The following is a 230,686-nucleotide window of genomic DNA, read 5'->3' as shown; positions in this document are numbered from 1 at the left end:
GCGTTCTGAACTGGGTGAAAATCAGCTTTCAGAAGACAACTTAGTATCTTCTATTTTAACTACTGCATTAACCAACGATAAACTCTCCACTATTAGCATAGAGAACACTGAAGGCATCGAGCTGGTTAAAAAAGAAAGCGCAAGTGAGCCATCTTCAAACAGTATATTATCCGGTGTTATCGAACTCTCTGTTGCACAGTCGCAAGAAGCTATTGGTTCAACGTCAACGGTTGTTAAAGTAACAAGCAGCCCTAAAACGCACTATCACTTTCTGTGGCAACAGCTACTTAAAATTGCAGTTTTTTGTGTGGCAATTTATCTGCTCTCTTTAATCGCTGTCATCGTTATAGCAAACCTCGCCACTCGCCCACTGAGTAAAGTCACTAAAAAGCTCAATGAAATACAAAACAACGATTTCACGCCATCTTCAATAAAATCTGCCACTGCTGACTTTCGGTATCTTGTCAGTGCGGCCAACAACCTGTCCCTAGCATTAGAAAGTAAGTTTCAAGAATTGACCCGCCAAGCAGAGCAGTTCAAATCTGTGGCCAGTAGAGACACGCTGACTAAAATCGCTAATAGAAATGCATTCGACAGGCATATGAAGGCCCTTATTGGTGGTATTTCAGGCCCGAAAGAGCACGCACTAACACTTGTGAGGCTAGCTCAGCTTACCACTATTAATCATAAGCTTGGCATGTTGGCGGGCGACAATTATGTGTGTGGTGTTGCTGATGTTTTGAAGAAAGCCGGCCAAGATGATTTTAAAGGAGCCTTTGTTTTTAGAATTTCGGGCGGCGACTTTGCCATTATTAGCGAAGTGCAATCCAAAGAGGTGCACGAAGAGAACTTGGCATTGATAAGTAAAAGCTTTACTACCATCAACCCGCTTCGCGACGGCAACAAAGCCGCATGGATTGGTGTAGCACGATTTACTAATAGTATGTCGATGAAAGAAATTATGGAAAGTGCAGACAGTGCCCTTATGGCCGCAACAAAAAGGCCTCAGGGGTGGCAGTTTGCTTCAGATATCGCGCAAGTTCACAGCAATGCGCAATGGCGTCAGCGCCTTGAGTATGTAGTTTCACAGCAGTACGCCGACATATTGATTCAACCGGTTATGAATTTGGAGCGCAATACGCCTTCGTACTACGAAACATTTGCTCGCTTTAAAGACAAGCAGACTAACGATGTTATTCCCATGTCACAGCTTATTCCAGCCTCTGAACGCCTCGACCTTATCCCTCAGGTAGATAAGCTGGTAACCAGTATTGTATTTAAAAAGCTTAAAGTAACGTCACACCAAGTTGCTATTAATATTTCGAATGCCTCCATAGCAAATATAGAATTTCGAGAGTGGTTAATACAGCAGCTATCTGAACATGAGACGCTTTGCCACCGCATTATTTTCGAAATTCAAGATGCGGCCCTTATTCATTATAACGAAGAAGCCATTTCATTTTGTAAGCGGGTAACACAGTTGGGCTGTCGCATCACCGTTGAGCATTTTGGTGACAACTTTGCTTCTTTGTCTGGTTTACGCGCCATCCAGCCCGCGTATGTAAAATTATCTGGGCGCCTTACCGAAAGTATTCACACCAATAAAGACAACCAGCTATTCGTAAGCAGCCTCTTAAATATTGCTCGCAGCTTGAACATAAAAGTTATTGCAGAGAAAGTTGAAAATGAGGCCGAATCGGTGGCGTTAAACAACTTAGATATTATTCATCAGCAAGGTTATTACTTTTCTAAACCCGCCCTTTGGACTGTCTACTAGCGCTTGTATACCTATTGCTGACATTCTAGCCGCTTTTGGATAACAGAAGCGGCAAGCGGTTTGGCAAAGAGGTAGCCTTGAGCGCACTCCACTCCTAAGCGCTGACAGTAGGTAAGTTGAGTTTGCGTTTCTATACCCTCGACAACAATTTTAAGATTGAGTTTGTGCCCCAAATGTACGATAGCCTCCATCAATGCACCGTCGTAATCACTCTCAGGCGCATTTTCAAGAAAACTGCGGTCAATTTTTAAGTGGCTTACCGGAAAACGCTTTAGGTAGCTTAACGAGGAATAACCCGTTCCGAAATCGTCGATAGACACTTCTACACCCATTGCTCGCTGGTTTTGTAAGCCTAATAGCACTTGTTCATCTGATTTTATTAGCATATTTTCAGTTAGCTCAAGTCCAATGGCTTCAGGGGGTAAAGCGTATTTTTCTCGACATCGAGCCAGGCGCTCAAAAAAATCATCTTGCTCTAACTCTCTGCCCGACACATTAATGTGAATACAAATCTCGATACCCATATTGCGCCATACTCGTGCTTGTTCACAGGCTTTCTCCATTACCCAAGATCCAATAGAGATAATTAAGTCTGTACGCTCGGCAATAGGGATAAATATATCTGGCGGAACGCTATGCTCAGCAATCTCAGGAGTCCAGCGAAGCAGCGCTTCACAGGAAATGATATTGCCATTTCTCAGGTCTACTTGCGGCTGATAAAGCAGGGTAAACTCATCGTTTTCCACAGACTCTCTCAATCGAGATGCGATGTTTCTTTGTTGATGCAGCAGTACGCTTAAGTCGTTACTGAAGGTGCTGTAGCGGTTTCTACCCTGCTCTTTTGCTTCATACATAGCCGCGTCGGCATTTTTAAGTAATGTATCAACCTCTGTGCCGTCATTAGGAAAAAGGCACACACCGACGCTGGACGTGACAAATACGTTTTCTGTGCCCAAAGAAAAGCTTTCTTTGCAGCAATCAACAATTTCTTCAGCCAAATCCTCTAACGATTTATCATCGTCAATATCGTCGATAAGCACGACAAATTCATCACCACCAAAACGGGCCAAGAAAGACGCTTCACCCACACACTCTTTGAGTCTATCGGCAAAGGAGCGTAGCAGCTTGTCGCCCCACGTGTGGCCTAAGGTATCATTGATATCTTTAAACATATCGAGGTCGATAAAAAAGACTGCCAATGATGTTGAATCACGCTCGGCTTTTTCGACTCGTTCTTTTAATGCCATCTCAAGATAGCGTCTATTGGGAAGACCGGTGAGTAAGTCAGTTGTGGCAAGTTTTTCTAGCTCGCTGCGTATGGCGTGCTGTTCGCTTAAATCAATATCAACGCAATACATTTCTGGTGAATCGGTGTGTTCACTGAGCATAACGTGGGATGAGAAAACGTGAACGGTGTCGCCGCTTTTACGTTGAAGTGCAAGTTCACCGCTGGGAATAGAAACGCCTTCTAACAGCCATTTCTCATGAGCGGATACCACTTCGTCTCGCATCAATGCGGGAATAATAAGTTCTTCAAGACGCTTTCCAAGCGCCTCTTCTTGAGTGTAGCCATAAATATCTTCGCTAGACGCATTCCAGTAAATAACGCGCCGCTCTTTGTCATAGCCTTGAACCGATACTTTAGGTAACGCACTAATGAGATTAAGAAAACGAGCCTCAGCAGATGCGCAGTCTGTGCCTAATGTATTTACGTGGTTTTTATTCAAAGCCATTCTACTTCCTTATGATTAGCCAAACCTTGTCGATAAGCAGTTTACCTTGCTTGGGGCGTATTAATCACGAATCGGCCCTAATTTAAGTGTAGTTGAAAAAATATAATTGTCTTAGTAATGCAACATTAACGCGGGCTGCACCCGCGTTATAAACAATATCGTTTTACAAGTTGCTGTAGTCTAACGCCCAGTTAACGTAGAGCTCGGTACCGACTTTGAGTGAAGATTCATCAGCATAAAAATACGGAGAGTGGTTACTAGGTGCCGACTTTGCATCCTGTCCCTCAGGCGTAACGCCTAAAAATACAAATAAACCCGGTACCTCTAGGGCAAAGAAAGAAAAATCTTCTGCACCGGTAACAAGGTCGTTCACATGCACCTTATCTTTACCTGCAACACGCTCCATAGTGGGCAGCATTTGTTTGGTAAGTTCAACATTATTAATGGTAACCGGATAGCCTTCATCAATGTGCACGTGTGCTTCGGCGCCAGTGGCTTTTGCTGTCATTTCTGCTGTGGTGGTTAAGTTTTCGAAGATTTGAGCGCGGTTATCCATATCGAAATTACGAATAGTGCCCTCTAAGTAAACTTCATCAGGAATAATATTGTTGCGAATTCCTCCATCTACAATACCAAAACTCACCACCGCTGGCGCTTTAGTTATATTAACTTGCCGACTAATAACCGTTTGAGTACTGCCAATAATCTGACCTGCGGCTACAATAGGATCTACGCCGCCCCAAGGTCTAGAGCCATGAGTTTGCTTACCTTTCACGGTTATTTCAAATCGATCTGACGATGCCATAAGCGGCCCTTCTCGGTAACCAATATGTCCTGCAGTACCTGCCGACCACACGTGTATACCAAAAACAGCTTCCGGTTTATAACGCTCAAAGAGCCCCTCTTTTAACATCAGCTCTGCGCCGCCTTCTTCGCCCTTAGGCGCACCCTCTTCGGCAGGCTGGAAGATAAATACAACGGTGCCTTTAAGCTCGTCTTTCATGCTAGCAAGCTTCTCTGCCGCTCCCATCAGCATTGACATATGTAGATCATGGCCGCAGGCATGCATTACCCCGACTTCTTTGCCTCGGTATTCCGATTTGGCTTCAGATTTAAACGGTACGTCGGCTTTTTCTACAACAGGCAGTGCGTCCATGTCAGCGCGCATTGCAATGACAGGGCCAGGCTGTCCACCTTCTAACACCCCGATGACTCCCGTATGAGCTACACCAGTTTCTACCTTCATACCTAACGCATTAAGATGTTCGGCAAGGACTTTTGACGTTCTAAATTCTCGGTTGCTTAGCTCGGGATGTTGATGAAGGTCTCGGCGCCACTCGATAACTTTTTGCTCAAGCTCAGCAGAAATAGAAATAGGCGCTTGGGCCAAAGTAAGTGGACTAAATGCCAAAGTGGCAAGGAGTGAAAAAGCAGTGGTAGCGGCTCTCATGGACGTTCCTCGTTATTATCGTTGAATAACCAGTATGCCTATGTCGCCGCCCGACCACAAATTGATTACAAGAGATGTTTCAACGCTACTGGTTAAGAACGTCGCTTAAGAACATAGCTTAGGAACTTCGACTAAAAGCGTCGATAAAAGCCATCACTGAACGCTAGAGGTTACAGCGGCTACCACGAGCACTACCTTACTCTAAAAAGGCGTGCTCGATAACAAAGTGCCCTTTCTCTCTTGACGTCGCTTTTTTAAATCCAAGACCGGAAAGAATCTCCATAGTGTCATCTAACATAGACTGGTTACCACACAGCATAAAACGATCTTCTTCAATATTGAGCGCTGGAAGATTGAAGTGAGCGCATAATTCGCCACTTTTAAGTAGCTCGGTTAATCTGCGCTGATGAATGTCATCTTTAAACGGCTCTCGGGTTACAATAGGAAAATACAACAATTTCTCTGACACAAGGTCGCCGAAGTACTCATTTGTCGGAAGCTCATTACAAATTTGCTCTTGATAAGCCAGCTCACTTTTGTAGCGCACGCTGTGAACAAGAATAACATTGTCGTACCGCTCGTAAATGTCCGGATCTTTGATGATCGACATGAAAGGCGCAAGGCCGGTGCCTGTTGCTAGAAGAAAGAGGTTTTTCCCTTCAATTAAAAAGTCGGCAACAAGGGTACCCGCTGGTCTGGTGGACAAAAGCAACTGCTCCCCTACTTTTATATCTTTGAGGCGAGAGGTAAGTGCACCGTCAGGTACTTTTATACTGAAGAACTCAAGCTCTTCTTCGTAATTGGCACTGGCAATGCTGTAAGCACGCATTAACGGCTTATTATCAACTTCTAAACCCAGCATAACAAACTGCCCATTTTCAAAGGTATAGCTTGGGCTACGGGTAGTCTTGATAGAAAATAGTGATTCATTCCAGTGATGGACGTGGGTAACTGTTTCTGACGTTAAATTTCGCATTTTCTCCCCAATATATGACTTACTGTGTTTAAGCCCTACGATCAATAATTCTGCGCATAACAGGCTTTCTTCTACTGCTTTTTTAAACTCGTGAATGCATGCACAAGTATGCACTTTGATTTACCCGTTATTATTACCTCTATAAAGCACCCCAATAATACCCGAGTAAATTACTCAGGTAAATAGCCTACTAAAACACTCAAGTATTATTGGTGTATAAATTTCAGCTAAGCACACTTCAATGCGCACTGGCTGTTTTTGTAACTTGTTCACAGAACACAACATGCCAACTTGGATATACGCCAACTTGGATATACGCTAAGTTGGATATACGTTAGCTTTGATATACGAAAAAATGGTATCTCGGGTTTATTGATATTTTTAACCCATCCAAAACGGATAGAACACAAGAGTACACACATCAATACGTATCGGAATACATTCGCAGGGGCAGTCAAGTTCAAGGGCCGTTAAATTGCGCATTCAGAAATTGCGGTCTAACTTATATAAAGTATAAGGCCAATATCGAATTAGGTATCTAAATAAGCGCCTGCTCTGGTACATAGTTAGGTGCCTAATTGGGCACTAATTTTTTGCCTAATTAAATGCTAGGGAAGGCATCAAGTTTCACTTAGGCAGAAGCGAGAATAAAAGTTTATATTAACTTAAAGTTTAATATACTCAAATGTCATATTTGTCGTATCATTGCAGTGCAAACAAAAAATAAACAATGCTTGATATAACAATGTGTACATATTGAGCACTTTCCTACTCACGGAGGATTTATATGTCGTTATCTGTACTCATTGCCGATGACTCTAAATTGGCAAGGCGGAATGTGGTTCGCTCGTTACCGCTAGAAGTAGACTTTGCTGTAACTGAAGTTACCAATGGACAAGAAGCCGTTAGTTTACTTGCAGATAATACCTATAGCCTTGTATTGCTTGATTTAACCATGCCGAAACTCGATGGCATCGATGTGCTCGAACGGTTACAAACCCTTGAAAACATGCCGAATGTGGTAGTGATAAGCGCCGACTTTCAACCTGAAAAGCAGCGGGTAGTAAAAGAGCTAGGTGCAAAATTCTTTCTTCGAAAGCCGCTAAAGAAAGAAGACTTAACGGCGGTGTTATCCGAGCTTGGCTATTTATGACCACATCCTCACAGCTAAGCGAAGAACAAAGAGATGTATTGCAAGAGTTACTCAACATCTCAATGGGTCAGGCTGCGAACTCCCTAGCCTTGATGCTAGACACCCGCATTGACATTTCCATTCCTGAAATTTCCGCGGTTACACCAAATCAGCTCTATGACTTACTCTTTGAAACGGGTGATCTTTCCTATACTCGCCAATCTTTTATGCGGGATATTCACGGGGAAGTCATATCAATCATATCCTATTCTGGCCTATCAGAAATTGGGGCGTTGATGGATTATGATCAGCCACTTAGCGAAGAAGACACACAAGAGATTATCTTAGAGCTTTCCAATATCTTGGCGGGAGCCTGTTTATCGGGGCTGTCGGAACAGCTTAAACTCACTACAAACTTGAACATGCCGTTATTGTTTCAGCCAGACAAAGCCAGTTTTGATGGGCTTCCGTGGCAGCATAGCCTGGCAATGGAAGTACAATTTTTGATTACGATTTCATCGTTCAGTATGCGGGTGATTTTTTGCCTCGACGACGAATCACTCTCTAGAATTCTCGGCACGTTGGATGTTTATCTAAAATAGCGAAAGAATAATGTCATTGTAAATAACACAAAGAAGCTCTCAGCCTAAAAGCTTCTTAATACCCAGTAACGGGTTAAATAGTTTGTCATAGCTACTTGGGAAGAACTTATATAGCCAGTGAACAAGCTTGGCATCAGAACCAATTAAAATGCGAGGGGTCTTTTTTCTCATTCCTCTTTCAATAACCTTAGCCGCCTCTGAGGCTGGGGTACGGGCCACAGCGTCAAAATGCGCCACAATTCTGTCTTTAGTATCCTGATTACTGACATGGGCTTCGCCGGTTTTCACATGTTTGTCTAAAGCCTGCTTTTCGCTATGAGCTGATAACACTTCGCTGGACTTAGCGATATTCGTTTTAATTCCCCCAGGTAATACACACAACACATCAATAGGTTTCTTTTGATACGCCATATCCTGACGCAATGCCTCACTAAACCCACGAATAGCAAATTTAGACGTGTGATATGGAGTCAGCATAGGAATTGTTATCAAGCCAAAAATAGACGCCACATTAACAATCAGGCCTCGCTGCGACTTTTCTAATAACGGCATCATTTCTCTGCATCCCGTTATGGCGCCATGTAAATTCACATCTAATACTTTGTTAAAGTGCGCCTCAGATGTTTCATCAAAGTAGCCAAATGTGCTGATCCCTGCATTGTTCACAAGCACATCGAGGCTACCAATGTCTTTCTCAATAAGCTGAGCAAGCTTTTGCCAATCTGCTTTAGTGCTTACATCAGCGACTTGAGCAATGAGCACTGAATTTCCCAGTTCATCAGTGATTGCTGACAGGTTTTCTTTATTTATATCAGTAAGGATAAGACTGGCACCCAATTTAGCCAACAGCGTTGCCAAGGCATGGCCTATGCCCGAGCCAGCTCCAGTAATAAGAATACGTTTATTTTTCCACGTCAGTGCTTGAGATTGCTTCATTATATTTTCTCTAACCATCTAAAAATGTGGTTGCTTACTGCAGGTAAATGACTTCCACCAATAGTCCAATGGCACGCCTCATCAATAACCTTTAATGTGACGTTTCCGGCCTCTTGCGACGAGTCTTTTACCGCACCTTGAGAGCTGTATTTCTTCGCAATTTTTCGCTGCACTGACACGGGTGTAATGCGGTCTTGTGCGCCACACACTAACAGTATGGGGCAATGTATATCTTTGGCATTGACAAATGTTGGCGGATGACGAAACAAGAACCACATGCCAATTTCCATCGATGCCCTGCCCGATTCAAATGTGGCTTTGCGTAAAATATCGTGCTGAACCTGGGACGACTGGGTGTTAGCAATGCCGTACTTTACGTTCTTAAGCAGTAAGTGAGTCGTTTTCTTCCACAGCGGAAACTTAAATAGGTTATGACCGAATGTGCGTATTACCGACCACGACCAACTGTTTATGCCAGCTGGCGAGGCGCTTGAAATTAAGACCATTTTATTAACGCCAGTGCGCGCTGCAACAAGCTGTGCCAGTAGTCCTCCCATAGAATGACCGACCAAAATAGGAGGCGCGTCTAATGTGTTAATAAACGACAAAAGAGACTCAACGTAGTCGTTGATACTCGCTTGGGCAAGCGCATTTTGCTTTGCCGTATCATTAAGCTCGGCTTTTGAAAAATGAAAGGGCAAACGGGGTGAGTACACTCGGTAACCGTATTGTTCAAACTGCGCTTTCAATTCTATCAGTGTCTCTGGTGTGCTCCACATGCCGTGAATAAGCACAACCTCAGGCGAACTGCTGGATTGCTGCAGATTAGGGTGGTTCATAGTTTGCGCTCTTTACATATTAGCTTTTGTGTAAAAGGCCTAGACATCAGGAGCTGTGTACGTCAGCAGCCGGTTTATGGAAATCGGCAAGAGGTTTATTATCGTCAAACCGCAATACGTTATCGGCCAGCTTACTGTGCTTTATGGCAAGTAAATCTTTTACATATAAATCTTTGTTACACCATGGAAACTCTGAACCTTGAGAGGGTAATTCGTCCAGCTTACGCAGAATATAGCCAGACTTGAGCCCCACAATATTCTCTCTTGGCGCGTCTGGGTTACGGTATGGATAAACGCTGTCGTGGCCGTTTTGCTCCATGTAATCAAGTAATCGACACACATAATCAAAGGTCAGCTCAGCTTTAAGGGTCCACGATGAGTTGGTATAACCAAACACCCAGACAAAATTAGGAAGCTGACTGAACATCATGCCTTTGTAGTTGGTGAGCTTGTTGCCGTGTACTTTATGCCCATCCACAGATAAGTTGATATTGCCCCATAGCTGCAAATCGAGGCCGGTGGCTGGCACAATAATATCCGCATCGATATGCGTGCCATTTTTAGTTAACACGCCGGTTTGTGTGAAACGGTCGATATGGTCGGTAACGATGGTGCTTTTGCCTGTACGCACCGAATTAAATAAATCTGCATCGGGCACCAGCGCCATACGCTGATCCCAAGGCTGGTAATCGGGGTTGAAATGCGTGTCTACATCTGCCGCGCCATCAAGGGCTTTAACATTCATTTTGCGCACTATTTTACGCACGAAGTCTGGAAATTTTTTCGATAGCACAAAGGACATCTGTTGCAAGGTCGTGTATTTCAGGCGCATTATTCGGTTGGTTAACCCAGCAGGCAACACTCGAGATAACACGCGAAACAGCACGTCAGAGGCAGGGCGTGACACGATATAGCTGGGAGAACGCTGCAGCATAGTCACATGTGCTGCCTTTTTTGCCATGGCAGGTACTATGGTAACCGCAGTGGCTCCACTCCCAATAACAATCACTTTCTTACCACTATAATCTAACTCTTGTGGCCATTTTTGAGGGTGAGCAATGGTGCCTTTGAAATCATCAAAGCCTTCAAAATCAGGTAGGTAGCCTTTATCGTAATTATAATAGCCTGAGCAACAGGTAAAAAACTTTGCGGCAATATGGTACTCAGAACCATCTGCACGGGAAATGGTAACCAACCAGCGATTTTTAGTTGAATCCCAATTGGCAGCTTGTACTTTTTGTTGAAAACGGATGTACTGGTTAAGACCTTCATCTCGCACCAATTCCCCTAGGTAATGTTGAATTCGTTCGGCAGTGGCAATGTACTCTCTGTCAGTCCATGGCTTAAAGGAGAACGCAAACGTGTACATATCAGAGTCTGAGCGTATGCCCGGATATTTAAATAAGTCCCAGGTGCCACCAAAATTCTCACGACTTTCGATAACAGCAAACGAATTATGTGGGCGCTTTTTCTTGAGTGTATAGCTCATTCCTAAGCCAGAGATCCCAGCCCCAACAATAAGTACGTCGAGTGCTTCATACTCAATGTGTTGTTCTTCGCTTGCTTTCATCACGTGTCACCAGGTTTTATTATTATCGACTGTCACCACAATAAAGAGCAGTGACAACATAAACTATGACACAGGCTGTCAATCATTGACCTAAACGGCCATTCTGGCAATATGTGTATATGAAGAAATAGGCTAAGTTGAAAACGTTATGACGGCCAACACATCTCAACTAATTGAACCTGAGAATATATTCAAAGATAAGCACCCTTCCGGTGCTAATCAGCCGTTTAAGCGAAAGCGCTCTATTTTGGGATTACTTCCTCTTTTTAAAGCATTGGAAGAACAAGGGCGCAGCCCACAATCAATTCTGGCTGCTCGCGGGTTATCTTTAGATAATCTGACAGGCGCCGCAATGATCGATACCAATTTAGAACTAGACATTGTGGGCGATGCGATTGAATTGCTCAACGATCCTATTTTAGGCGTTAAAGTGGGTAGCCAAGTGTCGTTTACCTCATATGGCACGTACGCCATGCTGCTAATGACAGCCGATACGTTTTTGGAATCGGCTCGCGTTGGCGCACAATTCCAGCACCTTTCTCTGCTCTTTTCTCACATGACGTTGCACTTCGACTCTCACGGTGTTGAAGTGCGCTATACCGTGCCCGATGCACCTCCAAAATTAAGAGACTTTATTGCCGATAGAGATCTTATGGGCACCTATATCTTTATGCGGGAGTTTTTGGCAGAGGCGCCACATGTGTTAGTGGGAGGTACGGTGCGCTCGAAGCCAGAACGACATCATTTAGCAACGTATAAAAAATATTTGAATTTTGATGTGAGCTTTGACCAACCCTACAATTGGTTTCGCATTCCTGCATCCATGCTTAGGCTAAGCCAACAGCACAGTAATGTTTGGGCCCATAAACTATATAAAGCCCAGGCCTATGAGTTGCTTAACACCTTTTACCCCGCTCAGCAGGACGTAGTAACCCAGGTAAAAACCCTAATTGCCGGTTACCAGTCGGGCTACCCTTCTGCGTCAGAATTGGCAAACATTATTGGCGTAAGTGAGAGAACCCTTCGGCGAAAACTTGATGCGGCAGGCTCTAGCTATCGCAATATTATTGATGCACAGCAGCAAAAGCGGGCTCTTGATATGCTGTCATCACAGCGTTTACCCATTACCGCAATAGCCAGCCAACTCGGCTACGCCGAGCCTGCCAGCTTTCTCAGAGCATTTAAGCGCTGGACGGGGCTCACTCCCAAGCGCTTTTTACAGCAGCAAAATACGCCTTAATGCTCTTTCAATAAGTAGCGAATTAGCTAAGTAGCTTCTGGCCTTTATTCACCAGCATCTGCAAGCAAGCTGTAAAAGTAACTCACCGCTTGCAGGTAATCATTTACCGCCAGCTGCTCGTTGACACCGTGGAATCGCTTCAGGCTTTCTTTATCTAGCCTTACCATCATGAATCGATAGACGTTATCGGATAAGCCATAAAAATGCTTTGCATCCGTGCCTCCCATAACCAGATATGGCGCAACTAACACGTTGTCGTCCATGCGACGAATGTTAGACTCGATGAGCTTATACCCAGTACTGTTAAGCGGCGAAAGTTGTGATGGTTCATTTTCCATAAACGTTTCAACGCTCACTCTAGAATCATCAATTGCCTCAACAATGTGCTGCTTCACACTGGCTATGCTATCACCGGGCAGAATACGTACGTTCACCACTGCACTGGCTATTGTAGGTAGTATGTTCGACTTACTGCTCCCCTCCAGCATGGTGGCTGCAATGGTAGTGCGAATACCAGCGGCGCTGCTAGGCGCTGACAGCATAGACTGCTCTACAATGGGCGAGAACAACCATAAATTTGCCATGGGCAACTGCAAAGACAGCGGCGCATAAGCTGCTACATTAGAAAATGTGTTGTAGCTGTAGCTTAGATTCGTATCAAACTGGCTATTTTCTATATTAACAATGGCCTGGCTTAACACGCCTGCTGCTGTGTGATCAGGAGGCTGAGAAGAATGCCCACCTTCTGAGGCTACAGTAAGCCGTAGGTTTACAAAGCCTTTTTCCGCCACACCTACCATGGCAACAGGCTGATCGACGCCTTTCATCAACCCTTGAGTAATTGCCCCGCCTTCATCAAGCACAAACTCAAAACTAAGGCCTTGTTGTGCAAAATGTTCTGCAATTTTTGCGGCGCCCTGCTTACCACCAATTTCCTCATCATGACCAAACGCAAAATATATACTTCGCTGTGGAGAAAAGCCCTCTCTTAAACGGGTTTCCATTGCCTCAAGCAAAGCCATTACCGTTACTTTGTCGTCAATTGTTCCTCTACCCCAAACAACATCGTCTACAATGGCGCCACTAAAGGGTGCCTGCTTCCACTGCTCTGCTGTCCCCTCATCCACAGGCACTACATCCATATGCCCCATAAACAGTGCTGGCTTAAGAGCGGGATTGCTGCCTTTTATGTGATAAACGAGACTGTACTGGTTAATGGTGTAATGTTCGGCCTGTTGATGAACAAGGGGAAAACTAGCGCGTATGTGTTCATGTAACCCCAAAAAAGCCTGAGGGTTTAGCTTTGACGGATCATCATATGAAATCGTTTTAAATTGAATCGCTGTAGCAAATCGCGCTACCGCCGCGTTTTCGTTAAGCGGTGCTTTAGGCAGCGGGCTGTCTACCTGTAGCTGAGTGTCTTCAAAACTCAGTAACGTATTCACGTACAACACTATAGTAAGAACAAGAACGACTGACACTAAGCCAGCTATTATCTGAATTCGGGACTTTTTCATTATTTATTTACCCAAAAATAGTAAAGTAAAAGGTTTGAGATAGTATTAGCACGATGCAACGATAAAGTCTTGTTGTGGCAACACATAGTGCTGTTTTACGCTTCTTTCTTTTTGGTTCGCCTGCGCTTTTTAAAAGCAGGCTTCACCGTTGATTTTATGCCTTTCAGTGACACAGGCACGTTGTTTGAGGCAATATCGATAAGCTCGTGTAAGGTGTTTTGTAGTGGCTGCATAAAACTTTTATAGTTTGTCTGTTGCTCGGCAATGCTGTTTAACGTTGACTCCCATTTAGCCGTCATATCGGGTGTTGTGCACATTTCAGGAAGGGCTTCTACCAGGCCAATTCCTGCGGGTGTAGCATTAATAATTTTGCCTTGTCGCTTCAAAAAACCACGCTTAAACAACAGTTCAATTATTCCGGCCCGCGTGGCCTCAGTGCCCAAACCGTCCGTATCTTTTAAAATTGCTTTTAAGGTTGCGTCTTTCACAAAGCGGTTTATGCCAGTCATGGCAGCAAGCAGTGTGGCGTCAGTAAAGTGTTTGGGAGGTTGAGTCTGCTTTTCTAGCAACTCTCCTTTTTCGCAATGCAGGCTGTCGTTTTTGTTCAGTTCTGGCAGCGAGCCTTTTTGCCATGGGCTATCAGAGTTTGATTTGCTTTCTCCGCCTTTTTCGCTATTTTTTTCGCTTCCTTTATCGCTGATTTTTTCGCTAATTCTTTCAAAGAGCACCTTCCACCCCAGTTGCTCGGTAACATTGGCGGTTGTGGCAAACTTGCCACCTGCAATGGTTAGCGCAACATGAGTTTGTTGATAAATAAAAGCAGGATAAAACTGAGCGAGATATTGCCTAACAATAAGGCCATACACGTTGCGTTCTAGATGACTTAAGGACAGTCCTAAAGGTGATTTTTCAGTGGGAATAATGGCATGATGAGCGCTAACTTTGGCATTATTCCACGCTTTGGACTTAATTGAAGTATCTGCTTGTTGAGCCGCACTAGAAAACGCTAACTCTGCTTTGGCAAGCATGGCCACAATGGACTTCGACAAGGAGAATTGCTCGCTGGGAAGGTATCGGCAGTCTGAGCGAGGATAGGTAATGAGCTTGTGTTTTTCATAAAGAGACTGACACACATCAAGCACCAGCTTGGCGTTCATACCAAATTGCTTAGCCGCATCAATTTGCAGCGTTGAAAGGTTGTAAGGTAAAGGGGCGTTCAGCTTTTTCTGCTGCTTTTTAATATCATCAATGGTTGCAGGTTGATTCGATATCCTTCCTACCACATTTTCAGCTAGCCCTTTTGAAAGAACTCTCCCCTCATCATCCATATAAGACTGACACGCCTCGCTCGGCTGCCACTTTGCGGTAAACTGTTGCTGTGAAGGCGTGTTTATGTGAGCTAACACCTCGTAAAAAGGCTTCGATACGAAATTGTTAATTTCCTTATCTCTATTCACCACCAGCCCCAATATGGGCGTTTGCACTCGCCCTACAGAAAGCACCCCTTGATAACCAACTTTACCACCCTGAATGGTATAGGCTCGCGTTAGGTTAATACCGTATAACCAGTCGGCGCGGCTTCTTGCCAATGCTGATACCGAAAGAGGAATAAAATGCTTATTAGGTTGCAGCTGGTTTAATGAGCGCTTTACCGCGGGTAAGTTTAAATCGCTGATAAGTAAGCGCTGCATACTGTCGCGCTTTTGCGGAGTTACGTTGAGATAATCGATAACCTCATCAACCAGAAGTTGCCCTTCCCTGTCTGGGTCGCCAGCATGAATAATTTGGCTACACTGCTTCACAAATTTACGAATAATCGCTAACTGGCTTTTTGTTTTATATTTTGGTTTTAGTTGCCACTGATTAGGGATAATAGGTAGGTGTTCTAACTGCCATTTCTTAAACTTTTCATCGTAACTATCGGGGTCTGCTTGCTCGAGAATATGGCCCACACACCACGTAACTACATCGCCACTAGCTGTTTCGATATAACCTTGATGCTTTTTTTGAGGTTTAGGTAAGGCCTCTGCAATGGCTCTTCCTAGGCTAGGCTTCTCGGCAATGTATAACTTCATCGGCTCTATTTAGCATATTATCTTGAGTGGATGGTGCATGTTTGACTACATGCGAAAACGTTTTATAAAAGCTGCGTGCGAATCTACAATTGAAACTTTTTCTGTAGCTATATGTGACTGCATTCAACTACCTGTAACTACTCACATGAAAACACGTTTAAAAGTGCTTCATTATGTCTATCGCCATAATAAATAACCACTGTCATTATATCCAGTTATTTCTATCAGGCAGCGTTTTAGTAGCCTAGTTTAGTCGCATTAGTTTAGAAGCTTGGTTTAATCGCCTAGTTTTGAAGCATAGTTTTGAAGCATATAAGGTCACAGCTTGCCCATACACCATTTTGCTACAAGGCCCGTCGCGATTGTAATAACCACACTGGTCAGCGTACCTAACAACACGTACTCAGTAAGCTTTTTGTCTTCACTCTTTGTTAAATCGCCGAACCTAAAGATGGACTTTGCCGCAATTAAAAAGCCAATTGCAGCAAATTGGTTCAACAGCACAAAAGTAAGAATAAGTAGTCGCTCTAAATACCCAATACGCTGACCCGCCATGGCTAAGGTGCGCTGCACGGGAAGCTGCACTAATTCGCTGGTGCGTTTAGGGTTGGTCAGCTCATCAAGCTCTTTGGTCCATGGCGAAAGCAGCTGTTTTATAAAAATAGAAGTAGGACTTAAAATAATTAAATAAGCGAGCAGCAGTACCAAATGGTGATAGTTTATGGCGTAAATATGCTGCAGTAATGGCATGAACTGTTGTGTTAACAGCGCCCACAAGATGATAGCAACAGTAATATGCGCAGCTTGATCGATAACAAAAGCAAAGGTGGTTGGGCTAGCGTAAGACTTAACTGCGTCAATAATGAAATGAGTCACCATTACGCCAATAGCCACTAAAAATAGTGGTATAAGCTCTATTGCCGTTTCACTTGATGCAGCGCCAGTCTCTTTTGTCGCAAGCGTGGCAAATAAAGATAAAATCAATAAAGCAAAAAATGCCAGCACGCCGTGGAGTAAAGCATGTAAGTACAATGCCGGAGACAGCAGATGTTTAGTATTGCGACTTTTTACCCAGCCGGCAGGCTGAAAATAGAAGTCTCCCAACACGTGGGCTACCAAAAGCCCGGCTATCAGGGCTAGCTGTTGTAACTGCAGCTGCTCTGCACCTATTCCATCCATACTCAGCACTCCTATGCTCAACACCTCTATACCAATAGCTTCCATACTAAATCTCCTAGGTCTGCTATCACGAGCTAACTTCAGTTGCCATGTGCTCAAGATATTCATTCACCAAGTGATATCCACTGGCATTTAAAATTCGGGTAACGTTGCTTCTCGTTTTACCCAGCGTATTCGCGATGTGTTCATGGGCTTTATCTTTTGCACAAATATAGGCAAGCAGCGTTTCTGATTGAGTTTGAGTTAACGCCGTAATATGGCTATCTAAAAATGCGGTTAGCAGTGCTGCGTGCTTATTTAAAGCTTCATCATCGCTAGTAAACACCAAGTATTGCGACTTCAGAGTATCTAATGCCCTACCCGAACGAACGAAGGCATCCCCACTCCCTGTTTTTACCTTTCCATCAGTAACGTTAACCTCGCCAAGCCCTACGCTAATACGAATATCGGTTGAGGGCGTGCAAGCTTTTAAAGCCAGTCTTATGCATACCGCAGTTTGCATGGCATTTTGCGGTGAGGGTATTACGGCCTGAAACGCATCGCCACGAAACACATCATACTCGCCATGGTACATTGCCGTTTGCGCTTTAAGTGTTGTGGTGAGTACTGCCAGCACATGTTTTAATTCTTCATCATTTAAGTGCTGTGAGTTGGCAATATCTCCAGTGATCACTGCCGCTCGCTGTTTAATCGTGTCCATTAGCCGCTCTCGTTATAATGAGTTTTGCTGAAAGGTCGAGTGATAAATCCTCTAAAACTAGATTGCCTGTATTTTTATACATATGCAATGCTACCTACTTCAGAGTGTATACGTGCACTCGAGTAACCATTTATCAACACTTTTTAAAAAGAGCCCATAAACAATCACTTTGAACAAAGTTACCATAATCAATCACACAAGCATACAGCTGTTTTTACGGCAGATACCGCCTGGTATTTACCCCTGTTGCTTCCGCCCGATGGGCACGACTGATTAGTACGCCAAGTGTTCTCGCCTAAAGTTCTCGCCCAGTGCTCTCGCCTAAAGTTCTCGCCTAAAACTCTCTCCTATAGATCGTGCTAAAAGCTTACGTTTACTATTTACTCAGCGGGTACATGCGACAGTTTTTGTCGCATGTTGTGGGTATGCTATTGTGCTTACACGGAAAGGATTCAGGCTATTTAATCCTATGAGCGCATTTCAACGCAAATTAGACATTTTACAGTTTGTGCCTACGGCACCGCGAAAGGTATCAAGCCGCCAAATATTTGATAACCTACAGAACTGCGGCCATCACCACATTGATATGCGAACGATCCAACGGGATTTGGTTAATCTAGAAACCGTGGGGCTTTTTGGTCTTGAAGTAGACAAACGCTCTAAACCCTACGGCTGGTTTATCAATGCCAACTTTAAAAAGTTGAATCTTAGCTTGATGGATGGCAATACCGCCCTTGCATTTAAAGTGCTCGAACAATCTGGCGCTACACTGCCCAATACCACGCTTAACGAATTGCAGCCCTACTTCACCAAGGCAACACAAATACTTCAACAAGACAGCGACTCTCTACTTAGCAACTGGTTAAAGTCGGTAGCAGACTCGCACATTTCCCAACCTCTTCTGCCGCCAGAAATAGATGCAGTGTCTTTTGAAAGACTAAAAAACGCCATCTATTTTAAAAAACAAATATCGGCTGATATAAAACGTATTTTTAATGGTGGTAATCAAATGGTATGGAAACACTACGACCGAATAAACCCCATGGGGTTGGTTAAACAGGATGGTCGTCAGCTATTCGTGTGTACATTTGGAGAGCTTCACAAAAGGCGCTACGCATTGCCCTTGCACTTTATTAGGAACGTAATGGAAACCCAGGATGACTGCCAGCAAACTTTTGGCGAACTTGAAAGCGTTCAGTTACTCAACAACAATAGAAAGCAAAATCTTGAACTGAAACTACTGGTTAAAAACAACGCGCTCTTCCTGCTCCATGGTTATAAGCTTTCAGAAGATCAGATCATTAGCCCGTCTGCACACACCGACAAATCGTTTTTAACGGCAACTGTGAAAGATACAAATAAGTTAAGAGCCTTTTTGAGAGGGCTTGGCGACAATATTGAAGTTATTGAGCCCAAAAAGTTAAGAGACTACTTTTTGGCAATGTCGCAGAAATTATTCGCAACATATAGTCAATAAAAGGCTACATCACAGATGGTAATTATAGCCTTGCGCGCCGCACACGAATGGCGGCCAATGAGTCATTGCTTCATTTGCTGGCGAATAAATGCAGGAATATTAAAATACTTCGACTCAAGGTTTGAGCTAATACGGGAGCCATTAATCTTCATCGGTGCCATCTCTCCCATTATTTCACGGTATTCTTCTAATTCTCTGCTTTGTTCTATCATATCGATTTCTTCTAACAGGCTGTATTGCTCTAACTTGCTGTATTCGTCTGACTCAGTATTGTTTTCTAATTCGCCTACCTTTTCTTTTTCACTATGTTGCTCTTTTTCACTATGTTGCTGGGCAACAGGAATGCCCGTTGCTATAACTAGCACTTCACCGAAATGGGGGAGTTCTGGGTATACCGTTACGCCGGTTATTATTAGCGCACGAGCACTCTCAATCAAATTTTGCAGTGTCGCTAGCATTTCCTCATACATCACTAAGCTAGGCTCTTCCTTGCACGTAAGCTGCACAATAACGCCCTGCGCTCCAATAATGCTTTGATCATCAACCAAGGGGTTATTAAGGGCATGAGTTAATGCATCACACAGCAAGCTTCCATCTTCGGCAACACCAACGCCTAATGCCGTATTGCCTTCTAACGACAGAATATGGCTAAAGTCATTAATATCCACATTGATGTAACCGGTTTTGGTCAACATGGTAATAATAGCCTCGACAATTCGGTGCATCTGCGTATCGCAATGCCGAAATGCCGACAGTAATCCAACCGTTTCATTAAGTGCCGACACCAGCGAATCATTCGACAATACTAAGGTGGCATTTGCGACTGCTTTTATCCCTTGAAGTGCATCGAGGGCAATTTGGTGGCGCTTACTGCCTTCCGACTTGAACGGCAAAGTCACAAAGCACATCGCGTTTATGCCCTTTTTCTTCGCTATGTCTAAAAGTACAGGCGTAGCCCCGCTGCCAGTGCCTCCGCCTAGTCCTGCAATAACAATGATAATAGTGTCGTGCTCTATAAGCGTACTTAGCGCCTCTTCACTTTGACGGGCAGCATTATGTGCCACTTGAGGGTCGGCACCCGCTCCATATCCTTTTGTGGTGGCCTCTCCTATAAGAAGAACTTCATGATTATCACATTGGTGCAGCGCAGATATATCGGTATTAATAGAGGTAAATCGAATATTGGTGTGCTGACATAAACCGGCCATAGTAGTGATGGCATTGCCGCCACATCCGCCTACGCCTATTACATGAATATTAATATCTTTAGATTCTGTCTCTTTGAGTATTACGTTGTGCATGCTGTGCCCCTCAATGTCATCATTGGCGGTAAGTGGGGTTATAAAGGACGTTAAGCATGCATTATCCGTACGTCAAAAACTGACGCACTTCGACAGAAGCTCATTACTATGCCCACTCTTTTTTTGATAGTAAGCGCTAATCCCTTTACTCTAAGGTTAATAAAATACAAAAATCGTGACATAAACACGGACACCGACGGATAAAAAAATGCAGCCTCATGACCAATTGCCCTTACATGACTTTATAGAATATTCAGAACCCACCATGAAGTCGCGAAGCGCTGACTTTTTAAAAACCATGCAGCGACGACACAGTATTCGCCATTTTAGCGACCGCCCGGTGGACAAACACGTTATAGAGAACTGCTTATTAACAGCAGGCACAGCACCAAGCGGCGCTAATCATCAGCCTTGGCACTTTGCTGCCATTAACACTCCATCGATGAAACAAAAGATACGTGAGCACGCCGAAGCCCATGAACGTGGCTTTTATGAAGGGCGCGCTGGGCAACAATGGCTAAACGACTTAAAACCATTAGGAACAGACGCCGCTAAACCGTATTTGGAAATAGCGCCCTGGCTTATTGCTGTTTTTAGTCAAAAGTTCGGGGAAACCGAAGGTGGAGAAAAACAGCAAAATTACTACGTGCATGAATCGGTAGGCATTGCCGTGGGAATGCTGATTACCGCCCTACACAACGCTGGGCTAGCCACACTTACCCATACGCCTAAGCCTATGAACTTTTTAACCGACGTGTGTGGTAGGCCCGATAACGAAAGAGCGTACATGCTGATAATTGCGGGATACCCTGCGATTAATGCGACTATACCGGCTCACGCCACACAGAAAAAATCCCTAAGTGATATTGCGAGCTTTTTATAATCACTGGAAGCTGGGTTTGCATGTCGGCGTGTTAATTGAGTTAGTAAATTCGGTTCTGACCCCATTTATTTCTGTGCTACTCTGCGCGCCGACATTCAATTCACGCAATATATACGGTTAAAAGGACACGTCTTCACATGGTTCCATGGGTTAAATTGGGTACAGCTAAAATTCCAAACAATGGTGGCGAATTAACCTTTTCTCAGCGAGATCAGGAGTTTAGTATTAGACTTTCTGGAATTCGTGGCGAATTGATGAATAGCCGAGTATTCAATTCAGAAAAAGAGTTGTCTCAAATGGGGTGTGCGCATCTCAAAACGACACCTAACGCACACGTTTTAGTGGGCGGTTTAGGCATGGGATACACACTAAGAGCCGCACTCAATGAAGTTACGCCAAGCTCAAAGGTTACCGTTGCCGAACTCATCCCTGAGGTTGTTCAGTGGAATAAAGGCCCACTTGGCAACTGCGCTAAAAACCCACTTCAAGACCCTAGAACTCATGTTGTAGTTGGAGATGTTAAACACCTTTTAAATACCGGAAAGCCAACTTTTGATGCAATATTACTCGATGTGGACAATGGACCAGAAGGCCTAACACACTCTGACAATAACTGGATTTATTCAATAGACGGTTTAGAAGAAATTTATAATGTGCTTAAACCTGGTGGCATGCTTGCCATATGGTCTGCTGGGCCTGATTATTTATTTTCCGTTCGCTTAAAAAATGCAGGCTACAAAGTGTCTACACGTATTGCCAGAGCTCGCAAAGGAAAAGGAAGTAAGCACACTATTTTCCTAGCTAAAAAACCCATGGACTAAAGCATTAGTGCGCTTAGGCTAAACGCTGTTCATTGCCATCTACCCCTTATATTTACGCCTTACATTTACCTCTCGTATTGGTTTTCAATAACCTGACGGTTAACAGAAACCCAGTAATGAGCCTTTAAAAAGGTATGTGTTTAAGTGAAGAGTTTCGGTAATTTTTTCATAATAACGTCCGAATCATACGAGCAGACGGTGATGTTCGCAGTTAATATTTGGCTTCAACATAGCGTAAAAGCTCCTTTCAATAAGGGCTGTAGTGCTTTTATGAATCATTGAATTAAACTGGCTTGTTTCGTGCTGCTAATCTTTGTACCTAGCAAAAAATGCTAATAACGTTGGATATGAAGATAAGGAGAACATCATGAAGAAACGTTTACAATTTACCCTTGCAGGGTCAATGTCATTACTACTAAGCGCTGGTTGTTTCGCGGGCCATCACCAAGAAGATGGCAAAGAGGTTATGATGAAAAACCTAGAAACTGGCAAGAGTATTGGCAGCGTAATGGTGAGCAGTTATGACGATGACGGCGTTGTGTTTACGCCCAGCCTTTCAGGATTAACACCAGGGGTGCATGGTTTTCACGTGCATCAGAATGGCGATTGCTCACCTTCAACGAAAGATGGCAAAAAGGTATTGGGCGGCGCAGGTGGTGGACACTTTGACCCCGAAAATACGGGCAAGCACAGAACCCCTTGGTCTGAAAAAGGTCACGAAGGCGACCTTCCAGTTATCTACGTTGACGAAAACGGACATGCCGACCAACCTATTTTCGCGCCAGAACTGGAATTTGAAGACATTAAAGGTCGAGCGTTAATGATTCACGCACAAGGTGATAACTATTCAGATACCCCCAAAAAGCTCGGCGGCGGTGGCGAACGCGTGGCCTGCGGTATTATTGGTGAATAAGAGTAGTAAATAAATACAGTCAGTAAGCAAAACCGCATTACCACCATTTTGGTACTGCTTACATACACAGAAAGCGGCATAATGCCGCTTTTTCTTGTACGCTATTTTAGTCAATGATTGTTACTTAATTTCTAACCATTGACCATTTAACTGCATTAATTCGACAGCTTATACTCCAGCGTAATCTTAGTGTTTAAAAGCTGTGACACTGGGCAATTTTCTTTTGCTCCCTGAGCAATTTCCTCAAATTTATCCTCAGTGATCCCTCTTACGCTAGCGTCTAAAATCAGTGCTGATTGCGTAATTTCAAATCCATCACCACTTTTCTCTAAGCTGATTTTTGCTGTGGTATTTAATTCACCGTCATCAAAACCAGCATCTGACAGTGCAAAAGAAAGAGCCATAGTGAAACAGCTTGCATGGGCTGCACCAATGAGTTCTTCTGGGTTAGTCCCTTTTCCATCTTCAAAACGGGTATTAAAACCGTAAGGGTGGTTAGACAAGGCACCCGTTTCTGTAGAAACACTGCCTTTACCGTCTTTTCCTAACGGTTGATAAATTGCGCTACCTGATTTTACTATTGTCATTTCATCTATCCTTATCTGGTGTTCGCACTTTTGCCAAACCAAGCTCCAATAACTGTCGTGCTTCAAACCCAGTTATTTTCAATCGAACCACTTGGCTTGATTACAAGACAAAAGCCTTGCAAGTGTTCTGCCAACGGCCTGGCTTTGCTCCAGCCCCTACCATGCATGGACTTTGGAAATTATATTCGCCAGACAGCGCTAACGCTTTTACGTAAAATGTAAGCGAAATACAGAGATGGCTGAAAATTTTACTTATGCTTTTTACTTACCCCTTAAAACATGAACTGTTGTCTCTGTACCAATAGTTCAATCACTTGAGCACTAGATCTTCGTCTAAAAAAAGAATTTGAAATAATTTAGGCATATAGCCAGATTTGCAGTGTTAATTTTAAGGCGCCTTTGTCTATTCAACACAAATAATTGATGATATTTTTGGACAAGGATTCTGGTTTATAAGACTGATTTACAAGGACAGGTAAATGATGAAACTCTTTCACTCCCGCTTAAAAAGCACAAGCGTAAAAAACACCGCTTTTTATCGCTCTTACACAATCATCGGCGTAACCCTAAGCGCTTTGCACCTAACTGCTTGCAGCGATAATAATGACGCAAGTGACATCGACGCTGTTGAGGAAGTTGATTCAGCTATTGGCATTTGGTTTGGCGATGCGACAACTATAGATAACGAACAAGAAAGCGTTGTAGTAGCCGTTTCCTCAGAGGGAAAGGCAATTCTGTTTGCAGAAAACTCTAGCAATGTGCTTATTGCGAATGATGTGGTTGGCACAAACGTCATCACTTCTGAAGATACTATGTACTATCCCAAAGATAATATGACGCGATATGGCTCAATGCAGGCAAGTGCAACAAGCGACATGCTTGAAGGGACGGCAACGGTATCGGGCAGCGTCATTGAGTTTTCTGCTACGACAGTGACGTCACAAGACATCATTACCCTTACTGATGTTGCTGGAAATTATTCTGACTCATCTTCAGATAACACTTTCACTCGCTCTTTTGCTATAGACAACGAGGGTGTAATAAGTGGCTCTGACACTGCAGGCTGTATTTACTCAGGTAATGTCGAACCTATCGCAGATGTTAATACGCTTTTTAACATAACGGTCGAAGTTGATACATGTTTTGAAGACTTTACGTATGAGGGCCTTTTGGCCTATGGAACCTTCCCTTTTGACTATGAAGGTGCAATTAACGATAGGAAAGGGATTGTCATCGTGGCCGAACATGCGTCAAGAGCATACGCTATAAGACTATTTAGCCCTCAAAATTAAATTAGTAAATATACTTAGGATTGTTCGATAAGGTATTTGATCACATTCTGATTTGCTATTAGCGAGCTTACATGCACAATTCGCGACACTTTAAAGACGTGGTTTTAAAAGAAGCTTTAACGGAATTTTAGAAGAAAAATAGATGGTGCGTCTACCCTGATTCGAACAGGGGACCTCTACCATGTCAAACTGGTGATCGCTACGCTGTAAGCCTTATCCAGCCTGACTACCAGCGCTCCGTAATTAATTTTGTTCCCCAATTGTTCCACTAGATATTCGTACAAGAATCAGAGATTTGTATGAATTATCATCATTAATGGGTAATAAAATGGCAAGAATACAAAAACGTAGAAAAAAAGATGGATCTTTCACTTATACGGTGACGATTCGTAAGGGCAAGTTAAAACACAATCCGGAAATTAGAACTTTTTCAAAAAGAAATATTGCTGAGTCGTGGGCACGAAACATCGAGACTGAAATCGAGCGTGGAACTTATACAGGCTCAATGTCACCTCGCAGTTACAAAGTGTCAGAGCTTATAACTCGATATGTTGAGGAAATCTTGCCGCACAAGAGCCCAGGTACACAGGAAATTAGTAAAATTCGATTTGAAAAGCTTCTAGACGATTGCCAAGGCTACACACTCGACCGGTTCGATAATGAAATCATGTACGGCATTTTCACTTCGATGTTAGACCGTGTCACCAAACAAACCGAGCACAAACCAGCCAATTTACAAAAGAAGTGGTCTAGGGGTTATGTCGTAAAATTCATTCAAGATATGATAAACGTCTTTCGAGTGGCAGGCTCTCTCTGGAATGTACCTCTTCCTTATGGAAATGTAGCGGCCAACGCACGTAAGTTGATGAAAGAAAACTATCTACTAGTAGGCTCCGACTTACATAAAGACACTCGCCTAGTAAATGACCAGTATTCTCGGCTCCGATATTTCAAAGCCAATGGCACTTTGTTCAAACACTTTGCATTATTTGCGATTGAAACAGGTATGCGCCGCTCTGAAATAGTAAATATGAAGCGTTCAAATATTGATTGGAAGCAGCGCATTTATACACTCGAAGAACATAAATCAGATGCTAAGCGAACTAGGTACAAGAAAGGCCGAGAAGTTCCTCTTACTTACAGGGCGATAGCACTTTTAAGACTGGTTATTTGGTCACAAAAAAACGACCAAAAAGGAGTATGGCCTTGGAAAGGAAAACACGCAGGTTCAACCGCCTATCGTGGTGTAAAACGAATATTTAAAAAACTCGGTATGCAACAAATAACTATACATGATTTACGACATGAGTTTGGTTCATATCACATTGATCGTGGCATGGATATGAGATTAATAGGAGCGGCAATGGGCCATCAGTCATTAAACTCGACTAAACGATACACCCACCCAGATGCTAAGAAAGTTGTAATGCTATTTGACGAAAAACGCTTGTAACGTGGTAGAGTGTCGCTAGTTTAATTTTGAGGATAGGGAATTCATGGCTTTAATTGAACTAGCGACAAATCACGACGTTAACTCTATTGTCGAAGCAATAATGTCGTTGAAACAAGAGGACAATGTATGGTTGGAAATAGGAAAAAGCTTAGTAGTTCCTTTCGCATCCGCTTTTGGCGGTGCTTACTTTGCCTACCAATTTCAAAGTAAATCTGTCAATCGACAATATCAAGTGCAACGAGTTATTGAGCTTAATAAAATAGCACAAGAAATCGACAGGCTTTCAAACCTTCTTAAAAATGTTAAGTCCTCGTACGTGCTTAATACTGTTACAGCTGATCCTTACACTCGTTTAATTGCAACTCGTAAATGCGAGTTTGAGTTGTCACCACCGCGCTTTTACCCATCAGGAACAGTAAATATTAACTACGCTCTTAGTAAAAACAGAACTCTTACTACGTCGACAATAGAAAGTACCTTCACTAATTTTAAAATGTGCTTTGAACAATGGAATGAATTAAAAAAAATACATCGAGCTATTGCTGACAATATGCCCGATATCCGCTGGTTAGATAACCCTCTCCAATATTGCAACTTTTTACGCAATTGCAGAAGCACGGATTTGTCTGAAACACTTGCGTTCGCAGATGATGTGATTAACCTAACTGATTATCTGTTATTGGATTCTTACCACATACTTGTCGGAATTCGTAGATTTTGTGCTGAGAAATATGATTCTCGGGTAATACAAGAAGCTGATGGCCTATATACCGCAAAAATTTCGAACGCTGATGTTCTCATCGAGTTGTTGCGCCCTGTGCCTAGTGGTGATACTGAATCTTATATAGCAAACTTTAAAATTAAGCCCCAAAATAATGTGAGCACAGAGCTATTACCACTTCCAACTGCTTCACAAATAAAACAGGACTATAACTTAAAACATTAGCCAACTTGGTGTAAAAGTCATATTTTCATGCAAAAGACTAAAGTGGAACATTTGTTCCACTTTTTTTGTGGCAAATAAAATCAGCTTCAACTGCTTAAGCTTAGATAATATTTGTTCCACTCTAAAATGCTGAAAAATACAGGATTATACTGGTTTATGCAGGAAAAACTGATAATCTAAAAAATGTCTAAGCTAACTCCACTAGCTATCTCAAAAAGAGATTAGCCTATCGAGCGACCGACCTTCGTAAGTTATTGAATATAAAAGGGATTTAAAAAATTAGTTTTGGTGCGTCTACCCTGATTCGAACAGGGGACCTCTACCATGTCAAGGTAGCGCTCTAACCAACTGAGCTATAGACGCATTGTATATCTGGGCGTTGATAAATAACAAATGGGCATTTGTTTGCTCAACGGCGCGTATAATACTGAGGCAGAATGAAAGCTGCAAGAAAAACTTAACAAATCGCGCTTAAGTGTTTATTTTACCAGCAACTTCATCTAACGTTGATTGAAAGGAAGGGGTTTAATACTGTCTACCAATCTTCCATCGTTAACCGCTTCCATAAAGTACTCCCCCAACCTATCGGTTTCGCTTAGTACAGTTTGCCAGTATTTTATGCGCGTTGGCGCATCGAGTACTTCAAAATCTTTCCTATCAGGTATCTTGCCGTAAGGCAGTTTTGCAACAAACGATGGCGAGGGCACTAGCATCACTACATTCTCGTAGCTTGAACGGTGAGGTACCCTGCGCTTTAAGCCTTTATCAAACCATCCAGGTATAGGTTTGTTGTAAAAGTGAGGATACAAAACCAAGCCTTCATCGGGGCCAAAAGACACGTCAAAATGATAGTCGATTATACCGCCGTCTCTGTACATGCCTACTGGCGCGCCCTCAATTTCTCTCACCCCTTCAATGACAATGGGGATAGACCCTGAAGCTAAGAGTGCGCTATGAATATTCCCTTCAGTAAGAGAATGGAAATGAGATGGCATACCGTATGGGTCGGTAATGGTTAATTGGCTGTTGGGCGAAGAAAACACGTACCGCTCGTAAAGCTTTGCTAAGTTCTTGCGGCTGACCGTATTGGCCGCTGCGCTCATGGCAAGACCCGAGAGCTGTTGCAATTTACTTTCAAACCGTGTGGCACCCAAGCATTTAGCCACAATTAAGTGGGCTTTGAATCGCTCATTGGCCAGCACTTCTTGCTTGCCCTTGTCGCTGACCATTTCTTTTAAAAGATCTTCTGCTTTCGCCGTAATCTCTCGCGCCGTTGGCTTATTGCTGCTGTAGGTAGTGGTAGAGTATGACTGTGCCAGCCTGTTTATGGCAGCAAGCGGATCGTTTTGTACTGCGCAGATTGCGCGAAACGCACCTGCCGACGAACCTATAACATGAATTTGATGCTGAACATTGGCAAACCATTCAGGGAATAAAACTCTGTCTAAACCAGCTAGCGAAAACCATTTCGGGCCGCCTGAAGCGCCTAAAAAGTAACTAAACAATTCAGGGCGGAAACCATTTTTTAAAATTGTTTCGTGTGCTTTTTTACCTGCATATACTTCTAATGGTGCCACTGGTTTTCCTGTTCTGATTTTTACAGCTACCGCACCGTGTTTTGTGCTGCGCTTTTTACTGTGTTCCGTGCTGCGCTTTTTGCCGTGTTTAGTGAGTGCTGTGCTGTATTTTGTGCTTTACTGCATTTTGAACACAAATTACCAGTTAACCTGTTAAAAGTAACCGTTTTACCTCACAGAATGTCACTTGTCCTACCACGCTATTTAAGCACCAAGCCTTTACTTTTGTTGGCTTAAGCTATTTATCACTTTTAAAAATATGTGATACTCATCGTCAGTGATATTTTCTAATCTGTCTGTTTGCCACTTCGCAACTAATGGTGTAAGCGCGTTGTAAGTACGCACTCCTTCTTCAGACAACGATATGTTGATAGCTCGCTTATCATTTACATTCGTTTCGCGAACAATCAGCTGCTTACTCTCTAATTGCTGAAGCGCTCTACTGGTTTTGACTTTATCTAAACGAGTGGCAACTGCAATATGCTTTGATGTTAACGACGTCGCATTACCAAGCGTAGCGAGCACGCGCCATTCTGGCATGGTTAACCCATAGGGCTTGTATACCGTAGCGAGTGATTCACTTAAATCACTGGATAACATAGCGACCTTATAGGCCAGCATATCGTTTAACTGCACGGGTAACTTCCTTACATTTATCGCTTCTTATAAAAGCTGTCTGGGTACATAAATAGCAAATCTAACATGTAAACTAATCGGCACAATTTGCAGTTTAATTTCACGCGCTAATCTGCATTCACATTTGATTTACATAGTTGTACGTTCTAGCCTAAACAAATTAGTTTCATTTGTAACTACTTTCGTAAACAGTTTCTTTAGCAGGCGTTAAGCGCAAAAAATTAACGGCAAAGCCTTTTTTTAAAGCGCTTTTGATTAGAGAAAAAGGGCAAGGAGTATTATTGGTGCAAGAATTGATGCAAAATCTAGAATACATGAGTGGGTTTAATAACGAGCACGAAACCGAAGCGCTCGCTGATGCGCTCCCAAAAGGTCAATTTAGCCCGCAAAAGGTAAATTATAATCTTTATACAGAGCAGTTCAGCAGTACGGCTTTTACAGCGCCACGCCACTCTAATAGACGTAGCTGGACTTACAGAATTCGCCCCTCTATTGCGATGGGCGACTTCCTACCCTTTTCTCAATCATTAATTAAAACCGGCCCCGAAACAGACATTCCCTGTCCGCCCAACGTATTGCGATGGGATCCACTTCCGCTACCAGAAACACAGACCGACTTTATCGACGGACTTATTACCGTAGGCACTAATGGCGATGCAAAGGTGCAAACCGGCATGGGTATACACTGCTATTGTGCCAATGCATCTATGGGTAATCGCGTCTTCTACTCTTCAGACGGCGAAATGTTGTTTGTTCCTCAACAGGGCACTCTGTATGTAAAGACTGAGTTTGGTAGGCTAACCGCGGCTCCGGGTGAGATAATGGTTATTCCTCGCGGGGTGCGTTTTTCGGTGGACGTTGCCGAAAACGACCCGGTTCGTGGCTACATTTGCGAAAACTACGGGCACCCATTTGTATTGCCTGAGCGTGGACCGGTGGGCGCAAATGGATATTCAAACCAACGAGACTTCTTTTATCCAACCGCATGGTTTGAAGACAAAGATACGCCACACACGGTAATCAATAAGTTTTGCGGTAACTTATTTGCTGCCGAGCTCGACCATTCTCCCTTTGATGTGGTTGCTTGGGTTGGCAACTCGGCCCCCTATAAGTACGACCTTGCTAATTTCAACGTAATGAACACGGTAAGTTTCGATCACCCAGACCCGTCTATTTTTACCGTACTTACTTCACCCTCTGAATTAGAGGGCACGGCAAATGTGGACTTCGTTATCTTTCCTCCACGCTGGATGGTGGCAGAGCACACTTTTAGACCGCCTTATTACCACAGAAACGTGATGAGTGAATTTATGGGATTAATTGAGGGTACCTACGACGCCAAAGAGCACGGCTTTGTGCCGGGAGGAATGAGTCTTCACAACAGTATGACGCCTCATGGGCCTGAAGCAGAAGTGTTTGAAAAAGCCTCTAATGCCGAGTTGTCACCCCAACAATATAAAGACACTTTGGCATTTATGTTCGAGTCTCGTTTCCCCATAGCGCCTTCCGCCTATGCGATGCAAACTCCCCTACGTCAAAAAGACTACATAGGGTGCTGGAAGGGGTTAAAGAAATACTTTGATGGCACACGCTAAAAACCATTTAGTTTGAAACATCGAGGTAAAACCATTTAGTTGCAAAGAGTTCGGCAACAGTGTGGTGTGACTTTCTTGAACTTGATACGCTGTATCAAAAAGTGAACACCACCAGCCTATATTCTTAGTTTAACTTATCCAATAAAATCAAGGTATTAATTACTATTTACTGCCGCTAAGCGTTTTATTAAACACAACTGAAAACTTATCGTTACAACCATGCTTTCCAATTGGAATAGGCGTGTATCTCCTCACTATTGCTTGTCTTTTAACGTCGCGCTTACAATCGAGTCACAATTACAAAAACACTTTGCTTAAGGAAAATACCCATGGCAGATTTATTTGAAAACCCAATTGGTTTAGACGGGTTCGAATTTTTAGAATTCACCGCGCCAGAGAAAGGTATTCTGGAACCAATGTTTGAAGCAATGGGCTTCACCCTTGTCGCTCGCCACAAGTCAAAAGACGTTGAGTTGTGGCGCCAGGGTGACATTAACCTTTTAAGCAACTACGAAAAAGACTGCCACGCGGCTTATTATGCTGAAGAGCATGGCCCATCAGCATGCGGAATGGCCTTTAGAGTGAAAGACTCACAAGTAGCATACAACGAAGTGCTAGAGCGCGGTGCGCAGCCTATGAATACATACACAGGCCCCATGGAATTGAAGCTTCCAGCCATTAAAGGCATCGGCGGCGCCATGTTGTACCTCATAGACCGCTATAAAGGCGAGAACACAATTTACGACATCGACTTCAACTGGATTGAAGGCGTCGATCGCCATCCAGTTGGTTGTGGCTTCCATACGCTGGATCACCTTACCCACAACGTATATCGGGGCCGTATGGACTTTTGGGCAAACTTCTACGAGAAGTTATTTAACTTCCGTGAAATCCGTTACTTCGACATTAAAGGTGAATACACCGGGTTGTTATCTAAAGCCATGACGGCTCCAGACGGTAAAATTCGTATTCCGTTAAACGAAGAAGCCGTTGGCGGCGGCGGTCAAATTGAAGAATTCTTGATGAAGTACAACGGCGAAGGCATTCAGCATATTGCTTTTGCGTGTGACGATCTTGAAGTGTGCCTTGATAGGCTAAAAGCCCGAGGCATGAAATTTATGACGCCTCCGCCCAACACGTACTACGATATGCTAGAAGAGCGTCTACCCGGCCACGGTGAAAACGTAGAAGAACTGCAAAAGCGCGGTATCTTACTCGACGGTACCACAAAAGATGGTGAGCCTCGCCTGTTACTGCAAATATTCTCAGAGACCGTATTTGGGCCTGTGTTCTTTGAGTTTATTCAACGAAAAGAAGACGACGGCTTTGGCGAAGGTAACTTCAAAGCACTTTTTGAGTCTATTGAGCGCGACCAAGTTAGTCGCGGTGCGCTTAGTAAATAAGAGCGGTTAAACAGCAAGAAAGAAGTGTAAAAGAACAACAATAAATAAGTGGGCGAGCGACATATAATCAAATAAAGGCTCAATGCTCACATTAAAAAGCATGTGTTAAACACATGCATTAGGTGACTTTTAAAACGGCGACTGAAGAAATTTCATTCGCCGTTTTTTTCATAAAGTGCACAAGCTGCGCCTGAAGGGTCTAGAATTGTGCAAAACCGATCCTCTCCGTGATGCTTTATCTCTCCTACTTGCTTGCCACCTTTTGTTTCAACGCTAGCTAACGACTGTGTTAAATCATCCACCGTAAAGTAGTTTATCCAGCCTCCGGGTAAGTCGCTATTCACCCCTTTCTTGTGGCAAATACCGCCAATGGGCGTACCGTCGGCACTCATCATAACGTAGTCATTGTACCCGCCCATATCAATAGGCTCTTTTTTCCATCCCATTACTGATTCGTAAAAACTCACTAAATTCTCTGCGTGCTCTGTTGTAATATCACACCAACTAGACATAGTTGTTCCTTATGCATTAACGCCGCTTTTTTAGGACACTGCTTTTGAGGGCAGTGCTTTTTAGAACGCTGCCTTTTGGAAGTAGAAGCCTAGCGACGAGGTCTAAATACTTATCAATAAGTGTAGCTTAGTTATGCCGTTTTTAGCGCGTGTTTTCAACAATGATCATTAATGAGGTACCTGATGAAAACCACACAAAATCATAATTAAGAGGGACAATGTCAAGCTAAGAAATTGCAAAATATATAAACATTTTTGATTTTGCTTGTAGACATAGCCTGTGGAAAATGCTTGTAAAACCTATAATGTTATCCACTGCACATTGTTTGTACAGTTTATTTTATCATTTATAATCAACAGGTTAAGACAAGACCCCAAACTACTCAACAAACTTATCCACAGATTAAGTGGATAACACGTGACACTTAATCACAGTTAATGGTTTAATGTGGATATGTTGGAAGCATTCACGTTTTTTGATTATTCATGCCTAAACAAACACTTTTAGTACACGACTCCTTATTCACTATTCACAGCTTAGATCCCGACACGAGCATTCCGTCTTCCGTGCTAAATAGCCCATTATTCTTTCTTGGAAAGACCGAAGACGAACTGTCTATTGTTGTTCCTGAATCGGTGGAAGTTGACTCCGTCGATAGCGATGAAAATTGGCGTGCACTCGAGTTACTCGGCCCACTTCACCTTTCAATGGTAGGTATTATGGCTGAGTTGGGACACGTGTTGGCGGCTGTAAAAGTTGCTATTTTTGTTGTTTCTACCTTCGACACCGACTTCTTTTTAGTAAAAGACAACAAACTCAATGATGCGGTAAAAGCATTAAAGAAAGCAGGCTATACCGTAAACGGAACTCAATAACCGTGAAGAAAGGTCAGCTACTTTCTTCTCCCCCCGACACGTTTAAAAAGTCGTTCGACATTGCTTCTCCAGTGAGCGGACAAGTACAACCACTCAACTCTATTGATGGTACGCTTTATACGCAGGGTTACTTTGGGCCCGGCGCCGTAATCAATGCACCGTCATCGAGTATTAAAGCGCCTTTTAATGGTATCTGCACACGCGTTACGCCCCTAGATTACGCCATTGAAATTAAATCAAACGTAGGGTTGAAGTGCTTGATAAAGTTCGGAGAAAGCACCCAGCATCTTCACGGTGCTCAATTTAATTGTCACGTAAAGCGCGGTTCAACATTTAAAGCAGGTGCGGTATTATTTACCGTCAATACGGGTTGGCTTAAGCAGCAGGGCGTAAACAATGTTTGTATTATGACGTTGCTCAACGCGAATGCGTTGCTAGGTGTTATGCCCACCACAAGAAAATATGTAGAAGCTGTTGAAGACCCATTACTCACCTTATTTGTGTGATGAATTATTTTACTTCGCTCTTATCAATGGGCTTAGTGACGGTCTCAGTCCATCCATTATATTCAGAAGTACGGAATTAATATTATGAGCACAGTTATGTATGGTATTCCTAACTGCGACACCATTAAAAAAGCGAAAAAATGGTTAGCTGAAAAGGACATCGACTTTACTTTTCACGATTACCGAAAAGACGGTGTTGATGCAGAGTTCTTGGCGCTTGCTGAGTCCCACCTGGGTTGGGAAGTGATGGTCAACAAACGCGGCACGACTTACAGACAGCTAGATGAGGCAGAGAAAGCGACTATCGACAAAGATAAGGCGCTGGCGCTTTTAGAACTTCATCCCGCAATGATTAAGCGCCCTATTTTAGTTAAGAACAATACGTTTCATATTGGTTTTAAACCTGCTCAGTACGAGGAAATATTTTGCTAAACGACTCCGTTATTGATATCGCTAAAAACCTGATTAATCGGCGCTCGGTTACACCAGATGACGCAGGCTGTCAGGACGCAATGAAAGCATTTTTGGGCGAACTTGGTTTTGACAATGAAACTATGGTGTTCGACGACACCACTAATTTGTGGTCGAGACGCAACTCTGAGGGGCCGCTATTTTGCTTTGCAGGACATACCGATGTGGTGCCAAGCGGACCTGAAAGCGCGTGGAAAACATCGCCCTTTGTTGCCACTGAAATAGATGGCTACCTTCACGGGCGCGGCGCGGCAGACATGAAAGGAAGTCTTGCGGCTATGCTTGTTGCCACTAGGGAGTTTGTTAACAAGTATCCTGATCACAAGGGAAGTATTGCGTTTTTAATTACCAGTGATGAAGAAGGCCCTTTTATCAACGGCACAACCCGCGTCATTGATACCCTTGAAGCCCGCAATGAAAAAATTGACTGGTGTTTAGTCGGCGAGCCATCCTCTACCGATCATGTGGGTGATATCGTGAAAAACGGACGCCGTGGCTCTCTCACCGGCGATCTTATCGTAAAAGGTATTCAAGGCCACGTAGCTTACCCTCACCTTGCGAAAAACCCAGTGCACCTAGCGGCGGCGGCGCTTGATGAACTGGCTAAGTCCCATTGGGATAACGGCAATGCATTTTTTCCGCCCACTAGCTTTCAAATCTCCAATATCCACGGCGGTACAGGCGCCGGCAATGTGATACCTGGTGAGCTTCACGTTTGTTTTAACTTCCGTTTTTCTACAGAAGTGACAAACGACATACTCATTGAGCGTACCAGAGCCATATTAGACAAACACGAGTTAGACTATGACATCAAGTGGACCTTTAACGGACAGCCATTCCTTACCGACTCAGGTGCCTTACTTGAAGCCACTGAAGGCGCTATTGAATCAGTAAAGGGGAGCCCCACGGTGTTATCAACCGCGGGCGGCACATCAGACGGTCGATTTATTGCGCCAACAGGCGCTCAAGTGATTGAGCTAGGCCCCGTTAACGCCACTATCCATAAGATAGATGAGTGCGTAAAAATGTCTGACCTTGAGCAACTCGCTGATATGTATTTTGGCATTCTCGAACGCCTGCTTGCCAACTAATGACTCGCAACATCACAGACCAACAGTGGCTAGGCCAGCAAAACCAAGACTTGGTTGATGCTGGTCATGGCCATTTGCTTCACCCTACCGTGAAATTAGCTTTTACCGCTATGCAGCAAAAAGCCCATAGCGACGGTATCGACCTACAAATAGTCAGCAGCTTTCGCAGCTTTGAGCGCCAGCTTGCTATATTTAATAAAAAGTGGCGTGGTGAGGCAATATTGCGCGATGCAAACGGCGAAGTACTCGATAACACTGCGTTATCAAGTACCGATAAGCTGCACGCTATTTTGACATGGTCAGCATTACCCGGCGCCAGTCGCCATCATTGGGGTACCGATTTAGATGTCTACGATAGAGAGTCGGTTCATCAATGGAACGGCTCTTTCGAGTTAGTGGAACAAGAATACCTCCCACAAGGGCCATGTTATGCACTTGCCTGTTGGCTTGAGGGTAATATGGCTGAGTTTGGCTTTTTTCGACCTTTTAGCGAAAATAAAGGAGGTGTTGCGCGAGAGCCTTGGCATTTAAGTCACAAAGCTGTTGCGACTGACTTTGAGCAGTCAAGAAGCATTGAAGCTTTCGCTAGCGCCCTAGAACAAAGCGACATGCTAGGTAAAGATACGGTATTAGCTAATTTGCCTTATTTATACAATCGCTATGTGCTCAATAACGGTTCATAACGATGTGAAGCATCTCATTGCTGATACAAGCACTTTCCAATTTCACATTCACTACATAACTGAGAGCTAGTATGGACACAATTTGGGTAATCGTTATCGTTGTATTGGTATTAGGGGTGGTGGTTGGCAATATTACGTTATTAAAGTACAGCGCTAAATTTAAATTCCCCACACCGCCTAAGCCTGTTGATGATGACAAAACCAGTAAAGGGCCAGCTGGTAAATCAGGGGGTAAGAAAACGTCTAATGGATTTGATGATGAAGACGACGACTGGTAGCAAAAACGCTGCTTAGCAAGCAGCGTTTTTTTCAAATTAACGTGTTAATTTTCAGTTTAAAGCGGAGTTGTTTTTACCGCAGTGCCGCTGATGCTCACCATCAGCATACTGCCTTTATCGCCAATGACCTGATAGTCTAAATCTATACCCACTACCGCATTTGCGCCCATTGCGCGAGCCTCATGCTCAAGTTCACTAAACGCAAGCTTTCGCGCAGTCGTTAGCTCTTCTTCGTATGAACCAGAGCGCCCACCCACAATATCTCTGATAGAAGCAAATAGGTCTTTAAAAACATTGGCTCCCATAACAGCTTCGCCAACAACGATGCCGTAGTAGCCTTCAATTTTGTGGCCTTCAAGTGTCGGCGTAGTAGAGATGATCATAATAACTCCATTTAAGTGTGCTGTTTTATAGATGGCGCTTTTTGCTAATTGTTATTCGCTTAGCGCCTGTTTTAATGTTGATAATATCGTACTCGCCTCGGCATCGTCGTAGGCCACAGGCGCTTGATTACCCCAAACGGGTTTGGGCCAAGCTACATCATTTTCAAAGCGCGCTACATGATGAACATGAAGCTGCCTAACCACATTGCCTAAAGCCCCTACATTCAGTTTATAAGGCGTAAATACCTGCTGTAGCACTGTCGACACCTTGGCTGATTCTGCAAGCAACGTCTGCTGCTCATGCTCCGGTAAATCAATTATTTCAGCGATGTTGTTGCGCATGGGCACTAAAATAAGCCACGGAAACTGCTTGTCATTCATTAACAGTACACGACAAAGCGTTAAATCACAGACAAAATATGTATCATTGTGTAAACGGCTGTCTAACTCAAACATCCTGCTTTTCCTATGCATCAAGGTTTTCTAAAGTGGTTGGCACTACGGTAAGCAGCGCTCGTTGTCCAATAGCCACCTTTGCATTAGGAAATACTATGGCTTCACCATCTTCTTGTGCGATGTACTGCGTATTTGGCTCAGACGCCAACACCGTGCCTTTTGCATAATCAGTAAAATTTGGCGTGTCGTCATCAAAGTGCAGACTAAACTGCTCTTCCTGTCGGTTAATAACTTGGTTTACCCGATAGATATCAAGCTCTTCAATCTCAACCGTTGGTGCATAATTCTCTTCCGTAATAAGGCTTATAAACGCGGCTTTAGCGTCAGCAAAGCGAGCCATATCGTTGTGCCCAAACGGCTGAACCTTTCCAAGTTCCACGGTGAAAGCGTGAGCATTATGGTAATACGAAGAGTAATAGCTAAATGTCGTCGTCGCACTTTCAGATAACAGTATGGTTTTCACCCCACAGGCGGCTAAAAAAGCAAGCTGGCCCTTACTGTGCTTGCGTTCATGCAAAAACGGATATACCGCAAACTTTTCGTTTTTCGAGGCTCGTATAGCGGTGTGCAGGTCGTAATGAAGGCGCTCGCCACTGTTCTCATTAAAGAAATTGGCAACGGCATCTTCTAGCGCTTTAGCTCGTTTGCGCTCACTGTTTACTAATCCTTCGCCTTTAGAGTGTGCACCACTAAATAAGCGGTTCATGTTTTCTTCAACAAAGCGCTCTGCAATATCCATAGCAGGTAAGTTGCCGAACAAGAACAATACATTATGTGACAGCGTGAGTTTGCCCGTTAGAATATGCTGTACCAGCTCATCGCAAATTTCGATAGGCGCGGTTTCGTTGCCGTGAACACCGCAGGATAAAACAACGTTTTTCTTATTAGGCGTGTCCGTTTCAGGATAAAAGCTAATGATCCCTGGCGCTGCAATAACAACGCGTACAACACCGCTGCTGTTTTGCAGTTCAAACGTGATTGGTGTTGAAAATAACGAAGGAGAGCGTCTGGATAACGCGAGAAAATTTTCACTATCGATGAGTTGTTGCATAGTTCAACCGTGCTGATCAAGAATGGATATAGTTTAACTATCCGTTAGTTTAAAAGCACGTTTTCAAGGATAAAACCCCGCATTTGGTTAATGAGGAGCGTAAAGCGCGCCACGCGCTATCAATTGCAATTCGCTTTTATGTAATAACCACTAATAAGCGCATGGTGTGCTGTGTACTGTGTATTGCTATTAGCTTACGTGTTTAATTTTACTGTATTCGGTTTTACTGTATTTGATTTTACCTATTTATTTTTACGATCAAGCTTCCCACTTCCACATCTTCAATAACCACCTGAGTGCCAGCGGGTAGCGGCTCGCTGCACTTTACCTTCCACGTTACCCCAGAGTATTGCACGGTTGATGGGTGAGTTGGCGCGGTATCTTGGGTGAGCTCAATGACATTGCCCACAAGGTCGCTTTTTACCGATTGTGGGGCCTTGTCTCGCTGAAGGTACTTCATTGGCTTCCATAGCAGTACCATTAACAGCGTATCTAGGACAGACACCGCAATAAATAGATTCAATAAGCTCGGCTCAAAGACGTTTAAAAATACCAACCCTGAGGTTATCAACAAAGATACGCCCAAAGTGAATAGTAAAATAATTGAAAAGCCAAGGAGCAGCTCAGCAATCATTAAGACCAAGCCTAACGCAAGCAGATAACTTTCAATATTCTCGATATTTTCTAAGCTCGCCATCATATTAATCGACCTTTTGCCCTATCTTATTTGCTATGGCCATGGCCTGGGCAACCACATTTCCAATTTCAGTTGAACCGTCTGGCAACAATATGAGTGAGCTTTCCTTGGCAATTTGCTCTTTGGCTTTAATAGCGCTCTTAGCTAGGTCTAACTGTACGGCTTTTTGTCCATCTTCAGTCGCCGCCGCTTTACCCACCGTTTCGATGGCCTCGGCATCGGCTTTTGCCACTTGAATAATCGCTTCTGCCTCACCTTGGGCTTTTAAAATTTGTTCTTCTTTTTCAGCCTGAGCGGCCAGTACAATTGACTGCTTTTCACCTTCTGCGCGGTTGATTGCAGCTTGTCTGTCACCTTCCGATTCTAATATTTGCGCACGCTTCAAACGCTCAGCTTTCATCTGCTGCTCCATGGCATCTAGCACAGAGTTTGGCGGGTTGATGTCTTTAAGCTCGTAGCGCAGAACTTGAACCCCCCAAGGAGCCGCTGCATCGTTTAGCGCCGATACAATATTGGTGTTTAACAAATCACGCTCTTCGAAGGTTTTATCTAGCTCCATTTTACCTAGTTCAGAACGCATGGTGGTTTGCGCTAACTGCTTTACCGCAAAGGTATAATTTTCTACGCCATAAGTGGCTTTGTAAGGGTCTACAACACGAAAATACAATACGCCATCAACACTTAGAGTAATGTTGTCTTTTGTAATTGCAGATTGCTCTGGTACATCTTCAGCCTGCTCTTTTAAAGAGCGATCAGCTGCCACAGTATCGATAAAAGGGAATATAAAATTAAGACCGGCTTCTAATGTTGTATTGTACTTTCCGAAGCGTGAAATAATGTATGCCCTGTTTTGAGGCACAAATTTAATAGACGTCTTTAGCAATACAACAACCAGTATTAGCAAAAACGCCTGATACGAAAACAAGTAATTTAACGCAATATCCATATTTTTAACCCTTTAGTCATTCAGATGCACAACACAATAATAATTGTTATACCACAGAACTTACGTGTGTTTTTAAATTGCGGAAAAAGAGGTAATCAAAAAATGGTTACAAAAAGTGTATAGAAATTTGATTTGCCAGCACTTATCAATAACCTCATCGAATGGAATTGTTATCTATGTGCCTATAAATATACGCATCGATGCGCTTGTTAATGCTTTTTTGTTAACGATTTTGCTAGCTCACTAGGAGATTCACTTGTGAGTGATTTCGTGAGTTCGTATATGAGTGCTAATCTAAGCGCTTATATAGGTGCTGATATAAGAGCTTATATAAGTGCTTGTCTAGATGCTACGCCTGTTTGCGGGTTGGGGAACTGCCTATAATAATTTCTTGTTGCGCCAATGATACAAAGTCTTCAAAAGGCACTGCTTTAGAGAACAAATACCCCTGCCCTTCACTAATGCCGATTTCTCTTAAGATATGCAGCTGCTCAACAGTTTCAACGCCCTCTGCCACTACGCTACAGCCCTTTGCCACACCAATAATCTTAACCGCTTCGATAATGGCTCTGTTTATATCGCCACTTTCTAACTCCATCACAAACGCCTTATCTATTTTAAGCGCATCAAGATGCAGGTCGCGTATGTATGCAAGGTTGGAGTAGCCTTTACCAAAATCATCCACCGATATTGAGATACCAAGGCTTCTTAGCTCGTCTAACTGCTTTTTCACCATCAGTGAATTTGACAGAGCAATATCCTCTGTCAGCTCTAATTCAAGACGCGTCATGGGAATTGAGTACGACTGACTAAGCATATGCAGCGTAGGAATAAGCTGATTATCGTAAAGCTGAGTGGGTGAAATATTTACCGATAGTGATAGTGAAAGACGCCGAGCATCGAACTCGGCAAGGGTTCTAAATGCTTGCTCTAGTGTCCAGTAGCCTAACTCGTTCATCATGTTGTAAGACTCAGCCGCTTCAATAAGCGGGCCGGGGAACAGTATGCCATCAAGAGGATGGTTCCATCTCAGCAAACATTCGGCGCCAACGACACTCAAATTATCTAAATTCACTTTAGGTTGGTAGTAAAGCTCTAACTCATTTTGCGCCAGCGCCCGCTTAAGGTCGGCCTTTAACGCTAAACTTCTGCCTGTATCGGTTTTATCTTTTAGAGCAAGGGAGAAGTAATTTTCATATTTATTTTCTTTGGCTTGCTTTAATGCGGCCTCAGCGCGGGAAACGAAGGCGGTAATATCAAAACTAGGCTTATCAGTGACGTTACTTACCCAGTGAGTTTCGTTGCTACACACTACGCCTACATTAAAGTCTGCCATAAAGGCATTGTCTTCATGGTACATGGGCACTTTGAAGTGCTCTACCAAATGATCAAAGGAACTGCGAAGCGTTGCCTCATTACTTACACTGGGAAATACAACACCAAACACATCGCCACTGATGCGGCCAAGCGCCACCTCGTTACCAAAAAGCGTTTGTATTCTATTGGCAATCTCTAGGAGGAACTCATCGCCTACGTTTATTCCTAAACTTGTGGTGACATCAGAGAATCTCACTACATCAACCAACATGAGGGAAAGCTCTGAACACTGGGACGCAACTTTAGATACACTATCGATAAATGCAAATCGGTTGGGAATGGTGGCCAGTGAAGTGTGGGGTCGACTCATGTGTTTCCTTGCGCTCTATAGCTACGAGGTATTAAAACAACTACTAGGTCTATAGAAACACTCAGAACCCAATGTAGCAATAACGCAGGCGTATAAAAAAGCATACCCAGTTATATAAATGCATAGCATTCACGCACTGCTTGCGCTTTCATTACCGTTAAACCGAACAGCTAAGTGTTTAAACGATGCCCGCTTTGCTTAATTATAGTGGAATTACTGCAATAACAAATTCCAATAAAAAAAGCCCGAAAACGATACCATTTTCGGGCTTTTTTGCGAGTTAGATTGCGATTAGCTTTCGATCTTACACGGTGAAAGTTTCCATACGCGCTCAACATAGTCTTTTATCGAGCGATCTGAGGTGAATTTACCCATTTTCGCCGTATTGATAATAGCCATTTCAGCCCAGCGCTCTTTGTCTCTGTATGCGGCATCAACTTTAATTTGCGCATCAGAGTATGCTCTGAAATCTGCTAGCACCATGTACGGGTCGCCATGATCAAGCAAGCTTTGCTTGATGGAAACAAGGGCTCCGGGTTTGCCTGGCGTGAAGTAATCTGTTTCCAACCAGTCAAGCACTGCTTTAATCTCTGCATCTTTATAGTAGTAATCGTATGGGTTGTAACCCGCAGCTTTACGCTCGTTTACTTCTTCTACTGTAAGACCAAAGATAAAGATGTTGTCATCACCCACTTCTTCAGCAATTTCAACGTTCGCGCCATCCAGCGTACCAATGGTTACCGCGCCGTTGAGTGCTAGCTTCATGTTACCTGTACCAGACGCTTCTTTACCGGCAGTACTTATTTGCTCAGAGACATCTGCTGCAGGGATCATTTTCTCAGCTAGCGACACTCGGTAGTTTGGTAAAAACGCAATTTTAAGCTTGTCGTTTACACGAGGATCGTTATTGATTTTATCTGCAACCTTATTGATGGCAAAGATAATATCTTTCGCAAGCTTATAACCCGGTGCTGCTTTAGCACCAAAAATAAACACGCGCGGATGCATATCGTAATCTGGGTTTTCAAGCATTCTGCGATAAAGCGCCATAATATAAATAAGGGCAAGATGCTGACGCTTATATTCGTGTAGACGTTTAATTTGCACATCGAAAATGGCGTTAACATCAACTTCAATATCCAAAGATTTACGAATTTCTTCTGCTAATAACTCTTTATTTTCCAATTTCACTTTCATGAATTGCTTTTGGAAAGTCTTGTTTTTAGCAAACTTTGTTAAGCCCTGTAACTTATCGAGATCTTTTGGCCAATCTTCACCAATTTTCTTATCGATAAGCTTAGACAGCCCAGGGTTACACGCTTTAAGCCAACGGCGTGGAGTAATTCCGTTGGTTACGTTCGTCAGCTTGCCAGGGTAAAGCTCATCAAATTCTGGGAACAATGTGGTTTTAACAAGACGAGAATGCATTTCAGCCACGCCGTTCACAGCGAATGAACCGATAACTGATAGGTTACCCATTCTTACCATTTTCTCGCTGCCTTCTTCGATAATAGAAAGCTTTTCTTTCATCGCATTGTCGCCGGGCCACTGCTTATCAACTTCAGCCATAAAGCGGTGGTTGATTTCATATATGATTTCTAAGTGACGAGGAAGGATTTTTTCAATCATTCGTGCAGGCCACTTTTCTAGCGCTTCAGGTAATAAGGTGTGATTTGTGTAGGCAAATACTTTCGTACAGATAGCCCATGCGTCATCCCAATTAAGCTCTGCGCGGTCAACAAGAATACGCATCAATTCAGGAATAGAAATAGCCGGGTGGGTGTCGTTTAGCTGAATAACCACTTGGTCTGCAAAACGGCTCCAATCATCACCATGAGCACGCTTATATCGACGGATAATGTCTTTTAACGAGCACGATGAGAAGAAGTACTGCTGAATAAGGCGAAGTTCTTTACCCGCTTCAGTCTCATCGTTTGGATACAGTACTTTAGATATAGTTTCAGCCTGTACGTTTTCACGTTGAGCATCCACATAGCCACCAGCGTTAAATACATCCCAGTTAAAATAACCTGATGCTTCAGACTGCCACAAACGAAGTACGTTTACGGTTTTACCTTCGTATCCAACTACAGGGATATCCCACGGCACACCTTTAACAATCGAACCAGGGTGCCACTCTTTCACTACGCGTCCGTTTTCGCCGTATTTCGTTTCTACGTAACCGTAAAGTGATATTTCCTGCGTAGATTCTGGGCGACAAATTTCCCAAGGGTTGCCGTAATCGCGCCAGCTGTCTGGACGTTCAATTTGCGCACCGCTTTTTATTTCCTGACGGAAAAGGCCGTGCTCGTAATGAATACCATAACCAATTGCAGGCATTTCCATAGTGGCTAAAGAGTCGATGAAACACGCGGCAAGACGGCCTAAACCACCATTACCTAGGGCCATGTCGGGCTCTTCCTCAAGCACATCTGAAATTTCTACACCAAGCTCTTTCAGCGCTTCACTAGCCACTTCAAATAAACCAAAATTTTGAAGGTTATTTGATAATAGGCGACCCATAAGGAATTCCGCCGAGAAATAGTGCACTGCACGAGTATCGTTTAGATAGTGGGTCTTTTGCGTCTTGCGCAGCCCTTCTAGAACTTGTTGCTGCATAGCTGCACACGTGGCTTTCCACCAGGCATGGCTATTTGCTTTGTTTTCGTCGGTACCCAACGAACAATGAAGATGATTGATAACAGCAGCCTTGAATTCGGCCTTATCGATCTTTGGAGAGGTTGGCGTTTTTGCCGCTTTTGCGTTCATGTAGCGTCTCGCTCTTAGGTTAAACGGTGCGGATGCACCCTCTAAAACGTAATTTAATTACAACATACGTCAACAATATTGCATTAATATAACAACACTTAAACGATTATGTTGTTATTGTTTTGTTAAAATAACGAAAAAACGCATGAATTCGTATGCATTCATGCGTTTTTTAACACTATTATTACAAACCGAGCGACAGGCTGTTTGTTTTTTAGGCTTTAGCCGATAATTTTACCTACTAACGCTTCTGCCTCTTGAATTAAATCTTGTAAGTGAGTTTCACCTTTAAAGCTTTCAGCATAAATTTTATAAATTTGCTCTGTACCTGAGGGGCGCGCTGCAAACCATCCATTCTCAGTCGATACCTTTACGCCACCTATCGCCGCATTATTACCGGGCGCATGGGTTTGTATGGCCGTGATAGGCTCACCGGCCAACGTGTCGCTAGTCACTACAGAAGCATCCATTGCTGAGAGCTTCTGTTTTTGTTCTAGCGTAGCGGCCACGTCCACGCGGTTATAAACAGGAGAAGCAAACTTCTCAGTCAGTGCAATATAGTGTTCCCCTGGATCTTTGCCGGTTACCGCTAAAATTTCTGCGGCAAGTAGACACAGGATAAAGCCGTCTTTGTCGGTAGCCCATGTATCGCCATTTCTTTCTAGGAAAATACCACCAGCGCTCTCTTCACCCGCAAAGCCTATTTCGCTATTTGCCAGTCCGTCTACAAACCATTTAAAACCAACGGGCATTTCCGCAAGAGGCTTTTTAAGACTTTTGGCTACGCGGTCTATCATGCTGCTTGAGACCAGCGTTTTACCAATCTTAAGCGTATTTGGCCACTCGGTGCGATAAGTGTATAGATAGTTGATGGCGACCGCTAGGTAGTGGTTAGGATTCATCAACCCAACGCTCTTGCACACAATGCCGTGTCTGTCGAAATCTGGATCATTGCCCCATGCAAGGTCAAAGTTGTCTTTAAGCTCTATAAGCCCCGCCATTGCATAGGCCGACGAACAATCCATTCGCAGCTTGCCGTCTTTGTCTCTGCGCATAAACCCAAACTGAGGGTCTACCTTGTCATTGACTACCTTAATCGTAATGCCGTATTTCTCACTGATACGCGACCAATAGCCTACCCCAGCGCCGCCAAGTGGATCGGTGCCCAGTGTTAAATTAGCTTTTGCTATCGCCTCCATATCAATAACCTTGGCTAGGTCGTCGATGTAGGGTTCCATAAAATCTGCTTCACGCACGAGCTTGCGCTCGCGAGCCTGAAGAATATCAATTCTTTTGACGTCTTTATTACCGTCAGCAATAAAGGTATTCGCTCTGTCTTGAATTTGCTTAGTGACATCGCTATCTGCCGGCCCGCCGTGAGGAGGGTTGTACTTAAACCCACCGTCTGATGGTGGATTATGAGAAGGAGTAATAACAATACCGTCTGCTTTTTGCTCCACATTCTCTCTGTTGTAACGAATGATGGTTCGTGAAATAACCGGTGTTGGCGTGTAGCCTAAGCTTTCGTTATCGCTGCGCTGAATGACAACGTCTACCCCATTCGCACACAGTACCTCTATTGCGGTAACCATGGCGGGTTCCGATAGCGCATGGGTATCCTTCCCTATGTACAAAGGCCCTGCTATCCCCTCTTGCTGCCTGTACTCTACCAACGCTTGGCAAATTGCACTTATATGAGTGTCTGTGAACGTGCAGTTAGAGGCTGTACCTCTGTGGCCCGACGTACCAAACGACACAGCGTGCCCCTCATCACGAATATCGGGTTTGTAGCTGTAATACTGACTAACAAGTTCCGCAACGTTTATGAGCTGCTCTTTCGCCGCAGGTTGTCCAGCTTGAGGATGTAGTGCCATGAATTAGTCCTTTATGAAATAGAGTCGATTATTTGCCTTCAGAAGAAAAACGCGCAACAACGCTAGCAATAACTTCTGGGGTATAACCCAGTTGACGCAAAACCTGTTCCAACATACTGACTTTCTTTGCAGTATTGTTGTTAGTCACTACCCAATAAGCGCTATCCGGTATAGCCTTAGGGTTGGTGCTGCTTCCGTTTTCAAGCAATGCCTCTTTACTTGTTGCAAAATACGTTCGGTTTTTGCCTTTAATTGATTCAACACGCTCGAAGCTGTCTGCATTAAGTTTGTGCGCTGCACTTAAAACGAACAAAAACTGATCCACCCGTTTGGTGAATGTCGATAATGCACTTGTAGACACTAAGTCTAAAATATCGTTTTTATCGTGAGATAAAGCATCCGCATTCGCCCCAGCAGCACGTTGAGTCTGACTAGTGGAACTCGCTTGCTTATTTGCAGCCGTCGCTTTGGAAGCTGGTGCTTTTGAAACAGCAGGCTTAGCTGCGGCTGTTACCGGAGGCTTCGCTTTTGGTGCGCTATTGCGTTTTGCTGCACTATTGCCTTGTGCTGTGCTATTGCTTTTTACTGCGCTATGCTGTGCAGCTACTGGAGACATTTTTTCTTCTGATTGATTAGCGTTGGTCTGCTGCGAGTCGTCTTTTTTAGAAGCTGGGCTAGTGGTAGAGGCGCCCCCTGCAGGCTTATCACTTGTAGACACAACGGTTAAATCAGGAGCGTCAGAAGCGCTTTTTTCGGCATGTAGTACCTCGCCATCTTCTGGCAACAGTAACCGTCTTAAAATTTGAGATGCACTTTCACCAATATGCTTTGTTTGACTGGCGATGAAGGCATATAAATCATCATCTATATCAATGCTTTTCATAACTACTTCCTTTTTTAGATGCACCATTATAGACAACCCAGATTGACTACGCAGCACAAAATGACACTTGATTTGCGCTAATTGATAAGCATTTGGGTAATCAGAGAATATACCTTGGTATTAAAGCACAGCAGAAAGCAAATACACGACATTGCTACTATGCTCATGAAAGAAATTTTTCAATGCGCCTAAATAAATGGAAAGCCGTAACAATCTATTACTGTCTCCGCGTTTTTAACGCACAGGCGCTTTTTATCCACAATAACCAACTAATAGTGACACGTTATGCGTTCAGAAATTGAAAAGAGTTTACATGCTTTAGGAGAGAAGATTCTCGGCAAGGAGCACCAACTGAAACTGGCGCTGACCTGCTTACTTTCAAACGGACATTTGCTGATAGAAGATTTGCCAGGCATGGGGAAAACAACGCTATCACATGCGCTTTCTCAGGTGTTTGGTTTGCAGTACTCGCGTATTCAATTTACCTCCGATCTACTGCCTTCAGATATGCTCGGGGTTAACATTTTTCACAGCGGTGAAACTAACACCGATAAACAGTTTTCGTTTCGTCACGGCCCCATTTTTAGTCAAGTTGTTCTTGCCGATGAACTGAATAGAGCCAGCCCTAAAACGCAAAGTGCGCTGCTAGAGGCAATGGAAGAACGTCAGGTGAGTATTGATGGGACGACTCACTCGCTGCCATCGCCGTTTTTTGTTATTGCTACACAGAACCCCAGTTCACAGTCGGGCACCTATCCACTGCCAGAATCGCAGCTCGATAGATTTTTTATGCGTATATCCCTTGGCTACCCTCAATGGGATGCAGAAAAGGCAATGCTGAAACAGACAAACTCATCAATTCCGCTTGAGCAATTCATTGATGAAACACGGTTAAAAGCCATGCAGCAGGAAGTGAATAACATACACGCAAGTGATGCGCTTATTCATTATATTCTTATGTTGGTAAATGAAAGTCGCAACAATGGGGCCTATCCTAACCCGCTCTCACCGCGAGCCAGCCGCGCATTACTACAAGGTGCTAAGGCATGGGCGTTTATTTCAAACAAAGCCTTTGCCACGCCAGAGGATGTGCAGGCTGTATTTACAGCGATAACAGCTCATCGTCTTTCATCATCGCAACACAATGAGAGTGCAACCTTTGGTGACAATGCTACATCACTTTTATTGAGTAAGCAGTTACTCGAAAGTGTTGATCCTCTTGCTGCCTAATAGAGCATTGTCGACGTGATATCGATATTCAAACGAGCTGTAAAACAGCGTTTTTCCCACCGTTGGTTGTCCCTAGCCACACGATGGTTAGACAAGCGTATCCCGCCCGCTTCTCAGCACCGTTTAACCATGAATAATATTTTTGTACTGCCTACCGGCTTTGGGTGGGCATTTATTATAATGTCTTTGTGTTTATTTTTACTCGGTACGAATTACCAAAACAATTTAATGGTTCTTCTTAGCTATATACTCTTGAGTGTCATGCTGCTTACATTATTCTATACACATCAAAATTTTGCGCGATTAGCGGTAAAATCGACGCCGTTAGCGCCATTTCATTGCCATCAGTCAGGCACTTTTTATCTAGCGATTGTTCAACAGGATATGTCGGGTGGCAAAGCCAATCTGAGCAAAGATACACAAAACAAACAGTGCAGAGGAAATATTGTGGCCAGCTGGTTTGGTCACAAAACCCAATATCCATTCATTCTTGGTGCGACAGAGAACGGCGATGCTCACAATACAACACAGCGACTTCCCATTCCTATTACACACAGAACCCGTGGCGTGTATAAGCTGCCAAGACTCACTCTGGCCTGCGACTTTCCACTTGGCCTATATAAATGCTGGACTCACCTCGATTTTAGCGCCGAGGTTGTGGTGTATGCTAAGCCCCTTAAAGGTGACGTAATCAAGGTTACCGCTTCTAACGATGACTCAGAGCAAAACACAAACAATGCAGCAACGTCTTCTCAAAGTAGCTCAGACTTTCACAGTTTAACCGACTACAAAGAAGGCCAACCTCTAAATCGAGTGGTATGGAAACAAGTTGCAAAAAGTGGCGACTGGGTAGTAAAAGAATTTGCAGATCCAGTGCAGCTTAAGCAGTTGCTGTCTGTTGATGCAAACGTGGAAACAGAAACCGCCATAAGTCTGCTTACCTTTCAAGTATTGGAACAAAGTCAACAAGGCAACCATTTCGGGTTGAAATATCAGTCTATCGATATTGAACCTTCAAGCGGTGAGACACACACCCACCAATGCTTAACAGCGCTAGCTTGTTTGCGCAATACACGCTCTCCCTTTGAAAACAATGCTTATATCAACAGAACTGGCAATAATGCCCAAGAGGCTAACCATGATAAAAAGACTAGCAACACGAGTAAGGCTGCAAGGTTATGATAGCTTTTCTTAAACGCCAGGGCGCATTCTTCAATCCGTCGCATTCAACTAGCAGACCTCTGTCATCTCATAGCCTCATGTCATCTCACAAGTCCACCTCGTATCTGATGCTCGCCATTGCCTATGGCGTATTGCTTTTTACGCTCACCGATGAACTCATGGCGTGGGTAATAGTGTTGGGCATATGCGCCCTTGTTGTGCGAGTGCTTGTATTTTTGAGGAGCAGTCAGCTGCCCCACTCTAGAACCATTAACCTTTTGGCGGTGCTATCGATTTTTGCCCTAACCTGGTTTGGCTTCTCAATCGGGTTACTCAACAGCATGATAAATTTGCTGGCAGTGGCCTTTGCACTCAAACTCATATTGCTAGACAGTAAGCGAGATTTTCACCTACTTTTTTGTACCAGCCTTTTCCTCATTGGCTGCGGATTTATTTCTGCGCTTAGCATGGTTGCATGGGTGGGCTATCTTGGTGTGCTTATATTTTTACTGCTTGCCCTCGCCTACTATCATGGCCCAGTTACGCCCTTTAGCAGTAGTGCAAAGTTTGTCGCTACTTTGGTCGTTCAAGCCATCCCCATCGCTGCACTACTCTTTTTGGTGATGCCACAATTACCTCCCCTTTGGCAAATGCCCACGTCTAAATCTCAGCAAACAGGTCTTTCTAATACCGTCACGCCAGGCGACATTGCGTCTTTAGCTAAATCATCAGACCTTGCTTTTACAGCCACGTTTCAGTCGAATGATGATATCCCATTACCTCAACAGCGCTATTGGCGAGCGCTAGTTATGGAAGACTTTAATGGCAAAACATGGTCGATAAGCGACAGACGCAAGCAGGCAGAGCGTCAGCTGTCTTTATTGCAAAAAACACCACCTTTAACCCAGCTTTTAGCCTCTTCCCCCGCCAGCACCACCGCATATGAAATGATTGTTGAACCAACTAAGCAAAATTGGTTATTTTCATTAGCGCTGTCTGAGCCAAACAATATAAAAAACACGATTTTTGTGAACGCGCAGTTTGACTACACGCTGCGCTCATCAACCCCCTTGATGAGTAAAAAATCGTTTTATTTTACCTATGTTCCGAGTGCCACGGTTGAGAATGCGGCTGGAGATTTCGAGCGTCAATTAAACAGCCTACTACCTGCAACAACGAACGAGGAAACTCGAGCGTGGGCATTGGCATTAAAACAGCAACATACATCACCTGCAGAATTAGCAAATACCGTAATGAGCTATTTCAGAGAGCAAGGGTTTACTTACACCCTTGAACCAAACGCCATGCCCGTTGACGCCATAGACACATTCTTGTTTGAAGAAAAAGCGGGCTTTTGCGCTCACTATGCCAGTGCCATGACCTTTGCACTTCGCGCTGCAGGCATTCCCGCTCGCATGGTTACCGGTTATCAAGGTGGCGAGCAACTCGATGACAAGGTACTGCAAGTAAGACAATACGATGCTCACGCTTGGGTTGAGGCACTTATTGATGACAAATGGCAACGTTTCGACCCCACAAGTATGGTTGCGCCGTCTCGCTTAAGCTTTGGGTTAGAGCAAGCGCTAGCAGATTTTGGCGAGAAAAGAACAAGCGGTTTATTGGGCGACCTCAGTGAAGGTGCACTCTTTATGACCCTGCAAAACTGGATGAGACAAATGGATTACCAGTGGAGCAAATGGATTTTAGGCTTTGATGCCAATAAGCAAAAAGATTTACTGGAAGACTTGTTGGGCCAGATTACCACGAAAAAGATGACTGCCGTTTTCCTTAGTAGTTTGAGTATTGTAGGAGTCATTTTGTTGGTGTACTTTTTTCCAGTAAAACGTCAATCCAACCTACCTAAACACCAACGAATTTATAGAAATGCTCTCGCCCTAGTTGAAAAGCGCACAGGCGTTAATCGGCATCACTTATCTCCTCAGCAATACCTTAAGCAAGTAGACAGCTACTTAACACATGATACAAAAGCGTCGCTTCACTCTATGACAGCACTTTTTAATGAAAGCGTATACAGTGCTGAAAGTGACAACCTTGATAAATCACTTTTAACATCAATGATGAAACAGCACTTTGATACCGTGAAAAAATCCCTTCGCCAGCAAAGTTCTTAAGCAGAGTCCAAAATTCGTACAGCGAAGATTAACACGCACTAAAATTCAGGCACAAAAAAGCCAGTCATAAAGACTGGCTTTTGATGTTATTGAAGCCACCGATAATCGGTGGGGGTAAAGCGCTAATTACTTAGCGGCTTTACGTGCTTTCGCTTCTTCGATAACTTTGTCAGATACGTTACCTGGACATGGCGCGTAGTGGCTGAATTCCATAGAGAACTGACCACGACCTGAAGTCATTGTACGTAGTGAACCGATGTAACCAAACATTTCTGATAACGGTACGTCTGCTTTAATGCGAACGCCAGTTAAACCAGCTTCTTGGTCACTTAGCATACCACGACGACGGTTAAGGTCACCGATTACGTCACCAACGTGGTCTTCCGGAGTAAATACGTCAACTTTCATGATTGGCTCAAGAAGTTGTGCACCTGCTTTTGGAATAGACTGACGGAATGCGCCTTTCGCTGCAATTTCAAATGCGATAGCAGATGAATCTACTGCGTGGAATCCACCGTCGTAAAGTTCAACTTCAACGTCTAGTACTGGGAAGCCGGCAAGAACACCTTCACCCATCATTGACTTGAAGCCTTTCTCTACTGCAGGCCAGAATTCTTTAGGTACGTTACCACCAACAACTGTTGAGTTGAACGTAAAGCCAGAACCTTGCTCACCAGGCTTAATGCGGTAGTCAATTTTACCAAACTGACCAGAACCACCAGACTGTTTCTTGTGCGTGTAGCTATCTTCAACGGCTTGCGTGATAGTTTCACGGTAAGCAACCTGTGGCTGACCAACAATAAGGTCAACGCCGTAAGTACGCTTAAGAATGTCTACTTTGATGTCTAAGTGAAGCTCACCCATACCTTTAAGGATGGTTTCGCCTGAATCTTCATCAGTTTCAACTTGGAAAGACGGATCTTCTGCAATCATCTTACCGATAGCAATACCCATCTTCTCGTTTCCGCCTTTATCTTTAGGCTGAACAGCAATCGAGATTACTGGAGTTGGGAAAACCATTGGCTCAAGAGTTACTGGATCTTTCGGGTCGCACAACGTGTGACCAGTTTGAACGTTCTTCATACCAACGATAGCGATGATGTCACCCGCTTGAGCGCTAGATAATTCAATACGTTCGTCAGCTTGCATTTCAACCATGCGGCCAACACGTTCAGTTTTACCTGTAAACGAGTTAAGGATGGTGTCACCCTTGTTCAGTTTACCAGAGTAAATACGTACGAATGTTAGTGCACCGAAACGGTCATCCATAATTTTGAATGCTAACGCTTTGAATGTTTCTTCTGGAGAAACAATCGCGTGCTTACCGTTTTCATTACCTTCTTCGTCCATTAGAGGCTGAGGGTCAACTTCTGTTGGAGATGGTAGGTAGTCAACAACAGCGTCAAGTACTAATTGAACACCTTTGTTTTTGAATGCTGAACCACAGTATGTTGGGAAGAAAGCAAGGTCACGAGTACCTTTACGGATACAACGCTTGATATCTTCTACAGAAGGTGTTTCACCTTCCATGTACGCTTCCATTAGGTCATCGTCTTGCTCTACCGCAGTTTCGATTAGTTGCTCATGGTACTCTTCTAAAAGGTCTACCATGTCTTCTGGAACGTCTTTAATTTCGTAGTTTTCTGGAAGACCAGTATCATCCCAAACGTATGCTTTCTTCTCAAGAACGTCTACAACACCAACGAAGTCATCTTCGATACCGATAGGTAACGTCATAACCAGTGGAACCGCACCAAGTACTTTACGTACTTGCTCTTTAACGCGGAAGAAATCAGCGCCCATACGGTCTAGTTTGTTAACGAAAATGATACGTGCAACTTCTGATTCGTTAGCATAACGCCAGTTAGTTTCTGATTGTGGCTCAACACCACCAGAACCACAGAATACACCGATACCGCCGTCGAGTACTTTAAGTGAACGGTAAACTTCAACTGTGAAGTCAACGTGTCCAGGAGTATCGATAACGTTGAAACGGTGATCCTTCCAGAAACAGCTTACTGCTGCAGACTGGATAGTAATACCACGCTCGGCTTCTTGTTCCATGAAGTCGGTAGTAGATTCACCATCGTGAACCTCACCGGTTTTATGGATCTTACCAGTTAGCTTCAAAATACGTTCTGTTGTGGTAGTTTTACCCGCGTCTACGTGGGCGAAAATACCAATGTTTCTGTAATGAGATAAGTCTGACATTAGTTCACTTTCAATTGGTTCAGAGTAAAAAATCGGCTGGATTATAAGGATTTCTGTACCAAATTTATACCTTTTTTAGTACAAACCGATAAATCGGCTGCACGAAATCAAGCCACCATTAATTCTTTTTGTTTAAAATCAACAACTTAAAAACTGCTGACCTTTTCTTAAAAATAACAAAATCACACCTCATCTTTTGAAGTGCGCACTATTGTTACTGTAACCTCATCTCTATCGTGGTAGAGATGCCTCACCTTGACCGAGAACCCATCTTCCAATGCGTTCAATCGCGTCTTAATCAACGCTACAGCCTCTTCGACTGTCTCAAAGCGCCGTTTCATCGGAAGCTTTAAATTAAAAATTGCGTGTGTTGCCCAGTGCTTAACTAGCCAATCGCCCATTAACTTTGCTACCCGATCGGGTTGCTCTATCATATCACACACTAGTAAATCGACGCGACCAAATTGTGGTTTATATGCAAAGCCGTCAACAGCATGGTGCTCAACCAGGCCGGTTTGCATTAACGTATCGGCCACTAATCCGTTGTCGATAGCCTCTACATACATACCCCGCTTAACAAGCTGATAAGTCCAGCCACCAGGACACGCGCCAAGGTCCACTGCCCGCCCGCCGGTGCGCAGTACTTTTTGTTGTTGCTCCGCACTCAACATATTAACCAGCGCGTCTTCAAGTTTCAGCGTGGAACGACTCGGGGCATCGCTTGGAAACTTCAGGCGGCATATACCCAAGTGATCTTTACTTGCGTGAGTTGGCAATGAATACCCGATATAACAGGTTTCAAAAGACTCAAAGAATATATGTAGCTTCGCTTTACCTGTGTTTTCTTTAGCGGTAAGCCAACCCGCCTTACGCAAGCTCTGACGCAGCGGCACAGTAAACTTCTTACAAAACTTAGCGAGGGTTTTACCCTCTTCCGTATCAGGGTATTCCACATCAATAGCGCCAAAAAGAGAAAACGGCTTTTCGATATCTTCAAGGCATTCTAATACTTGGCCTACTCGGTCTTCTTTTTCTATGTCTTCAAGTGAAGCAAGAACGGCGATAAGTTGGCGTGGAAACACCGTTTCTTTTACCGCGAATTGGCTAACTGCTCGACCTAACTGCCCTTCATCGTATAAATGATACAGCACAAAGCCGCTGTTTTTCTTTGATACCGGATAGCCGTAAAGACCCACCTCACCGTAGCGAGTGGTCATTTCATTAGCGGTATCGTTTTCATATCCGGGCCGACAGTACGCCAGTACGCTTTTATTACTCATTACTCGTTTTTACCCATTGCTGATTTTCGCCTATTAATAGTGCTTAGCCATTAATAGTATTCATTTGTTGCTAGCTTCTTATTTTTACACGTTTGTTGCTTTTGCTAGTCTGGCGTTTGCTTTTAAGCAGCAGGCCCAGCTTGTATTAATTTTTGCCTTTGACTAACGCGACAATAAGCAAAATCCAGCCAACGATAAAAAACACACCGCCTAGTGGTGTAATTGGTCCAAACCATTTTATGCCTGTTGTTGCTAACACATAAAGGCTACCGCTGAACAAAACACAACCAATGACAAAACACCTGGCAACGCGGTTTGCCCATTTAGCAGATAACAGTGCAGCAAGGCCTGGTAAGCACAGCAGTGCAATGCCATGATACATCTGATAGCGAACACCGGTTTCAAAGGTGATTAGCTCGCTTGGAGACAATACCGCTTTAAGCCCATGTGCAGCAAAGGCACCTAGTACTACCGCCAAACCGGCAGCTACAGCGCCAATAATGACGTACACCTTAGCCACGGTAGTGTCCGCCTCTAAGTGAGATTTTATAACCGGCTCTGGGTTAGTCATCCACCTGTCCTTGTAAAGTCTTAGTGATAAAGTCACATGCCATATCCACAGCCGCCTTTATATGAGCCTCTTGGGTAAATCCACTGGCTTTTCGCGGTTTAAAGCTGTGATCGCCATCGGCGAGAAAAGTGATTTCGATAGATGGACACAAGGCATACTCCGCCACTTCACTTTTAGTACCAAAGGTGTCTCTCTCCCCCTGCACAATGAGTAGCGGCTTGTTCACTGCTTGTAGATGGTCAGTACGGGTTTTCTCCGGTTTTCCCGGTGGATGAAAAGGATAGCCAAAGGCAATGGCCCCTTTTACTGATGGCATGTCTTCTATGCTCATAGTTGCCATGCGCCCTCCCATAGACTTGCCCCCTATGAAAATCGGTAGCGAAGCCTGCTTATTCTCTGTATCGGTTTGTTTTAGCGCGCTGGTTTCAACACAACTAGTTTCAATATGCGCCACTACGTCATGAAAGTGCTGAAGCAATTTTTCAGCTTTATCTGGAGGCCGGCGTTTACCTGTTTCTTTAATGGTTTGCATGTAGGGAAAATTAAATAAAACCACATCAATATTTCGCTCTACAAAAAGCGCTGACATGGTCTGCATAAACTCGTGCTCTTTACCCGCGCCAGCACCATGACCTAATATCAATTGGGCTATTGGAGAGCCTGAGCGTTTTATTTCAATATCAAACATTGTCCATCTCCTCTTCTACCAGAGCGAGGATCCATTCTCTAAAGGCAGCAATTTTGCCAAGTTCAGCCTGCGTCTCTTCACATACCAGATAAAACGCATCTTTACTCTCAACGCGCTCTTCAAAAGGCATGACTAATCGCCCTGCCTCAATTTCTGGGCGCGCGAGTATAGTATTACCTAGCGCTATTCCCTGTCCCAGCGCAGCGGCTTGCAGCACTAACATTGAGTGACTAAACACAGGCCCTTGATTTACATTTACCCCAAGCACATCCACGTGCTTTAACCAGTTTTTCCATGCGGCGCGGCTCATATCATGAAGCAGTACATGGTGACGTAAGTCGGATAAAGTAGAAAGCGGCTTTGGCCCCTGAAATAACATGGGTGAACAAAGTGGCGTTAAAAACTCACGATGAAGCTGGTCGGCCTGCAATCCAGTCCAGCGCCCTTTGCCATAATAGATAGCTACGTCAACATCGTCAGCCAAAAAGCCCTCGTCAAAATCAACGGCTTTTATACGCACATCAATATCTGGGTGCGCGAGGCTAAATTTACTAATACGGGGCACTAACCATTGACTGGCAAAACTTGGTGGCATTGCCACCGTAATTGCCCCCTTACTGCCCTTAGCAAGCAATCGCTCAGTAGCGTCTTGTAGGTGCTTAAAAATATCCTTTAACTCAAGAAAATAGGCCTGCCCCTCTTCAGTAAGAAGCAAAGTTCTATTGCGCCTGAGAAATAGTTTCATTGACAAGTATTCTTCAAGGGCTTTTATTTGATGGCTTACTGCTGCCTGCGTGACAAATAGTTCATCTGCAGCATTGGTAAAACTCAGGTGTCGAGCTGCAGCCTCGAAGGCTTTTAGTGCATTTAGCGGGGGGAGACGTCGATGCATACCGTATTCTTAATCCAATGTTACCTGTACATGACAATAGCATTAGATAAACTAATGACAAGCCATACTTTTAATCGTTTTCACTCTTTACAAAAACTGACTACAATTTACTCGAAATTTGAAAAGAACTTTTAATTTCAGTCTTTTATGATGTTTATTTGTTAACCGAATTAACAATTAAACACATTTTGTTAAATTATTTTTATTAGGTGTGAAAATGAAAAAACTACTTCTTGCAAGTGTATCAGTTATGGCGTTTGTCAGCGCTGCTGCGAATGCTAACGTACAACCAGAAAAGATCAATCTATCCTCTCTCATAAATACTGCGATGACCAATGTGAAAATGGCAGACGTATTGCCAGCGAATGACGCACACATTGTTGTTAAAAAGCAGTCTAAAGCAATACTATCTGAAGAAACTCAAATCTCGCTGCACAACAGCTTGTTAGCATTTTATAACGATGCAGAGTCTAAAGTTGAAGAGTCTAAAGGTAATAAGTTAACTGACGTCGCAAACGGCGAATAACACCTCTTCACACCTGATCCGGATGCCGGTGTAATTCACCGGCATACGTCATCAGCCTACCCCCAAATTACTTACCCCATTAAGAATTACTTGTGTCTAAGGTATCAAAGCCCTTCACGAGTTCGTCTAATGCTTGCATCTGCTGCAAGTAAGGCTCAAGTTTAGACAGTGGCAACGCACACGGGCCATCGCATTTTGCTTCATCGGGATTAGGATGGGCTTCAATAAACAAACCGCCCAAACCTAACGCCATTCCACTTCTTGCCAATTGTGCAGCTTGCGCACGACGACCGTCCGCCGATGTTGCTCTGCCGCCTGGCATTTGAAGCGCATGGGTCGCATCAAATATTACCGGTGCATAGGCTTTCATTGCATCCATACCCAGCATATCAACCACCAAGTTGTTATAGCCAAAACTGCTGCCTCGTTCGCACAGAATAACTTTGTCGTTACCTGCTTCACTGAGCTTGCCTATGATGTGACGCATTTCATGGGGTGCTAAAAACTGAGGCTTTTTAACGTTAATCACGTTACCGGTTTTCGCCATAGCGACCACTAAATCGGTCTGGCGAGCTAGGAAGGCCGGTAGCTGAATAACGTCCACCACTTCTGCCACTGGCGCTGCTTGATGAGGTTCATGTACGTCGGTGATAAGCGGTACATTGAAGGTCGATTTAATCTCTTCAAAAATACGCAGGCCCTCTTCCATACCCGGGCCGCGGTACGAGGAAACCGAAGAGCGATTTGCCTTATCAAAAGACGCCTTGAACACGTAGGGAATATTGAGTTTTTGCGTTACTTCAACATAGTGTTCAGCTATACGCATTGCTAAGTCTCTCGACTCCAATACATTCATTCCGCCAAAAAGCACGAAGGGAAGATGGTTGGCAACGTCAACATTACCAACGCGAATTACTTGTTTAGATTCAGACATTATGACTTCCGATAACGAATTCTAGAAAAGTGGTTGCTTGGTGACCGCAACCATTGCCGTTGCCATAAGCACAGCCAATGCTGCTATGAAAAAGCCCCAGCGGCCTGCAGCCGTTTTTGCTTTTTTAAGCGCAAACAAACCAAACACGATGTACAGAACAACGCCAAATAGTTTGAAGGTGAGCCATGCATTAACAAACGGGTATTGAGATATAATGACACAGAGCCACAGCGCACTGCCAAGCAATATGGTATCAATAATATGAGGTAAGATTTTTATCCACTTTTTGGCCAATACGGTGGCATCAAATTGCGCCCACACAAACCGAAAGATAAAGAAAAGAATGCTTAGCACTACTGCGGTTAAGTGGAGGTGTTTCGCCATCATGTACATATTGAATATTCCTGTTATAGATTTTTATTGGGATACTGCGTCTGAATAGCCAGAAACGCAGGTAAATTATTAAGAAAGCGAGTAACCAATATTGGCTCAAAGTGCCGCCCACTTTCTTCTTTTAATGTACTAACCACCTTTTCAATGCTCCAGGCTGGCTTGTAAGGTCGTTCATTCAGCAAAGCGTCGAACACATCAATCAGCGTTGCAATACGACTTTTTTGATCAATTTCTTCGCCTTTTAACCCTTCAGGATATCCCTCCCCATCCCATCTCTCGTGATGCTGACGCGCTAAGGTAGCCGCTAGCTGAATAGAAGGACGAGAAGAGTCATTGAGAATTTGGTAGCCAAACTCAGCATGCTGACGGATAGCAAAAATATCATCGTCGGTTAACGCTGTCGTTTTGTGCAATATAGATTTCGGTACGCGTGAAGTGCCAACATCGTGCAGCGATACAGCAAGTTTAAACGTATCAATTTCTTGCTCAGGCATAGACAGTATGTTCGCCATCAGTCCTGCCATTTCAGCCATGCGCTTAATATGATTTGCATCGCTAGACTCATGCTCTAGTGCGTGGCCTAAACGCTCAATAATTTCTCTTTGGGTACCTTCTAAGTCTACGGTTTTTAATACGTTATCAAAAGCCAACTGAACGCTGTTAGAGAAACGTTTGATAAGGTGCTTATCACTTTCACATAACCGCCGAGGCAGCCCAGAAAGATAGAGCAACGCACCCTTGTGCGACTTGCTGTTGCAATACGCCACAACGTGATCTTCTGCATAGACTATCTGTTTGTCCTGCATCGCCTTCACGCACAACGCATATTCTTTATCGTTGATTGCATTTTTAAGCAGTAACCCTTCCTTTGACGAGTATTCACCATTACCGGCAAAAACATAAAGCTCGTCATCGTCCATTTTATTATTGTCTACGTCGAGAGTGCGCGATGTAGTGGCCACCGCTGTTGTAATGTAGGCCGCATCCTTTGAACATCCAAGGATAGACGCTAGCTGTTGGATTATTCCCTGCATAAATTTTTCTAAAGACTGGGAAGAAAACAAATCCACAGACGCATCGATGATTTTCTCAAGGCCTGCTCTGTTTTCTTCAATCACCATAATATCGCGGTACGAGCGCAGGGCAGCAATGATAACAGTGAAGAGCTTTTGCGCTGTGAGTTCCGTTTTCGACTTATAATCGTTAATATCGTAGTTAATGATGACGTCTTTTTCTGGCGCTTGACCAGGCTGTCCAGTGCGCAAAATGATGCGAGTGAAATGATTATCCAATTCATTGCGAACATAATTTGCTACTTGAAGACCAGCGTCATCTGTTTCCATAACCACATCAAGTAACACCACAGCAATGTCGTTGTGCTCGCGGAACATGGCTTTTGCTTCTTCGCCGCTGTTAGCACTGATAAACTCTATGGTTTTTCCGTTCAAGATGAAGTCATTGAGTACAAGCTTTGTGACGGTATGAACCTCAGGTTCGTCGTCGACGATCAGTATTTTCCAACTGCCAAGATTTTCAGTACTGGTATCTTTTTCATCCTCTGCAAAAAGAAAGTCGTCATTCATCGGGCATATTTCCTTTATATTTTTATTATCGCTACCGAAAGAGAGTAGCCCTTAATGTACATTCTTTCATCGGCCCGTGTAAAAACTTTTAGTAACAGCGGCCAAGGGTTACCCTATCGTTACCACCGTAGTCTTTAATTGTTTCGATATCACTAAAGCCAGCCTCACTCAGCAACTCAGCCACCGCAGCGCCCTGATTGAAACCGTGTTCAAATGCAAGTAACCCACCTGTCAACAAATGCGCTTGAGAGACACTAATAATGTGTCGAATATCACGAAGGCCATCTTCGCCCGATGTCAGCGCTGATTTAGGCTCAAACGTTACATCACCTTGTAATAGGTACGCACTGGAGTCTTCAATATAGGGCGGGTTAGAGACAATAATATTAAACTGCTTGGCTTTGAGTTCACTAAACCAATCGCTTTGTAAAAATGTGACGTTCTCTATGCCATTGTTTACGGCATTTTGTTGGGCTAGCGCTACGGCCTGCGCCTTAAAATCTACCCCAGTCACCTGTATATGAGGCAGCTCCGATGCCAGCGCTAGCGCTATAGCCCCCGTACCAGTACCCAAATCACATATAGAAAAAGAAGAGGTCGATTGATCATTAACCTCACTGGGTATGTGCTTGAGCACTTGCTCTACCAGTACTTCAGTATCAGGCCGTGGTATAAGAGTATGGGGAGATGTGGCTAACTTAAGCGTCCAAAAATCTCGTTCGCCAATAATATAGGCCACGGGCTCGCCAAGACGCCTGCGCTCTACCGCTTTTTGAAACGTGTGAAGCGTTTGGCTATCTAGCACTTTATCGGGCCAGGTAAACAAATAGGTTTGATTTACGTTAAGGGCATTGGCTAGCAGTACTTTAGCATCGACAGGGGGCGATTCCCCGCCCTCTAACAGCGCAACAGCCCATTGCAGGGCTTCATCAATACGCATGCTATTCGTCAGATAAAGACGCAAGTAGGTCTGCTTGATGTTCCTGCAAAATAGGATTGATAAGTTGACTCAAATCACCAGCAATAACCTCATCTAAACGATAGATGGTAAGGTTGATTCGGTGATCAGTCACTCGTCCTTGTGGGAAATTGTAGGTTCTGATGCGCTCTGAACGATCGCCACTTCCTACCAAACTTTTACGCGTAGACGCTTCTTCTGCCGCACGCTTTTCTTCTTCAATTTGATTCAATCTAGCCTGCAATACTGACATGGCCTTCGCGCGGTTCTTATGCTGAGAACGCTCGTCTTGACACTCTACAACAAGTCCTGAGGGTAAGTGGGTAATTCGAATAGCAGAATCGGTTTTATTAACGTGCTGACCACCCGCTCCCGAGGCGCGGAAAGTGTCTATTCGCAAATCAGCGGGGTTAATGTCAATGGCTTCAGATTCAGGAATTTCAGGCAATATCGCCACCGTACACGCTGATGTATGAATGCGGCCTTGAGACTCAGTTTCTGGTACGCGCTGAACACGGTGTCCGCCAGACTCAAATTTCAAATTGCCGTAAACGCCTTCACCGCTAATATTAGCAACCACTTCTTTGTAGCCGCCGTGCTCACCTTCGTTGGCGTTAATTAATTCTACACGCCAACCTTTGGCTTCTGCATAACGGCTGTACATGCGGAACAGATCGCCGGCAAAAATACCCGCTTCGTCACCGCCAGCACCCGCTCGCACTTCTAAAAAGCAGTTGTTGTCGTCGTTAGGATCTTTTGGCAGCAGTAGCAATTGAAGATCGGTTTCAAGGCGCTCTATTTCCGCTTTTGCGTCTTTGTATTCTTCCTGCGCCATTTCACGCATTTCGGCATCATCTTCGTTCATCATCTCTTGAGCTGAGGCAAGGTCTTCCTGTGCCTTTTGATAAGCATTAAAGCCATCTACAACACCTTCAAGCTGACTGAACTCTTTTGACAAATTGCGAAACTTGTCCTGATTGCCGATAACGTCAGGATCTCCAAGTAAAGCCTGAACTTCTTCGAAACGCTCAACGAGGTGTTCGAGTTTTCTAACGACCGACTCTTTCATATTCTTCTTATTACCTTATTTATTTTCATCTGATGAGTTATCAGATAAATCTAATGCCTGTCCCATCCAACGACTTAACGACGGGTCGTCATGCTTAGCAGCTTCACGTAGTGCCAATGTTGTTGGATGCAGCAATGTATTGGTTAGCTTATACGCCATTTCCTCTAATACAAGGTCTGCGCTTTTGCCTTCTTCAAGCTGTGCTTTTGCTTTTTCAACAATATCGTCCCGGTGCAGTAGCCCTTTTTGACGGTATTGCTTAACTAAATCTATAGACTGCTGAGACTGTTTCCAGGCCATGTAGTCGCTAGCTTGTTTATCGATGAGCTTTTGTGCTTCTTGCGCGGCTTGTTCTCTGTTTTCTAAATTTTTCTGAACAATATGCTGAAGATCATCAACGGTATAAAGGTATGCATCGCCTAATTCATTAACTTCAGACTCAATATCTCTGGGTACAGCGAGGTCAACGAGAAACATAGGCATATTTTTACGCTGTTTTAGCGCTTTTTCCACCATGCCCTTCCCTATTAACGGAAGCTGACTGGCGGTTGAACTAATAACAATATCAAATTCTTTTAAGTGTTCAGGCACTTGAGATAGCGTATACACGGTGGCATCGAGCTTTTGTGCCAGTGCTTCTGCTCTTGCCACTGTGCGATTGGCCACGGCCAAATGCTTCACACCTTGCTCTTTTAAGTGTTGAGCTACCAACTCGATGGTTTCACCTGCTCCCACCAAAAGTACAGAGCGTTTGGGCAATTCAGCAAAAATGTGTTTCGCTAACTGCACTGCGGCATAGGCAACGCTTACAGCATTTGCACCAATATCGGTTTCACTTCGAACGCGTTTAGCCACGTTAAAAGTATGCTGGAATAGCTTATCGAACTCGCTGCTAACCATCCCTGAATGCCTAGCATCACCAAACGCTTGCTTAATTTGCCCTAGAATTTGCGGCTCACCAAGAATAAGCGAGTCTAAGCCACTTGCCACGCGCATAATATGCTTAACGGCGTCATCTTTTGTAAGTAGGTAACTGTTATTCTCAATTTCTTTTACATCTAGATGATGAAAGTCGCTGAGCCACTGCAAGATTTTTTCGCCGCTCTCATCCTGCGTGTTGACGTAAAGTTCGGTTCGGTTGCATGTTGACACAATGACAGTTTCATCAACCCCGTCCACAGCTTTTAAGCTCGCAAGCGCCTCCACCAGAGAATCTGGTGTAAAAGCCACTTTTTCGCGAAGTGCTACTGGTGCTGTCTTGTGGTTTATGCCAAGGGCAAGTAAAGTCATAAAATCTATGCTGGCAACGTCGGACGCGCATTGTACGAAAAAGCCAAAATGATTGAAAGTGCTCGTGAAACTGTGTTCACATAATATATGCGTTGTTTTCGCTCTAACTCTCAGGGAAATTTTTCACACCATGTGGCGTGCAATTACTTTAATAATTTTAACGGGCGTATTTTTAAGTGCCTGTACAACTGCTCCAAAAGGCCCAGAGCACGCAGTAAACCTCACTTCTCAATTAGAAAAAGTGGCAGAAATTCGCCACTGGCAAATGCGTGGAAAAATCGCATTTAGGCAAGGCAACGAGGCGGCGAGTTTAAATTTAGTCTGGAAAAACGATTCAGGTGATTTTGATTTTAGATTAAGTAATTTTCTTGGCGTAAGCATGGTTGACTTAAATGTAACCAGTAAACAGTCCTCATTAACTGCCGATGGCGAAACTTACTACGATGCAGATCCTGAATTACTCATCCACAAAACAACCGGCATTGTCATACCCGTTGCGCCGTTGCTTTCTTGGGTAAAAGGGCTCCCTCTTAAAGATGATACTTTTACCCTTACCGACAAGGGACTTGTTAATACCCTTGAAAGTGGCTGTATGGGCTGTAGCAATTGGTCTGTAAAATATGGCCAATACGGCAAAGTATATACCGATGAGGCCAGTAAGGATGCCGATAAAGGCAACGAAGAAAACGGAGCTTGGCTCCCGCACAGCATCACGCTTACCCAAGCAGAAACGCCACTGGCACCGAAGACCCAACTTAAAATAAAAATTTATGAATGGCTGATTCTTTAATGAAAGATTCGCAAATCAAAGACTCTTCAACACCTGATTCTTCCATCACTCGTTCTGTAAAGGGCAACGCCAATACAGAAAACGTTAACGCTAATGGCACATCCCAGGACAGCGAACAAAAGCTACAGTGGTGGCCATCACCGGCAAAGCTGAATATCTTTTTACATATACTTGGCCGTTTTGATAATGGGTATCATCAGCTGCAAAGTCTGTTTCAAATGCTCGACTATGGCGATGAACTTGCTTTTGACGTTACTAATGATGGAAAAATAACCATGGCGACGCCCCTTGAAGGCGTACCTGACGAAGAAAATCTCATTATTCGAGCGGCTAAATTACTCGCTGATAAAACGAAAACACCACTCGGTGTTAGCATCTCTTTGAATAAGCGTTTGCCTATGGGTGGCGGTATTGGCGGGGGCTCATCAAATGCAGCTACCGCCTTAGTAGCCCTTAATCACCTATGGAAAACCGGGCTCAATGAAGACGAACTGGCGCAATTAGGCTTAGCCCTTGGGGCTGATGTACCCATATTTGTACGAGGCAAAACAGCATTTGCTGGCGGTGTTGGCGAAGACATCATGCCAGCTCCTCAAGAAGAAAAGTGGTATTTGGTTGCAAACCCTAATGTACACGTGAGCACTGGTGCGGTGTTTACCCACCCTGACCTGCCTAGAAATACGCCGCCAATTCAGTGGAAAGACTATAAATTTGAAGAAACTCGAAATGATTGTCAGCAATTAGTCGCGAATTGCCATCCGGAAGTTGCAAATTTATTACAGTGGTTGTTACACTACGCACCGTCGAGAATGACGGGCACAGGTGCATGCGTATTTGCTACTTTTTCCGACAAAACTTCAGCAGAGCAGGTTATGGCGAAATTGCCTAACGCTTGGCAAGGGTTTGTTGCAAAGGGCGTAAATAGCTCACCACTATTGAATAAAATAGAACAATAATAATAGCGTGAACGCCACATCGGACAGAACTTAAAAATTGGGGTATAGCCAAGTTGGTAAGGCAGCGGGTTTTGATCCCGCCATTCGTAGGTTCGAGTCCTGCTATCCCAGCCAAATCTCTTTTATCAACGCACTGAGGAAACCACTTGTGCCAGATATGAAGCTCTTTGCAGGTAATGCCGTACCAGAACTTGCCCAGAAAGTCGCCGACCGTCTCTACACCAAGCTAGGAAATGCCAAAGTTGGCCGTTTCAGCGACGGTGAGATTAGCGTAGAAATTCATGAAAACGTCCGTGGCTCGGACGTTTTTATTATCCAGTCTACGTGTGCCCCTACCAACGATAACCTGATGGAACTTATTGTGATGATCGACGCACTGCGCCGCGCATCTGCAGGCCGTATCACTGCGGTAATTCCTTACTTTGGTTACGCTCGTCAAGACCGTCGAGTTCGTTCAGCAAGAGTACCAATCACTGCAAAAGTTGTGGCAGATTTCTTGTCAAACGTGGGTGTTGACCGTGTTCTTACTATCGATCTTCACGCCGAGCAAATTCAAGGGTTCTTTGATGTACCAGTAGACAATGCGTTTGGTACACCTATCTTACTTGCAGACATGGTAAGACGTGATTTTGCTGACCCCGTTGTAGTATCTCCGGATATTGGTGGTGTAGTAAGAGCTCGTGCAACAGCAAAACTGCTTAACGACACTGACTTAGCCATTATTGATAAACGCCGCCCTAAAGCGAACGTTGCTCAGGTAATGAATATTATTGGTGATGTTAAAGACCGCGACTGTATTATTGTGGATGACATGATTGATACTGGCGGTACGCTTGCAAAAGCGGCAGAGGCGCTAAAAGCTCATGGTGCTCGTAAAGTGTATGCTTATGCTACTCACGCTATCTTCTCAGGTAATGCGGTGACGAATTTACGCGAATCTGTTATTGATGAGATTATAGTTACCGACTCTATCCCGTTAAGCACTGAAATGCGCAAAATGGGTAAAGTGAAGCAGCTTACGTTATCTGAAATGCTGGCCGAAACCATTCGTCGTATCAGCAATGAAGAGTCAATTTCAGCGATGTTCGAGTACTAACCTACTCTTAGCCTTAGCGTCCTTGAGTAACTCAGTGGTAAAGCACAAAAAAAGCGAGCGTAAGGCTCGCTTTTTTATGTCTAGAAGAAAAAAGGCCGCCCCCTTTGCTAGTCGCTTATATTGTTGATAAAGCTCTGTATGCACTGATTAACGCTATCTGGCTGTTCCGCAAATACCATATGCGTAGCACCATCAACAACACTGATACTTGCGTTCGGCAGCTGCTCGTTTAGAAAGCGCGAATATTTAACGGGCGTCATCACATCCTCACTCCCTACAATCAATTGCACGGGAATTGTGATGCTGCTTAATTTATTCATCACATCGAAATCGTTACAGGCCAGAAAGTCTGTAAGCATGACAGCAGCACCGTTTTCTTTCATCGCTGTATTTATTTGCGTTCTTAGCGGCTCATCTATTCCTTGGTTGGGAGTAAATAAGAACTCTGGCAGTGGCCCCTTCTTCTCTACTATTTCAGTAAGTGCACTTAAAAACTGAGGCAACACCTTTAACCTTGCACCAGTACCAATTAATACCAACGCCTTTACTCTACTTGAATGTGCTAGCGCTGCTTGTAACACCACAGCGCTTCCTAAAGAATGCCCCACCAGCACCACGTTATCTAAATTCTGTTTTTCTAAGGTAGTTAACAACCATTGCGACATGGCAGCAACACTTAAAAGTGCGTCGCCCTCTGGGTGACCGGGAAGATCTACAGCAACACTATTTTGAAAAAAAGAAATCTGATGGGACCAAACGTGATGACTACAGCCAGAGCCATGTACAAAAACTAAATTCATATCGTGATTCATAAAAAGCAGTTTTACCGTGAATTTCACATCACCATATAACGAAACCTGTGGTTTTTCTATATGTTAGGTAGGCTTGGATGACCCCATCTCTCTATATGAGTTCATTGTATAAGCTCTATATGAGTTCTTTGTGTGAGCTTTCTATGCAAGCTCTCTATGTAACTCTCCCTGCGTGCTCTTTCAAGTTAGCTCCCCTTGGTAGCTCTCCCTGTTAGCTCTTTGTAAGCGGCGCATGTCTGCTTTAGTTTGGGGCTTGTGCTCAGGTATCAATGCTTAGCATCTCACATGGTAGTGAATATGGCACCTAACGGGATAATAAAGAACAGCCCACCAATATAAGCAGCACCATAGAGCTTTTGCTCCGCCGCCACCACCGATAGTCGATATGACAGATTAAGGGGAATTTCCCGCAATAACGGTATGCCGTAAATAACGGTTACGCCCAGCACATTATAAATTAAGTGAACTAGCGCAATTTGAAGAGCAAACCCACTGTTCACACCCACAACGCCCAACGCGGCAATAAGCGCAGTAATGCACGTGCCGATATTAGCGCCAAGGGTAAATGGATAAATATCGCGCGCCTTTAAAATTCCACTGCCTACCAACGGCACCATAAGAGAGGTAGTGGTAGATGATGACTGCACTAGCACTGTCATTACTGCTCCGGAAGTAATACCTGAAATAGGCCCCTTCCCAATGCTTTTATGCAGCAGCTCTTTTGCTTTACCTACCATGAGTGACTTCATTATTTTACCCATATAGGTTATCGACAGCATGATAAGGCCAATCCCAATGATAATTTTAGCCACGCCTGGATAAATGGAAGGTAAAAACTGAAGTAAATTGGTTATCACATCGGTCACTGGCTGAGTGGCCGCCTTTATAGGGTTCACTCCTTCAAGTGACAACGACTGTGAGGTATTAAACAGCGATACAATTTCACCGCTAAGATATTCTAAAATACCAAAAGCCATTTCCAGGGGGAGAAATATAAGTACAGACATAACGTTAAAGAAATCGTGAATAGTAGCGGCATTAAAAGCACGCTGAAATTCATCTTTGCGAGCGACATGACCTAAGCTCACCAATGTATTAGTAATGCTAGTACCAATATTCGCCCCCATCATCATAGGTATGGCTATTGTAATGGGAAGGCCACCGGCCACCATACCTACAATAATCGAGGTTACCGTACTAGATGATTGAATAAGCGCGGTAGACACCATGCCAATGATAAGACCCATAATAGGGTTGGACGCAAAGCTAAACAATTCTCTAGCGTGCTCGCCCGTAGCATATTTAAAACCACTGCCTATCATGCTTACCGCAAGCAGCATGACATAGACTAAGAAAGCCAGCAGTAGCCAGCGCTGCCAGTTGTCGTGCTTTGAAAAGGTGCTTCGACCTACAACTTGAGGGTCATTAGTTGACATAATTCATACAGATAGAAAAGTAATACTTAATACTATGACGCTCGTATGACACAAAAATGACGGATTACTCACCTGCTCACTGACTAGCGCAATACACAATATGAAAAGGTGTTCAAAGGAAGAAAAGTCGGCGGCCTAATGAGGGGAACAGCATTGATACAAAAACACCGGCGCTAGCGGCCGGTGTTTTTACGTAGTGTTTTTTATATAAAGGTTTTTTATATAAAGATAATGAAACCGTTATAGCGAAAAAGCTATACAGATAAGCTAGCCATATCAATAACAAAGCGATGCGCTACATCACCAGCTCTTAAATGGTCGAAGGCTTCATTTACCTGCTCTGCTTTTATCACTTTGCATTCAGGGTGAATACCGTGTTCAGCGCAAAAATCTAATACTTCTTGAGTTTCTTTTATTCCGCCAATAAGCGAACCCGCAACGCGGCGTCGGCCCAGTACTAAAGGCGCAGTCATAGACTCTTCCATAGGTCCTATTTGACCCACGATTACCAACGTACCGTCAATATCAAGCAGCGGCGTGTACTGATCTAAAGAATGCTTCACTGGCACGGTATCAATGATTAAATCGAACGTTGACGCAGCTTCTTTCATCGCCTTTTTGTCTGTTGATACCAAAATACCGTCAGCGCCACTTGATTTCGCATCTTTCTCTTTAGAATCTGAACGTGAGATAACAGTCACTTTGGCGCCCATGGCTACAGCCAATTTCACCGCCATGTGCCCTAGACCACCCATACCGATAACACCTACTCGGCTGCCTGCTTTTACATTCCAGGTTTTAAGCGGTGAATAGGTGGTAATGCCAGCACATAAAATAGGCGCAGTTTTAGCAATATCTAACGCATCCGGTACGCGCAAAACAAATTCTTGGCGAACCACAATATGTTTGGAGTAGCCACCTTGAGTGGTTTCACCAGAAATTCTGTCTGGCGCACCATAGGTAGGCGTCATGCCGTTACGACAGTATTGTTCTTCACTGTGCTCACATTGGTCACACGTTTGACAACTATCAACCATACAACCGACGGCAACGTGATCGCCAACACTGTAGTCACTCACGTCTGAACCAATATCAATCACTTTACCCACTATTTCGTGCCCAGGTACTAACGGGTAAGGTTGAGGCCCCCAATCACCATTTACCGTGTGCAGATCAGAGTGGCACACTCCGCTGTATAAGATCTCAATGGCCACATCATTGTCACGCAATGCTCTGCGTTCGAAATGATACGGTTCCATATGGGCATCTGAAGAATGCGCTGCGTAGCCAATTGTTTTCATGTAGACCTCGATAGTGTTTAGAATAAAGTCGAACAAACAGCATATACCCTTAATACCTTATCGTCATGACCTGTAAGGTGAAAAGAAGCCGCAGTGCTATGAAAAACACAAATAAGTGGTTATTGCTGCCTTTACCGTACTTCTTACCGTACTTCTCACCGTACTTCTCAGGTGTTTTGATTGCAGCACTTTCAATCTCTATCAGAAGGGTTTATGTTTAATAAAAACAGAGGATGTACCCATGAAAATAAAAACGTATAAAGCGAAAGCCCCCTATACACTTCTTATCTTAGCCGCAGCGCTCAGTATATCTGCTTGTACAGAAGAAGATAAAACAGTGGAGTCGACGATGTACGAAAAAGAGAATGCGAAAACAGACAAAATGAAGGCGCAGGAAAATGCCCCCACTGAATTAAAAGCCGAGCCAGTGACACAAGCTGAAGCTAAAGAAGTGAGTGTTAACGATAGTGTTACGTTGAAAGGCAGCATTATTTATAAAGAATTAGAAGGCGGCTTTTTTGCGTTTATTACTGAAAGCGGCGACCGATTTACGCTACACGGTTTAGATGAGGATTATCATCAAAATGGTCTAATTGTTGAAATTGAGGGAGTGACAAAACCCGAAATGATGACCATTACACAATTTGGCACCGTGTTAGAAGTACTCAACGTTAAAGTGCTCGACACCAGCAAAGTTATTAACCGAGTTGAAACACAGTAATAATACTGACCGGGTGAGCACGTAATAGTGAATTCGTGCTGATCGTAACTTCAATTTAAGCGTAAACATCCTTACTGAGGCGTGTTGATCTTTGCTGTACGATTTTTGGGCTAAATGGAAGCATTTTAATCACGGAACAGTCCTGCAGGCCTAGTGGGCTAAGTCAAAGGGCTGTGACAAAGAGTAAAATGCTTCCATAACGCCCCCTTCGGGCAGCGCCTGTGAGCTATTTATCCTGCGTTGAATGGTTTCGATTTAGCCCGCTAGACCTTCAACCATTCGCCTTGTCTAAATAGCTCACAGACCGCTGCAAAAATGTACAGCAAAGATAAACACGCCCTAAATAAAGTTATTAAACAAATGTAATTAAGGATGAACGCAATGATAAACGCATATGCAGCAAAAGAACCCGGTGGAAAGCTGGAGAAATTTGAGTACGATCCTGGGGAATTAGCCAGTCATGACGTTGAAATTGATGTAGAGAGTTGCGGCATTTGCCATAGCGATTTAAGCATGCTCGACAATGAATGGGGATTTACTGAATACCCGTTTGTGCCAGGTCATGAAGTAGTTGGTACCATTAGCAAAGTAGGTGCTCACGTCACCTCTTTGCAGATTGGACAACGGGTTGGTCTTGGTTGGCATGCAGGATACTGCAACAGCTGTCGTACCTGCGAAGAAGGCGATCATAATTTGTGTCAGCAAGCGACCATGACTATTGGCGGTCGACACGGTGGGTTCGCTGAAAAAGTGCGTGCACAAGCCCGCGCAGTTGTGCCATTGCCTGAAAAACTAGACGGCACGAAAGCCGGACCGCTATTTTGCGGTGGTATCACTGTATTTAATCCCCTTGTACAATTTGATATTAAACCTACCTCTGAAGTCGGCGTTGTAGGGATTGGTGGTTTAGGCCACTTAGCATTGCAATTCTTAAATGCCTGGGGCTGCAAAGTAGTAGCATTCACCTCAAGTGAGTCTAAGAAGAAAGAAGCCCACGAATTAGGCGCTCACGACACCATTAATAGTCGCGATGAAGATGAGATACAAAAAGCCGAAGGCCGTTTCGACCTCATTATTTCTACCGTCAATGTAAAACTTGATTGGAACTTGTACTTATCAACGCTTGCGCCAAAAGGTCGTTTACATTTTGTAGGCGCAACCCTAGAACCACTTGATATTGGCGCATTCAACCTTATCGGCGGTCAAAAAAGTGTTTCCGGCTCTCCTGTGGGCAGCCCAGCGACCATCAAAACTATGCTAGATTTTGCTGAGCAGCACGGTATTGAACCGGTAACTGAAACCTTCAAGTTCGACCAAATCAATGAAGCGGTTGAACGCTTGCGTGAAGGCAAAGCGCACTATCGTGTAGTGTTAACAAGATAGAGTATTGACGCGGTAGAGTACTAACTTAATTGAGTACTAACTTGATAGAGTACTAGCTCGATAAAGAATTAGCGCGATACAAAAATAGTCCAATAGCAGCACTTGGGATAGGTTATATAGCCTGAGCGCTGCATTTACATAATTGGCATTTACAGTATTGGCATTTATATCAGCGAAAACAAAAGCGCCCTACAAGGCGCTTTTTTACTGCCCTTACAATTGTAAGTTAAGGTGTGCGGTGGTAGAATTCGCCGCCCTTGAAAATCGGGGTCGTGAACTATTGGCTAATTATGAGTAATGTTCTTAGGATATTTACTCAGGCCAACAGCGCGTTAACAGTGGGTTTTGGTCGCAAAAACCCACATCATTAACTTATTATTGGAGACATACAATGTCTGATTCAATTTTTAACCTAGACGCTTCTGTTCGTACAGACCTAGGGAAAGGTGCGAGCCGCCGCCTACGTCGCGAAGATAAGCTTCCTGGTATCATCTACGGTGGTGAAGAAGCACCTGTATCTATTACTCTTGATCACAACAAAGTGAACAACTCTGCTGACTTTGAAGCATTCTACTCTCACGTTCTTACATTGAACGTAGACGGTAAAGCGACTGAAGTACTAGTAAAAGATATGCAACGTCACCCGTACAAGCCAAAAATTACACACATCGATTTCCAACGTGTAATTGCTGGTCAAGACGTTCACACTAACGTTCCAATTCACTTCACAAACGAAGACAAGTCTGCTGCTATTAAAGCAGGCGGTATTGCTGAGCACCACGTAAACGAAATCGAAGTTACGTGTCAGGCTAAAGATCTTCCAGAGTTCATCGAAGTAGACATTGCTAACGTTGAAATGGACCAAACACTTCATTTGTCTGACGTTACTTTACCAGCAGGTGTTAAATCTGTTGAGCTTGGTAAAGACGACGAAGCACACGACCTTGCTGTTGTGACTGTTAAGCCAGCTCCTAAAGCTGCTGAAACAGATGAAGACGGTGATGAAGAAGCTACAGAGGAATAATCCTCTTGGCTGATATTCGCCTTATCGTGGGTCTGGGTAATCCAGGCCCCGAATATGAAAATACCCGACACAATGCCGGCGAATGGTTTCTTAACCAGCTTGCTGACACCTACAATACCCCGCTAAAACCCGAATCCAAGTTCTTTGGAAAAACCGCTCGAATTACTATTGCTGGTAAAGACATTAGGTTGCTCTACCCTACAACTTTTATGAATAAAAGTGGTCAAGCAGTAGCAGCACTTGCGAATTTTTACCGAATTGAGCCAGAACAAATTTTAGTGGCGTTTGACGAGTTAGACCTTCCTCCGGGAGTAGCCAAGTATAAAGTTGGCGGTAGCTCTAGTCAGAATGGTGTCCGCGATATTGTGGCAAGAATGGGTAACAATAAAGATTTTCTTCGCTTGCGAATTGGTATCGGTCACCCAGGGCATAAAAGCCGAGTGACGGGACATGTTCTTGGTAAGCCTTCAGCAGAAGAAAAAACGGCCATAGAAAGCGCCGTTGATGAAGCGGTACGCTGTACCGAAATCTTACTGAAAGACGACCTAAAACAAGCGCAAAATCGACTTCATGCTCACAAAGCGTGAGTTCGAGCCAGATATAACTTTTCCAGACAAGGATCCATACCATGGGTTTTAAATGCGGTATTGTTGGACTACCCAACGTAGGTAAATCAACACTTTTTAATGCATTAACAAAAGCAGGTATTGAAGCGGCAAACTTCCCGTTTTGTACTATCGAGCCAAACACTGGCGTTGTTCCTGTGCCAGACCTTCGCTTGGATAAGTTGGCTAAAATTGTAAATCCTCAGCGTGTTATTCCAACAACAATGGAATTCGTTGATATCGCTGGGTTAGTTGAAGGTGCTTCCAAAGGTGAAGGCCTTGGTAACAAATTCCTAGCAAATATTCGTGAAACCGACGCTATTGGTCATGTTGTTCGCTGTTTCGACGATGAAAATATTGTTCATGTTGCTGGTCGTGTAAGCCCGCAAGACGACATTGACGTTATCAACACAGAGCTTGCGCTTTCTGATTTAGAAACAACAGAAAAAGCCCTGCATCGTGTGGCTAAACGCGCTAAAGGCGGCGATGCTGATGCAAAGTTTGAACTGAAAGTGCTTGAAAAAATTAAGCCTCATTTGGATGAAGGTTTATTACTGCGTTCTTTAGAACTGACTAAAGAAGAGCATGCTGCGATTAGCTACATGAATATGCTTACCCTTAAGCCAACCATGTACATTGCTAACGTAAATGAAGATGGATTTGAGAACAATCCGTACCTTGATAAAGTGCGTGAAATTGCAGAAGGCGAAAACGCCACGGTTGTTGCGGTTTGTGCTGCTATCGAATCAGACATTGCTGAACTTGAAGACGACGAGCGCGAAGAATTTATGCAAGACATGGGGCTAGAAGAGCCTGGTCTTAATCGCGTTATCCGATCTGGGTATGAGCTACTTACACTGCAAACCTATTTCACTGCCGGTGTAAAAGAAGTTCGCGCATGGACATTCCCAGAAGGGTCTACTGCACCACAAGCTGCGGGTAAAATTCATACCGACTTTGAGAAAGGCTTTATTCGCGCCGAAATCGTAAGTTACGACAACTTCGTTGAATTCAACGGTGAACAAGGCGCGAAAGACGCCGGTAAGTGGCGCTTAGAAGGTAAAGAATACATTGTTAAAGATGGCGACGTCATTCACTTTAGATTTAACGTGTAAGCCTTTTCATCAACATCGTGTAAAAGCTTAATGACAAGCCACTCGTAAGAGTGGCTTTTTTATTTGGCTTTTTTATTGTTGCCGCTTTGTGCTACTGATATAACAAGTATATTGAACACAAATAGGTATACCGATGTACTCTAGCACCCCATCAAGCTGTTCCCGTAGAAAACAGCATACAACACCTTTTTTGGCTCATTCGTGGCAACACTCTTTAAGCAGCCTCATAAAAAGTGTCCCCATAAAAGATAGCTCCATAAAAAATAGCTCCATAAATTCTACTCAATCAAAAGCCTTTAGCTCAATTGTATTTATATTCGCCTCGTTATTCGCCATAGCATTAACATTGAGTGCCAAAGCATACAGCGCAGACAACCCTGTTACGCTAATGAGTGGCAGCAGTAACCATTGGTACAAAGTGCCATCAGAAGATACGGTGACGTTTACTACAGAGTACGGCGATGTTGTCATTGCACTAAACCCTAGCCTCGCGCCAAAACACGTAGAGCGCTTTAAAGCCCTTATTAAGTCAGGCTTTTACGATAAACAGTATTTTTATCGGGTGGTAGATGGTTTTGTGGCGCAGGCCGGCAGTAACGATACCCACGATAAAGAGAAAATAGCACCAGCGCTTTTAGCCGACATTCCTGCTGAATTTACACAACCTTTATCGCACGCTGCTTCCGTTGTTGAAACGCGCGACATGTTTGCTCCAAAAACCGGTTTTTTAGATGGCTTTGCAGTTGGCATAGACGACAAGCGCGGTGAGATGTGGGGGCTACACTGCCCCGGCACAGTAGCGTTTGCTCGTAACAGTGAAAAAGACACGGCTTCCACTGAATTTTATATTGTGATTGGCCAAGCACCTCGTCATTTAGACAGAAATATGTCAGTGGTGGGAAGAGTAGTAAGCGGAATGCCTGCATTGCAGAAGCTACCAAGGGGAGATGCCCAGTACGGTGGTGTAATACAAGAGGTTACCGATAACAGTAGAATAGGACGAGCCCTCGTTCACAGCGATAATCACCCTAATTATTATATTCAACAGCCCAAGCACGAAGAATACCTATCGAGAACTAACACTGGCAAAACGTTAGATAACCCATTTTTTCATGACAAGGTGTACGCACCACGGCCTGTTGATATTTGTTATTACAAAACAAAAGCAACGCTTAACCCTTAATCTTTGATCGTTAGAAGCTATATCGAGGAGCGATATCGAGGGGCAATATAAAAGATATTGCCCACTTTTGACGGTTAGGTTGGTCAAATTCACTGCGTTTTGCATGTTATTCGAACGGCTCCGCGCACATATTAACCATTTAAAAAAAGTTAGCAAAAAAGGGGTTGACGGGTGCGAGTCATATACGCATAATACGCGCCACTTCCTGAGAGGGAAGAGAAGTATGAAAGGCTACGTAGCTCAGTTGGTTAGAGCACATCACTCATAATGATGGGGTCGCAAGTTCGAATCTCGCCGTAGCCACCACTTCTCACTATCTCTTTTAGGAATGTCTAGCTGCGCGGGAGTGGTGGAATTGGTAGACACGCTGGATTTAGGTTCCAGTGCTTCACGGCGTGAGAGTTCAAGTCTCTCCTTCCGCACCAAAGTTGGGGTATAGCCAAGTTGGTAAGGCAACGGGTTTTGATCCCGTCATTCGTAGGTTCGAGTCCTGCTACCCCAGCCAACTTTGTAACAGCTAGTGTCTATGCGGGAGTGGTGGAATTGGTAGACACGCTGGATTTAGGTTCCAGTGCTTCACGGCGTGAGAGTTCAAGTCTCTCCTTCCGCACCATTTGGGGTATAGCCAAGTTGGTAAGGCAACGGGTTTTGATCCCGTCATTCGTAGGTTCGAGTCCTGCTACCCCAGCCAAATTCTAGAGAGCCGCTCAAACGAGCGGCTTTTTAATGATTTGCAAAAGAAAGGCTAAGTAGCTCAGTTGGTTAGAGCACATCACTCATAATGATGGGGTCGCAAGTTCGAATCTCGCCTTAGCCACCATCTTTTACCTGTCTATTGGGATATAGCCAAGCTGGTAAGGCAACGGGTTTTGATCCCGTCATTCGCAGGTTCGAGTCCTGCTATCCCAGCCATCTTATGAAAAACCGCTCTATTGAGCGGTTTTTTATTGCCTGAAATAAATACCCCCTACTCTACTTGCATACTTTTTCTTAAGTTATGCATAATTCATCACAATAACCGCCACTTTTATGGCTTTATTTGTGTTTAGGTCATGCTAGTATTACCGACTTCTCTGAATTAGACACTTTATTTACTCCAGCTTTTGTGAGCAGTTAAAAGCCATGTCTTTTCTAAAACACCTAAATAAAATAATAACGAAGGAAAGTGCGTGATAAACGAATTCGTTTCATTTGTGAATAATATTTTGTGGGGCGACGGCCAAGTTCTTATCGTTATGCTTTTAGTGTGCGGTATCTGGTTTACCGTAAAACTAGGCGGCGTGCAGTTACGGCATTTTGGCCACATGTTTGCGCTACTTAAAAACAGTAAAACGTCGAACGAAGAAGGGATCAGTTCCTTTCAGGCGCTCTGTACCAGTTTATCGGCCCGCGTAGGCACAGGTAACCTAGCAGGCGTTGCCGTGGCTATTTCTCTTGGTGGGTCTGGTGCCATATTCTGGATGTGGATGATAGCGCTGCTAGGCATGGCCACCGGCTTTGCTGAGAGCGTACTCGGGCAGCTATACAAAGTAAAAGACGAAAACGGCGAGTTTCGTGGTGGCCCTGCTTACTACATAAAACAAGGCTTAAATAAAACCTGGCTAGCCGTTGCCTTTTCTCTGTGCTTGTTTTTTGGCTACGGATTTGTATTTAGTGCGGTACAGGCAAACACCATTACCGATGCGCTCAACAACGCCTATGCGTTCAAAAGCGAATATGTAGGCATTGCCATTATTCTACTCGCCGCACTCATTGTTGTGGGCGGTTTACGCGGAATAGCGCGATTTGCAGAGTTCGTTGTTCCGTTTATGGGAATTGGTTATGTGCTTGTTGCCCTTACCATCACCTTTATCAATATCACCGAATTACCCGCCATGCTGCTAGACATTATTAAGTCGGCCTTTGGTCTTCAAGAAGCAGGAGCTGGTGCGCTAGGAGCTGCAATTAAAAACGGAATACAGCGAGGGTTATACTCAAACGAGGCCGGCAGTGGCTCGGTACCTCACGCAGCGGCAAGTGCGGCGCCCAACCCTAATCACCCCGTGTCTCAGGGCTATATACAAATGCTGGGTGTATTTTTAGACACGATGATTTTATGTACCTCAACCGCGTTTATCATTTTACTTGCTGGCGGCTCTAGCTCAGAACAGATGGAAGGCATACGGCTAACACAAGATGCAATGAGCAGCCACTTAGGCGAAGGTGGCACTGACTTTGTTGCTGCGGCAATAAGCTTGTTTGCTTTCACCTCGGTAGTAGCCAACTATGCCTATGGCGAGAGTAACCTGCATATGTTCAAACTAGATAACCGAGCAGGACGCGCAGCTTACACCATTGGTTATTTAGGCATGATTTATTGGGGTGCACAAGCAGCACTACCTCAGGTATGGGCCATGGCCGATATGGCGTTAGGGCTTATGACAGTCATCAACATTATTGCCATTGTTTGGATGACGCCTACCATTGTTTCTATCAGTAAAGATTACTTTAAAAAGAAAGACAGCGGAGAGACGGTGGAATACAAAGCCGGCGACTGCGAAATTCAAGGTAAGTCTGAAGACGGCATTTGGAAATAGGTCTTACTTGGCAATAGACAGTACTTGGAAATAGACAGTACTAGGAAATAAACAGTACTTAGAAATAGACCGTTTTGTTTATCCAATATTATAAAAACAAAGAAAGGCCTATGTTGTAACAACATAGGCCTTTCTCATTTGTGTACCACAGCTACTTGACTACAACGCTACCGGCAAATGCCCTGTCTTTACCCAAATCACGGTTTCTTCATCAACAAACGGATGATGCTGACTCATGTGCGGGTTTCGCATCCAGGTACCTTTCGGGTATTCGCCCGCTTCATCCTTAAATGTGCCTGATAACACAAATATCTCTTCACCACCAAAGTGCCTATGGGGTTTAAACACCTCTTTGGCAGGCCATTTAACCAGTGCAACATGCTCATGTTCGAAGTTGTGCAAAGGCATTACCTGCAGACCGCCCTGCCCCTGTAGCCATGGCGTATTAAGTGTATCTACCCTAACTTCTTGAAGATCGCGCTGGTCGAACTGGTTTAATTTTACCAGTATTAAACACCCTTCTTTACTAAACGGGCTATGCTTACTGCCTGGTGGATTACGTAAATACGTACCCGCAGGATAATCGCCATTTTCATCAGAAAACACGCCTTCTAAGACAAAAATCTCTTCACCGAAGGGGTGACCGTGTTCACTAAAGCTCGCGCCAGCTTCATACTTAACCACACTGGTAGTATGCCCCGACTCCTTCGCTTCTCGCTCTAGCGGTTTACGCCATACTGTACTCGATGGCGATGCTTGCCATGGCATTGGCGTTGTATCAATCACCATCCGCTCATCAAAATTCATATTTAACATGCTACTTACCCTAGCTAACGTTTTAATTGGCCGGTTATAGTTAGCGCTTATATTAAGCACTTAAAATTGGCGCTGCTACGTTACACATTTATTTTGCGTCTGGTCGGCGCAATTCAAAGTAGTTACTTTCACTGATAGAGAAATAATCGCCTGCACCGCCGCCGCGCATCACTGGTTCACCCTTCAACGTTTTGTAAACGCCATCTTCAATCAGTGAGGTGTCGATGTGCACACCAACCACTTCTCCCATAATAAACCAGCTGTTCACCAACTCGCCTTTTGCCGATTTTAATTGAGTAATATCAGTAACCTTACACTCCATCGACACTAAGCTTTCTTTCACTCGTGGAACCGCAATAACCTGACTGCTGGCGGTGCCTAACCCTGATGCTGAAAACTCGCTTTCTTCAGGAGACAGAGGCCTACTCGTTTCGTTCATGGCATCAACGAGGTGCTTAGATACCAAGTTCCAACAAAACTCTCCCGTCTCTCTGGCGTTATTAAGTGAATCTTTATCACCCACACTGGAAAAGCCAATAATAGGAGGCGTGTAATTCAATGCGTTAAAAAAACTGTAGGGCGCTAAATTAAGAACGCCTTGAGTAGATTGCGTGGAAATCCAACCAATAGGACGAGGTGCAATAATGGCATTAAACGGGTCGTGAGCTAAGCCATGCCCGTCTTTCGGCTGATAAAAATGTGTTGAAGACAAAACCATTCCTTCACAAATATTGTTAGTTTATTTATTGTAAACACAGGGGCTTACCCTAAACAGAAAAATCGTGACCAGTAAATCGACCAAATTTCGCTAGCGTTATAAATACATTTGCTACCAGTAATAATACGCGCGTTTTACTTATCCGATCGTTTTGGTCGTTTGTTTCATTCACTGACAATAAGGTAGTACATGAATCCTCGCAATGTTGCATTTTCTCGAACTCGTTTAACCGAACTCATGGTGCCCTCTTACGCTAATTTTGGCGGCAAAGTGCATGGCGGTATTATTTTATCGTTGATGGATAAGGTGGCTTATGCATGCGCGAGTAAACACGCCGGAGCGTATTGCGTTACCGTTACCGTAGATGGCGTAGAATTTTTACAACCCGTTGAAGTAGGTGATTTACTGCATCTAAATGCCACGGTGCATTTTGTTGGCAATACATCCCTTGTAGTAGGCATTAAAGTAACCACTGAAAATATTAAAACGAACAACGTTAAACACACCAATAATAGCTTTTTCACTATGGTGGCAAAAGACGATAACGGCTCACCCGTGCAAGTGCCAGAATTAGAACTTTCCAACCATAAAGAAATGCGCAATTTTGTTACTGCAATTAGACGCAGCAAAATCCGTAAAGAAGCACAGATAAAACTTCAGCGTGATTATGACGCATTTATTCCTGAAGAAGATTTTGCGCTAGTAGACAAGCACCGAGGCAACATCACGTTTGATAAAGACAGTTGATCTTGAAGGATTTGGAATTAAAATACCTCACTGCACATGAGAGCACAGCGAGGCTTTTTTAAATCAAAGTATCAGGTGGTGTTAGCCCAACATTAGAAGCTATACGACACTTTACCGTAAACATAGCGCCCGGTGAAACCGTATGGCGAAAAGCTTGAGTACGGGAATATGTTCGAGAACGTTGTTACTTCATCTACAAGGTCTCGCGTTGCTTCTGGGTAGACATCAAAGATGTTGTTTGCACCTACCGACACAGCCAGTTGGTCGGTAATCGCAACGCGTACATCAAGATCGGTAATCCACTCAGACGGTATTATCTCATTTCGTGCTTCAACCGATGACGGGTCTTCAACCTCACCGTAGCGAGTTGTTCGCAGCGTGGTTGAATAGATATCGTAAGACCAGGTAACGCCAAGGTTAACTTTGCTATCTGGAGCGCTTGTCTCGAATCGGCGTAACTCTACGTCTGAGAATAAATTACCTTGATCAAAACCTGCCCCCTGAAGCACTGCTGGTGCGTCCAAAATATCTGTGACTTCGTTGTCGTTAAAGTTAACGCCAGCATTAAAATTAAATGCACCAAAATCTGAGGTATTCAGCGTGTAGGTGGAAACAATGTCTACACCCTCGGTTCTGGAATTAATGGCGTTTAAGAAGAACCGTGCGCGGGTTGCACCAGTACCTTCAAGCAGGCTTTCAATAGCTTGGCCTGAAAGGTTGTTCGACAACACAATGCGATCATCAATATCAATGCGGTAGAAATCTACCGTTAAATTAAAGTCGGCAGTGGGTGAATAGGTAAAACCAGCACTGTAGTTGTTTGACTCTTCGGCGTCGAGGCCTGGGCTACCAAGGGCTTGTGCCACATCACTAGAAGGGGCGAATGTACCTGTTTCAGTAGGCTCTCCGTCAACAAATGTGGTAGCCACAGAGGTAAAATACTGTTGCTGCAATGAGGGCGCTCGAAAACCGGTTGATACCGATGCGCGAAGTGCAAAGGCTTCGCTTAGCGTGTATCTCTGCGATACCTTCCAATTAAATGTACTGCCAAAATCAGAGTAATCTTCAAAACGACCGGCAACAGCAACATTCCAGTTTTCTGTCACATCAGCTTCTACGTCTACATAAATGCTGTAGTTATTTCGACTGTTGTCTCCCGCAGAGGCAGGAGTGAAACCAGGAAATACCTGAGAGCCAGCAGCACCGAAAGGCCCATCAACTGGGTCGGTCACTGCACCACCTGGCCCAAATGTGCCTCGAATGTACGAGTTTTCTTCCCCCGCAGTAATGTCATAGCTCTCGTGGCGATACTCGGCGCCCATGGCAAAATTCATTTCACTGTAAAATACGCCAGTATCTACAAGGCGAGACGCGTCGGCATTGAATATAGTGGTATTGTATTCCAGTGTGCCTGCGTTGAAGTCTGTCTGACTAGTGGCGCCCAACGAAGTGTTTAGGCTATTTACTACGCTGTATTCCAATTCGTTGCTGCCGTGAGTTAGAGACAGGTCGTAATTCCATACATCACTATACCCTTTGATGCCGGTGATAAGTGACATGTCAGAGATATCCGTTTGGATAGACGGTAAGAAGCCATTGGGATAAATATCTACAATGTTTCGGCTGTCTTGAGCGCGACGATAAAAACCACCACCTAAGGAATCACGGCTACTTAGCCCAGCAGTAGCATAAAACTCAATGTCATCGGTAAGACCTTTGCCAGCGTTTACAAATAAGGCATAGTCTTCAACTTCGCCATTGCCATACACGTGGTTGTAGCGATTAACGGTTAACTCTCTTTCATCGATTTTTCCGTTGGCATCTCGAGCATAGTTTTCTCTTTGGTCGAAATCGGCTCGATTTGCCTGCCCGCGATCGCGATATTCCGCCGATACGTTAACAAATCCATCATCGCCCCATTCAAAACCAACGTTGCCGCGCAGGGTTAAAGTTTGACCGTCGGTTAGCTCTCTATCAGAGCCTGTATTAAATGCTAAGTCGCCTTGGGCATTAGTAGTGACACTGTCTAGGTTTGGCACGCCGTCCATTGTGGTTACGTTTGCACCATAGGTTGCTGAGATGTCACCGCCTTCACTCGCATCTTTTAGCACAATGTTGATAACACCCGCTATGGCGTCTGAACCGTATTGCGCCGCTGCACCGTCGCGTAATACTTCAATACGTTTAATAGCGTTTGCTGGAATGGCGTTCAAATCAACGGCTGAAGAGCCACGACCTACCGATCCGTTTAAGTTTAACAGCGCAGAGGTATGGCGGCGTTTACCGTTTACTAATACCAATGTGTGATCGGGTGCTAGGCCGCGAAGTTGCGCTGGACGCACATGGTCGGTGCCATCTGTAATAGAAGGCTGAGGAAAGTTAAAACTCGGCAGCAGCGAGTTCAAGATCATGTTGGTTTCGGTTAACCCGGTAGCCTCTATCGATGATGCATCAATAATATCAATAGGCACTGGCGAGTCGTTAATAGTGCGCCCTACTCGGCGTGACCCCACAATCTGTATTTGCTCTACTTCTTGTTCGAAGCTGGCTTGCTCTGAACTCGCCTGTTCTGAATTGAGTTGCACTGGGGCTTGTTGCTGTGCATGCAATGGAGAAGAAACGGCAAGCCCTGCCATCGCACTTGCAATGATCGATAGCTTGAAAACCATAGCGCTATGTTTTGCCTGTTGCATTGTGATATTCCTGAGTTTGAGTGTGTGTTGATATTATGTACAGGTATACAAACCTTAAACGTCAACGTTGAAATAGTAGGCAGAGTTACCTGCGCAACTACTATACGGTGACATTATCGAGACGAACGAATTTGAGGGTGTTCACTTTCCCTAAACGAAGACAAATTGAATTTGTCAGAAAAAGCGCTGTTATTATTAGTATTGATACTGAGCTTTTTATAAAGCCAAGGACACCAGCTTTTAATGTCAGATTTTTATTAGAAGAATTTTTATAAACGACGTTCTGGATATAGCCGCGCCGCTGACACCGCGAAGTAAAACACAGAGGTGGCGAGACATTCAATACTAAAGTAGTAATAACATATGATAAAAATGAGGATGTAATTTCAACGGTTTAGTCTTTGTGAACCACTTTCAGTCCTTGTTCATACAAAGACAATAATCATATAAAAAATCTAATCTACTTGAGGCAATGTCAGATATAGAGTTATTTCTCGTACAACGTTTTGCGGTAACAGAAAAGTAATAGAACTGTCACGCTGTTGTCTTATGAGAAAGACACAGTGACCACATACTCAGGTGTTTAAGAGCTTAGAAGCTAACGAGCTCAGAAAACAAAGAATCTAGAAGTTAAAGAGAATCTCACATGACCGAAACACAATCTTCAGTACACCTTTCGTGTTTTATAGAGGCCATTGCCCTTGCTAAACATGAACAATGCGAAACACGCGACGAACTTAAAGCGCTTTTAGAAAAAAAGGGCTATCAAGATGAGGTGACTTCCCAAACCGTTGAAGAGATTAATCCTCAGCTATTGGTTGTGTCCTAACTAACATTTTTTCTTAATGCCTTTGGTGATTCAGACATAAAAAACGGAAGCATAAGCTTCCGTTTTTGTATTACAGCCTAGCTATTACTTAGGTGACCACTCAAACTTTTTGAACGGTTCATCAACTGGCGTATCTGCAAGGTGATTGGTGTAGTTACTCATTACTTTTTGCGCTAATATCAACACAATTTCAAGCAGCTGTTTGTGCTCGTAGCCTGCTTTGTAAAATGCATCGAGCTGCGACTTCTCTGCATTTCCTCGGCCTCGAGTTAGCGCAAGCACAGTTTCTTTAAGCGTATTTAGCTTGCTATCAGACAGCGTATCATCGTTGCGAAGCTCTTCAATTAAATCATCGCGCACTTGCATGCTTTTTGCGATGCCGGTATGAGCTGGCACACAATAATGACATGCGTGTTCAACGTTTACCGTTTGCCATACGACGGTTAACTCTTCTGCATTAAACGAGGTGTCTTGTGCGAGCTTGTGCAGCACTTGGTACCCTTCAAGTAGCGTGGGCGCTTCAGCCATTACTGCATGTAGGTTCGGTACCATGCCAAATGCTTTTTCTGAATTATCTAAAAGTGATTTAGACGCTTCTGGCGCTGACTCTTTTGTATGTAGAGTAAAATCTGTCATTTTGTTCTCCTAATGCTGTGAACGAATTGAAACAGATAGACGACAACGGCAACGCTCTGCTTTTCACTATCGATTAAAAAGCGGAACGTGTAATTGATGCACGCTATTAAAAATCGCACTATCGTTCCAGTGGCATCAAACCCTGAAAGGCATATTTACCTAGCTGGTTTAATACCGAATTTACTTAAATTTAAAAACAAGCTTACTAGGATTATCTAAAATATGACTAGCAAGCGATGTGTGTAGACTACACACACCTGAACGATCGTTCAAGTGAAATTTGAACACTCGTTCAAATTGACATAAATAGGAGTTTTAAATACGAAACTTAAATTTTGATAGATGTCGATTTTAACCCGCATTTTTCAATAATGGGTTTACCTTAGCCATTGTTCGAGAGATAATTGAACACACGTTCAAATTTGTATTGAGTATGATGTTATGAAGTACGCACAAGAAGATGCTGTCGAAAAGGCGACTATATTGTTTTGGAAAAAAGGGTTCCAAGGTTCTGGTATGCGCGATATTCAACAAGCATTGGACATGCGTCCGGGAAGCATATATGCACGGTTTCAAAACAAAGAAGGCTTATTTAAGCTTGTGGTAGAGCAGTACGTAGCTCACAGCAAAGACAAACTGCAGAGCGTGGCCGATAGCGATACCCCACTGCTGTCCCTCCGGGAATTTTTTAAAACAGCCTTAATTAACCCTGATGAGCTGAGATACATGCGCCAATGTTTGTTGGTAAAATCGATTACCGAGTTGGAACTGATTGGCGATGTGGGCAAAAAAGCAGTACTTGAAGGAATGGTGTTACTAAATAACTGCTTCGCTAACATCATCGAAAAAGCGATAGAGACGAAAGAGTTGCACGATACCACGCCAGTGGCGTTTGCAGCCGATTGGCTGCAAAATCAATTCGTGGGATTACGCGCCTTCGCAATATTGCAAACTGACGACAGTGCAATTGAAAAAATGATTGATAAGGCGCTTTACGACCTTACAGCGCAATGGCCCTCAGACTGAATCATTACGCAATGAACTTCATATTGAATCATTATGAAAACGCTAACCTAATTAATTGAGCCACTAAAAGTAACCCCATTAGTGGCCAAATCCACTTCGCCCACTTTGCTGCGTCATCGTTACTTATGCGCATTTTCGAGCGCTCTAAAAGTGGAACAACAATAACTAACGTTGCAAACAATACCGCCAGTAAAATAAGAACTTCCATTAACGCATCCCTATAGCATATTTAAGCACTTCTTTTTTAATTGGGCCCGCATGTTCGGCCACCGAAAGAAGCTGGTTTCTTATCCATTTTATGGGGGCTATGTCGTTACTAAACAAGGTGTAGAACCCATCCATTGCTGTCATCATTAACAAGTTGTCCCGTTTGCGTGGCTTCTCGTAATCATTTTTCAGCGCCTTAAAAAAGACCTGAGACGTTACATCATGACGCTTGGCAGTTACCTCTAATAGCGCTTGAACGTCTCTAAAGCCAATATTCACACCCTGCCCTGCAAGTGGATTAATGGTATGGGCAGCATCGCCGATTAATATCATACGCTCTCTCACATATTCACTGGCATGCATGCGAGTGAGCGGAAACGCTGCCTTGTCGATAATAGAGAAGTCATTCTCGTTTTGAGTAAGTTCATCTGGAAAAGCATCGATAACTTCGTTTTTTAACTGCGTGCTGTTAAGACCTTTCAGGCGTTGTAATTCCTCAGGGGAGTTGTACCACACAAGCGATGCGTACTCGTCAAACATAGGCAAAAAGGCTTTTGGTCCTGTTGGTGTAAACTGCTGCCATGTAATAGCCTGGGTTTCTTTTGCCATTTTAATGGTAATGCCCATCGCTTGTTGGCCATATTGCCAACCTGACGTGCCAATACCGGCAAACTGACGAACTTGGGATTTTGCGCCATCTGCCCCAATAAGCCATTTAGCGTGAATTTGCGTGTTTGAAGGCTGTGTGTTTGCAGACTCAGTGTTTGAAGAGCCTGTGACTGAAGATTCTTTGACTGAAAAGAGTGTAATACACACGCTTTGCTCGTGTGTGCTTGTCTCGCTTGAGCTTTCTGATGACAGCGCAATGTTGTCTATTTTGTGGTTAAAGATAACTGTCACATTTTCATGCTGCGTTAGCGCTTGGTGACAGGCTAACTGCAACAAACGGTTTTCGACAAAGTAGCCTAACTGAGGTACGTCGATACTCTTTGCAGTAAAGTCAGTTCGGTGTTTGGGGTCGTCCCACACGCTCAAACCTACGTAGGGCTTTAAGCGCATTTTTTCGATGTTTGTCCACGCCCCTAGTGCTTTTAGCAAGGTAACAGATGCTTCACTAATAGCCGACACCCGTAAATCTGGGCCTTGCTCTACTTCAAAAGCGTTAGGCTTGTTTGGCTCTATCACTACCACGCGGTAATTTTGCTGCGCTAGCCCAAGGGCTAATGCTGCGCCCACCATACCGCCGCCATTAATGCAAAAATCGTACATTCGTACTCCGTGGTAACTATAACGTTGAATATAATGAAGAATATAAAATACCCGCGGCCAACACAAATTAAGCGTAAGTTATAAGGCCAGTGCTATTTTTATTACCGAAATTAATTAATCAGTAATCATCGTATTACGCTGGGAATATAGCTGCATAACAGGTAAAATATGCGGCTATTTTGAACATCTTCAACGTAACTGCGTTGTGTGGCGCAACAATATACGCTATTGCTTGCGACGTTTTTTAGATTCCACCAACCACTTACCAGAACTTAACAGGTTAACGAATAGTTGTTATGACTAAAAAGCTGTATATCAAAACCTGGGGCTGCCAGATGAACGAGTACGACTCGGATAAAATGGCAGACTTACTAGACTCTACGCACGGCTACACCGCGGCAGAAACCGCTGAAGAAGCCGATATCATTTTGCTTAACACATGCTCAATCCGCGAGAAAGCGCAGGAAAAAGTATTCCATCAGCTTGGTCGTTGGAAAAACTTAAAGCAAGATAAGCCTGAGCTTATTATTGGTGTAGGCGGCTGTGTTGCATCGCAAGAAGGCGACACAATTCGTCAACGTGCCCCATTTGTCGACCTTGTTTTTGGTCCTCAAACGCTGCACCGCCTGCCTGAAATGATCAACGAGCTGCAAGGTGGCGCTAAATCGGTAATGGATATCAGCTTTCCTGAAATCGAAAAATTCGACCGCCTACCAGAGCCCCGTGCTGAAGGCCCCACTGCGTTCGTTTCGATTATGGAAGGCTGCTCAAAGTACTGCACATTCTGTGTTGTGCCGTACACGCGCGGTGAAGAAGTCAGTCGTCCGGTTGATGATGTGCTGCTTGAAATTGCACAACTTGCTGGTCAAGGTGTTCGTGAAGTTAACTTGTTAGGGCAAAACGTAAACGCCTTCCGAGGCGATCACTACGATGGCACGGTTTGCCGTTTCTCTGAATTACTAGAGTTGGTTGCTGCTATCGATGGCATCGACCGAATTCGGTATACCACCTCACATCCAGTAGAGTTTACTGACGATATTATCGATGCCTATGCAGGTATTCCAGAGCTGGTTGACCATTTACACCTTCCAGTTCAAAGCGGCTCAGACCGTATTTTGAATTTGATGAAGCGTGGTCATACCGCGTTAGAATACAAATCTAAAATGCGTAAGCTTAAGAAAATTCGCCCGAACATAAGCTTGTCGAGCGACTTTATTATTGGCTTTCCTGGCGAAACGGATGCTGATTTTGAAGCAACCATGGATTTGATCCAAGCCGTAGATTACGATTTAAGCTTTAGTTTTATTTACAGTGCTCGCCCAGGTACACCGGCGGCAGATGCAGTAGATGACGTTAGCGAAGAAACCAAAAAGCAGCGTTTACACCTTTTACAGCAGCGTATTACCCAACAGGCCTTGCGCATTGCTCGCCATATGGTGGGTACTGAGCAACGCATTTTGGTAGAAGGCCCTTCTAAGAAAAACCCAATGGAGCTTTCTGGCCGTACTGAAAATAATCGAGTGGTTAATTTCGAAGGCACGCCAGATATGATTGGCGAGTTTGTAGATGTGAACGTGGTAGATGTGTTTACCAATTCACTGCGCGGTGAAGTTATTCGCAGAGAAAGCGAAATGGGCTTGCGCGTAGCAGTATCGCCTCAAGCGATTTTGGCAAAACATCAAGCAGAATCACCTAACGAGTTGGGTGTGGGCCAATTTAACCCCGCCTAAAACAGTCGCCACAACAGTGTGGCGCTAATTAACAATATTGAAGATAAAAGCGTAAAGCGAGGAAAACAGAAGTTTGAGTACATTGGTAAGTAATGAATTTGAGTTAGAACCGGCAGATAGTAAGCGTTTGTCGAGTTTATGTGGACCGTTTGATGACAACATCAAGCAAATAGAGCGTAGGTTGGGTGTTGAAATAACATACCGAAATAACGCGTTCAAGGTGCTAGGAGAGCCACAGCAAATAAACAGTGCTACCGAATTACTGAAACTTCTGTACGTTGAAACGCAGCCGATAAAAGGCCGTATTCCCGACCTTGAAGCTGAGCAAGTACATCTTGCAATTCAGGAAGCTCGCGTTATAGAAAAAGACGCAACAGGCGGCTACGGCAAAGAAATTAACATCAAAACAAAACGCGGCGTAATAAAGCCCCGTAACCCTAACCAAGCGCAATACGTTGCCAATATCGTCAATCACGATATTACCTTTGGTATAGGCCCTGCCGGTACGGGTAAAACCTACCTTGCCGTGGCAGCTGCGGTAGATGCCTTAGAGCGACAAGAAGTTCGACGTATTCTTCTAACTCGCCCTGCGGTTGAAGCAGGTGAAAAGCTCGGTTTTTTACCTGGCGACCTGTCACAAAAGGTAGACCCCTACCTGCGCCCACTCTACGATGCGCTGTTTGAAATGCTGGGCTTTGAAAAAGTCGAAAAGCTGATGGAGCGCGCAGTAATTGAAGTTGCCCCCTTAGCCTATATGCGTGGACGAACGCTAAACGATGCCTTTATCATTCTAGATGAAAGTCAAAACACCACGGTAGAACAAATGAAAATGTTCTTAACCCGTATCGGCTTTAATTCGAAAGCGGTCATTACCGGCGATATTACTCAGGTAGATTTACCACGAGGCGCAAAGTCTGGCCTTCGCCATGCCATTGAAGTGCTCAGTGACGTTGACGATATTTCGTTTAACTTCTTTAGTGCCGATGACGTAGTTCGCCACCCGGTAGTTGCTCGCATTGTTCGTGCGTATGAAGAACATGATGCCGAGCAAGAGCGCATTCGCAAGCAAAAGAAAGAAGAGGCATTGCGACAGCAGCAGGAACAAAGCTCATCATCGGTAGGCCGCTCTGATACAAGCAGCAACTCGTGACCGCTATTATCGATTATCAAATTGTGTATGAAGGCGAAGAGGAAATAGCGAATGCTATTCCCTCTGCCGACAGCCTAGCACGATGGGCTAACGCGGTTTTATCTGCAGAAGACTTACGTGAACAAGAAGTGACGATTCGCTTTACTGACGAAGCGGAAAGCCAACAGCTAAACAGTGATTACCGTCAAAAAGACAAGCCTACAAACGTACTTTCTTTTCCTTTTGAAGCACCGCCTGGCATAGAGATTAACCTACTGGGTGATTTAATCATTTGTGCGCCAGTTATTAGCAGAGAAGCCAGTGAGCAGAAAAAGGCCGTTGAGCATCATTATGCCCATATGACTGTTCACGGCATATTGCATTTGCTTGGCTATGACCATATTACAGACGAAGAGGCCGAAGTGATGGAAAGCAAAGAAATAGAAATTCTTTCCGCCTTGGGTATTGCAAACCCTTACGAAATTTAATCAACGCTTTGATAGAAACTGCCCTAGGCTTTACAAACAGTTTTTGTAAGCTTGTGGATTAAAAGCGATTTCAAATTTAAAACAATAAAGCATTGACGACTAACGAGAAGCATTTTAACGTTGGCGTTGAACAAACTATAAAATGGATATTATGAGCGACGACAACCCCCACTCTACCAACGGCTCATCAGGCAAGAGTTGGTTAGATAAACTAAAAAATTCGATTTCTGGCGAGCCGAAAAATAGACAAGAATTGGTAGCAGTAATTACCGATGCGGAGCAAAATGAAATAATTGACCCACAAACCCGTGAAATGATTGAAGGGGTTATTGGGGTTAACGAAATGCGCGTAAGAGATATCATGATCCCTCGCGCCCAAATGTCCACTATCGATGTTGAGCAAAAAGTGGAAGAGTTTCTTCCCATCATGCTCGAGTCCGCTCACTCACGTTTTCCCGTTATCAGCGAAGATAAAGACCACATTGAAGGGATTTTACTCGCTAAAGATCTTCTCTCCTTCGCTTTCAACACCGAAAAGAACTTCAACCTTCGCGATATACTGCGCCCTGCGGTGATTGTGCCTGAAAGTAAGCGTGTAGACGTACTGCTAAAAGAATTTAGGCAGCAGCGCTATCACATGGCTATTGTGGTTGATGAATACGGCGGCGTATCGGGTCTTGTCACTATCGAAGATATCTTAGAAATTATCGTAGGTGAAATTGAAGATGAATTTGATATTGAAGAAGACGGTACGGATGATATCCGCCCGCTTAATAAATCGACCTACTCAGTTAAAGCATTAACCCCTGTAGACGATTTTAACGAATTCTTTGAAACCAATTTCAGTGAAGAAGAAGCTGATACAATTGGCGGCATTGTGCTAAAAGCATTTGGCCACATGCCTGAAACCAGCGAAGAAGTAACCATAAACGATATTCATTTTAAAGTGACTAACTCTGATAAGCGTCGCTTAATTCAATTGAAGATATCGGTGCCCTCTCTCGAATAAATAGGGAGCATAGGCGTTGTCTACGTCTATGCTAAAACTACCCATGCTAAAACGCGCTATTCCTTATTTGCTGCTTATTGTAAGCGGTCTGAGTCTTACGCTAGCTTTTGCGCCCTTCTCCATGTGGGCGCTCACTATTCCAGCTCTCGCTATTGCGATACGACAAGTCATTAAATTACAACACAGGCCCTTTTTTGCAGGGTGGCTGTTCGGCATGGCGTGGTTTGGCGCGGGTGTAAGCTGGGTGCACGTGAGTATTGCCGACTTCGGTGGCCTTCCGCTGATAGCCTCTGTGGGCTTGATGGCGCTGCTCTGCGGCTATTTGGCACTATATCCAGCACTTGCCTTTAAGCTAACCGCCAAATTTTTTAAACCGCAATTATGGCCCTTAGCACTACCTCTATTTTGGGTGCTTGCAGAGTGGCTGCGAAGCTGGATGTTATCGGGCTTTCCTTGGCTATCTTTAGGTTACAGCCAAATTAATAGTCCACTAGCAGGGTTCGCGCCCATTATTGGTGAGACAGGTATCACTGCTCTACTTGTTGTGATTGCAGCATCGCTTGCCATCATTAACAGCAAACGTACCTTACTATCGGCTAGTGCAATAACCACAAGCTTGCTGATTAGCGGTATTTTATTGCACCAGCACACCTGGGTAAGCCCAACGAAAAGTTATTCTGTTGCGATGGTGCAAGGAAACATACCTCAAAGCCTTCGCTGGGTGCCAGAGCAAGACGCATCTACTATGGAAAAGTATTTATCGTTAACGGAAACGGTGTGGGATAGCGACCTGATCATTTGGCCTGAAGCCGCAGTGCCCAAGCTTGAGCCACTAGCGCAGCCTTATTTAACTCAGTTAAACGAAAGAGCCTTTGTCGAAAACACGGCGCTCATCACGGGTATCGTTAACTTTAATTGGGAAACCGATGAGGCTTGGAACAATTTGATTGTACTGGGTAAAAAAACGCCAGACGCGACTTATCCAGACTATCAGTATTTTCATAATAATCGCTTTTCAAAACATCACCTATTGCCTATTGGAGAGGTTGTGCCTTTTGAATCGCTGCTTCGCCCTTTAGCCCCTATCTTTGATTTACCCATGTCGTCATTTTCGAGAGGAGACTTTCAGCAGCAAAACTTGGTAGCCAACGGCATTCACCTTGCGCCCGCTATTTGCTTTGAAATTGCCTTTCCACGCCAAGTGACTGCGAACATAAACAGCGATACCGATATGATCATTACCGTAAGTAACGATGCTTGGTTTGGTAATTCTCACGGCCCAGCTCAACATCTTCAAATAGCCCAAATGCGAGCATTGGAGCTAGGCAGGCCGGTGCTACGAGCCACCAATAATGGTATTACTGCGTTTATTGATCACAAAGGTAGGGTTGATGGAAGGCTGCCGCAATTTGAGTCTGCCAATATTAGTGCACCCGTTATTGCCACCACAGGGTTTACCCCCTACTACCACTTGCAAGACTTTGGCGTTTGGTTGTTAGTATTGGTGATGTTTATTTGTGCGTGGCGTTTGCGACAAGGCTAGTTGGCAAACGCTTAACTGGCAGAGAATCGGTTATTCCCCCTTCAGTTAAGCGAATGTATAAAGCTGTTTAAGCGTTTTTCTAAAGCTATATCGCGTCACTTGCTCCGTAAGTTTTAGACATACGAAGTTTAATGCTTTACGTCGACTCGATAAGTGCTTGAATAGCTTCGCGCTCGGCCAATGCAAACAAAAGAATAAGCGATGTTTTTCCTTTGATGGTTTTATCGTTTGTGTCGTCTTTGGTGTCTTTGCCTTTTACCTCGCCAACACCATTATTTGCAACTGATTGACTTAGCGCAATTTTGGTGCCTTTTAAAGGGCTATCAGCGCGTTTAATTTGAGCCTGCTTCACTCCGTTTGCTAATAAGTGTTGCTCTACAACATCGGATATTTCACCGAAGTGACGGCCCCTCAAATATTTATCAAGTTCGGTTAATATGTAGGTATCTGGCTGCAACGCTATCACCGCATCAGCCACGTTTGTTATATCAAGGTTTGTTCTATCCCCAGCGTGTCCGAACAGCACTGTGACTTCGCTGTAATCATTTTTTTGCTTTAACCCTAGCGCCATATTAATTACGGCCTGCATGCTATGCGGGTTATGTGCAAAATCGACGATTATGGTGGCATCGCCACGAGTGTAGATATTCGTTCTGCCGGGGTTGTCGGAGGCGTTACTTTCAAAGTCAAACAAGCCCTGACTGATCGCTTCGCTTTCAATTCCCATCGACTTACATAAGCCTACCACCCCTAATGCATTCTCAAGGTTATGCAAAGCGGTGCCCTTTACCGTCATTGGTATTAGGTCAATTTGAGCGAGAGACTCTGCCGCTGCGCCGTCAAAATACATAATCTGGTTATTGTCTGCATAAACACAGGCGCGCCCCGTTGCTTTTGCCTGCACAATTTGAGGGTTATCAGCGCGCTTACTAAACCAACAAATCGATGTACTAGAGCTGTCTGAAAACTTCACTAAGCGCTCATCGTCCGCGTTTAATACCAGTGTGTCGCCATCACGTATTGCTTTGGCCACCATCAATTTTACTTGGGCGATTTCATCGACCGTATTAATACCATATTGACCTAAATGGTCACTGGCTACGTTGGTCACTAAAGCCGCATTAGCTTGGTATACCGGCAGACCTCGACGCAATAAACCACCCCGCGCAACCTCTAAAAACGCTATTTCAGTGCGATTGTCACGCAATAACATTCTGGCGCCACCTGGGCCTGAATAATCGCCCTCATCAATAATCTGTTCACCTACTTTGATAAAGTCGGTAGAGGTAACCCCTGAGTTTAGGTTGGCTGCCTTCGCAATTTGCGCAGCCAATCTTACGCTGGTTGATTTACCGTTAGTCCCAGTTATCAGCGCTAACGGAATATCGCGGAAGCTTTGCCACTCTACTTCCTTTGTATCTGGGAGTGAATCTATAGGCCAGGTTTGCGCGCTAGTACCCGTGCCCAAACTCACTTCATCATCGTCAACTAAACACCTCACATTATTGTCTGTAGCGGCGTTTACAAAAGCGATGATTGCTGGGTTTCTTTCTTCAATGATGGCGGTTTTTAATTCATCTACTCGACTAGAGAAGTTGGCCAGAGCCGGCGTATCAGAGCGCAGCGAATAACGCTTACTGAAGTCTAACACGCAGCATTCCCACGCTAGTTCGATAACATCACAGGCGCTATACAAAAGGTCGATAGGTGCACTTATTGACATACTTGCGCCACCCTCGTATAAGCGCACATATGTATTTTCATTCCACTCAAGCTGCTGCTCAATGGTATGCAGGTGCTTGTGCCAACAATCAACCACCGTTTGAGGGTCTATACCCTCTATAAAAACATCGATAATAGCGCCAGCATCGTTTGACAGTAAGTTCGGCCCCGTGAGGCGCCGAACTTCGTCTAATTCAAGCCTTATAGTTGTGTGCTGCTCTTCCATTTAGTCTGACTCTTCGTCGCGATCGACAACAATATGTACACCACGTTCATCGTTTACAATGCGCTGTCCTTCCTGCAGCTCAAACTTGTTTTCCACAGGCTCAAACAGCTTTTCAGGATAGTCTTGGGAAGGCGTCAGGTTAGCTTGCGACTCGGCAGTTTGCGCTACCCCATCGTCATTAAAGTGCACTATTTGCTTCCAGCAGCGGGTGATGTTGTCGCCCAATATGACAATTAAATCGCCAGCGTGACACGAAGACAATGCAGCATCTATACTTTCCTCTTCGCTTGGAATAACTTGGATGTCTTTTTCGTCAACCCCTTCTTCCATCAGCGTTTTCTTCAGTAGCTGCGGCACTTCATCGAAGCCTCGCCCGCGTCTGTCATCATCAGCTTTACACACAAAGGTATCGAACGTGGATGCCACTGATTTGGCAGACTCGATAATATCTTCATCGCGGCGATCTCCAGGCATAGCAATAACTAAGCGGCGTTTGCCTTTCACGTCTAACCGTGACGCAAGGTCAGCAATTGTCTTAATAGCAGCTGGGTTATGAGCGTAATCCAAAATAACTTTAAAGGGATGTTCATCGAATATATTTAATCGCCCAGGCGCTTGGTAGAACGAGGTATTAAATATGCGTAAACCTTGTCTAATATTCTCTAAGCTGGTGTCAAAACTGTATGCCATTGCGGTGGCAAACATGGCATTTTGAACATTGTGCAACGCTTTACCTTCTATGGTGGCAGGTATTAAGTGCGTCCATAAAAGTGGAATGTGAGCGCCTTTGTCATAAATGGTGATCATGTCACCGTTTATGCCTTTTTCTAATACAACAGCCATACCGCCGCGGCGAATATGTTCGCGCACTAGGCCGTGTCCTGGGTCCATAGTGACGTAGCAAATTTGTTTGGCGCTACAAAACTCCGCCATTTGCAAACAGTGAATATCGTCGGCGTTAAGCACAACACAGTCTTTAGCAACCTCAACCACCACTCGCTTAATTTGCGCGAGTTGCTCTAGGGTGTTGACACCTCGTTGGCCTAAATGGTCTGCGGTAATATTCAGGCAAGCCCCAACATCGCAAGTTTGATAACCAAGCCCGCGTTTTACAATGCCGCCACGAGCCGTTTCCATAATCGCAAAATCGACGCTTGGGTCGCGTAATACTATTTGGGCCGACGTTGGGCCTGTCATGTCGCCTTTTACAGTAAGGTGTCCATCAATATACACACCGTCTGTAGAGGTCATTCCCGTTGTATGGCCAGCGGCTTTCATGATGCTGGCCAGCATACGAGAGGTGGTAGTTTTACCGTTTGTACCGGTGATGGCCGCCACGGGAATACGCGAGCTTTTACCAGTGGGGAAAAGCATGTCCATCACTTTACCAGCCACGTCTCTTGGTTGGCCTTCACTTGGCGCCACATGCATTCGAAAACCAGGCGCGGCGTTACATTCACAAATACCGCCGCCTATTTCTTTGTATGAACGACTAATATCTTCCGTTAAGAAATCCACTCCGCCGATATCAAGACCAATTGCTCTAATGGCACGAATTGCCATATCCCGATTGTCAGGGTGCACAATGTCAGTCACGTCAATGGCGGTACCGCCGGTTGATAAGTTTGCCGTTGAACGTAAGAAGAAAGCTTCTCCTTCTGGCAACACCGTTTCTTCAGTGTACTCAGCTTCTTCCATTAGGCGCATTGCTTGGTTATCTAGCTCTAGGCGAGTAAGCACTTTCTCATGTCCTACGCCGCGTCGAGGGTCAAGATTCACAATGTCGATTAATTCTGAGATAGTGTGCTTACCGTCGCCTACTACGTGGCCAGGAACTCGCTTGGCTACCGCAACTAATTCATTGTTAACCACCAGCATACGGTGGTCGTAGCCCGTTAAATAGCTTTCTACTAATACAGCTCTGCTTGTGCCATGCTGCTGCGCTTCGTTAAACGCAACCTGAACTTCTTCATCGGTGGTTAAATTGATACTTACGCCACGACCGTGATTCGCATTTAATGGTTTTAACACTACCGGAAAGCCAATGCGGCGAGCGGCTTTTACCGCCTGTCGCTCGCTATAAATCATAAGCTGTTGGGGTACGGGTAGGCCAAGGTCGTTTAAAAGATTGTGGGTATCTTCTTTATCGCAGGAAATTTCTACCGCAATATGCTTTGTTTCACTGGTTATCGTGGCTTGAATACGCTGTTGATGTTTACCGTGGCCGAATTGCACTAAGCTGTAATTGTTAAGGCGAAGCCATGGAATATCGCGGTTTTCAGCGGCAGCAACTAGCGATGCGGTACTCGGTCCAAATTCTTTCCTCTGCGCCATTTTGATAAACGCAGTGAGTTCGTCATTAAAGTCAAAATAGTCTTCTATGTCAGCATCTATCGCTTGCTGCACTTCACTTGGCATTAAGTGCTTGAGAAGCTTTAATCCAAGCGCGCCAGCTTCTATACCTACATCGCGCTGATGATATTGATATACAACGTAATAGCAGCCTTCATTTTCTAAACTGCGAGTACGACCAAAAGAGACGGCCGAGCCAGCTAAATTTTGAAGCTCTATAGCCACATGTTCCCAAATATGGCCAATCCAAGTGCCTTCATCTTCATTTAAGCGACGAAGAAAACCACCCGATTCACCATACGAACAGCCGTGTTCTTGCAAGCTTGGAATGGCCGCTACTAATCCATCAATAAACTCTCGACCAAGTTTAACTGACGGCCACTTCTCTAACTCACCAATGTCTATTTGATAACAAATAACCGGAAAATTAGCGTAAACATTAGGCCCAACATACACATTCTGACTTAAAATCTTCATTACACCGAATTTCCCTTTTTCTATACCCAGATTATACAAACACATTACAGAATAATTGGGGTCAGATCCAAATTAACTGACATAAAACAGTTATAAAGGGGGTCAGAACCACATAAACCGTTACCACGTTCAGTTATGTTTCAAAAAAATCTAATTACACTTTTCATTTTTAATCATTGAGCACACAAAAATGGCAAGAAAACCAAGAGCCTCGGTGGCAGGCGTTGCTGAACACGTTATTCAGCGTGGTAATAATCGGCAAAGCATTTTTGCCCACAGCAGTGATATGAAAGCCTATGTGGTTTGGCTAAAAGAGTATGCAGAAAAGTATGAAGTCAACATTCACTCTTGGGTATTAATGACAAACCACGTTCATTTGCTTTGCACACCAAACGTCGAATTTGGTACCACACTTATGATGCAGGCGCTGGGTCGTAAGTACGTGCAGTATTTTAACAGGCGCTATAGTAGAACTGGTACGCTGTGGGAAGGCCGGTTTCGCTCTTCTCTAGTAGATAACGAACGCTATCTAATGCATTTACATCGTTATATTGAGCTAAACCCTGTGCGCGCAGGCATGGTGACAGATCCTAGAGAATATACGTGGTCTAGCTATCAAATAAATGCGTTAGGTAAGATAAGCTCACTCGCAAGTCCTCACCCACTATATTTACAATTGGGTAAATCGGATGTGCAGCGAAGAGAAAGCTATCGAAAGTTATTTGAAGAGTCGCTGGATAGTAAATTGCTAACTGATATTCGCAATGCGGCGAATAAAGGTTTAGCGCTAGGTAGCGATGTGTTTATCAAAGATGTTGAAAAAATAACTGGAAAGCTAGTAAGTAAAGGCAAGCCTGGGCGCCCCAGGCTTGATAGGTAGAGCTTGCTGCGCCCTGTAACAGCGCGAAATAAATAGGGTTCTGACCCCATTTATTTTTAATGTGGACCTGACCCCAATTATGCGGTGGAGGCTTTTCTGTCGGTGATGTTGTAGCGAGCGCCTGAGGCAAGAATATGCACTTTGAGGTTGAGCAGTGTCAGTGCATCGCCAGTGCGGGCCTCTGCCATAGAAGAGTATTCTATGTTGCTGGGGTCGACGACTGTTATAGCGCCACTTCCAACAACCGTAAACTCATTGTCTGGGTTGATAAATGCAGCCGTGTCTTCGTCAAGGCCAACGCCGATAAGGAATGGATTGTATGAGACCGCTGACAATAAACGAGACAAACGATTACGCTGGTTAAAGTGTTGATCTAACACTATGGTGTTGATAAGCCCCATACCAGGCGCAAGATTAACGCCATCTTCAGTCGGTACAATACCCGTGTTGCCACCAGTAATCATATGCTGAGAGACAATAGCCGCACCTGCAGAGGTGCCTGCGTAATGCACGCCCTGCGCATTAAGCTGACGAATGGTTTTAGCAATAGGAGTGCCACCCAAAATAGTCGATAAGCGAAGTTGGTTACCACCGGTAACAAAAATGCCCGTACTTTTTTCTAGGGTTTTAACGTATTCTTCGTTTTGCGCGTCAACACGCTCAGAAATAGGCAGTGAATAGGCTTTTTTAACGCCTATTTCTTCAAATATTTGCTGATAACGAGTACCGGTATCGTCCAATTGAGACGCTGTGGGTATGATCGTTATCACCGCATCTTTGCCGCCGCAAAGCTCCACAAATTTCGCTAAGATTTCTGGGTTATCAATTTTTTCTTCCGCACCACCAATCGGGATTACATATCCACGTTGGGTGCCATCAATACTTGGAGAGGGCATAATATTTACTCAAATGTGCCTTTTTTAATTTGCTGTTTATGCTTAACGTGTAACTGCCCAAGGGCCATCACATGCTCAATTCTATTTTGTTTATCAAAAATAAGGATATCGGCATCAGCACCAACGGCTATATGCCCCTTATTGTGAAAATTCATTAGCTGAGCAACGTTTTGGGTAAAAAATGGCAAAAATTGAGACACCTCTTCCCCATTATCAATAAGCTCGTAAAAAACATTAGTCATAGATTGTGAATCAGCAAAATCCATTTTCGCTAAACTACCATCGGCGTGAAAATCCGGTAAACACCCACCGCCGTCTGAACTGATAGTTAATTTATCTTGTGGTAAGTCTTGCTGCATGTAGCGCAACAATGCGTCTGCAGGGTCGTAGCCTACATCGCCAGACTCAAACGCCGTCACATCTACCCAACACCCTTTTTTGGCTAAATCGCATGCTTCTTCAAACAAAAACTTTTGGCGATTGATGTGTGTTGGATTATACGTACGCGGCGGAATTTCTGCTTGTGACAAGGCTTCGCGAATTAAGCCTAAGCCGCGTTCACCGTCGCCTAAATGCAAATGCAGCATACCTGCTTTGCCAGTCATAAGTCGTGCAACATGGGCCTGGGAAGCAATTTTAAGTAGTTCATTTAGCGTGGGCTGACTAGAGCGATGATCGCTAATCGCTAGTTCGCCAACACCAACTACAGGCTCTATAAATACGATGTCGGTTTGCACCGAGCCCGTAAGCGTTGTTGGTGGTAAATGATATCCACCGGTATAGCAATACGCTGAAAAGCCTTCTTCTCGCAATGCGTATACCTGAGCCACTAAAGATTCAGTGCTGCGGGTAATATCATCCGTACCCAATAACCCTACGGCTGTGGTAACCCCTGCTCGGGTAAATTTACTCAAAGGTACGGGCGGAACACGGGTTGAAAACCCAGCTTCTCCACCACCGCCTGTTAAATGTGTGTGACCGTCGATAAACCCTGGCGTTAGCATTGCGCCGTCAGCGTCGATAACTTCGTGAGGAAGCTCCATCGCCGGTAACGTTTTACCCATATAAATGATTTTGCTGCCTGCACACACAAGGTGGTTTATTCCCAATGCCTGTGGCGCAAACACGTTCGCGTTTTTGATAACGGTAATCACAGTGGCTAACTCGCGTTTTATATCGATGGATTCAACAAGGAGCGCATTATATCTTAAGCATGCACTTTAGCTAGCGCAGTTTCGCTTTTTTAAAATTCCCAGCCGTCATCGGCTATAGCTGCCTTGTTCATTGCGAATGCTGGTATTAAAGCACGGAAGTAAATGCCGGAGTAAAAGCGCCAAAATCAATAAGGGCCATTACCTGAAAAGCAATGGCCCTTATTAACATTTACTGTCTCTGTTTCAGGCTCTCATTTTTGCCTTAAACATATGCTCTAAGCTTGTTATCTACACATATGCTCTGGGCTGGTATTTGAGCATTATATTAGCTGTTGCCTTCCGCCTGAATAGCCGTTAGTGCAATGGTAAATACAATGTCATCAACTAACGCACCGCGACTTAGGTCGTTCACCGGCTTACGCATGCCTTGCAGCATTGGGCCAATACAGACTAAATCAAAACTACGCTGCACCGCTTTATACGTGGTATTTCCCGTGTTTAAATCGGGGAACACAAACACATTTGCTTTTCCTGCTACCGGGCTATTTGGCGCTTTGCTTTTACCAACGCTTTCAATGGCCGCCGCGTCGTACTGAAGTGGGCCATCGATAAGAAGGTCTGGTCTCATCGATTGGGCAATCGCAGTTGCTTCACGCACTTTTTCTACATCGCTTCCTGCGCCAGACGTGCCGGTACTATAGCTAATCATGGCCACTCTCGGCTCAATGCCAAACATTTGCGCTGATGTTGCAGACTGAATTGCTATATCTGCCAGCTGTTGTGCGTTGGGGTCTGGGTTAATAGCGCAATCACCGTAAACCAATACCTGATCAGGCAGTAGCATAAAAAATACTGACGACACTAAAGAGGCATTTTCCGCCGTTTTAATTAACTGCAGCGCAGGACGAATAGTATTGGCGGTAGTATTAACAGCCCCTGAAACAAGCCCGTCAACATGGTCTTGCTGAAGCATCATAGTGCCTAGGGTCACGTTGTCTTGAAGTAATTCGTTGGCCACCACGTCAGTAACGCCTTTGTGCCCGCGAAGTGCCACAAGGCCTTCTATGTATTCGCCGCGAACTTGCTCAGGCGATAAAATCTCAACGCCATCACTTAACACCACGCCCTGTTGCTCTGCAATACGTCGAATTTCGGTCTCATCTCCCAATAATACGGGTCTTGCCAAACCTCGGCTCGCACAAATTGAGGCCGCAACAACGGTACGAGGCTCATTACCTTCTGGCAGCACTATTCGCTTATTAACCTGTCTGGCACGGTTGGTGAGATAATACCTAAATGCCGATGGTGACAGCTTACGCTGTCTAGATACTTTATCGGTAAGTGACGTTACCCATTCTGCATCTAAACTTTCAGCGGTATGCACCATCACTTTTTCAATACGCTGACTGTCGTCTACCGGCACTTCTTGATTAAACGCGTGCAAGTTCTGGGCGGTTTGCCATGTATTAGTATTAACTAACATTACCGGCAACCCCGTTTCCATGGCTTGGCTACATAAAGCCGCTATGTTCTCATCGGGCTCATAGCCGCCGGTCAGTAACAGCGCGCCCAGCTTTGTACCATTTAATGCAGCAAGGCAGCACGACACAAAAACATCGCTTCTATCGCCAGACAGCACCAATAATGCCCCCGGCTTTAGCGCATGAGTCATGTTGTGAATTTCTCGTCCACAAAACGTCACGCTACTGAGTCGGCGCTTGGCCATGTCGCCCTCATTAAGAGGGGTGGCGTTAAGGTGCTTAGCAACGTCGATAGCGCGGGGAGACACTAGCTCGGCGCTCCAATCAACGTTTCCAAGTAGGCTTAACCCTTTTTTGAAAATGGGCAAATTTTTCAGCGCAGTTGAGCGAGCTTCATCGTGCTCTGGCTTATCTACAACACCTATATCTGCGCGCAAACGTCCATGCTCGTCAAACGGTGCATTAACTTTGTTAAAAATACACCCTACTACCTTCTGACTTTTATGCCCGCCGTAGGTATCCACTACAATTTCTAGTCTGTGGTTAATATCAACGGTATCGTCGTTACCGGGAACCGCCACAAACACAATATCAGCATCTAGTGCACGACTGATTTCTAAGTTTAATCGCTCAGCATAGGGGTGGTGCCTGGTCGTTACCAACCCTTCAATAACCGTGACGGCATCTTGCTCGCAGTTATTTTCAAAGCGCTCAATAATGTCTTCTAACAATTCATCAGTATTGTCGTTGCTGATCATTCGCTCGACATAGTCGAGCGTAAATGGGGTAATTGGCGTTACGCTGGCGTGATGGGCGATAATAGCCGTTGAACGCTCTTCGCCTTTATCACCGCGGCGAGGCTGTGCCACAGGTTTAAAAAAGTTGAGCTTAATGCCCTGCTCTTCAATGGCGCGAACAAGGCCCATGCTAACCGTTGTAAGCCCAACGCTTGAACCAACTGGGATCAGCATAATCTTACGAGACATAATTTCTCCTGCTTTTTAAGGCACTGTTAAGCGAACGTAGCCGCTTCAGCGGCAATCACCCACTCTTCATTCGTGGGTACAACGAAAACGGTCTTTTGTGATGAGGAAGCGGTTATCTCGCCTCCCTTGCCAAACCGTGCGTCGAGATTCTTTTGTTGGTCAATGGTAACGCCCATGTGCGCGAAATAACCCATAGTGGTTTCTCGAATAAGTGACGAATTTTCACCAATACCGCCAGTGAACACAATGGCATCTAAGGAAGGCACTGCAATAAGGTAACCCGCAATATATTTCGCTAAACGATAGCAGAATATTTCGATAGCAAGTTTTGCCCCTTCATGGCCCTTTTCTGCTTCTTCTTCCAACGTTCTACAATCGTTACTAAGCTCCGAGATGCCTAACAATCCAGACTGCTTATTTAATAAATCGCTAATTTCATCTGCGGATTTACCTAATTTTTTCTGAAGCGTACCAGGAAGGCTAGGATCTAAATCACCACATCGGGTGCCCATCACTAAACCCTCTAGAGGAATAAAGCCCATGCTTGTATCAACGGCTTGGCCTTTTTCAATTGCTGCTACGCTGCAACCGTTTCCTAAGTGAGCGCTGATAACACTTGTCTCTTCAACCGGCTTATTCAGAAGCGATGCCGTGCTGTCGAGAATAAACTTATGGCTGGTGCCGTGAAAACCATATCGGCGTATTCCATAGTCTCTATAAAGGTTCATTGGGAGCGCGTAGATGAACGCTTTCTGCGGCATGGTTTGAAAAAACGAGGTGTCGAATACGCATACATGAGGTAAGTGAGGGTAGGCTTTTTGCGCCGTCACTACACCTTTTGCATTGGCTAGGTTATGAAGGGGCGCCATACTGGCGTAGTCTTTAACTGCCGCTAATACCTCTTCGTTAACCAATGCAGCCTGCTTAAATTTTTCACCGCCATGTACCACGCGGTGACCTACCGCAACAGGTTTAACCCCTGTATCTTCAATGATTGTTGAAATAGCATTGAGCGCCTCGGTATGACCTGCGTTGGCACTTAATGAGAACGACGTTTTATCGCCATTTAATTTGTAAGTGATACTTGCATCGGCATTACCTAAGCTTTCTGCTAAACCGGATAAACCAGCTTCGCCAGTATTAGCATCAATTATGGCGAATTTAACGGAAGAACTGCCACAATTTAAAACAACAACTTCTTTTTTCATGAATTTATTCGTATAAAGGTTAAACGGTGAGTGTGTTGGAATTGTAGCATTTATAATCAACGACGTTGGTTAATGGTTTGCTAAATGTTTTATAAGATGTGTCACAAACCTTTCATTTTGATAAACAAATTTATTCAAACACTCGGCGATTGATGTACTTCACGAACTCTCCAAGTGAACATCAAAGTATGTGGGAATGAAGCGTGAATGAAGGTGTTGGCAGAGCGCGTATATGAGAGTGCGTGTATGAGAGCACATGTAAGAGCTCGTATAAAAGCTCGTATAAAAGCTCGTTTAAAAGCTCGTATAAAAGCTCGTTTAAAAGCTCGTATAAAGCCCGTATAAAAGCTCGTATAAAAGCCCGTATAAAAGCTCGCTAGTAGCGTACACAACACCACTCAGCAAAAGACCAGCAAAAAAATTAAAATTAAACAATTTAAAATCAGTAACTTAGAAATTTTTTCAATATTTCTTTAAAATAAATTCACCTTTTTTCTTGAAAAGCATTTGGCTAATCCCATATCTGATATGTCGGCGCTGAAAGGTCGGGTCGACAATACTGCCGCCGCATGTCGGGGCATCATTTTTTAACATATTGCTTTATTTTAAGGATATGACTATGCGTAATATCGATCTATCTCCACTATACCGTTCATTCATTGGTTCAGACCACCTTGCATCACTTGTAGACGCCGCTGCGCGCTCTGAAAAGCAAAATACTTACCCGCCTTACAACATTGAATTGCTAAGCGACGACAAGTACCGCGTTACTATGGCCATTGCTGGTTTTAGTAAAGACGATGTGTCTATTCAAGTTGAGGAAAACACGCTTACCATTACCGGCAATAAAAAAGCCGACAGTAATGAAAAGAACGAGCGAAAGTATCTTCACAAGGGTATCTCTGAACGCAACTTTGAACGAAAATTCCAATTAGGTGACCATGTAAAAGTGTTGGCTGCTGATATGGAAAATGGCCTTCTACATATCGATATGGAGCGAGTCATTCCAGATGCGAAGAAACCACGCACCATTGAAATAGGGTCGCGACTGCTAGAGAAAGAACGCTCTCAATAGCAACCTCAAATCTGTGTGAGTTTCCCTGTTTTTAACGGCGCCTCTAGGCGCCGTTTTTTTGTGCTTTTGCGCTTGTAAAATTAGCAGTTCAGATCGACAACTGACTGAGCATCTGCAACTGGAAAGCAAGAGCCGGAAGGTAAGGCGTCAGGTGTATATCTTTCAAGGTTAGGGTCATAGAGCCCTTCTTCCAAAAATGCGACTAAAGCATCAATCTCGTCTTCATTGAGGTTCAATGGCACAAAGCGCTCATCAAGTAAGTCATCCGCCAGCCTTTTTTGAGAGACACCGGCGTTTTTGTACAATACAACCTGTCTAACGCTAGTGAAACTTCCTCCGTGACCGAATACATTTGAATCTTTCAAATTATAAAGCTGCGGTACTTTGAACTTATAATTATCTTCTGCGCGCCCAGTAAACCCCCCTCTTCCCTTTGCATCGTTCTCTGTTACCGCTCCGGTTATATTTGGGTCTGACGTATCAAGATCAGCAAATCCGATTGCCATAAATACTTCTTGACTAATTGCGCCTACTTTTGAACTCAATGCGGGCCCGGTGTGACAATTTGAACAACCGGCTTTACCAAAAAATAGCAAACCGCCTCTTTTCTCATGGTCAGTTAGCGCAGCGTCGTCCCCATGCAACCAGCGCTGAAAAGGCGCTTGGTTTGCTAGTACGGTTCTCTCGTATGCAGCAATTGCTTTCCCCATATTTTCGAGAATATCATCACCGTTTTCAGGGAATGCAGCCTCGTACAAAAGTTGATACTCTATATTTTGCTGAACGAAAGAGTTGTCAAACGTATTTAACCGATGTACTTTCGTACCCGCAATCGCTTGAATCTCTAAACCGGCAAGGCCACGCGTATTTTCAGATTTAGGCGTACCTGCCGTTGCCAAAACATCAACGGGCAAATCTGAGTTAACTAGTCCACCATCTTGGTCACCGAACTGACCATTCCAAAGCATCACCTCTTGAAAAGCGGTGTTGAGTATACTCGGCGACGCAAGCGGTTGAACGTCGGGGATGAAACTGGGGTCTTCGCTTGACTTGTCAAAGCCCTCTGCCAATACACGCATTTCACCCGCAATTCCAAACCCAAGACCGCCTTCTCCAATACCCTGAACAATTCCAGATTTAAAACCAGCACCTACATGGTGACAGCTGGCACATGACCATGTATTCGCCAGTTCGCCGTGCACCCCCTCAGTGGCAATTGCAGTTTCATGAAAAAGCATCATTCCCAGCTGCACTTTTTCTTGAGTCAAAGTATTGTTCGGATCGGAAGGAATATTTGAGAAGTCTGATGACTGGGGCAATATAAGACCTGCTGCACCACCATCTACTTGCTCATCTAATGTTGTCATGAGTTGCGTAGAGAGTGAACTTTCTACTATGGGCAGTTCTTCTTCACTATCGCCCCCACAGCCAACTAAAGTGAAGACACTGGCTGCAAGTAAAGCATTTTGAATATAAGGAGTTAACTTCATGGCATCACCTTTACTGCATTCAAAGAATTTTTAGAGCATCAGAGCCACGAAGGACAGTGGTGCTGATAGGAAGCACACTTATTAAAATTATTTAATCAGAATATAGTCACTTGAATTAAAAACCGCCAGAGAAAAGTATGAGACTTTCAAAATCTAAAAATATTTTTGAAAAAATGTTATTTTTTTCTTGAAAAGCATTTGGCTAATCCCATATCTGTTATGTCGGCGCTGAAAGGTCAGGTCGACAATACTGCCGCCGCATGTCGGGGCATCATTTTTTAACATATTGCTTTATTTTAAGGATATGACTATGCGTAATATCGATCTATCTCCACTATACCGTTCATTCATTGGTTCAGACCACCTTGCATCACTTGTAGACGCCGCAGCGCGCTCTGAAAAGCAAAGTACTTACCCGCCTTACAACATTGAGTTGCTAAGCGACGACAAGTACCGCGTTACTATGGCCATCGCTGGTTTTAGTAAAGACGATGTGTCTATTCAAGTTGAGGAAAACACGCTCACCATTACCGGCAACAAAAAAGCCGACAGTAATGAAAACAGCGAGCGAAAGTATCTTCACAAAGGTATTTCTGAACGCAACTTTGAACGAAAATTCCAATTAGGTGACCATGTAAAAGTGTTGGCTGCTGATATGGAAAATGGCCTTTTACATATCGATATGGAGCGAGTCATTCCTGATGCGAAGAAACCACGAACGATTGAAATTGGTTCGAATCTTTTAGAGAACTAGTCTTTAAATATTGTGTGTTTCCCTGTTTTAAACGGCGCTGTGTGGGCGCCGTTTTTTTATGCGTAATAAAAAAGCAGAGAAAATAGAGAGAAAAATAGAGAGACTACGGTTGAGGTTGCAGTCTGCTTCGCTTACGCAGACTGTATGGGTTTGCCGGTCGTAGGAAGTTGTGCGCCATAAGCGATGTTTTTCACGCAGATGTATTATGTAAGCGCTATGGCTTTATTTATCCTTGAGTAGCACGGTAAACGCAGTGCTCAAGAAAGACCCTTTTCAGGAAGTGTCTCATCAATAAATGCGTTACTCAGTAAGGGCAGTAAGTGCTTCACTCTGTAAATGAATAGTTCGCTTTACCAGACTCAGCGGAAGTGAACTGCCCAGTAAGATTCACGCCGGAAAGCTCTCCAGTCGCAGTCCCCGCTACAACGGTGAACGCACTACGCGCAACGCCGTCTTCAAACGAACCATCGTGTTTAAACGTAACGGTGCCTCGTCGCCCGTCAATCACACCGATAAACTCTTCAAAGCCAACAAAACATGCACTAATACCACTTTTGTAGCTCATGATGAACTCAACGTGACCTTCTCCCTTCATATCACCTTCGTAGGCTTGAACAACGCTGGCGTGCACAGTTTTCACCTGTTCGCACTTCTCTTTTATTACCTCTTCATTCCATTGTGTGATGGTAAATATGCCTTCGCCGTTCATGATTGACTCGCTTAATAATTCGCTTTCAGCCATATTATTAAAAATAGTTAATAAAAAGCAATACTGAATTTGTTACCAAGAGTAACCGGAGGATTTTATTTACTTTTTACCTCACTACTGTATCTACGAGAATACTGTACCTACGAGAAACAACCCGTAAGCGTGTTCCCCACTGACCTGATACCCATAAATGGTATTAAATAAAGCCTTTTAATGTAGCCAAGCCGAATGCATTACAGCTAGAGGCGTCTTGAATTTCGCCCGCTATGATTTTGTTTTTAAACTCTTCAACAGGCATTTTGAGTACCTTAAGATCTTCTTCCTCGCAGTCGAGCTCTTGCTCTCCCTGACTCAACTCAGAGGCGACAAAGATGTGGTAGCCTTGATTGCAGAAACCATAGGCAAGGTATTGAAAACCGACATATTCCATTTTGCCTGCTCTAAGGCCTGTTTCTTCTTTTAACTCGCCAGCAGCAAGTGAAAGCGGTGATGCATCGGGGTTGTCTTCCCATGCTCCTTGAGGAAATTCTATTTGTCTTTTACCAATGGAGTATCGATACTGTTCCACCAAGTAAACATCACCCTTATCAATGGGAATAATAATCGCAAAGTCAGGCTTTTCTACCACCCCGTAAATGCCCTCTTTACCACTGGAGCGTAGAATTTTATCTTCTCTTAATGTGAGCCATTTGTTCTGGTATACCACTTTGCTGTCTAGCGTTTCTATATCTTTCATAAAGCTCCCTACATAAGCATGGAATAAGAAGTGACTGGCAAAAACAAAAACGCCGAGCTTCAGCTCGGCGTTTTACATTATTTTGTATTATATGGACAACGCTAAGCTGGCGCTAAATATATTCTACTTCGATAATTTCAACTTCAACACTGCCAGCAGGCGTTTGAATGGTTACTGTATCATCTAACTCTTTACCAATTAGCCCGCGAGCAATTGGTGAATTTACTGAGATAAGGTTATTTTTGATATCAGCTTCATCGTCGCCAACAATGCGATATGTCGTTTCTTCTTCGCTGTCTACATTAAGGATAGTTACAGTGGTACCAAAAATAACTTTGCCCGTATTTTCCATTTTAGTAACGTCGATAATTTGCGCGTTCGACAGCTTACCTTCAATGTCTTGAATACGCCCTTCGCAAAAACTCTGTTGCTCTCGAGCAGCATGATATTCAGCGTTTTCTTTCAAATCGCCGTGTTCACGCGCATCTGCGATGTCCGCGATAATACGAGGACGTGTCTTGGTTTTAAGTTCGTTTAGCTCATCGCGCAGCATTTGGGCGCCATGCGCGGTCATTGGGTACTGACTCATAAATACAGTCTCGACTAACGTAATATTTAAACTGAAAAATGCGCCCTAAGGGCGCACTTTTATATATTCACACAAATGTAATAAAGCTAGGATACCTCGTATCCTAGCTCATGTCATTAGTGATTGATTCGAGCGTGTAGTTCTTGAACAGAGGCTACTTTGTTTCTATCGTCTGCAGATTTTGCTCTGATAGTCGCAAAGGCAGCGTTCATTGTCGTGGTATAGGTTACCTTATTAAGTAACGCTTCACGGCGAATGTACACTGAATCTGTGATTGCCTGACGACCTTCTGTTGTATTGATTAAATAGGCATACTCACCGTTTTTAATCGCATCAACAATGTTAGGGCGACCTTCAGACAACTTATTCACTACTGAACTCATAATGCCTGCATCGTACAGCGTTGTCGCCGTACCGCGGGTAGCTTCAACAGTAAATCCTGCGTCAACCAGGGCTCTTGCAAGCTCAATGATTTTGCCTTTGTCAGTGTCACGAACAGAAATAAGTGCCTTACCGCTTTTCGGCAGTGGCGCACCAGCACCTAAGTTCGCTTTGGCATACGCCTCTTCAAACGTATCGCCAACACCCATAACCTCACCCGTAGAGCGCATTTCTGGGCCTAACAGTGGATCAACACCTTGGAACTTCGCGAATGGCAGAACCACTTCTTTCACAGAGTAAAACGGTGGAATAATTTCTTTAGTAACACCTTGTTCAGCTAAGCTAACGCCAGCCATGGCGCGTGCTGCCACTTTTGCTAACTGAACGCCGGTTGCCTTAGAGACAAAAGGAACCGTACGTGCAGCACGTGGGTTAACTTCGATAAGATAAACTTCACCGTCTTTAATCGCAAACTGGGTATTCATTAAACCGATTACGCCAAGCTCAAGGGCCATTGCACGAACCTGTTCACGCATGGTGTCTTGAATTTGTGCTGACAGTGAGTGCGGTGGCAATGAACATGCAGAGTCACCAGAGTGAACACCCGCCTGCTCGATATGCTCCATAATACCGCCGATAACAACCTCTTTGCCGTCGCAGATGGCATCGATATCTACTTCAATGGCATCATCAAGGAATCGGTCTAGCAATACTGGGGCGTCGTTCGATACTTTAACCGCTTCATTTAGATAGCGCTTGAGATCTTTGATGTCGTAAACAATTTCCATTGCACGACCACCAAGAACATAAGACGGTCTAACGACTAACGGAAAGCCAATTTCTTCGGCCATCGCTAGTGCTTGTTCTACATTGGTAACCGTAGAGTTAGCAGGCTGCTTAAGATTCAGCTTGTTAACCATCTGCTGGAAACGCTCGCGGTCTTCCGCGCGGTCAATCGCATCAGGTGAGGTACCCATAATTGGTACGCCCGCAGCTTCAAGGGCCCGTGCAAGCTTAAGGGGCGTTTGCCCACCGTACTGAACGATGACGCCTTTTGGCTTCTCTTTTTCAACAATTTCAAGCACATCTTCAAGGGTGACAGGCTCGAAATACAAGCGGTCAGAAGTGTCATAATCGGTAGAAACCGTTTCTGGGTTACAGTTAACCATAATGGTTTCGTAACCATCTTCACGCATCGATAAAGCCGCGTGAACACAACAGTAATCAAACTCAATACCTTGACCAATACGGTTCGGTCCGCCGCCAATAACCATAATTTTGTCACGGTCTGTTGGGTTGGCTTCACACTCTTCATCATAGGTTGAATACATGTAGGCAGTGCTGGTAGAAAATTCAGCAGCACAGGTATCAACACGCTTATACACCGGCGCAATACCGAACTCTCTGCGTGTTTCACGCACGTCGCTTTCAGCTACTTTGGTAAGTTCTGCAAGACGAGAATCTGAGAAACCTTTACGCTTAAGTGTGCGCATAAGGTCTGTGTCTATGCCAGGCAATCCAAGTTCAGCAATCTGAGCTTCGTGTTTAATCAAGTCTTCTAGCTGCACCAAATACCAACGATCGATATTGGTTAAATCGAACACTTCATCAACGCTCATGCCCATGCGGAACGCGTCGCCAATGTACCAAATGCGCTCAGCACCGGGTTGACGCAATTCGTATATCACTTTGTTACGTGATTCAGAATCGTCTAAATCCACCATGGAGTTCAGGCCGTTAGCACCCACTTCTAAACCACGCAATGCTTTTTGCAATGACTCTTGCTGGTTACGTCCAATGGCCATGACTTCACCAACAGACTTCATCTGGGTAGTTAAACGGTCATTTGCACCGGCGAACTTTTCGAAGTTAAAGCGTGGAATTTTAGTCACAACGTAATCGATAGACGGTTCGAAAGACGCCGGCGTTAAACCACCAGTGATGTCATTCGCTAACTCATCAAGGGTATAACCTACCGCAAGCTTGGCAGCTACTTTAGCAATAGGGAAACCTGTCGCTTTAGACGCCAACGCAGAAGAGCGGGATACGCGAGGGTTCATTTCGATGATAACCAAGCGCCCTGTTTCAGGGTCAACACCAAACTGAACGTTTGAACCGCCGGTCTCAACACCAATTTCACGAAGTACCGCCATGGCAGCATTTCGCATAATTTGGAATTCTTTGTCGGTCAGAGTTTGTGCTGGCGCTACAGTAATCGAGTCGCCAGTGTGAACACCCATGGGGTCGAAATTTTCAATGGTACATACAATAATGCAGTTGTCTGCTTTATCTCGAACCACCTCCATCTCGTATTCTTTCCACCCTAGCAACGACTCGTCAATAAGCAGTTCGTTTGTAGGTGAAAGATCGAGGCCTCGGGTACAAATTTCGTTGAATTCGTCAATGTTGTAAGCGATACCGCCACCGGTTCCGCCCATAGTAAACGAGGGACGGATAATACATGGGAAGCCAATGCGGCTAAGCACGTCATGGGCTTCATCCATGGTGTGAGCAATTTCAGCACGTGGACATTCAAGCCCAATGTTCTTCATTGCTTTGTCGAAACGCTCGCGGTTTTCAGCTTTATCGATAGCATCAGCAGTCGCACCAATAAGCTCGCAACCAAACTCTTCAAGCACACCGTGCTTGTCTAACTCGAGTGCGCAGTTAAGTGCCGTTTGCCCACCCATAGTAGGAAGGATGGCATCTGGACGCTCTTTCTCAATTATTTTGCGTACTACTTCCCAGTGAATTGGCTCGATGTAAGTGGCATCTGCCATTTCGGGGTCGGTCATTATCGTCGCTGGGTTAGAGTTAACCAGAATGACGCGGTAACCTTCTTCACGCAGCGCTTTACACGCTTGAGCGCCTGAATAATCAAATTCACAGGCCTGGCCGATAACAATAGGGCCAGCACCTATAATAAGAATACTTTTTATGTCGGTACGTTTTGGCATGTTGGCTAATTCCTACTGCTTGTGTTGTTCAATAAGTTCAATGAAGTGGTCGAATAATGGCGCCGCTTCGTGAGGGCCTGGGCTTGCTTCAGGGTGACCCTGAAAACTAAACGCTGGCTTGTCGGTGCGGTGAATACCCTGCAACGACTTATCGAACAATGAAACGTGGGTGATTTCTAGGTTATCTGGCAAGCTAGATTCATCAACAGCAAAACCGTGGTTTTGGCTGGTGATCATAACCACGTTACGCTTTAGATCTTTAACCGGGTGATTCGCACCATGGTGACCAAATTTCATTTTGGCGGTAGTCGCGCCGCTGGCAAGCGCCAATAACTGGTGCCCTAAGCAAATGCCAAACACTGGAATACCCGTTTCAACAATGGTTTTGATTGCTGAAATAGCGTAATCACATGGCTCTGGATCGCCTGGTCCGTTTGATAGGAATACCCCATCTGGACTCATAGCAAGCACGTCGTCAGCAGGTGTTTGTGCCGGTACCAAAGTGATTTTGCAACCGCGGTCAGCAAGCATACGAAGGATGTTGTGTTTAACACCGTAGTCGTACGCTACCACATGATATTTGCTTTCACTTGGTGTTACGTAGCCTTTACCAAGCTCCCAGCTTCCTTCTGTCCATGTTTTCGGTTCGGTAATACTCACTACCTTTGCCAAATCCATGCCTTTAAGACCCGGGAATGCTTTGGCTTGCTCTAACGCACTAGACTCGTCTAATTCATCAGTACAAATGATACAACCATTTTGCGCGCCTTTATCTCGAAGAATTCGAGTTAAACGACGGGTATCAATATCTGCTATACCAACAATGCCTTTCGCTTTGAGGTATTCAGATAGAGTTTGTTGTTGACGATAGTTACTGGCAACGAGCGGCAAGTCGCGAATAATAAGACCTTTTGACCAGATTTTATCTGCTTCAACGTCTTCAGAATTAGTGCCGGTGTTACCAATGTGTGGATAGGTAAGGGTAATGATTTGTTCAGCGTAAGATGGGTCGGTAAGAATTTCTTGATAGCCTGTCATGGAAGTGTTGAAAACAACTTCCCCAACGGAACAGCCAGCGGCACCAATAGCAGTACCTTTAAAAACAGAACCGTCCTCTAACACCAAAAGGGCAGAATGAGCCAAGTCAACCTCCAGATTAAGGATAACTATGTGTTTGTGCAGTTTTTTGCACAAACCCCACAAAAAACGGAAGGTAATGAAAACAATACATCCCGTTTCACGATCTTTGCAGCTAATAAATACGTGCTCTACAGCCGATTTACTCGCTAAGAATTCGAAATTCTGGCAAATTCCGGCGAGTATACATTACTCACCGAAAATGTCTAATTTATTTGTAATAATTTATTAAAATAGCCCTTAACATCGTTTTTTTGCGCAGAACCACTGAAAGTACGGCTTAGTGTTTAAATAACGCTCGCACCGCTCATTCAACGCTCAACTCATGCCCTAGCCGTCGCTGTTCAAGTAGTCCGCGTTCAAGCCCAAACTGAATTAGCGCGGTACTCGTTATATTGCTTTTTTATCGTAGGCAGAAGATAAGCAACAGCTCCATAGCTATTGAAAGCTTCAAATTAAAGCTTTAAATTTAAAACATCAGTCATGGAGTATAGTCCAGGTTTTTGACCGCACAACCACTTTGCAGCATGAACAGCACCTTTAGCAAACGTAAGTCGACTCGATGCTTTATGCGTAATTTCTAAACGCTCGCCAATATCAGCGAAAAGCGCAGTGTGCTCACCTACAATATCACCGGCTCTGACCGTAGCAAAACCGATGGTGCCTTGGTCTCTTTCAGGCTCTTTGCCCTCACGTCCATAAACTGCGCAGGTACTTAAGTCTCTTCCAAGTTCCTCTGCAATGGCCTCACCAATCGCCATAGCTGTGCCTGATGGCGCGTCTTGTTTAAATCTATGGTGGGCTTCCGTTATTTCAATGTCTGCCGTTTCACCTAACACGCTAGCCGCTTGCTTTACTAGCGACAGCATTAAATTTACGCCAACACTGTAATTAGCAGCAAATACGATAGGGATATGCTTTGCTGCTTCGTCTAGCGCTGCCAACTGCGCTTTGTTAAGCCCTGTAGTACCAATCACTACTGGCGTATTGTTCTCAACGCACCAATTTAAATTGGTCTCGATGATAGATGGCAATGTAAAGTCGATCATGACATCGGCATCTTCTTCTGATAACGATGAAAATCCTGAACAATCTACCGACTTTTTACCAATGCCTGCCAACTCGCCTACATTCATACCCACCCAAGGTGAGTCATCTCTCACTGTAGCGACACTTAGGTCTGCATTTTCACTTAGGTCGAGGGCTTCAATTAACACCCTACCCATGCGCCCATTCGCGCCAAATAGTCCTACTTTCATGTTTAATCTTTTAAATAATTCTAAACTTGTTCACATTCTGCCAAATGCATTCACTAATGCAATGCGATTGTTAGATTAATTGAGGTGATATCATCATTTACAGTATATATAGAAGATCACATGAACTTACATAGAGGGCGACATAGAAGGCTACATAACAGGTCATAATTTTTATCACCTTCGCCCACAGTGTTATTTTTATCAGTTCGAACTCGAATTTTGAGTGCAGAGTCGATACGATAAAGAAAAACGCCCTCTTATCTACTCAAACATAAAAGAACACCTCTTATGAAAAAAAGGCTTATCTGGGATTTGCCCACTCGACTGTTTCACTGGCTATTGATGCTGAGTATTTTGGCTCAATACGTGACCGCTGAGTTACTTGACGATGCCCTGCAGTGGCATTTCTATATTGGTTATTTTACGTTGGGGCTGATTATATTCAGGCTACTTTGGGGTATGTTTGGCCCAAGGTACGCCAAATTTAGTCAATTCGTAAAAGGCCCTGGGGCTGTGTTTGCGTACGTAAAGACTCTCTTTGATAGAGACAGCTTGCCATCCGTTGGACACAATCCACTAGGCGGCTGGTTTGTGGTGGTTATGATAGCACTTGTGCTAGTGCAAGCCGTTTCAGGACTGTTTATGACTGACGATATCTTTCTGGATGGACCTTTGCGAAGCATGGCGAAAGACGATGTCTTATCAATCATGAATACACTGCACCATCTATCATTCGATACACTGGTGTATGTAATTGTGCTGCACATTGGCGCTAGTGTATTTTACGGTTTCTATAAAAGACAAAAGCTTGTGCCGCCAATGATAAGCGGTAAAAAGCCTCTGCCTGAAGACGAAGCGCAATACTACGGCGAAGCTCAGGGCATAACACACTCTCAGTTAGGCAAGGCCATTATTATTGCCCTTGTCGCTGCTGCGTGTGTGTATGTTGTGGTTGAAGTTTTACCACCTTCAGCCCCTGCCGCCCAGTATTATTACTAGCATATTTTTAGTGCTAGCCCGTAATTATTACTTAAGCGTGTAGTTCAACAAGAGCGCTAGCATCCGGATGAAAATGGATAGGCTAGCGGCGCTTTTAAAAGATACGCTAGCGGCGCTCTCTAGAAGAGGCGCTAGCGTTAGGTTTGAATACAAAGTAACTACCTATACCTCGGCTGCTTCTACAAGCCCTTTATCGCGCATTAACGTGGCAATTTCAGCAACGCTGCTCGGATCGTCTATAGTTGAGGGAACTGACACGGGTTCGTCAGCAGCTATTTGTCGCAATAATTTGCGCAGAATTTTACCTGACCTAGTTTTCGGCAGACGCTTAACAACAATGGCGCGTTTAAAACAGGCAACGGGACCAATGCTGCTCCTTACCGAAGCAACCAGTTCTTTTTCTAAGTCTGCCTCATTAATATCAACGCCGTCTTTTAACAAAACTAAACCTACAGGGAGTTGACCTTTTAGTGCGTCGTTGACCCCGATAACGCTGCATTCAGCTACTGCAGGGTGTGCAGCAAGCACTTCTTCCATTTCTCCTGTAGAAAGCCTATGGCCTGCTACATTGATAACATCGTCGGTGCGCCCCATGATAAACACGTAACCGTCTTCATCGATATAGCCGTTGTCACCCGTGCTGTAGTAGCCCTCAAACTCTCTTAGATAACCATTCACTAACCGAGAGTGGTCTTGCCAAATCGTAGACAAACACCCTGGAGGCAGCGGCAGTTGAATGGCAATAGAGCCTTTTTGTCCGGGTGCCGATTCACTATCAATACCATTGAGTACTTTTACGTTGAAGCCTGGAGTGGGCACACTTGAGGAACCAGGCTTAGTCTGCATTGGTTCTATTCCCATTGGGTTTGAGCAAATGGGCCATCCCGTTTCAGTTTGCCACCAATGATCCACTACCGGCTTATTGGTTTTCTCTAGCGTCCAATAATACGTAGGAGGGTCTAAACGCTCTCCGGCCATAAATATCGTTCGCAGACTGGAAAGGTCATACTGCTTGATAAACTCGCCTTCTGGATCTTCTTTTCGAATAGCTCTAAAAGCAGTAGGTGCGCCAAATAAAATATTGATTTTATGCCGCTCTACCATACTCCAAAATGCCCCTGCATCGGGCGTGCCTACAGGTTTACCCTCATACATTACCGAGGTAGCACCTTTTATCAGTGGTCCATAAACGATATAAGAATGCCCAACTACCCAGCCTACATCGGAAGCCGCCCAAAACACATCGTTTTCATCAATACCGTAAAGTGCTCCCATAGAATAATAAAGGGCTACGGCGTGACCACCATTGTCTCGTACTACACCTTTGGGTTTGCCGGTCGTGCCAGACGTATAAAGAATGTAGAGAGGATCTGTTGCGTCTACCTTAACGGCAGGGACGGGCGAACACGTTTCCATTAAAGAATGCCAATCATAATCGAAGGTAGAATCGAGTTCGGCGTGCAGCTGTGGCCGTTGAAAAACCACGCATCCATTAGGCTTGTGCGAGGCAAGCTCAATGGCACTGTCTACCAACGGTTTATAAGGGAGCAGCTTTGCTCCCTCAATGCCGCAAGACGCAGTAACAATAAACGAAGGAGTAGCGTCATCTATGCGTACCGCTAATTCATTTGCTGCAAATCCACCGAAGACCACAGAATGAATAGCACCTAAGCGAGCACAGGCAAGCATGGCGATAGTGGCTTGTGGGATCATGGGCATATAAATTATTACTCGCTCTCCCTTAGAGACCCCAAGGTCTTGAAGCGCGCCGGCAAAGGTAGCCACTTCCTGTAGCAATTCACTGTAGCTATAGGTTCGCGTGGTATTGGTAACCGGAGAGTCGTAGATAAGGGCGGCTTTGTCTCCCCTCCCCGCATTGACATGGTGATCAAGCGCAAGATAACTGGTATTGAGCTGCCCGCCTTTGAACCACGTTTGATAACCGTTTGCTGAGCCAGATAGTGCTGTTTCAGGCGCTTTAAACCATTCTATGTCGCGAGCTTTTTCTAACCAAAAGCGTTCAGGAGAGGTTGTTGAGGCTGTATATTCTTCTTTGTAGTTCATAACCAAATCCGTTGTAGAGTTCATTGTTACACTACTTCAGTATAGTCGTGAATGCTTATAAGACTTCAGGCTTACATAAGTTAAGCTTTTGTTTAATAGTCAAAAAAAAGCCGGCAGCACCGCTACCAGCTTTTCAAAAAAACGAGTTCGCTTTTGATAAAAATAGCTTAGTCTTTTTTGTAGTCATCGTGACATGACTTACAGCTTGCACCAATTTTCCCAATGGCATCTCGGTAAGCACTCTTATCGCCAGCTTTAACGGCAGTTTGTAAGCCCTGAGCGGCAGTGTTAAGCGCAGCAATTTTTGTTTCAACATCTGAGAAATTTTCCCAAATAGCATCTTTTGCGCCAGTGTCTACGTTGTATTCTCGAGTATCTACCGACAAGTAGTCGCCCATCATGGTAGCAAGTTGCTCTAATCGCACAGCGTTAGTTTGCATTACAGACTCATCAAACGGTAATGCGCCTTTTGCCATGCCACCTAGTGGTCCCATATTGCTTTTCACTAGTTGAAAAATTGACTGGCGATATTGTGTTGCCGCTTTTGCATGCTTTGCCGACATTGCAGGCTTTACTTCTGCGGCTAATGCGTTACTAGAAAACGCAACACTTGAAAATGCCATGCAAGCTGTGGCTGCGATTACTACTTTATTTATATGTTTCATGCCTGTTCCCTTTTTTTAACACTATGAGATTTGCTTTCTATACACTGCGGTATCAGTGGTGATTTTTATAAGGCCTGTTGCCCCGCTGTTTCGAGCGCGCTTTTCATCGTGACGAAGAGCCGTTCAAAGCGCAAGTGATAATTGATAAAAATCAGGCGAAACAATCTAGGAACATGCCAAGCGCATGTTAGGGGCACAAAAAGTACACCCGCAAAATTGAGAGTTAGGAAACACAAGAAATTACAGCAGTGAAGAGTTAGAAAAATGATGGCAAGTAAAAAAAAGGCAAGGCCCCATTAAAGGGGCCTCTAGTGCGGCGCAATGCCGCTACCATGTTGAAATGGTAATCACACCGCTTGAAAGCGTGGTGTGATAAATTCAGTATGGTTGAAGATTAAATTCTTCCGTTAAGCTCAGCAGAAATGGGTGAGTCTTGTAAACCTTGCTCAGCAATCCACGCTTGAAGTGTTTTGCCGTCTGCTTCTGGCGCTTGAAGGTCTTTACTTGGCATTTTCTTAACAAGTAACGTACCTACTTCAACCGCATTGCTGGTTACTGCTGTACGGATAAGGCTTTGTCCGTCACATGAAACACCTGCGTAATAATCGCGAAGTTTCAAACGGTAATCTGACTGTACGCTACGCATTTTCTTACGAAGCTCACCTTTGTCATCAGCCTGTACGATGGTACAGATATTAGCTAGTGCATCATTGATGCCGTCTGCTTGTGCTGCGTTAGAGAAAGCAAGAGTAGAAGCTGCGATAACGATAGAGGTTTTAACTATTTTCAACATGGTTAAAGTTCCTGATTTAATTAATAAAGGGTTTAAGTTGGTGCGTCTTTGCAAGTGCTGCGTGACTGCATGTGATGTATTAAACGCCATTATTGGTAGAACAAAAACATGCTGAACAATATATAAGTATTCAAACCTATACTTTAGTTGAAGCCAAAAATTACCACCCAGTGTTAAATATAAAAGTTATCATTTAATTTCAAAAACTTAACAATAATCAAAGCAAACAAATCAGAATTATTGAATATAGGAAAGTAAGGACAAAAGGTATGAATTGAGGAAATAATTAGGTCAAATTGACCTAGATAGACAGTGGCTACAGATAAAAAAATGCCAGTTAGCATGGCTAACTGGCATTTTTTAATTATCTTTTTAAGTTGTCTTTTTGAGCTATCTTTCCGTGCTATCTTTCCGAGCTATCTTTCCGAGCTGTGTTTTTGGCTATTTTATTAAGCCTTTAAACATGATGAGGTGTGTGACCTCACCAGCATTACGACAGAAACTTAACACCTAAAAAGCTGACTAACTTAATTAGTTAGATCGTCAAAGAACTTTTTAACGCCATCAAAGAAGCCTTGTGCCTTCGGACTATGCTTACTTGAAGCTTTACCCATCGACTCTTCAAGCTCGCGCAATAGCTCTTTCTGCTTAGATGAAAGGTTCACTGGTGTCTCTACCACAACCTTACACATTAAGTCGCCAAGCGCGCCGGTACGCACCGACTTAACGCCTTTGCTGCGTAGGCGGAACATACGACCAGTCTGAGTTTCAGGGCTTATTTTCAGCTTCACTTTCCCATCGAGTGTAGGAACTTCTAACTCACCACCAAGGGCTGCGGTGGTAAAGCTTAACGGTACTTCGCAGTACAAGTTGTTGCCATCACGCTCGAAAATTTCGTGGTCGCGAATATGTACTTGAACGTACAAATCGCCTGCTGGCGCGCCGTTTTCACCGGCTTCACCTTCACCTGACAAGCGAATTCGGTCACCCGTATCCACGCCTGCTGGAATCTTAACATTAAGGGTTTTCGTTTTTTCTTTGCGACCATGCCCGTGACAGCTGTTACATGGATCTTCAATAATTTTGCCTTTACCCGAACAGGTAGGACAGGTTTGTTGAACCGCGAAAAACCCTTGACGCATTTGCACTTGGCCGTTGCCGTGACACGTTGGGCATGTTTTTGGCGAGGAACCGTTTTTAGCCCCAGAGCCATCACACACTTCACATTCTGCCAAAGCAGGTACCCGAATATCAACGCTCTTACCGCGAACCGCTTCTTCTAGCGAAAGTTCAAGGTTGTATCGAAGGTCTGAACCTTGACGAGCGCGAGATTGACGACCGCCTCGACCGCCGCCACCAAAGATATCGCCGAACACATCACCAAAGATGTCGCCGAAATCTGCACCGCCGCCGTAGCCACCACCACCGCGGTTAGGATCAACGCCTGCGTGACCATACTGATCGTAAGCAGCACGTTTCTGTGAATCTGACAGAATCTCGTAAGCTTCTTGAATTTCCTTAAACTTTACTTCAAGTGCTTTGTCACCCTCAGTACGGTCTGGGTGATATTTCATCGCTAGCTTTTTATACGCTTTTTTAATTTCGCGTTCGCCAGCACTTTTATCTACTCCAAGCACTTCGTAGTAGTCACGTTTCGACATATCGTTTACTTACCCTACTTATTGTCGACAAGCCATGTAAATCGCCTGTCAAATCTACATCTGACTGTTGTGAAAATCACCTGCGCTGCTCATACGCTAACGACAAGTCATTTACACAACAAAGGCGCAGCAAGAAAATCCTGATGCGCCTGAACTGCTAAACAGCCCGGCGCACCGGGCTAATCATTACAGCTTACTTTTTATCTTCGTCTTTGACTTCTTCAAATTCGGCGTCAACAACATCGTCATCGCCTTTTGCAGAAGCTTCTTGCTCAGCGCCTTCTTGTGCGCCGGCTGATGCACCTTGCTGCGCTTGCGCTGCTTCCATCAACTTGCTAGACGCTTGGATAAGTTCCTGCGTTTTCGCTTCGATTTCAGCTTTGTCTTCGCCTTTGCTCGCTGTTTCTAGCGCGCTTAATGCTTCTTCAATTGGCGCTTTGTCTTCTGCACTTAATGCATCGCCAACTTCTTCCATTTGCTTACGAGTCGCGTGGATCATGCCGTCAGCTTGGTTGCGAGCCTGAATAAGTTCTTCGAACTTCTTATCAGCTTCTTTGTTCGCTTCAGCGTCTGCTACCATTTTTTCTACTTCATCGTCACTTAGACCTGAAGAAGCTTTGATAGTGATCTTCTGCTCTTTACCCGTATCTTTGTCTTTCGCTGACACGTGTAGGATACCGTCGGCATCGAGATCGAAGGTTACTTCGATTTGCGGTACACCGCGTGACGCTGGACGAATACCTTCAAGGTTGAACTGACCAAGAGACTTGTTGCCGCTTGATTGCTTACGTTCACCCTGTAGTACGTGTACTGTTACCGCAGACTGATTGTCTTCTGCTGTAGAGAACGTTTGCGACTTCTTCGTTGGAATAGTCGTGTTCTTCTCAATAAGCGCCGTCATTACGCCGCCCATGGTTTCAATACCAAGAGACAGTGGAGTAACGTCTAGAAGCAATACGTCTTTAACATCACCAGAAAGAACACCGCCTTGAATTGCCGCGCCTACTGCAACAGCTTCATCAGGGTTAACGTCTTTGCGTGGCTCTTTGCCGAAGAATTCAGTTACATACTTTTGAACCAAAGGCATACGAGTTTGACCACCAACTAAGATGATATCGTTAATCTCGCCTACTGATAGACCAGAATCTTCGATAGCCTGCTTAAGTGGACCAAGCGAATTTTTAACTAACTCTTCAACAAGAGATTCTAGCTTAGAGCGAGTTAGTTTAATCGCTAAATGCTTAGGACCTGAACCATCAGCAGTGATGTAAGGCAGGTTAACCTCTGTTTGTTGTGAAGATGAAAGTTCAATTTTCGCTTTCTCACCGGCTTCTTTAAGACGCTGCATAGCAAGCGGATCTTTACGAAGGTCGATGCCTTGATCTTTCTTAAACTCGTCAACAAGATAGTTGATAACACGGTTATCGAAATCTTCACCACCAAGGTGGGTGTCACCGTTTGTAGCGAGTACTTCAAATGTGTGCTCGCCGTCTACTTCATCAATTTCGATGATAGAGATATCGAACGTACCACCACCTAAGTCGTATACTGCAACGATGTTATCGCCTTGCTTTTTGTCCATGCCGTAGGCAAGAGCAGCAGCAGTTGGCTCGTTGATAATACGCTTAACTTCAAGACCAGCAATACGACCCGCATCTTTCGTTGCTTGACGCTGAGAATCGTTAAAGTATGCAGGTACAGTGATAACTGCGCCTGTCACTTCTTCGCCAAGATAGTCTTCAGCGGTCTTTTTCATTTTCTTAAGTACTTCAGCAGAAATCTGAGGAGGCGCCATTTTCTCGCCTTTCGCTTCTACCCATGCGTCACCGTTATCAGCCTCTACAATTTTGTAAGGCATGATGTCGATGTCGCGCTGTACTTCTTTATCTTTAAAGCGACGACCAATCAAACGCTTGATAGCGAATACGGTATTTTCAGGGTTAGTTACTGCCTGACGCTTCGCTGATTGACCAACAAGCGTTTCGCCGTCATTTGTGTATGCAATGATTGATGGCGTTGTACGATCGCCTTCCGCGTTTTCAAGTACGCGTGGTTTGTCGCCGTCTAGAACTGCGACACATGAATTTGTTGTACCTAAATCGATACCTATGATTCTACCCATTTTCGTGTCTCCGAAAAGTTTCTTAATTCTGTAAAATTAGTGGGGTTATTCCCGCTATTTTCAATAGTTGTCAGTAAAAAAACTGACTTTTTGTGTCTTATTTCGCTGTGCGTTGTTTGTTCAACTTACGCTTGCGTATCAACACCACCGCTTGGCGCGCGCGATACCATTACCATGGCAGGGCGGAGCAAACGGCCGTTAATTTGATAACCTTTCTGCATCACTGCCATTACTGTGTTCGGCGCGTGGTCTGCACTTTCTTGCATCGACATTGCCTGATGCAAATCAGGGTTAAAGGTTTCGCCCTGCGGATCAATAAGGCTTAATCCAAATTTCTCAATAGTGCTCATAAAACTTTTGTGGGTCATCTCCACACCTTCGAGCAGCGGCTTCACCGCTTCATTGTCGCTATCCGAAAGTTCGATAGCACGCTCTAGGTTGTCAACAACAGGCAGAAGCTCACCAGCAAAACGCTCTAGTGCGAACTTGCGTGCTTTCTCAACTTCACCTTCAGCGCGACGACGAGCGTTGTCGGCATCAGCGCGAGCGCGAAGTACGCCGTCTTGTTGCTCTTTAATCGTTGCTTGAGCTTCAGATAAAGCAGTCTCTAGCTCATAAATGCGCTGTGTAGCTTCATCTTGAGGAGCGTCAGTACCTTCTACTACCTGGCCTTCAACTTCTACTTCTTCAGCAGCCTGCACAGTTTCATCAACTGCGTTTTCTTTATCTGCGTGCACGTCGCGACTGTCGCTCATGCCTACCTCCAAACATTGTATAAATTGGGCAACACCCATTTGCTAGTATTACTAAACAAAAGGAATATCTCTGTTGCGCTTATTTATGGGGCTGGTTTGTAAGCGATCAAGGGTAACCACACAATTTTTGTGGTTTGAATTTAATTTTTTTTCAAAAAATAATTATCAGCGTCAATACTGCTCACTATTGTGAAAATCGTGTTAACGTAAATCAGTGATTTTTATGAGGTGGGTGAATGCTCAGCATTTGGTCGGTAGGCAGTATTGTTGCCGTTTATCTTTTTATTTTGTTTGCTATTGGCTTCTGGGGCGAAAGGTACCTCAAAGACAATCGGCAGCACCCTATCTTATATAGCTTAGGCTTAGGCGTTCACTGCACGTCGTGGGCGTTTTTTGGTACCACATCACAAGCCGCAGAATATGGTTGGGCTATAGTGCCTACTTACATGGGCATTATATTAACCATGGTTTTTGCATTTCCTGTGGTACTGCACATCAGTCGGTTATGCCAGCAACACAATATCACTTCTCTCGCTGATCTGATTGGTATGAGATACCAGCACTCTCACCTTGTCGCGGCTTTTGTGAGCGTGCTGTGTTTTGTGGGGGTTATTCCGTACATCGCTTTGCAGCTCGACGCCATTACCAAAAGTATTACTCTGATCACACCCAATACCGCGGAAACCAGCCAAAGCGTTAGCATGTATGTGGCTTTGTTGATGGCTATTTTTGCCATCATTTTTGGGACGCGAACCCTGAACTTAACCGACAAGCACCCTGGGCTTTTAATGACTATTGCATTTGAGTCGGTGTTTAAGCTTGTGGCGCTGTGGTGTATTGGTATTTTCGTTTGCTATTTTATGTTCGACGGTGTGCTCGACCTTATTTCAAAAGCGTCTGTAAATGAACAAGCGCGAGAGGTTATCTATGCCGACAGCGCTCCCCTTGTTTATGTTACTCATGTAATGCTTGGGGTTTGCTCCATGTTTGTACTGCCGCGTCAATTTCATATGAATTTTGTCGAGATAAACGGCGAAGGGGAACTGCGAACCGCTCGCTGGTTTTTCCCCGTGTATTTATTGGGCATGACCATTTTTCTCATTCCTTTGGCCCTGGCTGGCAAAATGCTGCTGCCTGAAAGCGTAAGCTCAGATACCTATGTATTGGCGCTTCCTCTTTTTGCCGAAAACACGCTGCTCTCAATCATTGCGTTTTTAGGAGGATTGTCTGCAACCACCAGCATGGTAATTGTGGCCACGCTTGCCCTAGGCATAATGATTGCCAACAACTTAGTTACGCCGCTTTGGATAAAAGCGAGGTTAAGAACCGAGCCAAACCATACGCTTGAGACAAATAAAGTACTCGTTATTCGTCGCTTAACCGTGTTGGTAGTGCTGTCGGTGGCCCTTTGGTATCACCTCAATGTCAGCCAAGCTGCACCACTGGTAAAAAGTGGCGTGATCGCCATTGCCTTGTTGGGGCAGTGCTTTCCCGTACTGATGTTTGGCCTTTATTGGAAAAAAAGTACTAAGGCTGCTGCTTTGGCCGGGTTATGTGCAGGCTTTCTTTGTTGGTGCGCACTACTGCTCTACCCCAGCGTTATGTCTAGTTACTATTTTAATGCACCGCCCACAGATGCTCAGCTAGGTATCGGCTTTATTGTTTCACTTATTACCAACGCCGCCGTATATGTGGTGGTTTCCCTGATAAGTTTAATCAATAAACGACGATTAATAAGTAGAAGGGGCTTAGTGGGTCATCGAGGTACCAATGGCTCTCAAACTCATAACCTAGTTGGCAATATTGACGACAGTGAGAATTTGGCCTTATCCACACCCTACTTAAAAATTCGCGTGGGTGACATCGTCTCTTTAACTCAAAGAGTGTTAGATAAAAAGAGTCACGACACGTTAATCAATCAACTTTCCATCGACGTCTCTGACGCTCGCGCTAACGGGCTTGCCAATCACACCTTATTGCAACGAGTAGAGCAACTTCTTGCAGCGCAAGTTGGCGGACCAAGCGCTCGTATACTATTAGGCGCTATTGCCGATAAAAACACAGATTCACTTCCCGAGCTTGTAGACTGGGTGGAAGAAGCCTCTCAGTCGTTTCAATTCAATCACGAGGTGCTGCAGTCGTCTGTGCAAAACATAGAGCAAGGGATCAGTGTGCTTGACGAAAAGCTGCACTTACTTGCTTGGAATGAACGCTACGTTGAATTGTTCAGCTACCCTAGAGGCTTTTTAAAAGTCGGCATGTCAATTCATGAAATACTGAGCTTTAATGCCAAACGAGGGCTTTTTGGGAAGCAAGAGCGCAATAGGAATGAAACCGATACTAGCATTTCAGCGACAGCAGACTCAGCGACAACAGCGTCGGGAGCAGCAGATTCGACTGCTGTAGATTCAACGCCTGTAGATTCAATGCTTCTAGATTCAGCAACCATAGATACTGACATTACCGATGTAGATGAGATAAAGGGCCGCATTAATCAAGAAATAGAAAAGCGCGTTCAGTTTATGCTGGAAGGGAGTCGCCACAAATATATACGAAAACAACATGATGGCAGGGTTATAGAACTTAACGGCGCCCCCCTTCCCGGAGGCGGCTATGTAACTACCTATAGCGATATTACCGAATACATCGCCATTCAAGATGAATTAAAAGAGTCAAAATCGGAACTTGAGCAGAGGGTAATGCGACGCACGAAAGAGCTTCAGCTTGCCAAGCAACAGGCTGATGCAGCAAACGAGAGTAAAACTAAATTTTTAGCCGCTGCAGGACACGATTTGATGCAGCCGTTTAACGCCGCAACCCTCTTTGCTTCTATGCTAGAGAAGAAAACGAAAAATAGTGAATTATCGGGCTTGTCTGAGGGCGTAGTGAATTCACTTAATAACGCACAAACGCTACTTTCTATGCTGCTAGATATGACAAAGTTAGACTCTGGCGTACTCAAACCCAATAAGATCACCTTCGCCGTAGACGACGTGCTTTCATCATTAGTGACGGAGTTTAGTCTTATCGCGTCTCAGCGAGATATTTCATTAAAATACGTAAAAACACACTGTCACACACACACCGATAAGCACCTTTTCAGAAGAGTGATACAAAACTTACTGTCTAACGCGATACGGTATACCCAAAAAGGCAGTGTTTTAATTGGGGTAAGACAATGTAGCGCCAATGGTGAAAAAGCATTGAATGTATGCGTTTACGATACAGGTCCGGGTATTCCACTGCATCAACAAGAAGCTATTTTTGGCGAATTCCACCAGCTAGAAAACCCCAATAGTTCACAGGGCATTGGCTTAGGATTAACCATTGTTGATGGGGTATGCAAGTTGCTCGGGCACTCTGTATCACTGAAATCTGCTTTGCATAAAGGCAGTTGCTTTGCCATTACTGTGCCTAAGTACCCTGCAAGCGCAATACAGAGAAAAGGAATGGAGGCCGAACCCAACCCTCTGCCGCTCGACGCTACAAAAGGTATTGCTAGAGGAAGCGCTTTAGGAGAAGCAGAAGAGAACTCACACTCGCTGTTTTTAACAAACAAACAAATTCTACTTATTGAAAACGACGAGCAAGTAACGGTAGCCATGCAGGCGCTTCTCAGTGATTGGGGAGCTGAGGTTATTACCGCAACAGGAAAGAAAGACGCCCTTGCTGCTTTCAAACACAAACCTGACGTTATTATAGCCGACTATCATCTAAACTTCGGTGAAACAGGCACAGACATTTTGCAGTCAATGGACTCCTTGCCATCTGATTCTATAGCGTCGCTTCAATCAATAGCGTCGTTTCAATCAATAGCATTATCTGAATTATCAAAGTCGCTCAAGCCTAACAACCCAGCGCTTCGTATATTAATCACTGCGAACCGCAGCCCTGAGATAAGGGATTTAGCCGCAGAGATGAACCTTGCCTATTTACCAAAACCTGTAAAACCAAGTGCCCTCAAGCGATTGTTAAAACAGACTTTTAGCTAAAGTCGGTAAGGACTCCCCTATCGCTTAAGTATTTAGTACAGTGCCAATATGGCCTTTAACGATGCTAAATCTACTGGTTTAGTGAGATATTCGTCCATACCTGCATCGAGGCATTTTTGCTTTTCGCTATCCATGGCATGGGCTGTTAGCGCGACAATGGGTATCTTTTTGTTTTCATCTCCTGCATGCCCCTCGCGAATACGACGTGTTGCCTCATAACCGTCCACATTCGGCATTTGGCAGTCCATAAAAATAAGGTCGTAATGTTTCGCTCTTGGTTTCGACAAACGTTCTATCGCTTCAACGCCATCGTTTGCAAGCTCAACCTCTACTCCCAAGTTAGTTAAAATTGCTAACATAACTTGTTGATTTATCGCGTTGTCCTCAGCCAATAACACATTCAAATCGAAAGATTGTGGTTCTTTCTCGACGTGCATAACGCTATTAGCTTCCTCGCTTATTAGAGGCGCACTTAGCTTTACCACAAACCTAAATGTAGAACCCTGCCCAGGTGTGCTTTCAACAGATATTTCGCCGCCCATCAATTCACAAAGCTGCTTGCTAATTGCAAGCCCCAGCCCGGTACCACCATATTTTCTTGTGGTCGACATATCAGCTTGGGAGAAAGAGTCGAAAAGTCCAGGCATGGCAGATTCGCTAATACCAATACCCGTATCACTAATCTCTACATTCAATAACAATGCATCTCCCTCGCTCACTACATTATACTGAATGTTTATACCGCCGCTTTCTGTGAACTTAATGGCATTAGACAGTAAATTATTAAAAATTTGTTTTAGGCGATGAGGGTCTCCCACAACCTTTTTGTAACTCTCACCAGCGGCTTTTGACTTAAGCCACAATCCCTTTTCTTGTGCTTGAAAGGTTTGTTCCTGCACAAAGTTACCCATGAACTGCGCTAAGTCGAATTCAACATTTTCTATAGCCAGCTCTCCGGCTTCTATTTTTGAGAAATCTAGAATATCGTTAATGATGATCATCAATGAATCTGCACTGCGTTGAGCAGTGTTAATAAATTTCGTTTGTTTGTCATTAGGAGACGTACGGCTGATCATTTCAATCATGCCAATAATACCGTTCATTGGAGTGCGAATTTCGTGACTCATATTGGCAAGAAATGCACTTTTTGCTTCGTTTGCTTTTATTGCTTCATGCTCATGAGCAATCGCTAAGTCCCTTTCTTGCAGCAGCTCCACTTGTTTACTCACCAAACTTCTTCGCGCTAAATGTGCAAACCAGCTCAATGTTGTGCTCATAGCCAATGCAAAGAAAAAATGCATCGTCATAGACATCTCGACCACTGAATTAATGACTAACCACCCCGCCCAATTTAGCAGTATCAATAACACCCAGTGCAGCCTTTTCGAGAGAACAATACCGCTGGCAATAATAACTAAGAAAAGATTGGTTGTTTGTTCAGGTGATTGAGAGTGCCATAAATGTAAAAGGCTATTCGTTGTGCCAAGCAGTAATATTGAAACAATCCCTAAACGCTGCCATACACTTGAAAGATTTTGTGCTTTCAGCATAAGAGTAAAGCTAATGACAGTGGTTATGGATGCGGATGTGACAAGCACCCATTTAAATTCTTCAGTAAGTAACAGGAAGTGACTAAAGGAAAGCGCAAAATATAAAAAGAAAAAAGCCATTGCAACAGGTTTTAGTGGCTCCTGATGTACGCCTTTAGCTGTTGCCGCTGACTTTTGCAAACTCATCTTAATCCTAGTCCGTGTTTAAGAGAGTTAGATATTAGGCTAAAACTATAAAATTTACATAATCAATTAGGCTAAGAATTGCGCAGCTATTCATCTTTAGAACCACCTTCTCTTCTGCGGCTGTTGGTACCGCTATTTTGGTGCTGCTATTTTGGTGCTGCTATTTTGGTGCTGCTATTTTTAGTGTGATTATGGTCGGTGCTGCTTTTTCCATTAACACCGTCGTCGTTTATACGTTTATTTGTCTATCTGCTTATCGCTGCTACCGGTATCGCTTGCACCAGTGAAGTTTCTATCCGTAATGTTTTGTTCAGTGCGGTTTTGTTCAACATTATGACCAAGCACCACATCGATAACTGTTTTCTCGTGTTCAGTGAACGCCGTTTTAAAATTATCACTGTGCACAGGTATTGATTTACGCATAGGTGGAGCAATGCGCTCGTTAGCTCTTGCCAACTGCTGAGTAAAATCTTCTATAGATATTCGATTGTAGGTATACACTCCCTCTTTCTTTCCTCCAATAGACGGCGTGAGCAGGTCGTCATGCTCGAGTAAAAACGCATGTTTGAATACCGCCTGAGATTTAGTAAAGCAATGTGTTTTGCTGCGCAGCATTGCCGCTTCTGGCAGCGCTTTAATACGAACGCTGTCATGGCTTTTTTGCCATGTAACACCACACACACTCACAACATAAGCGTCATCTTGCTGTGCGACGGTGGCTCTGGCAAGTGGGGAGCCCGCGGGCATTGCGTCTAACGCTTTTATAACATCGGGTAATTCATTGAGAGAGAGCTTTTCTAATGTCATTACACCGCTATTAGAGGTGTAAGTAAGCTTTAGCGTATTTTCTAAGTAATACACCTGGCCGGTATCTTGCCAGATAGAAACAGCATCGTTTTTGTGATTATTGATATGTTTTTTGTTTTGCTGAGAAGCAAGGGACTGTTTGTTTAATCCACTTGATAAGCGCTTAATAATATTTGATAACACGGCATACACTTCATATTATTGAGTGTTGTGTTTTACGTATTTATAGCCAGTGTGGTTTAATTCTCGCACTACATTCTCACAATACAATAGTACTGAATTGTTTTACCCTTAATTAGTTCGTCTTCAATTGGTTTGCCCTCGATTGGTTTGCCAAGACTTACTACTTATCGACTTTATCCACTCTACTCACCACCTGCGCCCGCAAACCAGAGTAGCTGCATGCCAGCTGAAGTAGGCACGGCCAGCTAACGACTGCCCCCCTGTCAACTGCCGCGTCCACAGGCGCTTTATTTGTTATTGCTACCAAATCTAATACTATCGACACTGATACCCGTACCGATTACTCTAGGGACAACATCACATTTAAAAAAGGATTTGCCGTTGCGACTGTTTTTCTCCGCTTCACTGAACTCAATACTCTTTGTATTGCTAACAACCTTGATAGTTGGGTGCAGTGACACCAATGAATTAAGTGAATCTGAAAGACGATATAACGCAGCAGTGAAGCTCCATGCAGAACGTATTGAGGAAACGAGAGCACTACTTGATGAAAAACTGACAGGCGAATTTTTATCTGACATTAACACGCTCATTTATGCAAAAGAAAAGCTCGATAGTGCAAAGTCTGTTTTCATTGATGCAAAAATTGTCGGTATCACCTCCCCTGATGCACAAGCACTTGAATTGAGGTTGAAACAGTTTGAAAAACAAGCCGCCAAGTCATCCTTATCGCTATTGCGCTTAGCACTGGAAAAGACCCTTAATTTTCAACATAGCGTGCACGATATGCCGCTAGCACCTTTAAGCGGCGCATCGTTAGAAAGCAACTCGATGATCGAGTACATGGGCAAAAAATTTAATACCTCACTTGATGATTGCTGTCTTAAGGACCTGAAAAATATCGAAGTCTTTATGCGAGGCGCTGAAGGCGAACTGTTTTATGCGCTGCGAAAACGTATTCTCAATGTGGAAAATGATTTAACTCGGGTATTGTCTGACGATAACTATCAAAGTGACTATAAAAAACGCCTTACGCAATTAGCAAACGATATGGACGCTTACTTTCAGCCGTAAAATATCTGCACAATGAAATAAACGTATATAAACGACTCAGTGCCAGCATTTGTAGGCGTAGAATTTAAAAATATTTCTAAATATTTGAAAGCGTAACATTTGGAATAACGATCCTAAGAGTAACGATAATAATAAGAACGAGCCGATAAGGAATGAGGCGTATGAAAACGATAATACAACTTTCAATAAGTGCACTTTGTGTAGCATCAATATATTCATCTAATGCTTTTGGAGAAGCGCTGTCAGAGGCCATCCCAATTGTTAACAACTACCCGGACTGTAATTATGAAGTATTGAAAGAAATTACATTACAGGATGCAGCCTCACGGCTATCACATAGTGATAACGATTCACGAAAAGACTCGAATTCCTCAAACGTCTCGGGCAAGCAAGCCACTCAAGATAGCAACACCGATGCATTATCTTTATTAAAGCAAGCTGCACTTCTTGATGCAAAAGAGCTTGGTGCCAGTCAAATTGTACTCGTATCCAGCGAACAGCTCTCTGTTAACAGCGATGGGAATGAAGGGGCTTCCAGTAAAACCCGCTCTCTTGAAAAAACATCTGCTGCAAAGCTCGACACTAATGATTCCGACTCCACTGCTTCCGAAACTAATATTGTGAGTGCCGCGCTAATAAGCAGCTGTACCTCCAAGGCGCTAGCTAAAATTGGCGTAGAGAGAAATCGTTTGCTTGGTACTACCAAGGTAAGTATGTCCTACGAGTACAGCACTGTCGTCAAAGGGCGAGACATGACCTTTGATTTTGCCGACTACGCAATAGGCGGAAAAAAGGAGGTACAAAACCCTGAGCTTAAAAACCAAGTAATTTCTTTTGATAACGGTGTATTTGGGGTAAAGGTAGAAGATGATCTATCTATGCTGCTTGAAACATTAGGCACTCCTACCGCAGAGTTAATTCTCAATGACACTGAGACCTTATACGTCTACGGGCGAAACCTATGGATTGTGGTGCGAAACAACAAAGTAAAAAGCATACAGAGTCATAACACGTGGCTCTCTGCTGGTTTGATTAATTATTTTGAGTTTGATGACAGGCCATTTCTTGCATGGCAAGTGAACGGCTCCATTGGCAGAAGGGACGACATGAAGTCCATTGACGCCAAACTCGATGGCAATTTAAAAGAAGAATATACCTATCGACTAGCCTCAAAGAATGGCGTTTTTATTGATATCGGATTAACCCTTGAGATAGCTAATGAGGACAAGCGTTACGTCGCAAAAGACTTTGCTTATGGGTATCTTGATGGCAATGATTCTAAAGCCGATTCTGAAATAGCTCCTGAAATAACGAATTCGAAGCCGAGTATTTACGAAAAAATACACAGCGACCTCACCGAAGCATCTCAAACGCTAGAGCCCATTACTATAGATCAATTTTCCTTTACTCCCATACTTGCAGCACGTGGTTATCAAGACAAAACACTGCACATCTATGACAGAAGCCTGGCTATGGTGTATTCCAACAATACACTGAGAAAGTTGATAGTAAGAGACTCGTTTTTTAAAAATGTGCCACCTAAGGGCAAATGGACCTTCGGACCTCTACAAGCAGGTATGAACGAAGAAAATGTAACAGCGTTATTCGGTGAAGAAAACATTTTTGCACTTGGCGATTATTGGGAAATCTATGTCGATAATCTCAAATATGAACTCTATTTTGCCGAAAACGAAAAAGGCGCAATGTTACTCGATGAACTTGAGGTAGAGATGTTTTAGCACTAGCTGCCATCGTTATACTCAACTATCACTACAGATGTGTTGCACTCTTTCTTATAAAGCAATCTTATATTACATAAATGTATTTATAACTGTGTTAAAGGTTCACTATGCTTAAATTGTACGGATTTGATGTTAGTAATTACTACAACATGATTAAACTGGCGATGGCGCTGAAAGGGATAGATTATGAAGCCGTAATGACGTATCCAAATCAAACGCCAGAATATTTAGCAATCAGTCCAACGGGTAAAGTGCCCGCATTGCAAACAGACCAAGGCGTACTGGTAGAAACCAATGTCATCCTTGAGTATCTTGATGAAATCTCGCCTCAAGCGCCACTTTATCCAACCGAGCCCTTCGCAAAGGCCAAGGTGAAAGAGTTAGTTAAACTCATCGAGTTATATATTGAATTACCTGCAAGGCGTTGTCATACAGAGGCATTTTGGGGCGTACCCGTTGATGAAATCACCAAAAAAGAAGTGAAGCGTGCATTGTTTAACGGTGCTCAAGCGCTTGCCCGCGCCGCTGAATTTTCTCCTTATATTGCAGGTGACACGTTAACTGCGGCCGACATTATGCTGCTGTATTCAATGGACCTTGCAGCTCCGGTGGCTAAAAAGCTTTTTGATGTAGACTTGTATGAGCATGCTCCTGGCAGTAAAGCACTCATGACCAGGTTAAAAGAAATGCCGGAAGTACAACAAATTGAAACAGATAAACGGGCCGCTGCGCCAGCGTTTAGCGCCTATTTAAAAAAGGCCCTTGGCAGTAAATAAACGGGTGCCAATTAGTGCTTGTTGGCCAACATTATCCATCGGTTCGCATAGCATTTTTAAATGCTATGCCAGCCTTGGTTCTATTGATAACCCCTAGCTTCTTTAGCACTGCGGAAACATGCTGCTTTACCGTTGACTCTGAAATCGCTAACTCGTAGGCAATTTGCTTGTTAAGCAAACCATCGGCGACCATTTTAAGCACTTTCAATTGATGAGGCGTGAGCAGGCTCAATCGCGCGCTGAAGTCATCCAGGGTACTGCTAGCATCCGCAGTGGCACTGATATGCTCTGGCAACCAGGTTTCGCCGTCTAATACCGTATCTACCGCATCTATAATACAATCCACAGACGCTGATTTAGGAATAAATCCACTTGCGCCCAACGCGAGTGCTCGCTGCACAATACCAGGCGCATCTTGCGCTGTTACAATAACTACAAGCACATCTGGATACTCAGCTCTAATCTCAGACAATCCATTCAATCCCTCACTGCCTGGCATTCCCAAATCTAAAAACACGATGTCGATGCTGGTATCTTGAGCTAATAACGTCTTTGTTTCTGGGAACGTAGACGCTTCAAGTAGCACTGCGCCCTCGCTGTTTTGCAGCGCATGGCACATTGCAGCACGAAATAGCGGGTGATCATCTGCTATGAGCAATTTTACCGGTACTGGGCTATTCATTCATCGCCACCATTTGTATCTAGTATTTGTATCTAGCATTTTTATCTGTCATCCGTCTCTGCCGTTGATTTCTGCCATTCACTTCTACCATCTAGTTTTCGTATTTTTGGCTGTCAACTTGTTATTTTAGTGTAAACAGAATACTAACACGACATTGGGCTTCTTTCTCTTACCTACTTTCACCTTCTCTTGCCTAACGGAAAATTTCCTTAGGACAAAAGATTTCGTAAACCTTAAATTAAGAAAAATCTATAGAAAGTATTAATAGAAAAGCCCGCTTAAAAAGCGGGCTCTTAAAGTTTGCAGCTTTGTTTTATTAGAAACGGTAGCCAAGCGTTAGATGAACGGTTCTTGGGTCGCCATAATAGCCAATCAAGGTTGTATCGCCTCCTAGCCCTGGTCCAAAATTGCCATCTTCGTCGCGGGTGACAAAGTCATATCCGCCGGTAAGGTACTCTTCGTCGGTGAGGTTTTTCACGTGAAGACCTGCGTACCAATCTCCTTCTATGCTTTCCCAACGAGCACTCAGGTTAACCATGCCATACGCATCTTGTTCAATAAGATCGCTGGCTTCGAACAGTAAATAGTCACTTCTGTAGTAGTAGTTTGCGTTAAATGTAATATCGCCAAAACTGGTTTCTAAGAAATAGTTAGCGTTTAAATTAAAGGTGTTTTCTGGCGTACTTGCTGAACCAATTAGTGGTGGTATCGCATTATTCTCTTTAATTTCAAAGTCGATGTATCCATAGGCCACATCAAACTGAAGGTTTTCTGAGGCAATCCAGGTCATCTCTAACTCGGCACCTGTTGCTGCTGTTTCTGCCGCGTTTCTTAAGCGTTGATCCAGCGCTGTAGGGTCGGATAAATCACCCTCTACACCAATATACTGCCTATCGCTATGATCGTAGGAAAAGAGCGTAACGTTCAATCGTAAGGTATCACTTAAGTCACTTTTCATACCCAGCTCAAAACTGTCTACCACTTCTGGATTTACGCCAGGTTCATTTATTGTTGCACGAGGGTTAAAGGTGCCCGACTTGAAACCTTGAGAATAGCTGGCGAAAAACATCATGCTTGGGTCGAATTGATATTCTAGCCCTACACGAGGTGTGAATCGCGACCAGCTTTGCACTGCTGGGGCATCGAGTAACCCATCACCATCTGTATCTGTGCCCAATACCTGTGGAACTAGCTGTCCTTCTGGGCGCACATAGCCTTCAATCCAGCCAGTGGAAGGATAGACATTGTCAAAAATAAGGCCGTTATTTACAAACGCAGATTTTTCTTCGTCGGTGTAGCGCGCGCCAAGAGACAGAGAGAGTTGCTCTGTAATGTTGTAATTGAGCTGAGCGTAAGCGGCATAACTTTCTGAGTTGTTACAGCCGGTCACCTCACGGGTTAAACCCGGTGCGCCTAAAGACTGCCCAAGTACACCTAAGATGGCATCGAAATTACCACAGCTATCACCATCGTAAAAATAGAGCCCAGACACCACGTCAAAATTATCGCCAAAGTAGTTTGCCTGTAATTCATGGGTAGTGTTGCTGTCGTCATACTCTGCCGGTACGTCAAAAATAGGCAGTGGCGTATTATCAAAGTCGATGTTTGTTGGAGAATAACTTTCGCGATGAGAGCCGATGTATTTAAGCTCTAATTTATCACTCACGTTATAGCGGGCCAGCCAGCTATAACCTTCTAATTCAACTCTGTTAGATGTTGGTAAGCTGGTATAAGAGTCAAATTTTGAATCAGGTACAGGCGCATCGGTTAGCAAGCTTGGTATCAATCGATAACCACCGCGGGCATTAGACGTATCTTCTGTTTTATCCCAGCCAAAACGGAAGAATAAATCTTCGCTAGCATGTACCTCTAGAGAGACTCTTGCAGCCCATAAGTCTTTATTATAATTTTCTTTATCTTGATTAGGCAATGCGCTTAGCAAATACTCGCCAAAGCCATCTCGGTTTAAGTTGGCATAACCCACACCTAAGTAAACCGTATCTTCAACCAGTGGAATTTGACCGGTAACCTTAAGGTCGCGCTGGCTATAGCTGCCCACCGTGCCTTCAATGTTCATTTGCGTGTCGCCAGTCATTTCTTTTGTTACGTATTTAACTGCACCACCAATCGTGTTTTTGCCATAAAGTGTCCCCTGGGGCCCACGTAATACCTCGATGCGCTGAACGTTTAGTAAATCGAGCACTGCACCCTGTGGTCGTGCAATATACACATCGTCTACATAAATCCCAACACCAGGCTCATAGCCCCACAAAGGGTCTTGCTGCCCCAAACCACGAATAAACGCGGTTAACGTATTGTTAGTTCCGCGGCTGGTTTGCAAGGTTGTGTTGGGCGAGAATTGTTGTAATTCAGTAAGTACGCTAATGCCTTTTTCACCTAGTTCAACAGAGCCTACCGACGTTATGGCAACGGGGGTTTCCTGCAGCGATTCAAGGGTGCGACGCGCGGTCACTTCAATACGCTCTAATTTGCCTTTTTGATTTTCAGCTTGTTCTGTGTTGGCTGTTTGGCTATTGGTCTGTTGTGCCCAAGCAGGAGATGCACATAAGCTTGCGGCTACCGCAATGGCGCATAAACTGTGGCGAGCACTTTTGTGACAAGAAGCCTTGTGATGAGACACTTTGTGAAGAGAAAGTGGTGTGCAGCCATGACGCTTTGTGTGTGTTGTTAGTGACATAGTGAGTCCTTTATTGTTCTAAGTGTTATTCACTGCTGGATAATTTGCTACGGTCACGAAATACTTTAGTTAATTAATTGTTAACAGTATGTAGTACCATCGTACTATGGGATTTTTGCAAAAGTAACGTCAAACTTTACGTGTAATTTGAATACGTTAGATTTATTGACAATAAGCTTGCGCGAAAGCAAGTCGGTTAGTAGATCTACAATCGACTTAACTGCTTTGGAATATCTGCGGTCACAGATTTTTAAAGGAAAACAACTATGTTAAGTATGATTGGCTTGGTAGGCGGGCTATTGCTACTTATTGTGTTAACAATACGTGGGATGAACCTGTTTATCGCTGCCCCCCTGTGTGCGCTTATTGTGGCGCTAACCAATAATATTGCGGTATTTACCGGCGACGTAAACTTTGTAGAAACCTACATGAGCGGTTTCTCTGGGTTTATTGCGTCGTGGTTTTTCATGTTTTTGCTGGGGGCGTTATTTGGCAAATTTATGGAAGACACCGGCGCGGCAGACTCAGTGTCTCAATGGATAATTTCTAAAATTGGCTATAAACAAGCTGTCTTAGCGGTCGTCATGGCCTGCGCCATACTTACCTACGGCGGCGTGAGCGTATTTGTGGTGGCATTTTCGGTTTATCCCATGGCGGTAAGCTTATTTAAAGACGCCAATTTACCTAGACGATTCATTCCTGCCGCCATGGCCTTTGGCTCGGTAACGTTTACGATGACGTCGGCGGGCTCACCAGAAATTCAAAACTGGATCCCAATTAAATACTTGGGTACATCGCCTTTTGCTGCTTGGGAAGTCAGTTTAATTGTCGCTATTTTAATGGCGGTGTTCGGATATTGGTGGCTCGCTAAAATGATTCGAAAAGCAGTTAATCAGGGTGAAGTGTTTGAGGCAAGGGAAAGCGACCCTGAAATAAGAGAAAGGGATCTGCCACATCCATTTACCGGCATTGTGCCCCTGCTCGTTGTGCTTGCCATTTCGTTTTTATTTCACGAAGAATTGGCTCAGTTAGCGTTAATTCTAGCCTTGGGCGGCGGCGTGCTTTGTTTGCTAGCCATAAACTTTAAATACTTTCAAAGTTTGCCTGTTGCCATAAATGCTGGCACCACTGGGGCACTGATTGCCATTGGCAATACCGCAGCGGTTGTGGGCTTTGGCTCGATTGCAAAAAACACCGACGCCTTTCAACAAACGGTGGCCTTAATGACTCAAATACCTGGCAATGAGCTGATTGGTGCTGCCATTGCAGTCAGCGTAATAGCCGGTTTAACAGGTAGCGCATCGGGCGGCCAAGCCATTGCCCTTCCCTTAGTGGGTCCACACTATATGGACCAAGGTGTAGAGCCAGAGCAGTTACACAGAATTGTTTCTATTTCATCGGGCGCCCTCGACTCATTGCCTCATAACGGGTATGTCGTCACAACGATTCGCGCAATTTGCCATGAAACCCATCAAGCGGCCTATTGGGCAGTGGGAGCACTGACTGTTGTTGTGCCGGTAATGGGGCTAGCGCTGGCTATCGGCCTGTTTAGCATATTGTAAAAAAAGGAAAGGTTTTACTATGAATCAGCGTTTTCACGACTTTCTAGTGCTAGCGAATACGTGCACTGCCAGGCAACCTTCACTTTTTCGCCCTGCTAAAGCTGGCATCTTGTTTGGCGGAAGGTCTGGCGGCAGCCAAGGCACCGGCGTGCAAGTTGCACTCCCAACTAAGTTAGCAACTAAGCTAGCAGCTAAGCTAACAATTGGGCTAACAAAAAGGTCTATAGCGGCGCTGCTTTTACTGTCTGCACTGGCAACCACCGCTGTGCAGGCTAACGACGAAGTGAATAGCGATAAGCAACAGCAACCTACCTTGTTGGTAAATAAGCACACCTTTCACATGGACAAGTTTACTACCTTTGGTGGCAAAACAATTAACGATGTAAAGATAGGCTGGGAAGCCTACGGAAAGCTTAATGCACAAAAGGACAATGTGATTTTAATTACCCATTACTTCTCTGGCACTTCCCATGCAGCAGGGAAATACAGCGCTCTAGATGAAAATGCAGGGTACTGGGATAGTATTATTGGCCCAGGTAAGGCTATTGATACCAACCGCTTTTTCGTTATAAGTGCAGACACCTTGGTGAATTTAAACGCTTATGATGAAAAGGTGGTCACCACCGGGCCCGCCTCCATTAACCCGTCTACAGGAAAACCCTACGGATTAGACTTTCCAGTAGTGACTATTCGCGACTTTGTTAATGTGCAAAAAGCCTTATTAGAAAGCTTAGGCATCACAAAACTTCATGCTGTGGTAGGGCCTTCAATGGGCGCCATGCAGGCCATTGATTGGGCAAGTGCCTATCCAAGTTGGGTACCTAGGATGCTGTCGGTAATAGGCGCGGGGGAGAGCGACGCGTGGACGACCACGGCTCTTGAGCATTGGGCTACGCCCATCAGACTTGATAAAAAATGGAACAAGGGTAATTACTCGCCAAAAGAAGCGCCAACGGATGGACTTACCGCATCGCTGATGCTGATAACGCAAAATGCGCTAACCCCTGAATTTTTTAACGCTCAAGGTAATATGCTAGGCTTTAAAAACGTAGAGCAAGCTCCCCTGTCCAGTATTAACGAACAACATTCCATCACAAAGTGGTTAAAAGCGCGGGCTGCCGCCCGTGGTAAAAAGATGGATGCCAATCACCTGCTGTATCTAGTAAGAGCGTGCCAGCTTTTTGTCGCAGGACATAAAGAAAACCTAGATGCGGGACTAGACACCATTAAGGCGAAGACGCTGTTTCTGCCCGCCGATTCTGATTTATTACTGATGCCCTATTTAGCTCAACATGCACATCAAACGCTTAAGCAGCAGGGAAATAACACCGAATATACCGAACTTCAAGGGTCACTTGGACACCTAGAGGGCGTGGCAAATATATCAAAACAGGCAACCGCTATTCGCCAGTTTTTGGAAAATGAGTAAAGGATTTTTATGATGACGATTAACACTATTATCAAAGCAGCCTTGGCAAGTAGCCTTTGCTTTTCCATTGCCTTACACGCGCAAACAAAACAAGAAGGCATGCCGGAGCTATCTCTCGACTTATCTGACGTCACCGTATCGGGGTTGTCTTCTGGTGGATATATGGCTACACAGTTTCAACTGGCCCACAGCGATTGGGTTAAGGGTGTAGGGGTATTGGCAGCTGGCCCCTACTTTTGTGCCAAAGGTGATATTACAACGGCACTTGCCCAGTGTGTCAATAAGACCGACACCAAGCCAGATTTAACGGTTTTAAATGAGCAAGCGGCACAATATGCAAAGGCGGGAAAGCTTGCAGACTTAGACAACATGAAAGATGCCAAGGTGTGGTTATTTCATGGCAAGCGTGACGTGCGAATTGCCAGTGAAGTTAGCGATGCTTTATTCGAGCAATACACAATGTGGACAGACACTCAAAACATAAAATACGTTAACGATATGTCTATCGCTCACCTGTTTCCAACGAAAACGAACGGAACCGACTGTATAACATCAGAAAGCCCGTTTATTGGTAACTGCGATTATGACGCCGCTGGCGACATGCTTAACCATCTTGTTGAAGGGTTAACTGCACCAGACGATGAACTGTCAGGTTCGCTGCATACCATTAACCAACAGGACATTGCAGGCAGCAATGCCAAAACACTGGCCAGCGAAGGCTTTGTTTACGTACCGCAAAGCTGCGCAAGCGGAGAAAGCTGTCGGGCACACATCAGCTTTCACGGCTGCAACCAATACGCTGACGCTGTGGACGATGCCTATACGTCGCAAACAGGGCTGAATGACTGGGCCGATGACAACAATATGATTGTGCTGTATCCGCAAACAAAAAAATCACTCTTTATGCCGCTAAACCCACAAGGTTGCTGGGACTGGTGGGGATATGCCTCAAAGGACTATGCCAACAGAGATGGCGATCAGATAAAGGCGGTGAATGCGCTTTTACACGCTCTTGATACGTTACCCTCGCCAACAACTAAAGCTGTATCTCAAGTAAGGCCTCAAGCAATGTCTCAAGTTGCACAGCCTTCGCCACACCAGGCAATCGCACAGCAAACTAGTGCACAGCGAGCTAGTGCACAGCGAATTAAGACACAGCGCAAGATAGAATCTATGAAACAGGAAGGCTTTGATGAATAAGCGAACGGTATTTATTACTGGAGGAGCCAGTGGTATTGGTTTAGGCATCGCAGAGACGTTGGTAAAACAGGGTCATCACGTTATTGTGGCGGATATTAACGAAAGTGCTGCGCAAGAGGCGGCAGCGGTGCTGGCCAGTAAGTTTGGCAGTATTAATGATGGCAGCGCGAGCGCAGTGGCGGTAGATGTGTGTGACGCAGCGCAAATTGCTGCCTTACCTGAAGTACTCGGTAAGCTCACCGTCGACGTACTAATTAATAACGCTGGCATCCAACACGTTTCAAACCTTGAAGATTTTCCTGCTGAAAAATGGCAGCAGCTGATTAATATTATGCTGGTTGGCCCTGCCCTAACCACCCAAGCGCTATTACCAGCCATGAAAGCACAAAATTTTGGGCGTATTATTAACGTGGGCTCTATTCACTCTCTTGTAGCCTCGCCGTTTAAGTCGGCCTATGTGGCCGCGAAGCATGGCTTGCTAGGACTTGCTAAAACTGTGGCATTAGAGACTGGTGACTATGATATTACTATTAATACCTTGTGTCCGGCCTATGTAAAAACTCCCTTAGTTGAGCAACAAATAGCGGCTCAAGCCAAGGAAAACAATATGACCGAGGACGAAGTAGTGAAAAAAATCATGCTTGAACCTATGCCGAAGAAGCAGTTTATTGAAGTTCAAGAACTCGCCGATACTGCCGCATTTTTAATGACAAACAGCGCCAAGAACATTACAGGTCAAGCAATAACCCTAGATGGCGGCTGGACCGCAAGGTAAAACTTCCCTTTTACAAAACACTTGTGCTAATGTCCAAATCATTGGAAATGAGAGGACATTAGCGTTCCATGCCCTACCAAACCGTTGCTTTAATTGGAAAACCTCAGCACGAGGCCACTCACGACAGCTTAAATTTACTTGCCGATTATTTACTCGCCAAAGGATGCGAGGTGTTGGTAGAGGAAAGTATTGCTCAAGAGCTAGAAACCGACAACATTAGAAGCTGCGACCTTGTCGCTATCGGTAAAGAAGCTGACCTAGCCGTTGTCGTTGGTGGAGATGGCAGCATGCTTGGCGCCGCCCGCGTACTTGCCCGTTTTGATATCCATGTTGTGGGTGTGAATAGAGGTAACTTAGGTTTTCTCACCGACATTCATCCCGACGATATCATTCAGCAACTTGACTACATCTTTAACGGCGAGTGTTTCGTTGAAGAACGCTTTTTACTGGAAGTGGGCGTTTACCGTCACGAGAAGTTAAAAAGTAATAGCTCAGCGGTCAATGAAGTCGTACTCCACCACGGAAAAGTGGCGCACATGATGGAGTTCGAGATTTATATCGACGAACAGTTTGTGTTTAGCCAGCGCAGTGATGGACTCATTGTAGCAACGCCAACGGGCTCAACCGCCTATTCGCTCTCCGCAGGCGGGCCCATCATTATGCCAAAACTTGATGCGCTAACCTTAGTGCCCATGTTTCCCCATACTCTGAGCAGCAGACCTATTGTGGTAGACGCCGACAGCCAGGTATCGATGAAAGTGTCAAAAGTGAATAGTGACTCGTTGCAAGTAAGCTGCGACAGCCACATTGTATTGCCGGTTTTACCCGGCGATGAAATTCGCATAAACAAAAGTATCGATAAACTTCACTTAGTACACCCTAAGGGCTATAGCTACTTTAACGTATTGCGTAAAAAGCTGGGCTGGGGCAGTAAGCTCTACTAATGTAGGGCACTCGCCTTCTGCCATACGTGTGGCCGCCATACGTGTGAATACTGCAGATGTAGACTAAACATCTATGGCTTCATTTACCCTGTCTTCGTAAAGTTTTCGAATTTCTCGAGCCTAGCGAACTTTGTGGCAAGTTAACCGGCTTTTCTACCTAATGTTCGCCCTGCCATACAAAGAACACTGAATATTTTACACGGCTATTCATATTTCGAGCATCTTTTTCGCACCTTTTAGATGAACCTATCACATTGAAAAATAAAGAAAAATTAACCTTTGCGAATTTATTCAATTAAATTAGTTACTTATAATTTTGGTACAAGTCGGCATACCGGTTGCAACAACTTAAGCAACTGGCTCGATAATCTATGTTGTTTCAACACAACTTTTGAAGGTCGAAAGACTCGATAAGTATTATCAACACCTATTTACTGAAGCGATAATAAGGAGTTTATTATTATGAGTAACAACGAACTTAAATTTACTGCACCAGGTATGGATAACGAAACTGCAGCAAGCACTATCAAAACGTTAGAGCAACGTTTAGTGGCGCTACTTGATCTGCAGCTCACCCTGAAGCACATTCACTGGAATGTAGTAGGTCCAAACTTCATTGGTGTGCACGAAATGCTAGACCCACAAGTTGATGCAGTGCGCGAAATGACTGATACCATTGCAGAACGAATTGCCACACTGGGCGGCGTACCGAAAGGCACACCCAAAGCCATTGTAGAGGGTCGCTCGTGGAATGATTATGAGTTAGGCAAGGGCCTAGTGACTGACCATTTAAAAGCGCTAGATGCAGTGTATGACGGTGTAAATGGCGATCACCGCAAGGCGATTGAAGGCTTAGGCGACTTGGACCCAGTGTCGGAGGATATGATTACAGGTCAGTTAGCTGAACTAGAGCAGTTCCAATGGTTCGTAAGAGCGCATTTAGAATCAGGTAGCGGCGAACTAGCCCAATAGTTCCATCGGTAAACAGTACCGTTAGGAAAATAAAGGAAGGCCACCGAGGCCTTCCTTTTTTTTTGTTTTCTATTTTCCCCTTGTCTTACTTCTTCTCTTTCCCTATTTTTTACTTTCCTCACATTTTTTCCCAAACGAATTTCTTCGCTTACTCACTTGTATCTATCTTTAACGTAATGCGAGTAATTACATGAGGTGGAATTGCCATTAACTTTACAGTGACCACTGGCAAAAAAAGTTGTAGGCTAAATTTCGAAGCAGAGGTCTTACGAACATTGGAAAGTGTGTGCTTTGTTTATAAAAAACTAATTTATATACAAATCAAAAAATACTCCTACGGCTTAATACCTTCTGCTTAGAAATATTATTTGCAGCCAAAAAAATGGTGCAAAAAAACAAAAATTAAAAACAACACTTAAATAGAGGTATATGGCTAGTCTGACGTAATTCATCGCCGATTACCGTAACCAAACATCATTAGACAAAAAGGAGTTCCATTTAATGGACTATTTTACAAAAGCGCTTAAACACTATGCTGATTTTACAGGCCGTGCGCGGCGCACAGAATACTGGATGTTTTATCTGTTCTACATTATTTTTTACATTGTGTGTTCAGCTGTTGGATACTTCCTTGGCACTGAATTTATAACGATGATTTACGCCCTTGCATTATTAATTCCCTTACTGAGTGCAGGCGCAAGGCGTTTACATGACACTGGCCGCTCAGGTTGGTGGCAGCTACTCAATCTAATTCCGATAATTGGCTCAATTATTTTGATTATTCTCTTAGCGCAAGACAGCCATGATGATAATGAATATGGGCCAAACCCTAAAGCTAGTCTTTAGGTTTAAGTTATAGGCTTAGGTTGTAGGCTTAGGTTTTAGGTAATTGCCTTAGCAAATAGTTTTGTGGTTTACCTGTATAAGTAACAAGTGACGTGTAATAAAGCGCATGATGAATTTCACTCTCATGCGTTTTTTCTTCCTAATTGTTATTCCTTTTTTATAGTAGTTTTATTTCAATTAGCGTCAATCGACTACAATATGAAGTTGCACCAGGCCAATGCAACAGCGCATCGCGATAGCTAATTGTAAAAACAAGTGCAAAAAGCAAGTGCAACAACAGTTGCAATAGTAAAGCGCAATAGGCAAGGCACGCATAAAAATATCGTAAAACCTGTACAGCCCCCATAAATAGTGGGTCAGATAAAAATTTTCGGCAAATAACACCTCGCAAATCGACAGATTACATTCGACTATACTTTACATCTCAAGAATACTGTATATATTTACATGTACTGTATATATCATCATGTTCAACTTTATTAGAGTGTGGTTATGTTAGCGAATCTTTCGATATCAAATTTTGCCGTTGTAAAACAACTTTCTGTTCATTTTGAAAATGGCCTCACTGCGGTTACAGGTGAGACCGGGGCAGGTAAATCAATTGCCATTGATGCCCTAAGCTTGTGCCTTGGTGAAAGGGCCGATGCAAATGCGGTAAGAAAAGGTTCAGCAAAAGCCGAAATAGTGGCGCACTTTTCACTTGCTGATAATGCAAGTGCAAAAGCGTTTCTCGACGAACATGAATTAACCTCGGATGAAGATGAAACCAGCTGCTTTATCCGCCGGGTAATATCGAAAGAAGGTCGCTCAAAAGCCTTCATTAACGGCACTCCAGTATCTTTGCAGCAACTAAAAGGTCTCGGCCAAACACTGCTTTCCATTCATGGTCAAAACACCCATCTACAGCTAATAAAAGAAGATTATCAGCGCCAGCTTATTGATAGTTACGCAGACCATACTCATTTAATGAATGATGTAAAAGACGCTTATGGCTCGTGGAGAGACAAACAAAAAACGCTCAATGAACTGCGTTCGAAAGCTCAACAAAGAGAAGATCGTCTGCAGTTACTTACCTATCAGGTGCAAGAACTCGACGAGTTTGCCATTGAGAATGGCGAATTTGAAGAACTTGAAATTGAGCACAAACGCTTAAGCAACGGTCAGAGTTTATTAGAACAAGCGCAAACCAGTGTGTATAACCTCTATGAAAATGATGAAGGGAATGCGCTGACCGTTATTCAAAGCAGTATTGAGAAGCTTGGCGAATTAGAAGCACACGATGCGAGCCTAACGCCTATCATCGCCCTCCTTAACGACGCATCAATTCAAGTTGAAGAAGCAGCAAGCGAACTGCGTGGTTACTGCGATCAATTGGAAATAGACCCTCTGCGTTTACAGCAGGTTGAAGCCCGCTATTCAAAAGCGATGGAGCTGGCTCGTAAACACGCCGTAACGCCTGAAGAACTTGCTCAACATCACCAGTTATTGTCGCAAGAATTTGCTGCACTTGGCGAGCAGGAAAGCTTACTAGGCACACTCGAACACGATGTTGAAGCAGCAAGACAATATTATTTGGTGGCAACAAGCAGTTTATCTGAAAGCCGAATGAAAGCAGCTCAAAGTTTTGCAAACGACATTGAATCACAAATTCAGCAAATGAATATGCCGCACGCTAAAGTGTGTATTGATATTCTTTATGACGAGCTGAAAAAGCCCGCAGTTAATGGGGTAGATACGATTGCCTTTAAAGTATCAACGAACCCTGGGCAAGATGCCGACGTATTGGAGAAAGTGGTATCAGGCGGTGAGCTTTCTCGAATAGGTTTAGCTATTCAGGTTATTGCTAGCGATAGCCATGCTACCCCCACTATGATTTTTGACGAAGTGGACACCGGTATTAGCGGACCAACCGCTTCAATTGTAGGTGCACTGCTAAGAAAATTAGGAAAGCAGTCTCAGGTTATGTGTGTCACCCATTTACCTCAAGTGGCGGCACAAGCACATAACCAGCTTTTTGTTACCAAGCTTACTGATGGCGAAAGTACAGAAACACAGATGATACCGCTGACGAAACAAGACCGAATTGACGAACTCGCCCGACTGTTAGCTGGCGACAAAGTAACCAAATCGGCACTTGCTAACGCAAAAGAGCTGCTAAAAAGCGCTTCATCGAACTAAAATGCAGTTGATTGGTCATAGTTGTCAATGTAGCATGCCTTCGCGCTTGCATTAAAACAGCTGAGGTTTCCTTATGAGGAAACCTTTAGGCACTAACAAAGGCAATACTGGACTTATATACGCATGAAGTTGCACCATCTTATAGTTATTCTTTGCATTACATTTACTACCACAGCTTGTTCTAACTGGATTTTCAGAATTGACGTTCCGCAGGGCAATTTTCTCGATCAGCGTGATGTTGAAAAACTGCGTATTAATATGACAAAAGAGCAAGTTATCTACGTGTTAGGTAACCCTGTTGTTCAAGACTCTTTTGATAGCGACACGTGGTATTACGTTTACGATATGAAGCGTGGTATGAAAGACAGAGGCGACGACTTCCAGCGTCAAATGATCATCACGTTTGTAGACAATAAAGTGGCTAACGTTGAAGGCGACTTTGAACTGTCTGAAGACTTCAATACTCCTCTCGACGAGTAATTCAAAGACGTCGTTTTACAGCAGTGCAGAAAAATAGCACAGAAGCAGGTTATTAACCTGCTTTTTTAAATGTGCTTCTATTTTCTACGATATTATATTTAATCTGTTAGATTCGTAGCATTAGACTTAAAGCACTAGATATAGGGTATTTGATTTAGGGTATTAATATGGAACATAGCTTTTGGCACAGCAAATGGCACAATAATGAAATTGGGTTTCATGAACCCACTGGTAATGCCTTGCTGGTGAAATATAGTGATGTTTTATTAGGCCCAGGTAGTAATGAAGCCTCACAAAAGCGAATCTTTGTGCCCTTGTGCGGGAAAACTAGAGATATTTCATGGTTGCTGTCAAAGGGCTGTCAGGTTGTTGGTGCAGAGCTTAGCGAGGTGGCTATTACACAGCTGTTCGACGATCTCGACATTACTCCCACTGTTAAGTCTTCGTCTAAGGGTAAAGTATATTCAGCCCCTAACCTTACCATTTTTGTTGGTGATATTTTTGCACTTGGTCGTGATGACATTGGCGAAATAACAGGTGTGTATGATAGAGCAGCATTAGTTGCTTTGCCCGATGATCTTCGTCGAAAGTACGCTAACCACCTTATAGACATAACTCATAACGCCCCCCAATTAGTTATCACATTCGACTATGACCAGAGTGAACTGCCAGGTCCTCCTTTTTGTGTGAATGACGAAATGGTTGCTGATATGTATGCTAGTAATTATTCAATTTCGCAGCTTGAGCGCTCTAATGTAGAAGGCGGTTTAAAAAGAAAAGTGAAAGCAGACAGCCTGGTCTTTAAGCTCAGTCTTTAAGCTTAATCTTTAGGCTTCGTCTTTAATCGTAGTGCTTAGTTCTGGGTTCAAGTTTTTGCACTTAAGAGCTCACAACAATCCGTTCACGCTGCAGGTTCACTTGTGATTCTCCTTATTAGTATCCTTATAAGTACCCACATTAATGCATTCATTAGTACTTTCGATGTTAGGTTATAAATTCCCAATCGAGTTGTCTCCCCATCTAGTCTTCTCACACCCACAGCAAAACGCGTTTTTTATTAATATCTAGGTCATTTCCTCGTTTTATAAGTTAAATAAGTCAGGTTAAAGTGGCTTATCTGTCCCCAATTCCTCGTTTTGCTTATCCTATAACTATCATAAAATCAGTAATTTAGACTTAAGTCTAATTCGCCACATATGTAAAAAAAATGTAATAAATCAACATTTGCACAATTATAGTCTTGAACTAATATCAAATTCAGAAAACCACGATACACAGTGTTCTGAAAAGCATTGAGCTTTATACCAACGCTTCTTATTGATTATTGAATGTTTGCGCGTGCTAGGTGTACCCAGCGCCCTAATACTTAGAATGAAGTTCTTGCATAGGTATTCGCTGCCGTCTAATCAAGCCTGTGTGCTCGATGAGTATCTACTCGTAATCAGAGTGCTTAGTCGTTGTTTTCTCTACCTTTCGTTGGAATTCGCCGTGAAGGGTAGCGCAGTTTCACTGTGCAAGTTTCTATTTGGACTCTCACAGTGACATTTGCACTAAAAAACGAGATAGAAAACACACTACGCACTTTGAGAGTAATGCCGCATGAGCACTAACAACACTTGGTTTGGCCTTGCATTAATTGCAGGCAGCACATTGATACTAGGCGGATGTCAAAACGACGATGAGGCCATCGGAGGTACGTTAGAGAATCCCCCTCCCCCAACATCAGCCAATTACGAATTAATTTGGGCAGACGAGTTTGACGGCAATGCCCTAGACACGAATAAATGGGAAGTTCAATTGGGAGACGGGACGTCTGAAGGATTACCACCAGGTTGGGGTAATAACGAGCAACAATACTACACCGCAGACAACATTACTGTTGAAGACGGTGTACTAGTTATAGAGGCTCGCGTAGGCGATTCTCCAGACGCTAATTTTGCATTTACCTCCGGCAGGCTTCGCACTCAAGGAATTTTAGATTTTACCTACGGACGAATTGAAGCTCGTATACAAGTGCCTGAAGGTCTTGGGCTGTGGCCGGCATTTTGGACACTGGGAAGTGACCCCTCGCCCTTTGGAGAATGGGCTGCAAAAGGTGAAATAGACATTATGGAGTCTTTTGGACAAGCCACGCCTTTTGTAGCAGGTACAGTGCACTATGGGCAAAGGTTCCCGCTAAATGAAAGCGCTACCAAAACGTTTGAAATCGACCCCGCCGACGGTTTTCATGACTACGCAGTAGAATGGGATTCGCAGCGTATACGTTGGTTTGTAGATGGCGTGCATTACTTTACAGTTAGCCGAGATACGTATTGGAATTACTATTTCAAAAACCAAATGGAAGGCTTCTTAGCCGGCGAAGAAGATGCTCCCTTCAATGAAAATCAGCATCTTCTTCTTAACCTTGCTGTAGGTGGCGATCCGGCAGGCACACCAAACCCCAACGACACTGATGTATTTCCAGGGCAAATGCTCGTGGACTATGTGCGGGTTTATCAGTGTCCGCTTCCCCCTGTAAATGATGGGTTAGGGTGTGAAAATAGTATTGACCAAGTTGACCCGTTCGTTATCACTCAAGGCGGTGATGGTACCCCGCCTGCGCAAAACGTAGAGATAAACAGCTTTAGTTTATACGACAACGGGCCTGGCGTACTCTTCCCTGACAGTAACAGCGAGCGTCCACTAGGTATAGGCGTTTTCGACAACAACGGAGCACTTACCGTATCCGAAGTCGAGGCTGCAGACGCTGATAGAGGTACCGTCATTGAAGTTGTCACTTCCGGCGGCGGTAATATCCAAATTAACGACCCAGAAGGCGATACCTTTGAGTTGTTTGGCATGGGTAGAGCGGATAATAATGAATTCTTTGGCGGCGAGCTCACCTTTGACCTTTTCGTAGACAGTGAGTCTACAGAGGCCACACTGCTGCAGGTAGGTGTTGACAGCGGCTTTCCAAACATTGGCTTTACACAGGTACCTCTGAGCGACTTACCGCAGGATGAATGGACGTCTGTATCCCTTGCCTTGAGCGACGTTATCCAAAGTAATATTGGCGCTTTCGGTGGTGGCCCTCTTGATATTGAACAGGTTCTCAACCTTATTGTGCTTGAACCCGTGGGTGGCGCTGCTCGCATTCAGTTCGACAACATTAATTTAGTCTGTGGTGCGCCTTCCTCGAAGCCATGCGGCATTGTGAGTATCACCACCGTACCTCAAAACGTGTTTATTGATAGCGTCGACCCTTTATGGGACTTTGGCATTGGCGCAGGTGACAGTGGCTCAGGGTTTGCCACCTACACCGATGGTAGTAATCCAGATGGTGAGAACAAAATAGAATGGGAAGTGATAACGGCTAATGATGCCGCTCGCGACCAAGTCATAGAGATTACCTTCAATGGTGACGGAGAGAGCGGCGTTTGGTTTATCGCTACCGAGCCCGTTAACCTCTCGGGCTATAACAGCGGTGCGGTGGTATTCGATATATTTGTTTCAGATTTTGGCAGTGACACCAACAGCATAACAATGCAAATAGACTGTGTGTTCCCCTGCACAAGTGGCCCACAAGATATAGGTCGCCCTGGTGATGGCGAATGGCAAGAAATTGAAATTCCACTGAGTCAGCTTATTAATAGTGGACTCAATACCGCCAATGTAAGTGCTGGTTTAGTGTTGGCCACCACCGATGTTAATGCTACCTCAACATTTATCATTGATAACGTGCGCTGGGAGCCGACCACCGACATTGAAGAGGTAGAGGTGTTGCCCTTAAGTTTCTTTGCAGACTTTGAGGGCGTTGACGGGAGCGGCGCAGCGTTAGGTGGAAACTGGCAAAGTTTTGGCACCGTTTTTGATGCTAACGGCGGGTTTGTTTACAATTACGGCCAACCCTTCGCAACACCGTTAAATAGCAACAGCTTTGCCAATATCACCACTGACCAAGGTGGCGCAGGACAAGGTGCGCAACAGTTGGTTATTTTTAACGACTACAATAACCAAGACCATGGTAATGGCCTGCTAATACAGGCAGCGACTTTCCAGCAAGTCACGTTGAGTGCAGACGATACCGGTGTATACACGTTTAGCTTCGATGCAAGAGCGCCTGGTGAAGGTGCTATCGCCGAGCCCACCGTTGCGACTGCTTACGTACAAACCTTAGACCCATCAAATGGCTTTGCTACTACAGCGCGTGTGGAAATCGATTTATCCACATTATCAAGCTCAGATTGGCAAACCTTCAGTGTTGATTTCAATATTGACGGTGAGGCAATGGCTGGACAGTTGCTAGAGTTTGGTTTTACAAACCGCACTACTGGCTTTGCTCCCTCGGCAATTGTCGTTGATAACATAGACTTCAACCTAGCTGTTGGTGGAATAAACTACGCCAGCGACTTTGAAAGTGGCGACCCAAACGGTGGTGAGATTGGTGATAACTGGTTAAGTTTCGCTGCGGTATTTGGGGCGGATGGTAATTTTGCCTATAGCTATGGGCCGTTCCCATCACCAAACAACGCTGGCGGATTTACCAGCTATGCCTCAGGCGAAGCCACTGAGAGCCAAGGTACTCAGTATCTGAATGTATTCAGCGATTACAATAACGCCGACCATGGCAACGGCCTCACAATTGAAGCGGCTAGTTTTCAGGAGCGTACATTCTCTGCATCTGATGCCGGCGAGTATTCGTTTTCGTTCGATGCCAAAGCTCCTTTTGAGGGTGGTATTGCCCCACCCACCACAGCGTACGCCTACATTCGCGTACTCGACCCTAACAATGGATTTGCTTCATCCGTTGATATTCGAGTGGATTTGAGCGAAGTCAGCAACAGTGAATGGGCTCGCTTTACTGTACAGGCAACGCTAGAAGACAGCTTAGACGGTCAAATACTTCAGTTTGGGTTCTCAAACTCAGCCACCGACTACAACCCCAGCGGCATTTTCTACGACAACGTAGAATTTTCCCGAGCTGAGTGAGGAGAGACGCAATGAAATATTTCAATAAAAATGTATCGAGCGCGGAGCAAGGGTTCATGAATACTGCCACAACAAAGGTTCATTTCGTCAGCAAACAGCTTTTGATTGCTGCGGTTGCTTTAATGGCCTGCAGCTCGTTAGCAGCACAGGAAGCTGAAAGCGAACAAGATAAAAAAGACGCTGACGTAGAGCGAATTATTGTCACTGTAGAGCGCAGAACACAGGACTTACAGGACTTAGCGGGCACTGCCTTTGCGTTTTCTGGAGAGGATTTGAAAGCCCAAGGCATTCAGGATATTACTGATATCGCCGAGTCTATCCCCGGTCTTGAGATTGGTAATAATCAAGGTAACGTGGAGGTGTGGATTAGAGGTATAGGCAGTTCTAACAACACCGAGCTTGGCGACCCTGCCGCTGCAACTCACTTAGACGGTGTCTATATTCCTCGTCCTTCAGGCATTGGTTCTGCCTTTTTTGACATATCGAGAGTGGAAGTAAACGTTGGCCCACAGGGGACGCTGCGCGGTCGTAACGCCACCGCCGGCTCGGTAAACATCATTCCCTGGCGGCCTGCCTTGAATCAGTGGAATGGAAGTGCAGAAGTGGAGGTGGGTAATTATAATCAGCGCTCTATAACAGGTGCGCTTAACATTCCTGCTACCGATAATTTGGCCTTTCGCATTGCAGGCACTAAAGTGGATCACGACTCGTATTATAACGATGTCGGCCCCTTAGACCTTGAGCTTGCCGAGGCAGCAGATAACCTTGGACTGCGTTTTCAAGCGCTGTATGAGCCCACCGATGACTTAAGTATTTACCTTTCTTATGATTACGCCCGGGAACAAGGAACTGGGTATACTGGCACTAACTTTGCCCTACCACTGGGGTTAGGAATTGACCCAGATGATATTGAAGACCCTCGAGATGTTGTAGGAAGAGGCTTCACTCCAATTCAAGACACCATCCACGATGGATTTAAAATTGAAGTTACGTGGGATATGGGTAAGGCCTTACTTGAATACAACGGCAGTTATCGAGACTTAATTTACGACTATCAAGCCGCCACACCGCTGTCGCCTGATTTCCCTGGCGTATTTGAAGCACTAGACCCATTGGATCAAGCAATTGATGACTTTTCACGCTTTCAATTTTTAACCGACTCAGAATCGATTATTCACGAACTCCGTCTGTTATCTGATGATGACACCAGTCGTTTAACCTATACCGCGGGTATCTTCTTATTTAATGAGAGACAGAAAACATTTCTAGCATCGGCTGGCGATAGAGGCGGCTTTTTCCAAGGGGCAGAATTTAATCAACCTAATACAGATACCGATTCATTTTCTGTCTATGGCGACGCCACCTACGAGTTTAGCGCTGACACCCGCCTCACAATTGGTCTTCGTTATACTGAAGACACAAAAACCCGACAAGGTGTGAACGCACGCTATGCGTTTGCTTTGGGTGGGTTTGATGTCAATACCGGCAACCCGTTTGGTTGCTGTATGGGAGCTCGCGTTGGCACTGAAGGATTTGCGTTTGCAGGATTTGGACGCTCTATTTATGAGCCTGATCAAGATGGTGACGGCGCGGTATCCGATGCTGAATTTTTAAACTTTTACTTCGACGGTATTGCTCAGTTTGGCGAGCGAGACACCCTTGATGATATTTTTGCTAACGGCATTACTCCAGGCGGCGCAGTCGTGCGTCCTGCGTGCTCAGATAGCGACGTAACCGACAACCTGATTTGTAATCAAGACGGCACCCACTCGTTTGCTGTGCCCATTTCACCAAACAACTCAATTACCGTTCAGAACGGACGCATTGATAACAACTTTGTCGACTGGCGTTTACGTATTGAGCACGACTTAAACAACGATCAGCTTGTGTATGGATTAATTGCAACCGGCCACAAATCTGGCGGCTTCAACGATACGTTTAGCGATCCAACGACAGGGCTTACTCTAGCGCCAACTTATCAAGAAGAAAGCGTCACTTTGTTTGAGTTTGGCTCAAAAAATGAGTTTGATTTGGGCGACGTACCTACTACATTTAATTTTTCAGCGTTTTATAACGACTATCGCGATCAGGTGTTTACTAACCTACTCTCCGTAGAGCAGGCCCTTGAATTCAATTCAGGCGCCCCCGTAGACCCCCTCGATGCAACGCCAGGTGCATTGGTGGTTTCGTTTAGCTTCAACGCCGCAGACTCAGCTATTTATGGTATGCAGTTTGATGGCAAGTTTGAGCTACCCTACGATATTAACCTTAACTGGACAGCATTGTGGCTTGAGGCAGAAATTGAAGACAGCCAAGATATTCAAGACTCTCGCTTTCAAGCAGATGTGGCACCCGATGAAGCAGTGTTTCAGTCTATTGACGGCAACCGACTGCCACGCACACCTCGCTTTCAACTCAATGCAAGCTTAAGCCAGGTGTTTGATCTCAGTTCTGGCACCATTGATTACGTGATATCTGCAGGTTGGCGGGATGAGCAGTTTCTCACTATTTTTAACAGCATTGATTATCAAAACCCTGACAACCCGCGCCGCCGTTTAGACGACAGCGTAGACGCCTATTGGACAGTCGACGCTGGCTTAGGTTACACCCACGGCGATGGTGCACTTAGATTTGAAGCGTTCGCTAACAACCTGTTTGACGAGGTTCGCACTGCTGCAACCATTATTACCCAATTTGATAACACACGCTTCTTCACGCGCCCTAGAACCTTTGGTGTGCGCATGCGCTACACTTACTAATTAAGGCTTGGGTTATCTAAAAATTAATTACGGACGGCGACACTCTCAGTAGGGTGTCGCCGCGTTTACACATTATTGAAAACCGTGAGGCCCCCTTAAGGAGTGATGCAGTGACCATACTTCATCGTTTAAAAACACATTTTGTAATCGCTGTATTAGCACTATTTTCACCCTGCCTATTTGCTAAAGCTATTCACGTTGAGGTAACTAAAGCCTCAGACGGAGGCTATGTGTTAACGCGGGCGGGTAAACATTATGTGGTTAAAGGTGCAGGTGCAGACGGCGCTGATTTAAAAACCTTGAAGGCACATGGCGCTAACTCTGTTCGTACTTGGTCTATTGATGGTGGCGCATATTCAGCTTCCGAACTTTTAGATAAAGCCCATGAGTTAGGGATGACTGTGTCTTTAGGAATAGATTTTGCGCGGGAGCGTCACGGCTTCGATTACGATGACTCATCTGCAGTGGCAGCGCAATTAAAGCGGGTGAAAGCAGAAGTGATGAAATATAAAGACCACCCAGCTTTACTCACATGGTTTATTGGTAACGAACTGAACTTCGATTTCACTAACCCGAAGGTTTACGACGCGGTAAACCAAACCGCAGAAATGATCAAAAGCGTAGATCCACACCACCCCACTACCACAACGATGGCTGGCTTTGACAAAAAAGCCATGGATGCTATTACCCAGCGAGCAACATCATTAGACTTCATTAGCTTTCAGCTTTATGCCGATGTGGTAAACCTACCCAAGTATATCAAGTCTTACGGCTACACAGGCCCTTATATGATCACCGAATGGGGCGCTGTAGGCCACTGGGAAGTGTACAAAACAAAATGGGGAGCCCCTGTAGAAACAACAAGTTCTGAAAAGGCCAGTAACTATGCCAAGAGCTATTTAAAAGCTATTCAGCCCCACGGGGCGCAAGTTATCGGCAACTATGTGTTTTTATGGGGTCAAAAACAAGAACGCACCAGCACCTGGTACGGCATGTTTTTAGACTCTGGCGAGCGCACAGAAGCTGTTGATGTAATGCAATATATATGGACAGGCAGGTGGCCAGAAAATCGAACACCCCGGGTTAGCCCTATTGGCTTAGATGGCAAGGTAGCCTTTGATAACGTGTACCTTTTTATGGGTGATAAGTATGAAGCAACTCTCAATGCGGTAGACCCTGATAAAGACCCACTAACCTTCAAGTGGGAAATAAGAAAGGAATCGACAGCAACACAAGTAGGTGGTGATAAAGAGGAAGTTCCTGAGATTGTGGATGGATTGATTAAAGATACTTCTGCTCAAAAAATTGAATTTGAAGCACCGAAAACACCGGGGGCCTATCGGCTATACGCCTATGTGTATGATGGAACCGGTAACGCCGCTCACGCGAATATACCGTTTTTTGTAAAGTAATTTTAAGATCTTGACCGAACAGGTCAGGTCTTTCAGCTGTTTGAAATAGCTCCGAATGCTGACGGCAGAATCCTTAAAGACAAGATTTAGTAATTGCAGGTACAATAGCCCTGTCTTAAGCACCAATAGTTCGTTGCAATTCAAATATGAAGAAGTATTTTTTTAGAAAGATTCAGCTGTTAGCAGTCATTAGCCTCTTTTGTATCTCAGACCAAACATATTCGGCCCAGCTGCCACTGCACGAAAAAGTAGAAACTTATACCAATCTTTTTATGGCATTGCTGAGAGGGGAAACAAAGGGGGAGCAATATTTACAAGAGGTTGAAAATTCTGGATTGCTCGCTGATAACACCTCGATTGCACGAGTATTTAAACCTATTTTACTAGCAAGTGAACAATATCAAATTAGTTTGGGAGTTGAAGATATCGATATTCCGTCTAATGGTGATTGGAAGTCGCTATTGGAGGTCAATGCGGTTGCTTATGCCATAACAAAATCCGCGTATCAGCAAATGTACGACGAAAATCCCATTCAATCCAATCGTCAATTAAAAGCTGAAATGTTAGTTCATGGAAACAAAGAAGCTGTCGCGCAAGTTTCTTACATTTTGGGTAAACTTTTAGCCTCTTATGGTGGGTACATCAGTGCTCAAGTAGAGTTCCTTTATTCATTACCAGAAATGCAAAGTATAAATGGTGAAAATTCGCTTAGTACATTTACCAAAGAAGACACTTTATCGCAGATAGCGTATTACTTTTACATGATGGGGACATTTCAAGAAGGAAGTCGATATGCGCTTCAATTAGCACCAACTTTTGAAGTCTACATGGAAGATGGTAACGGTGAATTCATCTTCATGCAGCTTCCCCTACTTTTGTCCATGGCCGGCGAACATGAAAATGCTTTCCATTTCATAAGTATGTACGAACAAATTACAAAACAAACTCAATTTCAGCATTTAAGGTACCAATACTTATTTACTGCTGCTGTCGCATTGATATTGAGAAATAAAACGGATGATTTGCTTAATGCAAAAAATCTTTTAAATGAAATGATTAACGATAGCTCTAGTACAAAAATCAAGAGTTTTTTAAGTTCGATTGCAACTATGTTTATTGCTGCAATAAATGGTGATAGACATGAAGTTGAAAATAGTGAAAGCCAACTTAAAAAAATCTCGAAATCTACTTACAAGCACTATTTAACTGCTGAAAGAGATACAGCAAGTGCAATCGCAATCGCCTATGAAATACTTGGTGATGAAACAATGGCGTCTTACGCTAAAAAAGAGAGTAAAAGTTTTGATAGTGATATTTTCAGATCAAGCATAGGCTCCTCTCTCACCTCAATTTCACAAGTAATGCAGAAAGAAATGGATAACCTGCTTCTATCAAACTTTAAACTACAAGTAGAACAACAGCGTCTTGAATTGATTACAAAAAAACGTAACTATCTCATTTCAGGGCTCATAATACTTTTTATGTTTTTCGTGATTTTGTGGATGTGGAGTAGACAAAAACTCAGTAAACGGCTCGCCGACATCGATCCGTTGACTGGCGCATTAAATCGGAGAGCCATGTTCAGGTGGCTAGACTCTTATGGGAATACAGGTTCATCCCATTGCGTTTGTCTCATCGATTTAGATAATTTTAAACACATTAACGATAACTACGGCCACTCTACCGGCGACGAAGTACTGGAGACGTTCAGTAGACTGCTCCTTACACGAATACGAAAAACTGACAGAATGTGTAGATATGGTGGAGAAGAGTTCCTGTTAGTTCTTCATGATATGAATTTAAAAAACGCTAACTCTTTGATATCTGATATCAGAGCTCAGCTCGAAAGCATCACAAGTTGGCAATCTACCCGCTCAAAATTTTCGGCTAGTTTCTCCGCTGGCCTTGTAGAGCTATCTAAACCTGCTGAATACACAAGCATAATTGAAAAATGCGATGAATTACTATACGAATCTAAAGATAATGGCAGAGCAAAAACCACAACTGCATCATGGACTCTCGCATAGCGATGTAGCAGTAAACTTCAGTATAAACCACTCTCAATTAGGCAAGCGTTGACTAGAATCATTATGTTTGTTCACAACTAAGTGACGCTTTCTTTTTTACCCTGTGAAATTGATTCACGGTGAGTGAATTCTTTGCACTTATGGATCCTGACAGTCAAAATCTTTCGAAACAAACTCTCATTTTTTCAAAATCTTAGACTAAGGTCTAATTATTGCTAATTTCCTGCAAGTAATTATTACGGATAAACCAGGTCGAGCGCTGATTGATAACGACGATAGAAGTTAAGTTATCAATCTCTCACCAAAAGGAACTTAGGAGATTTACATGCATTCACCCGTAAGCGTTGTCACCATAGTAAAAAATCGGACTGAAAAGCTCTGCAGACTCATAGAACAACTCGAGTCGTGCACCCCATTACCTGATGAACTTGTTATCGTTTGGATGTGCCCTCCTTCAACCCTTTCACTGGCGCAAAGTGAGAAGTTTTCTATCGTCCACAAATTTGTGACTAACGAAACACTGCCCATTGCTAAAGCGCGCAACCGAGGCTTGCAGGAAGCGAAAAGTAACCTACTGGCTTACGTTGACGTTGATGCCATTGTAGATACTCACTTTATCGACACGTTTACCAATGCATGGCGGCCTGGCTCAGTGCTATTTACCAAAGTGTCATTTGTTCCAGAATCACAATGGATATTTCCCCACGACACGTTATGCCATATCAAAAGCCAAGAACTGCCAGAAGAAGACAATAATGAAATTCCGTCAAGACAAAAAGAAAATGATGGGTGCGCGTTAACTGACGATAGCACTCGCTCAACAGTATTTTTCATCAGCAATATAGATTTTAAAAGAACCGGTGGATTCGATGAAGGTTACGAGGGCTTCGGATTGAACGATGAAGACTTTTTTACGAACTGCCGCTCGCTGGGCTTTGCATTAAATCAAGTAGACTTACACACTTTCGCCCCAGAGCGACCAAATTATCGCTGCCCTATTAATCACCTTCTTGATTTTGTCAGAAACGCCGAGCGCTATCACGCTAAGTGGGGAATGAATCCATGTAGCGATGTGCTTCGTGCTTTCGCAGATGCCGGATATATCAATAAAGATTTTGAAACCGCAGGGATAAGCGTTCTTCAACTGCCTAAAGGAGAGAAGACTCTCGGCGAAACACAAGTATTGGCGGATGGGCAAGATGCCTCGCTGATTAAGCAAACTGCGTAGGATGTAAGAAGACTAATCAACAAGGAGTGACTATGTCTATTTTAAAACCAAATTTGGAGCAAAAAATTTCTGCCTTTATAAACCAACGTGAATACCCTTGCGTAGGCGCTAAAACTGCGTTAAACAAGGGTAAGATCACAATGAAGCAGTACGATGATTTACGATGCGACATAAATGACACCGATATACTAACGGATATTTACAACTTTATTCATCGCTTTGAGCTAGAAAAAGACATGTACTCATCGTTGGTATTCACCTTTGAGCAACCGGAAGTATTGAGTGAGGTTGCCTTCGACAAATTACTGTGGCAAAAGCTTCAGCAACTTCATGATATCGACACCTGTATGCACAACTGGGATAAGCATGTAGATGACAATCCGCATAGTCCTAATTTTAGCTTTAGTTTAGGCGGTAAAGCGTTCTTTATCATAGGGCTTCATCCAGGGGCTAAACGAAAAAGCAGACGCTTTGAACGTCCGACACTCGTTTTCAACCTTCACGAGCAATTTGATCTACTGCGCGAGCAAGGCAAGTTTGAAGATTTAAGGGACCATATTCGTCAGCAAGACGAAGCCTTCTGTGGTTCGAAAAATACCTTATTGAAAAATCATGGTGAAAAATCGGAAGCCTATCAATACAGTGGCAAGCAGCAGCCCGAGCGCTGGCAATGCCCTTTCCATGCGAATCAAAATTAGTCTAATTTCACCGAATCTACATATTCAAATAAAGACATTGAAGGAGCAGAAATGCGACAAACCATTCAACCAAGAAGCGGTACGGCCTTTACCATTAAAAAAGGTGAACGGCTTAAAGTCATCGACCCTGAAGGCGAGCAAGTAGCGGATTTATATGCTTTTAATGCTCACGATAAAAATGAGTTCATGTCGTCGGGCCGTTCCCTAGATTACAATGAAAGTACTCATTTTGAAGCGGGCTGTAAGCTTTATTCTAATGAGAGCCAGGTGATGTTTGAAATTATTGAGGACACGGTAAAGGAACACGACTTTCTTTTAACGCCTTGCAGTGTAGACACGTTCAAACACTTCTATCCCAATGAAACACCAGTTCCTGGATGTCATGGCAACTTAGTGGCAGCATTTGCTGAATTCGACATTCCCGCGCATCACATCGGTACTACTTTTAACACCTTTATGAACGTGGATGTAAGCAAAGAGGGTAAAATAGCGGTGCTACCGCCTACCAGTAAAGCCGGTGACTACACTGTATTTGAAGCGAAGATGGACATGATAGTTGGCCTAACGGCGTGCTCAGCAGGCGAATCGAATAACTTTCGCTATAAACCAATCCAGTTTGAAATTATGCCCGCATTGTAAGAATCACTTAGCAGAAAAATTTAACAGGGCGAATTTAATAAGGACACGTTAACAGCAATAATTTAAGACGAATACGCTTGCTCTTATAGAGAGCAAGTTCGTTTACACGCCCGTTCTCTCGCGGCAAACGCATTAACGTTTTCACTATTCATTCGTCTTTATGCTATGGGTCTCGGCGGGGCTAGTCAAACTCACGGGTTATACCAACTCACACCAACTCTCACCAACTCTCACCAACTCAGTATCATTGCAGATACTCACAAACCAATAAGCATCTCTATGCCAAACAGTATTGCGCCAATTCCCCCACCCACAATGGTGCCATTGATACGCACTTTTTGAAGGTCTCTCCCTATATTCAACTCTACTTGCGCTGCCATGTCTTCTTCATCCCAACTATTGATCGTGTCTCTAATATGCCGGGTAAGAAACTCTGCTACCTCAGGCGCCATGTATTTTGCAGCCTCACCGATATGCTGATTGAATGAATGGGATAATTGGCTATCATTTCGCAAAGAAGCCCCTAAATCCTGTAATAACCCTGCAACCTTTTGCTCTGCTTTACCCTCGTTTTCTTCAAGTGATTTTAACAGCCACAGGTTAAACCGTTGCCACGAGTTGTGAAGGTAATTCTTTAGCGCAGGGTCGTTGATAACCTTTTCCCTAAATCCGTTTACCTTTTGCTCCATATCAGGGCTGTGCTGCAGGTCGTGTAAGAACTCATTGACCTGCTCGTCAAATGCATGCCTGATTGGATGATCTTCATCTTGATAGATATCTTCTAAAATAGAGGATACAGCCTTTACCGCGATTAACGCGCCCTGTTCGCTTATCCAACTAGAAGGTAAAATTTTCTCAAGTCTGCTGTATTCAGTCTTAAGCCATATCACCAGCGTATCAGCAATGTATTCTTGCGTGTCTGGTTGACTGAGTAACCCCGCTAACTTACCGAGAAGCCTATCGAGCATGACTTGGTGTTGGCGCTCTTTCGTTACTGCTCCTAATGAGGTAGCGATTAACTGGTTTAAATCGAGATTTTTCAGCCCTTTCTCCACTGTTTTAGCAATAAAGGCTTTAACCGGTTTATCGTCTAATACTCTTAACATTCCGCTTAGCGCATCACATAAAAAACGGCTTAGCTTTTGCGCATTCTGTGGAGTCTCTAACCACCGGCCAGCACCTTGCGCAGGGTTACTATCGCTTATCAGCTTTTCAATTGCATGAGGATTAAAAAACTTTTCTTTTACGAATTCAGAGAGGTTATTCGCAATAGCGTTTTTATTGTTCGCCACAATATTGGTGTGTGGAATTGGGTAAGATGAAGGAATAGGTTTGAACAACGCAGTGACGGCAAACCAATCGGCTAGCCCGCCGACTAAGGCTGCTTCACTTGCCATTTTGATAAGCCCTAGCCACCAAGTTTGAGCAATATCAGGCTGATATTTTTGAGTGAGAATAGTGATCACAAAAACACCCGCCGCAAACAGTAAACATGCCAATGCCTGACGCTTAGCTCTGTGTAGCTGATACTGCTTATCTTGCATGCAATTTCCTTTTAAATAAAAAACGTTGACCGCTTAGGAGACCAGTTGATTGAAATAGCCTCAACGCTCACCATCCTTTCCTCTGCTTCAACTTTCTACCTACAAGCTATGCAAACTACAGACCTTTTATCAGCAAACGTACGCTTAAAACATATTTACTTGCTAGGCAGCTACACTTTGTCGCTTTTTAAACGGTGCACAGTGCAGCTCGGCCGCTTACTTTATGCATACCTTATCTGAACGTTCTGTTTAGCTTCGTGCTTAAACCTTGAATAAGCGCACATCTTCTGCTGCACACATCACCATCACAAATAGCGAAAAAAATCATAATTTAGCTTTTTCAGTGACTTAATAATCAAACCTACGAAAACATTGTACTACACAGCAGCCCGATATTTCATAAGCCCATGTTTATTAACGCTTTTACGACTTGGCACATTACATGATAACAACATACTACGTAGCAACAGCTAGCTAGTCTGCATACTGGCTAAATACCTGCTACGCAACATTTAAGTAATAGTGAGAGAATAAAGACGTAATACTTACATAATCTTGTACCGCGTTACGCCACAAATTTTCTCGCTTTCAATATAAAATTATAGATTCTTAAAGGAACGAAAATGAAAAAGTCTTTTATCGCCGGTGCCATGATTGTAGTTAGTACAACCTTGTTAAGCGGCTGTGTTATTCATGTGGGTAACGCTAGTGCTATGGATGGAAACGACGTGAGTACTATGCTTGGCAACGTTGATATAAAGAGCGGTAAGCATGCCGGTGATATTTCATCAATCAATGGTAACGTGGATATTGATGATCACGGCAGTGCTGAGGACATCAGCATAGTAAACGGTAATTTAGACATGGAAAGTCACGTAACAGCGAGAAGAGTTGACGTGGTAAACGGTGATATTTTCGCCGCATCTCATGTCACTGTCACGCAAGATGTAGAAACGGTGAACGGCGACATATCGTTTGATTCTCATGGTGAAATAGGCGGAAATATACAAACGGTAAATGGCGACATTCATATTACCGACGTAACAATCGAAAAAGACCTAGCTACTGTTAACGGCGACATTGATATTGAAGGCGACAGCGTTATTTTCGGCAACATCGTTTATAAAAGCAGCGACAGCAAGTGGATAGACGAGGATGACCACATGCCCACACTTACCATAGGGTCTAACGTGACATTGCACGGGTCTGTAATATTAGAGCGACCGGTTGATCTTAAGATTGAAAATCAAGACATCAAAGGAAAGGTTATTGTAAGCTACGCCGACGCTAAATAATCGTTTACCGAACCTTTTATAATAGATAGGCGCTAAATTTACATGACCGAACAAGAAAAAATGCTCGCAGGCGATCTTTATTTTCCTTCAGATAAACACCTTACGGCACGTCGTAAAGACTGCCGTAAGCAGTTAGATATACTCAATAGCACATGTCAGACTGAACATAAAAAGCGCACACAGTTACTTAAAACTCTGTTCGCCGAAACGGGAAAGCGCCTTTACATCGAGTCTACGTTTAAATGTGACTATGGTGAAAACATTGTTGTGGGTGAGAATTTTTACGCCAATTTCAATTGCGTTATTTTAGACGCCGCCAAGGTCACCATTGGCGATAACTGCATGCTAGCACCACAAGTTGGTCTTTATACTGCAACACATCCAATAGACCCAGTGCAGCGTGCCACCGGCATTGAATTCGCAAAACCAATCACGCTTGGCGACAATTGCTGGGTAGGTGGAATGGCTGTAATAAACCCCGGTGTAACGCTTGGAAATAATGTGGTGGTTGCATCAGGTGCTGTGGTAACCAAATCCTTTGGTGATAACGTGATCATTGGCGGAAATCCTGCTCGTGTGATTAGGCCGTGTTAACCTTTGGTGCACGAATTTTTATCTGAATGGAAGGGGTTTAATCGCGAATCAGCTTTTTGGACCCAGCGGGCTCTATCAACTGACTAAGACAAGTCACTTAGCGTGGCCATACCAACGGCGTTCTTGCCTTTGTGTTTGGCGCTGTATAAGGCCTCATCTGCGCTTGATAGCATTTGATTGGGCAAGTCGTTCATCGTTAACTGATCGGGCGTAACGCTGACAATACCAAATGAACAAGAGGCATTGAAGGCATTATCGCCTTCACCAAACTGTGTATTAGCCACATGTGCACGAATGCGCTCAACAATAGCAGGAGCGTGATTTTCGTTTTGTGTCTCGGTAAATAAAATAACGAACTCATCACCTCCCAACCGCGCAATGCAATCAGACTGTCGAATATTTTCCTTAATAATACTGGTCATTCGTGTCAGTAGCGCATCACCACTAGCATGACCATATTGATCGTTAATAGTTTTAAAATTGTCCACATCGAACACGCACACTGATAACCATTTAAGCTCTCCCCTTAGCATTAAATTTACGGCTTCGGTGAGGCGTATTTCTAGGTAACTGCGAGAAAATGCCTGGGTCAAATGATCGTACATTAAACGATCGCTTAGTAATCGTCGTTCTTCATAAAGGTCATCGATGTGCAACACCAGCGCCCACGCAATGGTCGATGTCACTAAAAATGAACCAATCCATGTAAGCGGCGGTAAATCAGCAACTTGAACACCTGTTAGCATGTCGCACACACCAGTTACCATCCAAATTGTATTGGCAAGAAGCAATAGTAAAACGGTGCTGGTATTGCTATCTTTTTGCTCCTTTTCTTGTGTCTGTAGTTGCCTTCTGCGCTGTCGTAAAAACACCCTAAAAAGTATAAAAATGCAATACACCGCCAATACTAAAATCCACACTCCCCAAAGCTCAAACAGTGGCCCGAACGCGAGGCCTGTGTAATAAGAGGATGTCGCATAAAAGGCATTGTCGAGAAATAGCGAACCCGGTATTACCGTGGCTACTGAGAAAGCGGCGCAAATGCCATAACACCATTTTAAAGACGCTGGGGCTTCAAACTCAAAGAACGCCAGATAGAAATGCAGACTTAAGACCGTGGTAAACATAGCCGCAACCACCGTAATCCGGTTTGAAATACTAAGATAAGTAAGGTTATCACCGGAATTGAGCATGACCGCAAATGCACCAAAGAAAATACCGCTGACCAATGCCGCAATCGAGAAAATTAAGTAGTATTTGACCGACTCTTCATGGCGAGAAGTTAAGCGGTGGTAAAGCAGTACAAAGAAAAAGCTTAGTAACAAGCAAATGGTGGAGGTCACGAATAGGGGCAGTGATAATCCTTGAATCATATCGTTTTAAACTACCTCTGCGGCTGCTATGGCCCTCTATTCTTAAGGGCGTTAATATTTATCATACCCGAAAGTATATTCAAATATAATCGTGTTGCGTGCCTTGTCTGTCCACAGGGTAGACGCCAAAGCGAACGGCATCAAATAATTTGGGTAAGCTTTAGTATAAAGCAAGATAGCTAAATTGCTCAGCAGATCATATCGTCCTTTAGCATGAGGTCTCGGCCTCGCGGCGTGTTAAGTCTTTACATTGCGGTGCAGCGTTATTGCTAGTTAGCGATCTAAACCTAAACCGACTTTGCAAATACCAAGTATGAAATACTACAAACATCATAGCTTCATTCACCTTTTAAAAAGGAGTTTAAAATGGCTAAAAACCACGGTAACCAAATAAAAAACGACGATACTTATGAAGCCCTTCGCGACGAAGGCTATAGCAAAGAAAAGTCGGCGCGTATCGCAAATGCCCAAGCAAATAGTGAACAAACGCCGTCTAAAGATGGTGGCAAAGCCAACAGGTACGAAGATCGCACTAAAGATGCGCTCTATCAAAAAGCCAAAGAAGTTGGCATTGACGGGCGCTCTAACATGAGTAAAGGCGAGTTAATTGATGCTCTGCGTAATCATTAATGGCGGATACACCGCCATTTGCAGAGCTAAGTTTTCCTAGATTTACACACGACTATTCATTTTATGGTTTAGCGTGTCTGTTATTGAATGCGGTTTAATGACCTACACCAGTTATAAAAAGTCTCCTATTGCTTGAATGGCAGGGTGAATATGTTTTTATAACTAGGCTGAACATTGCCAATTTCGGTGTCTTTGGTATCCGCATCGTGAAACGTGCCAAACAACCGGGCCCAAATTATACACACGCAACCATAGTTAGTATTACTTTCGTTGATAACTTGAGAGTGATGATGAATATGGAAGCTGTTAATCGTAAAAAACCAGCCAACTATGACTGAATTCAGTCTTAAATTACTGTGTGCAAGTAAAGCTGTTACTGCCGTGAGAGAAACAAAAGCTGCACCCACCGACTCTCCACCTAAGAGAAATCCAACAATCGCTCTTGGCAGTATAAGAAAAAAAGCTTCTATCGGGTGATTTGCTAGTGAATTCATACTACTCAGTTTTTTAAACGCGTGATGCGCACCGTGGCCTGAAAGTCGCCAAAGCCATCCCCATCGGTGAGACGCCCTATGATACCAATAGTTAACAAATTCAAATGCAGAAAAGATAAGCAGTACCTGCATGACTACAGGCCAGTGTGAAGGCCAAATGTCTACTTGCCATGTTTCGCTGATACTTGTCATCCATTGAAAGAGTGAAGCTTCGTATAAAGCTTCAACAGCGGCATAAGCAGCTCCCGCAACAAATACAAAACCAAACAGCGCGACGTTTTCTCTGAAACTTTTTCGCCAATCCTTTCTGGCGGGAATAATGTTCTCAAATAGTGTAAGCAGACAGAATGCAACGACGATAAATAGGCTATGAGCATCTATAGACGCTTTCGTGTCGGCTAAATACAGTGAAATGGCAATTAAGGTAGGTTGTAACATCCAATACACGGCGAAGCGCAATGTATTTTCTATAAGCGAAGTAATGTCTACGTTTGATTGCTTACTCATACCACTTCCCTGTCTAGCGGCTAATAATTTTACTATCCGAAGAGCATATTTATAGGCTCCTCACATTTATAAATGTGTAGCCTTAAATAAATTAGTTATTTATGTCTTTTTGTAACAAATACTTTCAGCGGGCCCAGTAGAGCATGAACCTTGCTCATACAAAAAAAGAAATAAGGTCATCTTTATTCATAGTTAAAGCTACGTATATTGTATAGGTTGCTCTAATAGCACTTATCATACTCGGTTTGATCTTAACAATAGAGGCGCATACTCATGAACAATAACGTGGACAAAAATTTCTCTTTCATTAAAAAGGCGTCAAGATCACATCTGGCAGTCTTTAGTGTACGTGTTGCGAACCTTGATGCTACGACAAGCCTGACGCTGTTTTGAGAAAGAGTTCTGAATTCAAATTTTTATCGCGAATGCGAACTTCAGCGTCATAGCCGATATTCGGAGTGTTTATTCATAGCCAGTTATCGGTGTCTTGCCCACCCAATATTGCGGTAATTTCAATATCACTATCAATAAAGCGAAAATAGATAGTGTCTGAACGATATACGCAACGCCGATAACCCAAACGAATATGCTCAGCAGATTGATATGCTAGCGGATTACTCGCTATTTTTTGGAACGTCTCAAAGAAGCCCAAAAAGTATTCGTCGGCCTGCGCTTCGCCAAACTCTTCTACTCCATAAACATATATACGTCGGAGATCTTCTTTTGCGTTTCTCGATAGTCTATATGCCGCCATTTAGCGTTTTAGGTCAGCTTTGAATTCAGCTAAAATTTCTTCTGGCGATTGATCAACGTGGCCGCTCTGTTCAGCTTTCGCAAGCTTCTCATTAATAAACTCAGCTCGCCTTGCTCTTCTGATAATGTCATTTACTAACTCGCTTTTATTTGCGTATTCTCCCGCGGCACCGACATGACTTTTTAACCAATCATCATTTTTTTCAGAAAGTGTAATACTTTGACGTGGCATTTTAACTTCTCCAACATATAAGCTGGTGCAATATTACACCAGAAGATATTCTGTGTCATATCCATGTGGGGAATATCGATATGTTAACGAGACTTTATTTAAAAAGTCATAAGTCGGCGAGGCTAGAACGAATTCAAAGTTAAGCCCAAAAGCTGCCGTTCGGGACTGAGATTTTCGTGAAGTCTCAAATACTAATTTGTGAAAAGAAGTAGTTGTTTTAAAGAAAACATCTAACCGGTAACTGTGTACGTATTGCCGACCTGTAGATTTTCAATGTGGCTAGCAGCAACTTGTCTTTTGCGGCCCCTTCAACAAAAGAGTGTTATCAGCGTAACCGCTCAACAATAACAACGCTGCAACGAAAAAAAAGTACACGACGCATAGTAAAGTACTGTTATTGTGAAAAGATACTCAAGCGTGTATAGGAAATATCAAACTTCGCTATTGAGTCTGATCAGGTTTTGATTATGTTGTGCGAAAGGTAGTATTTAATGCGACAAATTGGCATATAACGTTAATATCTAAGTAAACATACTAAATTCAAAGCAAGAGTTAATTGTAATTAATTGATTTTATTATCTTTTGTTTATGGCGCGGTGATTGCACCCCATACCTAATATTCTGACCGATTGAGGGTAAAATGAAATGAAAGAGAAGCAATTCAATAAAATAACAAATGGCCTGTTACTAGCAGTAATACTTTTCGAAGTATGTCACTTAACGTGGGAATACTTTAACGGCGGAGTAGTTACCCATCACCTTTTCATGCGCGCTGATCTTCCCGGATTGTCGAATTGGTGGGGACTGCTGATTTTGCCCCTTCTTGTGTGGCTATCCGCTGCAGTAATCCGAAAAAGAATATCAACTAAGTCAGATGCAAAAACACTTTCTCCGTCAATAATACTGGGTTTCTTTGGCATGCTGCTGGTAAGCACAGTTCAATCAATTGCTTTCATAAATGGCTTTCCAAGCGTAACAATGTATTTAGCTCTGGGCGTTTTAATTTCAGCTCTATTTGTACCGCTTTACAGAATGGAATTTATTCTCGGGCATATTATCGGCTCAGCCTTTGTGTTTGGCCCTGCTATCCCATTTGTCGGTGTATTCATGTTCGCCCCTATCTCGTTGTTGTCACACAAGTGCATTAAACCTTTGTTGCTGCGCTTCAAAAACCGCAGAATGACTTTGGGTTAAAATGTTCTGAGAGTTGATAATGGTCTAATGTTGTTAGATAGGAAACCCTCGCGTTTAGAAAACATAATAAAACCTAAGTCAATAAAGTACCTTTGAACTTCCGGTTCTTGTCTCAAGCCACCAGTCATATGGCGTCTAAATCTATAAGTTAAAGTGTCAGGTGAAGTTAAAGCTGCTGTATCTTGGAGGTACGAGCTTAATTATAGCTGTAGGGCTAGCGCTCTAAAAATGCTAAAAAGCCTCGCTCTGCGCGGCTTAAATATTTCGTTTTTCTCGGTAAAGTTAAAGACTTTCTCCATGCCTGTTGGGTTGCCCCATCTTCTTTACACAGCGTAATTAACTCAGGGTGCACATAAGAATTACGCGCAATGGCTGGCGTGTTACCAAGTTGAGAAGACACCGTATCGAGCATGCTTTTAAGGGTAAGTTCGCCTTTTGCATTAGCCAGTTCTTCAAATGCAATCACACTGGCTCGCCACGTTCTAAAGTGCTTGGCACTAAACGATTCACCCATGACCTCTTGAATGTATTGGTTAACTTCACCTGATGTCACGTTGGTGCGCTCTGAGCCATCTATATATTGAAAAAGGTGCTGACCGGGCAAATCCTGCAGCTCTTTAATTACATGGCTAAGTACTCTGTCGGTGATATTGACTTCTCGCTCCTTTCCAGACTTAGCACGGTAGTTTAGCTGAATGGTTTTACCGGTTAGTTTTGCGTGACGGGTGCGAAGCGTAGTGGCACCGTAACTTTTGTTTTGCTTAACGTTGCGTTCGTTGCCAACTCTCAAGGCGCCTAAATCCATTAACCTGACCACCGCAGCCAACGTGCGCTGAACATTAAGCTCGTCACCCTGTAAGTCAGATTCTAATTGCGCTCTAAGAAGCGGTAACTTATTACCAAAAACACCGCAGGCTTCATACTTTTTTGCTTCCTGCTGAGCTCTAAATTCCGGATGATAACGGTACTGCTTGCGCCCTTTGCTATCAAACCCAGTCGCTAAAATATGGCCGTTTTCTTCAGGGCAGAACCACGCATTTTTATAGGCTGGCGGAAACGCTAAGCTATTTAGCCTATCAATAACATCTGCATCTTGTATGGATTTTCCGATCGGATCGAAATACTGCCATTGCTTTCCCTTTGGCTTTCGAGATATGCCGGGTAAATTGTCGTCAACATAAATTAATTGCATTTTTTCTTATGAATCCTAGTTATTCTAACCGCGACTTTTACTGAGCGTTTTATCAAGGTAAGTTTTCGTACACTGTTCTACTTGAACTACTTGTTTATCCCCGAGCACGCTGCTTGTCTATCGCTGCGCACGCTTAATTGCTTGTTGAATCGCTTTGTCAGAAAAGTTCTATTAAAGGCTTTACTTACAACCTGCTGACACCCTCATATACTTAATAGCCTACAAGATTTAAGCCATGTTCTGCTGCCGTTTATTTAGCGATTATCATATTCAGCTATTCACTATTGTTACTAACTATACAAATAGCTCTCAGCCAAGCCTAAATAGTTGCTCAGAGGGCTCCTTTCATAGTTGTCCATCTTCCCGTCCACATCGGCGTTTTTGCGAGTGAGAAACGTCCTACACCCTTGATGCGACGTGGATAATTCCGGCATTCCCGTGTAATTTTTATAAGTAATTTGGAATATATTACAGCAGCATTCGGTGGTTTTGCGCTGTAAGCGAGTAAAACGCTGCTAATAATAGAGGCGTGCTTTTTGCACAGTATTTTTTACAAAGTACTTTTTGCACAGAGCTTTTTACAAAGTGCTTTCAATAACCTGTTTTTTGCAGCGTTATTTTTAATCACCTTATAAGGGTTGCGACTACCGCAAAACACGGAAAACTCAGTAAAGGATTTATCCATGACAGACATCACATTTTCAGCTTACTTCGCCTTCTATTTGTATTTAGTACTTTTACTCGTGCAGTGGGGCGTTGCAACGGTGAGCAAAGCGAAACAACCCCATGCAGTTCCAGGCAAAATAGATGACGATTTATCACACGATAGTTTTGTCTTTAGAGCGCATCGCACGTTTCACAATACGCTTGAAAACAGTGCTTTATTTATAGGTACTGTGTTATTTGCTTTTGTTATTAATTATCAAAGCCCAGTTTTTGCGCTTTGTGTATGGGTTTATGTTATCGCGAGAGTCATTCACATGGCACTTTACTATGCCATTGCCACCGAAAAGAACCCAAGCCCACGAAGCTACTTCTTTTTAATTGGTATTATTGCTAACGTGGTTATGTTGGTGTTGCTAGGAATGAGATTAGCGGTGTAGTAACGGCATCCGCCCTAGTTAAAACACTTCATTGAAGCCGTTTTGAAAGGACGATTATGCGCATTACACTTCTTTGCAACTTAGATATTGCTAGTAATTTGGCCGCAAATCGTCTTATCACGGCCCTGCCCGAACATCATTTTAGTGTGCTAATGACAGCGCAGGTAGGTGGCAAAAGCCATCACCCTAAAGCGCTTGAGGCGTTGTCATTCTACGAAAACACACTATTCACTGAAATTCTTTTTCCTGCGCTAATCTCTGGGCAAAAAGCTTCTGGGAAAGAAACTTGTGGAAAAGAGGCTTGTGAAAAAGAAGGCTATGAAACACCGAGACTTCTCACATTCGACGCCATGCAACAGCGTGGTATCGACATCCATCTCGTGTCAGAGATTAACGAAGGTAACGGCCTTTCTGTATTAGAGCGGTGCAAACCCGATTTAATATTGTCGGTGCGCTTTGGCCGTATTTTAAAAAACCCCGCCCTTTGCTTGCCCAAACACGGAGTACTCAATCTGCACTCGGGATTATTGCCACAGTACCGCGGAATTATGGCAACATTTTGGGCTATGCTAAGGGACGAATCTCATATAGGGTGCACGTTACATCGCATACAAGATGGGGGTATTGATACGGGCGATATATTATCTACCCATCCTATCAAAACTGATTACAACCTGTCCTACTTTGACAACATGCTTGCCATTTACCCTGCAGGCTTAGATGCCATGATCGCCGCGACAAAACGTATAACAGACAGCGTGGCGCTAGTTTCGATACCGCAAGACAACTCACAAGCCAATTACTATGGCCTACCAGACCCAGCCTCTATCTCATTATTTGAGCAGAAAGGTCATCGTTGGGTTATTCACAGTAACTTAATCAGCTTGGCGCAACGATTCTTTCCCTAATAACGTGTAACATACGTTTTTTTCTGCAGTAGAAATCGCAATAAAGCGCGCGTTGATTCGCGCAATAGTGCGTCGGTTCACCTTCTACGCTGCGTGTTATAGGTGACAATTAATGACAAGGAACATGTGTGGATAGGACTTTACTCAATAGGCTCAGTACCCTTTTTAGCCTAGCTGTTATGATGGTATTGCTTGCGCTTTTAACAACTGCGGCAAGTGCGGCAAATGAGGAAAGTGCAGCAGCCGATACCACCACAAGTGCTGATTCAGTGAAGTTTTCACAAAAGCTAGATATTCAGCTGCGTTATGACAATCGCTCGAATAGACCTAGTCGAGAGCAGTATCGCTTTCGCTATTACCCTTCCGTTTCGCTATCAAAAGCGTGGTCGCTGCATAGCTTTGTTGTAACAGGTGACGGATTTTCTTCAAGCCACAATACTATTGGCAGTAGCAACACCGATTACCTCTACGCTAGGCGACTTTATGCCCGTCATGAAAGTGAGTACGGAAAGACAGAATTTGGAATAATACCTACGTACAAAGGCCGAGTTTCTTCTACAGGGCTATCGAAAGATGGGTGGATAACTGGCTTTCGACACGTTCGTTCTCTTCGCAATAATAGCGCCATAGAAGTTGTTGTAGGGCAACTTGCTAATGAACAAGCGAACCATGCGTTAGACATTGGCAAAGGAAACAGCGATGACAACTACTTTGAAGTTGAATACTCAGCACGAATGGGTCAGCGGCACAGCTATGAAGCCAGCATAGAGAGAATGCTACGTGGTGATTTCCTGCGTGCTGAATATCGCTTTAACTATTCCAGTGACAACACGTTGTTTTTTGAAAACGTGCAGCGCATTGATGCATCAGCAAATAAATTTGTTGCCGGTATGAGTGGCGAATTCTCTGGAGAACGTGTGGCCCTGCCCTACCCCATTGAGTACTTCGCTTACTACTCTTATGTGGACGATGGTTTTGGCGACCGCGTAGAGCTTACTGAAGACTTTTTAGGCACCGGACACGGTGGCTCTGTGGAATTTAGCAGTGTGTTGTCTAGACAGCACGATACCGACTGGTTTGTGAGGGTGGACACTGTCGGAGGCGTTACTCGCTTACTGGCTGGAGTAAAACTGTCTCTCAACCGATGAGGGTAGGCCATCAAAATTTAGTCAATTGCTTTGGAATAATTAAAGGCTTGGCAGAATTAGAGGTTTGGAGAAATTAGTGAGCTTAATTGTTTTACTTACTGAATTTTCTCACTCTCTTTGAAAAGCGAAGGCGAGAGCAATTAGCTAAAGGTAATAGTGAGCGGAGAAAAGAGTAGCAAGAGGCAGAATCTGTTACATGCCCTGTCCAATCGCTACTCTTTATTTTGCATTGTCTTTTTGTAACTAACGCTTTGTTAGTCTAACTATTCAGTACTTTACTTTTTTAATCCCATTTGGGAGCAAAGTCAGGATCGACAATCCGCTCGCCATTATCCAGTTCATCAATTGCCTCTAACTCTTCATCAGATAGCTGCACGCCACCATAGGCTAGGTTTTCTGCCAGATGTGTTTTGCTGGTTGATGAAGGTATTGCATATATATGGCGTTTCTCCATCCATGATAAAACCACCTGAGCGGCAGAAGCATCATATTTCTTAGCAATCGCTGCGAGCGTATCATCGTGCATCACCTTACCCACCGCAAATGGCATGTAGGCAGTTACCTTAATGTCCTTTTCTCTGCACGCTTGTGCTACTGCGCGGTTTTGCATAAAAGGATGCACTTCTATTTGGTTGGTGTAGATTTCACCTTTACCTAAGATTTTCTCTGCTTGGTCGAGCTGATCTATCGTAAAGTTAGATACGCCAATATGTCGAGCCAACCCGAGTTCTTTCGCTTGTTTTAAACGATTTAAGTAACTCTCAAGGGTTATATCATTGCCTGGATACGGCCAATGTATAAGAAGTAAATCTACATATTCGAGTTTTAACTTTTCTAAGCTTTCATGGACACTTGCCATGAATTGATCTTCACCTAATGATTCATACCAAACTTTGGTAGTAACGAAAAAGTCGGCGCGTTTTAACCCACTGGTTTGAATAGCATCGCCTACCTCAGATTCATTACCGTAAAACTGTGCAGTATCGATATGGCGAAACCCTACTTCGAGTGCATCGCTAACTGCTTGCCTTGCCTGCTCGGCTTCTAAACGAAATGTTCCCATTCCCAACTGTGGCATGTCTTTCATCTTTCCTCCTTGTCATTTTGAAACAACTTGTACGCTAATTCCTACGGGTGTTCGCAGCAGTGGATCGCTATTTTTTGTTGATATTGGTTGGATGATGGAAATGTGTGCAGTGAAAACCACTGCAATAGTTGTTATATCAAGAGAAGAGATTTGTCTGATTTTCGGGATACTTTTGTGACATTTAACCCTCAGTATTGCTAAGACATGAGCGCCTACTTGCAAGAACTTGTTCATAAGAGCTTGTTCATAAGAGCTTTTTGATAACTGAGGAAATACCCATGAAACGATTAAGTAAACTTACTACCGCAGCGTTATTAGCTTTTACAGCCCAACACGGTGTTGCCGCCGATTTAACTGTAGAAATTCAAAACTTAACTCACGGCTTGTATTTCACCCCCATTGCAGCCGTTGCACACTCTGCAGACGCCAGCCTTTTTGAGGTGGGTGAAACGGCAAGTACCGAGTTACAAATGATGGCAGAAGGCGGCAGTTTAGAGGGTATTGCAACCATCGTCGACGCCATTGGTGCCGATGTTATCGCTAACCCAGCAGGCGGATTGTTAGCCCCAACTATGACAGCATCAGCAGATATTATGACAGCTGATAGCAACGTCGTGTTGTCTGTCGTTGCTATGGTGCTTCCATCTAACGACGGTTTTATTGGGTTAGACAACTGGCAAATTCCAACAGAAGCGGGCACTTACACCGTTTATCTCAATGCTTATGATGCAGGCACAGAGGCCAATGACGAATTGCGCGGTAGTGGCGCATTAGGAGAAGCAGGAATGCCTGTTCCACCGCCGTTAGAAGACATGTTGGGCACTGGCGGAACCGGCGTTGCCGGAGCAGACATTAACCAAACTGTTCATATACACAGAGGAAACATTGGCGATGATTCGTTAACTGAAGGCGCAAGCGACGTAAACAATGCCGTTCATCGCTGGTTAAACCCTGTAGCGAAAGTCACCGTAACGGTGCGATAAGGAGCAGGATATGACCAATTTATTTCAAGAAAAGACAAAACATGTTCGAAAAGCTATTGTATTGCTAATCCCTTTTTTACTTGCCGCTTGTGGTGATGACGAAACCAGAGAAGTGATTGTTGAAGTACCGGCAGAAATTCCACCGCCAGTGCCCGTAAGCTATGAAGTTACTGTAACCAATTTGACCAATGCACAGCCCTTGTCTCCACCCGCTGTTGTATTACATGGTGACGATACGCTATGGCAGGTTGGTGACGTCGCCTCTGTTGAGCTAGAGCGCATAGCCGAAGGTGGCGACGCTACAGACTTTCTTAACCAAGGTGTAGCAAGCGCAGGAGGCACGGGCCCTATACCGCCTGGCGATTCGCAAACGATAAGTGTGACAGTGGATGATGTGACAGATGCCAATCTCACTATTGCAACCATGTTGGTCAATACCAATGACGCCTTTACGGGAATTAGCAAATGGAACTTATCCAGCCTTGAGGTTGGCGAAACCTACATTACTTCTCGCCCTGCTTATGATTCTGGTACGGAATCGAATTCTGAAAGTGCGGCAACAATGCCTGGACCCGCTGCAAACGGAGAAGGGTTTAATGCCCAGCGCGATGACACTGGCTATATTTCGATGCATCCGGGGGTAGTGAGCGGTGATGACGGACTGTCGCAGTCTGCGCTGTCCTCACAGCACAAGTTCGACAATCCAGTTATCCGCATTCACATTACCCGAACTGAGTAATGTGAATGTGTTCCTAGGGGCAATTGGCACCAGCACTGGATAGAAATGCCACCAAATGCCCTGACACAAACCGACTCCCGAAATAAAAGCGTTAATCGGATGAAAGATTAACGCCTTTTCATCGTTCTACTTATTTTTACCGCGCGGAACGCCTCGGATGACTGACACAATATTAATCGTTGAAGACGATCTGGATATAGCAAACCTTATGAGAGTCAATTTGCAAGAGTTGGGGGTGAACATTGAGCACCAATCTGATGGCAAAGCAGCACTTAAAAGCGCATTGACTGGTGAATACGCCATTGTGATATTAGACGTTATGCTGCCATCGCTCAATGGCTTAGATATTTGCCGACAGGTGCGGGAAGCACTTCCGATGCAAATTATCATAATGCTTACCTCAAAAACGTCGGAAACCGACAGAGTGTTAGGGTTAGAGCTGGGCGCCGACGATTATATGACCAAACCCTTCAGTGTGCGGGAGCTACAGGCCAGGGTGCGCTCACAACTGCGGAAATTTCACGCCCTGTTAAACAATCAGAATACTCAAAACAGCCAGCAAAAACCTACCACTTCATTAACCATCGGAAGCCTTACCATTGACCAGCAGAGTCATGAAGTCTTTTTGCAGGGAAAAGAATTAGTACTTACCGTTACCGAATTTGAATTACTTCATCATTTAGCCAGTCATCCTGGACAGGTGTTCAGTCGAAGTCAGCTGCTTGAGTCGGTGTGGGGGTACCACCATAGCGGGTATGAGCATACCGTTAACTCTCACATCAACCGGCTGCGATTTAAATTGGAAAACGACGCCACCGCGCCCCAAATAGTGCAAACCGTGTGGGGCGTTGGCTATAAATTCAATCCACAAGGTGTGGGCTCATAAGGAACAAACCAATGAAACTCAGTTTTTATCCTCGCCTTGCGCTGTATGTAGTTGGCGTATTTATGGTCGTTATTGTTGCCTGCTTTTACGTCACGAATTTACTGCAACAGCGAACCCAAGAAGAAGCTGAGCAAAGACTCCACATTGGTTTGGCTGAGCATTTAGTTGGCGACAATCCGCTGCTCGAAGAAGGGGTTTACGACTATAAAGCGTTAGAGAATCTATTTCACACGTTGATGATTTTGGGCCCTAACTTCGAATTTTATTATCTCAGTCCGCAAGGTGACATTCTTACCTACTCAGCAGAGCCGGGTAAGGTAAAGGCAAAGAAAATCGATCTACCCCCCATTCTTCAATTAGTTAATACCGACATTGAATTACCTATTTTAGGGGATGACCCGAGAAACCTAGACCAGCATAAGATATTTTCAGCCGCCCCTGTGTACAAGCAAGACACGCTTCAAGGCTACTTGTATGTGATTATTGGCGGTGAGCGTTACGACTCCATTCTTGCTAATTTGAAAAACAGCCAAAGCATGCGAGAAGTGGCGTTGTTTATGTTTGTGGGTATGGCTTTGCTATTAACCGTGCTTTTGATCCTTTTTAAATATTTCACTCACCCCCTTAGGCGCTTAAGTGATGACATGGATAAGGTATGTAAAGCTGAATTTGACCGAGAAAAGTTAATGCCCGTTTTAGCCAAGTGGGACAAAAACAGTACCAACGAGATAGACCGCCTAGGATGTGGCTTTCACGATATGCTATTGCACATTGATGATCAGTTTACGCAATTAAATAAGATTGATAGCCAAAGGCGCGTGCTGCTGGCCGACTTATCCCACGACCTGCGAACCCCTTTGGCAAGTTTGCAGGGCTATATCGAAACTTTGGCGATTAACGCTGATAGCCTATCGAATGAGGATAAACAGTACTTTATTGATGTGTCGTTAAAGAATGCCAAAAACCTAAAGCATCTCATCGACCAGATATTTGAGTTGGCGTACTTAGAGGGCGGCCAAGTAATGCTGCATCAAGAGTCATTTCCGTTAGGAGAATTACTTCACGATGTAGCAGCAAAGTTTGAGCTAGATGCAAAGCAAAAAGACATTACTATTCGCGTTATTCCCAATCATTTCGAGTATCACGTATTTGCAGACATTGGAAAGCTTGAACGGGTGCTTACTAACCTAATTGCCAACGCGATACGTCACACGCACCCCAATGGAAGCATTGACCTAAAAGTCACTATTTTTGATGAAAAATTACGGGTAGATATTATTGATACTGGCGTAGGTATAAGCGACAAGGAAATTGCGTTTATCTTCGATGCTAGATATCAAGCTAGCAATACAGAGAAAGGTAGCCTTAGCCACGTGGGGTTAGGATTAGCTATTTGTAAAAAGCTGATGGCGCTGCTGAATTCGGATTTACAGGTAGAAAGCCAGCTAGGTCACGGAACGTGTTTTAGTTTTGAATTGACTCTCGCACAACACTCTTAAGCATTAGGTAAATAGTTATTTGGCTATACTGGCATTATTTATCCGCCGCATTCCCAAGTTAATACTTTAAACACAGTTCATTGATATCTTACAGAAAAGCTGTTATCTGAATCTTATAAGGGTAAATTACAGGCGAAACCTGCTTCGCCAAAAAATACTCACATCAAAATAAGAAACATTTAAATAATGAAAAAATTACAAAAAACTTAAACGATTAAGTCAATTTTACATTATGAATCATCAAAAGGATTAAAATAGTAATCCAACTTAATATAATTTTTTTCGCATAAAAATAGATTTATCATAGCTTTAACACATCACTCATTCACCAATAAAATAAATGCAATAGAATCATAATATTAACCCTTTAAAAATAAATTTATAAATAGTTTAAAAAATAAAAATGGCAAAAATCCCCATGAAAATTTCAAAAAAAATCTAAAGACAATTTATTTGTTATTTAAATTCTTATCTATTACAAAGTCTTATAAATATCTTTAAACTTAATCGTTTAAGTTGACTTGTACTTTAGTATACACTCCCTATCTCTACGGTATGTAGCTCGTAATTATTAATCATACCTCAAGGCTAATCACAGCACCTATTTTCCGCTTTGTTGCCGAGGAGCAGTGATGTGGATCAGCATTAAGGTACGAACGGAATAAACTCGTGCACATTCCAATTTAGAAAGCACACACTAATCAAGGAGAATGATATTAATGGATCGTAAAATAAGTAAGACAGCCCTCTCAGTTCTAGGGGTATTTTTGGGTATAACGACGGCTGCTGTTGCAGACCCCTATCTACAACCAGGGCCTGAGCCAACGATTCACACGCAAGAAGCATTTTCGCCACAGGGCAACTTCACTGCCAAATGGACTCGAGCCGACGCCCGTCAGATCAAGCGTATGTCTGATCCAACGGCAGGCTCACGTCAAAATTCAATGCCTTTAGAATACACAATGCCTGACGTTCCGCAGAATTTCCCCGACATGTCGAATGAACAAGTCTGGGTATGGGACTCTTGGCCTCTGACTGACGCCGACGCGAATCAGTACAGTGTGAACGGGCAGGAAATTATTTTCTCTTTGGTTGCTGATCGTAGCCTTGGCTTTGACGATCGCCACGTTTTCGCGAAAATTGGATACTTCTACCGCCCGGCTGGAATTCCTGCTGAGCAGCGTCCGGAAGACGGAGGCTGGACCTATGGCGGCCTAGTGTTTGATGAAGGTGTGACCGGTGAGATATTTGAAGACCAGTCTTATAGTCACCAGACACAATGGTCAGGTTCAGCCCGTATTTTTCCAGGTGGCGAAGTTAAGCTGTTTTTCACTGACGTTGCCTTTTACCGTGACCCAGATGGTGGCCCAGACATCAAGCCTTACGACTCTCGGCTCGCGCTAAGCGTAGGTCGTGTGCATGCAAATAAAAATGGTGTGAGATTCACCGGTTTCAATAAGGTTAAGTCACTGCTTGAGGCGGAAGGCAAATACTATCAGAATGCCGAGCAAAACCCGTACTATAACTTCCGCGACCCGTTTACCTTCGAAGACCCAGCTCATCCGGGAGAAACCTATATGGTATTTGAGGGCAACTCGGCAATGAACCGTGCAACTGCACAGTGTGATGCACAGGACCTTGGCTACCGTGATGGCGACCCTTATGCTGAGACAGTCACTCAGGTAAATGCATCAGGTGCCCCTTTTCAGATCGGTAATGTGGGTCTGGCCAGAGCCACCAACGAAGACCTGACCGAGTGGGAATTCCTGCCTCCGATTCTGTCTGCAAACTGTGTAACCGACCAGACCGAACGCCCGCAGATCTACCAGCAGGATGGTAAGTATTATCTTTTCACTATTAGCCACAGCACCACTTACGCGGCAGGCATTACTGGTCCTGAAGGCGTATACGGCTTTGTAGGCAATGGTATTCGTAGCGATTACCAGCCGATGAATCAGGGATCTGGCCTAGTGCTCGGTAACCCGACAAACCTTAATTATTGGCCAGGCACGCCATTTGCGCCTGACTACAACCAGCACCCTGGACAATTCCAGTCTTACTCGCACTACGTAATGCCTGGAGGTTTAATCCAGTCATTCATTGACACTATCGGCACTAAGGAAGACTTCCGACGTGGCGGTACCCTTGCACCTACGGTCAAGATCAACATTGATGGCGCTTCATCAACAGTAGATTATTCTTACGGTGTTAACGGGTATGGACTGGGTGGTTGGGCCGATATCCCGGCAAACCTGAATGTTAATTCTGGCGGAAAGATCAAGCCACTTAAGTAATAACGCAATTTATTAATTTATTCAGCGCTTATCAGGAGAGGAACAACGGCTACAGGGCTGTGTACCCTCTCCTGTCTTACTCGTTCATGATAACTAAAAGTACATTGGTAACACTTTGCACGATAATCTCACATAGAGCTCAGGCTTTCCCACTATGCAGAAGACGATTTGCACAATGCTGCAATTACCCTCTTTGCAAACTGGTATCTTGGTGCTCAATCTCATTTGATATGTTCGCAGAGTACCCTTGCGGAATTACTTTGCTTCATTGCCGACACTCCGGTAAGGAGAATTATGAATCATCGCCCTATTTCAATGTTTGTATCTGGCAGTCGTTTAGCAATTTGCGCGCTGTTAGTGATAGGCTGTTCAGCGGCAGCGCTGGTCGCTGCATCCAGTTCTAAAACTGTGCCGGACTCCGGGTTGAAACCATCATTATCTGCAGAATCGTCTACATTTCTGCGTTCACCAGAGTGGGCACCTTATCGACCCGCGGTGCACCTAACACCCGCTAAACACTGGATGAATGACCCTCAGCGTCCAATTATGATCGACGGTGTCTGGCATTACTATTATCTCTACAATGCCGATTACCCCGAAGGAAACGGTACTGAGTGGTACCACACTACGTCAACGGACCTTGTACACTGGCAAGATCACGGCGTCGCGATAGACAAGTACAAAAATGGTCTTGGCGATATTGAGACGGGTAGCGCGGTGATTGACGTTAACAACACTGCAGGATTTGGTTCTGGCGCTATTATCGCTACCATGACTCAACAGCATGAGGGCATACAGCGCCAGTCACTTTTCGTATCTGTCGACGGTGGTTATCGTTTCAAAGCGTATAAAGGTAACCCTGTCATGGATAATCCCGGCGCCGAACATTGGCGCGACCCTAAAATCATCTGGGATGACGCGGGTGAAGAATGGCTGATGGTGCTAGCCGAAGGCCACAAGATCGGCTTTTATACGTCGCCTGATTTAAAGCGTTGGACCTATCAGTCTGGGTTTGAGCGCAATGATCTTGGAATTTTGGAGTGTCCTGACCTTTTCCGCATGTCGCTTGATGGTGACCCCGCTAGAACACGCTGGGTTTTAGCAACCGGTGCCAATGGCTTCAAAAAAGGCATGACAACGGGAACCCTATATTGGATCGGAGATTGGGATGGAAAGCATTTCACCGCGGATAGTGAAGAACCTCAATGGCTAGACGCCGGCGCTGACTTTTACGCTGCAGTAACGTGGAGTGATCCACGCCAGAGCGAGACCGAACAACTCGCTGCTCGCTATGCTATTGGTTGGCTCAATAATTGGGCTTATGCCACCAATCTGCCGACAGATGACTGGCAAGGGGGAACTCATTCAATCGTTCGTCGAATCAGGCTAAAGTCGATTGATGGTAAACCGCAGCTTGTCTCGCAGCCCATTGCTGCGGTTGATAAACTAGAGGGGGCTGGCGAGTCGCGTTCTGATGTAAAGGTAACAACAACATCGACAACAATACTCCCGCAGCCAAAAGCCGATGCCTACCGGCTTAGGATTGAACTTGACGCAGCCTCAGAAGCCAGGGAAGTAAAGTTCAGATTAAAGGAAGAAGGTGATAACTTTGTTGTTGTTGGGTACAACTTTTCGAATAACACTGTTGCTATCATGCGAGATAAGGATGCTGCAGCCGATGCGATGCCTGAGATTTACCGAGAGGTCAGACAATCTACGGTAAAGGCACGAAACGGCATTATAAAGCTGGATATCATTGTTGATACGACCTCGGTCGAGGTTTTTGCGAATGACGGTGAAGCTGTACTGTCAAATCTAGTATTTTCTCCCCCGAGCGCGAAGAACCTTTCGGTTGAGTCAATTGGAGGAAATACAGAAATGCGAATATTCAGTTTAACCCCTTTAAAAGTCGCTCCAGTTAAGCGTCATAATAGTGATGCAAACTAGGTATTGGCTCTTGGAACTGCTGAACATAGTAACGGCTGTTCATGAACTACTGCGCTATCGATTCGCGCAAAAATATCAAGGGTACATATTTCTCTTCAATGCGCACACTCGCTCGTACTTTATTCAAGTAGAGCAAAATAGAAAGTGGGATATAGCTGGTCGGTTGGTAGGGTGTTATTTCGTTAAGAGTTAAACGTTTTTCGAGACTAAAAAAAAACAGACCACGTTAACGTGGTCTGGTTTTGTCTCACTAATTTTTTACAAACCGTTGTAAATTATTGACTGATATCGCTTGCTCTCGAGTGTAAACGCCTACCGAACGGTACTCAAGATCGTATAAACGAAAACTCAACGCTCTAAAGTCATTGATATAGGCGCTACCTAGGCCAGTTTCCGGATCTAACCACACATCAATCTGCACGCCCGCGGCAAGGTCCATCGGCACTGACACTTGTGCGTCCATATTACCTACATTCACTTCTTCGCCTTCACTCACCGCAGGTAAGTCTGCTGCTCTGAACTCATCCGCGATTAGGTATGGCAGTGCAGTATCTGAACCGTCATCCGAATGCAGGTCTATTAACCGTATCACGGCGGTCTGCCCTATAAACTCGCTAACATCCCACGTCGCCCACGCTAACAAGAACTTATCATCTGCAGTCTTTTCTGCATCACTGCCTGACTGACTGCGAACAACCTCACCGTCTACAATTAGAACAACTGCAGTTGCATTCTCATTATCAAATGGATTAGAGCCACCGCCAATTAAAAAATTGATGTAAGGCTTAGTAATCTCAAATGTTGGGGAGTCCGCGCTTCCCGAAGCACCATAACCAATCCAGCCAAGCGCATTTCCGTTTTCGTCAAAGCCATCACCAAAACTTGAAAACACCCTTTCACCCACATTATTCGCGATGTCGCCGCCCCACCAACCACCGTCAAGTGCTACGAAATCACCCGTGATGTTTGTGAACTCATGACCCGCTAATGTATTGTATTGACCACAGCAAAACTCAAAACCAGCGATATTTTGCTCAGGATCTTCTGTTCTCGCAAAAAGCGGTTCGCCTTCCAGTGCAGGTGTTGGCGTTACGCTCGAGCCTCCTGTCGGAGGTACCTCACCAAAGTAAAACGACGCCTGGTTGCTGTTGGTGTCGAACTCAATTCTAGCAACCTGCTCAGTTTCTTCATCAGTCGGAAAATAAAGGCCGAACCTACCATTTGCATTTTCACTACTTATATTCATGGATAGGCGGTTCTTTTCGCCTAGTGCTTCTAGCGCAAATGCAGAAGATGATACTAACGAAATAGGCGAATCTTCAGAAATGGTCCCCTCGTGCCCCTGGATATCAGTGTTAATTGCCTCGGCAAACTCGGTTTTGTAAGCATCTGGCATTATCACCGCCAACTCGCCTGATGCGGTTTGCACTAGTTGATGAATGGCCAAATCGCCACCGAATGTGCCTACTCCCGCATTTGTTCGAGTGACTTTGTGCGGTATCCAACCGAACATAAGCGTTGCCTCTTCAGAGGAGGCGGTTCGACCTGCGTAAAAGAACTCACCATCAAGTGATGTGTAGTCTCCAAGCTGCCACCCAGAGCTGGACTGCACAAGGTGTTTAATATCTCTTTCACCGTCATTCTGGTCTGAAAACAGTATAAACTCGTTGTCTGTAAAATCGACCCAGTCTGGTACCTCTAGATTAAGCGGTGTGTCTAAAGTGAATAAAGGCGATTGTGGCGTCCATGTAGCAAGGTTGTCAGAGGTATACAGACCAATTGCAGCTTGCTCGTTATAGCGGGTAGTAATGAGCATCCAGTAATTGCCCGTATCCTCATTCCAGAATACTTCCGGATCTCTGAAATCAAAATCGCTGTATCCGTTGCTTCCTGTGAACGTATCTTCGGCAACTTTAGCAAAGTCTGTCAGAGTATTGTCGGTGGCTACGGCATGCATAACCGCTTCCACAGGGTTAAATTCTGCATTATGGCCATTAAAGAAGATATGAGTTTGCCCATCTACGTCCTCAATAACACTTCCTGAGCCTGTCCACTGATCTTGCGTGTTGGCATCGCCGGTAGCTTGAATTACGCGTTGTGGAAAGCTTCCGCTTTGAAGATCAGTTGTTTTCGTGAGATACCAATCGTGAAATGCAGTGTCGATTAGGTAATAAATATAAAAAGTGCCATCTTTGAAATACGGGTTTGGATCGGCCATGACCAAAGGCAGAGCGACATGATGGCCGTCAGGCGTGCTAACAAAATCACTTTGGTTGGGCTCAATAGCCGCAAAATCAGCCAGTCTGATTTCATCTAGCATGATAAACGGTAGGCTTCCGTCATCTTCTCCTTGATGCTGGTCGATAATTTCCAGTACTGCGGTTTCACCTTGCAGCGCACTAACATCCCAAGTATGCCAGTCAACTTGAGCTTCTTGCCCGTTGCCCACTGCTTGGCGAACTATCTTGCCGTTTACACGCAGCACCACTGCTGTGGCATTTTCATGAGTAAAGCCGTTGGTACCACCGCCGATCAGAAAGTTTAAAAATTTATGGGAAATGTCAAACGGTGGTGAGCTCAACGTGCCGGTAGCCTCGTCACCAATCCACCCTAGTCCGGTTCCGTCGGCTGTAAAACCATCTCCACGACTGGTAAAAATTCGCTCTCCTTGGTGGTTAACAATATCTGCTGCCCACCATCCACCATCTAAGTTGGCCATGTCTCCTGTCGCTCTGAAGTCATGATTGGCGTATGTATTGAATTGCCCGCAACAAAATTCAAACCCAGCAATATTTTGATCAGGATCTGAAACGCGAATAAATGCAGGTATACCCTCAATTTCAGGCTCTACAGAAATATTCACCGACGCCAACATTTTGCTTTCTAATTCTGGTACGGCAGCGGCCTCTTCTGACACTCTGAATTCATCTGCCAATAAATAGGGCAAAGCATCGTCAGAATTATCATCGGGATGGTGATCAATAAAACGGATTCTCGCATTGGTGCCAATGTAATCGGTAACATCCCAGCTTACCCACCGCATGCTCATTTCAGTATCGTCGCCACTAGCCTGACGGACAATTTCATCATCGACAATCAGTGCTACAGCGGTTGTATTCGGCTCAGATATACCATTGTGGCCTCCACCGACAAGAAAGTTTATAAAACGGTGAGTAAGTTCAAAAGAAGGGCTCTCCATTGTTCCTGTCGCACTAAAACCAATCCAGCCGAGCGCTTCGTCGTCACTTGTGAAGCCATCGCTAAAGCTAGAGAATACACGCTCACCGACAACGCCAGCCACATCGGCCCCCCAAAAGCCTCCATCTAGTGTGTCAAAATCACCTGTTATTGCCCCATAGCCATTTTCAGCATAGGTATTATATTGCCCACAACAAAATTCAAAGCCCGATAGAATTTGTTCGCTATTTTCCGGGTTGGTAAAAAGTGGTAAGCCTGAACTCTCTGGGTTGTCGGTGAGAATAATCTCATCATTGGGTTGTTGCTCTTCAGGAGTGCCTCCGCCACCAATCACATCCGACGGGCTCTGCCCTTCCTGTAAAACAATTAGCTCAGCATCAACCTTATTTTTTGATTCTTCATCAGAGCATGCTGAAAGCGAAGCACCCACTAGCAATATTAGTCCTGATGATTTCCACACCCTAAGATAGGGCTTTGATGTTTTCATGGTTTCCTCCATAGCGTTTAATTACACTATGTTCTGTTAACTTTAATGAGTTATGTCAAAACCGTACACGTTTTTTGACGTTCAAATCTGTGGGTATTCAACCCAAATAAACAACGTTGTCTTTTTATGCTAATGGGATATAAACATTTATTCAACAACTTTTTTACATTTATGAGGTCAGCTCAAAAAACCTCGTCTTGTGAACACCTTATGGAAAAAGAATGCAAAAGTGTGTAGCGTTAGGACATTAATATTAAGCACTGAAGTCGGGAATAATCTGTCATGGTGACGATAAAGGACGTAGCTGCGCACGCTGGCGTCGCATTTAAAACAGTTTCCAGGGTTGTAAATAACGACCTTACCGTTAAGCCTAAAAATAGAGAAAAGGTGCTTAAAGCAATTGACGAACTCGGGTATCGTCCAAACCGTGCAGCGCAATTGACGCGTAGGAAAAAGTCTGGAGTAATTGGTTTTATTGCTGATGAGCTACTACGGGTACCTTACACTTTCGATCTTATTCGAGGAGCTCAAGACCTAGCATGGAATAACAATAAGGAGTTGATGGTTTTAAACGTAAACGTCAATAAATACAGTGCTGAGGGCGCGTTAAATCATCTTTTTGAGCACCGTGCAGAAGGCATTATTTACGCGGCTATGTATCACCGAGAGGTGACACTCCCCTCTCAATTTTCCGAGATTCCCACCGTTTTAGCAAATTGCTTCGACAGTCAAGGTCAATACCCTTCAATTGTTCCTGATGAAAAAGAAGCTGGACGGGAAATTACCGCAAACATGTTGCGCAAAGGCTACAAGCGCATCGCATTTTTAAACCTGAATGAAAATATTATCGCTGCGAAACTTCGAAAAGAAGGTGTAGAGCAAGCATTTGCTGACGCTAAAATAAGCTCAGACAACCTAGTTATAGAGTCTGTGATTATCGGTGAAGAGAATGAAGAGGGTTCAGTTACCCGCAAACGCGCCGCTGAATTGATAAAAAGTTTCAAACCAGATGCTATTTTATGCGGTCAGGACCCTATGGCAGTGGAAGTCTATTTTGTCGCACAAGCTTTGGGACTTCAAGTCGGTAAGGATATTGGAATTGGAAGCTTCGATGATTGGGACATTATACCGTCTCTTGTACAACCAGGCTTGACGACTATGGCTCTCCCTCACTATGAAATGGGCCAATGGGCATTTAATTACTTACTTGAGGAACGAACTGATAAAGCAAAAGAAGCGGCTCGGTTTACCTTTGTTAACCGCCAGTCATTTTAGCAGTTTTTTGGTATGTTTTGGGGCCTGTATTCTCTAGCAGCCAGAACGATAGAACAAGATTCACGGTTACCACACAACCTAATAGTAAATATGAATCTGTAAATCCAAGCTCATCATAAAGCTTCCCAACAAGTGACGACAGCAATGTTGTCACTACCTGGGTAAAAAGATGAAACCCTATTAGATAAATTGTTGTCGATAACCTTGCGTCAAAGTGGGCTACTATGTATTTGAAAATGGCAACCAGTAGGATAGGAAGTTCCAACGCATGCAACAGCTTTACCAGAGAAATGGACAGGGGATCGTCAACCATACCTGACGCTAACATACGGACAGCCATAATAGCCCCACTTAAAAGAAGCCCGTATTTTGGTCCAATTCGATTAACAATATAAGGCGCAACAAACATCATCCCTGCTTCGACAAATACTTGCAGCGAGTTTAGATAGCCATAAAACCGGTTTCCTTCTTCTTGCGAAGAAAACAAAGAGGCAAAGTATACAGGGAATTGTTGATCGTATATCTGATAGAGGCATGACACCCCCATAACATAAACGCTTAGTCGCCAGAATCGGCTCAGTTTGAAGAGCGCCCATACATCACTTAGACCCACTTTGTTAGTTTTCGATGACGTTTGACTCGTTGATGTAGGTAACCAAAACAGACAAAGTATGAACATTATTCCTGTGCCTGTTGCAAACGCAAAATTTAGCCTTGGGTCGATGTTAAAGAGCCCACCTGCTATAAAAGTTGCTACGGCCCATCCCAGTGATCCCCATAACCTAGCTTTACCAAACTCTACATTATGTTGCCGGCCAATCCGTTCAATGAAAGCCTCCAGCGTTCCAACTGCAGCACCAAATGTAAGCGCGCTGTACACCGCTCCAGCAATGGCACCAACCAGGAAGTTAGATTCCAGCAATGGTTGGTAAACAAAAATAAAAAATGGCCCCACGCTAGCCATGAGAATGCCCAACAAAAACAAAAGTTGTTTACCCGTACCTAAGCGGTCCTGCAGAACACCATATGCAGGCATAATGAGTAAGGCAGCCATAGCATTGATGGCAAATACTACCCCTATTTCCTTTCCAGATAGCCCGAGGGTTTGGTTTAACCATAAAGGAAATAGGGAGTAGCAAAACGACCAAGTCAGGAAAAACGTGAAGAACGTTAATGCCGATGACCAGTATGCTGAATGTGGCTGCCATTTCATAATAGTGTCCAGGCTCTTACTATTGACTTACTCAGACGACCACACTGAGCCTAAGCGCTCAACGGATATCTGATGTAATGATTGACTATCTGGTCCCACCCGCATCGTGTCGTACACCGACTCGGGAAATATCAACGATGTCATTACAGTAGTTCCATTATCAATAAACAGCTCCAGTGAAGAACGGTCAACCACTAGGGTTACGTTAAATGAATCGGTTGTTGTAGTGAGAATACCGTTCTGTTTATCACTAAACTGCTTATTAAACGCTATCTCTCCGGAGTTACTGCGATCCAGCAAAACGGTAGATTGTTGCGGGTCAATTTCAATATCAACGTATTCACCATTTTCGTTTTCTAATCGAATTGAAATCGGTGATGTCGCTTTTCCCTGAATCTCAAATGAGTAGCGAAGCGCTGACTCTCTATTAGCTTTGTCTACCGCCGAAAGGCTAATTGTTTCACCTGAAGCTAGCGTTGAAGATTCCTTTGTAGCTTCCACTAAATTATCTACCTCTTCAACTAGCTGACTTTGAACCCGTAACCCTTCATCGGTCTCAACTAGATGCAAAGAGCGGGGCAAAGTCATGGCACTGCGCCACTTTTCAGTGGGTACCTCATTGGCATATAACCAATTGCTCATCCATCCCATGAAGATATGTCGTTTCTCTTCACTGTCTGGAGAATTGAAAAAAGTCACACCGGCATAATTGTCAGTACCGTGATCAAGCCACATGGCCGGCTCAATTCGATTTAACGCCGGTGCCTTTGCGAAAACGATATCATCGATATATGTATGACCCCAGCCTTGTGTCTCTTTATCGATAATTCGCAAAAAGGCTGATTTGCCCTGCCACTGACTAACATCCCAGCTTGCATAGTGAAGCGTTTCGCGGTTTAAACCTGTTTCTGATTTGACGACATTTCCCTCGACAACAAGTTGAATGCCCACCTTATTTGGGTAATTTCCACCACCGATTTTAAAGTTAATGAACCGCTCTACGAGAATAAATGATTCCGAAGTAAGCGTACCTGTAGCACCGTCTTTCTCTGCGAAGCTGTTTACAAGAGACGAGCCTGAGAACCCCGTCGGCGAGGGTTGAGCAGGATGACCGCCGGTCGTTGGAGCAGTAGCAAAAGCATTGCCTATTGACTTCCACTTATCGGCACCGCTTTCGAAGTCGTCGAAAACTGTGCCTTCAGGAAACTGTGCTGGAATGGGAGCTAGTTCGCTCTGCCACTGACTATCTAGCACAAAATTGCTACCATCGAAATCGCCAACAAAGTATTGAGTTGCCGAGCCACCATTTGGTCCACCTGGTGATATACTGACTAATAATACGTATCGAGATTGGTTAGTCCCTTCAACTGGCATTAAAAGTAGTTCTGGGCATTCCCAAACGCCGCCGTGATTTCCAATATCTTCACCAAATGTACTTTCTAAAGACCAGTCAATCAAATTATCCGAGCTGTAAAAGCCAATATGATCTTTTTGTGCCAAAACCATCACCCACTTTTTAGACGATTCATGCCACATCACTTTGGGATCGCGAAAATCTTTTATTCCTGGATTTTCAATAACCGGATTACCTGAATACTTTTTCCACGTCTTTCCCTGATCTAGACTGTAGGCAAGTGCCTGGGTTTGAAAATCAATTACTCCCTGCTTTTCCATTTCGGCATTGTGGTAAGTATACAATGCGACTATGGGTGGATTTTCTTTTGTTCCAAAGCCACTGGAGTTATTGAAGTCGACAACTGCGCTACCCGAAAAAATGGTGCCTAGCTCGTCCGGGTATAGGGCAATCGGTAGCTCTTCCCAATGAACTAAGTCTTTGCTTACCGCATGCCCCCAGTGCATTGGCCCCCATACAGAGGCATCAGGGTTATGCTGGAAGAAAAGATGGTACTCTCCGTCGAGATAAAACATGCCATTTGGGTCATTCATCCATTTCTCAGCGGGAGAAAAATGAACCTGAGGACGGAAGGCTTCGTTGCGCTTAGCCTCGACTTGGTAAGTCGGGCTCTCGGTAAGTGGACTGGTATGATTCATGGAACATCCAACAAGAGCTGAAGAAATAATAAGACCTAACATTGTTTTCATATTTAAGTGCCTCTATTTTGCGAGCGCTGCAGAAACGTCTTCGAGCGTTTTACCTTTCGTTTCAGGCATCATAAAGCGAACGAAAAGAAGCTGTAAAAACATAGCAAACGTAAAGAATCCAAATACTTGGGTCGCGGTGAAAGTCGCTAATACCTGAGGCATTATGAGTGTGATCAGCGCAGCAAAGATCCAGTGCGTGCCGCTCCCCATAGACTGCCCTTTAGAACGAACGGAGTTGGGGAAAATTTCTGCAATAAAAACCCAGATAACGGCCCCTTGTCCAACTGCATGAGACGCAATAAAGACAAACACTGCGCTAACCACAATGGTACCCCCCACTTGACTACTGAAAGCCCAAGCAACGGTTGCTAGAGACAAGATGTAACCTATTGAACCGATATACATTAATGATTTGCGCCCGAGGCGATCTATTAAGCTAAGTCCAAGCATGGTAAATACTAGGTTGACTAGCCCGACCCCCGCAGTCGACAACAATGCTGCACTTCCATCCAAACCTGCCATATCAAATACGCGTGGCGCGTAATAGATAATAAAATTAATGCCTGACAGTTGATTGAAAGCAGCAAGCAAAAAAGCCAGCATTACTGGAAATCGATATTCAGACTTAAACAAAGATTCTTTGTTGTGTACGGTTTTGTCTTTCTTTACTGCACTTATGATTTGCTCAGTGTCCTCACTTTGTAAGTCCATAAATATTCGTCGTGCGCGTGTTTCATCGTTGCGATGAAGTAGCAGCCAGCGCGGACTTTCCGGGGCTTTGAGAATCATTAAAAAGTAAGCAAGAGCAGGAACGGCTTCGATACCGAGCATTACACGCCAGTCTTCGACAATAATGCCAGACAGTAAGTAGTTTGAGAGAAACGCAACGAGGATACCGAAAACGATTTGAAACTGGTAAGTGGCGACCAATCTTCCTCTTACCCTCGCAGGCGCAATTTCTGAAATATATGCAGGCACCGCAATTGAAGATATTCCAACGCCTAAACCACCAATAAATCTAAGGATCGCGAAAGTATATGGGTCTTGGGCAAGTGCAGAGCCTATTGCAGATAGCAAATAAAGCACTCCGATGAGAACCAATGTCTTCTTGCGTCCAAAACGATCACAAGGCCAGCTCCCCAACAACGCTCCTATTACGGTGCCCCATAACGCTGAAGACATAACAAACAAACCGTGGAAAAGTGGAGTGGTTTCCCACAATACTTGTATCGACTGGTCTGCACCGGAAATCACAGCTGTATCAAAACCAAACAGAAATCCGGCTATAGCAACAGTAAGTGACCAGTAAACTATTTTATTCATGATGTGTATCGTACCTCTAAATTTGTTGAGAAACGCCGGGCTTAATAGCCCGGGTTCTGTATATAAATTCCGCCACTTAAGTTAATCTGCTGATTAGGAATGGGGAGGTATTCATGCTTATTTTTAGTGAATGCTGCTTCTTGAAGATACGGTTTTCTTCCGCGCTCGGTGACAAGGTAATCATCGATAATTTCTTTAGCTATTCCCCAACGGACCAAGTCGAAAAACCGATGGCCTTCTAAGCCCAATTCAACACGTCTTTCCCAACGGAGCGCGTTTCGCGCTTCTGCTTTACTGGTAAAAGAGTCATAAGTGCCAATGCGATATAAACTCGCATCATTAAGTCTTGCGGTACTTGCTGCTGCGCGTTCTCTAAGGCGGTTGATGATAGGTGTAGCCTCTTCCCATCGATCGAGTTCGATAAGAGCTTCTGCTTTCCAAAGTAAAACATCTGCATAGCGAACCAACACGGTATTTAAAGAGAATATTGGGAAGGGGCCATTCTCGCCTCGACAGTCACATTCGGGGTGCTCTAAATCCTTCATTCCCGTGTAGTTGCCGTAAATCCCTGGAGCGCGGGCCCAGCTATCCCCTCCGTGAATAAGATCTGGGTCGTACTTAAATGGCTTACCTTCCATCGCCACTGAATGGTCGAGGCGTGGGTCAACATAATCATTGTTCACGTCGTAAACACTGTCATTGAATGTGGTAAAGCGCGGAAGGCCTGAGTTATCAGTCTTAAATGCGTTGACAAAATTTTCAGTTGGAACATGGAAACCACAGCAGCCGAAGCCACCTGACATGGGCGCGTTTAACGCGCTCGACCATGCACCTCTGCCGTCGGGACTGCCATCATCTAAGGAACGTTGAATAGCAAATACTGATTCTCGACCGTTTTCAAACTCAACCAAGAAGTTTTCCGCATAGTCACCAAATAGACCGTATTCACCGCTAGCTTCAATTTCGTCAACCAGGCTTACTACTTCTTCTAGTTTTTGCTGGTTGATATTGATGACATTATGCAGTTCGTCTTGCTCATATGCTTGATTCAATAGCGTCTTTGCTAAATAAGCCTTCGCTGATAACGACGATGCGCGGCCAATATCCTGCTGAACCTCGGGAAGATTATTTGACGCAAAGCGAAAATCCGCGGCTATATTGTCCCACAGCTGTTGATCGGTGAGATCTCGGTTTGTAGTAGCTAAGATCTCCTCCTGCGTCATCGTTTCATCAATCCAAGGAATATGCTTATGATGTATTTTCAGGTCAAAGTAGAAGATTGCCCTTAGAAAACGTAACTCAGCTGCCTTCTCGTTTGCGTTGGGAAGTTCACTTGAAGAAGCATCGGCGATAACCTGAAGCGCAGAGTTTGCTCTTGATATACCGGTGTAGTTTCGCGTCCACTTTTTATTATTAAGATCAATTAGGTCGGGGGGAAATGATTCCATATCAGGCACTAGTGGCTCATACATTGACAATGCATGGTAGGCAAAAATATCAGAAGGGCCATTGCCTCCCTTATGGGCATCTCCGGCGCGCAAGTTACCTGTAGGCCACAGAAAGTTAGGCGCAGTATAGTGATCGTTACCTAGGTAGGAGTAGGTAGCAATGACCAGCGCGTCAACGTTTTCTGTGGATGCGACCTGATCTTCCGTCAATACGGCTTGAGGCTCACTGTCTAATTCGTCACTTCCGCCGCAAGACACGACCGACAGCGCAATGAGACTTGTTGTTAAAAATTTGCTTATACGATTCATAATTTTTAATCCATTATCCTGTTCGCTTAAAAAGAAACTTCCAGCCCTAGCGTAAATCGACGGGGCACAGGAAAAACTTCGTTAGGGGTTTCCGGATCTTCGCTCAATGTGCCATCTGGCGTTATCGTCAGAAGGTTTTGAGCCTGGAGGTAAACGCGAGCGTCTGAGAGGCCAAAGCGCTCAACAAAGTCCAAGGTTGGTGTATATCCAATGCTAATGTTACGAAGTTTGAGGTAAGTTCCCTCTTCCCAAAAGAAGCTGGACTGTCGCCCTTCTCCGTTGTTATCAATGAGAGTAAGTGCAGGTACGCTGCTATCGGCGTTCTGTGGTGTCCATGCATCAAGTACTCGAGAACCATAGTTAGAACCGATATTCAAAGACGTAAAATCAGTAAACAGTCGCCAGTTGTTTCGAACTTGCCCACCTTTCACGCCTTGCCAAAACATGTTGAAGTCCCAGTTGCGGTACTTGAAAGTAAAATTCATGCCGTAAATAAAATCGGGATCAGTGTCAGCGAAGAAATCCTGGTCGTTTTCATCGATTACGCCATTACCATCTAGATCTTGCCAGCGAATTCGACCGGGAGCTGCACCTGATTGCGTGGCATGTACGTCAACGTCTTCTTGATTTTGGAATATGCCGTCAGCGAGATATCCATAGACTGAGTTTATTGACCGGCCTAAAATTGTTTTGTCCTGACCGTTGCCACCAAAGGAATTCACAACATCTTCGGGCAGAGCCGTAACGGTATTTTCAGCCGATGAGATGTTAAAATTAATATCTACAAGCAGCTCATCTTCCAGTAAATCAGTGGCAATCCACTTCTCATAACCAAGAACCAGCTCAACGCCAGCGTTTTCAATTGTGCCACCGTTAACCCACTTCTGCGCACCTTCACCGAGCGTTGCAATCGGTTGAGTTAATGTGAGAATGTCGCGCGTTTCTTTCTCGAACCAGTCGAAGCTGCCGTAAACGGTGTTATCAAGAAGTTCAAAGTCAAAACCTAAATTGACTTGCGTAGAAGTCTCCCACTTAAGATCGGCATTCCCCGTTTGTGCACGCACAAATCCCGAGGGTAACGTGCCTCCGTTGGCGCCGGTAATCTCGTATGCCGTCTTCTGCTTGAAAAAAAAAATGAAAAGCGACTGTGTTGCATAACGTGGAATATAAGTAGTGACAGTGGCGTCTGTTGGAATCTCTTGATTGCCGGTTTCTCCCCAGCTAGCTCTCAGTTTTAATGCGTTGATGAAATCTACGTCAAAAAAACTTTCATTACTAACGACCCAACCTAAAGATGCTGCGGGAAAAGTACCGTACTCATTGGCATCACCAAATCGTGAGGAGCCGTCTCTACGTACCGTAAACGATGTGAGATAGCGATTGTCATAGTTGTAATCTACACGTGCAAATTGAGAGTCTAGGGACCAGTTTTCCCCTTCACCTTCCACCCTCACATTTGAAGTAGCTTGAGACAAATAAGCAAATGAACGATCATCAGATGCGAACCCTGAACCAATACCTCGTGATAATTCGCGCTGGTAATTAATTTGCTCTACGCCGGCGAGAAAGTTGAACTTGTGCAGCTCGTTTAGCTTAAGTTTATACGTTGCTGTCGCGCCGGTAATAATACTTTGATTCCAGTTATCTTCTACCGCCAACCGATCTCCTCCGCTAAGAGAACCCGCAGTAAATGCGCGGGTAAAGTTGCGGAAATAAAACTGGCTGTAGTCAACGCCGACATTACCTCTAAGCGTTAAGTTTTCAATAGGAGTGTATTCAACAAAAAAGTTGGCCATCACCTTATTGTAGGTATGTCCGTTATCACGGTTTTGCTCAATAATACGAACGGGGTTGTCTCTGTCAGTAATGCCTGGGACAGGCCCGCCCCACCCTCCTTCATCATTGTAAACAGGCACGATTGATTGCTGCTCAATGGATAAACCAAGGACCTGGCCAGCAAGATCATTGATGATGCTCGCTTTCTGATCGGTGATTAAAAACGTCTGACCAACTTTTATCTTGTCTTCTACAATCTCATGCTCAGAGTTAAACCTAAATGCCAATCTTTCAAATTGCGAGCCGTCTACAATCCCTTCGGCTTCGAAATATCCAATAGACGTATAGAATTTAGAAACAACATTTCCCCCAGCTACTGAGAAATTCAAATCGGATACTTTTGACGTTCGGGTAACCTCTTCAAACCAATCGGTATCAGCAGGACGCTGAACTCCTTCTGGGTCAGTATAGGTTGGTAGAACAACCGAATATAATTCAGGATTAGTAAAATCTTGATTCCAGTCAAAGGTATATAGCGGACTTGCAGAATTTGGATTGGAGCCATCGTTGACGGCCGCCTGCCATACTGCCGCTCCTCGCTCAAGCGTATTGAGTGGCTGCAGGTCATAATTATACTCTTCGATACTCTGGTTATAACGAAAGTTAAAATCTAAACCGTCATGACCTTTCTTCGTGGTGACTACGATCACACCATTTCCAGACCGAGCACCGTAAATACTTGCAGCCGCCGCATCCCGCAACACCTGAACATCAGCAATGTCATTGCTGTTAATTTCGTGTAAACCTGATTTAGTGGGTATGCCGTCAATAATGTACAATGGATCATTGTTTCCTAGGGGCCCAAGTCCCTGCCCCCGAATTCTTACCGTCGCTGTCGAACTTGGATTACCGGTAGTCGTAATTTGTAGCCCAGGCACCCTCCCTTGAAGATTTTGCATTAAGTTACCAGCAGGTAAATCAATAATATCTTCAATGTCGACCGTCGCGATTGCGCCAGTCAGGTCTGTTTTCTCGACCGCGCTGTATCCGTAAGAAATTTCTATAACTTCTACTTCTTTCGACATTTCTTCTTGTTCGGCACCCAGGTCATTTTCCTGCGCCTGTAGCGACGTAGCCATCAGCACCAATGCCAGCGGAGCAGGCTTTATTGCCTCTCTTAACTGTCGGGCTAATGGATGCAATTTATGGTTTTTCATATCGCGTCCCAATTGTTGAAGTGATGAAATCTTATAAATAAACAACGTTGTCTTTTTAGTCTATACCAGTCGGCAACGATTGTTCAACAAATAATTAACAATTATTCAGCGTATTGGTGCAAAGTGAGTTTTATACAGGGATTGGTTTGAAAGTTGGCGCTAAGGTTGAAAAATGATCAAGATATTTAGGACGGGGTAATATAAAGAAAAAGGGCATGCTGCCCTTTTTCACTTTTACTATTTTTTGCGTTTCATGAGTCTAACTCGCGCTTTGTTGACTTACTCGAGTTACTCGGCTTTATTTGCGCTTAGTAGCGCGGCCCACTCTATTTTTAAGCCCTTGCTGCTTGCGCACTTTGTGCTTTTTCACCGAGCGACGCATGCGGCTTAACCTAACGTGATCCAGCTTGCCCTGTTGGTTCACATTCACCATGGTCTGGGTTTCGTCAGTTAATTGAACATGCTTTCTCAGCGCGTTAACATCTGATAGTTCAAGTTCCACCCACGCACCTTGAGGCAAGCGTTTTTGCAGTTCGATAGGACCGTATTTTACGCGGATAAGACGGCTTACCTGAACGCCTTGAGACTCCCATAGGCGACGAACTTCTCGGTTACGCCCCTCTTTAAGGGTAACGTTGTACCAGCGGTTCATACTTTCGTCTTCGGATAGTTGCGGTGTAGGAGCGCCAGATACCGTGAGGAACTTGGCTTCACCATCTTCTAGCTGAACCCCTTTTTTAAGGGTGCTGATAGTTTTGCCAGTAACTTCACCAAATACACGTACTGCGTATTCCCGTTCAACTTCGCACTTAGGGTGCATCAGTCGGTTGGCGAGCTCACCGTCGTTGGTGAATAGCAATAAACCACTGGTGTTCATATCTAAGCGGCCTACCGTTATCCAACGCCCTAGGCGTATTGCAGGTAGACGGTCAAACACCGTATCTCGGCCTTCTGGATCGTGTCTGCTACACAACTCACCTTCGGGTTTGTTGTACATAAGAACACGGCACACAGGCTGTTCGGTTTGGCGGGATAACAAATGGCCATCAACGCGAATGTTCGCGGTGTTGTCAACGCGGTCGCCAAGGGTTGCAACGGTACCATCTACCGATACTCTACCGTCGTCAATCCAACGTTCCATTTCTCGTCGCGAGCCTAGCCCTTGGTTAGCTAGTACTTTTTGCAACTTTTCAGTCATGGGTAACTTCACTCTTTATTTGCTTGTTTACGGTCGCACGGTCCATGTTGACGGTGCCTCATTTAACACCTTAAGCGTCGAGTCAGATTCAATACTTTCTGCCATATTTTCAAAAGCATCTGCATTTGGCAAATCGGCCAGTGATGACATAGAAAAATAATCTAGAAAACCTTTGGTTGTAGCATAAAGCGCTGGACGCCCAGGCACTTCTTTGTGCCCTACAACTTTAATCCAATCTCGTTCTGTGAGTGTTTTTATAATATTGCTGCTTACCGCCACTCCCCTAACCTGCTCAATTTCGCCGCGGGTGATGGGTTGACGATACGCAATAAGCGCCAATGTTTCTAACATTGCGCGCGAATACTTTGGTGCACTTTCTTGCCATAGCTTGCTCAACCACGGGCTAAGTGCGTCAAGTGACTGAAATCGAAAGCCACTTGCTACTTCAATTAGCTGAATTCCGCGGGGCTGATAATCTAACATTAGCTCGTTAATTACCTTGCTTAAGGTTCTGTCTGCCACGGTAAATTCGCTCAGCACTGACTCTTTCAACTGCTGCTTGGTAATGGGTTTGTCTGCTACAAATATAGCAGCTTCCACCAGCTGCTTAAGCTGTGCGGTATTAATTTTCTTCATGTGAGCCCAATTTTACATGAATTTTGGCGTAAGGACCTGCCTGTATGCAAAAAATAAGTTGTTCTTTCATTAGCTCTAAAATGGCTAAGAATGACACCACCACACCAGCGCGTCCCTCCTCCACAGTGAATAGCGCCTCAAGAGGCGAGTAATCTGTGCTATTGAGAAGACTCAATATCAATGACATGCGCTCTCGCGTGCTCAGCGCCTCTCTCGCAATAGTATGATGCTCAAAGGCTTGAGCTCGCTTCATTGCTTGGCTAAATGCCAATACCACCTCAGCAAGAGACACATCAGGCTCAACCCTAATAGGCACTACGTTAGAGCTTGTTGAAACAGTAACGTTGAACACATCACGCTCTAAGCGCGGCTGCTCGTCTAAATCTTCCGCGGCTTGCTTTACCAGTTCATACTCTTTCAGGCGCCTTATAAGCTCGGCGCGAGGGTCTTCCTCATCATCGCTTTCATCGCTTCTTTTAGGCAGTAACAGGCGAGATTTTATCTCAGCTAAGATCGCCGCCATCAAAAGATATTCTGCGGCAAGCTCAAGCTTTAGCGCCATCATGGCATCCACATACTCCATGTACTGCTTAGTGACATCAGCAATGGGCAATACGGTAATATCAAACTTTTGTTTTCTAATGAGATATAGCAGTAGGTCTAGCGGTCCCTCAAAAGTTTCTAGTATCACCTCGAGAGCATCGGGAGGAATAAACAAGTCCTCTGGCTTTTCAATCAACGCCTCACCGTTGATAAACGCCAGTGGCAATGGCTGCTGAACAGGCACCTGCGACTGCTTTTCGCCGTTAGTAAGTTCTGCGTTTATAAGCTTGGCACCTTGAGACCCATTGCTGGGCATGTCGGTGGTGGCAAGCTCAGCGCCCGCTTCTTCAGTGTTTAGGTCATCGTTCAACGTAAGTTTTCGCTGCAAAGACTGTCGTTACTGAAACGGCGTAATGTCACCGGTACCTTCACGTAATATAACTGGCGTATCATCTGACAAATCCACTACCGTAGTAAGATGCTCGCCAATATAACCACCATGGATAATTAACCCAACTTGCTTCTCAAGATTCTCGCGAATAACGTCTGGATCAGATTCAGCTTCTGTTTTACCTGGCAAAATAAGCGATGTAGACATCAATGGTTCGCCCAGCTCTTCTAGCAGTGCTAGCGCAATGGCGTTGTCCGGCACGCGAATACCAATTGTTTTACGCTTTGGATTTTGTAAGCGCTTTGGCACTTCTCGCGTAGCTTTTAACACAAAGGTATAGCGCCCTGGCGTGTTGTTTTTGATTTGGCGAAAAGCCGTGTTGTCTACTTTTGCGTAAATCGACAGCTCAGACATGTCGCGACACATTAACGTGAAATTGTGATCCTTATCTATCTGACGAATGCGGCACAATTGCTCTAAGGCTTTTTTGTCCTCGATTTGACAGCCGATGGCGTAACCAGAGTCGGTAGGATAGACCACTACGGCACCGTCGCGAATCAACTCACAGGCTTGAGTGATAAGTCGTTTTTGAGGATTATCTGGGTGAACGTAAAAAAATTGGCTCATGGTGTCTCTTCATCCCATCAGTTAAGTAAGTTGTTAGGCCGTGTTAATATTTGTTGTACGAGTTTTGGGCTAAATGGCAGCATTTTAATAGTGAAACAGTCCTGTAGGCCTAGTGGGCTAAGTCAAAGGGCCCAAATAAAAAAAGCCGCGACAAAGAGTAAAATGCTTCCATACCCCCCCCTCCGGGCAGTGCCTGTGAGCTATTTACACTGCGTTGAATGGTTTCGATTTAGCCCGCTAGACCTTCAACCATTCGCCTTGTTTAAATAGCTCACAAACCGCTACAAAAATGTACAGCAAAAATCAACACGCCCTAGATATGCTGCCAATTTTGCCAGACAGGTGTCAACTTACTATTTATGCCTAAATTCTTTCCAAGTTCGGTCCAACGAGACGGAAAATGGAAATCAGAGCCTGCAGAGGCAAATAAACCGTGATTTTCTGCCAGCTCGTTAATTAGCTCTTGCTTAGTTTTATTGATGCCAGGAAACGCCGTTTCCATGGCGTCTCCACCAGATTGATCAAAAAACGCGACGAGTCTGCGAAGCCATTTCGCGGTCATGTCGTAATGAGCAGGATGCGCCAATACCGCTTGCCCGCCTGATTCTTGAATCCAGGTTATGGCAGTATCAATACTTGGCCATTGTGCCTTTACTGCCGCCCGTTTGCCCTTGCCTAAATACTTTTTAAATGCTGCATTCATGGTAGGCACACCGTAATTATTCACTAGCACTCTGGCGAAGTGAGCACGGGTTACCTGCCCTACTCCAGCAAGCGCTTTGGCCCGTGCTAACACGCCCTCAAACCCGCATTTTTCTAGTTTTTCGGCAATTAACGCAGCACGTGCTTCTCGCGCATTTGCTTGCTCTTGCAAGCGAGCAAGAAACGTAGGGCACTCTCGATTTACATTAAGCCCTACCACATGAATATCGAAACCATGCCACAGGGTAGAAATTTCAACACCGTCGATGAGCGTAAGTTGGCGTTTTTGCTGCGCTTGCGTGGCATGCGCTTCATCGAGCCCAGCGACAGTATCGTGGTCTGTGATTGCGAGCACATCCACCTGCATAGTATGAGCGCGCAGCACCAGTTCAGTGGGCGTAAGATGACCGTCTGAGAATTTTGTATGGCTATGTAGATCTATTTTCAATGTCTTATGCAAATTTAAGGTTGACACAAAAGGCGTTTTGTTTTCTTCTATAGGCACAGAGTATACGTTTTTACAGCTTCAATGCCTATTGAAGTTTGAACCAAATAGCGAGTTATTCATGCGTTTATCGACAATTTCAACAGCAATGAAAATTGCAGCTTGGTGGTGGCACTCCCTAGTTTAACGGGCGGTGTGCACGGTAGTGCGTGAATGAATACACAAAAGGCCCGTTAGTACGGGCCTTTTTTTTATCTTTTTGCAGTTGGAGAGTAGCAAAAATGAGTTTAGCAGAACTGGGGACATCTCCAGGCAAGGTAGAAACCATAGAACAAGCGGGTCATTACATAGACGATCCCCTTGCCGCATTTGCCCACATTTGCGGTAAAAAAAGTAATGCCTTACTGCTCGAGTCTGCGGAAATAGACTCGAAAGACGACTTGCAGAGCTTATTAATGGTAGACGCTGCGTTAAGACTGGAGTGCAGAAGCAGCACTGTTGTTATTACCGCGCTAACAGGCAACGGCAAATCAGTGCTTCCGCTTTTTCAAACAGAGCGCCCAGAAGGCCTTAATGTTACGCACAGCGACGAGACTTCCATCACCCTTGAATGCGATATAGCGTCAAGTGAACTTGATGAGGACAGCAGATTAAAAGCGGCAAGCGTGATGGACGCGCTTCGCATTGTGGTAAATAAGATTGTGCCCATTCGAAAGCACCCCCACGCTGTATTTCTTGGTGGTGTGTTCGCTTACGATATGCTGGCGGGCTTTGAAACATTGCCTGATGTGGTTGACGGTGAAAATGACTGCCCTGACTTTGTTTTTTATTTAGCAGAAACCTTAATTACCGTTGATCATAAAACGCGAGAAACTCACCTAGTGGGCAGTGTATTTAGTGGTGAAGATGTGGCTCAGCAATACTTCGCGGTGGCCCAACGGTTAGAAGCTCTGCACCAGCAGCTTCACGCCATGCCACAGGCACCTGAGTTGATGAACGAAGCCGCCGCTGGCGATTCGGACTCTTCCCTTAACAGTGCAGTTAAAAGCGCAGTTAAAAGCGGACAGACACTCGTCAACACAGACATGAGCGACGAGGTTTACTGTAATCACGTTCTTGATTTAAAGCAGCATATTCTGGCAGGTGATATTTTTCAGGTCGTGCCATCCCGCACCTTCTCTTTGCCCTGTCCGTCGCCGCTTCTTGCGTATGCCAAATTAAAAGAGCAGAACCCAAGCCCTTACATGTTTTTCATGCAAGACGCTGAATTTGCGATATTCGGCGCCTCTCCAGAGTCTGCTCTTAAATACGACAGCGAAACCAACCAAGTTGAGATTTATCCTATTGCAGGTACTCGTCCTCGCGGAAAACGTGCAGATGGTAGCATCGATCACGACCTAGACAGTCGAATTGAATTAAACTTGCGTGAAGATACCAAAGAAAAGTCTGAACATATTATGCTCGTAGATTTGGCCCGCAACGATGTGGCTAAAGTCAGTCGTCCAGGCACTCGATTTGTAAAAGATTTATTGAAAGTAGACCGCTATTCCCACGTAATGCATTTAGTGTCGCGAGTGGTTGGTCAACTTCGTGATGACTTAGACGCGCTCAATGCATACCAAGCCTGTATGAACATGGGCACCTTAGTGGGGGCGCCAAAAGTCAGCGCGGCCACCCTTATTCGCCACGTTGAGAAAAAGCGCCGCGGTAGCTACGGCGGTGCGGTAGGTTATCTGAACGGTCAAGGCGATATGGATACGTGTATTGTTATCCGCTCAGCTTTCGTGAAAAACAATACTGCCTATATTCAAGCTGGTGCTGGCGTTGTTCACGACTCAATTCCTCAGGCCGAAGCGGACGAGACTAAAGCGAAAGCTCAGGCGGTTATCGGTGCTGTGCGAGCTGCGCTTGAAGAAGAATTTAAGTCGTCAAGTCTCGAGAGTAAGAGCAGTGAGGAAGCGCGATGAGCACTGAAATAAACGTAGACGCAAATGCAGGCACAGATTCGGGTATGAACAAGCAACAAACCACCTTATTTTTGCTAGATAACGTAGACTCTTTTACCTACAACTTGGTAGACGAACTCAGAACATTGAATCTAGATATCAAAGTTTACCGTAATACCGTGTCTGCCGACTTATTGTTTGAGCGAATGCAGGAGCAAGCGCAGAAAAGCTCGGTGTTACTGATGCTTTCTCCAGGGCCTGGTGCGCCAAGCGATGCAGGCTGCATGCCTGCCCTTTTAGAGAATGTGGCAGGTACATTCCCTGTAATTGGGATCTGTTTGGGACATCAAGCCATTGTAGAATACTACGGCGGTGTTGTAGGTCGCGCTACGCAGGTGATGCATGGGAAATCCTCTGCTATCACGCATTCTGAAAAAGGCATGTTTGAAGGGTTGCAACAACCGCTGCACGTGGCGAGATATCATTCACTAGTAGCGCACTCTTTACCAGATAATCTGACGGCGTGTGCGTCTTGTGTGAACGACGATGGTAGCGAAGCCATTATGGCAGTGTACAACGATACTGATCACATGCTTGGTTTTCAATTTCACCCAGAATCAATACTGACAGCACAGGGAAGTTTGTTATTAAAACAAAGTATCGATTACTTAACCTCACAAGGAACTGCTCATGCTTAATGCTGCCAAACTACTTGAGCAACTAATGCTGCGAGAATCGCTGTCTCAAACTGAATCATTTAGTTTGTTTAACAGCATAATGCACGGTGAGCAAAGCGATGCCATGATTGCTGCTGTTCTCACTTCGCTTAAAATGAAAAAAGAGTCGCCTGGAGAAATTGCAGGCGCCGCCAGTGCAATGGTAGCAAACGCATTGCCCTTCCCTTCGCCCGATTATGAATTTGCCGATATTGTTGGAACGGGTGGCGACGGACACAACACAATTAACATATCGAGTGCGGCGGGCGTTGTGGCTGCTGCGTGTGGCGTAAAAGTAGCAAAACACGGTAATAAGAGCGTGTCGAGCAAATCTGGATCCGCCGATCTTTTTCGCCAGTTTGGGTTGAATTTAGAGATAAGCCCAGAGCTGTCTCGCAAATGTTTAGATGAAGCAAATTTCACATTTCTTTTTGCCCCCGTCTATCACGCTGGCATGAGATACGCAGCCCCCGTGCGCGCTGCCCTTAAGACACGAACTCTGTTTAATATTTTAGGCCCTTTGGCTAACCCTGCGGGTCCAACTCACGGCGTTTTCGGAGTATACTCTCCCGAGTTGCTTGAACCGTATGCAAAAACCCTTATGCTGCTCGGTCAGCATAGAGCGATGATCGTTCACGGCGACGGATTAGACGAATTAGCGCTTCATGGTGAATCAATTATTTACGACCTTGAGCATGGCGACATCAGAGAACTAACCGTGACAGCAAAAGACTTTGGTCTTTCAAGCTACCCGCTCTCTGCCATCGAAGGTGGAGAGCCTGAAGAAAACAGAGAATATATTCAAGCAGCGTTAAACGGTGAAGGCAAAGAAGCCCACCGCGCTGCAATTGCCATGAATTGCGGAGCATTACTTAAAGTAACCGGAAAGGTTAATAGCTTTAAGGATGGCGCGGAAATGGCAATGGAAGCAATGAAAAAAGGTGCGCCCATGCAGGTGTTATCACACGTAGCAAAAATTACTCAGGAGGTAGGCACGAATGGCTAATGTGCTTGAGAAAATAGTTGCCGATAAAAGAGAGGAAGTGGAAGCACGAAAAATTGCGCTGCCACTTGAGTCGTTCAAAGCACAGCTAACGCCGTCGCAAAAAAGTCTTTTTGCTGCGCTTAGCGAGCCAAACGCGGGCTTTATTTTCGAATGCAAAAAAGCGTCCCCGTCTAAAGGGCTCATTAGAGAGAATTTCGATTTAGACGAAATTCTTGAAGCTTATACGCCATATGCTGCGGGCATCTCGGTACTGACCGATGAAAAATACTTTCAAGGTACATTTGAATACCTGTCTTACGTGACTGAGCGCGTTGCGCAACCGGTGCTTAATAAAGACTTTTTTGTTGACACCTACCAAGTGCATCTTGCTCGTCACTACAATGCCGATGCCGTGCTGTTAATGCTAAGCGTGCTTGACGACACCAGTTACAGAGAGCTTGCTGATGTTGCTGATTCACTAGGGTTAGATATTCTTACCGAAGTAAGCAACGAAGAAGAGATGGAGCGAGCTATCGCTCTTGAAGCGGGCATTATTGGTATAAACAATCGCGACTTGCGAGATTTATCAACCGACTTGGCCACTACCGAGCGTTTGGTTCCTATGCTTGAAAGTGCTACCCACGATTTTGTAGTTATCTCTGAATCTGGCATTTACACCCACGAAGATGTATTGCGGTTAGCCTCTGTCTCTCAAGGGTTTCTTGTTGGTAGCGCACTAATGGCCCAAGCCGATCTCCCTCGCGCGGTGAAAACCTTGCTTAATGGTGCAGTGAAAGTATGCGGCCTTACTAGCGAAGAACAAGCTGCCATGGCCTTTGAGAAAGGGGCGAGCTTTGGTGGATTAATCTTTGCTGAGAAATCACCACGATGCGTAAGTAAAGACACAGCGCTAGCGATAACGCAGTCTGTGCCAGGCGCTTACGTTGGCGTAGTTGTTAATCACGCTATTGATGACGTTGTCGACCTTGCCGTTTCACTGAATCTATTTGCTGTTCAGCTTCATGGTAATGAAGATAGCGCCTATATCGCAGAACTCGCGAGTAAGTTACCAAAGACATGTGAAATTTGGGTAGCAGTAGGCGTGACCGACAGCATTCCTAACAGTGTGGACAGTCACTTAAATAACGACGCCGTTCATCGCGTACTTTTAGACTGCCAAGTGGGCAAAGCAAAAGGCGGTACGGGTGAGTCGTTTGATTGGTCGTTACTTGACGATATTCAACAAAAGCAAAAAATTATACTTGCAGGCGGTATTAGCCCTGACAACGTTGAAGATGCTATAGCCACAGGCTGCGGCGTACTTGACGTAAACTCTGGTGTAGAAAACGCGCCGGGCGATAAGTCAGCAGAAAAGCTGACCGAATTATTCACGGTTTGCCGCCGCTACTAATATTAAAAACAGGACAACGTATGAACCAATTAGATACAAAATTTGGCGAATTTGGTGGCATGTACGTGCCCGAATTGCTAATACCAGCGCTTGACCAGCTGGAAAAAGAATTCTTAGACGCAAAAGAAGATCCTAGCTTTAACAAAGAGTTTCTATCTCTGCTCAAAGACTATGCGGGTCGCCCAACTGCGATGACGCTAACTCGTAATTTAGTGAGCAACCCTAAGGTAAAGCTTTACCTAAAACGTGAAGATTTACTTCACGGTGGTGCGCATAAAACTAATCAGGTGCTAGGACAGGCTTTACTAACTAAGCGCATGGGTAAAAAAGAAGTAATCGCTGAAACAGGTGCTGGACAGCACGGTGTTGCGACAGCCCTAGCATGCGCGTTGCTTGGCCTTAAAGCACGTATTTATATGGGTGCTAAAGATGTTGAACGCCAAGCACCTAACGTATTTAGAATGAAGCTAATGGGCGCTGAAGTTATTCCTGTAAATGCGGGCTCTGGTACGCTTAAAGATGCCGTGAATGAGGCTATGCGTGACTGGTCTGCAAACTACGATACTGCGCATTACCTGTTAGGTACCGCCGCAGGACCGCACCCTTTCCCAACAATTGTTCGCGAATATCACCGCATGATGGGTGAAGAAACTCGTGCACAAATTATGGAAAAAGAAGGTCGACTACCTGACGCAGTTGTAGCCTGTGTAGGCGGTGGTTCAAACGCTATTGGTATGTTTGCTGACTTTATTGATGAACCTTCAGTTCGTTTAGTAGGCGTAGAGCCTGCTGGTAAAGGCATTCACACTAAAGACCACGGCGCGACTATTGTAACGGGCACAAAAGGTATATTACACGGTGCTTACACCTTTATCATGCAAGATAATGAAGGTCAGATTGAAGAGAGTTATTCTGTATCGGCTGGCCTAGACTACCCAGCTGTTGGCCCTCAGCATGCTTATTTGCATGATATTGGCCGCGCAGAATATGTTGCAGCTACCGATGAAGAAGCGCTTAATGCCTTTAAATTGCTGGCCCGTAAAGAAGGTATTATTCCAGCACTGGAGCCATCTCACGCACTAGCTCACGCCTTAAACATGGCGGATGAGGCTGAAGAAGAAACCATTATCGTTGTTAACCTTTCGGGTCGTGGCGATAAAGATTTAGAGCATGTAATCAGAGTGTTAGGAGACGATATATAATGGATAGATATGCAGACATGTTCTCTCGTCTTGACGAGAAAAACCAAGGCGCTTTTGTTCCGTTTGTTATGGTGGCAGACCCTGATTTAGCTCAATCTGAAGCCATTATTTGCCAGCTTGTAGAAAGTGGCGCCGATGCACTAGAGCTAGGTATTCCATACTCAGACCCAATTGCAGATGGCCCGACAATACAGGCGGCGAGTATTCGCGCGCTGAGCCACAAAACGAAGGTTGCTGACTGTATGGCGCTAATTTCTCGCGTAAGAGCCAAGTACCCCGACGTACCAATTGGGTTACTGCTTTACAGCAACCTTGTTATGGCAAAAGGTATTAGCAACTTTTACGAAAACGCTCGCGATGCAGGTGTCGACTCTATTTTGGTTGCTGATGTGCCAATTCGCGAAGCAAAACCATTTCAAGAAGCGGCAGAGCAAACGGGTGTTTCTCAGATTCTTATTGCACCACCTAATGCAACTGATGAGACTATGGAGAAAATTGGCGAGTACTCAAAAGGCTATACCTATTTACTAGGTCGCGCAGGGGTAACTGGCGCCGAGACGGCTGCTAATGTGCCGGCTTCTGAGCTAATTGAGCGCCTTAATAAGCATAATGCTGCGCCTGCGCTGTTAGGTTTTGGTATTTCAACACCAGAGCAGGTGAAAACCGCTATTGATGCTGGCGCTGCAGGTGCCATCTCTGGTTCAGCCACAGTGAATATCATTGCTGCAAACTTAGATGATAATGAAAAGATGCTCAGTGAGCTAGGTAGCTTTGTATCGGCAATGAAAGCCGCAACAACGAAGGGCTAACCACTATGCTATATATGATTTGCGCAACTGATGTGGCAAACAGTTTAGATAAGCGACTTGCTGCAAGGCCGGCGCATTTAGAAAGATTGAATGTGCTAAAGGATGAAGGTCGCCTAGTGATGGCTGGCCCCTTCCCTGCTATCGACAGTGCTGATCCTGGCCCTGCAGGGTTTACAGGGTCATTAGTGGTGGCAGAGTTTGATTCGCTGGAACACGCGCAGGCCTGGGCAGATGTTGACCCGTATGTTGAGGCTGGCGTTTACGAAAGCGTTATTGTAAAACCTTATAAGAAGGTATTGCCGTAGAGCTGGATATTTTCACTGTGTTTGTATGAATGCAGTGATGCAATACTTATAAGCTTGTAGCGTTCTTAATGAAAAAAGCTTGGTGCTTAAGAGTGAATGTTGAAAAACATGTCTTTCTTTTCACCAAGCTTTTTTTATCTCTGCCTTAGGTAATTGCGCTTCAGGTAAATGCGCTTTGGGCTTTTTAAGCCCTAACACATCACAAATTTATTGTGTCGTGGTTGCCCATTTCTTCGGGCTGTACGTTTTTTCCTGTTAGCATTTTAAATACGCCCTTCAAAGATGGGTCTGCATCCCAAATCTCCGCGTCATTGAGCTCGAACCTGAGCATCAGAAGGTGTGGATCTTCTTTACCTTTTTCGTACCACGCTTCAACAGGGTTAGACCAATATTTATCAATAATTTCTGGCCGATCTTCAGTTACTAATGTACCGCGAATACAGGCAAACACATCATGGCCTTTAGATGCAAAGTGGATCATTGCCTTTCCGCCCTTCGCTATTCTATTTTCCTTAGTGGTGTAAAACCAAAACATGCCGTTGGCCTCACTATCTAGCTGGGCATACATTGGCTCTGCATGCATGTCCTCATTCACAAGGCTCACCATAACTTTTGGGCTTTCTGACATTGCCTTCCACATTTTCGTTGTAATATCGCTAGACATATTCCCTCCTAAAGGATGTGTGTAGTGGCGCTAACTCATTTAGATAGTGATGCTAGTTGGCCATTACACTTGATGTATTTACTGAATTAATAAAGTAATACAAAGCATGCGCCATGCCACCACGCAAAATTCACTTTCCAAATACTCCCATTAATTTTTCTTTGAACCAATATCACAACGTAGAAAAAACACAGCTTACGCTCTAAAGATTCTTTGCATCGAACCGACTACGAAGCCCGCGCTATGGGAGTATGACTGGCATGTATGGCCAAATTGATTGTGGACAGACACTCAAACTAACCTCAGATTGAATGTAAGGTTGATAGTGGACAGACACTCGCTTCTAGCGAAGTATTTTTCGCAGACAGACTCTTGATATTGATTGTGTTTTCGCTTAACGGACAGACACTCAAAGGTCAACTCCTACAGGCTAGCGAGTCTCCCGCGTAAATTTTTCAGGCTTGTCAGTCTTTGGAAGCCTTAGGCCTTGTAAGTGGAAAACGTGGACAGTCACTCAAAGTCTCATATTGAGTGTCTGTCCATTGTTAATATAGAACCATCCTTTAAGTGACTGTCCGCTTTCGCCACAGTTTCACTATCTGACGAAACAAAGTGTCTGTCCTCTTTCCACTCTGCTACCGACTAGTTCGGTGCTTAATAGGCAATTTGTGTACAGTCTTCCCATCACGAGGTAAACTCATTATAGATTCAGGATAGGTTCATCATTGTCTTTTATAATCAGATAAATTAGTGAGCCTGAGCACATCTTTTCATAGTGAGGTTTTATGTGGTTATCGCTTAGAGCAGCAATGTTTAGCGTTATATTTACACTGTTGAGTGTAAATAGCGCCTATGCTCAGCAAAGTACAAGCGGTGAACTGTCAAAGAGCCAAGCCGCTTCACGAGCCAGTAGTGCCGAAAATGGTCGCGTATTGAAGATTGAGCAAACCTCAACAAAATACCGCGTAAAGGTACTAAAAAAGTCTGGCCGAGTTGTTTCTGTAGAAGTTGATAAACGCTCAGGTAAAGTTAAAAAGTCTAAAGACAAGGGTTAACATGCGAATTTTAATAGCTGAGGATGATAGTAGACTTCTAACGCAACTTGATGCTCTCTTACAGCAAAACGGATACAGTGTTGACCTTGCAGATAATGGGGAGCACGCCCTATTTCTCATAAAGGAATACACGTACGATCTAGCAATAATCGATATCGGTATGCCAAAACTAGATGGCTTTGAAGTAATTCGCCAAGCCCGCAAAGATAATATAGCCTGCCCTATTCTAATATTAACAGCTCGTGACAGATGGCAGGAAAAAGTAGAAGGCCTTGATGCTGGCGCTGACGACTATTTAACTAAACCGTTTCATAACGAAGAGCTCCTCGCCCGAGCTAAAGCCCTCATTCGCAGAGCTTCTGGCCAAGCTAACCCCACTATACAATTTGGCCCACTATCCTTAAATACGGTATCTGAAGAGCTTTGCGTTAATGATAAATCTTTTGATCTTACTGCTTACGAATATAAGGTTATGGAGTATTTGATGATGAACCCGCAAAAGGTTGTCTCAAAAACCGAGCTTACCGAACATATTTACGATCAGGATTTTGATTTAGACAGCAATGTCATTGAAGTATTTATTGGACGACTTCGCAAAAAGCTCGATCCTGACGGAAGTTTAAAGCCTATTGAGACCTTAAGAGGCCGAGGTTATCGGATAAACCGTAGCTTATGAGGCAACTATCACTTCGCGTAAGAAGTGTATTATTGGCAATAACCCTTCTTGCGTTGTTCGCGCCTTTTACCGTGTTCATTTTAGAAGAAGCGTTTACTGAAAGTCTCACTGAAGCCAAGATGAGCGAATTGCGCCTAATGAATTTGGGGTTGCTGTCAGCTTTCGAGTTAGAGGGTGATGCCCCCTTTATGCCCGATTTGCTTTTTGAAGAGCAACTCAACTTACCTGGCTCAGGGTACTTGGGTATCATTGTTTTTCGCGACCGCGTTATCTGGCAATCGGCATCTGCCTTAGAATACTTTTTCACACCGCCAAATTTTGATGTGCCCGTTGGCAATGAACTTTTTACTGACACTTACCATCCTAGCTTTGATAAAGATGAGGAGTATTTTGTTTACGCCTTCACTGCTGAATTTTTATCGAGCAAAGATTTTGAACCCGTTCACTTTTATATATTCAACGACAAACTACTGTTCGAAAAGGAACGCAAAACCTTTTTAGCGACTACTTGGCAATGGATAAGCACCTTATGCATTGCCCTCCTGATTTTTATTATCACAGGTATCAGCGTGTTATTAGTCCCCGTTAGAAAACTAATCGAGGAAATTTCACTCGCGTCTAAAGGTAACAAAAATGAACTAGACAACCACTACCCTGTAGAATTCGACTCACTTAAACACTCTATCAACGAGCTATTATATTTTGAGGCCGCTCAGCGAAAACGCTATAAGAATAGCTTGGGAGATTTAGCCCACAGTTTAAAAACGCCCCTTGCCGTTGCTTCAAGTAGCAAAGGCCTACAGCCAGAAGTAAAAGAATCACTAGCGCAAATTGATAAGATAATTCAGCGACAGCTAAAACGCGCCAGCGCTGGCAAAGTGGGATGGCAAGCGTCTATCGCTATTGAACCTATACTGTTAAAAATAGCTGACGCCATGGACAAGGTTTACCATCACAAGAAACTTTCAATTGACATTGATGTGGCTGACTCCTATCTATTCAAGGGAGACGACACCGACCTATTAGAGCTGTGTGGGAATCTATTAGATAATGCCTGTAAAGCGGCTCAGTCTCGAATTCGGGTGCAGGTAGCTTCTGATACCAATTGGCTAACACTATCGTTTGACGATGATGGCCCTGGTATTGCTGATGATAAAAAGCATTTTTTGTTGGAAAGAGGTACACGTTTAGACACTTACACAGAAGGCCAAGGTATTGGTTTAGCACTAGTGAGCGATTTGGTGTCTATTTATGAGGGTAAATTGCGCATTGAGGACAGTGACCTTGGCGGCGCCCGCATCATCATTCAATTCCCTAACCACTAATTCTTTACATTGAAATAGCGCGGACAAAATCCTAGGTAAAATGAGTGTCTGTCCGCTTTTGGTATCTTTTGATCCAGCTTTAATTTAAGTGTCTCTCCACTTTTGGCACTTTTGGGTTTCAGCATACTTCACTAGCGGCTATGCGTTTTTTTCGTTCCCTTCGCTTGAAAGCAACACTGCTAGCCATTTACTCTCTTCTCTCGACTCGAGAGCAATTTTCACAACCATGGTGAGCGGAACGGACAGCAACATACCAACGGTACCCAATAGCCAACCCCAAAAAATCAATGAGAGAAAAACTACCAAGGTAGAAAGCCCCATTCCTTTGCCCATTAGTCGCGGCTCGACCATATTTCCCATGATGGTATTCACCAGTAAAAAGCCGAGTGCGGCAAAACCAGCAGAGGCAATACCATACTGAACAAACGCAATAAGCACGGCAGGCACTGCGGCAATGATAGAGCCAATATTAGGAATGAAATTCAGCATAAAGGCTAGCACTGCCCACAGCATAAAGTGATCTACACCCATCACGTAAAGCCATGTACCGATAATGATACCCGTCCCTAAACTTACAACGGTTTTAATGGCTAAGTAACTGTTTACTGAGCGAATAAACCGGTCTATGTGCTGTAACTTCATATCCGGGTCTGACAGAGCAATATGCAAGCGTCTCGGTATGCTGTCGGCCTCAAACAGCATAAAGATAACGGTAAGCAATATGAGGAAAAGGTTAGACAGCACGCCTCCCATACCACTAATAAAGTTAGTCGCGACAGACATCGCTGTAGCAGGGTCTAGATGATTAGCAATAAGCTCACTGTTAATGTGAATATTGAAATCGGCTAATTTAGCAACAACCCACTCAAACTCAGAATCAAGTTTGCTTCTATATTGAGGCAGGTTTTCTCTGAACTCCGCCATCGATTGACCAACCAGGCCAGCTAAGAGGAATCCGAAAACGACAATAAGTAGTATAACAAAGGAGATAGACAACCATTTTGGAACGCCAAAACGCGACGTCCAATGAATGATTGGACCGCATGCAATTGCAATAAAAACGGATAAGAAAAAAGGCACCATAATGGCACTTGCTGATTTAACACCAGCCATAACAACAACTAAGCACGCTAACACAACGAGACTTTTTGCTGTTGACGATCGTAGTTCCATAGACATTGTGTGCTACATTCCTAAATAAAACAGCAACACTTTACAACGACTTATAATCAACTACAAACAAGAGACTGCAATGAATTTCAACCTTGCCACTATTAAAATCAAAAATTTACGTCTTCGCACCTATATCGGTATTAACGAAGACGAAATAAAAAACAAACAAGACGTTGTGGTAAACGTAAAGATTGATTACGACGCTGCAAAAGCCACCGACACCGATGACATGAGTGACGCGCTTAATTATAAAATCATCACCAAAGCGATAATAAAGCTTGTTGAAGACAATCGCTTTTCGCTTTTGGAAAAGCTTACCGCTGATGTACTAAGCATCGCGTCAGAACATAGTTCTGTGCGTTATGCTCAAGTTGAAGTCGATAAGCCTCACGCATTGCGATTCTCTGACTCAGTGTCGCTAACACTTTCTTGCAACAAATCTGAATAGTCAATTTAGCAGGGAGTTATGTCTTGAACATTCTTATTACCGGCGGCACTGGATTAATTGGCAGCACGCTCATCAAAAAGCTTAGCGATGAGCATAGCTTTACGGTTATCTCGCGCAACGAAGCAAACGCCAAGCAAACACTGGGCGCTCACACCAACGTGCTTGGCAGTGTGGCTGACGTAAAAGATATTGGTGTGTTTGATGCTGTGATCAATCTAGCAGGTGAGCCTATAGCTGACAAACGGTGGACAGACACTCAAAAGAACATTATTTGCGACAGCCGCTGGGACATAACGACCCAGCTTGTCGCCAAAATTAATAGTAGCGATAATCCGCCTAAGACGTTTATCTCTGGCTCCGCCATTGGTTTTTATGGCAGACAGAGAGAAAAGGTCGTTACCGAAGATACCTCACCACATAAAGAATTTACCCACGATTTGTGTGAGAAATGGGAAAGTATTGCTACTGGCGTAAATAGCGACAAAACCCGTGTAGCCATTTTGCGCACTGGCGTTGTGTTGGCAGAGAATGGCGGCGCGCTTGAGAAAATGGCGTTGCCGTTTAAACTAGGTGTGGGTGGAAGTTTAGGAAGCGGACGTCAATATTTATCGTGGATCCACCTTGACGACATGGTCAATGCAATAGAGTTTCTACTCAATAATGAAAACTGTTCTGGGCCGTTTAACCTCACCGCACCTGAGCCAGTAACGAACAAAACGTTTTCTAAGCAACTAGCCAAAGCGTTGTCTCGACCTTGTTTGTTTTTCGTTCCCAGCTTTGTGATGAAAATTGCCATGGGTGAATCATCAACAATGTTACTAGAGGGGCAAAATGTAATACCTGATAAGCTGATTAAAGCTGGGTACTCATTTACCTACCCTACCGTATCCAGCGCCCTTAGCGCTATCTATCGATAACTGACTTGTGACTGGCAAAATAAAACACTGACATTTCTATAGAGCTTCCTAGGTTTAAACGGGAAGCTTTCGCTGGACTCCATAGAGAATTAACAGTGGACAGTCACTTAAAGCTTTATCTTTTAGCCCCAAAATAAACAAATACTTAAGAAGCGAAAAACGGACAGTCACTCAAATTCATTTGAGTGACTGTCCGTTTTTTATGTCTCAATTTAAATGTCTGTCCGCTCTATTTTACGGTTTTGTTTCGAGTGTCTGTCCGATTTAATTTCTTATCAAAGCTCCGGCTACTATTCGCACTAAGAACATCCCTGTCCTTAAAGTAACCAAAAACTAGACCATTTTGCGTAGCATCTCTCCGGTATTAAGCGTAAGCAAACGCCAGCAGCCTATAGCTCCAAGAACACCTACAACCAGGGCACCAACAGCAGGTGCAACCAACCAATACTCTAAGTGCAAACTGGCCGTCATTTGAAATACGCTTGTTTGCAGCATGTACAAACTCAGCTCGTTCGCCAGTGCTGCCATAAAGCCCGCTACGGTGCCAATGATAAGAAACTCAAACACCACGCTTTTGCGAATTAAGCTGCCTTTAGCGCCTAATGTTCGCAATATTGCAATCTCCTGTCGGCGCTCATCCATGCTTGCCTGTACTTGAGCTATGAGCACTAAACTGCCCGCCATCAGCACTAACACTAGAATGAACTCAACTGCCACAGAGACTTGCTCCACTATATCTCTTAGCTGATTAATGCGAGCATCCACATCAAACATCGTCACAGACGCAAACGGTTTGAGCAATTTAGTAAGCTCTGCCTTTCGCTCTGTTGGTAAGTAAAAGCTCGTGATATAGGTAGGACTAAACGCTTTCATTGCATCGGGGTGTATCACAAAGAAAAAATTAGGCTGCATCGTTTGCCAATTCACCTTGCGAACGCTGGTTACTTTCGTTTCAACTATCTCGCTACCCACGTTAAAGCTTAGCAAGTCGCCCATTTTAATATCTAACCTTTCGGCAACGCCCTCTTCCACCGATACGGGAAACCAGCCTTCAGAGTATGTAGTGTCTACATTGCCATGCCAAATACCTTCTATAACCTCGTTTTCTTTTTGCAGCGTGTTGCCCCATGTGAGGTTTGCTTCTCGGCCTAGTCCTCTTCGTCCTTCGTTAGATGATTCTTCTTCTTTAGAGACTTCTGTATTAACCCCTTCGCCGTTTACCGAAACAAAACGGCCTCGAGTAACGGGGAAAAACTCATTGATATCAACATTTTGATCAGCGAAGTGTCTGTCCAACCTAGCTTGATTATCGGGAGTAATATTAGTTAAGAAGTAGTTAGGCGTTCCCTCAGGCAGTTGCGCGCGCCATTGAGACACCATGTCATTTCGCATCACAAGTACAACCAGCAGCAGCATGATAGTGATTGAGAAGCTGATAAGCTGCACACTATTATCCATGGCTCTTCGCTTGATACGCGCCCAAGCAAGCTGCCACGGCCCCATTTTGCCACTCCCTAATTTTCTACCTAATGCAATAAGGAAATAGGTGGCAACTAAGAGCCCAGCTACTAACGCCGCGCCAGAGGCAAAAAGAATAACGCTGATTTTCAGGTCTTGGCTATACATCCACATAAGCGCAAAAATAGCGCCACCAGAAGCCACAAACTGAATACTTCTGGAGCGTAAACTGGCATCAAGATCTTTACGTAATACGCGTAAGGGCGGCACGGAAAAAAGCTGAAGCAGCGGATACAAAGAGAACAAGACGGCACAGGTTGCCCCTGTGGCAATGGCGATAACCACTGGGCGCCAGTGCCATACGTTTAACGACACGTCTACCCTATCGGCAACTAAAGACACAACAATGTGTTGGCCAACAAAGCCAATAATCAACCCAATGGCAATCCCCAACAACGTGATAAAGAGTATTTGAATTAAATACACCTTGCGGATTGTTTGCTTTGTTGCGCCTAAGGTTTTCATGATTGCAACAGGGTCAAAATGACGCTGTGCATACCGCTGAGCAGCAACCGCAATCGACACTGCCGCTAAAACAATAGCGAGTAGACTGGCAAGTAGAAAATAACGTTCAGCACTGGCCACCGAGCGACCGATAGCTGACTCGTCGTCTTCAACAGTGCGCCATGAATGTAGGTCGTCATTTAGCTGAGGAAGAAGCCACGAGGTATAACTGTTGACGTTACTGGTATCGCCCGCAAAATAGCTGACGTACCGAGCTCGGCTTCCTGGCCCTGTTATCTCAGCGGCCTCCAAATCATCTAAGTTCATCAATACTATCGGATCGGTGTTAAACACACTAAATCCAGCATCTGGGATATCAGACAGCACGCGGGTTACGGTTAGCTTTACCTCGCCAATATCAATAGCGTCACCCACATTGAGCTTGAGCGTTTGAAAGAGCCTAGACTGCACCCAGGCTTCGCCGGAGGCCGGCAATGCGTCTGTGTCCCTCTTTGCACCAAAAGGGGCGTCCGCCACGCTCACCATTCCCTTTAGCGGGTAGTTGTTATTTACAGCACGTAAATCTACAAGGGACATTGCATCGCCTTTAAACACCATGGAGCGTGTTGAAACTTGTTTGGCGGTATCGAGCCCCTCGTCTTTCGCTTTTAATAGCCACGTTTCATCAACCGGCTTATCGGAACGAAGCTGGGCATCGGCAGCGATAAACGCAGCTGAGCGGGATTTCAATGCGCCTTGTAAACGTTCACTAAAAAGAGACAGAGAAAGGACCGCACCTACCGACAGCACTATAGCAAGCAAAATAATAGTGAGTTCGCCCCGTCGGGCTTCATGTTTAAAGAGTCGCCAAGCGAGATTAAACGTCATAGGCATTTAGCTCACCTCACTAGGCGATGTGGATGAGGGCGTCGTTTCTTTAAGCTCACCGGCGTGCATGGTGAGCTGCCTATCGCAGTGCGCCGCCAATTCAGTATCATGCGTTACCAATACCAGCGTAGTACCCGTATTTCGATTTAATTCAAAAAGTAGTTCTTCAATTTTATCGCTATTTTTGGCATCTAGATTGCCGGTAGGCTCATCGGCAAATAAAATCTTTGGTGATGTGATAAAAGCTCGTGCAATGGCAACGCGCTGCTGCTCTCCACCAGAAAGCTGATTAGGAAAATGATGCGCACGATGGGCTAGTCCTACTTGCTCTAGTATTTCCATTGCCAATTCTTTCGGATTATCCAGGTTTGAGATTTCTGCAGGTAACATCACGTTTTCAAGCGCCGTTAAACTTTGAACCAGCATGAAGCTCTGGAAGATAAAACCTACTTTACTCCCTCTTAAAACGGCTCGCTGCTCCTCATCCATCGTATGGAGTGCTTCATTATCGAGATAGATTTCACCACTCGTCACTTCATCTAGGCCAGCTAACAGACCAAGAAGCGTTGATTTTCCGGAGCCTGACGCACCAATAATTGCAACGGACTCACCAGACTTGACTTCAAAGGAGATTGGCTGAAGGATCTGTAGCGAACCTTCACTCGTATTTACTGTTTTCGTTACCGTGCTTGTTTTTATCATAAGGGGTCATCAATTTGTTCGTAAGTTATCGTCAAATTATCGCGATTTTATTCATTGTTTTAATACCGTTTCAGGCGCTTTCAGATCAAGAAAGCCCATCACAGGGTGCAGATGAAGCGACATTGCTCATTGTTGGAGACAGTTTGTCGGCAGCCTACGGTCTTCAACAAGAACAAGGCTGGGTCAGTTTGTTACAAAAACGCTGGCAAGACGACAACATTCCGATTGATATTGTAAATGCTGCGGTGAGCGGTGAAACGACAGATGGCGGACTTGCCAGGTTGCCACGTCTTATTGAGCAGCACAAGCCTACTCACATTTTTATCGAGCTTGGAGGAAATGATGGGCTTCAGGGTCACAATATTACGAAGATTAGAAATAACTTAGACTCGCTAGTTCAGGTTGCTCAGCAAAGTGACGCCACCGTTTTTTTACAGCAAATGCAGATACCGTCGAACTACGGCAAGCGATATACCACTATGTTTATGGAAAGCTTTGACACTATTGCAGACAAATACTCGATACAATTAATACCTTTTTTTCTTGAGACTATCGCACTTGACGAGTCAATGATGCAAAACGATGGGATCCATCCAAATGCTGAGGCACAGCCGAAAATAGCCACGCTTATGGACAGTAATTTACGAAGTTTAATAATAGCTGAGTAATATTTGTGCTACTTTCAATTAATAGAATGAACTAATAAAGGGACAGTATGGACATTTCTTCAGTAAATTCGGCGCCAGTGTCTACAATTTTAGAATCGACGCCACAAGCACCACAGCGCCAAGAGCAGCGCAGCGAGCAGACCAATCAGGTTAGTGAATCTAGACCGTCTAACGAGACGTCCTCAAATAGTAGTGATAGTCGTCTAGGCAGCCGCGTTGATGTGTTTGCTTAATTGACATTTAAAAACTACAGTGGACAGACACTCGTTTGATTATGAGTGTCTGTCCACAGTTGCTACACCGTAACAACAATATGCTTCTGTCGATCGCCCTTCTTTTTCCCAACTTCGTATTATAAACCACAAAAAACAACCAAATCCTGCTCTAAAGCTCAGTTCACATCCCACACTTTTTATTCATAATACTAAGAAAATATTGGGATATGGATATGCCTTTACCACGCTACAAGCAAATCAATACAAACATTACTCCTTATTATCATTGCACCTCACGTTGCGTAAGGCATTCGTTTTTGTGCGGCAAGGACAAGCGTACGGGAGCCAACTATGAGCACAGGAGAAAGTGGATTACAGATAGATTACATAAACTATCTCAAGCTTTTGCCATCGATTTATGTGCTTATGCCGTTATGCACAATCACATCCATGTAGTGCTTCACATCGCAAAAGGACGTGCTGATGGCTGGTCGATGGATGAAGTGTTATTGCGATGGAGAATGTTTTATAAATGTCCACCGATTGTTCAGCGATATTTAGATGATCAACATCAGGCGTTCACTGAAAAAGAGAGTGATGAAATTAAATCACTGTCAGTTCAGTACAGAGAAAGACTACAAAGCATTAGTTGGTTCATGCGGCTATTAAACGAATACATCGCAAGAAGAGCAAATAAAGAAGATGAGTGTACAGGTTACTTTTGGGAACGGCGATTTCGCTCTCAGGCTATATTAGATGAAAAAGCGCTCGCTGCGGTCATGGCCTATGTCGACCTAAATCCAATTAGAGCGAATATCGCAACATCTCTTCAGACCTCTAAACATACCAGTATTCATTATCGAATGAACGCGCAAAGAGTGAGAAAAACGCCAAAGTACCTGATGGTATTCAACGATCAGGCGATAAAAACACAGCCATATTTACCATTCAACTATTACGATTACATATCACTGGTAGAAGCAACATTTAAAGCTCATAAAGATAAATGCACAAGCAAGATACCTAAATTGCCTCACGGGTTACTGTCTAAAATAGGGATGGACCAAGAGAAATGGCGTCTATTAACCAGTCGCTTTGAAACATTCTTTTCAGGCCCGGTGGGCAATGAAAGCAAAATGCGTAAATTTGCGGACGGATGTAACAGAGGCTCAAGGCCAAACGTAAAAAACGCTATCAAATATCTGTCTTAAAATGAAAAGCCGCACTTAGAGTAAATATAAGTGCGGCTTTCCATCTAAGGTTATGCAATATTACTCAACACGCTCATACTGCGACGGGGCGGCATGTTTCTTTTGTTGCAGCGACATATATCTATCACGCAACTTCGTTTGCCTAGATTCCATTTTAATGGCTTTACCGCCAATGAAAACCGACTCAGCCGCTTCCGTTACCTCTAGCGGATCACCAGACCAAATAACAACATCTGCTCTTGCGCCTTGGCGAAGGCTTCCTACTTCGTTTTCAAGACCCAGAATTTTCGCTGGTACGCTTGTTAAGCTTGCTAACCCAGTCTCATGAGGCAAACCATTTGCAACGGCATTACCGGCATGTTGCGCCGCCAAACGAATATTATGCGTATCCATCCCTATCGCGACTTCTACACCAGCTTCATGGAGTCGAGCTGCATTAGTTAAGGTTGCGCCCATTTGGTCAAACCCACCTGGTAAGTTGTATTCTGGGTCGATAATAACCGGAATATTAGCACCAGCAAGTTCCTTCGCCACCCTCCATGCTTCAACACCGTGCACAAGCACAACGTTAATCGACGAGTGTCTGTCTTTAAAGGCAATAACCTGTCGAATATCGGCAGCCCTATCAGCTCGCATAAACAACGGCATGTCTCCAGCAACCACTTTTTTCAGCACAGTCACGTCTAAGCGCGAGTTTATGCCATACCATGATTTTTCAGGCGAGAGGTTGTCACTTGCTTGCTTCGCTTCTTCAAAAACTTTATCGAGCATTACCCATAGTGACGCTCTAGAGCCCCCAGACATTTCCGCGCCATCGCTGCCCGCATCCACGGTCATAAACGCGCCAGATTTTAAAACGGGTGTCTGTCCGCTTTTAAATTCGCTAGCATTTGCGCTCTCACCATCCAGGCGATGGCCCTCAAGATTGATTACCGCGCCTTGGCCGCCAAACAAATAGTCGCTTCTATTCATGGTGGTGGCAGCTGAGGTAATACCCTCTAAACGGGTTATCGCGATAAGCGAACTGTCTGGGTTTATTGCGTATTGAACATCAAATGCAGCGCCTGTTTTTGATATAGGTGTAATCTCAATGCTGGCATCTACCACACCAGATGATGAAGACACCTCAACCAGACCTAGCGATGTTAAGGCACCAATGAAACCAGGGGTAACTACTTTACCGCTTGCATCAATGACTCGATAGCCATTAGGTACGTCACCGTCAGCTAACACTGCATTTATGCGACCATTTGACAGCAACACAGTGCCATTTTCTATCACACCTTGAGATGTCATGGTATGTACTTTACCGCCGACAATGGCAATATTTTCAGCATGAACATAAGGCGTCATTGTGAGCGCGGCTAATAATATTATTAACTTTTTCATTTGGTATCTCCCTCACCTACCTGACCTAACTCGAAGTCACTTACCGGCCATGAAGTACTATCGCTAAGTGAATACGCAAGCCCGCCGTCTATATAAACATGCTCAGCTTTGGCATAAGTCGAAAATGGGTTATCGTTCCATAGCACTACGTCGGCTTGTTTGCCCTTTTCTAACGAGCCCGTTTTATCAAATATTCCTAACGATTTGGCAGGGTTAGCTGAAAGCCAAGTCCACGCATCTTTCATCGGAATATCAAGACCTGCTCGTTTGCCGTCAGACCACGCTTTGGCTGCTTCTTGATTCAATCTCTGTATACCTAAATCACTATCAGAATGAACAATGGCACAAGCACCTGCTGCATGCACTGCGGGAATGTTTTCCCTAATGCCGTCATACGCTTCCATTTTAAAGCCCCACCAGTCTGCCCACATCGCTGAGCACACATCATTTTCTTTCAGCTTGTCAGCAATTTTATAAGCCTCGACAGCGTGATGAAAGGTACCTATCTGATAATCAAACTCCTGCATTACGTCCATCATTACCGTCATCTCATCAGCTCGATAACAATGCATGTGCACACGAATATCGCCATTGAGTACGCCCGCTAACGTTTCAAGCTTTAAATCTCGTTTCGGCGCTTTAGCATCTTTGCCCGCCTCATAGTCGGTTTCATACTTGTCCCATTTTCGCATGTAGTCTTGTGCATCAGACCAGGCCTGTCGATAACCTGCAACGTTCCCCATGCGAGTCATGGGGCCGCCTTTTTGGCCATAAACCCGCTTGGGGTTTTCGCCACACGCCATCTTCATGCCATAGGGAGCATCGGGAAATTTCATATCTTGCATCGTTCTATTGGGAACGTTTTTTAATACTACTGAACGGCCACCAAAAAGGTTGGCTGAGCCGGGTAGAATTTGTAGTGACGTCACACCGCCAGCCAATGCGCGCCCAAAACCTGGGTCTTGAGGCCATACCGAATGCTCTGCCCATACTTGTGCGGTCACTGGGTTTGTCATTTCATTGCCGTCGGAGTGCGAGCGTGTAGATGGCGAAGGGTATACGCCCAAATGACTGTGGTTGTCGATAATGCCAGGAGTAACCCACTTACCAGTACCGTCGATGATAGCTGTTTCATCAGGCACTTCGAGTGTCTGTCCGCTTTCAGCTAGTGCTTGAATTTTACCGTCTGCAAAATAGATGCTGCCGTTCTCTATGCGATTACCTACACCATCTAATATGGTGACATTGGTTATAAGCGTTGGTTGGCCTTCTATAGGCGAATAAGTACTTGGATAAGGATTTGGGTCTATGGTGACCTTTGGCGCTTTAGCGCTATCGTTGTCGGCTTGTTTACTGCATCCTGCTGTTAGCAAAGACATAGTACAAGCCAACAGAAGCGTCAGCTTCGTTGGCGTTAGTTTCATGTGTACCCCAGAGCAATTGTTATGATTATGGTTTTATAGATAAGGACATAACGTTTGCGTTATGTCGCTTTCTGAGAGTAGACAATTGAGTCACTAAAACCAAGTAGCTCTGGGATAAACCCTCTGTTTACTGGGAAGACTGACGAGCTAGCACGTCAACAATATCTTGGGAATTTGTAAGACGTCTTATGTCGTTGAAAAGAATGTCTGCTTCAGGGTACTGCCTTTTTAAATAGCCACACCACTGTTTAATTCTATTTGGGTAATACCGTCCCTTATCGCCAAAGATTTCATAACCCGAATATTGAATAAGCAACGCGGCCAATTCCGGCCACGGCATAGGGGTATCGCCAAATTTTATCGCCCGTGCAAGGTTAGGCATAGCGAGAGCGCCCCGGCCAACCATTAGGTTGATACAATCAGATTGTGCTTGGCATTTTTGGGCGTCATCAGCATTCCATATTTCACCATTTGCGACCAACGGAATATCGGTGTGCTGCTTAATTTTCGCTATCCAATCCCAGTACGCAGGTGGTTTATAGCCTTCTGTTTTGGTACGGGCATGCACCACCAATTCTGAAGCGCCGGCTTCTGTTATAGCAATGGCATTATCAACCGCTAGTGACTTGTCTTCGAACCCTAAACGAATTTTTGCCGACACCGGAATATGCTTTGGAACGGCGTCTCGCACTGCTTTTACAATGTCATATAGCGTTTGAGTTTCTTTTAATAAAACTGCTCCGCCCTTGCTTTTGTTGACGGTTTTAGCAGGGCATCCAAAATTAAGATCCACTCCGGGAGAACCAAGTTCGACAGCAGTTTCAGCGTTTTCAGCTAACCATTGGGCGTGCTGCCCTAATAGCTGAACACGCACAGGCACACCTGAGGCAGTCTTGCCGTCGGTATGAAGCTCTGGACAGATTTTATAAAAGGTCTTTTTAGGTAGCTTTTGATCAACAACGCGAACAAATTCCGTCACACATTGATCAAATCCGCCAACGCGGGTCAACATGTCTCTCATTAGATGGTCGACAACCCCTTCCATCGGGGCCAGCATTATTTTCATTCGGAATTGAGCTCAAGAAAAGTAAGAAAAATCAGCGGGAGTTTATCAAAAAGGTTGGCTGGTCGCTATGCGGCTAAAGTTAATAATATTATCCCCGGCAGAGGTAAACCTGAGAGGTGCCCAAGGAGTGGGTTAAATATTCCGTCTCGAAGCGTTTGAGGAAAAAGGTGAGCGTTTTAAATAAAACGAGTGTCTGTCCACTTTGAGTTACGAGTGTGTGTCCACTTTAAGCTCACTTAAGCTTAATCAGTATCTTCTAGGGTGTTGAGTCGTTGGAATACCGCAGCTTTTTGCTCAGAGGTGTACGACGCCCAGTTTACAATCTCATCTAGGGTTCTATTGCAGCCACTACAGATATCGTCCTCAGTGAGCTTACACTGGGCTTTACAGGGAGATATGGGGTTATTCATTCTACTACTTTACTTAATATGGTTACTGTAACTTTTTTGTGGCCGCTATATTCGCTAGCGTGTTCTCTGATAGCTCTTTATTCGACCATAGACAAACATAACAACCGTAGCGCGCTTCGAGGTATGCAGAAAACTCTGAGTCGGTTTTACAATTATGTCTTACTAAAGACTGTTTATTACCGTCATAAATGACTGCTGAAAAAGTAAACACAATGAGCCTCCTCTGAAAGAAGGCTCAATATACATCTAGACGTCTAAACGTTCAAGCGTCCAAATATAAATATGCGCGTTACTGTAACGTGAAAGCTACATTATAAAATCAAGTGCAGCGCATACCGCCGCCACTTGCGCATCGTTACAATTTTCTGGCGTAGCATTATCACTGTCTGGATACACTTCGGTTGTGGTAACAAATTTTGCATCTGTCATTCCACCGCAAAGAAAAAGAGATTTCTTGTCGTAACAAATAACCCCTTCACTCACGACGTCAGCACCTATAATTTTTCCACTTTCATCAGGTGGCGCTATGTGAGTAACGCCTTTAACAGCCTCGATGACGGCCTGTTGGAAAGCAAGCTGTGGGTTTGGTGTATTCGCTACCGTATAGAACCCATCTGGTATGTTCCAGTTGTCGTGATCAGCTCCATCGCGTGCTGCTAATGCAGGTCTAAATTCACTATTGTCTGTGTCTGTAGTCTCATGCAGATCGATATGCAATGAAAGTTCTGTCTTTAACGACGTCACAAACTGCATCAACTGCTGAGATTCAGGAGCGGGTGAATCAGGATAAAAAGAACGATTCGGATCGATAGCTAGCGGGTTCCATCTGTTGATTGTTTCATAGGCCCACGGACTAACGCAGGGCACTACAACAATGTTAACGCTGCTGGCATAACTTGATAGTTTAGTTTCAATAAACTTCAGCGCGCCTTGCACACCACTCGTTTCGTAGCCATGTACACCGCCTGTGACTAATGCAGATGGTTTAGAACTGTCAAATGATATAGGCACTACTGCATAAAGCGGGTAGCGCGCTTCATCATAGGGTAATGCGCCGTATTGCTGTAACCTGAAACTTTCGGGAATAATGCTTTGTAACTTAGTAAACACTTCTTCTTTTGCACTGCGCTTTACGCTTTGCTGTTCGTACCACTGTGCTTTTTCTTTCTCGCCCCACGGTTTTCCCGCAGTGCCGATTGAGTAGTTTTGCATAATAGCCTCTTTGTTCTTCATTGTATCAATGACGTTATGATATCACCTGTATTTGCTAAAGTATGTGATATACCCCACCCAACCGGGCTCTGGCAGTAACTCTGACTGTACACCGAATACATTTTTGTGCACTTAACGTTACCTTCTTCAAAGTGCTCCCCGTTGAATAAGGCACAATGTAAGCTTAAATAAAAGCGGACAGACACTCGTTTAAAAATGCGCATTTAAAAATGGACAGACACTTTCTTTTCCTTTGAGATAGCGGGAGCGAACCAGAGTGGACAGACACTTAATATATTCAAACGCCTTCATCCAGAAGCAAGAGCATTACTCCCGTTAATGTAAGGTTAATGTAGATTAGAAGAGTCAAATAAAAAGCAGAAATGGATGGAATTGAGGGGTAATGCTTTTGAAAACGGTAAACGAAGATAAAGCGGTTTAACACTTAAGGGATGCACGCTCACAAAATTTAAGTGTTAAAACAAAAAAACCAGCCGACTGGCTGGTTTTTTTGATATGGCGTCCCCTAGGGGATTCGAACCCCTGTTACCGCCGTGAAAGGGCGGTGTCCTAGGCCTCTAGACGAAGGGGACTGAAAATCTTCTTTCGAAAGCTACGCTTTCGATATTTTCAGTAAGGCGAAGTGAGCCAGCGAACTGAGCGACCTTTTCCTTACCAAACTTTCAGTCAGAAGTTAAATCAATTAACTCCAGCCTATTTCACGGTATTAACCGACCGTGACGCGATTAT

The 230,686-nt window shown here is 44.3% G+C and carries 189 protein-coding genes and 10 tRNA genes (1 of these 199 cut by a window edge); 103 read left to right on the top strand and 96 right to left on the bottom strand.

Features of this window, described 5'->3' with window-relative positions:
- A protein-coding gene (locus AC27HD_RS12635) for an EAL domain-containing protein (protein ID WP_487106270.1) crosses the window boundary here: on the top strand, positions 1–1,777 show its 3' portion. It extends 191 nt beyond the left edge of the window; the window shows 1,777 of its 1,968 coding nt (coding positions 192–1,968); its start codon lies beyond the left edge, outside the window; the stop codon is at positions 1,775–1,777.
- Positions 1,778–1,788: 11 nt separating this feature from the next.
- Here the strand turns inward: AC27HD_RS12635 and AC27HD_RS12630 are convergent, their stop codons facing one another.
- The 3 genes from AC27HD_RS12630 to AC27HD_RS12620 form a co-directional block, all read right to left on the bottom strand.
- Positions 1,789–3,510 carry a putative bifunctional diguanylate cyclase/phosphodiesterase gene (locus tag AC27HD_RS12630; RefSeq protein ID WP_487106268.1) on the bottom strand — a complete coding sequence of 574 codons (1,722 nt, stop codon included), beginning with the start codon at positions 3,508–3,510 and terminating at the stop codon, positions 1,789–1,791.
- Positions 3,511–3,673: 163 nt separating this feature from the next.
- Positions 3,674–4,960, bottom strand: coding sequence for an amidohydrolase (locus AC27HD_RS12625; protein WP_032095065.1), 1,287 nt, complete (start codon positions 4,958–4,960; stop codon positions 3,674–3,676).
- 196 nt (positions 4,961–5,156) lie between these two features.
- Positions 5,157–5,936 carry a ferredoxin--NADP reductase gene (locus AC27HD_RS12620; RefSeq protein WP_349377145.1) on the bottom strand — a complete coding sequence of 260 codons (780 nt, stop codon included), beginning with the start codon at positions 5,934–5,936 and terminating at the stop codon, positions 5,157–5,159.
- A 787-nt stretch (positions 5,937–6,723) separates the two neighbouring features.
- Here AC27HD_RS12620 and AC27HD_RS12615 point away from each other — a divergent pair.
- Together AC27HD_RS12615 and AC27HD_RS12610 are read left to right on the top strand one after the other, a co-directional pair.
- A complete protein-coding gene (locus AC27HD_RS12615) occupies positions 6,724–7,089 on the top strand; it encodes a response regulator (protein ID WP_487106265.1) in 366 nt (121 codons plus the stop codon).
- On the top strand, positions 7,086–7,670 hold the full coding sequence (locus tag AC27HD_RS12610; RefSeq protein WP_032095062.1) for a chemotaxis protein CheC: 585 nt from the start codon (positions 7,086–7,088) through the stop codon (positions 7,668–7,670). Before AC27HD_RS12615 ends, AC27HD_RS12610 begins: the two co-directional genes overlap by 4 nt.
- 39 nt (positions 7,671–7,709) lie before the next feature.
- On the opposite strand, the gene AC27HD_RS12605 is transcribed toward AC27HD_RS12610, so the two are convergent.
- From AC27HD_RS12605 to AC27HD_RS12595, 3 genes are read right to left on the bottom strand one after another with little or no spacing between them, the layout of a single operon-like run.
- Positions 7,710–8,606, bottom strand: a complete 897-nt coding sequence (locus AC27HD_RS12605; RefSeq protein WP_487106263.1) for an SDR family NAD(P)-dependent oxidoreductase — start codon at positions 8,604–8,606, stop codon at positions 7,710–7,712.
- Complete coding sequence (locus AC27HD_RS12600; protein ID WP_487106261.1) at positions 8,606–9,445, bottom strand: alpha/beta hydrolase; 840 nt, start codon at positions 9,443–9,445, stop codon at positions 8,606–8,608. The genes AC27HD_RS12605 and AC27HD_RS12600 overlap by 1 nt, the downstream gene beginning before the upstream one ends.
- Positions 9,446–9,491: 46 nt before the next feature.
- Positions 9,492–11,015 carry a flavin-containing monooxygenase gene (locus AC27HD_RS12595; RefSeq protein WP_487106259.1) on the bottom strand — a complete coding sequence of 508 codons (1,524 nt, stop codon included), beginning with the start codon at positions 11,013–11,015 and terminating at the stop codon, positions 9,492–9,494.
- A 148-nt stretch (positions 11,016–11,163) separates the two neighbouring features.
- Between AC27HD_RS12595 and AC27HD_RS12590 the strand changes: the two genes are divergently transcribed.
- On the top strand, positions 11,164–12,255 hold the full coding sequence (locus tag AC27HD_RS12590; protein WP_487106257.1) for a helix-turn-helix domain-containing protein: 1,092 nt from the start codon (positions 11,164–11,166) through the stop codon (positions 12,253–12,255).
- Positions 12,256–12,299: 44 nt separating this feature from the next.
- Here AC27HD_RS12590 and AC27HD_RS12585 read toward each other — a convergent pair whose 3' ends face one another.
- The 4 genes from AC27HD_RS12585 to AC27HD_RS12570 form a co-directional block, all read right to left on the bottom strand.
- Positions 12,300–13,772: a M20 family peptidase gene (locus AC27HD_RS12585; protein WP_487106255.1), complete on the bottom strand. Its 1,473-nt coding sequence runs from the start codon at positions 13,770–13,772 to the stop codon at positions 12,300–12,302.
- Positions 13,773–13,867: 95 nt separating this feature from the next.
- A complete protein-coding gene (locus AC27HD_RS12580; protein ID WP_487106253.1) occupies positions 13,868–15,847 on the bottom strand; it encodes a DNA topoisomerase III in 1,980 nt (659 codons plus the stop codon).
- 318 nt (positions 15,848–16,165) lie between these two features.
- Entirely contained in the window at positions 16,166–17,071 is a 906-nt protein-coding gene (locus AC27HD_RS12575; RefSeq protein WP_487106251.1) for a DUF3307 domain-containing protein, read from the bottom strand.
- A 22-nt stretch (positions 17,072–17,093) separates the two neighbouring features.
- Positions 17,094–17,726, bottom strand: a complete 633-nt coding sequence (locus AC27HD_RS12570; RefSeq protein ID WP_487106249.1) for a hypothetical protein — start codon at positions 17,724–17,726, stop codon at positions 17,094–17,096.
- A 469-nt stretch (positions 17,727–18,195) separates the two neighbouring features.
- Between AC27HD_RS12570 and AC27HD_RS12565 the strand changes: the two genes are divergently transcribed.
- A complete protein-coding gene (locus AC27HD_RS12565; RefSeq protein WP_487106247.1) occupies positions 18,196–19,203 on the top strand; it encodes a helix-turn-helix transcriptional regulator in 1,008 nt (335 codons plus the stop codon).
- A gap of 62 nt (positions 19,204–19,265) precedes the next feature.
- Here AC27HD_RS12565 and AC27HD_RS12560 read toward each other — a convergent pair whose 3' ends face one another.
- On the bottom strand, positions 19,266–20,504 hold the full coding sequence (locus AC27HD_RS12560) for a cell division protein FtsZ (protein ID WP_487106245.1): 1,239 nt from the start codon (positions 20,502–20,504) through the stop codon (positions 19,266–19,268).
- Between the two features lie 208 nt (positions 20,505–20,712).
- Between AC27HD_RS12560 and AC27HD_RS12555 the strand changes: the two genes are divergently transcribed.
- The 3 genes from AC27HD_RS12555 to sodC all read left to right on the top strand — a co-directional run bounded on the left by AC27HD_RS12555 (position 20,713) and on the right by sodC (position 23,121).
- Positions 20,713–21,387: a nitroreductase family protein gene (locus AC27HD_RS12555; RefSeq protein ID WP_487106243.1), complete on the top strand. Its 675-nt coding sequence runs from the start codon at positions 20,713–20,715 to the stop codon at positions 21,385–21,387.
- A gap of 137 nt (positions 21,388–21,524) precedes the next feature.
- The gene (locus tag AC27HD_RS12550; RefSeq protein WP_487106241.1) at positions 21,525–22,208 is read left to right on the top strand and encodes a spermidine synthase; all 684 of its coding nucleotides are present in this window, start codon (positions 21,525–21,527) and stop codon (positions 22,206–22,208) included.
- 367 nt (positions 22,209–22,575) lie between these two features.
- Positions 22,576–23,121, top strand: coding sequence for a superoxide dismutase [Cu-Zn] SodC (gene sodC / locus AC27HD_RS12545; protein WP_487106239.1), 546 nt, complete (start codon positions 22,576–22,578; stop codon positions 23,119–23,121).
- Between the two features lie 155 nt (positions 23,122–23,276).
- Here sodC and AC27HD_RS12540 read toward each other — a convergent pair whose 3' ends face one another.
- Positions 23,277–23,708 (bottom strand): OsmC family protein, encoded by a 432-nt coding sequence (locus tag AC27HD_RS12540; protein WP_487106237.1) that lies wholly within the window; start codon positions 23,706–23,708, stop codon positions 23,277–23,279.
- A 479-nt stretch (positions 23,709–24,187) separates the two neighbouring features.
- Between AC27HD_RS12540 and AC27HD_RS12535 the strand changes: the two genes are divergently transcribed.
- From AC27HD_RS12535 to AC27HD_RS12525, 3 genes are all read left to right on the top strand, one after another.
- The gene (locus AC27HD_RS12535; protein ID WP_487106235.1) at positions 24,188–25,000 is read left to right on the top strand and encodes a hypothetical protein; all 813 of its coding nucleotides are present in this window, start codon (positions 24,188–24,190) and stop codon (positions 24,998–25,000) included.
- Positions 25,001–25,328: 328 nt separating this feature from the next.
- Positions 25,329–26,453, top strand: a complete 1,125-nt coding sequence (locus AC27HD_RS12530) for a site-specific integrase (protein ID WP_487106233.1) — start codon at positions 25,329–25,331, stop codon at positions 26,451–26,453.
- 43 nt (positions 26,454–26,496) lie between these two features.
- A complete protein-coding gene (locus AC27HD_RS12525) occupies positions 26,497–27,399 on the top strand; it encodes a hypothetical protein (protein WP_487106231.1) in 903 nt (300 codons plus the stop codon).
- A gap of 286 nt (positions 27,400–27,685) precedes the next feature.
- Here the strand turns inward: AC27HD_RS12525 and AC27HD_RS12520 are convergent.
- From AC27HD_RS12520 to AC27HD_RS12510, 3 genes are all read right to left on the bottom strand, one after another.
- Positions 27,686–27,762: transfer RNA gene (locus tag AC27HD_RS12520), tRNA-Val, on the bottom strand.
- Positions 27,763–27,899: 137 nt separating this feature from the next.
- The gene (locus AC27HD_RS12515) at positions 27,900–28,976 is read right to left on the bottom strand and encodes a patatin-like phospholipase family protein (protein ID WP_487106229.1); all 1,077 of its coding nucleotides are present in this window, start codon (positions 28,974–28,976) and stop codon (positions 27,900–27,902) included.
- Positions 28,977–29,195: 219 nt separating this feature from the next.
- Positions 29,196–29,612, bottom strand: a complete 417-nt coding sequence (locus tag AC27HD_RS12510) for a MarR family winged helix-turn-helix transcriptional regulator (RefSeq protein WP_487106227.1) — start codon at positions 29,610–29,612, stop codon at positions 29,196–29,198.
- Between the two features lie 296 nt (positions 29,613–29,908).
- Between AC27HD_RS12510 and hmgA the strand changes: the two genes are divergently transcribed.
- Both hmgA and hppD read left to right on the top strand, forming a co-directional pair.
- The gene (gene hmgA, locus AC27HD_RS12505; protein WP_487106381.1) at positions 29,909–31,207 is read left to right on the top strand and encodes a homogentisate 1,2-dioxygenase; all 1,299 of its coding nucleotides are present in this window, start codon (positions 29,909–29,911) and stop codon (positions 31,205–31,207) included.
- 329 nt (positions 31,208–31,536) lie between these two features.
- The gene (gene hppD / locus AC27HD_RS12500; RefSeq protein WP_032095033.1) at positions 31,537–32,610 is read left to right on the top strand and encodes a 4-hydroxyphenylpyruvate dioxygenase; all 1,074 of its coding nucleotides are present in this window, start codon (positions 31,537–31,539) and stop codon (positions 32,608–32,610) included.
- A gap of 152 nt (positions 32,611–32,762) precedes the next feature.
- On the opposite strand, the gene AC27HD_RS12495 is transcribed toward hppD, so the two are convergent.
- A complete protein-coding gene (locus tag AC27HD_RS12495) occupies positions 32,763–33,122 on the bottom strand; it encodes a VOC family protein (RefSeq protein WP_032095032.1) in 360 nt (119 codons plus the stop codon).
- 486 nt (positions 33,123–33,608) lie between these two features.
- Between AC27HD_RS12495 and AC27HD_RS12490 the strand changes: the two genes are divergently transcribed.
- From AC27HD_RS12490 to AC27HD_RS12465, 6 genes are all read left to right on the top strand, one after another.
- Positions 33,609–33,998, top strand: a complete 390-nt coding sequence (locus AC27HD_RS12490; protein ID WP_032095031.1) for an ACT domain-containing protein — start codon at positions 33,609–33,611, stop codon at positions 33,996–33,998.
- Positions 33,999–34,000: 2 nt separating this feature from the next.
- Positions 34,001–34,504, top strand: coding sequence for a PTS sugar transporter subunit IIA (locus tag AC27HD_RS12485; RefSeq protein WP_032095030.1), 504 nt, complete (start codon positions 34,001–34,003; stop codon positions 34,502–34,504).
- 84 nt (positions 34,505–34,588) lie between these two features.
- Entirely contained in the window at positions 34,589–34,936 is a 348-nt protein-coding gene (locus AC27HD_RS12480; RefSeq protein ID WP_487106224.1) for an ArsC family reductase, read from the top strand.
- Positions 34,930–36,066: a succinyl-diaminopimelate desuccinylase gene (gene dapE, locus AC27HD_RS12475; protein WP_487106222.1), complete on the top strand. Its 1,137-nt coding sequence runs from the start codon at positions 34,930–34,932 to the stop codon at positions 36,064–36,066. Before AC27HD_RS12480 ends, dapE begins: the two co-directional genes overlap by 7 nt.
- Positions 36,066–36,749 carry a M15 family metallopeptidase gene (locus AC27HD_RS12470; protein ID WP_487106220.1) on the top strand — a complete coding sequence of 228 codons (684 nt, stop codon included), beginning with the start codon at positions 36,066–36,068 and terminating at the stop codon, positions 36,747–36,749. The genes dapE and AC27HD_RS12470 overlap by 1 nt, the downstream gene beginning before the upstream one ends.
- Before the next feature lie 71 nt (positions 36,750–36,820).
- Positions 36,821–37,027, top strand: coding sequence for a DUF2897 family protein (locus tag AC27HD_RS12465; protein ID WP_487106218.1), 207 nt, complete (start codon positions 36,821–36,823; stop codon positions 37,025–37,027).
- A gap of 56 nt (positions 37,028–37,083) precedes the next feature.
- On the opposite strand, the gene AC27HD_RS12460 is transcribed toward AC27HD_RS12465, so the two are convergent.
- The 9 genes from AC27HD_RS12460 to AC27HD_RS12420 all read right to left on the bottom strand — a co-directional run bounded on the left by AC27HD_RS12460 (position 37,084) and on the right by AC27HD_RS12420 (position 47,773).
- Entirely contained in the window at positions 37,084–37,410 is a 327-nt protein-coding gene (locus AC27HD_RS12460) for a heavy metal-binding domain-containing protein (protein ID WP_032095025.1), read from the bottom strand.
- Between the two features lie 51 nt (positions 37,411–37,461).
- Positions 37,462–37,866, bottom strand: coding sequence for an HIT domain-containing protein (locus tag AC27HD_RS12455; protein ID WP_487106216.1), 405 nt, complete (start codon positions 37,864–37,866; stop codon positions 37,462–37,464).
- Between the two features lie 10 nt (positions 37,867–37,876).
- Positions 37,877–38,917 (bottom strand): succinylglutamate desuccinylase, encoded by a 1,041-nt coding sequence (astE, locus tag AC27HD_RS12450; RefSeq protein WP_487106214.1) that lies wholly within the window; start codon positions 38,915–38,917, stop codon positions 37,877–37,879.
- A gap of 238 nt (positions 38,918–39,155) precedes the next feature.
- The gene (locus AC27HD_RS12445; RefSeq protein WP_487106212.1) at positions 39,156–39,617 is read right to left on the bottom strand and encodes an NfeD family protein; all 462 of its coding nucleotides are present in this window, start codon (positions 39,615–39,617) and stop codon (positions 39,156–39,158) included.
- Between the two features lies 1 nt (position 39,618).
- On the bottom strand, positions 39,619–40,560 hold the full coding sequence (locus AC27HD_RS12440) for an SPFH domain-containing protein (protein WP_032095021.1): 942 nt from the start codon (positions 40,558–40,560) through the stop codon (positions 39,619–39,621).
- Between the two features lie 349 nt (positions 40,561–40,909).
- Entirely contained in the window at positions 40,910–42,247 is a 1,338-nt protein-coding gene (locus tag AC27HD_RS12435) for a putative bifunctional diguanylate cyclase/phosphodiesterase (protein WP_032095020.1), read from the bottom strand.
- Between the two features lie 291 nt (positions 42,248–42,538).
- Complete coding sequence (locus tag AC27HD_RS12430) at positions 42,539–45,016, bottom strand: glycogen/starch/alpha-glucan phosphorylase (RefSeq protein ID WP_487106210.1); 2,478 nt, start codon at positions 45,014–45,016, stop codon at positions 42,539–42,541.
- A 221-nt stretch (positions 45,017–45,237) separates the two neighbouring features.
- A complete protein-coding gene (pgm, locus tag AC27HD_RS12425; RefSeq protein WP_487106208.1) occupies positions 45,238–46,890 on the bottom strand; it encodes a phosphoglucomutase (alpha-D-glucose-1,6-bisphosphate-dependent) in 1,653 nt (550 codons plus the stop codon).
- Positions 46,891–46,918: 28 nt separating this feature from the next.
- Positions 46,919–47,773: a SeqA protein gene (locus AC27HD_RS12420; protein ID WP_487106207.1), complete on the bottom strand. Its 855-nt coding sequence runs from the start codon at positions 47,771–47,773 to the stop codon at positions 46,919–46,921.
- 285 nt (positions 47,774–48,058) lie between these two features.
- Between AC27HD_RS12420 and AC27HD_RS12415 the strand changes: the two genes are divergently transcribed.
- From AC27HD_RS12415 to AC27HD_RS12405, 3 genes are read left to right on the top strand one after another with little or no spacing between them, the layout of a single operon-like run.
- Positions 48,059–49,003 (top strand): AAA family ATPase, encoded by a 945-nt coding sequence (locus AC27HD_RS12415; RefSeq protein ID WP_487106205.1) that lies wholly within the window; start codon positions 48,059–48,061, stop codon positions 49,001–49,003.
- A gap of 15 nt (positions 49,004–49,018) precedes the next feature.
- Positions 49,019–50,185 carry a DUF58 domain-containing protein gene (locus AC27HD_RS12410; RefSeq protein ID WP_487106203.1) on the top strand — a complete coding sequence of 389 codons (1,167 nt, stop codon included), beginning with the start codon at positions 49,019–49,021 and terminating at the stop codon, positions 50,183–50,185.
- Positions 50,182–52,296, top strand: coding sequence for a transglutaminase TgpA family protein (locus AC27HD_RS12405; RefSeq protein WP_487106201.1), 2,115 nt, complete (start codon positions 50,182–50,184; stop codon positions 52,294–52,296). The genes AC27HD_RS12410 and AC27HD_RS12405 overlap by 4 nt, the downstream gene beginning before the upstream one ends.
- Positions 52,297–52,422: 126 nt before the next feature.
- On the opposite strand, the gene fusA is transcribed toward AC27HD_RS12405, so the two are convergent.
- The 5 genes from fusA to AC27HD_RS12380 all read right to left on the bottom strand — a co-directional run bounded on the left by fusA (position 52,423) and on the right by AC27HD_RS12380 (position 57,938).
- Positions 52,423–54,507, bottom strand: a complete 2,085-nt coding sequence (gene fusA, locus AC27HD_RS12400) for an elongation factor G (protein WP_032095015.1) — start codon at positions 54,505–54,507, stop codon at positions 52,423–52,425.
- Between the two features lie 182 nt (positions 54,508–54,689).
- Positions 54,690–55,787 carry a 23S rRNA (cytidine(2498)-2'-O)-methyltransferase RlmM gene (rlmM, locus tag AC27HD_RS12395; protein ID WP_487106199.1) on the bottom strand — a complete coding sequence of 366 codons (1,098 nt, stop codon included), beginning with the start codon at positions 55,785–55,787 and terminating at the stop codon, positions 54,690–54,692.
- Positions 55,788–55,932: 145 nt separating this feature from the next.
- The gene (locus AC27HD_RS12390; protein ID WP_487106197.1) at positions 55,933–56,358 is read right to left on the bottom strand and encodes a DUF423 domain-containing protein; all 426 of its coding nucleotides are present in this window, start codon (positions 56,356–56,358) and stop codon (positions 55,933–55,935) included.
- Positions 56,351–57,046: an alpha/beta family hydrolase gene (locus tag AC27HD_RS12385; protein ID WP_487106196.1), complete on the bottom strand. Its 696-nt coding sequence runs from the start codon at positions 57,044–57,046 to the stop codon at positions 56,351–56,353. The genes AC27HD_RS12390 and AC27HD_RS12385 overlap by 8 nt, the downstream gene beginning before the upstream one ends.
- Complete coding sequence (locus AC27HD_RS12380; protein ID WP_032095012.1) at positions 57,039–57,938, bottom strand: transcriptional regulator GcvA; 900 nt, start codon at positions 57,936–57,938, stop codon at positions 57,039–57,041. The genes AC27HD_RS12385 and AC27HD_RS12380 overlap by 8 nt, the downstream gene beginning before the upstream one ends.
- Before the next feature lie 217 nt (positions 57,939–58,155).
- Here AC27HD_RS12380 and AC27HD_RS12375 point away from each other — a divergent pair, with 217 nt between their 5' ends.
- A complete protein-coding gene (locus tag AC27HD_RS12375; protein ID WP_235207741.1) occupies positions 58,156–58,464 on the top strand; it encodes a hypothetical protein in 309 nt (102 codons plus the stop codon).
- A 79-nt stretch (positions 58,465–58,543) separates the two neighbouring features.
- On the opposite strand, the gene kdsA is transcribed toward AC27HD_RS12375, so the two are convergent.
- The 6 genes from kdsA to hemA all read right to left on the bottom strand — a co-directional run bounded on the left by kdsA (position 58,544) and on the right by hemA (position 64,691).
- A complete protein-coding gene (kdsA, locus tag AC27HD_RS12370) occupies positions 58,544–59,398 on the bottom strand; it encodes a 3-deoxy-8-phosphooctulonate synthase (RefSeq protein ID WP_032095011.1) in 855 nt (284 codons plus the stop codon).
- Positions 59,399–59,419: 21 nt separating this feature from the next.
- On the bottom strand, positions 59,420–59,791 hold the full coding sequence (locus tag AC27HD_RS12365) for a SirB2 family protein (RefSeq protein WP_487106193.1): 372 nt from the start codon (positions 59,789–59,791) through the stop codon (positions 59,420–59,422).
- Between the two features lie 14 nt (positions 59,792–59,805).
- Positions 59,806–61,374, bottom strand: coding sequence for a response regulator (locus AC27HD_RS12360; RefSeq protein ID WP_032095009.1), 1,569 nt, complete (start codon positions 61,372–61,374; stop codon positions 59,806–59,808).
- A gap of 88 nt (positions 61,375–61,462) precedes the next feature.
- On the bottom strand, positions 61,463–62,314 hold the full coding sequence (prmC, locus tag AC27HD_RS12355) for a peptide chain release factor N(5)-glutamine methyltransferase (protein ID WP_487106191.1): 852 nt from the start codon (positions 62,312–62,314) through the stop codon (positions 61,463–61,465).
- Between the two features lies 1 nt (position 62,315).
- Positions 62,316–63,401, bottom strand: coding sequence for a peptide chain release factor 1 (prfA, locus tag AC27HD_RS12350; protein WP_032095007.1), 1,086 nt, complete (start codon positions 63,399–63,401; stop codon positions 62,316–62,318).
- 15 nt (positions 63,402–63,416) lie between these two features.
- Entirely contained in the window at positions 63,417–64,691 is a 1,275-nt protein-coding gene (gene hemA, locus AC27HD_RS12345) for a glutamyl-tRNA reductase (RefSeq protein ID WP_032095006.1), read from the bottom strand.
- A 130-nt stretch (positions 64,692–64,821) separates the two neighbouring features.
- On the opposite strand from hemA, the gene lolB reads away from it, so the two are divergent.
- The 4 genes from lolB to AC27HD_RS12325 all read left to right on the top strand — a co-directional run bounded on the left by lolB (position 64,822) and on the right by AC27HD_RS12325 (position 67,533).
- Positions 64,822–65,481: a lipoprotein insertase outer membrane protein LolB gene (gene lolB / locus AC27HD_RS12340; RefSeq protein WP_487106188.1), complete on the top strand. Its 660-nt coding sequence runs from the start codon at positions 64,822–64,824 to the stop codon at positions 65,479–65,481.
- Positions 65,481–66,437, top strand: a complete 957-nt coding sequence (gene ispE / locus AC27HD_RS12335) for a 4-(cytidine 5'-diphospho)-2-C-methyl-D-erythritol kinase (protein ID WP_487106186.1) — start codon at positions 65,481–65,483, stop codon at positions 66,435–66,437. The genes lolB and ispE overlap by 1 nt, the downstream gene beginning before the upstream one ends.
- Positions 66,438–66,475: 38 nt before the next feature.
- Positions 66,476–66,551, top strand: a tRNA-Gln gene (locus AC27HD_RS12330).
- Between the two features lie 43 nt (positions 66,552–66,594).
- A complete protein-coding gene (locus AC27HD_RS12325; RefSeq protein ID WP_235207744.1) occupies positions 66,595–67,533 on the top strand; it encodes a ribose-phosphate pyrophosphokinase in 939 nt (312 codons plus the stop codon).
- Between the two features lie 107 nt (positions 67,534–67,640).
- On the opposite strand, the gene AC27HD_RS12320 is transcribed toward AC27HD_RS12325, so the two are convergent.
- The 3 genes from AC27HD_RS12320 to AC27HD_RS12310 all read right to left on the bottom strand — a co-directional run bounded on the left by AC27HD_RS12320 (position 67,641) and on the right by AC27HD_RS12310 (position 71,082).
- Positions 67,641–68,333: an alpha/beta fold hydrolase gene (locus AC27HD_RS12320; RefSeq protein WP_487106184.1), complete on the bottom strand. Its 693-nt coding sequence runs from the start codon at positions 68,331–68,333 to the stop codon at positions 67,641–67,643.
- A gap of 293 nt (positions 68,334–68,626) precedes the next feature.
- Complete coding sequence (locus tag AC27HD_RS12315; RefSeq protein ID WP_487106182.1) at positions 68,627–69,781, bottom strand: Na/Pi symporter; 1,155 nt, start codon at positions 69,779–69,781, stop codon at positions 68,627–68,629.
- A 254-nt stretch (positions 69,782–70,035) separates the two neighbouring features.
- Positions 70,036–71,082, bottom strand: a complete 1,047-nt coding sequence (locus AC27HD_RS12310) for an NAD(P)-dependent alcohol dehydrogenase (protein WP_032097041.1) — start codon at positions 71,080–71,082, stop codon at positions 70,036–70,038.
- 241 nt (positions 71,083–71,323) lie between these two features.
- Between AC27HD_RS12310 and AC27HD_RS12305 the strand changes: the two genes are divergently transcribed.
- The 14 genes from AC27HD_RS12305 (at position 71,324) to AC27HD_RS12240 (ending at position 79,689) form a co-directional block, all read left to right on the top strand.
- The gene (locus AC27HD_RS12305) at positions 71,324–71,803 is read left to right on the top strand and encodes a hypothetical protein (RefSeq protein WP_052010280.1); all 480 of its coding nucleotides are present in this window, start codon (positions 71,324–71,326) and stop codon (positions 71,801–71,803) included.
- A 381-nt stretch (positions 71,804–72,184) separates the two neighbouring features.
- A complete protein-coding gene (ahr, locus tag AC27HD_RS12300; RefSeq protein ID WP_032097040.1) occupies positions 72,185–73,186 on the top strand; it encodes an NADPH-dependent aldehyde reductase Ahr in 1,002 nt (333 codons plus the stop codon).
- A gap of 391 nt (positions 73,187–73,577) precedes the next feature.
- A complete protein-coding gene (locus AC27HD_RS12295) occupies positions 73,578–74,210 on the top strand; it encodes a 50S ribosomal protein L25/general stress protein Ctc (protein WP_487106179.1) in 633 nt (210 codons plus the stop codon).
- A gap of 5 nt (positions 74,211–74,215) precedes the next feature.
- On the top strand, positions 74,216–74,797 hold the full coding sequence (gene pth, locus AC27HD_RS12290) for an aminoacyl-tRNA hydrolase (protein ID WP_032097038.1): 582 nt from the start codon (positions 74,216–74,218) through the stop codon (positions 74,795–74,797).
- Between the two features lie 41 nt (positions 74,798–74,838).
- A complete protein-coding gene (ychF, locus tag AC27HD_RS12285; protein ID WP_032097037.1) occupies positions 74,839–75,930 on the top strand; it encodes a redox-regulated ATPase YchF in 1,092 nt (363 codons plus the stop codon).
- Positions 75,931–76,276: 346 nt separating this feature from the next.
- On the top strand, positions 76,277–77,113 hold the full coding sequence (locus tag AC27HD_RS12280; protein ID WP_487106176.1) for a peptidylprolyl isomerase: 837 nt from the start codon (positions 76,277–76,279) through the stop codon (positions 77,111–77,113).
- Between the two features lie 229 nt (positions 77,114–77,342).
- Positions 77,343–77,419 (top strand) — tRNA-Met (locus tag AC27HD_RS12275).
- A gap of 34 nt (positions 77,420–77,453) precedes the next feature.
- A tRNA-Leu gene (locus AC27HD_RS12270) sits at positions 77,454–77,538 on the top strand.
- Positions 77,539–77,542: 4 nt separating this feature from the next.
- A tRNA-Gln gene (locus AC27HD_RS12265) sits at positions 77,543–77,618 on the top strand.
- 23 nt (positions 77,619–77,641) lie between these two features.
- A tRNA-Leu gene (locus AC27HD_RS12260) sits at positions 77,642–77,726 on the top strand.
- Positions 77,727–77,728: 2 nt separating this feature from the next.
- Positions 77,729–77,804 (top strand) — tRNA-Gln (locus tag AC27HD_RS12255).
- 52 nt (positions 77,805–77,856) lie between these two features.
- A tRNA-Met gene (locus AC27HD_RS12250) sits at positions 77,857–77,933 on the top strand.
- A 16-nt stretch (positions 77,934–77,949) separates the two neighbouring features.
- Positions 77,950–78,025 (top strand) — tRNA-Gln (locus tag AC27HD_RS12245).
- A gap of 257 nt (positions 78,026–78,282) precedes the next feature.
- Entirely contained in the window at positions 78,283–79,689 is a 1,407-nt protein-coding gene (locus AC27HD_RS12240) for an alanine/glycine:cation symporter family protein (RefSeq protein ID WP_163105577.1), read from the top strand.
- 159 nt (positions 79,690–79,848) lie between these two features.
- Here the strand turns inward: AC27HD_RS12240 and AC27HD_RS12235 are convergent, their stop codons facing one another.
- Complete coding sequence (locus tag AC27HD_RS12235; RefSeq protein WP_487106174.1) at positions 79,849–80,505, bottom strand: cupin domain-containing protein; 657 nt, start codon at positions 80,503–80,505, stop codon at positions 79,849–79,851.
- Between the two features lie 88 nt (positions 80,506–80,593).
- Positions 80,594–81,217, bottom strand: a complete 624-nt coding sequence (locus AC27HD_RS12230; protein ID WP_081926597.1) for a flavin reductase family protein — start codon at positions 81,215–81,217, stop codon at positions 80,594–80,596.
- Positions 81,218–81,412: 195 nt separating this feature from the next.
- On the opposite strand from AC27HD_RS12230, the gene AC27HD_RS12225 reads away from it, so the two are divergent.
- A complete protein-coding gene (locus tag AC27HD_RS12225; protein ID WP_487106172.1) occupies positions 81,413–81,970 on the top strand; it encodes an acyl-CoA thioesterase in 558 nt (185 codons plus the stop codon).
- Between the two features lie 92 nt (positions 81,971–82,062).
- Here the strand turns inward: AC27HD_RS12225 and AC27HD_RS12220 are convergent, their stop codons facing one another.
- Positions 82,063–84,663, bottom strand: coding sequence for a TonB-dependent receptor plug domain-containing protein (locus AC27HD_RS12220; protein ID WP_487106170.1), 2,601 nt, complete (start codon positions 84,661–84,663; stop codon positions 82,063–82,065).
- A 646-nt stretch (positions 84,664–85,309) separates the two neighbouring features.
- Between AC27HD_RS12220 and AC27HD_RS12215 the strand changes: the two genes are divergently transcribed.
- Positions 85,310–85,492 carry a hypothetical protein gene (locus AC27HD_RS12215; protein ID WP_032097031.1) on the top strand — a complete coding sequence of 61 codons (183 nt, stop codon included), beginning with the start codon at positions 85,310–85,312 and terminating at the stop codon, positions 85,490–85,492.
- 84 nt (positions 85,493–85,576) lie between these two features.
- Here AC27HD_RS12215 and AC27HD_RS12210 read toward each other — a convergent pair whose 3' ends face one another.
- Positions 85,577–86,128, bottom strand: a complete 552-nt coding sequence (locus AC27HD_RS12210) for a carboxymuconolactone decarboxylase family protein (protein ID WP_032097030.1) — start codon at positions 86,126–86,128, stop codon at positions 85,577–85,579.
- Positions 86,129–86,569: 441 nt separating this feature from the next.
- Here AC27HD_RS12210 and AC27HD_RS12205 point away from each other — a divergent pair, with 441 nt between their 5' ends.
- Positions 86,570–87,154: a TetR/AcrR family transcriptional regulator gene (locus AC27HD_RS12205; protein ID WP_487106167.1), complete on the top strand. Its 585-nt coding sequence runs from the start codon at positions 86,570–86,572 to the stop codon at positions 87,152–87,154.
- A gap of 31 nt (positions 87,155–87,185) precedes the next feature.
- On the opposite strand, the gene AC27HD_RS12200 is transcribed toward AC27HD_RS12205, so the two are convergent.
- A complete protein-coding gene (locus AC27HD_RS12200) occupies positions 87,186–87,362 on the bottom strand; it encodes a hypothetical protein (RefSeq protein WP_487106165.1) in 177 nt (58 codons plus the stop codon).
- Positions 87,362–88,630 (bottom strand): FAD-dependent monooxygenase, encoded by a 1,269-nt coding sequence (locus AC27HD_RS12195; protein ID WP_487106163.1) that lies wholly within the window; start codon positions 88,628–88,630, stop codon positions 87,362–87,364. The genes AC27HD_RS12200 and AC27HD_RS12195 overlap by 1 nt, the downstream gene beginning before the upstream one ends.
- A 296-nt stretch (positions 88,631–88,926) precedes the next feature.
- On the opposite strand from AC27HD_RS12195, the gene miaB reads away from it, so the two are divergent.
- The 5 genes from miaB to lnt all read left to right on the top strand — a co-directional run bounded on the left by miaB (position 88,927) and on the right by lnt (position 94,529).
- Positions 88,927–90,360 (top strand): tRNA (N6-isopentenyl adenosine(37)-C2)-methylthiotransferase MiaB, encoded by a 1,434-nt coding sequence (gene miaB / locus AC27HD_RS12190; protein WP_487106161.1) that lies wholly within the window; start codon positions 88,927–88,929, stop codon positions 90,358–90,360.
- 73 nt (positions 90,361–90,433) lie between these two features.
- Positions 90,434–91,510, top strand: coding sequence for a PhoH family protein (locus AC27HD_RS12185; RefSeq protein ID WP_487106159.1), 1,077 nt, complete (start codon positions 90,434–90,436; stop codon positions 91,508–91,510).
- Complete coding sequence (gene ybeY / locus AC27HD_RS12180; RefSeq protein WP_487106157.1) at positions 91,507–91,977, top strand: rRNA maturation RNase YbeY; 471 nt, start codon at positions 91,507–91,509, stop codon at positions 91,975–91,977. The genes AC27HD_RS12185 and ybeY overlap by 4 nt, the downstream gene beginning before the upstream one ends.
- Before the next feature lie 151 nt (positions 91,978–92,128).
- Entirely contained in the window at positions 92,129–92,986 is an 858-nt protein-coding gene (gene corC / locus AC27HD_RS12175; RefSeq protein ID WP_334061574.1) for a CNNM family magnesium/cobalt transport protein CorC, read from the top strand.
- A 43-nt stretch (positions 92,987–93,029) separates the two neighbouring features.
- Positions 93,030–94,529, top strand: coding sequence for an apolipoprotein N-acyltransferase (lnt, locus tag AC27HD_RS12170; RefSeq protein WP_487106379.1), 1,500 nt, complete (start codon positions 93,030–93,032; stop codon positions 94,527–94,529).
- Positions 94,530–94,665: 136 nt separating this feature from the next.
- On the opposite strand, the gene AC27HD_RS12165 is transcribed toward lnt, so the two are convergent.
- Positions 94,666–96,477 carry a Mur ligase family protein gene (locus AC27HD_RS12165; protein ID WP_487106155.1) on the bottom strand — a complete coding sequence of 604 codons (1,812 nt, stop codon included), beginning with the start codon at positions 96,475–96,477 and terminating at the stop codon, positions 94,666–94,668.
- Positions 96,478–99,306: a cyanophycin synthetase gene (gene cphA, locus AC27HD_RS12160; protein ID WP_487106153.1), complete on the bottom strand. Its 2,829-nt coding sequence runs from the start codon at positions 99,304–99,306 to the stop codon at positions 96,478–96,480.
- Positions 99,307–99,496: 190 nt separating this feature from the next.
- On the opposite strand from cphA, the gene AC27HD_RS12155 reads away from it, so the two are divergent.
- Positions 99,497–100,186 (top strand): transposase, encoded by a 690-nt coding sequence (locus AC27HD_RS12155; RefSeq protein WP_487106151.1) that lies wholly within the window; start codon positions 99,497–99,499, stop codon positions 100,184–100,186.
- 77 nt (positions 100,187–100,263) lie between these two features.
- Here the strand turns inward: AC27HD_RS12155 and AC27HD_RS12150 are convergent, their stop codons facing one another.
- From AC27HD_RS12150 to AC27HD_RS12135, 4 genes are all read right to left on the bottom strand, one after another.
- Positions 100,264–101,082, bottom strand: coding sequence for a cyanophycinase (locus tag AC27HD_RS12150; protein WP_032097022.1), 819 nt, complete (start codon positions 101,080–101,082; stop codon positions 100,264–100,266).
- A gap of 5 nt (positions 101,083–101,087) precedes the next feature.
- A complete protein-coding gene (gene iadA, locus AC27HD_RS12145; protein WP_487106149.1) occupies positions 101,088–102,236 on the bottom strand; it encodes a beta-aspartyl-peptidase in 1,149 nt (382 codons plus the stop codon).
- A 325-nt stretch (positions 102,237–102,561) separates the two neighbouring features.
- On the bottom strand, positions 102,562–104,703 hold the full coding sequence (gene pta / locus AC27HD_RS12140) for a phosphate acetyltransferase (protein ID WP_487106147.1): 2,142 nt from the start codon (positions 104,701–104,703) through the stop codon (positions 102,562–102,564).
- Between the two features lie 26 nt (positions 104,704–104,729).
- Positions 104,730–105,911, bottom strand: coding sequence for an acetate kinase (locus AC27HD_RS12135; protein ID WP_487106145.1), 1,182 nt, complete (start codon positions 105,909–105,911; stop codon positions 104,730–104,732).
- A 619-nt stretch (positions 105,912–106,530) separates the two neighbouring features.
- On the opposite strand from AC27HD_RS12135, the gene AC27HD_RS12130 reads away from it, so the two are divergent.
- Entirely contained in the window at positions 106,531–106,986 is a 456-nt protein-coding gene (locus tag AC27HD_RS12130; RefSeq protein WP_032139772.1) for an Hsp20 family protein, read from the top strand.
- 80 nt (positions 106,987–107,066) lie between these two features.
- Here the strand turns inward: AC27HD_RS12130 and AC27HD_RS12125 are convergent, their stop codons facing one another.
- On the bottom strand, positions 107,067–108,476 hold the full coding sequence (locus AC27HD_RS12125) for a cytochrome-c peroxidase (RefSeq protein WP_487106143.1): 1,410 nt from the start codon (positions 108,474–108,476) through the stop codon (positions 107,067–107,069).
- A 310-nt stretch (positions 108,477–108,786) separates the two neighbouring features.
- Between AC27HD_RS12125 and AC27HD_RS12120 the strand changes: the two genes are divergently transcribed.
- Positions 108,787–109,230: an Hsp20 family protein gene (locus AC27HD_RS12120; protein WP_487106141.1), complete on the top strand. Its 444-nt coding sequence runs from the start codon at positions 108,787–108,789 to the stop codon at positions 109,228–109,230.
- Between the two features lie 325 nt (positions 109,231–109,555).
- Here the strand turns inward: AC27HD_RS12120 and AC27HD_RS12115 are convergent, their stop codons facing one another.
- The 6 genes from AC27HD_RS12115 to dapB form a co-directional block, all read right to left on the bottom strand.
- On the bottom strand, positions 109,556–109,972 hold the full coding sequence (locus AC27HD_RS12115) for a DUF3224 domain-containing protein (RefSeq protein WP_487106139.1): 417 nt from the start codon (positions 109,970–109,972) through the stop codon (positions 109,556–109,558).
- A 163-nt stretch (positions 109,973–110,135) separates the two neighbouring features.
- Positions 110,136–110,675 carry an NUDIX domain-containing protein gene (locus AC27HD_RS12110; RefSeq protein WP_487106137.1) on the bottom strand — a complete coding sequence of 180 codons (540 nt, stop codon included), beginning with the start codon at positions 110,673–110,675 and terminating at the stop codon, positions 110,136–110,138.
- Positions 110,676–110,787: 112 nt separating this feature from the next.
- Entirely contained in the window at positions 110,788–111,264 is a 477-nt protein-coding gene (greA, locus tag AC27HD_RS12105; RefSeq protein WP_032097015.1) for a transcription elongation factor GreA, read from the bottom strand.
- Positions 111,265–111,380: 116 nt separating this feature from the next.
- The gene (gene carB / locus AC27HD_RS12100) at positions 111,381–114,602 is read right to left on the bottom strand and encodes a carbamoyl-phosphate synthase large subunit (RefSeq protein ID WP_032097014.1); all 3,222 of its coding nucleotides are present in this window, start codon (positions 114,600–114,602) and stop codon (positions 111,381–111,383) included.
- Positions 114,603–114,614: 12 nt separating this feature from the next.
- On the bottom strand, positions 114,615–115,745 hold the full coding sequence (gene carA / locus AC27HD_RS12095; RefSeq protein WP_349377326.1) for a glutamine-hydrolyzing carbamoyl-phosphate synthase small subunit: 1,131 nt from the start codon (positions 115,743–115,745) through the stop codon (positions 114,615–114,617).
- A gap of 449 nt (positions 115,746–116,194) precedes the next feature.
- Positions 116,195–116,998 carry a 4-hydroxy-tetrahydrodipicolinate reductase gene (gene dapB, locus AC27HD_RS12090; protein ID WP_487106134.1) on the bottom strand — a complete coding sequence of 268 codons (804 nt, stop codon included), beginning with the start codon at positions 116,996–116,998 and terminating at the stop codon, positions 116,195–116,197.
- A gap of 288 nt (positions 116,999–117,286) precedes the next feature.
- On the opposite strand from dapB, the gene AC27HD_RS12085 reads away from it, so the two are divergent.
- Complete coding sequence (locus AC27HD_RS12085; protein ID WP_487106132.1) at positions 117,287–117,997, top strand: cytochrome b/b6 domain-containing protein; 711 nt, start codon at positions 117,287–117,289, stop codon at positions 117,995–117,997.
- A 162-nt stretch (positions 117,998–118,159) separates the two neighbouring features.
- Here the strand turns inward: AC27HD_RS12085 and AC27HD_RS12080 are convergent, their stop codons facing one another.
- The 6 genes from AC27HD_RS12080 to grpE all read right to left on the bottom strand — a co-directional run bounded on the left by AC27HD_RS12080 (position 118,160) and on the right by grpE (position 126,057).
- Positions 118,160–120,061: a propionyl-CoA synthetase gene (locus tag AC27HD_RS12080; RefSeq protein ID WP_487106377.1), complete on the bottom strand. Its 1,902-nt coding sequence runs from the start codon at positions 120,059–120,061 to the stop codon at positions 118,160–118,162.
- Between the two features lie 167 nt (positions 120,062–120,228).
- Complete coding sequence (locus tag AC27HD_RS12075; protein ID WP_487106130.1) at positions 120,229–120,726, bottom strand: c-type cytochrome; 498 nt, start codon at positions 120,724–120,726, stop codon at positions 120,229–120,231.
- A 394-nt stretch (positions 120,727–121,120) separates the two neighbouring features.
- Entirely contained in the window at positions 121,121–121,519 is a 399-nt protein-coding gene (locus AC27HD_RS12070; RefSeq protein ID WP_032097008.1) for a DUF3718 domain-containing protein, read from the bottom strand.
- 527 nt (positions 121,520–122,046) lie between these two features.
- Complete coding sequence (gene dnaJ, locus AC27HD_RS12065; RefSeq protein WP_032097007.1) at positions 122,047–123,180, bottom strand: molecular chaperone DnaJ; 1,134 nt, start codon at positions 123,178–123,180, stop codon at positions 122,047–122,049.
- A 193-nt stretch (positions 123,181–123,373) separates the two neighbouring features.
- On the bottom strand, positions 123,374–125,302 hold the full coding sequence (gene dnaK, locus AC27HD_RS12060) for a molecular chaperone DnaK (RefSeq protein WP_487106128.1): 1,929 nt from the start codon (positions 125,300–125,302) through the stop codon (positions 123,374–123,376).
- 125 nt (positions 125,303–125,427) lie between these two features.
- Entirely contained in the window at positions 125,428–126,057 is a 630-nt protein-coding gene (grpE, locus tag AC27HD_RS12055; protein WP_487106126.1) for a nucleotide exchange factor GrpE, read from the bottom strand.
- 236 nt (positions 126,058–126,293) lie between these two features.
- Here grpE and AC27HD_RS12050 point away from each other — a divergent pair, with 236 nt between their 5' ends.
- Complete coding sequence (locus AC27HD_RS12050) at positions 126,294–130,049, top strand: hybrid sensor histidine kinase/response regulator (protein ID WP_487106124.1); 3,756 nt, start codon at positions 126,294–126,296, stop codon at positions 130,047–130,049.
- Positions 130,050–130,081: 32 nt separating this feature from the next.
- On the opposite strand, the gene AC27HD_RS12045 is transcribed toward AC27HD_RS12050, so the two are convergent.
- Positions 130,082–131,785, bottom strand: coding sequence for an ATP-binding protein (locus AC27HD_RS12045; protein WP_487106122.1), 1,704 nt, complete (start codon positions 131,783–131,785; stop codon positions 130,082–130,084).
- Between the two features lie 237 nt (positions 131,786–132,022).
- Positions 132,023–132,775, bottom strand: coding sequence for a hypothetical protein (locus AC27HD_RS12040; protein WP_487106120.1), 753 nt, complete (start codon positions 132,773–132,775; stop codon positions 132,023–132,025).
- 381 nt (positions 132,776–133,156) lie between these two features.
- Between AC27HD_RS12040 and AC27HD_RS12035 the strand changes: the two genes are divergently transcribed.
- From AC27HD_RS12035 to AC27HD_RS12025, 3 genes are all read left to right on the top strand, one after another.
- A complete protein-coding gene (locus AC27HD_RS12035; RefSeq protein WP_487106118.1) occupies positions 133,157–133,849 on the top strand; it encodes a hypothetical protein in 693 nt (230 codons plus the stop codon).
- Between the two features lie 161 nt (positions 133,850–134,010).
- Positions 134,011–135,588 carry a hypothetical protein gene (locus AC27HD_RS12030; protein WP_487106116.1) on the top strand — a complete coding sequence of 526 codons (1,578 nt, stop codon included), beginning with the start codon at positions 134,011–134,013 and terminating at the stop codon, positions 135,586–135,588.
- A 110-nt stretch (positions 135,589–135,698) separates the two neighbouring features.
- Entirely contained in the window at positions 135,699–136,367 is a 669-nt protein-coding gene (locus tag AC27HD_RS12025; protein WP_487106114.1) for a glutathione S-transferase family protein, read from the top strand.
- Between the two features lie 31 nt (positions 136,368–136,398).
- Here AC27HD_RS12025 and AC27HD_RS12020 read toward each other — a convergent pair whose 3' ends face one another.
- Together AC27HD_RS12020 and AC27HD_RS12015 are read right to left on the bottom strand one after the other, a co-directional pair.
- The gene (locus AC27HD_RS12020) at positions 136,399–137,049 is read right to left on the bottom strand and encodes a response regulator (RefSeq protein WP_487106112.1); all 651 of its coding nucleotides are present in this window, start codon (positions 137,047–137,049) and stop codon (positions 136,399–136,401) included.
- A gap of 316 nt (positions 137,050–137,365) precedes the next feature.
- Entirely contained in the window at positions 137,366–139,747 is a 2,382-nt protein-coding gene (locus AC27HD_RS12015; RefSeq protein WP_081926595.1) for a TonB-dependent receptor, read from the bottom strand.
- A 266-nt stretch (positions 139,748–140,013) separates the two neighbouring features.
- Between AC27HD_RS12015 and AC27HD_RS12010 the strand changes: the two genes are divergently transcribed.
- From AC27HD_RS12010 to AC27HD_RS11930, 17 genes are all read left to right on the top strand, one after another.
- Positions 140,014–141,309 (top strand): GntP family permease, encoded by a 1,296-nt coding sequence (locus tag AC27HD_RS12010; RefSeq protein ID WP_287008281.1) that lies wholly within the window; start codon positions 140,014–140,016, stop codon positions 141,307–141,309.
- A gap of 19 nt (positions 141,310–141,328) precedes the next feature.
- On the top strand, positions 141,329–142,738 hold the full coding sequence (locus tag AC27HD_RS12005) for an E22 family MetX-like putative esterase (RefSeq protein ID WP_487106109.1): 1,410 nt from the start codon (positions 141,329–141,331) through the stop codon (positions 142,736–142,738).
- A gap of 9 nt (positions 142,739–142,747) precedes the next feature.
- Positions 142,748–143,938, top strand: coding sequence for an extracellular catalytic domain type 2 short-chain-length polyhydroxyalkanoate depolymerase (locus AC27HD_RS12000; protein WP_487106107.1), 1,191 nt, complete (start codon positions 142,748–142,750; stop codon positions 143,936–143,938).
- Complete coding sequence (locus tag AC27HD_RS11995) at positions 143,931–144,713, top strand: 3-hydroxybutyrate dehydrogenase (protein WP_032096997.1); 783 nt, start codon at positions 143,931–143,933, stop codon at positions 144,711–144,713. The genes AC27HD_RS12000 and AC27HD_RS11995 overlap by 8 nt, the downstream gene beginning before the upstream one ends.
- Positions 144,714–144,781: 68 nt before the next feature.
- Positions 144,782–145,657 (top strand): NAD(+) kinase, encoded by an 876-nt coding sequence (gene nadK, locus AC27HD_RS11990; protein ID WP_032096996.1) that lies wholly within the window; start codon positions 144,782–144,784, stop codon positions 145,655–145,657.
- Between the two features lie 462 nt (positions 145,658–146,119).
- Positions 146,120–146,629 carry a DNA starvation/stationary phase protection protein Dps gene (gene dps / locus AC27HD_RS11985; RefSeq protein ID WP_032096995.1) on the top strand — a complete coding sequence of 170 codons (510 nt, stop codon included), beginning with the start codon at positions 146,120–146,122 and terminating at the stop codon, positions 146,627–146,629.
- A 501-nt stretch (positions 146,630–147,130) separates the two neighbouring features.
- On the top strand, positions 147,131–147,475 hold the full coding sequence (locus tag AC27HD_RS11980) for a DUF805 domain-containing protein (RefSeq protein ID WP_032096994.1): 345 nt from the start codon (positions 147,131–147,133) through the stop codon (positions 147,473–147,475).
- A 492-nt stretch (positions 147,476–147,967) separates the two neighbouring features.
- Positions 147,968–149,653 carry a DNA repair protein RecN gene (gene recN / locus AC27HD_RS11975; protein WP_487106104.1) on the top strand — a complete coding sequence of 562 codons (1,686 nt, stop codon included), beginning with the start codon at positions 147,968–147,970 and terminating at the stop codon, positions 149,651–149,653.
- Between the two features lie 123 nt (positions 149,654–149,776).
- The gene (locus tag AC27HD_RS11970; protein WP_032096992.1) at positions 149,777–150,133 is read left to right on the top strand and encodes an outer membrane protein assembly factor BamE; all 357 of its coding nucleotides are present in this window, start codon (positions 149,777–149,779) and stop codon (positions 150,131–150,133) included.
- A gap of 167 nt (positions 150,134–150,300) precedes the next feature.
- Positions 150,301–150,951 (top strand): thiopurine S-methyltransferase, encoded by a 651-nt coding sequence (gene tmpT, locus AC27HD_RS11965; protein ID WP_487106103.1) that lies wholly within the window; start codon positions 150,301–150,303, stop codon positions 150,949–150,951.
- 781 nt (positions 150,952–151,732) lie between these two features.
- Positions 151,733–155,101, top strand: a complete 3,369-nt coding sequence (locus AC27HD_RS11960) for a family 16 glycosylhydrolase (RefSeq protein ID WP_487106101.1) — start codon at positions 151,733–151,735, stop codon at positions 155,099–155,101.
- Positions 155,102–155,112: 11 nt separating this feature from the next.
- Complete coding sequence (locus AC27HD_RS11955; protein WP_487106099.1) at positions 155,113–157,860, top strand: TonB-dependent receptor; 2,748 nt, start codon at positions 155,113–155,115, stop codon at positions 157,858–157,860.
- 110 nt (positions 157,861–157,970) lie between these two features.
- Complete coding sequence (locus AC27HD_RS11950) at positions 157,971–159,272, top strand: glycoside hydrolase family 2 TIM barrel-domain containing protein (protein WP_487106097.1); 1,302 nt, start codon at positions 157,971–157,973, stop codon at positions 159,270–159,272.
- 146 nt (positions 159,273–159,418) lie between these two features.
- Complete coding sequence (locus AC27HD_RS11945; protein ID WP_487106095.1) at positions 159,419–161,299, top strand: GGDEF domain-containing protein; 1,881 nt, start codon at positions 159,419–159,421, stop codon at positions 161,297–161,299.
- 325 nt (positions 161,300–161,624) lie between these two features.
- The gene (locus AC27HD_RS11940; protein WP_487106093.1) at positions 161,625–162,527 is read left to right on the top strand and encodes a glycosyltransferase family 2 protein; all 903 of its coding nucleotides are present in this window, start codon (positions 161,625–161,627) and stop codon (positions 162,525–162,527) included.
- Positions 162,528–162,559: 32 nt separating this feature from the next.
- Positions 162,560–163,225, top strand: coding sequence for a guanitoxin biosynthesis heme-dependent pre-guanitoxin N-hydroxylase GntA (gene gntA, locus AC27HD_RS11935; RefSeq protein WP_487106091.1), 666 nt, complete (start codon positions 162,560–162,562; stop codon positions 163,223–163,225).
- Positions 163,226–163,276: 51 nt separating this feature from the next.
- On the top strand, positions 163,277–163,864 hold the full coding sequence (locus AC27HD_RS11930; protein WP_032096988.1) for a DUF1989 domain-containing protein: 588 nt from the start codon (positions 163,277–163,279) through the stop codon (positions 163,862–163,864).
- Positions 163,865–164,121: 257 nt separating this feature from the next.
- On the opposite strand, the gene AC27HD_RS11925 is transcribed toward AC27HD_RS11930, so the two are convergent.
- Positions 164,122–165,408, bottom strand: coding sequence for a DUF445 domain-containing protein (locus AC27HD_RS11925; RefSeq protein WP_487106089.1), 1,287 nt, complete (start codon positions 165,406–165,408; stop codon positions 164,122–164,124).
- A gap of 623 nt (positions 165,409–166,031) precedes the next feature.
- Between AC27HD_RS11925 and AC27HD_RS11920 the strand changes: the two genes are divergently transcribed.
- On the top strand, positions 166,032–166,703 hold the full coding sequence (locus AC27HD_RS11920) for a DUF4097 family beta strand repeat-containing protein (protein WP_487106087.1): 672 nt from the start codon (positions 166,032–166,034) through the stop codon (positions 166,701–166,703).
- A gap of 42 nt (positions 166,704–166,745) precedes the next feature.
- A complete protein-coding gene (locus AC27HD_RS11915) occupies positions 166,746–167,297 on the top strand; it encodes a sugar O-acetyltransferase (RefSeq protein ID WP_487106085.1) in 552 nt (183 codons plus the stop codon).
- A gap of 83 nt (positions 167,298–167,380) precedes the next feature.
- On the opposite strand, the gene AC27HD_RS11910 is transcribed toward AC27HD_RS11915, so the two are convergent.
- Complete coding sequence (locus AC27HD_RS11910; RefSeq protein WP_487106083.1) at positions 167,381–168,670, bottom strand: GGDEF domain-containing protein; 1,290 nt, start codon at positions 168,668–168,670, stop codon at positions 167,381–167,383.
- Between the two features lie 366 nt (positions 168,671–169,036).
- On the opposite strand from AC27HD_RS11910, the gene AC27HD_RS11905 reads away from it, so the two are divergent.
- Positions 169,037–169,300, top strand: coding sequence for a DUF7218 family protein (locus tag AC27HD_RS11905; protein WP_487106082.1), 264 nt, complete (start codon positions 169,037–169,039; stop codon positions 169,298–169,300).
- Positions 169,301–169,425: 125 nt separating this feature from the next.
- On the opposite strand, the gene AC27HD_RS11900 is transcribed toward AC27HD_RS11905, so the two are convergent.
- The 3 genes from AC27HD_RS11900 to AC27HD_RS11890 form a co-directional block, all read right to left on the bottom strand.
- Positions 169,426–170,301 carry a sterol desaturase family protein gene (locus AC27HD_RS11900; RefSeq protein WP_487106080.1) on the bottom strand — a complete coding sequence of 292 codons (876 nt, stop codon included), beginning with the start codon at positions 170,299–170,301 and terminating at the stop codon, positions 169,426–169,428.
- A 466-nt stretch (positions 170,302–170,767) separates the two neighbouring features.
- On the bottom strand, positions 170,768–171,055 hold the full coding sequence (locus AC27HD_RS11895; RefSeq protein WP_032096980.1) for a type II toxin-antitoxin system RelE/ParE family toxin: 288 nt from the start codon (positions 171,053–171,055) through the stop codon (positions 170,768–170,770).
- Positions 171,056–171,286, bottom strand: a complete 231-nt coding sequence (locus AC27HD_RS11890; protein WP_032096979.1) for a ribbon-helix-helix domain-containing protein — start codon at positions 171,284–171,286, stop codon at positions 171,056–171,058. It abuts the gene before it with no gap.
- A 645-nt stretch (positions 171,287–171,931) separates the two neighbouring features.
- On the opposite strand from AC27HD_RS11890, the gene AC27HD_RS11885 reads away from it, so the two are divergent.
- On the top strand, positions 171,932–172,480 hold the full coding sequence (locus AC27HD_RS11885; RefSeq protein WP_487106077.1) for a hypothetical protein: 549 nt from the start codon (positions 171,932–171,934) through the stop codon (positions 172,478–172,480).
- Between the two features lie 214 nt (positions 172,481–172,694).
- Here AC27HD_RS11885 and AC27HD_RS11880 read toward each other — a convergent pair whose 3' ends face one another.
- A complete protein-coding gene (locus AC27HD_RS11880) occupies positions 172,695–173,672 on the bottom strand; it encodes a DNA topoisomerase IB (protein ID WP_487106075.1) in 978 nt (325 codons plus the stop codon).
- A 683-nt stretch (positions 173,673–174,355) separates the two neighbouring features.
- Here AC27HD_RS11880 and AC27HD_RS11875 point away from each other — a divergent pair.
- The 3 genes from AC27HD_RS11875 (at position 174,356) to AC27HD_RS11865 (ending at position 176,831) form a co-directional block, all read left to right on the top strand.
- Positions 174,356–174,775, top strand: a complete 420-nt coding sequence (locus AC27HD_RS11875) for an MAPEG family protein (RefSeq protein ID WP_032096976.1) — start codon at positions 174,356–174,358, stop codon at positions 174,773–174,775.
- A gap of 56 nt (positions 174,776–174,831) precedes the next feature.
- On the top strand, positions 174,832–175,683 hold the full coding sequence (locus tag AC27HD_RS11870; protein ID WP_487106073.1) for a formyl transferase: 852 nt from the start codon (positions 174,832–174,834) through the stop codon (positions 175,681–175,683).
- Positions 175,684–175,811: 128 nt separating this feature from the next.
- On the top strand, positions 175,812–176,831 hold the full coding sequence (locus tag AC27HD_RS11865) for a hypothetical protein (protein WP_487106071.1): 1,020 nt from the start codon (positions 175,812–175,814) through the stop codon (positions 176,829–176,831).
- Between the two features lie 283 nt (positions 176,832–177,114).
- Here the strand turns inward: AC27HD_RS11865 and dkgB are convergent, their stop codons facing one another.
- Positions 177,115–177,918, bottom strand: coding sequence for a 2,5-didehydrogluconate reductase DkgB (dkgB, locus tag AC27HD_RS11860; protein ID WP_487106069.1), 804 nt, complete (start codon positions 177,916–177,918; stop codon positions 177,115–177,117).
- Between the two features lie 278 nt (positions 177,919–178,196).
- Here dkgB and AC27HD_RS11855 point away from each other — a divergent pair, with 278 nt between their 5' ends.
- The 6 genes from AC27HD_RS11855 (at position 178,197) to AC27HD_RS11830 (ending at position 186,266) form a co-directional block, all read left to right on the top strand.
- The gene (locus AC27HD_RS11855) at positions 178,197–178,901 is read left to right on the top strand and encodes a spondin domain-containing protein (RefSeq protein ID WP_487106067.1); all 705 of its coding nucleotides are present in this window, start codon (positions 178,197–178,199) and stop codon (positions 178,899–178,901) included.
- 10 nt (positions 178,902–178,911) lie between these two features.
- The gene (locus tag AC27HD_RS11850; protein WP_487106065.1) at positions 178,912–179,640 is read left to right on the top strand and encodes a spondin domain-containing protein; all 729 of its coding nucleotides are present in this window, start codon (positions 178,912–178,914) and stop codon (positions 179,638–179,640) included.
- 157 nt (positions 179,641–179,797) lie between these two features.
- Positions 179,798–180,526, top strand: coding sequence for a winged helix-turn-helix domain-containing protein (locus tag AC27HD_RS11845; protein WP_487106063.1), 729 nt, complete (start codon positions 179,798–179,800; stop codon positions 180,524–180,526).
- 11 nt (positions 180,527–180,537) lie between these two features.
- Positions 180,538–182,025: a sensor histidine kinase gene (locus AC27HD_RS11840; RefSeq protein ID WP_487106061.1), complete on the top strand. Its 1,488-nt coding sequence runs from the start codon at positions 180,538–180,540 to the stop codon at positions 182,023–182,025.
- Between the two features lie 719 nt (positions 182,026–182,744).
- The gene (locus AC27HD_RS11835) at positions 182,745–184,319 is read left to right on the top strand and encodes a glycoside hydrolase family 68 protein (RefSeq protein WP_487106059.1); all 1,575 of its coding nucleotides are present in this window, start codon (positions 182,745–182,747) and stop codon (positions 184,317–184,319) included.
- Positions 184,320–184,613: 294 nt separating this feature from the next.
- The gene (locus AC27HD_RS11830) at positions 184,614–186,266 is read left to right on the top strand and encodes a glycoside hydrolase family 32 protein (RefSeq protein WP_487106057.1); all 1,653 of its coding nucleotides are present in this window, start codon (positions 184,614–184,616) and stop codon (positions 186,264–186,266) included.
- A 250-nt stretch (positions 186,267–186,516) separates the two neighbouring features.
- Here AC27HD_RS11830 and AC27HD_RS11825 read toward each other — a convergent pair whose 3' ends face one another.
- Complete coding sequence (locus tag AC27HD_RS11825) at positions 186,517–189,951, bottom strand: hypothetical protein (protein ID WP_487106055.1); 3,435 nt, start codon at positions 189,949–189,951, stop codon at positions 186,517–186,519.
- 282 nt (positions 189,952–190,233) lie between these two features.
- Here AC27HD_RS11825 and AC27HD_RS11820 point away from each other — a divergent pair, with 282 nt between their 5' ends.
- Entirely contained in the window at positions 190,234–191,226 is a 993-nt protein-coding gene (locus tag AC27HD_RS11820; protein WP_487106053.1) for a LacI family DNA-binding transcriptional regulator, read from the top strand.
- On the opposite strand, the gene AC27HD_RS11815 is transcribed toward AC27HD_RS11820, so the two are convergent.
- The 10 genes from AC27HD_RS11815 to AC27HD_RS11770 all read right to left on the bottom strand — a co-directional run bounded on the left by AC27HD_RS11815 (position 191,207) and on the right by AC27HD_RS11770 (position 205,160).
- The gene (locus AC27HD_RS11815; RefSeq protein WP_487106051.1) at positions 191,207–192,439 is read right to left on the bottom strand and encodes an oligosaccharide MFS transporter; all 1,233 of its coding nucleotides are present in this window, start codon (positions 192,437–192,439) and stop codon (positions 191,207–191,209) included. The two genes, AC27HD_RS11820 and AC27HD_RS11815, sit on opposite strands and share 20 nt — an antisense overlap.
- A 27-nt stretch (positions 192,440–192,466) precedes the next feature.
- Entirely contained in the window at positions 192,467–194,542 is a 2,076-nt protein-coding gene (locus AC27HD_RS11810; RefSeq protein ID WP_487106049.1) for a glycoside hydrolase family 32 protein, read from the bottom strand.
- A 12-nt stretch (positions 194,543–194,554) separates the two neighbouring features.
- Positions 194,555–195,865 carry a sugar porter family MFS transporter gene (locus AC27HD_RS11805; RefSeq protein ID WP_487106047.1) on the bottom strand — a complete coding sequence of 437 codons (1,311 nt, stop codon included), beginning with the start codon at positions 195,863–195,865 and terminating at the stop codon, positions 194,555–194,557.
- A 41-nt stretch (positions 195,866–195,906) separates the two neighbouring features.
- Positions 195,907–197,622 carry a RagB/SusD family nutrient uptake outer membrane protein gene (locus tag AC27HD_RS11800; RefSeq protein ID WP_487106045.1) on the bottom strand — a complete coding sequence of 572 codons (1,716 nt, stop codon included), beginning with the start codon at positions 197,620–197,622 and terminating at the stop codon, positions 195,907–195,909.
- Positions 197,623–197,648: 26 nt separating this feature from the next.
- Positions 197,649–200,615: a SusC/RagA family TonB-linked outer membrane protein gene (locus AC27HD_RS11795; protein WP_487106043.1), complete on the bottom strand. Its 2,967-nt coding sequence runs from the start codon at positions 200,613–200,615 to the stop codon at positions 197,649–197,651.
- Positions 200,616–200,913: 298 nt separating this feature from the next.
- Positions 200,914–201,813, bottom strand: a complete 900-nt coding sequence (rluB, locus tag AC27HD_RS11790; RefSeq protein ID WP_032094630.1) for a 23S rRNA pseudouridine(2605) synthase RluB — start codon at positions 201,811–201,813, stop codon at positions 200,914–200,916.
- 27 nt (positions 201,814–201,840) lie between these two features.
- Complete coding sequence (scpB, locus tag AC27HD_RS11785; protein WP_487106041.1) at positions 201,841–202,449, bottom strand: SMC-Scp complex subunit ScpB; 609 nt, start codon at positions 202,447–202,449, stop codon at positions 201,841–201,843.
- Positions 202,436–203,308 carry a segregation and condensation protein A gene (locus tag AC27HD_RS11780; protein ID WP_487106375.1) on the bottom strand — a complete coding sequence of 291 codons (873 nt, stop codon included), beginning with the start codon at positions 203,306–203,308 and terminating at the stop codon, positions 202,436–202,438. The genes scpB and AC27HD_RS11780 overlap by 14 nt, the downstream gene beginning before the upstream one ends.
- An 81-nt stretch (positions 203,309–203,389) precedes the next feature.
- Positions 203,390–204,010, bottom strand: coding sequence for an L-threonylcarbamoyladenylate synthase (locus AC27HD_RS11775; RefSeq protein WP_334028326.1), 621 nt, complete (start codon positions 204,008–204,010; stop codon positions 203,390–203,392).
- Between the two features lie 313 nt (positions 204,011–204,323).
- Positions 204,324–205,160 carry a PHP domain-containing protein gene (locus AC27HD_RS11770; protein WP_487106039.1) on the bottom strand — a complete coding sequence of 279 codons (837 nt, stop codon included), beginning with the start codon at positions 205,158–205,160 and terminating at the stop codon, positions 204,324–204,326.
- Between the two features lie 278 nt (positions 205,161–205,438).
- Here AC27HD_RS11770 and AC27HD_RS11765 point away from each other — a divergent pair, with 278 nt between their 5' ends.
- The 7 genes from AC27HD_RS11765 to AC27HD_RS11735 are packed head-to-tail and all read left to right on the top strand — an operon-like array spanning position 205,439 to position 212,531.
- The gene (locus AC27HD_RS11765; protein WP_487106037.1) at positions 205,439–207,124 is read left to right on the top strand and encodes an anthranilate synthase component 1; all 1,686 of its coding nucleotides are present in this window, start codon (positions 205,439–205,441) and stop codon (positions 207,122–207,124) included.
- 44 nt (positions 207,125–207,168) lie between these two features.
- On the top strand, positions 207,169–207,801 hold the full coding sequence (locus AC27HD_RS11760; RefSeq protein WP_487106373.1) for an aminodeoxychorismate/anthranilate synthase component II: 633 nt from the start codon (positions 207,169–207,171) through the stop codon (positions 207,799–207,801).
- Positions 207,794–208,825, top strand: a complete 1,032-nt coding sequence (trpD, locus tag AC27HD_RS11755) for an anthranilate phosphoribosyltransferase (RefSeq protein WP_349378926.1) — start codon at positions 207,794–207,796, stop codon at positions 208,823–208,825. Before AC27HD_RS11760 ends, trpD begins: the two co-directional genes overlap by 8 nt.
- Positions 208,818–210,215, top strand: a complete 1,398-nt coding sequence (gene trpCF, locus AC27HD_RS11750) for a bifunctional indole-3-glycerol-phosphate synthase TrpC/phosphoribosylanthranilate isomerase TrpF (protein WP_032094625.1) — start codon at positions 208,818–208,820, stop codon at positions 210,213–210,215. The genes trpD and trpCF overlap by 8 nt, the downstream gene beginning before the upstream one ends.
- Before the next feature lie 20 nt (positions 210,216–210,235).
- A complete protein-coding gene (trpB, locus tag AC27HD_RS11745; protein WP_032094624.1) occupies positions 210,236–211,417 on the top strand; it encodes a tryptophan synthase subunit beta in 1,182 nt (393 codons plus the stop codon).
- Positions 211,417–212,226, top strand: coding sequence for a tryptophan synthase subunit alpha (gene trpA / locus AC27HD_RS11740; RefSeq protein WP_487106034.1), 810 nt, complete (start codon positions 211,417–211,419; stop codon positions 212,224–212,226). Before trpB ends, trpA begins: the two co-directional genes overlap by 1 nt.
- 5 nt (positions 212,227–212,231) lie before the next feature.
- Positions 212,232–212,531 (top strand): YciI family protein, encoded by a 300-nt coding sequence (locus tag AC27HD_RS11735; protein ID WP_487106032.1) that lies wholly within the window; start codon positions 212,232–212,234, stop codon positions 212,529–212,531.
- 199 nt (positions 212,532–212,730) lie between these two features.
- On the opposite strand, the gene AC27HD_RS11730 is transcribed toward AC27HD_RS11735, so the two are convergent.
- Complete coding sequence (locus AC27HD_RS11730) at positions 212,731–213,195, bottom strand: pyridoxamine 5'-phosphate oxidase family protein (protein WP_487106030.1); 465 nt, start codon at positions 213,193–213,195, stop codon at positions 212,731–212,733.
- A gap of 785 nt (positions 213,196–213,980) precedes the next feature.
- Here AC27HD_RS11730 and AC27HD_RS11725 point away from each other — a divergent pair.
- Genes AC27HD_RS11725 through AC27HD_RS11715 form a run of 3 tightly spaced genes read left to right on the top strand, consistent with a single transcriptional unit; the run spans position 213,981 to position 216,251 of the window.
- A complete protein-coding gene (locus AC27HD_RS11725) occupies positions 213,981–214,250 on the top strand; it encodes a PepSY domain-containing protein (protein ID WP_287008611.1) in 270 nt (89 codons plus the stop codon).
- A gap of 1 nt (position 214,251) precedes the next feature.
- The gene (locus tag AC27HD_RS11720) at positions 214,252–214,926 is read left to right on the top strand and encodes a response regulator transcription factor (protein WP_487106028.1); all 675 of its coding nucleotides are present in this window, start codon (positions 214,252–214,254) and stop codon (positions 214,924–214,926) included.
- The gene (locus AC27HD_RS11715) at positions 214,923–216,251 is read left to right on the top strand and encodes an ATP-binding protein (RefSeq protein ID WP_487106026.1); all 1,329 of its coding nucleotides are present in this window, start codon (positions 214,923–214,925) and stop codon (positions 216,249–216,251) included. Before AC27HD_RS11720 ends, AC27HD_RS11715 begins: the two co-directional genes overlap by 4 nt.
- A 138-nt stretch (positions 216,252–216,389) precedes the next feature.
- On the opposite strand, the gene AC27HD_RS11710 is transcribed toward AC27HD_RS11715, so the two are convergent.
- On the bottom strand, positions 216,390–217,430 hold the full coding sequence (locus AC27HD_RS11710) for an AI-2E family transporter (RefSeq protein WP_032094617.1): 1,041 nt from the start codon (positions 217,428–217,430) through the stop codon (positions 216,390–216,392).
- A gap of 73 nt (positions 217,431–217,503) precedes the next feature.
- Here AC27HD_RS11710 and folX point away from each other — a divergent pair, with 73 nt between their 5' ends.
- Positions 217,504–217,872 (top strand): dihydroneopterin triphosphate 2'-epimerase, encoded by a 369-nt coding sequence (folX, locus tag AC27HD_RS11705; protein ID WP_032094616.1) that lies wholly within the window; start codon positions 217,504–217,506, stop codon positions 217,870–217,872.
- 23 nt (positions 217,873–217,895) lie between these two features.
- Complete coding sequence (locus AC27HD_RS11700; RefSeq protein ID WP_487106023.1) at positions 217,896–218,789, top strand: TIGR01777 family oxidoreductase; 894 nt, start codon at positions 217,896–217,898, stop codon at positions 218,787–218,789.
- A gap of 333 nt (positions 218,790–219,122) precedes the next feature.
- On the opposite strand, the gene AC27HD_RS11695 is transcribed toward AC27HD_RS11700, so the two are convergent.
- Positions 219,123–221,645, bottom strand: a complete 2,523-nt coding sequence (locus tag AC27HD_RS11695) for an ABC transporter permease (protein WP_487106021.1) — start codon at positions 221,643–221,645, stop codon at positions 219,123–219,125.
- On the bottom strand, positions 221,646–222,341 hold the full coding sequence (locus AC27HD_RS11690) for an ABC transporter ATP-binding protein (RefSeq protein ID WP_487106019.1): 696 nt from the start codon (positions 222,339–222,341) through the stop codon (positions 221,646–221,648).
- A 14-nt stretch (positions 222,342–222,355) separates the two neighbouring features.
- Here AC27HD_RS11690 and AC27HD_RS11685 point away from each other — a divergent pair, with 14 nt between their 5' ends.
- The 3 genes from AC27HD_RS11685 (at position 222,356) to AC27HD_RS11675 (ending at position 224,435) form a co-directional block, all read left to right on the top strand.
- Positions 222,356–223,009, top strand: a complete 654-nt coding sequence (locus AC27HD_RS11685; RefSeq protein ID WP_487106017.1) for an arylesterase — start codon at positions 222,356–222,358, stop codon at positions 223,007–223,009.
- A 47-nt stretch (positions 223,010–223,056) separates the two neighbouring features.
- On the top strand, positions 223,057–223,242 hold the full coding sequence (locus AC27HD_RS11680; protein ID WP_487106015.1) for a hypothetical protein: 186 nt from the start codon (positions 223,057–223,059) through the stop codon (positions 223,240–223,242).
- A 215-nt stretch (positions 223,243–223,457) separates the two neighbouring features.
- Positions 223,458–224,435, top strand: a complete 978-nt coding sequence (locus AC27HD_RS11675) for a transposase (protein WP_487106013.1) — start codon at positions 223,458–223,460, stop codon at positions 224,433–224,435.
- A 60-nt stretch (positions 224,436–224,495) separates the two neighbouring features.
- On the opposite strand, the gene AC27HD_RS11670 is transcribed toward AC27HD_RS11675, so the two are convergent.
- The 6 genes from AC27HD_RS11670 to AC27HD_RS11645 form a co-directional block, all read right to left on the bottom strand.
- Positions 224,496–225,824, bottom strand: coding sequence for an amidohydrolase family protein (locus AC27HD_RS11670; RefSeq protein ID WP_487106011.1), 1,329 nt, complete (start codon positions 225,822–225,824; stop codon positions 224,496–224,498).
- Complete coding sequence (locus AC27HD_RS11665; protein ID WP_487106009.1) at positions 225,821–227,248, bottom strand: amidohydrolase; 1,428 nt, start codon at positions 227,246–227,248, stop codon at positions 225,821–225,823. The genes AC27HD_RS11670 and AC27HD_RS11665 overlap by 4 nt, the downstream gene beginning before the upstream one ends.
- A gap of 127 nt (positions 227,249–227,375) precedes the next feature.
- Positions 227,376–228,314, bottom strand: coding sequence for a tRNA dihydrouridine(16) synthase DusC (dusC, locus tag AC27HD_RS11660; RefSeq protein ID WP_487106007.1), 939 nt, complete (start codon positions 228,312–228,314; stop codon positions 227,376–227,378).
- Positions 228,315–228,556: 242 nt separating this feature from the next.
- Entirely contained in the window at positions 228,557–228,724 is a 168-nt protein-coding gene (locus AC27HD_RS11655; protein ID WP_487106005.1) for a DUF1289 domain-containing protein, read from the bottom strand.
- Between the two features lie 306 nt (positions 228,725–229,030).
- Positions 229,031–229,936, bottom strand: a complete 906-nt coding sequence (locus AC27HD_RS11650; protein ID WP_487106003.1) for a M14 family metallopeptidase — start codon at positions 229,934–229,936, stop codon at positions 229,031–229,033.
- A gap of 517 nt (positions 229,937–230,453) precedes the next feature.
- Positions 230,454–230,529: transfer RNA gene (locus AC27HD_RS11645), tRNA-Glu, on the bottom strand.
- Positions 230,530–230,686: the final 157 nt, after the last annotated feature.

Source organism: Alteromonas sp. 4NS20-0143 (assembly GCF_057542855.1).
This window is presented reverse-complemented; position numbering and strand designations above follow the sequence as displayed.

Excerpts from the sequence above, each read along its gene's own strand:
- AC27HD_RS12625 (WP_032095065.1), bottom strand. The coding sequence starts at position 4,960 with ATGAGAGCCGCTACCACTGCTTTTTCACTCCTTGCCACTTTGGCATTT.
- AC27HD_RS12000 (WP_487106107.1), top strand. The coding sequence starts at position 142,748 with ATGATGACGATTAACACTATTATCAAAGCAGCCTTGGCAAGTAGCCTT.
- AC27HD_RS11885 (WP_487106077.1), top strand. The coding sequence starts at position 171,932 with ATGAAAGAGAAGCAATTCAATAAAATAACAAATGGCCTGTTACTAGCA.
- pta (WP_487106147.1), bottom strand. The coding sequence starts at position 104,703 with ATGTCTCGTAAGATTATGCTGATCCCAGTTGGTTCAAGCGTTGGGCTT.
- AC27HD_RS12525 (WP_487106231.1), top strand. The coding sequence starts at position 26,497 with ATGGCTTTAATTGAACTAGCGACAAATCACGACGTTAACTCTATTGTC.
- AC27HD_RS11880 (WP_487106075.1), bottom strand. The coding sequence starts at position 173,672 with ATGCAATTAATTTATGTTGACGACAATTTACCCGGCATATCTCGAAAG.
- AC27HD_RS12365 (WP_487106193.1), bottom strand. The coding sequence starts at position 59,791 with ATGTACATGATGGCGAAACACCTCCACTTAACCGCAGTAGTGCTAAGC.
- AC27HD_RS11905 (WP_487106082.1), top strand. The coding sequence starts at position 169,037 with ATGGCTAAAAACCACGGTAACCAAATAAAAAACGACGATACTTATGAA.
- AC27HD_RS12555 (WP_487106243.1), top strand. The coding sequence starts at position 20,713 with ATGCAGCCTCATGACCAATTGCCCTTACATGACTTTATAGAATATTCA.
- AC27HD_RS12135 (WP_487106145.1), bottom strand. The coding sequence starts at position 105,911 with ATGAAAAAAGAAGTTGTTGTTTTAAATTGTGGCAGTTCTTCCGTTAAA.
- AC27HD_RS11955 (WP_487106099.1), top strand. The coding sequence starts at position 155,113 with ATGAAATATTTCAATAAAAATGTATCGAGCGCGGAGCAAGGGTTCATG.
- cphA (WP_487106153.1), bottom strand. The coding sequence starts at position 99,306 with ATGAAGATTTTAAGTCAGAATGTGTATGTTGGGCCTAATGTTTACGCT.
- AC27HD_RS12550 (WP_487106241.1), top strand. The coding sequence starts at position 21,525 with ATGGTTCCATGGGTTAAATTGGGTACAGCTAAAATTCCAAACAATGGT.
- AC27HD_RS11730 (WP_487106030.1), bottom strand. The coding sequence starts at position 213,195 with ATGTCTAGCGATATTACAACGAAAATGTGGAAGGCAATGTCAGAAAGC.
- AC27HD_RS12115 (WP_487106139.1), bottom strand. The coding sequence starts at position 109,972 with ATGGCTGAAAGCGAATTATTAAGCGAGTCAATCATGAACGGCGAAGGC.
- AC27HD_RS11870 (WP_487106073.1), top strand. The coding sequence starts at position 174,832 with ATGCGCATTACACTTCTTTGCAACTTAGATATTGCTAGTAATTTGGCC.
- AC27HD_RS12605 (WP_487106263.1), bottom strand. The coding sequence starts at position 8,606 with ATGAAGCAATCTCAAGCACTGACGTGGAAAAATAAACGTATTCTTATT.
- AC27HD_RS12165 (WP_487106155.1), bottom strand. The coding sequence starts at position 96,477 with ATGGAAGAGCAGCACACAACTATAAGGCTTGAATTAGACGAAGTTCGG.
- AC27HD_RS11670 (WP_487106011.1), bottom strand. The coding sequence starts at position 225,824 with ATGAAAAAGTTAATAATATTATTAGCCGCGCTCACAATGACGCCTTAT.
- AC27HD_RS11890 (WP_032096979.1), bottom strand. The coding sequence starts at position 171,286 with ATGCCACGTCAAAGTATTACACTTTCTGAAAAAAATGATGATTGGTTA.
- AC27HD_RS12405 (WP_487106201.1), top strand. The coding sequence starts at position 50,182 with ATGATAGCTTTTCTTAAACGCCAGGGCGCATTCTTCAATCCGTCGCAT.
- miaB (WP_487106161.1), top strand. The coding sequence starts at position 88,927 with ATGACTAAAAAGCTGTATATCAAAACCTGGGGCTGCCAGATGAACGAG.
- AC27HD_RS11775 (WP_334028326.1), bottom strand. The coding sequence starts at position 204,010 with ATGAGCCAATTTTTTTACGTTCACCCAGATAATCCTCAAAAACGACTT.
- AC27HD_RS11650 (WP_487106003.1), bottom strand. The coding sequence starts at position 229,936 with ATGCAAAACTACTCAATCGGCACTGCGGGAAAACCGTGGGGCGAGAAA.
- AC27HD_RS11675 (WP_487106013.1), top strand. The coding sequence starts at position 223,458 with ATGCCTTTACCACGCTACAAGCAAATCAATACAAACATTACTCCTTAT.
- AC27HD_RS12085 (WP_487106132.1), top strand. The coding sequence starts at position 117,287 with ATGAAAAAAAGGCTTATCTGGGATTTGCCCACTCGACTGTTTCACTGG.
- AC27HD_RS11925 (WP_487106089.1), bottom strand. The coding sequence starts at position 165,408 with ATGCAAGATAAGCAGTATCAGCTACACAGAGCTAAGCGTCAGGCATTG.
- AC27HD_RS11795 (WP_487106043.1), bottom strand. The coding sequence starts at position 200,615 with ATGAAAAACCATAAATTGCATCCATTAGCCCGACAGTTAAGAGAGGCA.
- nadK (WP_032096996.1), top strand. The coding sequence starts at position 144,782 with ATGCCCTACCAAACCGTTGCTTTAATTGGAAAACCTCAGCACGAGGCC.
- AC27HD_RS11735 (WP_487106032.1), top strand. The coding sequence starts at position 212,232 with ATGCTATATATGATTTGCGCAACTGATGTGGCAAACAGTTTAGATAAG.
- AC27HD_RS12235 (WP_487106174.1), bottom strand. The coding sequence starts at position 80,505 with ATGTTAAATATGAATTTTGATGAGCGGATGGTGATTGATACAACGCCA.
- hppD (WP_032095033.1), top strand. The coding sequence starts at position 31,537 with ATGGCAGATTTATTTGAAAACCCAATTGGTTTAGACGGGTTCGAATTT.
- AC27HD_RS12615 (WP_487106265.1), top strand. The coding sequence starts at position 6,724 with ATGTCGTTATCTGTACTCATTGCCGATGACTCTAAATTGGCAAGGCGG.
- AC27HD_RS12155 (WP_487106151.1), top strand. The coding sequence starts at position 99,497 with ATGGCAAGAAAACCAAGAGCCTCGGTGGCAGGCGTTGCTGAACACGTT.
- prfA (WP_032095007.1), bottom strand. The coding sequence starts at position 63,401 with ATGAAAGAGTCGGTCGTTAGAAAACTCGAACACCTCGTTGAGCGTTTC.
- trpD (WP_349378926.1), top strand. The coding sequence starts at position 207,794 with ATGCTTAATGCTGCCAAACTACTTGAGCAACTAATGCTGCGAGAATCG.
- AC27HD_RS11835 (WP_487106059.1), top strand. The coding sequence starts at position 182,745 with ATGGATCGTAAAATAAGTAAGACAGCCCTCTCAGTTCTAGGGGTATTT.
- hmgA (WP_487106381.1), top strand. The coding sequence starts at position 29,909 with ATGCAAAATCTAGAATACATGAGTGGGTTTAATAACGAGCACGAAACC.
- hemA (WP_032095006.1), bottom strand. The coding sequence starts at position 64,691 with ATGACTTTACTTGCCCTTGGCATAAACCACAAGACAGCACCAGTAGCA.
- AC27HD_RS11665 (WP_487106009.1), bottom strand. The coding sequence starts at position 227,248 with ATGAAACTAACGCCAACGAAGCTGACGCTTCTGTTGGCTTGTACTATG.
- AC27HD_RS12225 (WP_487106172.1), top strand. The coding sequence starts at position 81,413 with ATGAATCCTCGCAATGTTGCATTTTCTCGAACTCGTTTAACCGAACTC.
- AC27HD_RS11825 (WP_487106055.1), bottom strand. The coding sequence starts at position 189,951 with ATGAAAACATCAAAGCCCTATCTTAGGGTGTGGAAATCATCAGGACTA.
- rluB (WP_032094630.1), bottom strand. The coding sequence starts at position 201,813 with ATGACTGAAAAGTTGCAAAAAGTACTAGCTAACCAAGGGCTAGGCTCG.
- AC27HD_RS12125 (WP_487106143.1), bottom strand. The coding sequence starts at position 108,476 with ATGAAGTTAACTCCTTATATTCAAAATGCTTTACTTGCAGCCAGTGTC.
- AC27HD_RS11720 (WP_487106028.1), top strand. The coding sequence starts at position 214,252 with ATGCGAATTTTAATAGCTGAGGATGATAGTAGACTTCTAACGCAACTT.
- recN (WP_487106104.1), top strand. The coding sequence starts at position 147,968 with ATGTTAGCGAATCTTTCGATATCAAATTTTGCCGTTGTAAAACAACTT.
- AC27HD_RS12620 (WP_349377145.1), bottom strand. The coding sequence starts at position 5,936 with ATGCGAAATTTAACGTCAGAAACAGTTACCCACGTCCATCACTGGAAT.
- AC27HD_RS12470 (WP_487106220.1), top strand. The coding sequence starts at position 36,066 with ATGACTCGCAACATCACAGACCAACAGTGGCTAGGCCAGCAAAACCAA.
- AC27HD_RS12460 (WP_032095025.1), bottom strand. The coding sequence starts at position 37,410 with ATGATCATCTCTACTACGCCGACACTTGAAGGCCACAAAATTGAAGGC.
- AC27HD_RS12610 (WP_032095062.1), top strand. The coding sequence starts at position 7,086 with ATGACCACATCCTCACAGCTAAGCGAAGAACAAAGAGATGTATTGCAA.
- astE (WP_487106214.1), bottom strand. The coding sequence starts at position 38,917 with ATGCAACAACTCATCGATAGTGAAAATTTTCTCGCGTTATCCAGACGC.
- AC27HD_RS11695 (WP_487106021.1), bottom strand. The coding sequence starts at position 221,645 with ATGCCTATGACGTTTAATCTCGCTTGGCGACTCTTTAAACATGAAGCC.
- kdsA (WP_032095011.1), bottom strand. The coding sequence starts at position 59,398 with ATGTCTGAATCTAAACAAGTAATTCGCGTTGGTAATGTTGACGTTGCC.
- AC27HD_RS11810 (WP_487106049.1), bottom strand. The coding sequence starts at position 194,542 with ATGAAAACAATGTTAGGTCTTATTATTTCTTCAGCTCTTGTTGGATGT.
- AC27HD_RS12375 (WP_235207741.1), top strand. The coding sequence starts at position 58,156 with ATGAAAAAACTACTTCTTGCAAGTGTATCAGTTATGGCGTTTGTCAGC.
- AC27HD_RS12070 (WP_032097008.1), bottom strand. The coding sequence starts at position 121,519 with ATGTTGAAAATAGTTAAAACCTCTATCGTTATCGCAGCTTCTACTCTT.
- AC27HD_RS11830 (WP_487106057.1), top strand. The coding sequence starts at position 184,614 with ATGAATCATCGCCCTATTTCAATGTTTGTATCTGGCAGTCGTTTAGCA.
- AC27HD_RS12600 (WP_487106261.1), bottom strand. The coding sequence starts at position 9,445 with ATGAACCACCCTAATCTGCAGCAATCCAGCAGTTCGCCTGAGGTTGTG.
- dkgB (WP_487106069.1), bottom strand. The coding sequence starts at position 177,918 with ATGAAAGACATGCCACAGTTGGGAATGGGAACATTTCGTTTAGAAGCC.
- ahr (WP_032097040.1), top strand. The coding sequence starts at position 72,185 with ATGATAAACGCATATGCAGCAAAAGAACCCGGTGGAAAGCTGGAGAAA.
- lolB (WP_487106188.1), top strand. The coding sequence starts at position 64,822 with ATGTGGCGTGCAATTACTTTAATAATTTTAACGGGCGTATTTTTAAGT.
- AC27HD_RS11725 (WP_287008611.1), top strand. The coding sequence starts at position 213,981 with ATGTGGTTATCGCTTAGAGCAGCAATGTTTAGCGTTATATTTACACTG.
- AC27HD_RS12315 (WP_487106182.1), bottom strand. The coding sequence starts at position 69,781 with ATGTCAACTAATGACCCTCAAGTTGTAGGTCGAAGCACCTTTTCAAAG.
- AC27HD_RS12005 (WP_487106109.1), top strand. The coding sequence starts at position 141,329 with ATGAATCAGCGTTTTCACGACTTTCTAGTGCTAGCGAATACGTGCACT.
- AC27HD_RS11945 (WP_487106095.1), top strand. The coding sequence starts at position 159,419 with ATGAAGAAGTATTTTTTTAGAAAGATTCAGCTGTTAGCAGTCATTAGC.
- tmpT (WP_487106103.1), top strand. The coding sequence starts at position 150,301 with ATGGAACATAGCTTTTGGCACAGCAAATGGCACAATAATGAAATTGGG.
- AC27HD_RS12295 (WP_487106179.1), top strand. The coding sequence starts at position 73,578 with ATGTCTGATTCAATTTTTAACCTAGACGCTTCTGTTCGTACAGACCTA.
- AC27HD_RS12530 (WP_487106233.1), top strand. The coding sequence starts at position 25,329 with ATGGCAAGAATACAAAAACGTAGAAAAAAAGATGGATCTTTCACTTAT.
- grpE (WP_487106126.1), bottom strand. The coding sequence starts at position 126,057 with ATGAGCGACAGTCGCGACGTGCACGCAGATAAAGAAAACGCAGTTGAT.
- trpA (WP_487106034.1), top strand. The coding sequence starts at position 211,417 with ATGGATAGATATGCAGACATGTTCTCTCGTCTTGACGAGAAAAACCAA.
- AC27HD_RS11710 (WP_032094617.1), bottom strand. The coding sequence starts at position 217,430 with ATGTCTATGGAACTACGATCGTCAACAGCAAAAAGTCTCGTTGTGTTA.
- AC27HD_RS12540 (WP_487106237.1), bottom strand. The coding sequence starts at position 23,708 with ATGACAATAGTAAAATCAGGTAGCGCAATTTATCAACCGTTAGGAAAA.
- AC27HD_RS12585 (WP_487106255.1), bottom strand. The coding sequence starts at position 13,772 with ATGAAAAAGTCCCGAATTCAGATAATAGCTGGCTTAGTGTCAGTCGTT.
- AC27HD_RS12200 (WP_487106165.1), bottom strand. The coding sequence starts at position 87,362 with ATGGAAGTTCTTATTTTACTGGCGGTATTGTTTGCAACGTTAGTTATT.
- ispE (WP_487106186.1), top strand. The coding sequence starts at position 65,481 with ATGAAAGATTCGCAAATCAAAGACTCTTCAACACCTGATTCTTCCATC.
- AC27HD_RS12205 (WP_487106167.1), top strand. The coding sequence starts at position 86,570 with ATGAAGTACGCACAAGAAGATGCTGTCGAAAAGGCGACTATATTGTTT.
- AC27HD_RS12490 (WP_032095031.1), top strand. The coding sequence starts at position 33,609 with ATGCCTAAACAAACACTTTTAGTACACGACTCCTTATTCACTATTCAC.
- dapB (WP_487106134.1), bottom strand. The coding sequence starts at position 116,998 with ATGAAAGTAGGACTATTTGGCGCGAATGGGCGCATGGGTAGGGTGTTA.
- AC27HD_RS12595 (WP_487106259.1), bottom strand. The coding sequence starts at position 11,015 with ATGAAAGCAAGCGAAGAACAACACATTGAGTATGAAGCACTCGACGTA.
- AC27HD_RS11960 (WP_487106101.1), top strand. The coding sequence starts at position 151,733 with ATGAGCACTAACAACACTTGGTTTGGCCTTGCATTAATTGCAGGCAGC.
- AC27HD_RS11900 (WP_487106080.1), bottom strand. The coding sequence starts at position 170,301 with ATGAGTAAGCAATCAAACGTAGACATTACTTCGCTTATAGAAAATACA.
- pgm (WP_487106208.1), bottom strand. The coding sequence starts at position 46,890 with ATGGCACTACATCCTCAAGCTGGACAACCTGCGGCGAAAGAGCAGCTC.
- AC27HD_RS12445 (WP_487106212.1), bottom strand. The coding sequence starts at position 39,617 with ATGATGGCGAGCTTAGAAAATATCGAGAATATTGAAAGTTATCTGCTT.
- AC27HD_RS11875 (WP_032096976.1), top strand. The coding sequence starts at position 174,356 with ATGACAGACATCACATTTTCAGCTTACTTCGCCTTCTATTTGTATTTA.
- AC27HD_RS11995 (WP_032096997.1), top strand. The coding sequence starts at position 143,931 with ATGAATAAGCGAACGGTATTTATTACTGGAGGAGCCAGTGGTATTGGT.
- AC27HD_RS11910 (WP_487106083.1), bottom strand. The coding sequence starts at position 168,670 with ATGATTCAAGGATTATCACTGCCCCTATTCGTGACCTCCACCATTTGC.
- AC27HD_RS11940 (WP_487106093.1), top strand. The coding sequence starts at position 161,625 with ATGCATTCACCCGTAAGCGTTGTCACCATAGTAAAAAATCGGACTGAA.
- carB (WP_032097014.1), bottom strand. The coding sequence starts at position 114,602 with ATGCCAAAACGTACCGACATAAAAAGTATTCTTATTATAGGTGCTGGC.
- sodC (WP_487106239.1), top strand. The coding sequence starts at position 22,576 with ATGAAGAAACGTTTACAATTTACCCTTGCAGGGTCAATGTCATTACTA.
- AC27HD_RS11930 (WP_032096988.1), top strand. The coding sequence starts at position 163,277 with ATGCGACAAACCATTCAACCAAGAAGCGGTACGGCCTTTACCATTAAA.
- AC27HD_RS12455 (WP_487106216.1), bottom strand. The coding sequence starts at position 37,866 with ATGTTTGAGTTAGACAGCCGTTTACACAATGATACATATTTTGTCTGT.
- AC27HD_RS11845 (WP_487106063.1), top strand. The coding sequence starts at position 179,798 with ATGACTGACACAATATTAATCGTTGAAGACGATCTGGATATAGCAAAC.
- AC27HD_RS12045 (WP_487106122.1), bottom strand. The coding sequence starts at position 131,785 with ATGAGTTTGCAAAAGTCAGCGGCAACAGCTAAAGGCGTACATCAGGAG.
- AC27HD_RS12080 (WP_487106377.1), bottom strand. The coding sequence starts at position 120,061 with ATGAACTACAAAGAAGAATATACAGCCTCAACAACCTCTCCTGAACGC.
- AC27HD_RS12570 (WP_487106249.1), bottom strand. The coding sequence starts at position 17,726 with ATGGACACGATTAAACAGCGAGCGGCAGTGATCACTGGAGATATTGCC.
- AC27HD_RS12575 (WP_487106251.1), bottom strand. The coding sequence starts at position 17,071 with ATGGAAGCTATTGGTATAGAGGTGTTGAGCATAGGAGTGCTGAGTATG.
- AC27HD_RS11680 (WP_487106015.1), top strand. The coding sequence starts at position 223,057 with ATGGACATTTCTTCAGTAAATTCGGCGCCAGTGTCTACAATTTTAGAA.
- AC27HD_RS11765 (WP_487106037.1), top strand. The coding sequence starts at position 205,439 with ATGAGTTTAGCAGAACTGGGGACATCTCCAGGCAAGGTAGAAACCATA.
- trpB (WP_032094624.1), top strand. The coding sequence starts at position 210,236 with ATGAACCAATTAGATACAAAATTTGGCGAATTTGGTGGCATGTACGTG.
- rlmM (WP_487106199.1), bottom strand. The coding sequence starts at position 55,787 with ATGAGTAATAAAAGCGTACTGGCGTACTGTCGGCCCGGATATGAAAAC.
- AC27HD_RS12435 (WP_032095020.1), bottom strand. The coding sequence starts at position 42,247 with ATGAGTCGACCCCACACTTCACTGGCCACCATTCCCAACCGATTTGCA.
- AC27HD_RS11920 (WP_487106087.1), top strand. The coding sequence starts at position 166,032 with ATGAAAAAGTCTTTTATCGCCGGTGCCATGATTGTAGTTAGTACAACC.
- AC27HD_RS12420 (WP_487106207.1), bottom strand. The coding sequence starts at position 47,773 with ATGAAAAGCATTGATATAGATGATGATTTATATGCCTTCATCGCCAGT.
- AC27HD_RS12385 (WP_487106196.1), bottom strand. The coding sequence starts at position 57,046 with ATGTTTGATATTGAAATAAAACGCTCAGGCTCTCCAATAGCCCAATTG.
- AC27HD_RS12535 (WP_487106235.1), top strand. The coding sequence starts at position 24,188 with ATGATGAAACTCTTTCACTCCCGCTTAAAAAGCACAAGCGTAAAAAAC.
- AC27HD_RS11850 (WP_487106065.1), top strand. The coding sequence starts at position 178,912 with ATGACCAATTTATTTCAAGAAAAGACAAAACATGTTCGAAAAGCTATT.
- ychF (WP_032097037.1), top strand. The coding sequence starts at position 74,839 with ATGGGTTTTAAATGCGGTATTGTTGGACTACCCAACGTAGGTAAATCA.
- AC27HD_RS12120 (WP_487106141.1), top strand. The coding sequence starts at position 108,787 with ATGCGTAATATCGATCTATCTCCACTATACCGTTCATTCATTGGTTCA.
- corC (WP_334061574.1), top strand. The coding sequence starts at position 92,129 with ATGAGCGACGACAACCCCCACTCTACCAACGGCTCATCAGGCAAGAGT.
- scpB (WP_487106041.1), bottom strand. The coding sequence starts at position 202,449 with ATGAAGAAAATTAATACCGCACAGCTTAAGCAGCTGGTGGAAGCTGCT.
- dusC (WP_487106007.1), bottom strand. The coding sequence starts at position 228,314 with ATGAAAATAATGCTGGCCCCGATGGAAGGGGTTGTCGACCATCTAATG.
- dps (WP_032096995.1), top strand. The coding sequence starts at position 146,120 with ATGAGTAACAACGAACTTAAATTTACTGCACCAGGTATGGATAACGAA.
- AC27HD_RS12215 (WP_032097031.1), top strand. The coding sequence starts at position 85,310 with ATGACCGAAACACAATCTTCAGTACACCTTTCGTGTTTTATAGAGGCC.
- AC27HD_RS11815 (WP_487106051.1), bottom strand. The coding sequence starts at position 192,439 with ATGAAATGGCAGCCACATTCAGCATACTGGTCATCGGCATTAACGTTC.
- AC27HD_RS12305 (WP_052010280.1), top strand. The coding sequence starts at position 71,324 with ATGAAAATAAAAACGTATAAAGCGAAAGCCCCCTATACACTTCTTATC.
- AC27HD_RS12630 (WP_487106268.1), bottom strand. The coding sequence starts at position 3,510 with ATGGCTTTGAATAAAAACCACGTAAATACATTAGGCACAGACTGCGCA.
- AC27HD_RS11655 (WP_487106005.1), bottom strand. The coding sequence starts at position 228,724 with ATGAATAACCCCATATCTCCCTGTAAAGCCCAGTGTAAGCTCACTGAG.
- dnaJ (WP_032097007.1), bottom strand. The coding sequence starts at position 123,180 with ATGTCGAAACGTGACTACTACGAAGTGCTTGGAGTAGATAAAAGTGCT.
- AC27HD_RS11780 (WP_487106375.1), bottom strand. The coding sequence starts at position 203,308 with ATGCCCAGCAATGGGTCTCAAGGTGCCAAGCTTATAAACGCAGAACTT.
- trpCF (WP_032094625.1), top strand. The coding sequence starts at position 208,818 with ATGGCTAATGTGCTTGAGAAAATAGTTGCCGATAAAAGAGAGGAAGTG.
- AC27HD_RS12495 (WP_032095032.1), bottom strand. The coding sequence starts at position 33,122 with ATGTCTAGTTGGTGTGATATTACAACAGAGCACGCAGAGAATTTAGTG.
- AC27HD_RS11895 (WP_032096980.1), bottom strand. The coding sequence starts at position 171,055 with ATGGCGGCATATAGACTATCGAGAAACGCAAAAGAAGATCTCCGACGT.
- dnaK (WP_487106128.1), bottom strand. The coding sequence starts at position 125,302 with ATGGGTAGAATCATAGGTATCGATTTAGGTACAACAAATTCATGTGTC.
- AC27HD_RS12075 (WP_487106130.1), bottom strand. The coding sequence starts at position 120,726 with ATGAAACATATAAATAAAGTAGTAATCGCAGCCACAGCTTGCATGGCA.
- AC27HD_RS11970 (WP_032096992.1), top strand. The coding sequence starts at position 149,777 with ATGAAGTTGCACCATCTTATAGTTATTCTTTGCATTACATTTACTACC.
- AC27HD_RS12130 (WP_032139772.1), top strand. The coding sequence starts at position 106,531 with ATGCGTAATATCGATCTATCTCCACTATACCGTTCATTCATTGGTTCA.
- AC27HD_RS11855 (WP_487106067.1), top strand. The coding sequence starts at position 178,197 with ATGAAACGATTAAGTAAACTTACTACCGCAGCGTTATTAGCTTTTACA.
- AC27HD_RS12390 (WP_487106197.1), bottom strand. The coding sequence starts at position 56,358 with ATGACTAACCCAGAGCCGGTTATAAAATCTCACTTAGAGGCGGACACT.
- AC27HD_RS12210 (WP_032097030.1), bottom strand. The coding sequence starts at position 86,128 with ATGACAGATTTTACTCTACATACAAAAGAGTCAGCGCCAGAAGCGTCT.
- fusA (WP_032095015.1), bottom strand. The coding sequence starts at position 54,507 with ATGTCAGACTTATCTCATTACAGAAACATTGGTATTTTCGCCCACGTA.
- AC27HD_RS12430 (WP_487106210.1), bottom strand. The coding sequence starts at position 45,016 with ATGAACGCAAAAGCGGCAAAAACGCCAACCTCTCCAAAGATCGATAAG.
- AC27HD_RS11820 (WP_487106053.1), top strand. The coding sequence starts at position 190,234 with ATGGTGACGATAAAGGACGTAGCTGCGCACGCTGGCGTCGCATTTAAA.
- AC27HD_RS12580 (WP_487106253.1), bottom strand. The coding sequence starts at position 15,847 with ATGAAGTTATACATTGCCGAGAAGCCTAGCCTAGGAAGAGCCATTGCA.
- AC27HD_RS11690 (WP_487106019.1), bottom strand. The coding sequence starts at position 222,341 with ATGATAAAAACAAGCACGGTAACGAAAACAGTAAATACGAGTGAAGGT.
- AC27HD_RS12020 (WP_487106112.1), bottom strand. The coding sequence starts at position 137,049 with ATGAATAGCCCAGTACCGGTAAAATTGCTCATAGCAGATGATCACCCG.
- AC27HD_RS12220 (WP_487106170.1), bottom strand. The coding sequence starts at position 84,663 with ATGCAACAGGCAAAACATAGCGCTATGGTTTTCAAGCTATCGATCATT.
- AC27HD_RS11915 (WP_487106085.1), top strand. The coding sequence starts at position 166,746 with ATGACCGAACAAGAAAAAATGCTCGCAGGCGATCTTTATTTTCCTTCA.
- AC27HD_RS12465 (WP_487106218.1), top strand. The coding sequence starts at position 36,821 with ATGGACACAATTTGGGTAATCGTTATCGTTGTATTGGTATTAGGGGTG.
- AC27HD_RS11760 (WP_487106373.1), top strand. The coding sequence starts at position 207,169 with ATGAACAAGCAACAAACCACCTTATTTTTGCTAGATAACGTAGACTCT.
- AC27HD_RS12360 (WP_032095009.1), bottom strand. The coding sequence starts at position 61,374 with ATGAATGACGACTTTCTTTTTGCAGAGGATGAAAAAGATACCAGTACT.
- AC27HD_RS12050 (WP_487106124.1), top strand. The coding sequence starts at position 126,294 with ATGCTCAGCATTTGGTCGGTAGGCAGTATTGTTGCCGTTTATCTTTTT.
- AC27HD_RS12325 (WP_235207744.1), top strand. The coding sequence starts at position 66,595 with ATGAAGCTCTTTGCAGGTAATGCCGTACCAGAACTTGCCCAGAAAGTC.
- AC27HD_RS12025 (WP_487106114.1), top strand. The coding sequence starts at position 135,699 with ATGCTTAAATTGTACGGATTTGATGTTAGTAATTACTACAACATGATT.
- AC27HD_RS12110 (WP_487106137.1), bottom strand. The coding sequence starts at position 110,675 with ATGAAAGATATAGAAACGCTAGACAGCAAAGTGGTATACCAGAACAAA.
- AC27HD_RS12380 (WP_032095012.1), bottom strand. The coding sequence starts at position 57,938 with ATGCATCGACGTCTCCCCCCGCTAAATGCACTAAAAGCCTTCGAGGCT.
- AC27HD_RS12150 (WP_032097022.1), bottom strand. The coding sequence starts at position 101,082 with ATGCCCTCTCCAAGTATTGATGGCACCCAACGTGGATATGTAATCCCG.
- AC27HD_RS12560 (WP_487106245.1), bottom strand. The coding sequence starts at position 20,504 with ATGCACAACGTAATACTCAAAGAGACAGAATCTAAAGATATTAATATT.
- AC27HD_RS12415 (WP_487106205.1), top strand. The coding sequence starts at position 48,059 with ATGCGTTCAGAAATTGAAAAGAGTTTACATGCTTTAGGAGAGAAGATT.
- AC27HD_RS12565 (WP_487106247.1), top strand. The coding sequence starts at position 18,196 with ATGAGCGCATTTCAACGCAAATTAGACATTTTACAGTTTGTGCCTACG.
- AC27HD_RS12440 (WP_032095021.1), bottom strand. The coding sequence starts at position 40,560 with ATGGATATTGCGTTAAATTACTTGTTTTCGTATCAGGCGTTTTTGCTA.
- AC27HD_RS12310 (WP_032097041.1), bottom strand. The coding sequence starts at position 71,082 with ATGAAAACAATTGGCTACGCAGCGCATTCTTCAGATGCCCATATGGAA.
- AC27HD_RS12320 (WP_487106184.1), bottom strand. The coding sequence starts at position 68,333 with ATGAATTTAGTTTTTGTACATGGCTCTGGCTGTAGTCATCACGTTTGG.
- AC27HD_RS11840 (WP_487106061.1), top strand. The coding sequence starts at position 180,538 with ATGAAACTCAGTTTTTATCCTCGCCTTGCGCTGTATGTAGTTGGCGTA.
- AC27HD_RS12480 (WP_487106224.1), top strand. The coding sequence starts at position 34,589 with ATGAGCACAGTTATGTATGGTATTCCTAACTGCGACACCATTAAAAAA.
- gntA (WP_487106091.1), top strand. The coding sequence starts at position 162,560 with ATGTCTATTTTAAAACCAAATTTGGAGCAAAAAATTTCTGCCTTTATA.
- AC27HD_RS11715 (WP_487106026.1), top strand. The coding sequence starts at position 214,923 with ATGAGGCAACTATCACTTCGCGTAAGAAGTGTATTATTGGCAATAACC.
- lnt (WP_487106379.1), top strand. The coding sequence starts at position 93,030 with ATGCTAAAACGCGCTATTCCTTATTTGCTGCTTATTGTAAGCGGTCTG.
- AC27HD_RS12010 (WP_287008281.1), top strand. The coding sequence starts at position 140,014 with ATGTTAAGTATGATTGGCTTGGTAGGCGGGCTATTGCTACTTATTGTG.
- greA (WP_032097015.1), bottom strand. The coding sequence starts at position 111,264 with ATGAGTCAGTACCCAATGACCGCGCATGGCGCCCAAATGCTGCGCGAT.
- AC27HD_RS12015 (WP_081926595.1), bottom strand. The coding sequence starts at position 139,747 with ATGTCACTAACAACACACACAAAGCGTCATGGCTGCACACCACTTTCT.
- AC27HD_RS11800 (WP_487106045.1), bottom strand. The coding sequence starts at position 197,622 with ATGAATCGTATAAGCAAATTTTTAACAACAAGTCTCATTGCGCTGTCG.
- prmC (WP_487106191.1), bottom strand. The coding sequence starts at position 62,314 with ATGCGTATTGATGAAGCCCTGCAATGGGCTGTTGCGCTGTTAGAGGGC.
- AC27HD_RS11805 (WP_487106047.1), bottom strand. The coding sequence starts at position 195,865 with ATGAATAAAATAGTTTACTGGTCACTTACTGTTGCTATAGCCGGATTT.
- AC27HD_RS12030 (WP_487106116.1), top strand. The coding sequence starts at position 134,011 with ATGAAAACGATAATACAACTTTCAATAAGTGCACTTTGTGTAGCATCA.
- AC27HD_RS12590 (WP_487106257.1), top strand. The coding sequence starts at position 11,164 with ATGACGGCCAACACATCTCAACTAATTGAACCTGAGAATATATTCAAA.
- AC27HD_RS11980 (WP_032096994.1), top strand. The coding sequence starts at position 147,131 with ATGGACTATTTTACAAAAGCGCTTAAACACTATGCTGATTTTACAGGC.
- AC27HD_RS12195 (WP_487106163.1), bottom strand. The coding sequence starts at position 88,630 with ATGTACGATTTTTGCATTAATGGCGGCGGTATGGTGGGCGCAGCATTA.
- folX (WP_032094616.1), top strand. The coding sequence starts at position 217,504 with ATGAATTTCAACCTTGCCACTATTAAAATCAAAAATTTACGTCTTCGC.